Raw genomic sequence first — 230686 nt, forward strand, 5'->3', positions numbered from 1 at the left:
GTTTAGTGCCGCCGCCCAGGCAGTGGGCGTACAGCGGTTTGAGGCCCGGGCCTTTGGCGATGATCATGTGCAGCGGCCGGCGTTGCATGGCGGGCTGTCTCAGCCCCAGCGTTTCGAGCAACGCCGCCGTACCGGCACCGGCACTCAAGACGATGCGCTGGGCGCGAATCTCGCGCTCGTCGACTTTGAGGCCGACCAGCACGCCACCTTCCCGCAACGGTTCGATTTTCTGGCCAGCGAGCAAACCATCACCCGCCAGATCGGCGAGGCGTTGAATCAGGCTCGGCACGTCGATTACCAGTTCCGCCAGACGATAGACCTTGCCCTTGAAGCGCTTGTCTTGCAGAGCCGGTGGCAGTTGCTCACCCTTGACCTGATCAACGCGGCCGCGCACCGCTTTGCTGGCGAAGAAACTGGTGAGGTTGCCGGCGATCGTACCGGGGGACCAGAGGTAATGGGCTTCGGACAACAGGCGCACACCGGTCAGGTCCAGCTCGCCGTCACCGGCCAGGGCTTCACGCCAGCGGCGAGGCATGTCGGCGATGGCTTCCGATGCACCGGTCAGGGCGCCATGCAACGCGTACTTGGCGCCGCCGTGGATGATGCCCTGGGACTTCACGCTTTGCCCGCCGCCGAGGCTGGCGCTTTCCACCAACACGGTCGAAAAACCCTGGCGACGCAGGCGCGCATTCAGCCAGAGGCCGGCAACACCAGCGCCGACAATCAGAACGTCGGTGGAAATAACGGATGGCATGCAGCGACCTCAGTGTTCAAGACGAGGGCGCAGTATACAGATTCATGCCGAACGCTATGTAGCAGCTGCCGAAGGCTGCGTCCGGCTGCGTAGCAGTCGTAAACCTGACGACGCGATTCTTCAGATGGATTGAAGGCGAGGACTTCGTCCTCGAACGCAGCCTTCGGCAGCTGCTACATAAAAGCGTGCATCAGTGGCCGGCGGTTTTGGAGAAGAGCTGAATCACTACGACGCCCAATACGATGAGCGCCATCCCCAGCATTGCCGGCACATCCAGCTTCTGCCCGTAGATAAACAGCGCCGCCACACTGACCATCACGATTCCCATGCCGGCCCACACTGCGTAAGCGACGCCCACCGGAACGCTGCGCACCACCAGCGTAAGCATCCAGAAGGCGATGCCGTAGCCGACGATGACCAACAACAGTGGCAGTGGGGTGCTGAAGCCTTTGACCGCTTTCATCGAAACGGTGGCGATCACTTCGGCGCAGATGGCGATGGCCAGGTAGTAGTAAGCGGTCATAGGTGCATCCTCGTGTGAAGTGTTGCTTTCTGAGGTCGGCATTCTATAGATTCTCCAGATGCGGTAAAGTCATTACCTATCTGTTCTGAAGATGGGTTGAGCCATGAATATGCAATGGAATCTGGAGCAGCTGCGGCTATTTGTCAGCGTAGCGGAGCAGCGTTCGTTTTCTGCGGTGGCGCGGGATCAGCGCAAGGCGCAGTCGGCGGTCAGCAGTTCGATTGCGCTGCTCGAAGAGGACCTGGGCGTCAGCCTGTTCGATCGTAGCAGCGGCCGCCAGCCGAAACTCACCGAGGCTGGTAACGCGTTGCTGGACGAGGCGCGGGAAGTGCTGCGCCAATGCGAACGCCTTAACGGTCGGGCGCTGGCAATGATGCGCGGCCAGGAGGCGCGTTTGCGTGTGGCTCAGGATGAGGCGATGCCCTATCAACCGATTATCGAAAGCTTCGAAGCCCTGGCTCAGCAATTTCCCAGCCTTGAAGTGCAACTGACCAGCGCCGCCCAGGGCGATGTTGCGCGCAAACTGGTGGAACGTCGGGCCGATCTGGGGCTGCTGTTTTATCACGACCAGATTCCTGAAGCGCTCGAGCGGCGGGTATTGGGCAGCGTCGAAATGGTCACAGTGTGCGGCGTCGGCCATCCACTGGCGGAACAGGCTCACGTCGATTGCCAGCAGCTGGCGCAGCATCGTCAGTTGCTGATGTCCACACAGTCCAGTGTCTATCCCGGAAGCGAGCCCGCCAGCCCGCAAGTCTGGCGGGCCGACAGTTTTTACGTGATGGCTGAATGGCTGGTGCGCGGCCTCGGCTGGGCCTGGCTGCCGCGCCACGTGGTGCAGTATCCGGCGTATCAGGATTTGATGGTCGAACTGGTCAGCGAATGGACCCCGCCAGCGCTGGTGGTGGAGCTGGTCTGGCGCCGCGATGAGCCTCTGGGTCCGGCGGCTCGTTGGTTGGCGGAACGTTTTGCCGTGCACCTGCAGGCGATCGGCGAAAAAACCGATAAACTCCGCCGCCATGAATAGAACTCTCTACACCGCGCTGTTTTACCTGGGGCTGCCATTGGTAGCGATTCGGCTTTGGCTGCGGTCGCGCAAGGCGCCGGCGTACGCCAAACGCATTGGCGAACGTTTCTCCCTTGGACTGCCGGTGATGAAGCCCGGCGGTATCTGGGTGCACGCAGTGTCGGTGGGTGAAAGCATTGCCGCGGCGCCGATGATTCGCGCCTTGCTGCAACGTTATCCACAGTTGCCCATTACCGTGACCTGCATGACCCCGACCGGGTCCGAGCGAATCCAGGCGTTGTTCGCCAACGAGCCGCGCATCCAGCACTGCTATTTGCCTTACGACTTGCCGTGCGCTGCGGCGCGATTCCTTGATCGGGTCCAACCGAAACTGGCGGTGATCATGGAAACCGAGCTCTGGCCGAACCATATCCATCAATGCGCCAGGCGCGGGATTCCCGTGGCACTGGCCAATGCGCGGCTGTCCGAACGTTCGGCCAAGGGCTATGGCCGCTTCGGCAAACTGACTCAACCGATGCTCGCCGAGATGAGCCTGTTCGCGGTGCAGACCGAGACCGAGGCCCAGCGCTTCCGCGATTTGGGTGCGCGGTCGCAAACCGTGGAAGTGACCGGCTCGATCAAATTCGACCTGACCATCGACCCGGCACTGCTCCAGCGTGCCGCCGAGTTGCGGGCGCAATGGCAGGCCCAGGAGCGTCCGGTGTGGATCGCTGCGAGTACCCACGAAGGCGAAGACGAGGTGGTGCTGGCGGCTCATCGCCAGTTGCTGGCCAATCATCCCGATGCGTTGCTGATTCTGGTACCGCGTCATCCGGAGCGATTCAATTCGGTGTTCGAGTTGTGTCAGCAGCAGCGTTTCGCCTCGGTGCGTCGGTCCACTGGCGACCCTGTCACCGCGCAGACTTCGGTGCTGGTGGGCGACACCATGGGTGAGTTGCTGTTTCTGTATGCCTTGGCTGACAGCGCTTTTGTGGGCGGCAGTCTGGTGCCGAACGGCGGGCATAACCTGCTGGAACCGGCTGCTCTGGCCAAACCGGTGTTGAGCGGGCCGCACCTGTTTAACTTCCTCGAAATCGCCGCGCAGTTGCGCAGTGCCGGGGCGTTGCAGGAAGTAGAGGATGCCGAAGGTTTGGCGCTGGCGTTGCAGCGGCTGTTCGAGTTGCCACGGGATGCGCAGCGGATGGCGGAGGCGGGGCTGAACGTGATGCGCAGTAATCAAGGGGCTTTGCAGCGGTTGTTGGATGGGTTGGACAGGTTGATTCAGCGCTAACCTGTAGGCGCACGCGGTGCGGCGATGCGACTTGCCGGCGATGGCGATCTTGAAGGCGCCATCGCGGGTATCGTTTTCGCCACCCCTCTATTCATTGACGTAACGGCTTGCAAAGCGGAAAGGTCTGACCCTATTCAAAGACCCTTCCTACATTAATCTTTTCCCCCCGTTGATAACGTGCCCGCCAATTTCGCGTGCACAGACCATGGACGGTTTGGACATCGCGCTTCATTTCCTCTTTGCTTAAGGATAAGCGTATGTTCGGGTCGACCAATACGGCGCATTTCGCGCTGCACATCCCCGCTGTTCGTAACGATTTCAAAGTGCTCGTCTTTGACGGTGTAGAGGCCATCAGTGCTTTGTACGCGATCCAGGTTGAACTGGTCAGCGAACACCCTGATTTTGATCTGGAGAGTCTGCTCAGCCAACCTGCATTTCTCCAGTTCGGTCTTAACGGCGAAGGCCTTCACGGTCGCATCGAAGAGGTGTTTGTCGGTGAAGCCGGCAAACGCCTGACCCGTTATCACCTGACCCTGGTACCGGCGCTGCACTACTTGCAGTTCAGCCACAATCAGCGGATTTTCCAGAACCTGACGGTGCCGCAAATCATCGCTCAGGTGGTCAAGGGTCACGGCATTCAGGCCGATGCGTTTACCTTCCATGTCAGCACCAGCCCCGAGCGCGAGTACTGCACGCAATATGGGGAAAGCGACTTCGAGCTAGTCCAGAGGCTGTGCGCCGAGGACGGCATCGCGTGGCATCACCAGCACTCGGCAGACGGTCATCTGCTGGTGTTCACCGACGACCAGACCTGGTTCCCCACACTGGGCGAAACCCCTTATCAGCAAGACTCCGGCATGGTGGCAGAGCACCCGGTGGTCAGCCAGTTTTCCATGCGTTTCAGCACCCGCACCAGCACGGTCACGCGCCGGGACTATGACCTGAAACGGCCGAGTCTGCTGCTGGAGAGTCGCTTCACCGCCGAGTTCAGCCCAGAGCTTGAAGACTATCGTTACCCCGCATTAATCGAGAACGAAAAACGCGGTAAACAACTCGCTCGTCAGGCCTTGGAGCGGCACCGTGCCGATTACCAGTTGACCGAGGGCAAAAGTGATCAGCCCACGCTGCGCTGCGGTCACTTGTTCGACCTGACCGAACACCCGCGCAAAACCTGCAACGATTTGTGGCTGTTGCTCAGCGTGACGCACGCTGGAAAGCAACCTCAGTCACTGGAAGAGGCCATCACCAGCGACGTCAAACCCGAGGACGGCTTTACCCAAGGCTATCGCAACCGCTTCAGCGCCATTCCCTGGGACGTGTTTTACCGACCGCCGATGCGCTCACGCAAAACCGTGCTGGTCAGCCAGACCGCTCGCGTGACCGGGCCGGTCGGCGAAGAGATTTATTGCGATGAATATGGCCGTGTCCGTGTCGAGCTGCCTTGGGATCGGACCGAACTCAACAGCGAAAAAAGCAGTTGCTGGCTAAGGGTTTCCTCCAGTTGGGCCGGGGAAAATTTTGGTTCGGTGACCATCCCGCGCATCGGCATGGAAGTCGTCGTCACCTACCTGGAAGGCGATCCCGACCAACCGTTGATCACCGGGTGTGTGGCCAACACCGTCACCTCCGTGCCGTATTCGTTGCCCGAGCACAAAACCAAAACCGTGCTGCGCAGCCACAGCTCTCCGCACACCGGTGGTTACAACGAACTGTCGCTTGAGGACCGCGCCGGGCAGGAAAAAATCTACCTGCGCGCCCAGCGCGATATCGAGCAACTGATCCTCAACGACAGCGACACCCAGATCGGCAACGACCGTCGCGAACAGATCACTCGGGACAGCCACAGCCTGATCAGCAACGACCGTTTCGAACAGGTGGGCAACCACAGCGCCAGTCTGATCAAGGGCGACGAGTTGCACACCACCCAAGGCGCGCGCAATACAGTGATCGGCGGCAACGAGCTGATCTCCGTTGCCGGAAACAGCAGCACCACGGCAGGCGGCACGTGGGTGATTCAGGCCGGTTCACAAGCCCACGTCACCGCTGTCAACGTGGTGATTGATGCGGGGATGAGCCTGACGCTCAAGGCTGGCGGTCACCACGTCGTGATCAGCTCGGGCGGGATCTTCAGCAGCGTGGCCATTGTTGAAGGTGGGGCGCCGGTGTCCGGTGCGCCTGTTCAACCCGCGCTTTCATTGGTTCCGGTGGCTGCGCAGGCCCTGATTGCGCCATCGCTGGCCGCGCAAAAACTGGCATTGACTCAGGCTGCGCAGCAGGCAGCGCCGATCTGTGCCGTGTGTCAAAAACTGGCGGAGATGACGGCATGAATCAGGCTTACCTGCTGTTGGATCGTGCCCAGATTGAACGTCTGCCCGAGCGTCTATTTGAGCTGGGGAGCACGACATTCCAATCGCTTTTCCAAAACACCGCTTATGGGCCATTGGAGGAAGTCGGGCCGGTCTTGGTGCCTGTTGCTACCAATAGCCCGCTGGCCCAGACCTTTTTTCGGGACTGGAGCGCGATGTGTGGCATCTGGCTGGAGTCAGAGGCGCAAGAAGCTGTGGTGCTTGAGCATTTACGTAGCCTGATTCACGTTCGTGTCGAAGGGGATATCACGGTCTTGTTCCGTTACCACGACCCGCGTATCGCGGCATTGTGGCTAGCGCAGTTGCCCGCCTGCGAGCGTGATCGCCTGATGGGGCCGGTGCGACTGATCCGGCTCCCGGAACTGGATATCCACCAAGAACATCCGGATCAACCCGCTGCACCGTATGCGCATGAGCCTTGGTTGTTCCTGTCTGCGGAGCAACTGGAGTACTTGGGCACCGCCCAACGGCAGCGCTTCGCCCAACGGTTGATCGAACACTGCCAGCAGTACTTTTCCGAATACCTGCAAGGACTGGACGCCTTTGCACTGCAACAGTGGGCGTCTCACTGCCAGCACCGTGCCGGGCGTCACGGGTACAGCGCCATCGATGAAGTCCTGCTCTGGGCTCGCTTCCACGCGGTGCTGGGCACCGACTTCCCCGATGCACCTGATCACGCCGCTTACCGGAGGATGTTGGCCGAGCCCGGTGTATCGCTCGAGCAACGGCTGGATAACCTGAATGCCGAACTGACGCGTCAGCAGCTCACCGACAAGGAGTCCGGCGTATGAGCGCAGAAAAACTGGCGATGATCGACCGAGCCGCTCAGGCCGAACGCGCCGCCAAGGCTCAGCCTCATGTCGACATCAACAGCCCGATAGCGCCGTGCCCAGCCAGCCAATCCGAGCTGTTCGTGGTCCCCGTGCGCTATGCCTTGGCTGAAGAAAAAGCCGACAGTCCTTGCTGCATTCCCGGCGTCACCACGCAAAGCCGCCCCATGGCGGCGCGTCGCTTGCGGGCCGGGTTTGTTTATCTGTGGCAGGACAAAGGCCCCCTTAAACGGTATGCCGTCTCGCCGAATGGTCTGCTCAAAGAGCAAGCGCTCGACGCCGATGCGACCCCGGTGCTCGACGGCACACTGACGGGCCTGGCCCTGGAAAAAATCCACGACGCGTGGATGCTCTACAGCGAGTTCCCATTGAACCCCGAGCACTGCCAGTCGCTAAGCGACAGCAGCGCCAAACGTCGTGCGCACATGCGCCATGTGGCCTTGCGCACCGTGGCCAACGAACTGCAAGCCGAGCATTGCCCGCCGCTGGAAAAAGCCGTTGAGGTCATGGCCGAACTCATCCCCAGCACCTTCGCCCAGTCCATGAAAGCTGACCCGCAATGGGGCGCTGAGGATACCGGCGCGCTGGGCGAAACCGTGATGAAAGACCCGACGCCGGTCAACATCAAGGCCTACACCGACGCCATGCACCGCGTGCGTGAGCGCGAGAAAGCCATCGCCCAATATCCCGGCGCCCGCAACCAGCTGCCAGGCGAGTGGAGCGCCGAACCATGGGATGGCCAGGGCACTCAGGATTGGTTGGACAGCGCCAAGTCACAGGCCAAGGAATTATTTCCCGTGTTCGCATGCCTGGATGACGACCTGGGCGTGCTGCGTGACATCAATCACGAGCAGGAATGGGTTGAGGCTGGTCACGAAAAATGGTTGGGCGAGAATAATGTTCGGCTGAGCATCGGCGGGTTTGTGCGCAGCCTGATCAGTGAAGATGGCGCCGAACTGGCCGGGTCCATCAGCTACCGCTACAAGGCTCGCGAAATCACCCTCACGCCCGAACAGGGCCAAGTCATGCTCGACACCCAGCATCGGCTGGATGAAGAACTCAAGGCTGAAACCCGGGCCCGTCAATACGGCGGTCAGCCCACTCAGGCCGAAGCCGCTGCCCGGGATGCACGAATCGCAGCCATCGTCGCTCCGGTACGGGCCTTTATTCCGGCGGACTTGTACACCGACGTAGAATTCGTCGTCCGCGAATACCGCGCCGAAAAGCACGCCAACCTCAACAATCATTACTTTAGTGCCAAGGTCGGCGAATACATCGACCTCGATGCGATGAACACTTGGTTCGCACAGACCGCAGCGGCGCACTACCAACAGATCGAACAGCGTCACACCGCGTTGTTTGCCGACCGGGGCGTGTACCTCAACCGCTCGCTCAGCGGCACCTGGTTTGTCGATTACTCCGACCTGGATACTCGCCACTGGCTGACCGAACTGGCCACCGGCTGCCTGACCGCCCAATGCCTGCGCGCTCAGGGCGCCGAGCAATATGCGGACTACGTGCGAGCCGCCGACGGCGGTGCCCTGAACCAACTGTTCAACGCCTGGACGCCCTCAATCGATGCGGCCATTAACAACACCTCTCGCCTGGGCGAGTTGATGGCGGCACTGGCCTCCGACAACATCAGCGCCACCCATCAGGCATTGGCGCCGTTGAGCGCAGTGGTTCTGGAAGACATCGCGGCGATGGCCCGAGACGCGAGCAGCCAATGGAGTGTGTTGGTCAACCGGCTGGCGGCTTCGCTGTTGTTGCTCAAGGGGGGCAACAACTTTAGCGGCTCATGGATGGGCGTCTTCATCGCCGCGCGTCTGGATAGCGACACGCGTTTGCAGTTCGTGACCGAGGCCGGCCGGCAGGTGTGGAAGTTGTTGGGGCAACAGGGTGAAGCGCTGGGCGACTGGGCGAAGGCGACCGGGAAGGCGATTGGTGCGGGGCGGGTTGGGCGGATAGTTAACTCGCCTGTTGTGGCCAATAGTGGCGGGGTGGTGCCGTTGGCGGCGTTGTTGTTGAACGTGCTGAATGCGCATAACTATTTGAGTGAGGCCGGGGTGTTGGAGGGGATGGACGACCAGCGCCAATACGATACGGCCTCCGCCACGCTATATGCTGCCGCAGCGTTGGTGGCGGTGGTTGATAACCAGGTGCGGAAGGGGTTGGGGGTCAAAGAAATTGGGAAGGGACGGACAATGGCCCCGACTCTGACTCTGTTTGGTGGGGTGATTGGTGGATTGTCCACCGCTGCAGCGATGGCGGAGTTCAAGTCTCTGCAAATACAACTCGAAAATGCCCAAAACCGAGTCGACCCGTGGCTGGGGATGCGCCAGATAGTGGTCGGTGGGCAAGTAGCGGCTTTTGGCACCCAAGCGCTGTTAGGGTTTGGCTACACTGCCCGCGCCTTGGCAGGTTCAATAACAGCCGAAGCCGCCATCTCGCGTTACGCGCTGTACATGGGGCCGTTGAACTGGCTCATTCTCGTGCTGGGTGTTCTGCACCTGATCACCACGTTCTTAAAGCAGACCCCGTTGCAAAACTTCCTGAACTTCTGCTGCTGGTCAAAAGCGCGGGCTATCGATCTGGAGCCTATCGCACCTAAAGCCCAACAGGACGAACTCGACCGGCTGTACTTCATCCTTTATGCGCCTCGGGTCAGCATGCAAAGTAACTCGATGGTGGGCAGTGGCAATGGCCCATCCGGGCTGACTTCCGTCAGTTCCATTAATGCTTTGGCCATCGATTTGCCGGGGGCGGAGCCGGGTAGTGCCTATCTGGAACTGAGCATGGTCGGTGACCCGGTGGATACCCTGGGCTACCGCGATCTGATCAAAAACAGCCCGACCAATAACTACAAACCACCGCGCCCCTGGCGAGACATGACGCCTCACTGGTTGTCCAGCAGCGTCTGTCAGTGGATACCGCACAAAGAAGGTCAGGGCCTACGCTTGAGTGGCCCCTTCAAAGAACTAACCAACGTATTGGGCACGACACCCAGTACTGTTTCGCTCCGATTGCGTTATCGCACGCCATTGACCGCCATGCTCGGCGCTCGAACCTTTATCGGCGGCGAGCGCGGGCTTGCTTTCACCCTGAATCACGACACTGACGTGATAGCGCTGTGGGCCGACCCGACACCTAAGCTGGATCGTGTACCGAACTACCCGCTCGGCGAGGACCACCCCGGCGCCATTTACCTGCAACCCAAGGGCAAACGATGAGCACGCCACCCGCAGGCACCACGAAAAAACGGATATTTTCGCGCAATGACTACTTGGCGCCGTTGCCGATTCCTACGGGAGAAAAACCTCAGGACGTGCTTAACACGATCTGGCGCAAGAACGAGGTATTTCTCGATATTGGTAGCTACAGCATCGGTTCGGCGGTGATGGTGCTGTGGTCAGGAGTGATACTGTTTTTAGCCATGGCTTATTTCACACGCAGTATCGCCTCTGGGGACTTTAGCCAAGACATATTGATAGCAGGCTCAATTATCACAGGTATTCCAGCGCTATTGTTGATCCAGGGACTGTTCCGAAATGTGCCACTTCCAGTGCGCTTCAACCGGCAACGCCGAGAAGTCTGCGTACCGCGCGACGATGGCAACTACTGGATCGTCCCTTGGGAAACCGTGACAGCCGCCGCCACACAGCACTCGTCGGTGAGCCAGGCCGGTAAAGCCACGATGGGTTTACTAATCATCGGTTTCGAAAACCCAGACCCACTGGCCAAGGAAGACAACAAGCATTTTTCCCTGGGCTTCAACTGTGGTGGCGGCACCACGGCCATGGCCTTGTGGGAGTGCATACGCAGTTACATGGAAATTAGTCCGGAGGCTGTCCCTGAAAGTCGGGTTGGCGTTGCACCCTACGAAGAAACGCAAATTGGTTCGATCATCACCGACTTGCGTAAAGGTAACTTGTTAGGCGTTTTATGGGGAATATTTTGTATTACTATTTTGGGGACGTATTTGGCAGAGAAACTTCAGGACTTGAAGCTTTCTTATCCGCCAGACCTGCCCTATCCCGACATCATCGAATGGTCAAAAGCCTTACCTCCTGAGCAGTGGGGCAAACGCTCCCCGGAACTGGAAGAAGCTATAGCCAAACGCGAGGCTGAACTGGCCACCCAGGCCAAGGATGCGGCATGAGCACGCCACCGGCAGGCACCACGAAAAAACGCACTTTTTTGCGTAATGACTACTTGGCGCCGTTACCCATTCCTACGGGAGAGAATCCATTGGACGTGCTCAACACCATCTGGCGTAAAAACGAGGTGTTTCTCGATATTGGTAGGTACAGCATCGGCTCGGCGGTGATGGTGATGTGGCCGATGGTGGTGCTGTTCTTGGGAATGGGCTACATCTTCAATGATCCTGATGCATTGATTTTGGGCGCCTGCATCATGGGTATCCCAATTTTTCTGCTGATCCAAGGCCTGTTTCGCGAAGTACCTTTATCCGTGCGCTTCAATCGACAACGCCGCGAAGTCTGCGTACCCCGCGACGGCGAATATTGGATAGTCCCATGGGAAACCGTGACCGCCGCCGCCACCCAGCACTCGTCGGTCAGCCAGGCCGGTAAAGCCACGATGGGTTTATTGATCATCGGCTTCGAAAACCCGGACCCGCTGGCCAAGGAAGATCACAAGCATTTTTCGCTGGGCTTCAACTGTGGTGGCGGCACCACGGCGATGGCGTTGTGGGAGTGCATGCGCAGTTACATGGAGATTGGGCCGCAGGTTCTTCCAATCACAAATGACTTTGAGGGCGGACGAGAAAAGCTGCGGGGTAGGAGCGTCTTTTGGGGCATTTGTTGTGAATATGTAGATGGCATCAGGCAATACCTGGTAGCGCAGGAAGTTGGCAAAGCATTGTGGCTGGTAATTGCGGCCGTACTTCTAGGTGCTCCGCTGGCAATGATGTTGGAAGCCTGGAAGTTATCGCCGCCACCCGACTTTCCCTATCCCGACATCATCGAATGGTCAAAACCATTACCCCCGGAACAGTGGGCCAAACGCTCCCCAGAGCTGGAAGAAGCCATAGCCAAACGCGAAGCTGAACTCGCCATGCAGGCAAGGGATGCGGCATGAGCACGCCACCGGCAGGCACCACGAAAAAGCGGACGTTTTCGCGCAATGACTATTTGGCGCCGTTACCGATTCCTACGGGCAGAAAACCCTCTGATGTGCTCAACACCATTTGGCGCAAGAACGAGGCGTTTCTCGATATTGGTAGCTACAGCATCGGTTCTACGGTGATGGTGATGTGGCCGTCGCTGATGGTGGTTTTAGCCATGTCTTTCTTCACTCGAAATCTCGACTCTGATTTCAGTCAAGATATTTTGTTACTAGGGGCAGTTATTTTGGGCGTTCCTACGCTGATTTTGATCCAAGGCCTCTTCCGCGAAGTCCCTTTACCGGTGCGCTTCAATCGACAACGCCGAGAAGTCTGCGTCCCCCGCGACGATGGCAACTACTGGATCGTCCCTTGGGAAACCGTGACGGCCGCCGCCACACAGCACTCGTCGGTCAGTCAGGCGGGTAAAGCCACGATGGGTTTACTGATCATCGGTTTCGAAAACCCAGACCCGCTGGCCAAGGACGACAACAAGCATTTCTCCCTAGGCTTCAACTGTGGTGGCGGCACCACGGCGATGGCCTTGTGGGAGTGCATGCGCAGTTACATGGAGATTGGTCCGGCGGCTGTTGAGGATCAGACGGCACGTTTCGACAGGTCTAAAGGGATATGGGCGACCTACCTGGACGATCTTGTGAAAGCCGCAAAATTGAGAGGTTGGCCTTTAACCATCTTGTGGGAAGGTTTCTGCGGGATCTTCATTTTCAACACGCTGCTGATCGACGTCCTTGAACGGTGGAAACTGAACCCGCCGCCAGACCTGTCCTATCCCGACATCATCGAATGGTCAAAACCATTACCCCCCGAGCAGTGGGCCAAACGCTCTCCAGAGCTGGAAGAAGCCATAGCCAAACGCGAGGCTGAACTGGCCGCACAGGCGGAACAAGCGTTGCTTATGGAACAGTCTTAGAAACTGTAATGTCTCAACTTCCCTCACTACCAACTCCCGGACACGGCGAACTACCGGACTACGACGTATGCCTCCCGGCGAACCTGCGTCCCGACGCCGATCGTTTGATTCGCTATCTGCACGAATTGCCGCATCGGCGAGTGAAGTACTGCCCCTGGTGTGGCAACACCAACGTGACCCTGCAAAATCATTCGGCTCTACAACGGCTCCCGCGTTACTACTGCGGTTCCTGTCGCAAGAGTTGCAACAGCTTGAGCGATTCGCCCTTTGCACACCTGCGCCGGATGGACCTGTGGTCAACGTTTGCCGTGTACCTGCTGGCCGGGTGGTCCAGCGTCCAGATCGCGCCTCGTTTGGGGGTGAACCACAAGGTCTACTTCAGCTGGGGGCAGGCGGTTCGAGAGGTGATGGCTGAGGAGTGTCCTGATTTGCATCAGTGGTGGACGACACGCCATTACCGGGAAAACCTGCAACCACCCGACCACATTGCAGCGCAACAGCAAGCGGTCATCACTTGGATTGAAACGACGCTGAACGCACAGCACGCGACGTGCCCAAGGTGTGGGGGAACGCGGACCTATCGAATTAAAGGCATTCGCCCGAAGTTCAAGTGCGATCCCTGCGTGACCTGCTTTTCCATTCTGTCCGGGACACCGCTGGTCGGGATGATTCGACCTGAACTCTGGGTCGATTTCGTGAAAGGGGTGATGGATGGCCAAAGTATTCCGGACCTTAAACGGCGCTCAGGGCTGGGCATGGGCGGCAGTACACGCTGGCGTGAGCAGTTTTTGTTGTTGATTGAAACGTTGGGGCACCCTGAACTGTTGCAATGGATCACCTGGATGCGCAGTCGTCGTAATAACGAAGCGGTCAGTTTTGTGCGTCAGGGTGGTCACCTGGACAAGGCAACGCGCTCTATTTATCCGCAAGGAACGCGTAAAGGCAGGTTTGTTTCCCAAAAGTAGGCGCCGCGAAGGCTGCGATCTTTTGATTTTTTTCATGTCTGCAATACGTGTAGGACTGCTCCCATTGTGGCGAGGGGACCTGCCCTCCTTGGGCTGCGAAGCAGCCCCAAACCCTGCCACCGCATTCCTGCTGACATACCGCACCGCCCGACTTACGACGGCTGCGCCGCCGAACGGGGCGGCCACTCCATCGCCACAATGACGTGCTTGGTCCTACACCCCGGTTGCAGCCGCCAAAGTCGCCGCTTATAGTTCGCCACGTCGCCGACAACAGTCAGCGATAGGGTTTCGCAGCCCTTACGATACGTGTAACCGAGCATCATAAAAGCAACGACGGTCGCATCAGCGCTCGTAGTCCGTTTTATGGTGGTTGTGTGTGGGAGACCTTCGGGTCTGCCGGGTTCCTCGTATCCTCGGTCTGCGAACCCGCACACAGCTACCACCCCATTCGTTTCGCAGCGAACGGAAGTAGCTCTTCTTTTAGATTCGAGGAGTTTTACTTATGCCAATGAATAACCCGCCACGCCGCTTCACCCCCATGTCCCAATTCGCCACCGACTACCCCGTCCTGCTCATCGACAGCGACGCCCCGCTACGCGAACTCCACAACTGCGTCAGCGAACGCCTCAATGCCGTCCTCAAATACTTGCATCTGATGGCCTGCACAAGCCTGCCGGACTACGCCGAGAACGACATTAACACCGTCACCAACATCGCTCGGATTATGGTCCAGGATATAAGCGATGTATTTCGGGTGATTGAGCAGCGCGGTTTTGAAACGCCCAAAAATCAGTAGCCAATTTTCAGCCATAAAAAACCCGCATTTCTGCGGGTTTCTTGATGCTGTTACAGCGCTGCGATCTTTTAGTTTTACGGCCGCGCTTTGAGCTGATCCGCCGCTGCCTTGGCCAGATCCGGTGGCAGAAAGTCTTTGTCCGGGTTGTAATCAGCCTTGAGATAACGCGCCAGGTCTTGCAAATCCCCCGGGTTCAAGGTACCGGCGGCCTGCTTCAAGCGCAGGTTGTCGAGGATGTAGTCGTAGCGCGTGTTGTTGTAGTCGCGCACCGAGGTGTAGAGCTGACGCTGTGCATCCAGCACGTCGACAATGTTTCGCGTGCCTACCTGATAACCGATTTCGGTCGCTTCCACGGCGCTCTGGTTGGAGATGATCGACTGCTTGCGCGCTTGCACCTGTTCGACGTCGGTGTTCACCGCGCGGTGCAGGTTGCGGGTGTTTTCTACCACTTGCCGACGCAGGGATTCGCGCTGTTGTTCGGTTTGATCCAGGCGCGAGTAAGACTCGCGAACCTGTGAAGTGGTCAAGCCGCCGCTGTAGATCGGGATATTCAGTTGCAGACCCACCGTCGTTTGCTCGACGTTGCCACTGTAAGGCTGACCGAAGGCGTTCGGGTTGCTGAAACCCATGGCGTCGTTGTCGCCCTTCTCGTATTTCGCCACGGCGTCGACGGTGGGCGCGTGGCCGGCCTTGCGCTGCTTGAGGGTTTCTTCGGCGGCGCTGACGGCGTAGTTGCTGGCCAGCAAATTCAGGTTCTGTTTGGCGGCGGTGTCGACCCAGGATTTGGCGTCGTTCGGTGCCGGCGGCAGAATCGGCAACGTGTGGACGATGCCCTGGAGCGAGTTGTACTGACGGTTGGTCAGGGTGATCAGGGCTTCGAACGCATCATCCACCTGGCGCTGCGCGACGATCCGGTTGGCTCGCGCAGTGTCGTAACTGGCTTGCGATTGCAGCACGTCGGTCTTGTCCGAGAGGCCGACGTCGAAGCGCTCGTTGGACTGATCGAGCTGGCGTTTGAACGCTGCCTCTTCGGCCTTGGTCGAGGCCAGATTGTCCTGGCTGCGCAGCACGTTGAAATAGCTTTCGGCCGTTTGCAGAATCAGGTTCTGCTCGGTCGCCGAGAGTTGCAGTGCAGCCTGTTCGTTGACGTCCTTGGCGGCCTGATACTGGAACCAGCGATCGGCACGGAAAAGTGGCTGGGCCAAGGTCGCCTGATAGGAATGGGCGCTGCGACTGGCAACGGCCGAGGGCTGGTCGATCGAGGTGCGTACGTTGGCCACTTCGGCACCGCCGGAGAGGTTCGGCAGCAGCCCGGCGCGGGCCTGGGGCACGACTTCTTTCTGCGCGCCGTACTGAGCGCGAGCGGCAGCCAGGTCGGCGTTGTTGTCCACCGCTTCCTGGTAGACGCTGACCAGATCGGTTTTGGTCGATAAGGGCGCTTCTGCTGCCCAGGCCATTCCGTTGGACGCACAAGACACGGCAAGGGCCAGTGAGAGTTTGCGCAGCATGAGGCGATCCCTAAAAAATTACGCTGATAATTTGAGCGCCAAAGGTACGGCGCAGCGCCATACAGCGTCAAGGCGCGGCACAGCGTAGCGAGTGTAGTGGTGCGCGCGAACGGCAACAATCCGTTAATTGCGCCATTCATCATGGTGTTTACCGCGGTGTTGGCGTTCTTTGTCCGTTGTGTCTAGACTGGCCGGGTTCTTGTCGGGGTGCCTTGCTATGAGGCTGAGATCGAATAATTTCGGATCCCGTTGAACCTGATCAGGTTAGCGCCTGCGTAGGGAACAAGATTTCTCGTCACCCGGCGAGTCCTCTTGTGCTTCGTCCGGGATGTTGTTCGACAATCGAACACCCCTCGAGCACTGAGCACAGCACTGCTGGTTTCCCCAGCGCCCGTGCGTCCATTCGATGACAGGTTCACTCCGACAAAAATCCACTGCCTGGATGTGTCTGGAGAGCCCGTGATGACTACAAAACCAAAAATCGCAACCAACCTGAGTGACTCGGCCAAGGTCGATCAGCAATCGGTTCAGCCTTTTACTCGCTCGCAAAAAATCTATGTTCAGGGCACTCGCCCGGACATCCTCGTGCCGATGCGCGAAATCAGCCTTGATGTGACCCCGACCGACTTCGGCGGTGAGATCAATGCGCCGGTGGTTGTGTACGACACCTCGGGCCCGTACACCGACCCCAACGTCATCATCGACGTGCGCAAAGGCTTGGCCGATGTGCGTTCGCCCTGGATCGAATCCCGTGGCGACACCGAGCGTCTGCCGGGTCTGAGTTCCAACTTCGGCCAGGAACGTCTCGCCGATGCGGAGCTGACCAAGCTGCGTTTCGCTCACGTGAACAACCCGCGCCGGGCCAAGGCCGGTGCCAACGTCAGCCAGATGCACTACGCCCGCAAAGGCATCATCACCGCCGAGATGGAATACGTCGCCATCCGCGAAAACATGAAGCTTGAAGTGGCTCGCGCCGCCGGCCTGCTGGACCAGCAACATGCCGGTCACAGCTTCGGCGCCAGCGTGCCGAAAATCATCACCCCCGAATTCGTCCGTGAAGAGATCGCCCGCGGTCGCGCGATCATTCCGGCCAACATCAACCACACCGAACTGGAACCGATGATCATCGGCCGTAACTTCCTGGTGAAGATCAACGGCAACATCGGCAACAGTGCCTTGGGTTCGTCCATCGAAGAAGAAGTGGCGAAACTGACCTGGGGCATTCGCTGGGGTTCGGACACGGTCATGGACCTGTCCACCGGTAAACACATTCACGAAACCCGCGAGTGGATCATCCGCAACTCGCCAGTGCCGATCGGTACGGTGCCGATCTATCAGGCCCTGGAAAAAGTCGGCGGCGCTGCCGAAGACCTGACCTGGGAGCTGTTTCGCGACACGCTGATCGAACAGGCCGAGCAGGGCGTCGATTACTTCACCATTCACGCGGGCGTGTTGCTGCGCTACGTGCCGCTGACCGCCAAACGCGTGACCGGCATCGTTTCCCGTGGCGGTTCGATCATGGCCAAGTGGTGCCTGGCGCACCACAAAGAAAACTTCCTCTACACCCATTTCGAAGACATCTGCGAAATCATGAAGGCCTACGACGTCAGCTTCTCGCTGGGCGACGGCCTGCGTCCGGGCTCGATTGCCGACGCCAACGACGCTGCACAATTCGGTGAGCTGGAAACCCTCGGCGAGCTGACCAAAATTGCGTGGAAGCACGACGTGCAGTGCATGATCGAAGGCCCGGGCCACGTGCCGATGCAGTTGATCAAAGAGAACATGGACAAGCAGCTGGAGTGCTGCGACGAGGCGCCGTTCTACACCCTCGGCCCGCTGACCACCGACATCGCGCCAGGCTACGACCACATCACCTCCGGCATCGGTGCGGCGATGATCGGCTGGTTCGGTTGCGCCATGCTGTGCTACGTGACGCCGAAGGAACACTTGGGCCTGCCGAACAAAGATGACGTGAAGACCGGGATCATCACCTACAAGATCGCCGCGCATGCCGCCGATCTGGCGAAGGGGCATCCGGGGGCGCAGATCCGCGACAATGCCTTGAGCAAGGCGCGTTTCGAATTCCGTTGGGAAGATCAGTTCAACCTGGGTCTTGATCCGGACACCGCTCGTTCGTATCACGATGAAACCCTGCCGAAGGATTCGGCCAAGGTCGCGCATTTCTGCTCCATGTGCGGGCCGAAATTCTGCTCGATGAAAATCACCCAGGAAGTCCGCGAATACGCGGCCAACCAACGGATCGAAACCGTCGACGCCGAAGTCGCCCAGGGATTGGCGGAACAGGCTGAGCGGTTCAAGCAGGAAGGCAGCCAGCTGTACAAGAAGGTTTGATCCCGTACTGATCGTTCCCACGCTCTGCGTGGGAATGCCTCTTGTGACGCTCTGCGTCACGCTTTGGGACGCGGAGCGTCCCGGGCTGCATTCCCACGCGGAGCGTGGGAACGATCACAACAAATGTCCCTCTGAGATAACACCTTGAGCATTCAACCCAGCACGTATTCCCCTGATATCGCGGTGCCCACCGACAAACGTGTCTTCGGCGGTCGCGATCTGTTTTCCCTGTGGTTCTCCCTCGGCATCGGCCTGATGGTCCTGCAGACCGGTGCATTGCTCGCGCCAGGTCTGGGTCTGTCCGGCTCGTTGCTGGCCATCTTCCTCGGCACCCTGGCTGGCGTTCTGTTGCTGGCTGCCGTTGGCGTGATCGGCAGCGACACCGGTCTGTCGTCGATGGCCGCGCTCAAACTCAGCCTCGGTGCAAAAGGCGCGAGCCTGCCGGCCGTGCTGAACCTGCTGCAACTGATCGGTTGGGGCTCGTTCGAAATCATTGTCATGCGCGACGCCGCCAGTCTGCTCGGCGCGCGGGCGTTCAGTGAAGGCAGTCTGCTGTCGAATCCGCTGCTCTGGACCGTGTTCTTTGGCGGTTTGGCAACCTTGCTGGCCGTCAGCGGCCCGCTGACGTTTGTGCGGCAGATCCTGCGCAAGTGGGGCATCTGGCTGCTGCTGGCCGCGTGCATCTGGCTGACCTGGAACCTGTTTGCCAAAGCCGATCTGGCCGCGTTGTGGGCGCAGGCCGGTGATGATTCGATGTCGTTCGCCGTGGGCTTCGACATTGCCATCGCTATGCCGCTGTCGTGGTTGCCGCTGATTGCCGACTACTCACGTTTCGGCAAGCGTGCGAAAAACGTGTTCGGCGGCACGGCGCTGGGCTTCTTTATCGGTAACTTCTGGCTGATGAGTCTCGGTGTGGCTTACACCCTGGCGTTTGCGCCGAGCGGTGAAGTGAATGCCTTGCTGTTGGCATTGGCCGGTGCCGGTTTGGGGATTCCGCTGCTGCTGATCCTGCTGGATGAGTCCGAAAAAGCGTTCGCTGACATTCACTCGGCGGCCGTTTCCAGCGGGATTCTGTTGCGCTTGAAAGTCGAGCATCTGGCGCTGGCCATCGGTGTGATCTGCACCCTGATCGCCTGTCTGGCGCCATTGGTCCAGTACCAGAACTTCCTGCTGTTGATCGGCTCGGTGTTTGCGCCGCTGTTCGGCGTGGTGTTGGTGGATCACTTCATCCTGCGTAAACGCAGTGCTCGCGTGGCGTCAGCCGCATTGCGCTGGCCGGCGCTGCTCGCCTGGTTGGGCGGCGTGAGCACCTATCATTTGCTGGCTAATCTGTATCCGGACATCGGTGCAACCCTGCCGTCACTGATTCTGGCAGGGCTGCTGCAGCTGGTGCTGGGTCGAGCCTTCAGTTACGGCCAGGAAACAGCTCGGGCTTGAGAATGCCGTTCAGGCGTGGGTAGGGGATTTTCAGTTCGATGTGGCCCAGCGCGTAAGGCGCGATGGTGCTGGTTTCGTACTTGAGGATCACCCCGCCGTAGGTCAGCGCCACGTTCTGGGTTTTCACGAAGGGCCAGCTCTTCACAAACTCCGGCTCCTGATCGAGCTTGGTGCTGATCAGCCAACTGTTGTGCGCCACCTGCGCGGCTTTCCAGAACGCCTCTTCCTGCCCAGGCACCAACATGTCCGACAGTGTCAGCACCTTGTGTTGCTGGCGTGAGTAGTTGATGAAGCTGCGGCCCGGCGTGCCATGCGCGCCGCCGGTGTCCAGGTAGCTGGAAAATTCGACGATCACCAAGCCGTCATGCTGCTCACGTACCTTGGCTTGCAGGTAGCTGCTGTAGCGCGGGCCGGCACTGCTCAAAAATTGCTCGCGATACGCTGCCAGCGTCGGCGCCACTGGGGCGTCGGGCGAGGTGCGGGTCATTTGCAGCAGGCGTTTTTCGAGGATGCCGTCCAACTGCGGTTCGTCTGGGAAGCGCAGCGTATCAATGTTTACCAACGGGCAATCAGGCGTGGTGCAGCCAGGTTTCAACTGTTCCGATGCATCGCGGGTGGTTTCCAGCGGCGCCCGGTAGTTGGGTTGGAACAAACTCTGGCACGCGCCCAGAGTCAGGGCGATTGCGGCCACGGAGGCGATTTTAAAAAGCGACATGGGCGTCCTTCATAAAACAGGGAAAGGCGAAAAGCTATCCGCTTCGACTCTCAACGAAGCAGTCAGTTCGCCACTAAGCTAATTAGAGTTGGTTTCGCCCTCACCGTCTATCCCGCTGACTGGAAAGGGGCTGCATCAAACGCCGTGGGCGCGTTAGGATGGCGCGAAGTCGAGGTTGCAAGTAACAAAAAGGAGCCTCGTAACGGATTTGCAGTAAAGAGGATTGTCATGACTGATTTTGCCAACGCCGTTCCGACCGCCGTTGAGATCGTTAGGCGCGAAAAGTGCTACGAGGGCTTCTACAAGCTCGATCGCGTGCACTTGCGCCACGAATTGTTCGCCGGTGGCATGAGTCGCGAGATCAATCGTGAAGTGTTTGTTCGCCACGATGCGGTGTGCGTACTGCCTTACGATCCGCAGCGTGACGAAGTGGTGTTGATCGAGCAGTTTCGCGTCGGCGCCATGGGCAAAATCGACAATCCATGGCTGATCGAACTGGTCGCTGGTCTGATCGACAAGGATGAAGAACCGGAAGCAGTTGCTCACCGCGAAGCGCAGGAGGAAGCTGGGCTTGTGTTCGGGGCGCTCTGGCCGATGACCCAGTATTTTCCATCGCCGGGCGGCAGCAATGAATTCGTGCATTTGTACCTGGGGCGCTGCGACAGTACCGGGGTCGGCGGCCTGCATGGGCTGGAGGAAGAGGCAGAAGATATCCGCGTCACGGTCTGGGCCTTTGAAGATGCCCTGCAGGCCGTACGCGACGGACGAATTGCCAACGCGGCCAGCATCATTGCTTTGCAATGGCTTGCTTTGAACCGCGCTGAAGTGAGGGGGTTATGGTCGTAAACAAACTGCGCGATCGCTATCGGGTCGACCTTGTGGGGTTGCAAGCCTCCTGCGAGGCCAACTACGCGCGCCTGATGCGACTGCTACCGGACATGCGCAACGAGCCGCAGGCGCGGCGCATTGCCGTGACCCACGGCGACCAGATGCTCGGCGTGTTGGCCCTCGAAGTGCTGCAGGTCTGTCCGTACACCACGACCCTGCAAGTGCGCCAGGAACACAGCCTGCCGTGGTTGCCGGTGCCGCAACTGGAAGTACAGGTCTATCACGACGCGTGCATGGCCGAAGTGGTCAGCGCCGAACATGCGCGACGCTTTCGCGGCATCTATCCTTACCCGAATGCCTCAATGCATCAGCCGGACGAAAAGGCCCAGCTGAATATGTTCTTGGGCGAATGGCTGAGCCATTGTCTGGCCTGCGGACACGAGTACGCGGTTGTGCGGTAGCGGTAGATGTGAACTGCGTCAGGTTCACAGGTTTCCCCTTTTGATCGTCCCCCAGCATAATTGCGGCACTCATCCAATCCCGTGATTCAGCCCTGGGAGAACGCCTTGCCGAGCGTATCCACATTAACCACCGCCGATTCGGCGTTGCTGGTGCAACTCTCCGACAGTCATCTGTTTGCCGAGACGGACGGGACGTTGTTGGGCATGAATACGCGCAATAGTCTGCAAAAGGTCATCGAGCTGGTGCGGGTTCAGCAGCCGCAGATTGATCTGATCATCGCCAGCGGTGATTTGTCTCAGGACGGGACGCTGGAGTCGTATCAGCTGTTTCGCGACCTGACCCGGCAGCTCGATGCGCCGGCGCGCTGGATTCCCGGCAATCACGATGAGCCGCAGATCATGGCCGAAGCGGCTGTGCAGAGTGCGTTGCTGGAGCCGGTGGTGGATGTCGGTAACTGGCGCGTCACGTTGCTCGATTCGGCCGTGCCGGGTTCGGTGCCAGGGTATTTGCAGGATGAGCAGTTGCAGTTGCTGGCCCGTTCGTTGAGTGAGGCGCCGGAGCGGCATCATCTGGTGTGCTTCCATCATCATCCGGTGTCGATCGGGTGTGCGTGGATGGAGCCGATCGGGTTGCGAAATCCTGAGGCGTTGTTTGCGGTGCTGGACCGGTTTCCGCAGGTTCGCGCTATTTTGTGGGGGCATGTGCATCAAGAGATCGACCAGGTTCGCAATGGCGTGCGGTTGATCGCTTCGCCTTCGACCTGCATTCAGTTCGAACCGGGCAGTGATGATTTCAAGGTGAGTGAACAGGCGCCGGGGTATCGGTGGTTGCGGCTGTTGCCGGATGGGCAGATTGAAACGGGCGTGGAGCGCGTGATCGGGTTCGACTTTCAGGTTGATTACGGCTCCAACGGTTACTGACAAAGCCCTGTAGGAGCTGTCGAGTGCAACGAGGCTGCGATCCTTTGACTTTGTTTTAAAAGCAAGATCAAAAGATCGCAGCCTCGTTGCACTCGACAGCTCCTACAGTAAGCTGCGCTTCTTTACCCGACGCACAGGGAGCTCAAATGTCCGGTCCGATCCTTTATATCCACGGTTTCAACAGCGCGCCTTCGTCGAAAAAGGCGACTCAGCTGATCGAAGTGATGGAACGTCTGGGCTTGAGCGATCAGTTGCGCGTTCCGGCCTTGCATCACCATCCCCGCGAGGCCATCGGTCAGCTAAACAACGCGATTGAGGCGCTGGGGCGGCCACTGCTGGTCGGCAGCTCACTCGGCGGCTACTATGCGACTCACTTGGCCGAGCGCCATGGCCTCAAGGCCCTGTTGATCAACCCTGCCGTCAGCCCGCACCGGATGTTCGACGGGTTTCTGGGGACGCAGAAAAACCTGTATACCGATGAGGCCTGGGAATTGACCCACGACCATGTGGCGGCCCTGGCCGAGTTGGAAGTGCCGGCGCCCCAGGACCCGCAGCGGTATCAGGTGTGGTTGCAGACCGGCGACGAAACGCTGGACTACCGCCTCGCCCAGCAGTATTACCGAGCCTGTGCCTTGCGCATCCAGGCCGGCGGCGGCCATAGTTTCCAGGGTTTTGCCGCGCAACTTCCGGCAATGCTGAGTTTTGCCGGCATCGGCGCAGATTTGTATCAGGTGATCGATTTCACTGCACTGTGAGTCGTCGCCTCTTTTTCACAGAACACTTTTTATAGAAGACGGACGACGAGACCCCATGGCCACTCCCAGCGCTAGCTCTTATAACGCAGACGCCATCGAAGTCCTCTCGGGCCTCGACCCGGTGCGCAAACGCCCCGGCATGTACACCGACACCAGTCGGCCGAACCACCTCGCCCAGGAAGTCATCGACAACAGCGTCGACGAAGCCTTGGCCGGGCATGCGACCTCGGTGCAGGTCATCCTGCACGCCGATCACTCCCTGGAAGTCAGCGATGACGGCCGCGGCATGCCGGTGGATATCCACGCCGAAGAAGGCGTTTCGGGCGTCGAGCTGATCCTCACCAAGCTCCATGCGGGCGGCAAGTTTTCCAACAAGAACTACCAGTTCTCCGGCGGTCTGCACGGGGTGGGTATTTCCGTGGTCAACGCCTTGTCGAACGAAGTCCGGGTGCGCGTCAAGCGTGACGGCAACGAATACCAGATGACCTTCGCCAACGGTTACAAGAAAACCGAGCTGGAAGTCATTGGCACCGTCGGCAAGCGCAACACCGGTACCAGCGTGTTCTTCGCGCCGGACCCGAAGTACTTCGATTCGCCGAAATTCTCCATCAGCCGCCTCAAGCACGTGCTCAAGGCCAAGGCCGTTCTGTGTCCCGGGCTGCTGGTCAGTTTTGAAGACAAGGCCACCGGCGAGAAAGTCGAATGGCATTACGAAGACGGCCTGCGTTCCTACCTGGTCGACGCGGTCAGCGAATTCGAACGCCTGCCGGACGAACCGTTTTGCGGCAGTCTGGCCGGTAATAAAGAAGCGGTCGATTGGGCGCTGTTGTGGTTGCCGGAAGGTGGCGACAGCGTGCAGGAAAGCTACGTCAACCTGATCCCGACGGCTCAGGGCGGCACCCACGTCAACGGTCTGCGACAGGGCTTGCTCGACGCGATGCGCGAGTTCTGCGAATTCCGCAGCCTGCTGCCACGCGGCGTGAAACTGGCGCCGGAAGACGTCTGGGAGCGCATCGCTTTCGTTCTGTCGATGAAAATGCAAGAGCCGCAATTCTCCGGCCAGACCAAAGAGCGTCTGTCGTCCCGTGAAGCGGCCGCGTTCGTTTCCGGGGTGGTCAAGGACGCATTCAGCCTGTGGCTCAACGCTCACCCTGAGCTTGGCATGCAGCTCGCGGAACTGGCGATCAACAACGCCGGCCGTCGTTTGAAGGCCAGCAAAAAGGTTGAGCGCAAGCGCATCACCGCAGGGCCAGCGCTGCCGGGCAAACTCGCTGACTGCGCCGGGCAAGACCCGATGCGCTCTGAACTGTTCCTGGTCGAAGGTGATTCTGCCGGCGGTTCGGCCAAGCAGGCGCGGGACAAAGAGTTTCAAGCGATCCTGCCATTGCGTGGCAAGATTCTGAACACCTGGGAAGTCGACGGCAGCGAAGTGCTGGCCAGCCAGGAAGTGCACAACATCGCCGTGGCCATCGGTGTCGATCCAGGCTCGGCGGACATCGCCCAGCTGCGTTACGGCAAGATCTGCATCCTTGCCGACGCCGACTCCGATGGTCTGCACATCGCCACCTTGCTGTGCGCGTTGTTCGTCCAGCATTTCCGCCCGTTGGTGGATGCCGGTCACGTTTACGTCGCCATGCCGCCGCTGTACCGCATCGACTTGGGTAAAGAGATTTACTACGCCCTGGACGAAGCCGAACGCGATGGCATCCTCGATCGTCTGGTGGCCGAGAAGAAACGTGGCAAGCCGCAGGTCACACGATTCAAAGGTCTGGGTGAAATGAATCCGCCGCAGCTGCGCGAAACCACCATGGACCCGAACACTCGGCGTCTGGTGCAGCTGACGCTTGAAGATTACGACGCTACAGCTGAAATGATGGACATGCTGCTGGCGAAGAAACGCGCGGGTGATCGCAAATCCTGGCTGGAATCCAAAGGCAACCTGGCCGAGGTTCTTGGCTGATGCGGGTTGGCTTTGCCCTGGCGTGTGCGTTACTGCTGACCTCGGTGACGGCGTTTGCCGAACCGGTACCGGAACTGCGCTTGTTGTCCGAGCATCCCGTTGACGGTATGCGCGGCGGCAATTTGTCGGGGCTGGCCCAATGTGGCAAGGATATGTGGACGGTGTCCGATCGCGATGATGATCAGATTTACCGCCTCGATACCCGCGATACCGTCTGGCAGGCTGAAACCGTGGGCATCGGCGTACCTGCGGTGCCTGACAGCGATTTGCCCTGGGGGCTGCGTTCTCGGACCTGGGTGGCGTCGTTTGTCCGGGGCGGGGATCTGGATTTTGAAGGCATCGCCTGCGACAGCGCGGGTAATCGCTACATCGTCAGCGAATCCCATGCGGCGGTTCTGCAAGTGCCGCCCGTTGGGCCGACGTCCTGGCTGAAGATCTCGCCGATGCTGATCCGCGAAGCACGGGCCAGTGGCATGCTGTTGCACTTCAATGCGCTGTTCGAAGGCCTGGCAATTAATCCTGCGGGTGACCAGTTATGGTTGGCCGCCGAGCGTGAGCGCCGCGGTTTGTTGTTGATCAAACGCAAGCAAACGGTCTGGGATTGCGATGGCGGCTGTGTGTTGCTGAGCGAAGCCGGGATGGACATGCAGCCGGCGCAGTTTCCCAGCGCCAAAGCGGTCTCCCGGGATTTTTCCGATCTGTCATTGTTCAACGGCAAGCTGTTTACGCTTGAACGCAACGCCTTCGAAATATGTCGCCGCGACGTGGTAACGGCCAAGGTCGAGCGCTGTTGGTCGTTTGCCGACGAGGCGTTGCAGGAAAACCGCCGTTATCGACAAGCCTTTGGGCTGGTGGAAGCGTTGATCGTGGACGCCGACGGTGCCTGGATCGGTATCGACAACAACAACGGCACGCGTGCCGACGGCGAGAAACGTCCAATTGTCTGGCGCTTTGCCGCGCCTGAAGGTGGCTGGAGTGCCAAGCCATGAGTCAGCAGCCACCGGGCAAACGCGCCGGTCGGGTATTGATGGTGCTGGCCTGGTGCGCGGCGCTGTTTCTGGCCACACGGTTTTTCGGCCAGTGGGAAGCACATCAGCAGAACCCTAATGTCGTGGTCAGCTCGGAGCAGGGCGAAGATTTTATCGAAGTGAAACTGGCAAGCAACAATCAGGGGCACTTCGTCGCCAGCGGCCAGATCAACGGCCAGCTGGTGGATTTCATGCTCGATACCGGAGCGACCGACGTGTCAGTCCCGGCGGAAATGGCCGAACGGCTGAAACTGGAAAAAGGTTTCGGGGTGACCCTGAGCACGGCCAATGGGCTGACCCAGGGCTATCGAACCCGCATTGACCGGCTGCAACTGGGCGACATTGTGCTGCGTGATGTGCGCGCCCTCGTCGTGCCAGGCCTGGATGGCAAACAAGTGCTGCTCGGTATGAGCGCGCTGAACAAACTTGAATTTACCCAGCGCGGTGGCACCATGCTGCTGCGCCAGACAACGAACCAATGAGGCCCGCATGAGCGACTCCCTTGATCTCAGCCTGGACGGTGTAGAACGCCGGTCACTGGCTGACTTCACCGAAAATGCCTACCTCAACTACTCCATGTACGTGATCATGGACCGTGCCTTGCCGCATATCGGCGATGGCCTGAAACCGGTACAGCGACGCATCATCTATGCGATGAGCGAGTTGGGGCTGGACGCCGATTCCAAGCACAAGAAGTCGGCGCGTACCGTCGGTGACGTGCTCGGTAAGTTCCACCCGCACGGCGATTCGGCCTGCTACGAAGCCATGGTCCTGATGGCCCAGCCGTTCAGTTACCGCTACACGCTGGTTGACGGCCAGGGTAACTGGGGTGCGCCGGATGATCCCAAGTCCTTCGCCGCCATGCGTTACACCGAGGCGCGGTTGTCGCGTTATTCCGAAGTGCTGCTCAGCGAGCTGGGCCAGGGCACTGCGGACTGGGGCCCGAACTTCGACGGCACGCTCGACGAGCCGCTGGTGTTGCCGGCGCGTTTGCCGAACATCCTGCTCAACGGCACCACCGGCATCGCCGTGGGCATGGCCACCGACGTACCGCCACACAATCTGCGCGAAGTCGCGACAGCGTGCGTGCGTTTGCTCGATGAGCCCAAAGCCACGGTCGAACAGCTCTGCGAACACATTCAGGGCCCGGATTACCCGACCGAAGCGGAAATCATCACGCCCCGCGCCGATCTGCTGAAAATGTACGAAACCGGCAAGGGTTCGGTGCGCATGCGCGCCGTGTACCACATTGAAGACGGCGACATCATCGTTACCGCGCTGCCGCATCAGGTCTCCGGTGCCAAGGTGCTGGAGCAGATCGCGGCCATGATGCAGGCCAAGCCGTCCAAGGCCCCACAGATCGCTGACCTGCGGGACGAATCCGACCACGAAAACCCGTGCCGGATCGTGATTATTCCGGGCGCACGCAAAAACTTTGACCACGATGCGCTGATGCAGCACCTGTTCGCCAGCACCGAGCTGGAGTCGAGCTATCGGGTCAACATCAACATCATCGGTCTGGACGGCAAGCCGCAGTTGAAAAACCTGCGTGCGTTGCTGGTGGAGTGGCTGGAGTTCCGCGTCAACACCGTGCGCCGCCGCCTGCAATTCCGCCTCGACAAGGTCGAGCGCCGCCTGCACCTGTTGGACGGTTTGTTGATCGCGTACCTCAACCTGGATGAAGTGATTCACATCATCCGTACCGAGGAACACCCGAAAGCGGCGCTGATCGCGCGTTTCGCCCTGAGCGAAATCCAGGCCGATTACATTCTTGACACCCGTTTGCGTCAGTTGGCGCGACTGGAAGAAATGAAGCTGCGTGCCGAGCAGGATGAACTGCTCAAGGAGCAGGCCAAGCTGCAAGCCCTGCTGGGTAGTGAAGCCAAGCTGAAAAAACTGGTACGCACCGAACTGATCAAGGACGCCGAAACCTACGGAGACGACCGTCGTTCACCCATCGTCGAGCGCACCGAATCCAAGGCCCTGACCGAGCATGATCTGCTGCCGAACGAGAAAGTGACCGTCGTCCTGTCGGAAAAAGGCTGGGTTCGTTCTGCCAAAGGGCACGAAATCGACGCCACCGGGCTTTCCTACAAGGCCGGGGATGGTTTCAAGGCCTTGGCGCCCGGTCGCTCCAACCAGTTTGCGGTGTTTATCGACTCCACCGGTCGCAGCTATTCCGTGGCCGCCCACACGTTGCCATCGGCCCGTGGCCAGGGCGAACCGCTGACCGGTCGTCTGACGCCGCCACCCGGGGCGAGCTTCGAATGCGTGCTGATGCCGGAAGACGATTCGCTGTATGTGATCGCGTCTGACGCCGGTTACGGGTTCGTGGTCAAGGGTGAAGACCTGCAAGCCAAGAACAAGGCGGGCAAGGCGTTGTTGAGCCTGCCGAACAATGCCAAGGTGATTCTGCCGCGGCCGGTGGCTGATCGTGAGCAAAACTGGCTGGCCTCGGTGACCACCGAAGGTCGCCTGCTGATCTTCAAGATCAGCGATCTGCCACAATTAGGTAAGGGCAAAGGCAACAAGATCATCGGGATCTCCGGTGAGCGTGTCGCCAGTCGCGAAGAATATGTCACGGACATCGCGGTACTGCCGGATGGCGCCACGTTGGTGCTGCAGGCCGGAAAACGTACCTTGTCACTGAAAGCAGACGACCTCGAACACTACAAAGGTGAACGTGGGCGTCGTGGTAACAAACTGCCACGTGGCTTTCAGAGGGTAGATGCGCTGCTCGTCGAAAACCTCAATTAAGCGTCCTAGAGCGCTCGATCTACGATTTAACGCGTAGATCGACACTTTGGCGCTGGAGTCGGAACGCATATTCACGGATGATATGGCCTTTCAAGCGCCGGCGTGGCCGAGCGTTCTTCATATTTATTGAGTATTTTCACTGTGGTTAGCCTTGTGGCAACCACCTGGATGGGACGATGACTGCTCTGCGCCTTCCTTTTATTTTGATGCTCGCTGGCGTTCTTGGCCTGGCGGGTTGCAGCGTTCACCAACCGGTGTCGCTGTATCAACTGGACAGTGGAAGCCCAGCTCAGCCTGCGCAAAGCGCGGGCATGGCTGTATTGCTGGGTCCGGTAACGGTGGCTGATTACCTGCAACGCGAAACGTTGTTGCAACGACAGCCGGATGGCAGCCTGCAAGCTTCGACTGATGGTCGCTGGGCGGGTAGCCTGTCGTCCGATATCGATCAGTTGTTGCTGCGTCAGGTAGCGGGGCATCTGGACAGCCAGCGCGTGGTGCTGGCGCCTGCGACAGTGGGCTTCACGCCGGATGTACAGGTTCTTCTGACGATTACTCGTCTGGACTCGGGTGAGGCGCAACCGGCGATCCTTGATGCGCAATGGCGTCTGATCGACCGTCGGGGCCAGGTTCGCGATAACCGCATCATTCATCTGCAGGAACAGCATGCCGGTGGAACGGCGGCTCAGGTTCAGGCTCAGGGTGTATTGCTGCAGCGTCTGGCCGGGCAACTGTCGACGGCGCTCAAGCCACTGGCCAATCAGCCACCGATCGCCGAAGCTCCAAAAAAGCCGGCTGCCAAGCCTGTCGCGCCTGCGGCGGAGCAGGGAAAACAACCGAAGATCCCGATGGCTTCGCCGATCCGGACCGATATGGAAGTGTTCAGGTTCTAATGCTTGGATTGATCCAAAGCAAAGCCCGCCATGTGCGGGCTTTGTTGTTTCTGCCGTTCGGTGATGATCGTTCCCACGCTCTGCGTGGGAATGCAGCCCGTGACGCTCTGCGTCACATCGGTGCCAGGCGGTGAGTTGAGGTGAGGCTGGAACGCGGAGCGTCCCTGGAGGCATTCCCACGCAGAGCGTGGGAACGATCAGCCCGCAGACGATCACTCGTGTGCGGGCTTCTTTATAACGAGGCGACTACGCCCGACGCTCATGCATCCGCGCCAGTTGTCGCTCGAGCATCGACGGATAAGGCTCCATCAGCCGCTCTACACAGCAAGCGCCTTCCGGGCTCGCGATCGGGCGGATCCGTGCGCGCTGGCGGATCAGCGCGTCGTCACCGATCTTGCGCTCCACCAGCAGCAGGTTGCGGCTGTGTTGCGACAGGGCCAGCGCATCCTGAGCGGTTTCGGTCAGCAGCAGATCAATCTGGCTCAGGCCGAACAGCTCGTCACCCAGGGTCAGGCCCAGCTGCAATTGCAGGGTGATGCCGCTGTCGGCGACTTCGATCTGCAGCTGATGGCCCAGCGCTCGCAACAACTCACCGCAGCAGATGGCGTTGGTCAGGTAGTCGTCGCCGCTGTCTTCGGTGTGGAACAGCATCAGCGTGCTTCCATCGTTAAGGGTGTGCAGTTCGCTCTGGTAGAGCGAGGCGGCCTGATCGAGGCAGTCGCGATAGCGTTTGAGCAATTCTTCCAGGCGTGTGCGGGGCAGGCGACGCAGCTGATCCTGAGCACCCAGTTGCACGGCCAGTACCGCGCTGTGCTGCGGAACGTTCGAGATCTGTGGTTTCGCTGCCGGCTTCGGCGCGCTGTTTGCCGAGTCATCACGCAGGTCGGCAAACGGATCTTCGTCATCCTCATCGTCTTCGACAGTACTGACAATTTGCCGTGGGGCTGGCTTGAGGCCTGCCACCGGTCGGGTTTCGTCAAAGCTTGGATCGCGCAGGTTACGCACTTCGAAGGCCGGATCGGCCTCGTCGCTGTCGTAATCGCTGTCATCGAACTCGGGTTCCGGCTCCGGTTCCGGCTCGGCCGGCTCCGGTGCGAAGTTGGCGTGCAGCTGGCGAGCCAGGTCACCGATCTCATCCTGACGCTCGGTGGCCGGGGTGTATTCGTCGATATTGCGCAGCCACACCCGCAATTGCAGCAGCGGTGTGGAGAGATGCCGGCCCAGACGCAGGCTCAGTGCCAGGGACAGCGCCAGCAGAATCGCGCTCAAAATGCCCATGCTTTGCAGGCTGATGGTCATCGGCTGCTGGAACTGATCCATATCCAGGCTGATGCGCAGTTGCCCGGCGGTGACATCCTGGAACGTGATCTTGCTCTGGTACATGCCTTCGGCTTCGCTCAGCAGGCTGTGCTTGGGGCGCTGACCGGCTTCGGCGAGGATGCGGTTATCCACGCTGTAGATGGCGGCGTGGGCCACCAGCTTGTTTTTGGTCAGGTTGTTGAGCAACACGTTGAGGCTGAGGATGTCGTTGGACACCAACAGCTCCGTGGCGGACGTGGCGGTCTGCGTGGTCAGGCTCTCGCCCAGGGCATCGGCCTGCTCGTGCATGGCCTGCTTGAACTGCAAACCCATCACACAGGCATAGATCACCAGGGCCAGAGCGACCAGGATCACGTTATGGCTGGCGATGCGTAATGCAATCGGTACACGGCGGTGGCGCAGTGCACGGAAGATCAGCAGAAAGAAGTTATCGGTTTTTACTGGCGTGGGCCGGTTCACTTGAGCTCGGCTCTTTTGTCCGTGAAGTTGACGCGCAGTATAGCGACAGGCCCTAGACCGTCAAAGCGCTCACGGTGCCCGATGGCCACTGAAAGTGGGTAGAATGCGGTTTTTTTCCACCTGCGGGGGTGCGCCTTGCGCGAAATCGTCCTGATAAACATCACGGGAGTCGACCGTCCGGGTCTGACTGCGGCCATTACCGGTGTTCTGGCCCAGGGTGGTGTGAACATTCTCGACATTGGTCAGGCAGTGATCCACGACACCTTGTCGTTCGGCATCCTGGTTGAAATTCCTGACACCGAGCAAGGCAAGTCGGTGCTCAAGGACATCCTGTTTACGGCTTACAAGCTCGATCAGCAAGTGCGTTTCACGCCGGTGTCCGAAGAGGATTATCAGCAGTGGGTCGGCAATCAGGGCAAGAAACGCCACATCGTGACCCTGTTGACCCGCAAAGTGACCGCCGGGCAACTGCAGGCCGTGAGTTCGATCACCGCCAAATATGGCCTGAACATCGACCACATCGATCGTCTGTCCGGGCGCATGCCGCTGGACACTCCGGCCGATCAGGGCAAGGGCTGCATCGAGTTTTCCGTTCGTGGTGAAGCGGCTGATCCGCAAGCGCTGCGGGCCGAATTCCTCAGCGTCGCTCAAGAACTGAACGTCGACATCGCCTTCCAGGAAGATTCGCTGTTCCGCCGCAACCGTCGTCTGGCGGTGTTCGACATGGACTCGACGCTGATCGAAGCCGAAGTCATCGACGAACTGGCCAAGGCTGCCGGCGTGGGCGATCAGGTTTCTGCGATCACCGAACGGGCGATGTCCGGCGAATTGGACTTCCGCGCCAGCTTCAAGGAGCGCCTGGCCTTGCTCAAAGGGCTGGACGTCAGCGTGCTGGACTCGATCGGCGCCTCCCTGCGCCTGACCGAAGGCGCTGAAACCCTGTTCGCCGAACTCAAACGCCTGGGCTACAAGACGGCGATTCTGTCGGGCGGCTTCACCTACTTCGCCAAGCAACTGCAGGCCAAACTGGGTATCGACTATGTGTTCGCCAACGAACTGGAAGTGGTCGACGGCAAGGTCACCGGCGTGGCGGTCGAGCCGATTGTTGACGCGCAGCGCAAGGCCGATCTGCTGAAAGAACTGGCGCACAAGGAAGGCTTGCGTCTGGAGCAGACCATCGCCGTTGGCGACGGTGCCAACGATTTGCCGATGCTGGCGATTGCCGGGTTGGGCGTGGCGTTCCGTGCCAAGCCGCTGGTGAAGCAGTCGGCGAAGCAGGCAATTTCCACCCTTGGGCTGGATGGCGTGCTGTATCTGCTGGGATTCCGGGATCGTGACGGGCAACTCTGAAATCTGGGCTGCCTGATCGGGCCCATCGCGGGCAAGCCTTGCTCCTACAGGTCGGCGGTGAAGCGCATTTTTGTGTTCACCGCCGACCTGTAGGAGCAAGGCTTGCCCGCGATGGCTTCACCTCCGGTCTGCCGCCTGCCCCTCAAAGCGATTTCCACAACGAATCAAAATTCTCCTCAGCGCCGCTCACTGCGGCGTTGTCGTTTTTGGCTGTCTCCAGGGGACGGTAGGCGAACTGATTGAAGCTGTTGGTGCTCGACACCCGCCGATCCAGCCCGACCCTGCGTTCGTCGCCGTTGGTGTTGATCATGATCTTGTTGCCCTCCTGAAAGGGCAGGCGCGGCGCGAGCAAAGTGGCGGGCAGGTCGATGGCGCTGATTTGCGGCAGCAACAGACCGCGCAGGTATTGGCTGTGGTCATCACGGGTGCGCACCAGTTGCAGGCCGCAGGGCTCGGCGAAGGGCGCAACCTGCTCGATGCCCATCTGCGTGCCACCGCCGCGCACCTGGCGGATCCAGCGCACCACCGCGATGCTCCAACCCTGGCCGGCAGCGTCCTCGATGCCGACCATCTCCCCCGCCTGTAACTCGGCAGGCACCGCGCCGGGCCAAGCCAGGCAATAACCGCCGGGGCTGTGATTGATCACTGACAGGACGTGGGTCGGGAAGTGCTGATTGCGGTCGGATGCCTCGTGGCTGTCGTCGTTCAGCAGCTGCGGGTATTCGATCTCTTCGTAGGGCAGCAGAGCGTCCGCAGTGCCTTGGGGCGCGGCGTCTAAGGCTTGGTGCCATGGGTCCTTTTCCCTGCCTGTGACAGGCGTCGCCGAAAATTGTGCAAGCCGGGCACCAGGGTTTTTCAAGATGTCGCTGAATGAGCGTTGCCCACCCAGATAAAAATGCAGCGCGCTCATGCCCACGCACAAGGTCAAAGTACCTTGGCCGACGGTACGCTGGAAGCTGCGCTCGGCAGCCTGGCCCCACGCAGCGCTGAGGTGTTGCAACGTGTCGAGGCTCAGTTCCGACGGTACGGGTAGCGGCGATGAGCTGTCGGTTTTTTGCAAATAGCCTTCGATGGCCGCGACCAGAGGCTGCGGATCGATTCCCAGCAAACGCTCCTGCTGCTCGGCCCGGAACTTGGTGCGGTAACGCGGCCCGGAGTCGAGGTCGGGCGCGACGGCAAACAGACCGATGGACGGGTTGCCGGGTTGCAGCTTGATCCATTGGCTCCAAGGCTCAAGCACCTCGGCCACTCGGGCAATCTGGTTCTGACGCAGTTGATTGCAACGCGAGGCGCCCAGCAGCAAGGCGACCACGTAAGTCTGTTCGATGCTCAGGTTTTGCGTCTGGCTGGCCAACTCATCGCGCAGGCTCAAATGCTGGAGCCGGTGTGCGCAGGCGATCCGGTAGAGCTGATGCAGCTCCAGCCACAGGCCTTCCGGCACCGGGCAATAGAGTTTAGTCGAGCGAATCAGCGGCCCGTTCAGGCAATGGATCGCTCGTTGCAGCGCTTGGGTCAGCAGCGGCGCACGGTCCTTGCTGAACTTCGGTGTGATGCGCACGACAATCTGTTTGTAACCAATGGCCAAGTGACTTTGCAGCGCCTGGCAGAGGTTGGCGATCTTGCGGGAACGCTCGTCGAGGACAATCGACTGATGCAGGAAATGCTGCTCAAGGTGTTTGCAGACGTAATACACCTCGGGCCGCAGCAGTTCGAGCAATTGCAGGCGATTGTCGCTGGGCGTGAGCAGTTGGTTGAGTTCGCTCAAGCCTTGATACAGCTGGCGGGCGGTTTCGCCGATGTTGGCTTTGGGCAGATTGGCGATCCAACGCTTGAGATCGCGCGGGGTGGCTTCACAGAACGACAGGCGCGCCTGTATCGGGATGGGCGCGCGCAGCAGCAGGTGGGGGCTGGTCTCATTCATGCCGTGGAAAAACTCCAACCGGGAAAGGGGCAGTGAATGACCTGACTGTAGCAGTTATAACTAAGGGAGGGGTGTGGTCTGCCCCCTCGAACCCGGTCGAGGGGGCAAATCAGAAAATCAGGCTTTTGGCAGGCCCATGCCGTGGCCCATCTGCACCGGCGAACCGGCCGTCAGTTCTTCAGCCCACTTCACTTGATCAGGCCCGAACAACACGACAGCGGTCGAACCCAGTTTGAACCGGCCCAGTTCTGCACCTTTCTCCAAATGGATTGGCGCACGGGCAGCTTCGTCGTAGCGGAAGGTTTTCAGCTCGCGTTTTGGCGGCGTGACCAGCCCGGCCCAAACGGTTTCGATCGACGCCACGATCATTGCGCCCACCAGCACCACGGCCATCGGCCCGCGTTCGGTGTCGAAAATGCATGCCACACGCTCGTTGCGGGCGAACAGTTCCGGAACGTTTTCGGCGGTGGTCTGGTTGACCGAGAAGATCCGGCCTGGGATGTAGACCATCTCGCGCAGGGTGCCGGCCAGCGGCATGTGCACGCGGTGGTAGTCCTTCGGTGACAGATAAATAGTCGCGAAATCACCGCCCATGAACGGCGCTGCGTTGTCCGCGTCGCCGCCCAGCAATTCCAGCACGCTGAAGCTGTGGCCCTTGGCCTGGAACACACGACCGTGTTCGATCGGGCCGAGTTGGCTGACCGCGCCGTCGGCCGGGCTGAGGATCGCGCCTGGCGTCTCGTCCAGCGGGCGAGCGCCGTCCTTCAAGGCACGAGTGAAGAACGCATTGAAGTGCTCGTAGGCGGTCAGGTCTTCGACCAGCGCCTGCGACATGTCCACCTGATAACGCTTGGCGAACCAGGCGGTGAAGGCATTCTTGAACCAGCGCACGCGGCATTCGGCAATGCACCCGGCCAGTCGCGACAGCAGGTGATGGGGCAGCAGGTATTGGCTGAGGATAAACAAACGCTTATTCATTAACTGTCCTTAAAAACCTTAAATCTCTACGGGCGTATCGGGGTGGTTGCCCCATTCGCCCCAGGAACCGGCGTAGCCTTTGACCCGCGGATAACCGAGAGCCTTGGCCACCAGATAGGTGAAGCCAGAACGATGGTGAGTCTGGCAGTGGGTAATGACTTCTTTGTCTTTACTGATCCCGAGTTTTTCCAGGATCTGCGGCATGTCGGTGCGGATGCGCAGGTGGCGCGACTGATCCATGCCCGCGGTCCATTCGAAATTGACCGCGCCGGGAATGTGCCCGGCCTTGGCCGCCAGGACTTTCTCGCCGGAGTACTCCAGCGGCCCGCGTGCGTCCCAGATTGCCAGGTCGGCGGCACCGAGACGGCTTTGCAGGTATTCGCGGGTGGCGGTGGGTTCGTCGTGCAGGGTCAACGCAACCGCGCCGCCGACCGGCGCCGGGATCTGGATCGACATTGGCAAACCTTCAGCCAGCCAGGCCGTCAGGCCGCCGTCGACATAGTGGTAGTGGCTGTGGCCGATGACATCCAGAAGCCAGATAAAGCGACCGGCCCAGCCACCGCCCTCGTCGTCATAGACGACGTAGACCGCGTCCTTGTTGTGGCCCAGTTCGCCGAACAACGCTTCGAGTGCCGCTTGCGGCGGCATCAGTCCCGGCGCAGGCGCCTGACCGAGTTGCGTGCGTTTCGGATCGACAAAACGCGCGCCGGGGATATGCCCTGCGGCATAGCGGGCGCTGCTGGTCAGGTCCACCAAAATCAGTTCGCGGGCGTCGAGACGGGCGAGCAAGTCGCTCGGCTCAATGACCAGCGCCAAGCCAGAGAAGTCAGACATGTGAGGTCTCCAGAGCACAAAGGGGAGGATTGTAGCGCAGCGTCATTTGCCGCGCAGGCTAAAGCTGTGCAGTGCCTTTTCGATGCACTGCGCGGTTTTGCCGAAGGCTTGCACGGTGATTTCCGAGAACGGCCCGCCACCCTGATCCGCCGCCACAATCATGATGACCCGGCCGTTATTGACCAGTGAGCGTAGCAGCAGGTGTTCGCCGCCGAACTGCGAGCGCAGGCTGGCCGGTAACAGGGCGGAAAATTGTGCGTTGTTGGCCGGCGTCAGGCGTACCTGGGCCTGCTGCGAGAGAAGGCGTTGCAGCACGGTGCTCTGGCTGACGACGAAGTTCAGACCGGCCACTTCTTTTGGCAGCCCGGCCGTCTGGTGCACTCGCAGATTGGCGTGAGTGCGGTCGGCCATCAGGATCATCACCCGACGCATGCCGCACGCGACCAAAGCGTCCCGGGCAGAGGTGGTCAAGTGCATGGCATTGGTGAAGCGACTCGGCTCGACCAGCAACTCGGCACACTGTCTGCGCCATTTCGTCAGGTCTTCGGCAGTCGGCGCCGGGGCTGGCAGCAAGCCTGCGTGCACGCGGTTCATCCCCCACGGCCAGATCAGCGACACGGCCGGGTGCCAAAGGTCTGGCATGGCGTGATGGCGGGCGCTGTTGGCGGCCTGTTGGTGCAACTGCTGCTGCACTTCGTCCATTGGCATTTGCAGGTAAAGGCTGGTCAGGTATTGCCAGCGTTCACTGTGAGGGCTGTCCCAGGCGTGTTGTGCCGACAGCGCCAGACCGTTGGCCAGCAGCACCGTATTGGCCGGTTGATTGAGCCAGCGGCGCAGGGTCGGATCGTCATCGAGGCGGTTCTGCTGGCGCAGTGGATGATCACTGTCACGCGCGATGCGCAGCACTTTCACCAGCTCACGCTGCTCGTTGAGCAACAGCCGATAACCCTGCTGCACCCAGATCGGCAGGCGCCAGATGTCCACGAGCGCCAGACAGATTTCCAGCAGGCGTGCGCCGAACAATTGCTTCTCGACTTTGTGCGCCGACTCGCCTTTATGGATGACCCGCAGCTCCCATTCTTCGAGCAGCTGCGGATGGGTCAACGCCATCGGCCACAGCGGCGAGAGAAACAGCAGGCTGCCCCAGTGAATGTCCTGCCACAGCCGGGCCAGGCGACTGGCAAAAAAACCGTTGGCCTGTTGAGTCGCGTGCTGGCTGATCAGCTGCAACTGACGCAGGGCAACCGGGATATCGGACTGAGGTTCGGCGGGCAGGCGGGCGAGCAGCTCTTCGGTGCGCTTCAAACCGAGGCGATTGATTGCCACCTCAAGGTTTTCTGCGGGCTCGGTCATGCTGCCATGGGTGTGGCGGTTGGCTTCGCGAATCACGCTCAAGGCCAGCGCCGGGCTGTCCTGTATCAGTTCCGCGATATCGCGCAGGGAGCTGCGACTGTTGGCGATGGCCTTGCAGACACGGTCGTGACTGGCTTGCGGAACGGGCAGGCGCACGCCATCGAGAAGCTTGACCCAGCCTTCAAGAGTGGTCGGTTTTGGAGTTGGAACGTTCGTTTCGTTAGCCATGGTTGGACGCGATCATCGTCTGCATTACCTATGCCCGGATCGGGCCAAATTGGCTTTTCGCCTGAACTGGCTATAGTCTGGCGCAGTTTTGCCGATAAGTAGAAGAAGAGATTTTTTAACTTCCGAATATGACCTTGAACCCGACTCAGTAAGTGCTCTCCTACCTATGGCTAAATTAATCGGCATCATCGTCGTATTCGCGAGCGTGCTCGGCGGATACGTGCTCTCCCATGGCAAAATTGCCGCCCTTATTCAGCCTTTCGAGGTGTTGATTATCGGTGGCGCGGCCCTTGGCGCATTCCTCCAGGCCAACCCTAGTTACATGACCATGCACGTGCTCAAGAAATCCTTGAGCATGTTCAGTTCGCGTTTCAACCACACCTTCTATCTTGAAGTGCTTGGCCTGATTTACGAGATCCTCAACAAGAGCCGCCGCGAAGGCATGATGGCCATTGAAGGCGACATCGAAGATGCTGCCGCGAGCCCGATCTTCGCCAAGTACCCGACCGTGCTAAAAGACGAACGCATGACTGCGTTCATCTGCGATTACCTGCGCATTATGTCCTCCGGCAACATGGCTCCCCATGAGCTGGAAGGCCTGTTCGACATGGAACTCTATAGCCTCAAGGAAGACCTCGAGCATCCGTCTCACGCGGTGAACGGCATCGCCGACGCCATGCCCGGTTTCGGCATTGTCGCGGCGGTACTCGGTATCGTGGTGACCATGGCCTCCCTGGGCGAAGGCGACCAGAAATCCATCGGTCTGCACGTGGGTGCGGCACTTGTCGGTACCTTCTTCGGTATTCTCGCGGCGTACGGTTTCTTCGGTCCGCTGGCCCATTCCCTGGCCCACGATGCCAAGGAAGAGCTGAACGTCTACGAAGCCATCAAGGCCTCGCTGGTCGCTTCCGCTTCCGGCATGCCGCCATCGCTGGCGGTAGAGTTTGGCCGCAAGGTTCTGTACCCGGCGCACCGTCCTAGCTTTGCTGAGCTGGAACAAGCGGTTCGCGGTCGCTAGTGTCCTGTCTTGCAAATACGTTCCTTTTTGGCGAGTGGCTGTTGTTGCCAGACAAGGCGCCGCGACGAGTCATAGCCGGCTATGGCGAGGAGCGGCAACGCAGTATGGCGACAACAGACACCGCCAAAAAGGAACAGTATTTGTGAGACAGGGCACTTAGATCATGGAAAATAACCAGCCGATAATTATCAAGCGCGTCAAGCGCATCGCCGGCGGGCATCACGGGGGCGCCTGGAAAATCGCCTTCGCGGACTTCGCGACGGCGATGATGGCGTTCTTTCTGGTGCTGTGGCTGCTGTCCACCGCAACACCTGAGCAGAAGATCGCCATCGCCGGTTACTTCAAGGACCCGGTCGGTTTTTCCGAAAGCGGCACGCCGTACATCATCGACTTGGGCGGCACGCCGACCCTGGCGCCGGAAAACACCCTCAACCCCGAGGTGAAATCCCAGCCGCAGCCGGACAAGGTGACCATCGACGCCGAGCAGGTTGAAGGGATGGCCGAGCAGGTCGAGAAGGAACGTCTCGAGCTGTTGCTGCAAGAACTGCAGAACAAGGTCGAAGAGAACCCGCAACTCAAGAAATTCAAAGACCAGATTCTGTTTGAGATCACGCCGGACGGTTTGCGCATCCAGATCGTGGACGCTGAAAACCGGCCGATGTTCGACTCTGGCAGTGCCCGTCTGAAGCCGTACTTCGAAGACATCCTGCTGGCCATGGCCGACACCATCAAAGCGGTGCCGAACAAGATCAGCATCAGCGGCCACACCGATGCCAAACCGTACACGGGCACCGGTGACTTTGGTAACTGGGAGCTCTCGGCCAACCGTGCCAACGCTGCACGTCGTGCGCTGATCGCCGGCAGCTATCCGGATGCGCAGGTGGCACGCGTCGTCGGTTATGCCTCGTCGGCGTTGTTCGATCGCGAGAACCCGTTCAACCCGGTCAATCGCCGTATCGACATCGTGGTGCTGACCAAGAAAGCCCAGCGGGCCATCGAAGGTTCGCAAGGTGCAGAACCGGTTCCAGAGCCGACGCAAGGGCAGGGTGGCCCAGGCGAAGTGCCCGCCACGCCAGCCGATCCGAATGCGTTGCCGGCGGATAAAGAGCCGTTGCCAGCGCATGAGCTTCGCGAGCGCTTGAACCTCTTCGACAGCCCGGCACCGAAGCCGGGTGAACCACCGAAGCAGTGACCCACAAAAAAGCCGACAGCGATGTCGGCTTTTTTTTGCCTGTTGGGGGGATCCTACCAATCGGTATTTTGTCGTTCATTGAGAGGCTGACCTTCGATAGCGAAGCTTCCTTCTGGGTTTAAAGATTAGTCCTACATCTATCCTTTGCCTGCCTTGTTAGCGTGCCCGCCAATTTCGCGTGCACAGACCATGGAGGGTTTGGACATCGCGCTTCATTTCCTCTTTGCTTAAGGATAAGCGTATGTTCGGATCGGCCAATACGGCGCATTTTGCGCTGCACATCCCCGCTGTTCGTAACGATTTCAAAGTCCTCGCCTTTGACGGTGTAGAGGCCATCAGTGCTTTGTATGCGATCCAGATTGAACTGGTCAGCGAACACCCGGATTTCGATCTCGAAAGTCTGCTCAGTCAACCCGCATTTCTCCAGTTCGGTCTTAACGGCGAAGGCCTTCACGGTCGGATCGAAGACGTGTTCGTGGGTGAGGCCGGCAAGCGCCTGACTCGTTATCACCTGACCCTCGTACCGACGCTGCATTATTTGCAGTTCAGCCACAATCAGCGGATTTTCCAGCACCTGACGGTGCCGCAAATCATTGCTCAGGTGCTCAAAGGTCACGGCGTTCAGGCCGATGCGTTTACCTTCCATGTCAGCACCAGCCCCGAGCGCGAGTACTGCACGCAATATGGGGAAAGCGATTTCGAACTCGTCCAGCGCCTGTGCGCCGAGGACGGCATCGCGTGGCATCACCAGCACTCGGCAGACGGTCATTTGTTGGTGTTCACCGACGACCAGACCTGGTTCCCCAAACTGGGCGAAACCCCTTATCTACAAGACTCCGGCATGGTGGCCGAGCACCCGGTCGTCAGCCAGTTTTCCATGCGTTTCAGCACCCGGACCAGCACGGTCACGCGCCGGAGTTATGACCTGAAACGGCCGAGTCTGCTGCTGGAGAGTCGCTTCACCGCCGAGTTCAGCCCAGAGCTTGAAGACTATCGTTACCCCGCATTAATCGAGAACGAAAAACGCGGTAAACAACTCGCTCGTCAGGCCTTGGAGCGGCACCGTGCCGATTACCAGTTGACCGAGGGCAAAAGTGATCAGCCCACGCTGCGCTGCGGTCACTTGTTCGACCTGACCGAACACCCGCGCAAAACCTGCAACGATTTGTGGCTGTTGCTCAGCGTGACGCACGCTGGAAAGCAACCTCAGTCACTGGAAGAGGCCATCACCAGCGACGTCAAACCCGAAGACGGCTTTACCCAAGGCTATCGCAACAGCTTTCGCGCCATTCCATGGGACGTGCTCTACCGTCCGCCGATGCGTTCACGCAAAACCGTGCTGGTCAGCCAGACCGCCCGTGTTACCGGGCCGGCCGGCGAAGAGATTTATTGCGATAAATATGGCCGTGTCCGTGTCGAGCTGCCGTGGGATCGGACCGAACTCAACAGCGAAAAAAGCAGTTGCTGGCTAAGGGTTTCCTCCAGTTGGGCCGGGGAAAATTTTGGTTCGGTGACCATCCCGCGCATCGGCATGGAAGTCGTCGTCACCTACCTGGAAGGCGACCCCGACCAACCGTTGATCACCGGGTGTGTGGCCAACACCGTCACCTCCGTGCCGTATTCGTTGCCCGAGCACAAAACCAAAACCGTGCTGCGCAGCCACAGCTCTCCGCACACCGGTGGTTACAACGAACTGTCGCTTGAAGACCGCGCCGGGCAGGAAAAAATTTACCTGCGGGCGCAACGCGACCTCGAACAGCTGATCCTCAACGACAGCGACACCCAGATCGGCAACGACCGCCGCGAACAGATCACTCGGGACAGCCACAGCCTGATCAGCAACGACCGTTTCGAACAGGTGGGCAACCACAGCGCCAGCCTGATCAAGGGCGACGAGTTGCACACCACCCAAGGCGCGCGCAATACAGTGATCGGCGGCAACGAGCTGATCTCCGTTGCCGGAAACAGCAGCACCACGGCAGGCGGCACGTGGGTGATTCAGGCCGGTTCACAAGCCCACGTCACCGCTGTCAACGTGGTGATTGATGCGGGGATGAGCCTGACGCTCAAGGCTGGCGGTCACCACATCGTGATCAACTCGGGCGGGATTTTCAGCAGCGTGGCCATTGTCGAGGGTGGTTCACCGCTAGCTGGCCTAACCGGGCAGGCGGCACTGTCAGCAGCTCCCCAAGCTGCCGAGGCTGTGGTCATCGACACCCTTCCTATGGAAGCACTACTCAAACAGAACATCGTCTTTCGTGAAACCGATTCCGGCATTTGCCCAGTATGCGAGGTCGCCCAGGAACCCCAGGCAGCAGAGAGGGGTGAAGCATGACCCTGGTCACCCCGAACAAAGGACTGCTCTTGCTTGATGGTGCTCAGTATGAAGACGCTATCGATTGGCTTCACCAGCACTACGGCGCAGACGCTCCTCAATCGCTTTTCAAGGGGACCGCTTACGAGCCGATTGGCGCAGCGGGGCCATTTCTGCTGAATGCCTCGCTTGGCAGCGCAGGCTACGCCGCATGGTGGGGCGGCTCCGACTTGCAACACGGTGTTTGGCTGGCTTCTCCACAGAGCGCTCAACAATGGCTACCGATCCTGCAACGTCGCTTGCGCATTTTTGATGAACACCAGCGAGAGTTATGGCAGCGCCTGGCGGATGGCTCGGTCCTGCTTCGCGCCTGGTTGGCCGGCGTGCAATGGCCAACAGGCTTTTGGTTCGGCGTGGAAAGCGTCTGGCTACGCCATGGCAACGCGCCAGTGTGCGCTTGGGAGAACCAGGCGCCGGAATTCGACTCAGCACCGGCCAATAAAGGTCTGGCCGCGCAAATCACCCTGCCTGAGCCGCTTCTGCATGCACTGAGCCTTCCAGCCAACCCGGAGAAAAACGCATGAGTGCCCAGAATAAAATCCGCGTTGGAACGTGCCCGCTCTTCACTGCCGTTTTACCCCTGCGATACGCCCTCGGCCCTACCGTCGCTGTCGATACCGATGCCTACGACTTGCCGGCGTTGAACGGCTCGTTTCCCGAGTTGGGGCCTCGGCATCCTGACTTGACCGGGCATGCGCTCAATTACACCTCGCGTTTGTTGCGCGACGGTTGGCTCTATGTCTGGGAGAGCAGTCCACCCAAGTTGGTGGAGTATCAAGTCGAAAAAGCTCAGCTCACCCAAACCCCGCGTGCGGGCAGGGTAATCGACACCCGGGTCAAACCCCATCTGTTGTTAAGAGCGGGCGACGTTGCCGGATTGGTCTGGTCGCCCGTTCGCTGGAGTGAGGCGCAATACCAGGCCACCAGAAAAGACCCCGCCGTGCGTCAGCGCATCATGCGAAGTTTTGTTCCGGGTGTTGCGCCGTTCAGCGGCAAGGTTGACGCGGTCGCTAAGCAGATTGGCGAATACAACGATGCGACGAGCTATGGCTGGAGCGCGGAGCCCGAGACGGAACACGCGCCTGATTGGTTGAAGGTGCGAAAGCAGATGAAGGCTTGCGAGCAGCAAACTTACGCGGTCATTGATGACGCCTGGGGCGTACTGCTCGACCTCGCTGCGCTGATGCGTGTCCGTAAAGAAGCATTCGACAGTTACCAGGAACATCACGCTGAAGAGTGGGCGATGGCCGGCGTCATCAAGTCACTGAGCGAAGGCGACCGCCAGCTGAGTGCACAACTGCCGTCTATCACTCGCTATGACGAACTCCAGCAGGTGTGGAAAGATCAAGAGATCCAAAACAATCGGTATACCGCCGACACGCGGCGTCTGGCCCAACTCTGGGTGGCGTGGTTCAACACCCTGCAAGTGACCGGTCCGTCGAGCATGGACACGGCTTGCGGCCATTTCGACATCACTCAGTCGATGGCGCGTGAGGCACTGGAATTGCATTTCGCAGCGGCGTGCCTGGGGCCGGCCAGCACCAGTATCGGAGCCGAGGCCATTAGCCTCAACCTGAACGGCAATGCGTCGGGAAAACCTTGGCTCCTCTGGGCTTTGCTTGGATTACCCGCACGGCTTGGCAAAAGCGAGATCAAGTACCTCGTTGATCTTGGCGATGCGTTCAACGACAACACGACGGCGTTGCAGGAAGGTGCTAGCAAGGTTGCCAGCGCTTTCGGGTATGCCGATGCACTGAACAAGACTGCCGACAAACTGAAGCAACATAAGCCGGCATCGAGCATTGAGGCCTTGTTTCTGGCAATCGCTCCGGTGGCTGGGTTGCAACTGCATCAGGCACAAAACTCGACCAGCACCGCCGGGAGCTTGTACATGGCGGCGGCTCTGGCTCGTAGCGACCAGCGCATCCAGGCGTTGGGCGTTACCTCGCGTCAGTTGGGCGAGTGGTACAGCGACTTGATGGGGACACGCCCAGCGGCGCCTGCTCATTTGAGCGTTGCACCGCTGGTCGCGGCCGTGGGGCAGAGCGTGCCGTTCATGCATCTGGTGCCGACCAGCACCAAATTGCCACCGTTGCCGGTGAATCTGGCGGCGGGTGTGGATTTGAGTAGCGTGCTGGATCTGAAAGGGGCTTGGGATAAAGCACCGATCAAGGTTTTGGTGACGTTGATGGCGGGGCTGAATTTTTATTGGTCAATGGATCAGTTAGTAGATAGCGGAACAACTAAAAAATGGGTTGGTGCTTTCGGCGCCTTGACTGGCGTTGGAGCAGCAGGCGCGGCAGTTGGTCAGCGGATGGCAGAGGTTAACTGGACCTCTGCTATTAGCCAGGGCGGCAAAAACTCTATTCCAGCGAGGCTCGCGTTAGTTCGAGCCATGGGAATGGCCGCAGGTGCTGCTTTGTTGCAGTCAGCGTTCCTCTGCTTTGATGTGGTGGTTTACGGTTTCGAAGCCTTTGAGGCGTTCCAGGCGGGTGACTTTGATACCTTCTCCGTTAATCTGGGGCTAATCGGGGCATCGGTGGCGAGCATTAGGCTGCAGGCTCAAGCCTTCCGGGCACTGCGCATTGCACGAGCGGCCGTGATAGCAGGGGATGCGGCGGTTATTTCTAAAGGGTTGGATGTCGTGCCTCACTTGGGCGTCAAGCTTTTGGGGCTCGCCGTGGTGATTGTGGGCGGGGTCATCGCCCGGCTCTATACGACTGACTCACCGCTAGAAAAATGGGTAAAAAACAGTCATTTCGGTATCCGTCCGGACAACGATTGGTCAACTAACTACACCCAGTCAATGGAGCGTCTGTATCCCATTCTGTTTCCTGTCAGTTTTGAAGTATTCCGACTGAGAGAGTTACACCCTTATCAAGGGCAAGTCACCTCGACCTACCTGATGCTGAACCTGCCGGGGAAAAACATTCAGATGACGGATGGGATGATCCACTTCAAGGGCCATGAAATCTGGCGCGATACCCTCGGATATCACTCCGAACGGGTCAAAAAAGTCAAATGGACAGGTGAAAATTTTGATCGGCATAGTGGCAGCCGGATTCCTGTACAAGTTGGCGTAACCCCGTACCGGCGCGTCTACCATGAGGACGGCGTGCGGGATTTGTGGAGCATTGAGGGCGATTTGATCTATTCACCGCGTGAAGGACTGACGCTGCCAGCGGTAAAAATCAAGGACTGGGCATGGATATGAATACGCCGGAGCAACCGCGATACAGCGCTATCCCCACGGTACTGTTGGAAGCGCATAAGCCCACTGGTGAGCAGCCAATGGAGCTGTTTATTACTGATGAGCACACCGAACATTATCTGGCTTTGCGGGCAGGCGGCGATTCGGATCGGGGTCAATTTACAGGCCTTGGCGGGTGGATAGGGTTGGGTGGGCTAGGAATGGTTTTTTTGTTAATGATCAATGGGAAGTGGGAAAGCGTTCCCATGGGCCTGATCATGTCGGCAGCATTTTTCCTTGTTCCTTTTTTATGGGAAACCCTTCGTCCCTTGCCTTTGCCTATCCTGTTCAACCGTCGCACTCGTGAAGTGTATTTCGAACACGAAGGTGAACTGCTCCACGCTCCATGGGATGGCATAACCGCCGTGGCCAATGAATATCAGCTAGTTGGTACCCACATTGGTGGCATGCAAAGCGCCTCACTGGAAATACGCATGTGGCAGTTTGAAAGGCCGGAAATTGCATTGATGGTCAGTCTCGGCTCGCCTTTCGGCAAATCATTGGCGATGCAGAAAGGCTTTTGGGAATACATCCGCTCTTACATGAACAACGGCCCGTATTTCGACGAGCAGGGTAATCACTGTGAGTCGGATGCGTTCATAAAAAGCCAGCTAGCGGTGCAGCCAAACATGAGCGGGTGGTTCAAGGACACCTTCAGCGACATAAAAAAAAGACGGGCGGAAAGTGGAAGGAAGAACTACTTGGGCGGCAGTGATGTAGTCATGCTTGTTCTTACTTTTCTCTTTTATCCATGGTTTCGCATTCAGGAACTCACTTACAGCTTCGCCAAACGCCGCTCCCGCAACCTGTGGCCGAAAGTCGTCACCGAACGACTAAAGGCCAATGGCCCTTCTTCGCGACTTGTGGACTTGATGAGTTGATCGGAAGTCGATTGGTTGTAAATCTGTTTGATATGGTGTGAAGTCTTTATGCGGGTGATTTGGAATGAACGTGTGGGTTTAAGAATCAGAGCTTTGGCTTATGTGAGCTTGGTTCCAACCTATGCAGTGATTAAGTTTATGTGGATCCGCTTTTTTACTTGGAGGATGTTGTGCTGGGTCGAGCGTTAGTATTGTCTGTTCTGATGAATATAATATTGTTTTCATATTTTACGGTTGGGTGGCGCGACAGAGAGGTCGCTGTTGAAATTGTTTCGGATGGGCTGGATTTTCGTGATGATGCTGCTGGTTACTGTCGTCGGATTCTAATTCGTAGCGATGAGATACTAAAAATAAAAGTTGTAAGTAATATATTTTTTGATTCGCTCGTCATTGAGCTAAAGGATGATCAGAGATTTTCGTTTAGTAATATGATTGCGCCGGAAAACTTTGTTGAATGCGCTCAATCTCGAATAAATTATTAAATTTTGGTTTGTTTTTAGTCGTGTTGATGTCTCTCAAAATGGATTTGTAGGAGCTTTCCGAAATTATCGGGTGGGGTTTTAATCATCTAGGTAGCTGTTTATAGTTCCAATGTCGCCCCACCAGTTCGGTGACCGATCTTAGCCGGTCGAAACAAAGATGAAACCTTTCGACAGTAACCGGAGTTTTGACCAATGGCTAAGTACCACCCGCTCCAAGGCAACTTCAGCGTCGGCTCGACGCTATACATCGACACCGAAGCCCGCGCTTCCGATCTCCTTGAAACCGCCGTCCACCGACTCAAAGCCGCGCGTAATCTGCTCAACAGCGTCACCTGTCTGTGCGTCAAAGAAGCCGAAGGACACGACCTGGAGCATTTCGCCAACGCTGCGCACATGTTGATCCAGGATGGCTGTGACGCCTTGGACGTCCAGGGCTGGACGCTGGAAAAAGCAGCACGCTAAAAATGAGAAAGCCGCGATATTCGCGGCTTTTTTGTCTCTGCGGGAAGCTACTTAATAGCTGGTTTCCGGCAGGCTGGCGATGATCGAGCGGTAGCTGTTCATCCGTTGCTGCTGCACGCGACCTTCTTCCAGGGCCTTGAGCAGGGCGCAACCCGGCTCGCGGTCATGCTTGCAGTCGCGGAAGCGGCAGGTGCCGATCAGGTCGTTGAACTCGATGAAGCCGGCTTCGACGTCGGCACGGCTGACGTGGCCCAGACCGAACTCACGAATACCTGGGGAGTCAATCAACTCACCGCCACCGGGGAAGTGGAACAACCGTGCGGTGGTGGTGGTGTGAGTGCCCTGGCCGGACAACTCGGACAGCGGGCCGACACGGGCTTCGACTTCAGGCAACAGGCTGTTGACCAGCGAAGACTTGCCGACGCCGGACTGGCCGACGAACACGCTGATGCGCCCGTCCAGCTGTTCCTGCAGTTGCTCCATGCCGTTGCCGTGGTGCGCCGAGACTTCCAGCACCGGGTAACCCAGCGTGCGGTAAACCGCCAGCAAGGCATTCAACGCCGGGGCGTTCTGCTCGTCGATCAGGTCGAACTTGTTGAGCAACAGCAGCGGACGAATCCCTGCGTGCTCGGCGGCGACCAGGTAACGGTCGATCAGATTCGCGTGAGGCTCGGGCAGCGGGGCGAAGACGATGACAATCATGTCGACGTTGGCCGCTACGGGTTTTAGCTGACCACGGCTGTCCGGACGGCAGAGTTCGGTTTTGCGCGGCAGTTGCGCCACGATCACGCCGATGCCCTGGTTGCCGGCACGCCAGACCACCTGATCGCCGGTCACCAGCGCAGGCAGGTTGGCGCGCAAGTGGCAGCGGAACACCTGGCCGGCCAAATCGCCATCGAGGGCTTCGACTTCGACCTGGACACCGAAGTGCGCGATCACCAGGCCGGTCTGTTCCGGACCCAGATCGCCACCCTCCAGTGCCTCGACAGCCGAGGACTCGCGTTTGGCGGCGCGGGCAGCGCGTTCGCCCTGAATCTTTTCGATGCGCCAGTTTTGACGACGATTGAGTTGGCGTTTGGCCATGGGTGTTCCGTATCAAGAATGCAGCGATTAGGTAAAACGGCCGCGAGTTTAGCACGCCCGGCCACCGGCCTAGGCTAAACTGCGCAGCATTGCCTAGGAGCCGACTCATGCAAAACCCGCAGAATCTGATCTGGATCGACCTGGAAATGACCGGTCTGAACCCTGATACCGACGTCATCATCGAGATGGCCACCATCGTCACCGACAGTGACCTGAACACCTTGGCCGAAGGTCCGGTGATCGCTATCCACCACAGCGACGAGATCCTCGCCGGCATGGACGAGTGGAACACCCGTCAACACGGCGGCTCCGGGCTGACCCAACGGGTGCGCGACAGCCGTATCAGCATGGCTGAAGCCGAAGCCGACACCATCGCCTTCCTGGAAAAATGGGTACCGAAGGGCAAGTCGCCGATCTGTGGCAACAGCATCTGCCAAGACCGCCGCTTCCTTTATACCCACATGAAATCCCTGGAAAGCTTCTTCCACTACCGCAACCTCGACGTCTCGACGCTGAAAGAGTTGGCCGCACGCTGGGCGCCGGACGTGCGCGACAGCTTCAAAAAGGGCAGCACGCACCTGGCCCTGGACGACATCCGCGAATCGATCGCCGAGTTGCAGCACTACCGCAAGCATTTCATCAAGTTCTGATGGAGTTGAGGGCTGCACGGATTGTGCAATGCCCTCTTTTGGTGCCGCCACTAAATAGCTAGACTGCGCGCCTTCCTGCAAGGACCGCCCCCATGTTGCTGATGCTTTACCTGATCGCCATCACCGCCGAAGCCATGACCGGTGCCTTGTCGGCCGGCCGTCGCGGGATGGATTGGTTCGGCGTGGTGCTGATTGCGTGCATCACAGCGTTGGGCGGTGGTTCGGTGCGTGACGTGCTGCTCGGTCACTACCCGCTGACGTGGGTCAAACACCCGGAATACCTCGTGCTGACCTCGGTGGCGGCGATGTTCACGGTTTTCGCTGCGCGCTGGATGCGGCATCTGCGCTCGCTGTTTCTGGTGCTCGATGCCGTGGGTCTGGTGGCGTTCACCCTGATCGGCTGCATGACCGCCCTCGAAATGGGCCACGGCATGCTGGTGGCATCGGTCAGCGGCGTGATCACCGGGGTTTTCGGCGGCATCCTGCGCGATATCTTCTGCAATGACATCCCGCTGGTCTTCCGCCGCGAACTCTACGCCAGCGTCTCGTTCGCGGCGGCGTGGTGCTACATGCTCTGCCTTTACCTGCAATTACCCGGTGAACAGGCGATTTTGATCACGCTGTTCGGCGGTTTCCTGCTGCGGTTGCTGGCAATCCGTTTCCATTGGGAAATGCCGAAGTTCGTTTATAACGACGAAGCCTGATTTCAGCGGTGTGCATGGTCTGATAAGTGTGTGCTTCGAAATATCCTGTCGAGGAAGTCGCTTAGGTTACTCAGTGAAAATGGGGTAAAAAGTGCATAAATGGGGTAATCCGTTATTGAATTACCCTGTTTGTTGTTGAATTACCCTATTTGGCAGGTAAAACATCTATGCGGTCACTTACTCCTGAATTTCTCTCAACACTTCGCTACAACGGATTGCAGGTCGCGACGTTGCGGGCTCTCGGTGAGTACCGTGGCAAGCAACAATTGTTCGCTTCCCAGTCCCCAGAAATTCTCCAGGACCTGAAGCAGCTTGCAGTCATCGAGTCCACAGAGTCATCGAACCGATTGGAGGGGGTGGTTGTTTCGCCAAGTCGGTTGAAGTCGTTGATTATCAAAAATGCCGAACCGAAAAGTCGCTCCGAGCAAGAAGTTGCGGGGTACCGCGATGCGCTTTCTCTTATCCATGAAGCAGCAGAGGGGATGCCATTCTCCGAGGGCGTCATTCGGCAATTGCACGGCATGCTTTATCGCTATTTACCGCAGGATGGCGGGGAGTGGAAAGCAACGAACAATGACATCATCGAGCGCCATCCAGACGGCAGTTCACGTATCCGCTTTCAACCGGTCGCTGCACATCTAACACCCATTGCAATGGTCGATATGGTCATGCAATACCGCAGAGCACTGGATCAGAATCTGGCAGATCCGCTGGTATTGGTCCCGTTGAGTATTCTCGACTTTCTCTGCATACACCCTTTTTCAGATGGCAACGGGCGCGTAGCTCGACTGCTTACCTTGTTGTTGCTTTACCAGTTTGATTATCGCGTAGGCCGTTTTATCAGCCTTGAGCGGATCTTCGAGGACTCAAAGGAAAGCTACTACGAAACGCTTGAGGTTAGCTCTCAAGGTTGGCATGAAGGCAGGCACGACGTTCAACCATGGCTCAACTACTTCTGGGGTGCGCTTCTTCGCGCTTACAAGGAGTTTGAGGAGCGTGTTGGTAAGATCGATAAGCGCCATGGAGGCAAAAGCGATCGAGTTCGATTTGAAGCGTTGAAGCGCACCCTACCGTTTTCGATTACTGAGCTTGAAGAGGCTTGCCCTGGTGTGAGTCGTGACACCGTGCGTATGGTTTTGCGTTCATTGAAAGCTGAAGGACTAATTGAGTCGACTGGGAGGGGGCGCAGTGCCAAGTGGATAAACTTGAATCGCTAAGGACGAATTCCATGGTTGCCAGCGCGCTGTTCATGTTGCTTCAACGCCCACTCGACATGCTCCCGCACCAACTCCGACGGATAGTCCCGCCGCGCCTTCAACGCTTCCAGCACTGGAATGCTCGACGGCGCGTTCCCCAGGCCTACCGCCAGGTTTCGCAGCCAACGCTCGTAACCGGCTCGGCGTAACGGCGAACCTTCGGTGCTGCTGAGGAATTTGTCCTCGTCCCACATGAACAGTTCGGCCAGCTCCGCGTTGTCCAGGTTGTGCCGTGGCTTGAAGTCGCTTTCGCCGGACGGACGGGCGAAGCGATTCCAGGGGCAGACGATCTGACAGTCATCGCAACCGAACACCCGATTGCCGATCAGTGGCCGCAAATCTTCAGGGATCGCGCTTTTCAGTTCGATGGTCAGGTAGGAGATGCAGCGTCGGGCATCCAGCACGTACGGGCCGACGAAGGCGTTAGTCGGGCAAATATCGAGGCACGCAGTGCAGCGGCCGCAATGTTCGGTGGCGTGAGGCGGGTCGATGGGCAGCGGCAGATCAACAAAGAGTTCGCTGAGGAAGAAGTAACTGCCGGCCTGGCGATTCAGGACCAGAGTGTTTTTACCGATCCATCCGAGACCAGCCTGCTCGGCAATGGCCTTTTCCAGCACCGGCGCGCTGTCGACAAAGGCGCGATAGCCAAACGGGCCGATGACTGCTTGAATTTTTTCCGCCAGTTGTTGCACGCGTTTGCGGATCAATTTGTGGTAATCGCGGCCCAAGGCATAACGCGAGACGTAGGCTTTTGCAGGTTGTGCCAGGCGTTTGGCCATTTCGGTGTCGCCCGGCAGGTAGTCCATGCGCAGGGAGACCACCCGTAGCGTGCCGGGCACCAGCTCTTCCGGGTGTGAGCGTTTGCTGCCGTGGGCGCCCATATACTCCATTTCGCCGTGGTAGCCGGCCGCGAGCCAGCGTTCCAGGTGCTGCTCATGCTCGGCCAGGTCGAGACCGCTGATGCCGACTTGCTGAAAGCCCAGCTCGCGGCCCCAGTCCTTGATGGATTGGGCGAGGGCGGGCAGGTCTGTGGTAATAGCGGGCATGAGGCGAGAGAAACCGGAGCTGAGGTGCGTATAATTCTGCCAGACATCGGAGCCCGAAGACGCATGCCGCAGACTAAAGATGATTTACCCGACGCGCTGTACAGCGCCGCGCAAGTCCGAGCCCTCGATGCGAGCCTGATCGCGGCCGGTACATCGGGCTTCGAATTGATGCAGCGCGCGGCGCGGGCGACCTGGCGCGCACTGGTCCGTCATTGGCCGACGGCTAACGAGTTGAGTGTTGTGGCCGGCCATGGCAATAACGCCGGCGACGGTTATCGGGTGGCCGTGCTGGCGCGACGTGCTGGCTGGCATGTGCGGGTGTTGGCGGCGGGTGATCCCCAGCGTTTACAAGGCGACGCGGCATTGGCCCATGCCGAGGCCGTGTCCGAGGGTGTCGCGGTTCAAGCCTGGAACGCACATTCGGAGTTGCGCGGTATCGTGCTGGATGCCTTGCTCGGCACCGGTCTGACGGGAGAGGTGCGAGAGCCTTACGCCAGTGTGATCGCGACGATCAATGCCAGTGGGCTGCCGGTTGCGGCCGTGGATATCCCTTCGGGGTTGTGCGCTGATACCGGCCGAATACTCGGTGCTGCCGTTCGAGCTGATCTGACCGTAACCTTCATTGGTTTGAAGTTGGGTCTTTTCACGGGAGACGCCGCGGATCTGGTTGGCGAACGGGTCTTCAATGATCTGCAAGCCTTTCCCGAGTCTTTTAACGGGGTCACCGCCACTGCCCGTCGCCTGACCACCGGTAACGTGCCACGTCTGGCGCCTCGCCCTCCCACCTCCCACAAAGGTAACTTCGGCCACGTCCTGCTAATCGGCGGTGATCGCGGATTTGGCGGCGCCATCCTGCTGAGCGCGCAAAGTGCGCTACGCAGCGGTGCCGGGATGGTGTCCGTCGCAACTCGCAGTGAACATGTTCCGGCCGCTCTGGCGAGAATTCCCGAAGCCATGGTGCTGGGCACTTCGTCGGCCAATCAGCTGATGGGACTGCTTCAAAAAGTTTCCGTGCTGGTTGTCGGCCCAGGCTTAGGTCAGGCTTCCTGGGGGAGCAGCCTTTTGTCGGCGGCTGCCAATGCGCCGCTTGCGCAAGTCTGGGACGCCGATGCGTTAAATATGCTGGCTGAAGAACGTGTGAGCTTGCCCAAGGACTGCGTGATCACACCGCATCCTGGCGAGGCGGCGCGGCTGCTGGGAATAACGACTGCCGAGGTGCAGGCTGACCGTCCTGCAGCCGCTCACGCATTGAGCAAAAAATACACAGCTGTAGTGATTTTGAAAGGCGCCGGCAGCCTGATCGCCAGCCCCGATGGGCGTCTGGCGTTGTGTCATCAGGGGCATCCGGCCATGGCCACCGCCGGTTTGGGTGATGTGCTGGCCGGTCTGGTTGGCGCATTGCTGGCTCAAGGCATGGAGGCGTACGACGCCGCCTGCCTGGCCGTCTGGCTGCACGCCAATGCCGGCGAGCAAGAAGGTAAAACGGGCCGTGGGCTGGCGGCCAGTGATCTGATTCCAGCCATTCGTCAGTTGTTGGAGGAGCATGCACCGTGTCTGAAGTAACCCTGTACCTGGCTGATGAAGAGGCGATGACCGCATTCGGCGAACGCATCGCAAAAACCACTCAAGGGCACGGTCTGATTTTTCTGGAAGGGGATCTGGGGGCGGGGAAAACCACGCTGTCGCGGGGCATCATCCGGGGGCTGGGGCATGTCGGCGCGGTGAAAAGTCCGACGTTCACGCTGGTCGAACCCTACGAGATTGGCGACATCCGGGCCTTCCACTTTGACCTCTATCGCCTGGTCGACCCTGAAGAGCTGGAATACCTCGGTATCCGCGACTACTTCGAAGATGACGCCTTGTGCCTGATCGAATGGCCCCGACAGGGTGCAGGCTTTTTGCCAAAGCCCGACCTGACCATTACCATTAGCCCGCAAGACAGCGGGCGTTCGCTGAAAATTTCGTCCCAGGGCTCGCGTGGCGAGTCGTGGTGTGCCGCTTTGGCATTGGAATCCAATTAAATGATGGGGTCAGGTATGCGCTTTCGCGCGATGGTAGCTGCCGTAGGATTGTTGTTTTTGGCGGTGACCGTCGACGCTGTGGCCGAGACGAAGGTCAACAGCGTTCGCCTGTGGCGGGCTCCGGACAACACACGATTGGTGTTCGACCTGACAGGGCCTGTCCAGCACAGCGTCTTCACCCTGACCGCCCCGGATCGGCTGGTCATCGACATCAATGGCGCGACTCTGGGGGCGCCGTTGAACGTCAACTCCTCGAACACTCCGATCACCGCCATGCGCTCGGCTCAACGTACGCCGACCGACCTGCGAGTGGTCATCGACCTGAAAAAAGCCGTCACGCCGAAAAGTTTTACCCTGGCGCCAAACGCCCAGTACGGCAATCGCCTGGTGGTCGACTTGTTTGATAACGCCGCCGACGCCGCGCCAATTCCAGCGCCGACCAACGTCGCGACAGTCGCCCCGGTACCGGTCACGCCGGTGGAGCCCGCGGTGAAGCTGCCGCCAGCACCGGCCGGCAAGCGCGACATCATTGTGGTCGTCGATGCCGGCCACGGCGGCGAAGACCCGGGTGCCTCGGGCTCTCGCGGTCAGCGTGAAAAAGACGTGGTGCTGGCCATCGCCCGCGAACTGCAGCGTCAGGTCAACGGCATGAAAGGCTTCCGCGCCGAACTGACCCGCACCGGCGACTACTTCATTCCATTGCGCGGCCGGACTGAAATCGCCCGCAAGAAGGGCGCCGACCTGTTCGTTTCGATTCACGCCGACGCCGCGCCTTCGGCCGCTGCTTTCGGAGCCTCGGTGTTCGCCCTGTCTGATCGCGGTGCTACCTCGGAAACGGCCCGTTGGCTGGCTGACAGCGAAAACCGTTCCGACTTGATCGGCGGTGCCGGCAACGTCAGCCTCGACGACAAGGACCGCATGCTGGCGGGCGTACTGCTCGATCTGTCGATGACGGCATCCCTCACGTCCAGCCTTAACGTTGGCCAAAAGGTTCTTAGCAACATCGGCCGCGTCACGCCGCTGCACAAACAGCGCGTAGAACAGGCCGGGTTCATGGTGCTGAAGTCGCCGGATATTCCATCGATCCTGGTGGAAACCGGGTTTATCTCCAACGCCAACGAAGCTTCCAAGCTGGCCGCAGCGAACCATCAGCAGGCGCTGGCGCGTTCGATCAGCAGCGGCGTGCGCCAGTTCTTCCAGCAGAATCCGCCACCGGGCACCTACATCGCCTGGCTGCGTGATTCCGGCAAAATCGTTCAAGGTCCACGTGACCATCGGGTAAGCCCGGGTGAAACACTGGCGATGGTTGCCGTGCGTTACCAGGTGTCGCCAGCCACGCTGCGCAGCGCCAACAACCTGAAAAGTGACGAGCTGAAGATCGGCCAGACCCTGACCATTCCCGGCACTGAACTGGCGGCCAAAGAATGAACCAGGTGCTGACCAACACGGCTCGCATCGAGCTGCTCAGCCCGCGACTGGCGAACCAGATTGCCGCCGGTGAGGTGGTTGAGCGCCCGGCCTCGGTGATCAAGGAGCTGCTGGAAAACAGCCTCGACTCCGGCGCCAAGCGCATCGATGTCGATGTGGAGCAGGGCGGCGTCAAGCTGCTGCGGGTTCGCGACGACGGCAGCGGCATTTCCGCCGATGACCTGCCGCTGGCTCTGGCCCGTCACGCCACCAGCAAGATCCGCAACCTGGAAGACCTCGAACAGGTCATGAGTCTCGGGTTTCGCGGTGAAGCCCTAGCCTCGATCAGCTCCGTGGCGCGTCTGACCCTGACGTCCCGCACCAAGGATGCCGATCAGGCCTGGCAGGTCGAAACCGAAGGCCGGGACATGGCGCCTCGTGTTCAGCCCGCGGCCCATCCGGTGGGCACCTCGGTGGAAGTGCGCGACCTGTTCTTCAACACCCCGGCACGGCGCAAATTCCTCAAGACCGAAAAAACCGAATTCGATCACCTGCAAGAAGTGATCAAGCGTCTGGCGTTGGCGCGTTTCGACGTGGCGTTCCATTTGCGTCACAACGGCAAAACCATCCTCAGCCTGCACGAAGCCCATGACGATGCGGCCCGTGCCCGGCGTGTGGCGGCGATTTGCGGTTCGGGTTTCCTCGAGCAGGCGCTGCCGATCGAGATCGAGCGCAATGGCCTGCATCTGTGGGGCTGGGTCGGGTTGCCGACCTTTAACCGCAGCCAGGCGGACTTGCAGTACTTCTTTGTGAATGGCCGCGCGGTGCGCGACAAGCTGGTGGCCCACGCGGTGCGTCAGGCTTATCGCGACGTGCTGTTCAACGGTCGACACCCGACGTTCGTGCTGTTTTTCGAGGTCGATCCGGCGGGCGTCGACGTCAACGTGCACCCGACCAAGCACGAAGTGCGCTTCCGTGACGGGCGCATGGTTCATGATTTCCTCTATGGCACCTTGCACCGCGCCCTCGGCGATGTGCGGCCGGAAGACCATCTGGCCGCGCCGGTGGCGACGGCCATCGTTCGACCGACCGGCATTGATGCGGGCGAGTTCGGCCCGCAAGGCGAAATGCGTCTGGCGGCCAATGCCTTGCTGGAACAGCCTCAGACCCAGCCGTCGTTCAATACGCCGGCAGGCGCGGGCGCGGGCGCCGGTTATCAGTATCAATACTCGCCTCGGCCTCAATCGGGTGTGCCTGCGGCTGAAGCTCAGGCTGCCTACCGTGAGTTCTTTGCGCCGTTGCCAGAAGCGAACGCTGTCGCACTGCCAGCAGGGCAGGACGATATTCCGCCGCTGGGTTATGCACTGGCGCAGCTCAAAGGCATCTACATTCTTTCGGAAAATGCTCAGGGCCTGGTGCTGGTGGACATGCACGCCGCCCACGAGCGGATCATGTACGAGCGCCTGAAAATCGCCATGGCCAGCGAAGGCCTGAGCGGCCAGCCGCTGCTGGTGCCGGAATCCCTGGCGGTCAGTCAGCGTGAGGCCGATTGCGCCGAAGAACACGTCGCGTGGTTCCAGCGCCTGGGCTTTGAGTTGCAACGTCTGGGGCCGGAATCCCTGGCGATCCGGCAGATCCCTGCACTGCTCAAGCAGGCTGAAGCCAATCGATTGGTCAGCGACGTCTTGGCGGATCTGATGGAATACGGCACCAGCGACCGGATTCAGGCCCACCTGAACGAACTGCTCGGCACCATGGCCTGCCACGGCGCGATTCGTGCGAATCGGCGTCTGGCCCTGCCGGAAATGAACGGCCTGCTGCGCGACATGGAAAACACCGAGCGCAGCGGTCAATGCAACCATGGCCGACCGACCTGGACCCAACTGGGCCTGGACGATCTGGACAAACTGTTCTTGCGCGGTCGTTGATGAACCAGCTCCCGCCTGCGATTTTCCTGATGGGGCCGACCGCCGCCGGCAAGACCGACCTGGCCATCGAGCTCACCAAAGTCTTGCCTTGCGAGCTGATCAGTGTCGATTCGGCGCTGGTCTACCGTGGCATGGACATCGGCACCGCCAAGCCTTCCAAAGCGCTTTTGGCTGAATTTCCGCACCGCTTGATCGATATTCTTGACCCGGCAGAGAGTTATTCGGCCGCAGATTTCCGTCGTGATGCCCTCGAAGCCATGGCCGAGATCACCGCGCGGGGGAAAATTCCGCTGCTGGTGGGCGGCACAATGCTCTATTACAAGGCTTTGGTGGAAGGTCTGGCAGACATGCCGGCGGCCGATCCGGTCGTTCGCGCGCAGATTGAAGAAGAAGCTGCACGCCTTGGCTGGCAAGCCCTGCACGATCAACTGGCGGTCATCGATCCAGAATCCGCCGCGCGTATTCATCCGAACGATCCACAGCGACTCAGTCGAGCGCTGGAAGTTTATCGCGTCAGCGGTCAGAGCATGACTGCACTAAGGTTGCGACAATCTGCGCAAAGTACTGAAGCAGCCGCCTCGGGACTGCAACAATTGCCCTATACTGTCGCGAACTTGGCCATTGCTCCGGCAAATCGCCAGGTACTGCACGAGCGAATTAAACAAAGATTCACGAATATGTTGGAACAGGGATTCATTGACGAGGTCGTAGCCCTGCGTAAGCGAAGTGACCTGCATGCCGGGTTGCCGTCTATACGTGCAGTAGGTTATAGGCAAGTCTGGGACTACCTGGATGGCAAGCTGACGCAAGCCGAGATGCAGGAGCGTGGAATCATTGCCACGCGCCAATTGGCGAAGCGCCAGTTCACCTGGCTGCGCAGTTGGGCTGATTTACACTGGTTGGACAGCCTGGATTGCGACAATCTGCCGCGCGCCTTGAAATACCTGGGGACCATCTCCATATTGAGCTGAGTCCTTGCAATTGCCGTCTATCCTTGGGGGTCTGACGGCCACAAGCCATCTGTTTACCTATTTTTTATATTGAATCCTTAAAGGAGTGCGGCACATGTCAAAAGGGCATTCGCTACAAGACCCTTACTTGAATACTTTACGTAAAGAGAAAGTGGGGGTTTCCATCTACCTGGTCAACGGGATCAAACTGCAAGGCACGATCGAGTCTTTCGACCAGTTCGTTATCCTGCTGAAAAACACCGTCAGCCAGATGGTTTACAAACACGCTATCTCTACAGTGGTGCCGGTTCGTCCAATTCGTCTGCCTAGCGCAACCGAATCCGAAGCAGGTGATGCTGAGCCAGGTAACGCCTGATAGGAGTCTCCTTTGTTCTTTGAGCGCCACGGTGGTGGTGAGCGGGCAATTCTCGTTCACTTGGATGGTCAGGACCCTGAGGCGCGCGAAGATCCGCAGGAGTTTCAGGAGTTGGCAATTTCGGCTGGCGCCGAGACCGTCGCGTTTCTCAACGTGCCGCGTCATCGGCCAACCGCCAAATACCTGATTGGCAGCGGCAAGGTCGAAGAGTTACGTGACCTGGTCAAAGCCGAGCAGGTTGATCTGGTGATTTTCAATCACATCCTCACGCCCAGTCAGGAACGTAACCTCGAACGTGTTTTCGAGTGTCGCGTGATCGACCGCACGGGTCTGATTCTCGATATCTTCGCCCAACGCGCCCGCACCCATGAAGGCAAGCTCCAGGTCGAACTGGCCCAGCTTGAGCACATGAGTACGCGGCTGGTTCGTGGCTGGACTCACCTTGAGCGGCAGAAGGGCGGTATCGGTCTGCGCGGTCCGGGTGAAACCCAGCTCGAAACCGACCGGCGCCTGTTGCGGGTTCGCCTGCGGCAGATCAAGGGGCGCCTGGAAAAGGTTCGCAGCCAGCGCGAGCAGTCTCGTCGCGGGCGCAAACGGGCTGACATTCCGACGGTTTCACTGGTGGGTTATACCAACGCCGGCAAATCGACGCTGTTCAACTCGGTGACCGACTCCGACGTCTTCGCGGCTGACCAACTCTTCGCCACCCTCGACCCGACCCTGCGCCGACTCGAACTCGATGACCTCGGGCCAATCGTGCTGGCCGACACCGTGGGTTTCATTCGCCACCTGCCGCACAAACTGGTCGAGGCATTTCGGGCTACGCTCGAGGAGTCGAGCAACTCTGACCTGCTGTTGCACGTGATCGACGCCCATGAACCGGAGCGTATGGCCCAGATTGAACAGGTCATGGTGGTGCTCGGGGAGATCGGGGCTCAAGAGTTGCCGATCCTTGAGGTATACAACAAACTCGATTTGCTCGAGGGTGTAGAGCCGCAGATCCAGCGCGATGCCGACGGCAAGCCGCAGCGGGTCTGGTTGTCGGCCAAGGACGGTACTGGCCTGGATCTGCTCAAACAGGCGGTGGCCGAGCTGCTCGGGGATGATTTGTTTGTTGGCACCTTGCGTTTGCCGCAACGTTTTGCTCGACTGCGTGCGCAGTTTTTCGAACTCGGTGCGGTGCAGAAAGAAGAACACGACGAAGAAGGCATCAGCTTGCTGGCTGTTCGCTTGCCACGGGTCGAGTTGAATCGACTGGTGAGCCGCGAAGGTCTGCAACCGATGGAATTCATCGAGCAACACACTTTGCAATAAAAGCCTGAGAAAGCGGTTGTGCCGCGGTGACAGGCATTCTGTAGCATTGGTCGGCGCGCCGTGGGTGCGTCTTTGCTTTATCAGATGGAGAGCGCTATGGCTTGGAATGAGCCGGGTGGCAACTCGAATAATCAGGATCCTTGGGGTGGCAAACGCCGCAATAACGGCGACCGCAAGGGGCCACCGGATCTCGACGAGGCCTTCCGAAAGCTGCAGGAAAGCCTGAACGGGTTGTTCGGTGGTGGTAAAAAACGCGGTGATGACGGTGGTGGTTCGGGCAAGAGTGGCGGCTTCGGCGGCATTCTTGGCATCGGCCTTGTCGTGCTCGCGGCTGTTTGGCTGTACAGCGCGGTCTATGTAGTCGACGAGCAGGAGCAAGCCGTGGTGCTGCGCTTCGGCAAGTACTACGAAACCGTCGGCCCGGGCCTGAACATCTATTTCCCGCCGCTTGATCGCAAGTACCTGGAAAACGTCACGCGTGAGCGTGCCTATACCAAGCAGGGTCAAATGCTGACTGAAGACGAGAACATCGTCGAAGTGCCGCTGACCGTGCAGTACAAGATCAGCAATCTGCAGGACTTCGTACTGAGCGTCGACCAGCCGGAAATCAGCCTGCAGCACGCGACCGAAAGTGCCTTGCGTCATGTGGTGGGTTCCACCGCGATGGATCAGGTGCTGACCGAAGGTCGTGAATTGATGGCCAGCGAAATCAAGGAGCGTCTGCAACGCTTCATGGATACCTATCGCACCGGTATCACCGTCACTCAGGTCAACGTACAGAGCGCAGCGGCACCGCGTGAAGTGCAGGAAGCCTTCGATGACGTGATCCGCGCCCGTGAAGACGAGCAGCGTTCGCGCAACCAGGCTGAAACCTACGCCAACGGCGTCGTGCCGGAAGCCCGTGGTCAGGCCCAGCGCATCATCGAAGATGCCAATGGTTACCGTGACGAAACCGTCTCGCGCGCCAAGGGTGAGGCCGATCGCTTCACCAAGCTGGTCGCCGAGTACCGCAAGGCACCCGAAGTCACCCGCGAGCGTCTGTACCTGGACACCATGCAGGAAGTCTTCAGCAATACCAGCAAGGTTCTCGTGACCGGCAACAAGAATGGCCAGAGCAATCTGCTGTACTTGCCGCTGGACAAAATGGTCGAGAGTGGCCGTAGCACCGGCACTTCTGTGACCGGCGCGGCAGCCACCAGCAATGAAGCGAGCGCGCGTGCGGCCGCTGATCTGCAGCAACAGCCAGCACGTACCAGGGAGAGTCGCTGATGAGCAATAAATCGCTGATCGCCCTTATTGTCGGCGTCGTCGTGGCGATCGCAGCCTGGAACTGCTTCTACATCGTGGCTCAGACAGAGCGTGCGGTGCTGCTGCAGTTTGGTCGCGTGGTTCAGGCTGATGTTCAGCCAGGCCTGCATGTGAAAGTGCCTTACGTTAACCAGGTGCGTAAATTCGACGCACGCCTGATGACGCTGGATGCACCGACGCAACGCTTCCTGACGCTGGAAAAGAAAGCCGTCATGGTTGATGCCTACGCCAAGTGGCGCGTGAAAGATGCCGAGCGCTTCTACACCGCGACGTCTGGCCTCAAGCAGATTGCTGACGAGCGTCTTTCCCGTCGTCTGGAATCGGGCCTGCGTGACCAGTTCGGTAAGCGCACGCTGCACGAAGTGGTTTCCGGTGAGCGCGATGCGCTGATGACCGATATCACTGCTTCGCTGAACAAGATGGCGGAAAAAGAGCTGGGCATTGAAGTTGTCGATGTTCGGGTCAAGGCTATCGATCTGCCGAAGGAAGTGAACCGCAGCGTGTTCGAGCGCATGAGTTCCGAGCGTGAGCGTGAAGCTCGCGAGCATCGCGCCAAGGGTAACGAGCTGTCAGAAGGCATTCGTGCCGACGCTGATCGTCAACGCCGCGTGTTGCTGGCTGAAGCCTATCGTGAATCTGAAGAGGTTCGCGGTGATGGTGACGCCCAAGCCGCTGCGATCTACTCCAAGGCCTACGGCCAGGATCAGGAGTTCTACGGTTTCTACCGTAGCCTGCGTGCCTACCGTGAAAGCTTCGCGAACAAATCCGACGTCATGGTCCTGGACCCAAGCAGCGACTTCTTCCGTTACCTGGAAAAAGCCAAGCCTTGATACGACGTTGACCTGAATCATCCCCCGCCTGACGGCTAACACCTCGGGCGGGGTGATCCTTTGGGAAAACGTGTGTATGATGCGGCAGCCGGGAAATTCCCGGCTTTTTTGCGTCTGCACGTTTGATTGCTGTTTTTTATGCAGGCGTCCGAGTTGAATGACTCGACAGGTTTTTCGAGGAAAGTGGTTGGCGAAGCCGATTTCAGGCTTTTCGCCCCGTTGTTCATGCGCGTGGTTTGCGCATGAGCCGATCATTTTCTGCTTCACTCAAGGCTCGCCCAAAGGCTTGCCGCCCGGATCATAGGGGAATGGCGTAATGGCAACGGTAGACCGCTGGCTGCTGCCAGATGGCATCGAAGAAGTACTGCCACCAGAAGCGGCGCGCATTGAAGTCGCGCGTCGTCAGGTGTTGGATCTGTTCCAGAGCTGGGGTTACGAGTTTGTCGTGACTCCCCATATCGAGTACCTGGAATCCCTGCTGACCGGCGCGGGCCAGGACCTCGATCTGCGTACCTTCAAGGTCATCGACCCGCAATCGGGCCGGCAGATGGGTTTCCGTGCTGACATCACGCCGCAAGTGGCGCGCATCGATGCGCACACCTTGCGTCGCGAAGGCCCGAGTCGCCTGTGCTATGCCGGTAGCGTGCTGCATGCTCAGCCGCGTGCCTTGTCGTCCTCTCGCAGTCCGATCCAGCTGGGCGCCGAGTTGTACGGCGATGCCAGTCCGAGCAGCGACGTGGAAGTCATCAGCCTGATGTTGGCTATGCTGCAACTGGCCGATGTGCCGGATGTGCACATGGACCTCGGTCATGTCGGCATCTACCGCGGCCTGGCTCGCGCCGCCGGTTTGTCCGGTGAAGTTGAACAACAGTTGTTCGACGCGTTGCAACGTAAAGCCATCGACGAGGTCATTACCTTGACCGAAGGCTTGCCTGCCGATCTGTCGGGCATGTTGCGGGCGTTGGTCGACCTGTGTGGCGGCCGTGAAGTATTGAACGCTGCCCGCGAGCGTCTGGCGAATGCGCCGGCGCCGGTACTGGCAGCTCTGGACGACCTTCTGGCGATTGCCGAGCGTCTGTCCACGCGTTTCCCGGAGTTGCCGCTGTATTTCGACCTGGGCGAGTTGCGCGGCTACCACTACCACACCGGTGTGGTGTTCGCGGTGTTCGTGCCGGGTGTTGGCCAGTCCATTGCTCAGGGCGGTCGTTACGACGACATCGGCGCCGACTTCGGTCGCGCTCGTCCGGCAACCGGCTTCTCTACCGATTTGAAAACCCTGGTGACCCTGGGGCGTGCTGAGATCGAGTTACCGTCTGGCGGTATCTGGATGCCTGACAGTACGGATGCGGCACTCTGGCAGCAGGTTTGCCAGTTGCGCAGTGAGGGTCAGCGTGTCGTTCAGGCATTGCCTGGGCAACCTTTGGCCGCCGCCCGTGAAGCGGACTGCGACCGGCAATTGATTCAGCAGAACGGGCTTTGGCAAGTATCGCCACTGGCTTCTTGAGTTTTCCTGCCGGCCGCGGCCGGCACCAAGTTTGCGCGAATGAGGACAAGTGTTATGGGTAAGAATGTCGTAGTCCTGGGCACCCAATGGGGTGATGAGGGCAAAGGCAAGATCGTTGATCTGCTGACCGAACATGCTGCCGCCGTAGTGCGCTACCAGGGTGGTCACAACGCTGGTCACACCTTGGTGATCGACGGCGAAAAAACCGTCTTGCACCTGATCCCTTCGGGCGTGCTGCGCGCAGGCGTGCAGTGCCTGATTGGCAACGGTGTGGTGGTTGCACCCGACGCTCTGCTGCGGGAAATCATCAAGCTGGAAGAGAAAGGCGTACCGGTGCGTGAGCGCCTGCGTATCAGCCCTTCCTGCCCGCTGATCCTGTCCTACCACGTAGCGCTGGACCAGGCGCGTGAAAAGGCCCGTGGCGAGCTGAAGATCGGTACGACCGGTCGCGGCATCGGCCCGGCTTACGAAGACAAGGTTGCACGTCGCGGTCTGCGCATCGGTGACCTGTTCCACCGTGAGCGTTTCGCCGCCAAGCTGGGCGAGTTGCTGGATTACCACAACTTCGTACTGGTCAATTACTACAAAGAACCCGCAATCGACTTCCAGAAGACGCTCGACGAGTGCATGGAATACGCCGAGCTGCTCAAGCCGATGATGCTCGACGTCACCGCTGAGCTGCACGAGCTGCGTCGTGCTGGCAAAGACATCATGTTCGAAGGCGCCCAAGGCTCCCTGCTGGACATCGACCACGGTACCTACCCGTACGTCACCAGCTCCAACACCACTGCGGGCGGCATCGCCACTGGTTCGGGTTTTGGTCCGATGTACCTGGATTACATCCTCGGTATCACCAAGGCCTACACCACTCGCGTGGGTTCGGGTCCATTCCCGACTGAGCTGTTCGATGACGTGGGTGCTTTCCTGGCCAAGCGTGGCCACGAGTTCGGCGCTACCACTGGCCGTGCCCGTCGTTGCGGCTGGTTCGATGCCGTCATCTTGCGTCGCGCTATTGACGTCAACAGCATCTCGGGCCTGTGCCTGACCAAGCTGGACGTGCTGGACGGTCTGGAAACCATCAACATCTGCGTTGGCTACAAGAACCAGGATGGTGCAGTGATCGACGCACCGACAGACGCCGACAGCTACATCGGCCTGGAGCCGGTGTACGAAGAGATGCCAGGCTGGACCGAATCCACCGTCGGTGCCAAGACCCTGGAAGCGCTGCCGCAAGCTGCTCGCAACTACATCAAACGCGTCGAAGAGTTGGTCGGTGCACCGATTGACATTATTTCGACGGGCCCGGACCGCAACGAAACCATCGTTCTGCGTCACCCGTTCGCTTAATAAGCCGTTGATGTAAAACACAAAGGCTCCTTGATTGGGGCCTTTGTCGTTTAGGTCTTTCGGACGGCACGACCCTTGCTGTGATTATCGCTTCTTGATGAGCCATCAATTTAATGGCGTCAAAGCAGAGGGATTTCCTGTGTCGGCCGTTCTCTCACTGTTACAAAGCCGTCTATTGCGGCCCGTGTTCGTTACCCTTGGTATCGCGCTTTTGGTGCAGGTGCTGGTGGCTGTTGCCCTGACTCGGAGCACAGTGACCGCGCTGGAAGCCGATCTGGGTGTGCGCCTGGGTGCCGACAGCCAAAAGCTCTCTGGTGAACTGGAGCAGGCGGGGCGTGAAGTCACGTCGAGCCTCGACAGCCTCTCCACCAGTACTCGTCAACGCCTTACGGCCGGTTTGTCCTCGCGATTGAAGGACGAGCAGGCACAACTGCGTGCGACGCTGGAAAAGGATCTGAAGGACTCCGCCAATGATATGGCGCAGCTTCTGGCCTCGGTCGCACCCCGCGCCATGTGGGACAGCGACGTTCCAACCCTGTCCGAATTCGCCCGCCGGGCCCAGCGTAATCCCAACGTGTTGTTCGTGGTCTACGACGACGCCACGGGGCAGCACCTGACGCGCTACTTGAACCGGGAGAACCCGATCAACAAGGCGCTGTTGGAGAAGGGCCAGGGCGAGCGTGCCCTGGACAAGGTGCTGGATGCGGCGAAGAACGATCCATCGGTCTATTACCTCGAAGCCTCGATCAACCCCAACGGGGTGGAAATCGGCAAGGTCTTGATGGGCGTCTCGACCGCCTCGGTGGAAACCGATCTGGCGGCTCTGGACAAGCGCTTCTCGGCGCTGATCGCCAGCAGTGATCAACTGGTCGGCGACAGCCTCAAGGGCGCGGCGGCTGACAGCGCCACGGCGATGCGTGCGCGTCTGACGTCTGCTCAGTCCACCGCCTCTGAAATGAAAGACAACACTACCAGCACTGTTCAGGAAGCCGCGGCGACCTTGCGCTGGCGCATCGGCATGGGCCTGGCGCTGGTAGGGTGCGGCGTGCTGCTGTTGCTCGCGGTGGTGCTGGGCCGTCGAGTGGTCAACCGCTTGAAAATGCTCATCGCGGCCATGGACGACCTGGCGGCGGGCGAGGGCGATCTGACCAAGCGCGTGCAGATCAGCAGTAAGGACGAAATCGGCGACATGGCCTCGGCGGTCAATCGCTTTGTGGATAAGTTGCAACCTATCGTGCGCGAAGCGGGCGATGTGGCTCAGCGAACCGGCGTGGAAATCGGCGCCATGACCTTGCGCAATGCGGGTGCCGATGCGGCGGCGGGCATGCAGCGCGATGAAGTGGCCGAGAGCCTGCGTGCGTTGTCGCAAATGGCTGATGATGCCCAGTCTGAAAGTCATGCCATGCAGGCAGCCTTGCAGCAAGTGGTGGATATTCGTTCGGCCACGGATGAAAACACGCGGACGTCGGCGAAAGTCGGCAGCCTGATCGAGGCGTTGGCCGGTCAGGTCGATACCGGTGCGAAAGTCATCGAGCGGCTGGCGCAGCAGAGTGAGCAGATTGAAGTGGTGCTGACGGTGATTCACGGGATCGCCGAGCAAACCAATCTGCTGGCGCTGAACGCGGCCATCGAAGCGGCACGAGCTGGCGAGACCGGCCGCGGGTTTGCCGTGGTAGCGGACGAGGTGCGAGCGCTGGCGAGCAAGACACAGAGCTCCACCGGCGACATTCAGGCGCACATCGTTGCTTTGCAGCAAGGTGCGCGAGAGGCTGTTGCAGCGATTGGCCAGGCCGGACGTCAGGCCAGCGAAGGTTTGCTGGTACTGCGTGACAGTGCGCGGTTGCAGCAATCAGTGCAGGCGTCGGTCGAGCAAGTGCATGCGGCGATTGGTTTGGCAACACAGGCCGCGGCGCATCAGGCACAAGGCGCGCAGGCGGTGCGTGGTCGGGTTGAGACCATTCATGCGCAGGCTGAGCAAGCGGCTCAAGCGGTGGTGGCAACCACGGCCAGCGGCAAGGTGCTTGATGGGTTGGCGGCGCAGTTGAAGGCCAGCCTGGGGCAGTTCAGGGCTTAGGATGTTCTTTGTTTGGGCTGGCCTCTTCGCGAGCAAGCCCGCTCCCACATTGGAATGCGTTCCCCTGTGGGAGCGGGCTTGCTCGCGATATAGGTAGTCCGTTCCTTACTCTTCCATACTGATGTTCGCTGGAAGTCGGTTGTCGGCGAGGAAGGAACATGCACCTGTGGGCTACGAATATGCTCGCGCAGCACTCGATGATTACGCCTTCACCTTCGAGTCCACAGGTGCGCTTGCGCCCTCTAACGAATTCTCAGGGAAAGCCCGACACGGCTCTCTATATCGCCTTCGCTGGACGCAAGCATGCATGTCCCTGCATGTACTTTAGCGCCTGTTGAGGTGTTCCATGCAAACGCTCCTGTCTCAGAGTTTCACTGCTTATATCGGAATTGATTGGGCAGACGCCAAGCACGACACCTGTTTGCAGATAGCTGGAGAGGCTCAGCGCAGTTTCGAGGTCATTGACCATAACCCCGAGTCGATTGATCGCTGGGCCAGGTCGCTGCATCAACGTTACGGTGGCCCGATCGCGATCGCCGTGGAGTTGAACAAAGGGCCACTGATAGCGGCTCTGCAAAAATATGAGTTTTTTTGTATCTTTCCGATCAATCCGAGCACCTTGGCCCGGCACCGTAAAACCTTCGTCCCCAGTGGCGCCAAGGATGATCCAACGGATGCTCAATGGGCGCTTGAGCTGTTGCTGAATCACCCCGAACGGTTTCCTCAACTGGTCCAGCAAAGCTCCGCCATGCGTTCGCTCGCCAGCCTGACCGAACATCGCCGCGGATTGGTCGATGACCGGGTCAAGATCAGCAACCGTCTGGTCTGCATGCTCAAACAGTACTACCCGTTGGCCCTGGAGCTGTTTCATGACCATGACACGCTGGTTTTTTGTGAATTTCTGGCGCGCTGGTCGACCTTTGAAACGCTTAAGCGCGCTCGGCCGGCCAGCGTTTTGAAGTTCCTTCACGCGCACAATGTTCGCCATGCTGAGCTCAATCAGCAGCGTTTGGCGTTGATCGCCAAAGCCATGCCGTTGACTGAAGATCCAGGCGTGGTCAGTCCTTCAGCGCTGTATGTGGTGGCCCTGGTCTCGCAACTGAAAGGGGTTATCACGGCGATCAAAGACTTTGATCGGGAGATCGAAAAAACTGCCAACACCCTGGCCGACTACCGACTCTTCAAGGCCTTGCCCGGCGCGGGACAACAGCTTGCCCCACGGTTGATGGTCGCCTTTGGTGAGCAGCGTGATCGCTTCAAGGATGCCAGTGCGGTGCAGCGATATGCCGGAATTGCCCCGGTCACCGAACGCAGTGGCAAGAAAAAAGTCGTCCACTGGCGCTATCAATGCGCAACTTTTTTGCGCCAGACCTTTGTTGAGTGGGCTGCCCACAGCATCAATCAATCGGTGTGGGCAGAGGCGTATTATCGCCAGCAAAGGGCCAAAGGCAGCTCTTACCAAGCAGCCCTCAGGGCTCTGGCGTTCAAGTGGATCCGCATCGTTTATCGGTGCTGGAAGACCAGCACCGTGTACGACGAAAACGTTTATTTACAGACCTTGCTTCGGCACGGCTCGCCTTTGATCAGCGAGCCGGACACAGCAACATCGTGTTGACGGAAAGGCTCAGGGCGTGAAGGCGGTCTTAACGGCTCAAATACATCCGTGTCGTGAGTAGATAAACCGGCAACCCCGACACCAAAATCAACAACGCCGCATAAGGCGCCGCCGCCGCAAACTCCACATTCGCGGTATGCGCCCAGACTTCCGTTGCCAGCGTATTGAGCCCGGTAGGACTCAGCAACAACGTCGCTGTCAGCTCCTTCATCGCATCCAGAAACACCAGCGCAAACGCTGCACCGAGTGCTGGAAAGATGATCGGCAACGTCACCCGGCAAAACGCACTGAAGGACGACGCCCCCAGCGTGCGTGCCGCCTCTTCCAGTTGCGGCGCAGCCTTGTTCAGTGCCGTGCGAATCGGCGCCTGAGCCAGCGGCAGGAACAGCAGCGCATAAGCGATCAGCAACAACGCCGAGGTCTGATACAGCGCTGGCACATAGTGCAGGGCGAAATACACCAGCGTCAGTGCGATCACCAGTCCAGGCAGTGCATGCAACAAATACGGCAGACGCTCGGCCCAGATTGCCAGTTGACCCTTATAGCGCACCACCAACAGCCCAACCGGCACAGCCAGCACCAGACACAGTGCTGCGCCACCGAGGGAGAGTGCCAGTGACGACAACAGCGCTTCGCTGATCGCCGCCACGGGGAATGCGGCTGAGGAGCCAACTGCTAGCCAGTACACCAACATGCCCAGCGGAATGCCGCTGCCGATGATTGCCAGCGCCAGACAATAAACCTGCCCAGCCGCCGACCACGGTCCCAGGCGAACCTGCTCTGCACGTCGCGCCGCGCCTTGACCGGTGCGCACATGCCGGCCCTTGCCGCGCACCCGCAGCTCAAGCCAAAGCAGCACCAGACACAGCGCCAGCAATACTGCCGAAAGCATGGCTGCGTTGGCGTTACTGAATTCGAGCTCGAACTGTTGATAGATCGCGGTGGTGAAGGTCTGCAGGCCGATGATCGACAGCGCGCCGAACTCCACCAGCATGTGCAGGGCGATCAGCAGCGAACCGGCCAGCAACGAAGGCCAGAGCAGCGGCAGGGTGATCCTGAAAAACACGCCCCAGCGATTCTGCCCAAGGGTTCGTGCGGACTCCTCGAGAGAGGGATCAAGATTGCGCAAGGTCGCCGCGACCGGCAGAAATATCAGCGGGTACTTGGAGAGGGTCATCACCAGGATTGCCCCGCCGAGCCCTTCGAAGTGAGCGCTCAACGAGACCCAGGTAAAACTGCTGACAAATGCCGGCACCGCGAACGGCAGGCACAGAATGACGCCCCACAAGCGTCGCCCCGGCAGATTGCTGCGTTCCAGCAGCCACGCCAGCGACAGGCCGATCACGCCGCAGGCCAGCGTCACACCGACCATCAGTGCCAAGGTATTGCGCAGCAGCCCGAACACATAAGGCCGCCAAAGAAGGTGCAGTGCCTCGGCCCAACCGGCCTGCCAGGTTTTGAGCCCGACATACACCAGCGGCAAGAGGCTGAGCACGACCAGCAGTAAAACCGGGAGCAACAACCAGATCGATGGCCGCTTGCGCCGTGGCACGTAACCCCCGCGCGCGACGGGGGCGGATAACGATGCGCTCATCAGTTCAAGCCAACGTCACGTTCCAGGTCCAGGGCTTCTTCGGCATTGCCAAGATCGGCTGGCGTGACCTTCGGTGCCTCAAGTTCGCTGAACGGCTTGAGTCCGCGATCCGATTCCATGCCTTTGTGCAAAGGGTACTCGGCGGTGGTCTGGGTGATCACACGCTGACCTTCTTCGCTGGCCATGTAGGCGAGGAATTGTTGGGCTTCTTTTGGATGCTTGCTGGATTTCAGCGCGGCCGCACTGGAAACGGTGATCAGCCCGCCGACGTCGCCGCCGGTGAAGTAATGCAGTTTCGAATCGAGCTGGCCTTTCTCACGCTGCAAGGCGAACCAGTAGTAGTTGTTCACCAGCACGGTGGCGACTTCGCCGTTTTCCACCGCCTTCAGCGCAACCATGTTGTTGCTGTAAGTCTTGCCGAATGCGCGCAGGCCGGTCAGCCATTCTTCCGCAGCGTCCATGCCGTGTACTTTGATGATTGCCACAGCCTGTTCCTGGAAGGCGCCGCTGGTAGGCACAAAGCCGACCTTGCCTTGCCATTTCGGGTCGGAGAACTCCATCACCGACTTCGGCAGATCCTTCTCGTCAATCAGCTTGGGGTTGTAGGCGACGACGCGGACTCGCGCGGTGATGCCGATCCAGGTGCCATTGCCAGCGACATAGTCTTTCGGCAGAACGGCGAGGGTGGCGACATCGGTCTGGGCCAGCAGGCCTTGTTCGCCGAGTTTGTTCAGTGGGGGCGACTCTTCGGTATAAATCATGTCGGCGGGCGAGCGATCACCTTCTTCGACGACCTGGCTGGCGAGCTGGTTGCTGCTGCCTTTACGCACATTGACGTGAATGCCGGTCTTGGCTTCGAAGGCTTTGGCAATTGCGTCGCCGACTTCCTTGTGTTGGCCGTTATAGAGTGTCAGGGAAACGGCATCGGCGGCCTGGGTGAGGGGAGTAGCGAGTGCCAGGCCGAGCAGGGTGAAGGTCAGGCCGCGGCGCAGGGTATTTCGAAACATCATTCGCAGGGTTCCTCACTGTCGCATTGCAAAAACTTGAAACAATGATAAACGATATTGTTTCTCAAGTGCGCGTTGCGGGGCGGAGAAGGGTTTGCTAGAGCCTTCGGGATTAGTTTTTCAAACCCCGGAAACGCAAAAACCCGCTTTCGCGGGTTTCTGTGAAATTCAAGATCTGGATCTTGAATTTGAATTGGTGCCCAGAAGAAGACTCGAACTTCCACGACCTTGCGGTCACCAGCACCTGAAGCTGGCGTGTCTACCAATTTCACCATCTGGGCATCATCGCAAGCGTTGCCGCTGTTGATGTGGCGCACTATACGGAGAGCTTTTTGATCTGTAAACCCCTGATTTAGTATTAATAAATCAGAAGCTTAGAATGCAAAAAACCCGCTTTCGCGGGGTTTTGTGTGAGCCTTGAAATTGATCTAATCTCAAGCTCGAAATTGGTGCCCAGAAGAAGACTCGAACTTCCACGACCTTGCGGTCACCAGCACCTGAAGCTGGCGTGTCTACCAATTTCACCATCTGGGCAGTATCGGCAACGTCTCCGTCGTCGATGGCGCGCACTATACGGAGCGTCTTTTTAACTGTAAACCCCTGACATCAAAAAAACCTGGAAAATTTTACCAGTGGCATTCAAATCAGCTTTGCAGTGTCGATAAAGGGCTTTAGATCGGCTGTCATAGCCTGAAATTTCCCGTTTCATTACGCCTATGCCAAACTAACCCGCATATAGACAAGGTGAAAACTCTCTAATGGCCGATTGGCAGTCCCTCGATCCCGAGGCCGCTCGTGAAGCGGAAAAATATGAAAACCCTATTCCTAGCCGCGAACTGATCCTTCAGCACCTTGCTGATCGGGGTTCGCCTGCTAACCGCGAGCAACTGGTCGAAGAGTTTGGTCTGACCACAGAAGACCAGATCGAAGCCCTGCGTCGCCGCCTGCGCGCCATGGAACGCGACGCTCAGCTCATCTATACCCGTCGCGGCACCTATGCGCCGGTGGACAAGCTCGACCTGATCCTGGGCCGCATCAGCGGTCACCGTGACGGCTTTGGCTTCCTGGTCCCGGACGACGGCAGTGACGACCTGTTCATGAGCCCGGCGCAAATGCGTCTGGTGTTCGATGGCGACCGTGCGCTGGCCCGTGTTTCCGGCCTCGACCGTCGCGGTCGCCGCGAAGGCATGATCGTCGAAGTGGTGTCCCGTGCCCACGAGACCATCGTCGGTCGTTACTTCGAAGAGGGCGGTATCGGCTTCGTCGTCGCGGACAATCCGAAGATCCAGCAAGAAGTGCTGGTCACGCCGGGCCGTAACGCCAACGCCAAAATCGGTCAGTTCGTCGAAGTGAAGATTACTCACTGGCCGACGCCACGCTTCCAGCCGCAAGGCGACGTGGTCGAAGTCGTGGGCAACTATATGGCGCCGGGCATGGAAATCGATGTCGCCCTGCGTACCTACGATATTCCTCACGTCTGGCCTGAGGCGGTGCTGAAAGAAGCCGCCAAGCTCAAGCCTGAAGTCGAAGAGAAAGACAAAGAGAAGCGCATCGACCTGCGCCATCTGCCGTTCGTGACCATTGACGGCGAAGATGCTCGCGACTTCGATGACGCGGTCTACTGCGAAGCCAAACCGGGCAAGCTGCGCCTGTTCTCCGGCGGCTGGAAGTTGTACGTGGCCATTGCCGACGTCTCCAGCTACGTGAAAATCGGTTCGGCGCTGGACAATGAATCTCAGGTTCGCGGCAACTCGGTGTACTTCCCCGAGCGCGTGGTGCCGATGCTGCCTGAGCAACTGTCCAACGGCCTGTGCTCGCTGAACCCTCACGTCGATCGCCTGGCCATGGTTTGCGAGATGACCATCTCCAAATCCGGCGAGATGACCGACTACTGTTTCTACGAAGCGGTGATTCACTCCCACGCTCGCCTGACCTACAACAAGGTCAGCGCCATGCTGGAGACGCCGAAAGTCACCGAAGCGCGTCAGCTTCGTGGCGAATACAACGACGTTCTGCCGCACCTCAAACAGCTGTACGCGTTGTACAAGGTTCTGCTGGCGGCCCGTCACGTGCGCGGCGCAATCGATTTCGAAACGCAGGAAACCCGGATCATCTTCGGGACCGAGCGCAAGATTGCCGAAATCCGTCCGACCGTTCGTAACGACGCTCACAAGCTGATCGAGGAATGCATGCTGGCGGCCAACGTGGCCACCGCTGAATTCCTGAAAAAGCACGAAATCCCTGCGCTGTATCGCGTCCACGATGGCCCGCCACCGGAGCGTCTGGAAAAACTGCGCGCCTTCCTCGGTGAGCTCGGCCTGTCCCTGCACAAAGGCAAGGACGGTCCGTCGCCGAAGGATTACCAGGCACTGCTGGCCAGCATCAAGGACCGTCCGGATTTCCACCTGATCCAGACCGTTATGCTGCGTTCGTTGAGCCAGGCGGTGTACAGCGCCGATAACCAGGGCCACTTCGGCCTGAATTACGAAGCCTATACCCACTTCACCTCGCCGATCCGCCGCTACCCGGACTTGCTCACGCACCGGGCGATTCGCAGCGTCATCCATTCGAAAATGGACACGCCGCACGTTCGCCGTGCTGGCGCGATGACCATTCCGAAAGCGCGCATCTATCCGTACGACGAAGCGATCCTGGAGCAGCTCGGCGAGCAGTGCTCGATGAGTGAGCGCCGTGCCGACGAAGCAACCCGTGACGTTGTGAACTGGCTCAAGTGCGAGTTCATGAAGGATCGCGTGGGCGAGTCGTTCCCGGGTGTGATCACCGCCGTGACCGGTTTTGGTCTGTTCGTCGAGCTTACAGACATTTATGTCGAAGGCCTGGTGCACGTCACCGCGCTGCCGGGCGATTACTACCACTTCGACCCTGTACATCACCGCTTGGCCGGTGAGCGTACCGGTCGCAGTTTCCGTCTTGGCGATACCGTTGAGGTGCGCGTCATGCGCGTCGACCTCGACGAACGCAAGATCGACTTCGAGATGGCTGAAAAAACCATCAGCGCGCCGATCGGTCGCAAGAAGCGCGGGACTGAAGCGACTGTACCGGCTGCCGCTTCTACAAAAACAGCGGCAGAACCGGTCCCGGCTAAAACCGGTCGTCGTCCTGCCAAGGAAAAGGCTGTCGAAGCCTATCGCCCGAGCGATGCCGCGGCGAAAAATGCCGAGCTGCGTAAAAGCCGCGAAATGAAGCAGGCGTTGCTGTCCGAAGCGAAAAGCGGCGGTAAAGCGGCGTCTGGGGGAAAGGCCGGACGGTCGGCGCCTGACAAGGCTCCCGGCGGCAAGCCAGCCAAACCGAGTAAACACCGTAAAGGCCCGCCAAAAGCGGGTTCCGCTCCTGCTGCCAAAAGTGGCGGGGCGCGTAAACCTAAGGCCAAGTCATGAGTCAGTTGGAAAAGATCTACGGCGTGCACGCAGTAGAAGCGTTGCTGCGTCACCACCCGAAACGCGTCAAGCAGATCTGGCTGGCTGAAGGCCGCAGCGATCCACGGGTCCAGACGCTGATCCAGCTGGCGAACGAAAATCGCGTAGCCGTCGGCAACGCCGAGCGTCGCGAGCTGGATGCCTGGGTCGAAGGCGTGCACCAGGGCGTGGTTGCGGAGGTGAGTCCGAGCCAGGTCTGGGGCGAAGCAATGCTCGACGAGCTGCTCGATCGAACCGAAGGCGCGCCGCTGCTGCTGGTGCTCGACGGCGTGACCGATCCGCACAACCTCGGTGCCTGCCTGCGTTCTGCCGATGCGGCGGGTGCACTGGCGGTGATCGTTCCGAAGGACAAGTCAGCCACGCTGACCCCGACGGTACGGAAAGTTGCCTGTGGCGCAGCGGAAGTGATTCCGTTGGTCGCCGTGACCAACCTGGCGCGCACCCTGGAAAAACTCAAGCAGCGTGGCTTGTGGGTCGTCGGCACGGCGGGCGAGGCTGAGCAGAGTCTGTATCAGCAAGACATGACCGGCCCGACCATCCTGATCATGGGTGCAGAAGGCAGCGGCATGCGTCGCCTGACTCGCGATCTGTGCGACTACCTGGTGCACCTGCCGATGACCGGCAGCGTCAGCAGTCTCAACGTCTCCGTGGCGACCGGCGTGTGCTTGTTCGAGGCTCAGCGCCAACGCAGCGTCAAGGCTGCCGGAACCGCCAAAAAGTCCTGATCCTGCTCAATAGATCGTTCCCACGCTCCGCGTGGGAATGCATCTATCGACGCTCCGCGTCATCCAATGGCTGATTGTTCAAATAATCACCAATTGCCTTGCACCTCTTCTGTCCCTTCTCTACAATTGCGCCCCTTGCTGTGACGGCAGGCACGCATGTGTCTATCGCAAGCAAGTCCATAAGTGTCATTCACTCCTTGTCTGACCGCTTTTGAGCGGCAGGCTACAACCCGTAAGGAGCATTCATGCGTCATTACGAAATCATCTTTTTGGTCCACCCGGATCAAAGCGAGCAAGTCGGCGGCATGGTAGAGCGTTACACCAAGCTGATCGAAGAAGACGGCGGCAAAATCCACCGTCTGGAAGATTGGGGCCGTCGTCAACTGGCCTACGCAATCAACAATGTTCACAAGGCTCACTACGTGATGCTGAACGTTGAGTGCACTGGCAAGGCCCTGGCCGAGCTGGAAGACAACTTCCGCTACAACGATGCAGTGATCCGTAACCTGGTCATCCGTCGCGAAGAAGCCGTTACTGGCCAATCCGAGATGCTCAAGGCTGAAGAAAACCGCAGTGAGCGCCGTGAGCGTCGCGACCGTCCTGAGCACGAAGGCGCTGAAAGCGCTGATAGTGATGACAGCGACAACAGCGATAACGCTGACGAGTAATCCACGGACCTTTTAAGGAGCCTATCAAATGGCACGTTTCTTCCGTCGTCGTAAATTCTGCCGCTTCACCGCTGAAGACGTGAAAGAGATCGATTACAAAGATCTCAACACTCTGAAAGCTTATGTATCCGAGACCGGCAAAATCGTTCCAAGCCGCATCACCGGTACCAAAGCACGTTATCAGCGTCAGCTGGCCACCGCTATCAAGCGCGCCCGCTTCCTGGCCCTGCTGGCCTACACCGACAGCCACGGCCGCTGAGATCGGGCAGTCGACACGTAGCAAAGGATTGAATGCATGCGAGCCATAGCTGAGTTCATCATGCGCGGCCGTATGCAGGCCACTCTGGTAGTGGCTGGATGCGCGGCATTGCCGTTGTTGTATTGGTTGGGTGCTGCCGCTGGATGCTTTGTGCTCCTGCGGCGCGGATTGAAGGACGCCTCGAGCGTTCTTGCTCTGGGACTGCTGCCGGCATTGATCTGGTGGCTTTACGCCGATGACCCACGCTCACTTCTGGTGTTGCTGGGGTCTTGGAGCCTTGCGTTGGTTTTGCGCGCAAGTGAGTCCTGGAACCGCGTGCTGCTGGTCAGCATAGCGATGGGAGTGGTGTTTGCAGTGGTGCTGGGGACAGTTTTTGCTCCCCAAATCGAGATGCTGGCGCAGGCTTTGATAAAAGTCATGCCGTCGCTACTCGGTGATGTCTACCAGAAGTTGTCGGTAGACGAGCAAGCGCATTTTGCGTCCCTGATTGCACCGGTCCTGACCGGCCTGATTGCGGCCTTGTTGCAAATCGTCAGTGTGCTGAGCCTGCTTGTCGGGCGCTACTGGCAGGCGTTGTTGTACAACCCGGGTGGTTTTGGTCGCGAGTTTCGCGCCATCCGACTCCCGCTTCTACCAGCGATGTTGCTGCTGGCGTGCATGCTTCTGGGGCCGAACATCGGTCCACAGATGGCCATGTTGACGCCGTTGTGCAGTGTACCGCTGGTGTTCGCCGGGCTGGCCCTGATTCACGGGCTGGTGGCGCAAAAGCGACTGGCCAGATTCTGGCTGGTGGGGTTGTACGTGACGCTGTTGCTGTTCATGCAGCTGATCTATCCGTTGCTGGTGGTCTTGGCCATCGTCGACAGCCTGATTGATTTTCGCGGTCGTTCGGCGCCGAAAGACGCCGATAGCGCGAACGGTGAAGGTTAAAAGTTAAGAGGATTTTCACATGCAACTGATCCTTCTGGAAAAAGTCACCAACCTGGGCAACCTGGGTGACAAAGTGAACGTTAAGGCTGGTTACGGTCGTAACTACCTGCTGCCTTACGGCAAAGCTACCGCTGCGACCGCTGCCAACCTGGCTGCGTTCGAAGAGCGTCGCGCTGAGCTGGAAAAAGCCGCAGCAGACCGTAAAACTTCGGCTGAAAGCCGTGCCGCCCAACTGGCTGAGCTGGAAGTGACTATCACTGCCACTGCCGGTGACGAAGGCAAGCTGTTCGGTTCGATCGGCACCCACGACATCGCTGATGCACTGACCGCCTCTGGCGTTGAAGTCGCAAAAAGCGAAGTTCGTCTGCCGAACGGCACCATCCGCAACGTAGGCGAATTCGACGTAGCCGTGCACCTGCACGCCGAAGTTGAAGCCACCGTACGCGTTGTCGTGGTAGCAGCTTAAGCAGCACTTGTCGGCTGGTACCCTCGGGTGCTTGCCGGTAACATCGGGCACGATCCTGTTTACAGGTCGTGCCCTTTGTCTTTCTGTAACCCCTGCTTTTCTTAAATAAACCAAGTGGCCATGAACGATATCTCCGCTCCCGAGCAATACGATCTGCAAACCGCTTCCCTGAAGGTGCCGCCGCATTCCATCGAGGCCGAACAGGCCGTGCTCGGTGGTCTGATGCTGGACAACAACGCCTGGGAACGCGTGCTCGATCAAGTCTCCGACGGCGATTTCTATCGGCATGACCACCGTCTGATCTTCCGCGCGATCGCCAAGCTCGCGGACCAGAACTCGCCGATCGACGTCGTGACCCTTGCCGAGCAATTGGACAAGGAAGGTCAGACCTCGCAGGTCGGCGGCCTTGGTTACCTGGGTGAACTGGCGAAAAACACGCCGTCCGTCGCCAACATCAAGGCCTATGCGCAGATCGTTCGCGCACGAGCAACGTTGCGGCAGTTGATCGGCATCGCCACCGAAATCGCCGACAGCGCCTTCAACCCGGAAGGCCGCTCGGCTGAAGAGATTCTCGACGAAGCCGAACGCCAGATTTTCCAGATCGCCGAGGCCCGGCCAAAAACCGGCGGCCCGGTGAGCGTGAATGACCTGTTGACCAAGGCCATCGACCGTATCGATACGCTGTTCAACACTGACAACGCGATTACGGGCCTCTCCACCGGTTATACCGATCTCGACGGCATGACCAGCGGCTTGCAGCCGTCCGACCTGATCATCGTCGCCGGCCGTCCATCCATGGGTAAAACCACCTTTGCGATGAACCTGGTGGAAAACGCCGTATTACGCAGCGACAAGTGCGTACTGGTTTATTCGCTGGAGATGCCAGGCGAATCGCTGATCATGCGTATGTTGTCGTCCCTCGGTCGGATCGATCAAACCAAGGTTCGTGCCGGCCGCCTGGACGACGACGATTGGCCGCGCCTGACCTCGGCGGTCAACTTGCTCAACGATCGCAAGCTGTTCATCGACGATACGGCCGGTATCAGCCCCTCGGAAATGCGAGCGCGGACTCGGCGTCTGGTGCGTGAGCACGGCGATGTCGGCCTGATCATGATCGACTACCTGCAATTGATGCAGATCCCGGGTTCGAGCGGCGACAACCGGACCAACGAGATTTCTGAAATCTCCCGTTCCTTGAAGGCCCTGGCCAAGGAATTCAACTGCCCGGTGGTGGCGCTGTCCCAGCTCAACCGCTCCCTGGAGCAACGTCCGAACAAACGCCCGATCAACTCCGACTTGCGTGAATCCGGAGCGATCGAGCAGGATGCTGACGTGATCATGTTCGTGTACCGGGACGAGGTTTACCACCCGGAAACCGAGCACAAAGGCATCGCCGAGATCATCATCGGCAAGCAGCGGAACGGCCCGATCGGTACGTCACGACTGGCGTTCATCGGTAAGTACACCCGCTTCGAAAACCTGGCGCCGGGCAGCTATAACTTCGACGACGAGTAAGTTGCCGAGAGTTGCAATTTCCGACCATAGCCGTCGGAATTGGTTATTTTTTGTGCTATATTCCGCGCCCGCGATTTTTCATCTCAACACCGGTCATCGTCATGCAAACAGCCAAGCCGTTATTTGACTATCCCAAGTACTGGGCCGAATGTTTCGGCCCAGCGCCATTCCTGCCGATGAGCAGGGAGGAGATGGATCAGCTTGGCTGGGATTCCTGCGACATCATCATCGTCACTGGTGATGCGTACGTTGACCATCCGTCGTTTGGCATGGCGATCATCGGCCGGCTGCTGGAGTCTCAGGGCTTTCGCGTCGGGATCATCGCTCAGCCAAACTGGCAGTCCAAAGACGACTTCATGAAGCTCGGTGAGCCGAACCTGTTCTTCGGCGTCGCGGCCGGCAACATGGACTCGATGATCAACCGCTACACCGCCGACAAAAAAATCCGTTCCGATGACGCCTACACTCCCGGTGGCCTGGCGGGCAAACGTCCGGACCGCGCGAGCCTGGTTTACAGCCAGCGCTGCAAGGAAGCCTACAAGAACGTGCCGATCGTTCTTGGCGGCATCGAAGCTTCCCTGCGCCGCATCGCCCACTACGATTACTGGCAGGACCGGGTGCGCAACTCGATCCTGATCGACGCCTGCGCCGACATCCTGCTCTACGGCAACGCCGAGCGCGCGATCGTCGAAGTCGCCCAGCGCCTGTCCTACGGTCACAAGATCGAAGACATCACCGACGTTCGCGGTACCGCATTCATCCGTCGCGATACGCCGAAAGACTGGTACGAAGTCGATTCCACGCGTATCGACCGTCCGGGCAAGATCGACAAGATCATCAACCCGTATGTGAACACTCAGGACACTGCGGCTTGCACCATCGAGCAGGAAAAGGGCGCGACTTTTTCAAGTGCAGAAGACCCGAGCGAAGCCAAAGTCGTGCAGATTCTGGCCAGCCCGAAAATGACTCGCGACAAGACTGTGATTCGTCTGCCGTCGGTTGAGAAAGTCCGTGGCGACGCGGTGCTTTATGCTCACGCCAACCGCGTGCTTCACCTGGAAACCAACCCGGGCAACGCCCGTGCATTGGTTCAGAAGCACGGCGAAGTCGACGTCTGGTTCAACCCGCCTCCGATTCCGATGACCACCGAAGAAATGGACTACGTGTTCGGCATGCCCTATGCGCGCATTCCGCACCCGGCGTACGGCAAGGAAAAGATCCCTGCCTACGACATGATCCGTTTCTCGGTGAACATCATGCGTGGCTGCTTCGGCGGCTGCACCTTCTGCTCGATCACCGAGCACGAAGGCCGGATCATCCAGAACCGTTCCGAAGAGTCGATCATTCGCGAAATCGAAGAGATCCGCGACAAGGTTCCAGGCTTTACCGGCGTCATTTCCGATCTCGGTGGTCCGACCGCGAACATGTACCGCATCGCCTGCAAGAGCCCGGAAATCGAATCCGCGTGCCGCAAGCCTTCGTGCGTATTCCCCGGTATTTGCCCGAACCTGAACACCGACCACTCGTCGCTGATCCAGCTGTATCGCAGCGCTCGTGCCTTGCCGGGTGTGAAGAAGATTTTGATCGCGTCTGGCCTGCGTTACGACCTCGCGGTCGAGTCGCCGGAATACGTCAAAGAGCTGGTGACCCACCACGTTGGTGGTTACCTGAAGATCGCCCCGGAACATACCGAGGAAGGTCCGCTCAACCAGATGATGAAGCCGGGCATTGGCAGCTATGACAAGTTCAAGCGCATGTTCGAGAAGTACTCCAAGGAAGCCGGGAAAGAGCAGTACCTGATTCCGTACTTCATCGCCGCGCACCCGGGCACCACCGACGAAGACATGATGAACCTGGCCTTGTGGCTCAAGGGCAACGGCTTCCGTGCCGACCAAGTGCAGGCGTTCTACCCGTCGCCGATGGCCACCGCCACCGCGATGTACCACTCGGGCAAGAACCCGCTGCGTAAGGTCACTTACAAGAGCGACGCCGTGACCATCGTCAAGAGCGAAGAGCAGCGTCGTCTGCACAAAGCGTTCTTGCGTTATCACGACCCGAAAGGCTGGCCGATGCTGCGTGAAGCGCTGACCCGCATGGGTCGCGCCGACCTGATCGGGCCGGGCAAGAATCAGTTGATCCCGCTGCACCAGCCGGCGACCGACAGCTACCAGAGCGCCCGTCGCAAGAACTCGACACCCGCCGGCAGCCATAAAGTGGCAGGGGAAAAGACCACCAAGATCCTGACCCAGCACACTGGCTTGCCACCGCGCGCCAGCGATGGCGGCAACTCGTGGGACAAGCGCGAACAGGCCAAGGCTGCGGCATTCGCCCGCAACCAGCAGGCGGCGAAGGACCGTAAGGATGCGGCCAAAGGCAAGGGGCCAAAGCCTGCGCGCAAACCTGTCGTGCCGCGTTAATTGCCGTACCGCATCGCAAGACGCCAGCCTCAGTGCTGGCGTTTTGCTTTCTAGCGAGGGGACGGCCTGTTTGCTAAGGTGACGCGCACTTCAGTGGCCACCAGGAAAACCGGTTCCCCCGGTACAACGCCAAACCCTGTGGGAGCCGGGCTCGCCCGCGATGACGGCGGCACAGGCAATAAAGATCTCACCCCCAATTCTCAAGGACGATTCACATGAACAACCCCTTACCGGGTATCGGCATGGACTACAGCCCCTCCCAGTTCATGGCCCGCCAACGCATCGAAAACCAGATCAACCTGCCACGCCTGTTCGCCGCCATCGACGCCGATCCCGGAATCGTCGGCGCGGGCGTGGTGTACATCGATGCCGAGTTCAACGTAGTCACCCTGCGCGAGTTCAAGCCGATTTGCAGCATCAAGCCCAAGCGGATCATTTTGCGGGAGGCGCAGAAGTACATTGCGCCTGCGCAATTCGCCGATCAGGTGCAGAACAATCCGCGGGAATCGCGATTGGTAGCAGAGGCGGTGAATACCACGCTGTCGTGCGCCGGGGCAGTGATCAGTTGGGCTGTCATTGCCAGCGGAACGATCCTGGTTCCGTTCAGCGCGGGTGCGAGTTCGGTCGTTGTCGCTATTGCTTATACCGCCGCCGGGGCAAGCAGTCTTCAGTGCCTCAATGGCATCGCACGAACCACCCTTGAAGTGGCCAAGCCTGAAGTGAACGATTGGCTGGACAGCGAGGCGTGGTACCAGAACGCATCTATCGGATTGGATGCCGCTTCCCTGGTGGGTGTTGGGGCATCTGCTCTGGCCACCATCAAACTGGTCAGGGTCGCCAAGGCTACTACCGGGAAAAGCCTGCGCGATGTGCTTCGTGGGTTGAACAGGCAGGAACGGGCGAAGCTGACCAAGGAACTTCTGAGCATCAATGATCCAAGACTGACATCGAAAATGCTCAAACTGAAGCAATTGGCGGGAGAACTGCCTAAACGCTTCACGCCAACTCAACTCAAGCATGGCACGGTCACCCAGATCAAGGATTCGTTAGGGGCTGCGATCGGCCTTACTGGAAGTGCCTTGTCAGGCAATGTCAAAACTGTTGCGATCGGCCTGTACGAGGAAATCGACGAGTGAGCGAACAACTAACACTCAAGGCATTTTTCAGACGTTACTTTCTGGCATTTCTTGGCGGGATCTTTGCCGCCTACTTTTCACTCGCCTTTGCAGTTGCGCTGTCGTTCGTCACCTATTTCCAGAATGCGCCGCTTGCTGACAGCGGGTTTTATATTTTTCTGGCAGGCGCAGCACTGACGCTTCTGATTGTTCATAGCAATTTCATGATTGTGCGTGGAAGGCCGCGGTGGGTGTGGATGGTGGCCGGGGTTTTTGTGGCATGCCTGCTGTTCGTGTTGCCGATGATCCAGTACACCCCCCCCAGAGTGATTTATGTGTTGGCCTTGCTGTCCCCTTTACTGGGGCTGCTTTTTCTCAATAGCAACGGACAACGAGAAATGCGCACCCGGCTGGTTGAAATCCGTCGCCAGCGCGAGTTGATCAGGCACGCTTCCAAGGCATCGCGCACGCAACGTTGAGTCGACGGGCCCACCGATCCGCCACATTTATGTGCGCTCCTGCGCGCACGAAAGCGAGCAATGCGCGCTTTTAGTGCTCTACTGCCTTGAGTAACCGAAGAAAGGGTCCGACCTGCCTGCATGGCATAAGTCTTGCGCCGCTTTCGATTACGTCCAGGCTCGCAGGAGGCACGCCGTGTCGATCCATGTCGCATTGCACCACGTCACGCATTACCGCTACGACCGCGCCGTCGAGCTCGGTCCGCAGATCGTTCGTCTGCGCCCGGCGGCTCACAGTCGCACGCGGATACTTTCCTACGCGCTGAAAGTCTCTCCCGAGCAGCACTTCATCAACTGGCAGCAGGACCCCCAGGGCAATTACCTGGCGCGGTTGGTGTTCCCGGAGAAAACCGATGAGCTGCGGATCGAAGTCGATCTGCTGGCGGAGATGGCGGTCTTCAATCCATTCGACTTCTTCCTTGAGCCCTACGCCGAAAAGATCCCTTTCGATTACGCCGTGGATGAGCGCAAAGAGCTGGCGCCGTACTTGGAAACCTTGCCCCTGACGCCAAAGTTCAAGGCTTACCTGGACGGTATCGACCGCACGCCTCTGCCCAGTGTCGATTTCCTCGTCGCGCTCAATCAGCGCCTGAGCGAAGACATCGGCTACCTGATCCGCATGGAGCCGGGTGTGCAAACCCCCGAACACACCTTGGAACATGCCTCCGGTTCTTGCCGCGACTCCGCGTGGTTGCTGATGCAACTGCTGCGCAACCTCGGTCTGGCGGCGCGTTTCGTCTCCGGTTACCTGATTCAGCTCACCGCTGATGTCAAAAGCCTCGACGGCCCGTCGGGCACTGACGTGGACTTCACCGACCTGCACGCCTGGTGCGAGGTCTATTTGCCCGGTGCTGGCTGGATCGGCCTGGACGCGACGTCAGGGCTGTTTGCCGGTGAAGGACACATTCCGTTGGCCTGTAGCCCCGATCCGGGCTCTGCGGCACCGGTCAGTGGCTTGGTTGAACCGTGCGAGTGCGAATTCACCCACGAAATGTCGGTGGAGCGGATTTGGGAAGCACCGCGGGTGACAAAGCCCTACACCGAAGACCAGTGGCTGGCGATCCAGGCCTTGGGTCGGCAGATCGATGCCGACCTGCTCGAGGGTGACGTACGCCTGACCATGGGCGGTGAACCGACCTTCGTATCCATCGATGATCCGGACGGTGCCGAATGGAACACCGCTGCGCTCGGGCCGGACAAGCGGCGTCTGTCCGCTGAATTGTTCCAGCGCCTGCGTAAGCACTACGCGCCCAAAGGCCTGGTGCATTTCGGTCAGGGCAAGTGGTACCCCGGCGAGCAATTGCCGCGCTGGTCGCTGAACTGTTATTGGCGCCGCGACGATGTGCCGATCTGGCACAACAGCGCGTTGATTGCCGATGAGCAGCAAGACTACGGGGCCAATGACGAGTTGGCCGGGCGTTTTCTGGCAAGTGTCGCCGAGCGCCTGAAAATTCCCACACGGTTTGTATTTCCGGCCTACGAAGACAATTTCTATTACCTCTGGCGCGAAGGCGCTTTGCCGCAGAACGTCAGCGCCGAAGACTCACGTCTTGCAGAGCCTTTGGAGCGTGCGCGCCTGCGCAAAGTCTTCAGCCAGGGCCTGGACAAGGTCATCGGTCAGGTCCTGCCGCTGGCGCGCACCGCCAAGGGTGATCAATGGCAGAGTGGTCGATGGTATCTGCGCGACGAACACTGCCGACTGGTACCGGGGGACTCGCCGCTGGGCTATCGCTTGCCGCTCGGCTCGCAGCCTTGGGTGAAGGCGTCGGAGTACCCGTTCATTCATCCTGTGGACCCGAATCAGGATTTCCCCGCACTGCCCGACACTGCGCAGCTTCAGAGCCAAGGCGAGCCTGCGGTGGCTGATGAACGCACGCCAAAGATCGACGAATCTGCCGACTGGCTGACCCGTACAGCCTTCTGCGCGCAAGCACGAGAAGGACGGTTGTACCTGTTCATGCCGCCGCTGGAGCGGGTCGAGGACTACCTGGAACTGGTCAGCGTCATCGAAGCCACCGCCGAGGAGTTGCATTGCGCGGTGTTGCTGGAAGGCTATGAGCCGCCGAGCGATCCGCGCCTGAGCAACTTCCGTATCACGCCCGACCCGGGTGTGATCGAGGTCAACGTGCAGCCGTCCGCCACGTGGGATGAACTGGTCGAGCGCACCGAATTTCTTTACGAAGAAGCGCGCCAGACCCGACTCACCACCGAGAAATTCATGATCGATGGCCGGCATACCGGCACCGGCGGCGGCAACCATTTCGTACTGGGAGGCGCGACACCGGCTGACTCACCGTTTCTGCGCCGTCCGGATTTGCTGCGCAGCCTGATCAGCTACTGGCATAACCACCCGTCCTTGTCCTACCTGTTTTCGGGATTATTCATCGGCCCGACGTCTCAGGCGCCACGGGTCGACGAAGCACGCAACGATGCGTTGTATGAACTGGAAATCGCCTTCGCCCAGATGCCTGAGCCGGGCGAGGAGTGCGCGCCGTGGCGGGTGGATCGGTTGCTGCGCAACCTGCTGATCGACGTGACCGGCAACACCCATCGTGCCGAGTTTTGCATCGACAAACTGTATTCACCGGACGGTGCTACCGGCCGTCTTGGTTTGCTCGAATTGCGCGCATTTGAAATGCCGCCCCATGCGCGCATGAGCCTGGCTCAGCAGTTGTTGCTGCGGGCGCTGGTGGCTCGGTTCTGGCGTGAGCCCTATGCACCGCCGAAGTTGGCGCGCTGGGGTACCGAATTGCACGACCGGTTCTTGTTGCCGCACTTCATCGAACAGGATTTCGCCGACGTTATCGTCGACCTTAATGCCGCCGGTTATCCGGTACGGGCCGAGTGGTTTGCGGCGCATCTGGAGTTTCGTTTCCCCAAGGTCGGCGATTACGCGGTCAGCGGCATAGAACTGCAATTGCGCCAGGCGCTGGAGCCTTGGCATGTGCTGGGAGAGGAGGGCGCGGTCGGCGGCACGGTGCGTTACGTGGATTCGTCGCTTGAACGCTTGCAGGTCAAACTCATGGGCCTGCCACCCCAGCGTTACGTGCTGACCTGCAACGGCATTGCGGTGCCCTTGCAGCCCACCGGACGGGTTGGCGAATTTGTGGCAGGCGTACGATTTCGTGCCTGGCAACCGGCCAACTGCCTGCAACCGACCATCCCGGTCCATGCGCCGCTGGTATTCGACCTGCTCGACACCTGGATGCAGCGCTCGCTGGGTGGGTGTCAGTACCACGTTGCCCATCCGGGCGGACGCAACTACGACAGCTTGCCGGTGAACGCCAATGAGGCGGAGAGCCGCCGAATGGCGCGCTTCTTCCGCATCGGACATACGCCGGGGAAACTTCCTATACCCAATATGGAAATTAACGACGAGCTACCGATGACTCTCGATTTACGACGTTTCTAAACCGTACGCGACGCTCGGATTTTTCGTATATCCGGGCGTCATGAGCCTGCGTTAGTCTGACCGTTCTTTGCTGTCTGCCGAGCTTTCCATGCCTGACCTGCTTGACCGCTACCCGCTGACGGCGGGCACTTATCACGAAATGCTCGACGACAGCGGCGCCGTGCGTCCGCATTGGCGTCGGTTGTTCGACCAATTGCAGCGCAGCACGCCAACACAATTGGTGCAGCGTCAGGCCCTGCTGACACGGCAGATCCAGGAAAACGGCGTGACCTATAACGTCTACGCCGATCTCAAGGGGGCCGATCGGCCGTGGGAGCTCGATTTGCTACCGCACGTGATTGCGGCTGATGAATGGCAGCAGTTATCGGCCGGAATCGCTCAGCGGGCACGCTTGCTCAATACGGTGCTGGCAGATTTGTACGGGCCGCAGCGGTTAATCGCCGAAGGTTTGCTGCCTGCCGAGCTGGTTTTCGGTCACAACAACTTCCTCTGGCCCTGTCAGGGCATCACGCCGCCCGAAGGGGCTTTTCTGCATTTGTATGCCGTGGATCTGGCGCGTACGCCTGACGGTCGCTGGTGGGTCACGGCGGACCGGACTCAAGCGCCGTCCGGTGCCGGTTACGCCTTGGAAAACCGTACCATTGTGTCCCGGGCCTTTCCCGAGCTGTACCGCGACCTGAAAGTGCAGCACCTGGCCGGGTTCTTCCGCACGCTTCAGGAAACCCTGGCACGTCAGGCACCGAGCGATGACGACGCGCCGCTGATCGTGCTGCTGACACCGGGACGTTTCAACGAAAGCTATTTCGAACACCTCTATCTGGCGCGCCAGCTCGGTTATCCACTGGTAGAGGGCGGTGACCTGACGGTGCGCGACGCTACGGTCTACCTGAAAACCCTGAGCGGATTGCGCCGGGTCCACGCGATCATGCGGCGGCTCGACGATGACTTCTGCGACCCGCTTGAGCTGCGCACCGATTCGGCCCTTGGCGTGCCGGGGTTGTTGGAGGCGGTACGCCAAGGGCGAGTGCTGGTGGCCAATGCCCTCGGCAGCGGCGTGCTGGAGTCGCCGGGATTGCTGGGCTTCCTGCCGAGGATCAATCAATTCCTGTTCGGCGAAGAATTGATCCTGCCCTCCATCGCAACCTGGTGGTGCGGTGAAGCGCCGGTGCTGGCTCAGGCCCTGGAAAAATTGCCGGAGTTGTTGATCAAGCCGGCTTTTCCGTCACAGAGCTTCGCTCCGGTGTTTGGTCGCGATTTGAGTGAAAAACAGCGTGAGGCACTGGCCGAGCGCATGCAGGCTCGGCCTTATGCCTATGTCGCGCAAGAATTGGCCCAGCTCTCTCAAGCCCCGATCTGGCAGGCTGAAGAGGGTCATCTGCAACCCCGGGCCATCGGCATGCGCGTGTACGCAGTGGCCAGCCGTGATGGCTATCGGGTGCTGCCCGGCGGCCTCACCCGCGTTGCGGCCGAGGCTGACGCCGAAGTGGTGTCGATGCAGCGCGGTGGTGCGAGCAAAGACACCTGGGTGTTGGGCGATCGCCCGCCGAGCGGTGAGCAATGGAAAACCCAGCGCCCGATCGGCGTGCACGACCTGGTGAGACGCGATCCGTATCTGCCGTCGCGGGTGGTGGAAAATCTGTTCTGGTTCGGGCGTTACTGCGAGCGCTGTGATGACAGTGCGCGGTTATTGCGGATCATGCTGGCGCGTTATGTCGATGGCGATGACCCGCAAGCCTTGGAGGCGGCGGTGGATCTGGGCGAACGGTTGATGTTGTTGCCCGATGAAGGCGAGTTGCCGGAACGCTTGCTGGCGGCATTGCTCGGCGACGACTGGCCTTTCAGCCTGCGCTCCAACCTGCAACGTTTGCAGTGGGCTGCTTCGCAAGTGCGCGGCAAGCTCTCGCGGGAAAACTGGCAGGCGCTGGTGGAGTTGCAACGCGAGGCCATGGAGCTGGAAACGGAAGAGCCGGATTTCGGCGAATTGCTGGATTTCCTCAACCGTCTGGTGATGTCCCTGGCGGCGTTATCCGGTTTCGCCCTCGACGACATGACCCGGGATGAAGGCTGGCGCTTCCTGATGATCGGCCGTCGGATCGAACGTCTGCAATTTCTCAGCGCCAGCCTGGCGGCATTTCTGCGAGGTGCCGGTACTTTCGATCAGGCCGGACTGGAATGGCTGCTGGAGCTGGGCAACAGCAGCATCACTTACCGTTCGCGGTATCTGGCGGTGGCGCAACTGATTCCGGTGCTCGACCTGTTGCTGCTCGACGAGCAGAACCCCCACGCCGTGTTGTTCCAGTTGAAACTGGTGACTCGTACCTTGAAGCGCTTGAATGATGACTTCGGCGCGCCTCGTGAAGTGGGGTTGCCACAGTGGGTGGAACGCTTGGCACAGTTCGATCTGGGATGCCTGGACAACCCGCTGTTCGGCGCAGCCAGCGTTCGGGCGGCCATTGAGGGGCTGGCCGACCTGTTGCAAGAAATCGCCGACGCCAGCGGGCAAGTGTCGGATCGTCTGGCCTTGCGCCATTTCGCCCATGTCGATGACGTTAGCCAGCGCACGGTGTCCGTATAATGAGCGCCCACTACCAGATTCTCCACGACACCCATTATCACTACGACAGCCCGGTGTCCCTGGCCCAGCAACTCGCGCACCTTTGGCCACGGGCCTGTGCCTGGCAGCGTTGCACCGAGCAGCAACTGCAGATCAGTCCCGACCCGACTTCGCGCCGCGATGAGCTGGATGTGTTCGGCAATCCGCTGACCCGGTTGGCGTTCGAGCGGCCGCACGATGAATTGCTGGTCAATGCCCGGCTCACCGTCGAAGTGCTGGCTCGGCCGGCGCTGGATTTCAATCAATCCCCCGCGTGGGAAGAAACCCGCAACGCGCTGACCTACAGCAGTCAGCCGCTTTCCCCGCAATTGCTGGAAGCGTGTCGTTACCGGTTCGAATCGCCCTATGTGCATTTGAAGCACAACTTCGTCGAGTTCTCGCAAAGCTGCTTTCCACTGGGTCGGCCACTGATGCTGGGTGTACAGGCGCTGATGGAGAAAATCTTCAGCGAGTTCACGTTCGATGCCGAAGCGACTCAGGTGGCGACGCCGCTGGTGGAAGTGCTGGAGCGCCGGCGCGGCGTTTGTCAGGACTTCGCTCACCTGATGCTCGCCTGCGTACGCTCCCGTGGGTTGGCGGCGCGGTACATCAGTGGCTACCTGCTGACCCAGCCACCACCGGGCCAGCCGCGGCTGATCGGCGCCGATGCTTCACATGCCTGGGTTTCAGTGTTTTGCCCGGTGCTCGGCTGGGTGGATTTCGACCCGACCAACAACGTGCGACCAGCGCTGGAACACATCACGTTGGCCTGGGGCCGGGATTTCTCCGATGTCTCGCCGTTGCGTGGGGTGATTTTGGGCGGCGGCAACCATGACCCCGAAGTCCGTGTCACCGTAATGCCACTGGATTAACTAGGGATGTGCAATTAGTTTCTGGACTGGAGGTATTTCAGATTGGCCTGTGAGGGTCAGCAGCGTGACTGCTGACCCTGGACACAGATCCGGTGGGCCTGATCAGATCATCGGGCCCTGAGGGTCTCAGGCGTCGGGCGCCTGATCTTTCGGTGTTTCAACATCATCTTCTGCGGCCACTTCACCTTCTGCATCCGGGTTCAGTGCGGCGGCTTCTTCTTCAGCTGTAGCTTTCTTGCGCTGAAGCTTTTCCTCTTTCTTCTGCTCCTTGGCCAAGTCTCTCTGACGTTTGGCGAAGGAATAATTGGGTTTAGCCATGGGCGATCCTCTGGGGTCGAAGGTGAGGTTGAGCGGCGCATATTCTGCCCTGTATCGATGCCCAGCGGTTAGCTGGGTTTTTGCTCGGCCCATTTTGGCGGTACCGAGGGTTGCCAGGCGTCCAGTGCATCAAGCAGGGTTTGCGGCGATTCGCTCATTTGCAGCATGTCACGGTGCGGTTCGCGAACGAAGCCTTCGCCGACGATATGATCGAGAAAATCTGTCAATTTGCTATAGAAACCGTTCACCTCCAGCAGCCCCAGCGGTTTGCCGTGGTAACCGAGCTGGCCCCAGGTCCAGATTTCGAACAGTTCCTCCAGCGTGCCCAGGCCGCCGGGCAGGGCGATAAAGGCGTCACTGAGCTCGGCCATCCGCGCCTTGCGCGCATGCATGCCGTCGACCACTTCCAGACGAGTCAGGCCGCTGTGACCGATTTCCTTGTCTTTGAGGCTTTGCGGGATGATCCCGATCACTTCACCGCCGGCCGCCAGCGCAGCATCGGCGACGATGCCCATCAGCCCGACGGCACCGCCGCCATAGACCAGGGTCAGCTTGCGCTCGGCCAATGCTCGCCCCAGGGCGACAGCCGCTTCACGATAAGCCGGGTGGGTGCCGGTGCTGGCACCGCAAAATACACAAACGGACGCTAAAGACATGCCTTACTCCACGGTCAGTATGGCCACAGAGTAAAGGCAGGCACGCGGCGTTCCAAGGTCTAAACTTCGCGTTTAGGTGTTTCATAGGTACCGCTGGCGCCACAGGCGTAGGCGGCGAGCAAACTGCACAACAGGCTATTAAGGGACATGACAGTTCCAGATGAGTGATGACGACCTGATGATAGGGCCGCCCCAGACGTCTGGCTGGTAGATTGTTTCGATAGGTGTCATAGCCCGAAAGTTGTATACAATTTATGATTCAGGTCATAGGAACTTGCGAGGTTTTCAGGCAGTCTTCTGTCCATTCGCACTGTTGTTAACCCTGCCTTGGAGATTCACCATGTTTGCCAAACTTGTTGCGGTATCCCTGCTGACACTGGCCAGCAGCCAATTGATGGCTGCCGAGTGCAAAGTCACCGTTGACTCCACTGACCAGATGTCCTTCGATACCAAGGAAATCAGTATCGACAAGAGCTGCAAGACGTTCACCGTGGAGTTGAAACACTCCGGCAATCTGCCGAAAAACGTCATGGGTCATAACTGGGTCCTGAGCAAAGAAGCCGATATGCAGCCGATCGCCACCGCTGGCCTGGCCGCAGGCATCGAGAAGAGTTACCTGCCTGAAGGCGACGCACGCGTCATCGCTCACACCAAAGTCATCGGCGCTGGCGAAAAGGATTCTGTGACCTTCGACGTGTCGAAGCTCGATGCTGGCGAGAAGTACGGCTTCTTCTGCTCATTCCCAGGCCACATCTCGATGATGAAAGGCACTGTTGTCCTGAAGTAATCAAATTGAACTCATAAAAAAAGCGTCCACTGGACGCTTTTTTTGTGCCTGTTGTTCGCTCAATCAAGGCGCAAACGGCATCACCCGCTTGTGATGAGTCTTTTTGTACGTGTCGCAGATGATCTTGAATGCTTCATCGCGCACCGGCTCGCCGTGCAGGAAGGCGTCGATCTCGGCGTAGGTCACCCCGTGGGACGCTTCGTCCGGCTTGCCCGGCGACAGGTCTTCAAGGTCGGCAGTCGGGATTTTTTCCACCAACGACTCCGGCGCGCCGAAGCTGCGGGCGATGTCCCTGACCTGGTTTTTTACCAGACCGCTCAGGGGCGCGAGGTCGCAAGCGCCGTCACCGAATTTGGTGAAGAAGCCCATCACGGCTTCCGCCGCGTGGTCGGTGCCGATCACCAGGCCCTGGGCCGCGCCGGCGATGGTGTATTGGGCGACCATGCGCATCCGCGCCTTGGTGTTGCCCAGCACGAAATCCACCGAGACCGCATGCTTGCCTTCAAACACCGCTACTTCGTTCGCCAGGGCTTTTACCGCCGGGCCGATGTTCACGGTGTGGCGCTCATCCGGGGCGATGAAGTCCACCGAGGCCTGGGCGTCGTGTTCGTCGAACTGGGTTTCGTACGGCAGGCGCACGGCGATGAACGTGTAGCTGTTGTCGCCGGTGCGCGTGCGCAGTTCGCGCAGGGCACGCTGGGCCAGCAGGCCGGCGGTCAGGGAGTCGACGCCGCCGCTGATGCCGAGTACCAGGGTCTTGAGCCCGGAATTGACCAGGCAATCCTGGATGAAGGTAATCCGCCGGGCGACTTCAGCCTCGAGGGCGGCCTGGTCGGCGAACGGCGGCTGGACCTTGAGCTGTTCAGCAATCTCACGCTGTTCGGCTTGCATGAATTCACTCCTTGCTAGAAATGCTAGATGTACTGGAAAGGGCGGCAGGTACTTTGAAAACGTGTCGCAAATAGGCGACGAAATTCGGGTCTTTGCAGTGAGTCTTGCCAGGCTCATCGGAAATTTTTGCCACGGGCTGGCCGTTGCAGGCGGCCATTTTAAGCACGATGCTCATCGGTTCGACACCCGGAATATCGCACGTCAGGTTGGTGCCGATGCCAAAGCTGACATTGATCCGACCGCGCAATGCCCGAAAAATCTCCAGGGACTTGGGCAGCGTCAGGCTGTCGGAGAACACCAGCGTCTTGCTCATTGGATCGATGCCCAGCTTGTGATAGTGAGCGATGGCCTTTTCAGCCCAGAGCACCGGATCACCGGAATCATGACGCAAACCGTCAAAGAGCTTGGCGAAGTACAGGTCGAAATCGCTGAGAAAGGCATCCGTGGTAATGCAGTCGGTGAGGGCGATCCCCAATAGGCCGCGGTACTCGCGGACCCAGCAATCGAGGGCGGCAATCTGACTGTCGATCAGCCGCGGACCGAGTTGCTGATGGGCCATGATCCATTCGTGGGCCATGGTGCCCAACGGCTTCATGTCCAGCTCCCGTGAAAGGTGCACATTGCTGGTGCCGACGAAGCGTCCGGGGAAATCGTGCTTGAGCACGTTCACCACTTCTTCCTGCACGCGGTACGAGAAGCGACGACGAGTGCCGAAATCGGCTACCTGCAGTTCAGACAATTCGTCTGCGCTGGCGTTGGCAGTCAACCAGTCGAACTTGCGATAGAGCTGCTCGCGCGCCTGTTCGAGCACGACCTCACGGTAGCGATAGCGGTTGCGCACCTCGCTGACGATGGACAACAGCGGCACTTCGAACAGGATCACGTGCAGCCATGGCCCGCGCAGGCGGATGAACAGCTCGCCGTTTTCGATGCCGGTGTGGACGTAGCGCAGATTGAAACGGAACAATCCGAGAAAGCGCAGGAAGTCCGGCTTCATGAAGCTGATGCGCTCCATGAAACTCAACTGGTCGGCGCTCAGGCTCAACTCGGCGAGGCGTTCGATCTGGAAACGAATCTCCGCCAGGTACGGGCGCAAATCTTCGCTGTTACGGCAACGAAATTCCCATTCGACTTCCACGTTCGGGTAGTTGTGCAACACCGCCTGCATCATCGTCAGTTTGTAGAAGTCGGTGTCGAGCAGGTTCTGCACGATGCGATCGCCAAACACGCTCTCGCTCATAACGGGGTTCTCCAGGCTGGCCGCGGCCTGTGGTAGCGACGTTGCAGCTGTTTCAATGAATGGGGCTAGTGGCGCATATCAGAGGTGGGGATTGCCAGTGTTTTTTGACCAGGGCTTAGCGGTATCGCAATTTGTAGCAGCTGCCGAAGGCTGCGTTCGAGTGCGCAGCACTCGCAAAAAACAGTCGAATCGTTTCTTAAGGTGGACCTTGTTGTTCTTTGGCGACCGCTTCGCGGCCGAACGCAGGCTTCGCCAGCTGCTACAGAAATTGCGGTGCTCTTAAGTTGCCGCAGGACTATCAATCTGCTCCAGCATCCACTTCACAAAATCCCGCACTTTCGGCACTTCTGCTGAATGCTCCGGATACGCCAGGTAGTAGGCATCGGTGCTGGGCATCGCGTGCTTCCAGGGTATGACCAGTTTGCCGTCGGCCAATTCCTCTTCCACCAGAAATCGCGGCAACAGCGCCACTCCGCAGCCGACCTGGGCTGCACGGATGCACATATAAAAGGTTTCGAAACGCGGGCCGTGGTAGCTGTGTTCGGTGTGATAGCCCTGACTGTCGAACCAGTCGTGCCAGGCCTGGGGTCGGGAGGCGTTTTGCAGCAGGACCAGGTCGGTGAGTTGCGTAGGATCGGTGAACGGCGTGTCCGGCAGGCTGCCCGGTGCGCAGACCGGCACCAGCTCTTCGCCGAACAGCTTCAGGCACTCAGTGCCGGGTCGAGAGCCCTGGCCGAAGTAGAACGCCAGGTCGCTGCGACCTTGCAGCAGATCGTCGGCTTCGTGCTCGCTGCACAAGTCCAGATGGATCGAGGGATGGCGCAGACGCCAACCCTTCAAGCGTGGCACTAGCCAGCGAGCGCCGAAGGTCGGAGGCGTGGAGACGCGCAGGACCTCGGTTTCACCGCCGTAGGAGCGCAGGTAGTGAGTCGACATCTCGACCTGTGTGAGGATTTTTCGTACCTCCACCAGGTACAAGTCACCGGCCGGAGTCATTTGCAAGCGTCGACGCACCCGGCGGAACAGCAGGTGCTGCAACAATTCTTCGAGTTGCGCGACCTGTTTGCTGACGGCGCTCTGGGTCAGGTTCAGCTCTTCGGCGGCCCGAGTGAAACTCAAATGCCGGGTTACTGCCTCGAAACACTGCAGTGCGGTGATCGATGGCAGGTAGCGTTTATTCAGCATGGGTTGTCCTTTTTCTTGTTTCTTTCTTATCAGCAATTCGCAGCATGAATAAACGGAATGATATCTCTCTTAAAGGTCGTTTGTTGGGTAACCTCCGGAGCGCTAAAACTACAGGTCTGATCAGTCGTGATTTTCCGGCTGCACACATTCTGTTTTTCGCTTGAGGAGTGACCCATGGTTGCCGCATTGCTTGATCGTCTTGGTGTGAACCCGGCCCTGTACCAGAACGGCAAAGTGCCGGTGCATTCGCCGATCGATGGCAGCCAGATTGCCGCCGTGAACTGGGAAGGCGCCGCTGAAGTCGAGCAGCACATCAGTCGTGCAGATCATGCGTTCGAACTGTGGCGCAAGGTCCCGGCGCCGCGTCGTGGTGAACTGGTTCGTCAACTGGGCGATATCCTGCGTGAATACAAGGCCGACCTCGGCGAGCTGGTGTCCTGGGAAGCCGGCAAAATCACTCAGGAAGGTCTGGGTGAAGTTCAGGAAATGATCGACATCTGCGATTTCGCTGTCGGCTTGTCCCGTCAGCTGTACGGGTTGACCATCGCTTCTGAGCGTCCTGGCCACCACATGCGCGAAACCTGGCATCCGCTGGGCATCGTTGGCGTCATTAGCGCCTTTAACTTCCCGGTCGCGGTCTGGGCCTGGAACACCACACTGGCGCTGGTCTGCGGCAACCCGGTGATCTGGAAACCGTCAGAAAAAACCCCGCTGACCGCACTGGCCTGCCAGGCGCTGTTCGACCGCGTACTGAAGAACTTCAGCGACGCGCCACCGCACCTGAGCCAAGTCATCATCGGCGGTCGCGATGCCGGCGAAGCCCTGGTCGATGACCCGCGTGTCGCGCTGATCAGCGCTACCGGCAGCACCCGCATGGGCCGCGAAGTGGCGCCGAAAATCGCCGCACGTTTCGCTCGCAGCATTCTGGAACTGGGCGGTAACAACGCAATGATCCTCGGCCCAAGCGCCGACCTGGACATGGCCGTACGGGCAATCCTGTTCAGCGCCGTCGGCACCGCCGGTCAGCGTTGCACCACGCTGCGCCGTCTGATTGCCCATGAATCGGTGAAAGAAGAAATCGTCACCCGCCTGAAAGCCGCTTACTCTAAAGTGCGCATCGGCAACCCACTGGAAGGCAACCTGATTGGTCCGCTGATCGACAAGCACAGCTTCGAAAACATGCAGGATGCGCTGGAGCAGGCCTTGAGCGAAGGCGGCCGGGTGTTCGGCGGCAAGCGCCAACTGGAAGACCAATTTCCTAACGCTTATTACGTCTCGCCGGCCATCGTTGAAATGCCGGAGCAGAGCGATGTGGTCTGCAGCGAAACCTTCGCACCCATTCTATACGTGGTCGGTTACAAGGATTTCGACGAGGCCTTGCGCCTGAACAACGCCGTGCCACAAGGCTTGTCGTCGTGCATTTTCACCACTGACGTGCGTGAAGCCGAGCAGTTCATGTCGGCGGTGGGCAGCGACTGCGGCATCGCCAACGTCAACATCGGCCCAAGCGGCGCGGAAATCGGCGGGGCGTTTGGCGGTGAGAAAGAAACGGGCGGCGGTCGTGAATCCGGCTCCGATGCATGGCGCGGCTACATGCGCCGTCAGACGAACACCGTGAACTATTCGCTGGAGTTGCCGTTGGCTCAGGGCATTACGTTTGACTGAAGGGCCTCTTCGCGGGCAAGTCGGATCGCCGCACCGCTCGCTCCTACATGGACAGCACGACCCTGTAGGAGCGAGGCTTGCCCGCGAAGCTTTTGCTTTGTTGTTTGTTAGGTTTCTGATTGGAGTCTGGCAATGCCGTTACGCGAAGAGTGTCTGTGGGAAAAACTGACGCCGCAAAGGCCTGACAACGGGTTGCTCAAGGGCGAGGTGACGGTGGATGTCTGCGTCATCGGCGCCGGTTTCACCGGTCTGTCGGCGGCGGTGCATCTGCTGGAAAAAGGCAAAAGCGTCTGCGTACTGGAAGCCCATCGCGCCGGTCATGGCGGTTCGGGGCGCAACGTCGGGCTGGTCAATGCCGGAATGTGGATTCCACCGGACGAGATCGAAGCCGGTTTCGGTGAGGCGATCGGCAGCCAGCTCAATCGCATGCTGGGTGCGGCACCGTCCCTGGTGTTCAGCCTGATCGACAAATACAACATCGATTGCCAATTACGTCGCGAAGGCACGCTGCACATGGCGCACAACGCCCGTGGCGAAGCGGACTTGCGCAGTCGCGAAGCACAATGGAAACGCCGTGGCGCGCCGGTCGAACTGCTGACCGGTCAAGCCTGCGAGCAAGCAACGGGCACCCAAAAGATTGCCGCTGCACTGCTCGATCGACGTGCTGGCACGATCAACCCCATGGCTTACACGACGGGGCTGGCCAAAGCGGCCATCGGGCTCGGCGGTCAGGTGTTCGATCATTCCCCGGTGACCCGGCTCGAACGTCAGGGCCAACGCTGGTCGGTACAAACCGCTCAGGGCTCGGTGCTTGCCGAGCAAGTCGTGATTGCCTCGAATGCTTACACCGAAGGTGACTGGACAGAGTTGCGGCGTAACTTCTTCCCTGGTTACTACTATCAAGTGGCCTCGGTCCCGCTGACCGAAGAGGCTGCGCAGCAAATTCTCCCCGGTGGCCAAGGCTCCTGGGACACCCGTCAGGTCCTCAGCAGTATTCGTCGAGATAAAGACGGTCGTCTGCTGCTGGGCAGTCTCGGTAATGGCAATCAGAAGCCGGCCTGGTTCCTCAAGGCCTGGGCCGACCGGGTTCAGCAGCACTATTTCCCCTACCTCAAACCGGTGGAATGGGAGTGCACCTGGACCGGTTGCATTGCCTTCACTCCCGATCATTTGATGCGTTTGTTCGAGCCGGCGCCCGGTTTAGTGGCAGTCACCGGTTACAACGGCCGGGGCGTCACGACGGGCACTGTGGTCGGCAAAGCCTTCGCCGATTATTTGTGTGACGGTAATCCTCAAGCGCTACCGATTCCCTTTGCACCCATGCAGCCATTGGCGGGCGCGGGATTGCGCAGCTGTTTGTACGAGGCCGGATTCTCGCTGTATCACGCAGGCCAGTGCTTGCGGATCGTTATTTGATTGTTGAAATTTGTTGCTGAAAGCGGCGCTTTTTCGCGCAGCGACTAGCCTGTAAAAGGTGCGGGTTGTAGCAGTCCCGCACCAGGAGTGTGCACTTCGGTGACGCACGTTGTTACAGGCTGGTTGCACGTCGTTTGGCGCCGCGGTTGCAATGATGGCGCGCCGGGGTTGCGCCTTTAAAAATAAATGGTTTCACCTTCCGCGGTTTAGACGGTTGCACGCCCAATGAAAATGGGATCAAAACAGTCGAAATAACAATAAAGCAGCGACTTTTTTCAGAATAAAAAACCGATGGCACGGCCCTTGCTCTGAGCATTCAGTGAAGTCGCAGTGCCAACTAAAAAAAACCTTGGAGCACCACCTCATGTCCCAGACGTTTTACAAGAAAGGCTTTTTGGCCCTCGCAGTGGCAACTGCGTTGGGTGTGTCTGCGTTTGCACAGGCTGAAGTGAAAATCGGTGTGGCGGGGCCGATGACAGGCGCCAACGCGGCATTTGGCGAGCAGTACATGAAGGGTGCACAGGCTGCGGCCGATGCGGTCAACGCCGCGGGCGGCGTGAACGGGGAAAAAATCGTACTGGTCAAGGGCGATGACGCCTGCGAACCGAAACAGGCTGTGACGGTCGCCAAGGACCTGACCAACCAGAAAGTCGCTGGCGTAGTCGGTCACTTCTGCTCCTCCTCGACGATCCCGGCTTCGGAGATCTACGACGAAGCGGGCATTATCGCGATCACTCCGGGTTCCACCAACCCTGCGGTTACCGAGCGCGGCCTGAGTGCCATGTTCCGTATGTGCGGGCGTGACGACCAGCAAGGCATCGTGGCCGGTGACTACATCGTCGACGTGCTCAAGGGCAAGAAAGTCGTCGTCCTGCATGACAAGGACACCTACGGCCAAGGCCTGGCGGACGCGACCAAGGCCCAGCTGGAAAAACGCGGCGTGAAGCCGGTGCTGTACGAAGGCCTGACCCGTGGCGAAAAAGACTTCAGCACCATCGTGACCAAAATTCGCGGCGCTGGCGCCGACGTCGTCTACTTCGGCGGTCTGCACCCGGAAGCCGGTCCTCTGGTTCGCCAACTGCGTGAGCAAGGCCTCAAAGACGTCAAGTTCATGTCCGATGACGGCATCGTGACCGACGAACTGGTGACCACCGCGGGTGGCCCGCAATTCGTCGACGGCGTACTGATGACCTTCGGCGCTGACCCGCGCATGCTGCCAGACAGCAAGACCGTGGTTGACGCGTTCCGTAAAGCCGGTACCGAGCCTGAAGGCTACACCCTGTACGCCTACGCTTCGGTTCAGACCCTGGCAGCTGCCTTCAATGGCGCCAAGTCCAACAAAGGCGAAGAAGCTGCCAAATGGCTGAAAGCCAACACGGTCAAAACCGTGATGGGCGAGAAGGCCTGGGATTCCAAGGGCGACCTGAAAGTCTCCGACTACGTGGTTTACCAGTGGGACAAGGATGGCAAATACCACCAACTGGAAAAACAGAAGTGATATGAACAGCTGATTGCCGGGCGCCTTGTGCGCCGGGCAATCAAACAACATGTCCGTGCAGTACCTGTCTTTTCTCGTAGAGCTGCACACAACCGTGTTACGCCGGCGGCTGAACCCCGGTCCGTCGTACCCGGCTTCTGTGCAGTCTCTCAAATGCGTGAGATTGCGTTATGGATGGTATTTTCCTGCAGCAACTGGTCAACGGCCTGACCCTCGGGTCGGTCTATGGCCTGATCGCCATCGGCTACACAATGGTCTATGGCATCATCGGCATGATCAACTTCGCCCATGGCGAGGTTTACATGATCTCTGCTTACCTAGCGGCGATCAGTCTGGCTCTGCTGGCATACTTCGGTATTGAATCCTTCCCTCTGCTGATGCTTGGCACACTGATCTTTACCATCATCGTCACGGCGGTGTATGGCTGGGTCATCGAACGGGTTGCCTATAAACCCCTGCGTAACTCCACCCGACTGGCACCGCTGATCAGCGCCATCGGCATTTCGCTGATCCTGCAAAACTATGCACAGATCGCCCAAGGCGCGAAGCAACAAGGGGTTCCCACACTGCTGACCGGTGCATGGCGAGTTGAAGTCGGGACCGGCTTCGTGCAGCTCACCTACACCAAGATCTTCATTCTGATCGCAGCGTTTGCCGGGATGGCCCTGCTGACCTACGTCATCAAGTACACCAAGCTCGGCCGTATGTGCCGTGCGACCCAGCAAGACCGCAAGATGGCCTCGATCCTGGGGATCAACACCGATCGGGTGATTTCCTACGTGTTCATCATCGGTGCCGCGATGGCGGCGCTGGCCGGCGTGCTGATCACCATGAACTACGGCACATTCGACTTCTACGCCGGCTTCATCATCGGGATCAAAGCGTTCACCGCAGCGGTACTCGGCGGGATTGGCTCGCTACCCGGTGCGATGCTCGGCGGGATCATTCTCGGGATTTCCGAGTCGTTGTTCTCAGGTTTGGTGAACTCGGACTACAAAGACGTTTTCAGCTTCTCGCTGCTCGTTCTCGTTCTGGTCTTTCGGCCCCAAGGCCTGCTCGGCCGTCCTCTTGTGTCGAAGGTGTAAGCGATGTCTTCAACCACTAAAAAAACCATTGATCTCAAAAGAAGCCTGGTTGACGCGATTCTTGCCGGCCTTGTCGCCCTGATTGTGTTCGGCCCGATTGTCGGCGTGGTCCTCGATGGCTATGGCTTCAACCTGGAAACGACCCGTGTGGCGGCGATTGTCGCCATCGTCATGGCGGGCCGCTTCGCCCTGAGCCTGTTCCTGCAAACCCCCAAGGGCCTGAGAATTCTCGAAGGCTTTGAAAGCACCGGTTCCGGGGTGCATGTATTGCCGCCTGACCACAAATCCCGGTTGCGCTGGATCATTCCGGTGTTGATCGTCGTAGCCGTGGTGTTCCCGTTTTTCTCCAACTCCTACCTGCTGGGCGTGGTCATCCTCGGGCTGATCTACGTGCTGCTGGGCCTGGGACTGAACATCGTGGTCGGTCTGGCCGGCCTGCTCGACCTGGGTTACGTGGCGTTCTACGCCATCGGTGCTTATGGGTTGGCGCTCGGTTACCAATACCTTGGCTTGGGCTTCTGGACGGTGCTGCCGCTGGCGGCGATCATCGCTGGCCTTGCCGGCTGCATTCTCGGTTTTCCGGTGTTGCGCCTGCACGGTGACTACCTGGCAATCGTGACCCTGGGCTTCGGTGAAATCATCCGGTTGATCCTCAATAACTGGCTGTCCCTGACCGGTGGCCCGAATGGTATGGCGGCTCCTTTGCCGACCTTCTTCGGCCTCGAGTTCGGCAAAAGGGCTAAAGAGGGCGGGGTGCCGTTTCATGAGTTTTTCGGCATCGCCTATAACCCGGACGTGAAGTACTTCTTCATCTACGCGGTGTTGTTCCTGGTGGTGCTGGCCGTGCTGTACGTCAAGCACCGTTTGACCCGCATGCCGGTCGGTCGCGCCTGGGAAGCCTTGCGTGAAGACGAAATCGCTTGCCGCTCCATGGGCCTTAACCACGTTCTGGTCAAGCTCTCGGCATTTACCATTGGAGCATCGACTGCCGGTCTGGCCGGTGTGTTCTTCGCCACCTATCAAGGCTTCGTCAACCCGACCTCGTTCACTTTTTTCGAATCGGCCCTGATTCTCGCCATCGTTGTACTCGGCGGCATGGGCTCGACCATCGGCGTGGTGATTGCGGCATTCGTGCTGACCGTCGCTCCGGAACTGCTGCGCGGCTTCGCTGAATATCGCGTGCTGTTGTTCGGCATTCTGATGGTGTTGATGATGATCTGGCGACCGCGCGGCCTGATTCGGATCAGCCGTACCGGTGTGACACCGCGTAAAGGAGTAGCGCCATGAGCGAAGTCGTACTCTCGGTAGAGAAGCTGATGATGCACTTCGGCGGCATCAAGGCGTTGAGCGATGTCAGCCTGAAGGTGCATCGCAACTCGATCTTCGCCCTGATCGGCCCCAACGGCGCCGGCAAGACCACCGTGTTCAACTGCCTGACCGGGTTCTACAAGGCCTCCGGCGGCAAGATCGAACTCAATGTGCGGGGCGAGCAGACCAACGTCATCCAACTGCTGGGCGAATCGTTCAAGCCGATCGATTTCGTTTCACCGAAAAGCTTCATCACCCGGCTCCGCTACAAAATGTTCGGCGGCACCCATCTGGTGAACCGCGCCGGGCTGGCGCGGACGTTCCAGAACATTCGCCTGTTCAAGGAAATGTCGGTGCTGGAAAACCTGCTGGTGGCCCAACACATGTGGGTCAACCGCAACCTGCTGGCCGGTATCCTCAACACCAAGGGCTACCGCAAGGCCGAAAGCGATGCGCTGGACCACGCTTTCTACTGGCTGGAAGTCGTGGACCTGGTGGACTGCGCCAACCGTCTGGCCGGTGAACTGTCCTACGGCCAACAGCGCCGTCTGGAAATCGCCCGGGCGATGTGCACCCGGCCGCAGATCATTTGCCTCGACGAACCGGCCGCCGGCCTCAATCCTCAGGAAACCGAAGCGCTGAGCGCGATGATCCGGCTGCTGCGCGACGAGCACGATCTGACCGTGGTGCTGATCGAACACGACATGGGCATGGTAATGAGCATTTCCGACCACATCGTTGTGCTGGACCACGGCATCGTCATCGCCGAGGGCGGCCCCGACGAAATACGCCACGATCCGAAGGTGATTGCGGCCTACCTGGGCGCCGACGAAGAGGAAGTGGTGCTATGAGCCAACCCATCCTCGAACTCAAGGAGCTGGACGTGTTTTACGGGCCGATCCAGGCCCTGAAGAAAGTCTCGCTGCACATCAACGAAGGCGAAACCGTCAGCCTGATCGGCTCCAACGGTGCCGGCAAATCTACCCTGCTGATGTCGATTTTCGGCCAGCCTCGGGCGGCGGACGGGCAGATCATTTATCAGGGTGTGGATATCACCCATAAGTCGTCCCACTACATCGCCTCCCACGGTATCGCTCAATCGCCGGAAGGCCGGCGGGTATTCCCCGACATGACCGTCGAGGAAAACCTGTTGATGGGTACCATCCCTATCGGTGACAAGTACGCCACCGAGGACATGCAGCGCATGTTCGAGCTGTTTCCGCGGCTCAAAGAACGGCGTACCCAGCGGGCCATGACCATGTCCGGCGGCGAACAGCAAATGCTCGCCATTGCCCGTGCGCTGATGAGCCGGCCCAAATTGCTGTTACTCGATGAGCCGAGCCTGGGGCTGGCACCGATTGTGGTGAAACAGATCTTCGCGACCCTGCGAGAACTGGCGAGTACCGGCATGACCATCTTCCTGGTGGAGCAGAATGCCAACCACGCCCTCAAACTGTCGGACCGGGCGTATGTGATGGTCAACGGCGAGATCCGCCTCACTGGCACTGGCAAGGAACTGCTGGTTAACGAGGAAGTGCGTAACGCTTATCTCGGCGGCCACTAAACTGCTGAGCGCATAAAAAACGCCCTGACGAATCCATGTCAGGGCGTTTTTTTATGCCGGTCGTAAAGGTTTTTTGAAATTGTGGAAAACAATATTCACAAGCTCTCAAAGCGCGACATAAAGCCGCTGCAAATAGTTGTTTTGTCACGGTTTTGACTTGTCCCCGTTTGCTGTGGAGCTGGCTGTGAATAACGTGGGAGTAGCTGGCTGAAAGCCTTTTAAACCGTGGCTTGCAGAGTTGTGGTTGTTTTTTGATCAGGCGTTTTTGCGGGACCTTGAGCGGGCTTTGTCAACCTTTTTGTTGGTGACGAAAGTAGGCTGAAATGTGCGGGAGCTACCTGTGGATAAGTCTGTGGTTAAACTCTGGAAGGACTCGGCTGAAGGCCGTAGTCACTGGCTTGGCGCCATCGTCGGTGGGGCCGCCAATCGTGCAAAATGCCATGGGCAACACAGGCGGCGTTCCAGGGTCAAGCAAAAAAATTTCCAATTTGCCTGCAAAGCCTTGTGCACTGCGGCTTACAGCTTTTCCACTGGCCCCCGGAAACTGTGGACCGGCCTGTGGATAAGGTGCGCGCACATAGCTGAAAGCCACGGTGTGTAAGGTGTGGCAAGGTTTGATCGTTTTTTGTACAGCTACTACAGTGGTTGCCGCTGTGGGCAAGGCCGGGCATGCTGCCTGCTGATTTTCTATTCCAGTGGCTGCCGATCAGCCGAAGCAAGGAGAACACGATGTCCAACACCCTGTTTATTACCGGCGCGACCTCCGGTTTTGGTGAAGCCTGCGCCCGTCGTTTTGCCGAGGCTGGCTGGAAACTGGTGCTGACCGGCCGTCGTGAAGAGCGCCTCAATGCGCTGTGCGCCGAGTTGTCGAAGCAGACCGAGGTCCATGGTCTGGTGCTCGACGTGCGTGATCGCAAGGCCATGGAGGAGGCGATTGCCAACCTGCCGCCGTCCTTCGCCAAGCTGCGCGGGCTGATCAACAACGCCGGCCTGGCCCTGGGCGTTGACCCGGCGCCGAAGTGCGACCTCGACGATTGGGACACCATGGTCGACACCAACATCAAAGGCCTGATGTACAGCACTCGTCTGTTGTTGCCACGCCTGATCGCTCACGGTCGCGGCGCCGGCATCGTCAACCTTGGCTCCATCGCCGGCAACTACCCGTACCCGGGCAGCCACGTGTATGGCGCGAGCAAAGCGTTCGTCAAACAGTTCTCCCTGAACCTGCGCTGCGACCTGCAAGGTACGGGCGTGCGGGTCAGCAATATCGAGCCGGGCCTGTGCGAAAGCGAGTTCTCGCTGGTGCGTTTCGCCGGTGATCAGGAACGTTACAACGCCACCTACGCCGGTGCCGAGCCGATTCAGCCGCAAGACATCGCCGACACCATTTTCTGGGTGCTCAATGCCCCGGCGCACATCAACATCAACAGCCTGGAACTGATGCCGGTGAGCCAGACGTGGAGCGGGTTTGCGATTGAGCGTGATGCCAAGGCTTAAGACCGCGTAACGGCCATCGCGGGCAAGCCACGCTCCTACATGTCCACGGTGATTCTGTAGGAGCGAGGCTTGCCCGCGAAGGAGATTTCTCGGTCAGCGAAGATAGTCGACCAGCCCGCGATAGCAGGTTGCCAAGTGATAAGGCGTGGTCGATGGCATGTCCCGACGGGTCACGTCACCGTTCTCGTCACGACACTCATACCAGCCCCCGGCATGCAGAGAATGTTGCTGCAACGCCTGCAATTGGCGCAGAACAGCGGCCTCGCTGTCCGGTCGCAAGGTCAGTGCCCGCAGGTACTCGGCTTGAGCCCAGATTCTTTGGGTGCCGTCCTTGGAACGGCCATCCAGATCGAGCATCGCCCGCACAGCACCTGTCTGTGGATCGACGCCCAGTTGCTCGGTGAACGCAAAGGCGCGTTCCAGTGAGGCATGCAGCGCCGAACCGCGCAGCAACGGCGAAGATTCCAGCAGGAAATACCACTCAAACTGATGCCCCGGTTCAAACCAGTTATCCACAGCACCCAGCGGTTTCTCCATCAACACACCGTGTTGCGGGTCGATAAAACGCTTCTGCAGGGCTGTGCATAACTCGACGAGCGCGTCTTGCACGGCGACGTCTTCTCGCACCGACAGCGTGGCGAGGAAGGCTTCGGCCAAATGCATCAGAGGATTTTGCAACGGCCCAGACTTGAGCGAGGCCCCGTCACGGTCGAGGCTGGCTTCGTACAGGCCGTCGCCTGTGGCAAAGCGCTGTGCGATCACTTCCAGTGCGGCGTTGAGCGCCGACTCCACCAGCGGCTCGCGGACTTTGTCCCAGTAATGGGCGCAGGCGAACAGGATGAAAGCGTGGGTATAGAGGTCTTTGCGCTGATCCAGCGGCGCGCCCTGTGGGTCGATGCTGTAGAACCAGCCGCCATGCTCGGCATCATGGAAATGCTGCTGCAAGGAACGGAACAGCGCTGCGGCGCGCTCTTCGGCGGCGGGTACCTGGCCGATCAGGCTGGAAAACAGGTAGAGCTGCCGCGCGCAGGCCATGGCCCGGTAGCGTTGGGGGGGCAACGGTTGATGCTCGGCGTCCAGCGCTTCATAGGGCAGCGCCATGTCGGCATTCCATCCGGGGCCTTGCCAGAGCGGCACGATCACGTCCAAAAAGTGCTGTTGCACCGAGGCAAACAGAGCGGTCAATTCAGGCTGGGAAGCGGAGCGGGAAACAGGCGGCATTGGCTGGCGTCGTCACGGCAGGGTTAATTGCGCGACATGTTAGCAGAGAGGCCGGCCGGAGAGACGCGGTGTCTGTCAGGCCGCCTTCACGCCCTGAGCCTTTCCGTCAACACGATGTTGCTGTGTCCGGCTCGCTGATCAAAGGCGAGCCGTGCCGAAGCAAGGTCTGTAAATAAACGTTTTCGTCGTACACGGTGCTGGTCTTCCAGCACCGATAAACGATGCGGATCCACTTGAACGCCAGAGCCCTGAGGGCTGCTTGGTAAGAGCTGCCTTTGGCCCTTTGCTGGCGATAATACGCCTCTGCCCACACCGATTGATTGATGCTGTGGGCAGCCCACTCAACAAAGGTCTGGCGCAAAAAAGTTGCGCATTGATAGCGCCAGTGGACGACTTTTTTCTTGCCACTGCGTTCGGTGACCGGGGCAATTCCGGCATATCGCTGCACCGCACTGGCATCCTTGAAGCGATCACGCTGCTCACCAAAGGCGACCATCAACCGTGGGGCAAGCTGTTGTCCCGCGCCGGGCAAGGCCTTGAAGAGTCGGTAGTCGGCCAGGGTGTTGGCAGTTTTTTCGATCTCCCGATCAAAGTCTTTGATCGCCGTGATAACCCCTTTCAGTTGCGAGACCAGGGCCACCACATACAGCGCTGAAGGACTGACCACGCCTGGATCTTCAGTCAACGGCATGGCTTTGGCGATCAACGCCAAACGCTGCTGATTGAGCTCAGCATGGCGAACATTGTGCGCGTGAAGGAACTTCAAAACGCTGGCCGGCCGAGCGCGCTTAAGCGTTTCAAAGGTCGACCAGCGCGCCAGAAATTCACAAAAAACCAGCGTGTCATGGTCATGAAACAGCTCCAGGGCCAACGGGTAGTACTGTTTGAGCATGCAGACCAGACGGTTGCTGATCTTGACCCGGTCATCGACCAATCCGCGGCGATGTTCGGTCAGGCTGGCGAGCGAACGCATGGCGGAGCTTTGCTGGACCAGTTGAGGAAACCGTTCGGGGTGATTCAGCAACAGCTCAAGCGCCCATTGAGCATCCGTTGGATCATCCTTGGCGCCACTGGGGACGAAGGTTTTACGGTGCCGGGCCAAGGTGCTCGGATTGATCGGAAAGATACAAAAAAACTCATATTTTTGCAGAGCCGCTATCAGTGGCCCTTTGTTCAACTCCACGGCGATCGCGATCGGGCCACCGTAACGTTGATGCAGCGACCTGGCCCAGCGATCAATCGACTCGGGGTTATGGTCAATGACCTCGAAACTGCGCTGAGCCTCTCCAGCTATCTGCAAACAGGTGTCGTGCTTGGCGTCTGCCCAATCAATTCCGATATAAGCAGTGAAACTCTGAGACAGGAGCGTTTGCATGGAACACCTCAACAGGCGCTAAAGTACATGCAGGGACATGCATGCTTGCGTCCAGCGAAGGCGATATAGAGAGCCGTGTCGGGCTTTCCCTGAGAATTCGTTAGAGGGCGCAAGCGCACCTGTGGACTCGAAGGTGAAGGCGTAATCATCGAGTGCTGCGCGAGCATATTCGTAGCCCACAGGTGCATGTTCCTTCCTCGCCGACAACCGACTTCCAGCGAACATCAGTATGGAAGAGTAAGGAACGGACTACCTATATCGCGAGCAAGCTTCGCTCCTACATGGACATCACCAAACCGTAGGAGCAGGGGGGGGGCGCCTAGCCCTTGCCCGCGAAGGGGCCATAACTGACTGAAAAGAAAATCAGCCCGCCAGCAACCACGCGCCAGTCGCCGCCGAAGCTGCACCCGCCAGTCGAACCAACGGCGCCGCCGCTTGAGGCAACATTCGCACTACGGCGTAACCCAACCCATGCAACGCAGCTGTCGCCGCCACAAACCCTGCGGCGTACGCCCAGGGGCTAGACATGTCCGGCAATTCCAAACCATGGGCCACGCCGTGGAGCAGCGCGAACAACGCCGTCGCCGCAACCGCGAGGCTCAACGGCGGACGCACTGCCAACGCCACCGCCAGACCCAGCGCCAGCACCGACGCCGCAATCCCACTCTCCAGCGCCGGCAGGTTCAACCCTTCAAACCCCAGCAACCCGCCGGTCAGCATGATGCCGACGAACGTACATGGCAGCGCCCAGCGTGCAGCGCCCTTCTGCTGCGCGGCCCACAAACCGACCGCAACCATCGCCAGCAAGTGATCAAGGCCACCGATCGGGTGGCTGATGCCGGCGATCAAACCGTTGTCGCCGTGCCCCGGGTGGGCGAAAGCGATGGCCGGGGTCAGCAGCAGGGCCATGGCGCCCAGAATGCGTTTAAGTGTCATGGATAAGCGTCCTTGTTGATAAAAGTTGATCGTATTCACGCCGCTGTCAGCAGGCCCTGGCGTTCGATGAAGGTGATGATTTCTTCCAGGCCGAGGCCGGTTTTCTGGTTGCTGAAAACGAATGGCTTGCCGTTGCGCATGCGTTGGGTGTCGCTGTCCATCAACGCCAGCGACGCACCCACCAGCGGCGCGAGGTCGACTTTATTGATCACCAGCAGATCCGATTTGCAGATGCCCGGCCCACCCTTGCGCGGCAGCTTGTCGCCGGCCGAGACGTCGATCACGTAAATAGTCAGGTCGGACAGTTCCGGGCTGAAGGTCGCCGACAGGTTGTCTCCACCGGACTCCACGAGGATCAGGTCCAGTCCCGGAAAGCGGCGGTTCAGTTGATCCACGGCTTCGAGGTTGATCGAGGCGTCTTCGCGAATCGCCGTGTGCGGGCAGCCGCCGGTTTCCACACCGATGATTCGCTCCGGCGCCAAGGCTTCGTTGCGCACTAGAAAGTCGGCGTCTTCGCGGGTGTAGATGTCATTGGTGACCACCGCCAGGTTGTAGCGGTCGCGCAGCGCCAGGCACAGGGCCAACGTCAGAGCGGTTTTGCCGGAACCGACCGGGCCGCCGATACCGATGCGCAGAGGTTGTGTGTTCATGTGATTCTCCAAAATAGAAGGCCCTAGGAACGGAACAGACGGCTGTACTGGCGCTCATGGGCCATGCACGCCAGGGACAGGCCGAAAGCGGCGCTGCCATAGTGTTCGGGATTGATTCGGGTGGCGTTCTGCTGAGCTTCTTGCAGCAGCGGCAGCAGTTCGCTGGTCAGGCGTTGAGCGGCTTGCTGGCCCAGCGGCAGGGTTTTCATCAGCACCGCCAGTTGGTTTTCCAGCCAACTCCAGAGCCACGCCGCCAGCGCGTCCTGCGGGCTGATCGTCCAGGCGCGAGCGGCCAGTGCCCAGCCGAGGGCCAGGTGCGGCTCGGGGCGTTGTTCAAGAAAGGCGCGGGCCGGCGCATCAAGCTCCGGCAAACCATTGAGCAGTTGTTTCAAGGAATAGCCCATCTGCCGACTCTCCTGATGCAGCTCGCGGGTTTCCCGGCTGGCGCGATGTTCTTCGCAGCGTTGCAGCAATTCGCCCCAGTTTTCCTCGGCTGCGGCCACGCAATGAGCGAGCAGCAGTGGCGCGTCGAAGCGTGCCAGGTTCAACAGCAACTGATCGCTGATCCAGCGTCGCGCGCTGTCGGAATCGCTGACGCGGCCGTTATCCACCGCCATTTCCAGGCCCTGGGAATAGCTGTAGCCGCCAATCGGCAGCTGTGGGCTGGCCAGACGCAACAGCGCCCAGGCTGGGTTCATATACGTACGCCGAACTGGTGCAGTTTCGGCGGGTAGTTGAAGTCTTCATCGCCGTGGCGCGAATGGTGATGGCCGCCGCCATAGGCGCCATGTTCCGGCTGGAACGGCGCTTCGATGTTTTCGACCTTGGCATCAAGCTGTTCGAGCATGGCCTTGAGCACGTAGTCGTCGAGCAGGCGCAACCAGCCATCACCGACTTGCAGGGCGACGTGGCGGTTGCCGAGGTGATAGGCCGCGCGAGTCAGTTCCAAAGCATTGGCGCAGGTGACGTGCAGCAGTTGTTCGGCTCGGGCGCAGACGCGAACGATGCGCCCGTCTTCGGCTTGCAGGCACTCGCCGTCGTACAGCGGTGGCTGACCGCGCTCCAAAAACAACCCGACGTCTTCACCCTCGGCACTGAAACAGCGCAAACGACTTTTGCTCCGGGCTTCGAAGATCAGGTGCAACTCGGCGGCCCAGACGGGTTGAGGGTCGATTCTGCGATGAATCACCAGCATCGGAAAGCTTCCAGCAATGGACAATGTTTAGGCTAGAGCAAGGGGCTTGCCAACCGGCTGATGCGTAGGAAATAGCTGTCGGAGCTCAGCAAGTGCTTCAGGACGCTGCGGAGATTTGGATGAATTTGGTGCGTACCTTTTTCGGCTGCACCAAGTTGAGGCTAGGGTTTCAAGATCGTTCCCACGCTCTGCGTGGGAATGCAGCCAGTGACGCTCCGCGTCACATACCGGAGCGGACGCAGAGCGTCCATTGAGGCGTTACCACGCGGAGCGTGGGAACGATCATCATCTTTTGATTGGCTTACTCGGTGCTGCCGAGGCCCTGCCAATGCTTCAACCCGATAAAGATGAAGCGCAACTGCTGAGTGATTTTCGCCTGCGGCGTCAAATGCTCAGGCAATGCCTGCGCCGGTGGATCAATGATGTCGGGCAAGGTCGCGAACACGCTTTTAACAATCAGATCGGCCATGACGCTGAGGCCGGCGATGTCCAGGTGTTGCAGTTTCGGCATCAACGACAAGTCGGCCGCCAGGTCCGAGCTGATATCTTCGCGCAAACGGCCGATGGCCAACCGCACTGGCAGCGAACCACCGTACTGCTCGCGGGCGAGGAACAGGAACTGCGAGCGATTGGCCGTGACCACGTCGAGAAAGATCCGCACCGAGGCGTCGATGATGCCGCCCATGACGAATTCGTTGTGGCGCACCAGGCGAATGGTTTCGCGGAAGGTCTGACCGACTTCACTCACCAGTACCAGGCCCAGTTCATCCATGTCGGCGAAATGCCGGTAGAAACCGGTGGGCACGATCCCGGCGGTTCTGGCGACTTCGCGCAGGCTCAGGCTGCCGAATCCTCGGCCGCATTCCATCAAGTGGCGGGCAGCGTCCATCAGGGCGTTGCGGGTCTGTTGTTTCTGTTCGGCGCGGGGCAGCATCGCAAGAGTGTTTTCTGGATAAGACAGCGGCGCACTCTAGCAAATCGGCTTTGCCTGCGTCGAACGACTATCGGGGGACCAAGCGAGGAAGTGAGGCATCTATAACGTCAAAAGCCCAATCCGGGGATTGGGCTTTTTTTCAGGGCCACCATTGGGCTTAGCTCAAACCGCTGTTGCGTTCGATGACACGGTCACCACCACCTTCAGCCAGAGTCTGACCTTGTGGGGTGCGGTCGGAACCGTCAGCGGCCAGGGTTTGGCCTTGTGGGGTGCGATCAGAACCGTCAGCCGCCAGGGTTTGGCCTTGTGGGGTGCGATCGGAACCGTCAGCCGCCAGGGTTTGGCCTTGTGGGGTGCGATCGGAACCATCAGCCGCCAGGGTTTGGCCTTGTGGCGTGCGGTCAGAACCATCTTGGGTGATCAGGCCTTTTTCTTTCAAGCGATCATTGCCACCTTCGGCGACGGTTTGGCTGAACACTGAGTGGGTGGATTTGACTTGTGGGGTAGCCTGGTCAGCAGCCGGCAGGGCAAAAGCAGTGCTGGCCAGCATTGAGAGTGTAAGGCTAAGCAGTAATTGGCGTTTCATGATCAGGTGCTCCGTAGGAGGGCGGTAAAGTGGGTACGAGGGCAATGCTACTCTCGATAAGTCGATATAAAAGTTCATAAACGCAATGGTAATAATCAACGGAATTGATTGTTCCGCCGAAGCGCTCTAGAACGGGCGTTTCCGGCGGACTTTTTTGCACCGAGGTGGGTATTTTCGACCCACTCTCGCCTCGCAAAAGTGCGGGGTCGGTAACGCCGGATGAGGGGGCAGTGTGTCCCCGACCGATTATTTGAGGGTTAAACGGCTATTCGGTTAAACCTGCGTGCCATTTCCCAGTCCTAGATGTCATGGCATGCCGGTTCTGGCCTAACGTTTCAAACGTGCGTCGCAGTCAGGGCGCTCAGACGTATCAGGAGCCCTGTGCAATGACGCGCACTCGTAAAGTGTTTACCTGGACCTTCGCCAGCCTCGTTGTCCTGCTGGCCGTACTGGTTCTCATGATCGTGTTCTTCGATTGGAACCGGATCAAACCACCGCTTAACGCCAAAGTTTCCGAAGAGCTGCACCGCCCGTTCGCCATCAACGGCAACCTCGCGGTGGTCTGGCAACGTGAGCCCGACGAGGGCGGCTGGCGTGCCTGGGTGCCGTGGCCGCATGTCGTGGCGCAAGACTTGAGCCTGGGTAATCCGGACTGGTCGAAGACACCGCAGATGGTCACCCTCAAACGCGTCGAGTTGCGCATCTCGCCCCTGGCCTTGCTGGCGCAGCGCGTGGTGATCCCGCGTATCGACCTCACCGAACCGAATGCCGACCTCCAGCGCCTGGCCGACGGTCGCGCCAACTGGACCTTCAAGTTCGATCCTAAGGACCCGAACGCCGAGCCTTCAAACTGGGTGGTGGATATCGGTGCGATCGGCTTCGACAAGGGCCACGTCACCCTCGACGACCAGAGCCTGAAAACTCAGCTCGATGTGCTGATCGACCCGCTGGGCAAGCCAATTCCGTTCAGCGAAATCGTCGGCGACAAAGCGGCGAAAAGCGCGCAGGAGAAGGGCGCTGCGCCCCAGGATTACGCGTTCGCCCTGAAGGTCAAAGGCCAGTACCACGACCAGAAACTCGCGGGCGAAGGCAAGATCGGCGGCCTGCTTGCCTTGCAGGACGCGGCCAGACCGTTCCCGCTTCAGGCTCAAGTGAAGATTGCCGACACCAGCGTCGAACTGGCCGGCACCCTCACCGATCCACTGAGCCTAGGTGCCTTGGATTTGCGCTTGAAACTGGCCGGCACCAGCCTGGGCAACCTCTACCCGCTGACCGGTGTGACCCTGCCGGACACACCGCCGTACGCCACGGACGGGCACTTGATCGCCAAGCTTCATGAGGTGGGCGGCGCAGTGTTCCGTTACGAAGAATTCAACGGCAAGATCGGTCAGAGCGACATTCATGGCAGCCTGGCCTATGTCGCCAGTCAGCCACGGCCGAAGCTCAGCGGCTCATTGCTATCCAATCAACTGCTGTTTACCGACCTGGCCCCGCTGATCGGCGCCGATTCCAACGCCAAGCAAAAGGCCCGCGGCGGCGAAAGCAAGCAGCCGGCTGACAAGGTGTTGCCGGTCGAAGAGTTCAAAACCGAGCGCTGGCGCGATATGGACGCTGACGTCGAGTTCACCGGCAAGCGCATCGTCCACAGCGAAAAACTGCCATTCAACGATCTTTACACTCACTTGGTGCTCACCGACGGCGTCCTCAGTCTCGAACCCCTGCGTTTCGGCGTGGCCGGCGGCAACCTGGATGCTCAGATTCGCCTCAATGGCCGAACCGAACCGTTGGAAGGCAAGGCCAAACTCACCGCGCGCAAATTCAAACTCAAGCAGCTGTTCCCGACCTTTAAACCGATGAAAACCAGTTTCGGCGAGCTCAATGGTGATGCCGACATCACCGGTCGTGGCAACTCGGTGGCCAAACTGCTGGGCACCGCCAATGGCAATCTGAAAATGCTGATCAACGACGGCGCCATCAGCCGTGAGTTGATGGAACTGGCGGGACTCAACGTCGGCAACTATGTGGTGGGCAAGATCTTTGGCGACAAGGAAGTGAAGATCAACTGCGCCGCCGCCGACTTCGACATCAAGACTGGGCTGGCGACCACACGTCTGTTCGTCTTCGATACCGAAAACGCGATCATCTACATCGATGGCACGGCGAACATGGCGACTGAGCAACTGGACCTGACCATCACCCCGGAATCCAAGGGCTGGCGATTGATTTCGCTGCGTTCGCCGCTGTATGTGCGGGGCAAATTCATCAAGCCTGATGCGGGTGTGAAGGCGGTGCCGCTGATTTTGCGTGGGGCGGGAATGGTGGCGTTGGGTGTGATTGCCGCACCGGCGGCAGGATTGCTGGCGCTGGTGGCGCCGAGCGGTGGCGAACCGAATCAGTGTGCGCCGTTGCTTGAGCAGATGAAGGCGGGCAAGGCGCCCGAGACCGTTAAACCAACCAAGTAATTCGTTGGTGGAGATCGTTCCCACGCTCTGCGTGGGAATGCCTCAATGGACGCTCCGCGTCCGCTCTTGGGACGCAGAGCGTCCCGGGCTGCATTCCCACGCAGAGCGTGGGAACGATCAGTCACAGGGACTAAAGGCCTTTCAGAAGGTCGGCCATGTCATCGGCATGCTCTTCTTCCTGGGCCAGGATGTCTTCGAAGATGCGTCGGGTGGTCGGGTCCTTTCCGCCGATGTACTGAATGATCTCGCGATAGCTGTCGATGGCAATTCGCTCGGCAACCAGGTCTTCGTAGACCATCTCTTTAAGTGAGTTACCGGCCACGTATTGAGCGTGGGAGTTTTTCGACAGCAGGTCAGGGTTGAACTCCGGCTCGCCACCCAATTGCACGATACGCTCGGCCAGGCGGTCGGCGTGCTGGGCTTCCTGGGTCGCGTGTTCGAGGAATTCGTCGGCGGCGACCTGGGCTTTCAGGCCGCTGGCCATAAAGTAGTGGCGCTTGTAGCGCAACACGCAGACCAGTTCAGTGGCCAGCGATTCGTTGAGCAGGCGCAGCACTTCTTCACGGTTGGCGCTGTAGCTTTCGGTCACCGCGCCGTTCTCGACGTTCTTGCGGGCACGTTCGCGAAGGGTGGTTACATCAGACAAATGCATGTCGCTCATCTTGATCTCCTGGAGGCTAATCCGGTTTGCGTCACCCTCTGTAGAAGTGATCGCTACCTAGGGTGTGAGTGATGAGCGCGGCGAAAAGTTTTATGTCATTTGGCAATCGCCAGAATGGCGCGAAGCAATCACGCCAGGGCATGCCCGGACAGCAACGCCTCCTCGCGCAGCCAGGCAAAAAACGCCCGGACCGGCGGGTGTCGTTCACGTCCCGGCACACAGAGGGCGCTGTATCCGGCACCTTCAACCTGGATTTCGCCCCGATACGCCACCAGCAAACCGCTGGCCACGCTCTCGGACACCAGAATATTGCTCGCCAGCACCAGGCCTTGCCCGGCAATCGCCGCTTGCAGGGCGTAATGTTCCTCGTCGTATTCACGGGCCGCTGGCTGCGCCGCAAGCCAGGTCTCGCCGGACTGCGCGCACCAGGCCTTCCAGCCATGGGCGTACAGCTTTGAGTTGTGCCAGCGCACGCTGATCAGCGTCGGCGCTCGACTGGCGGCGAGGGTAACTTGCTCGGGTGAGCCATAGACACCGAAGGATTCGTCGAACAGACACAAGCCATAAAGGTTCGGGTAATCATCGAGGCTGTAGCGCAGCACCAGATCGACGCTGGCGTCCTGATGCAAATCGATGACTTCGCAATGGGTATCGAGCCGCAGGCTGATGTTCGAGTGCCGGGCGTAGAACCGTCCCAGCCGCGGCACCAGCCATAACGCGGCGAAAGCGGCGGTCGTGGAAATCGTCAGGCTCGCGCCGCTGCGTTGCGGGCGCAAGGTGTCGACACTTTGCGCCACTTCAAGCAAAGCACCGTGCAAGCTGTGGAACAGCCGTTCACCACAGTCCGTCAGGCGAACTTGCCGTGGTAACCGCTCGAATAACGGCACACCGAGCCAGGTCTCCAGCGAACGAATCTGATGGGAAACCGCCGTCGGCGTCACCGAGAGCTCTTCGGCGGCTGCCTTGAAACTCAGCAGGCGCGAGGCGGATTCAAAGGCGCGCAGGGCAGTCAGCGGCAGCGAGGCAAACATTGAAAAACTCCATGGATGAAACTAATTCATCCAGACTGATTTTTGCTCATTTCGGGCCCGGTGGAGAACTGGAGGCGATGAATCATGCCGATCCATTGTTGCGAACGGCGCTGGGGTTCATCGGCATCACCGACATCACGGTCGTGGCCGCCGAAGGCGAAGAATCCGAGGCGCGCACCTTCCAGATCTCCGCAGCCGAGGCCGAGCAGCGTTTGCGGGCGCTGGCCAAGGAGTTCTAGATGGCGGGGGTGGTGGGACTGAAGTAGGGCGGATGTCATAGACTGGTCGTCGAGTTGTCATCTTCGATGCCGATGCTTGGCTGATGTCTTGCATTCAGCCTTGCGTCACCTCACCGATCACAAGGAAGTTCGCCCATGTCACAAGGTTCCGCCACGCGTTACCCGTTGGTGCTGGTCCCGGGAATGCTCGGGTTTATCCGTCTGCTGCTCTACCCGTACTGGTTCGGGATCATTTCGGCGCTGCGCCGCGGTGGGGCGACAGTGATTGCAGTGCAGGTCTCGCCGCTCAATTCAAACGAGGTACGTGGCGAGCAGTTGCTGGCGCGGATCGAGGAGATTCTGCGCGAAACCGGGGCCGAGAAGGTCAACCTGATCGGCCATAGCCAGGGCTCGCTCACCGCTCGTTACGCCGCCGCCAAGCGCCCGGATCGGGTCGCCTCAGTCACCTCGGTGGCCGGGCCCAATCACGGTTCGGAGCTGGCGGATTACCTGCACAAACACTATCCGGGAGACACCGCCAAGGGGCGTTTGCTCACCGTTCTGCTGCGGTGGATCAGTGCGCTGATGAGCGTGCTGGAGACCGGTTATCGCGGGCCGAAATTGCCGGTAGATATCCATGCCTCCCATCATTCACTGACGACTGAAGGCGTGGCGCTGTTCAACCAGCGTTATCCACAGGGCTTGCCTGACACCTGGGGCGGACATGGACCGGAGGAGGTCAACGGCGTGCGGTATTACTCCTGGTCCGGGACCTTGCAGCCGGGGAAAACTGATCGGGGGCGTAACCTGTTCGATGGGACTAATCGCAGTTGCCGGTTGTTTGCCAGGACCTTCGTTCGAGAAGTCGGGTATTGCGACGGGATGGTCGGGCGTTACAGCTCGCATCTGGGGACGGTGATTGGTGATGAGTATCCGATGGATCACTTCGATATCGTCAATCAGTCACTGGGTTTGGTGGGGAAGGGCGCGGAGCCGGTTCGGTTGTTTGTCGAGCATGCGGCGCGGCTGAAAGCGGCCGGGGTTTAGACCGCGTTATCGTTCTTCGCGGGCAAGCCTCGCTCCTACAAATTGACATCGATCCCTTGTAGGAGCGAGGCTTGCCCGCGAAGGCGTCGTCTCAGGCAACACTAACCTTACGACCGAGCACGGTGGTCCAGCGCTCGGAAAGAATCACCCCACCCAGCGTCAACATCCCACCCACCAAGTGATATGTCGCCAACTGCTCATGCAGCACCACCGCCGCAATCAGCGCAGTCATCAACGGCAGCAGATTGAAAAACACCGTGGTCCGGCTCGGCCCCAGGCGGATCACGGCCTGCATCCACGCCAATGGCGCGAGCATCGAGGCCAGCAGGCAGGCGTAAAGCACCAGCGGAATGTTCTGCAACGTCGGGCCGATCTTCGGTGAAGCGAGGAACAGCGGAAACAGCACCAACACGGCCACCCATACCTGCAAATACAGCAACACCAGCGGCGGTAACCGCAGCTGCCATTTTTTCAGCAGCGTGCTGTAGATCGCGTAGGCCAGGGTGGCGATCAGCATCATGGCGTCACCCAGGTTCACCCCGTGCTCGAGCAGTGCGCCGAGGCTGCCGGACGAGACGACCACCAAAACCCCCGCCAACGACAGCACGGCACCGGCCAGTGCTCCGGCGGTCAGGCGCTGGCCGAGGCTGACAATGGCCATGGTCAGTGACATCAACGGCATCAGCGACAAAATGATCCCCATGTTGGTGGCCGAGGTCAGGGTCGCGGCGAAATACGCCAGGCTTTGATAAACCGCCATGCCGAGCACGCCGAGGATAAAAATCTTGCCCAGATTCGGGCGGATTCCCGGCCAATGGGCGATCACCGGTTTGAGCATGAACGGTGTGAACAGTAATCCGGCCAGTAGCCAGCGGTAGAAACCGATCTCGGCGGGGAAGATCGCCCCGGCTGACATTTTGGTGATCACGGTGTTGCCGGCCCAGATGAAAATGGCCAGCAGGGGATAAGCGTATTGCATGGGAAAAACCAGAGCATTAATGAGGGGTGATTATCGCCTGTCTGGATGCAAGCCTATACTTCGATCCAGACAACCTGCCCCTGATGACGGACAGCATGAACAGTAAACACATCGACCTGCTGGATTTCAGCGAACTGCCTGCCCCGGTGTATTTCCGCTATGCCGACTTTGATGCGCACCGCTATGCCTCAGCGCACCGTCATCCATGGGGCACGCTGGAGTATTCGGCCCACGGCGTCTTGCACATGGAGATCGGCGGCAGCCGCTTCATGTCACCGCCGCACTACGCGGTGTGGGTGCCACCGCAGACCGAGCACAGTTTCTACAGCCATCAGCCGATCAACTATCGTGCGGTCTGTCTGGCTCCGCTGATGTGCCACGATCTGCCTCAACAGGCTTGCACCCTGGCGATCAGCGACATCCTCAAAGCCATTCTCAAAGACTTTGCCGCCCGCGATGTGAAGATTCCCGCGCGCGAAGCGGACAAACGTCTGGCCCAGGTGCTGGTGGATCAACTGCAACAGGCGCCGGTGCAAGAGTGTTACTTGCCCTACGCCAGCAGCCCCGGCTTGCTCGCAATACTGGAAGCCTTGCAGGCCGAGCCCGGTGATAACCGTCCCTTGTCGGAGTGGGCCGCGCAGATCCATATCAGCGAACGCACGCTGGCGCGGCGGTTCGTGCGTGAACTGGGCATGAGTTTTGGCGAGTGGCGGCAGCGGTTGCGGTATCTGGCAGCCATCGAAGCACTGGACAGCCACCGCAGCATTCAGGACATCGCTTTCGACACGGGTTACAGCACCGGTTCAGCGTTTATTGCGATGTTTCAACGCCAGGCAGGGTGCACGCCGGAACAGTATCGACGCAGCCACCTTGAGCGCAGGAAGGTGTAACAGGCGTTGTCTACACTCCAGAGCGAGGCCGTGCTCCTCGGTGCGGCAACAAGGAGAAAACTCCATGAAGATGTTGCGTGTCCCTTTGTTAATGATGGGTTTGCTGCTTGGCTCCCAGGGCTTCGCCGCCACCGCCCAACAGAACAAAATGACCACCTGCAATGCCGACGCCACCGCAAAAAGCCTCAAGGGCGATGAACGTAAAGCCTTCATGAGCACGTGCTTGAAAGCGGCGCCGGCCGCAGAGGCTGCAAAACCCATGACCCCTCAGCAAGAAAAGATGAAAACCTGTAACGCCGATGCCGCCACTCAAGCCCTCAAAGGCGACGCGCGCAAAACCTTCATGAGCGACTGCCTGAAGAAAAAATAATCAAGCGTCTGCGGGGCGGAGGCATCTGCTCGCTTCGCCGCCGGAACGCTGGCAGACTGCCAATCCTTTTACGCCGTTCGTTTTGAGGCTGTATGCCAACGTTTTCTCAACGCCAAGTCTTGCTGTTAATCAGTTGGGTCATCATTTTCGGCGGTTTGTTGCTGGTGATACCGCTGCGGTTGCTGCCCAGTCTGCTGGCTGGGCTGCTGGTGTTCGAATTGGTCAACATGCTCACCCCGCAATTGCAGCGGCTGATCGAAGGTCGGCGGGCGCGCTGGCTGGCGGTGGCGTTGTTGGGGACGCTAGTGGTCAGTGTGTTGACGCTGATCTTTGCCGGCGCCATCAGTTTTTTGCTGCACGAAGCGGAAAACCCCGGCGCATCTCTCGACAAATTCATGGTTGTGGTCGACCGTGCGCGCGGGCAATTGCCGCCGTTCATCGACGTCTATCTGCCCGCCAGCGCCGCCGAATTCCGCGTGGCGATTGGCGAGTGGATGAGCAAGCACCTCAGCGACTTGCAACTGGTCGGCAAGGATGCGGCGCACATGTTTGTGACGCTGCTGATCGGCATGGTGTTGGGGGCGATCATTGCCTTGCAGCGCGTGCCGGACTTGACCAAGCGCAAGCCATTGGCCGCCGCGCTGTTCGACCGTTTGCACCTGCTGGTCCAGGCGTTTCGCAACATCGTGTTCGCGCAGATCAAGATTTCCCTGCTCAACACCTTCTTCACCGGGATTTTCCTGGCGGTGGTCCTGCCGATGTTCGGGATCAAGCTGCCGCTGACCAAAACCCTGATCGTGCTGACCTTCCTGCTCGGCCTGCTGCCGGTGATCGGCAACCTGATATCGAACACCTTGATCACCATCGTCGGTTTGTCGCTGTCGATCTGGGTGGCGGTGGCGGCGCTGGGTTACCTGATTGTTATCCACAAGCTCGAATACTTCCTCAACGCGCGCATCGTTGGCGGGCAGATCAGTGCCAAGTCGTGGGAGTTGCTGCTGGCGATGCTGGTGTTCGAGGCCGCATTCGGCCTGCCGGGGGTGGTGGCAGGGCCGATTTATTACGCGTACCTGAAGAGTGAGTTGAAGCAGGTGGGGATGGTTTGATCCGCTATTGATCTACTGTGGCGAGGGGAAAATCCCCTCGCCACAGGGTTTCGGATCAGTCCATCGTGCCGTAACGCTTCATCGCCTCGATCGCCAACCCACTACCGATGCTACCGAAGATGTTCCCTTCCACATGCCGCGCATTCGGCAACATCGCCGAGACGCTGTTGCGCAGTGCCGGAATGCCGCTCGAACCACCGGTGAAAAACACCGTGTCCACCTGATCAACGCGTACGTTAGCGTCGTTCAGCATTTGCGTGACGCTGTTGCGCACGCGCTCCAGCAGGTTGTCGATGGCCGATTCGAACAGTGCCCGGCTCAACTCCACGCTCAAACCCGGTTCGATGCGGTCCAGCGGCACATGGCGGCTGTCGGCGTGGGTCAGCTGGATCTTGGTTTCTTCCACTTCCATGGCCAGCCAGTGGCCGGCGCGCTGGTCGATCAGCTTGAACAGGCGATCGATGCCGCCGGTGTCTTCGATGTCGTAGCGCATGCTGCCCAGCGACAGGGTCGACTTTTGCGAGTACACCGAGTTGATGGTGTGCCAGGTCGCCAGGTTCATGTGGTGGCTGGTCGGCATGTAAGCGCCGCTCTTCATCCGGCTGCCGTAGCCGAACAGCGGCATCAGGCCTTGCAGGCTCAGCTGCTTGTCGAAATCGGTCCCGCCAATGTGCACGCCACCGGTGGCGAGGATGTCATCGTGGCGGTTGTCGAGGGTACGGCGTTCAGGGGACAGGCGCACCAGCGAGAAGTCGGACGTACCACCGCCGATGTCGACGATCAGTACCAGCTCTTCTTTTTCGATGGTCGACTCATAGTCGAACGCGGCCGCAATCGGTTCGTACTGGAACGAAACGTCCTTGAAGCCGATGGCACGGGCCACGTCCACCAGGGTGTTTTCGGCTTCCTGGTCGGCCAGTTCGTCGTCGTCGACGAAGAACACCGGGCGACCCAGCACCACTTCCTCGAATTCGCGGCCAGCGGCGGTTTCGGCGCGCTTCTTCAACTGACCGATAAACAACCCGAGCAGGTCCTTGAACGGCATCGCGGTGCCGAGGACGCTGGTGTCGTGCTTGATCAGCTTGGAACCCAGCAGGCTCTTGAGCGAGCGCATCAACCGGCCTTCATAGCCTTCCAGGTACTCGTGCAGCGCCAGGCGGCCGTACACCGGGCGGCGTTCTTCCATATTGAAGAAGACCACCGAAGGCAGGGTGATCTTGTCGTCCTCCAGCGCGATCAGCGTTTCCATGCCGGGGCGCAGCCAGCCGACGGTGGAGTTGGACGTGCCGAAGTCGATACCACAGGCACGGGCTGGAGATGCGTTTTTCATGTCTTTCGAGTTCCGGTTAAAAAACGGCCGCGCAGTGTATGTCAGTGCGGCGCAGATTCGAAGGCCGACTATCCGCTAAATCTCAGCTATTAGCGCCTTGAAAGACTATCCTTCGCCCCAAACTTGTCTGCATTGGGCCTGGCAGCCACAGGACGGTCGCAAGTACCGCCCACCGCTGCCGATAAACTTCTGATGCGCTGCCCGGTCTCAAGCTCGAGATCGGTCAACCTGGCGGCGGGCAATGAGCGCATGCTGCCAGTGGTGGCGTGATTTTGATAACGGATGGTGATTCCCGCGATGGACTTCAAAGACTATTACAAGATTCTCGGTGTGGAGCCGACCGCGGACGATAAGGCGATCAAGGCCGCCTATCGCAAGCTGGCGCGCAAATACCACCCCGACGTCAGCAAGGAAAAGGACGCCGAGTCCAAGTTCAAGGACGCTTCGGAAGCCTATGAAGCATTGAAAAACGCCGACAAGCGCGCCGAATACGACGACTTGCGCAAATACGGCCAGCACGGCCAACCGTTTCAGGGCCCGCCGGGTTGGCAGGGGCGTGGTGCAGGCGGTTTCGGTGGTGGTCAGGACACGGGCGATTTTTCGGACTTCTTCAGTTCGATCTTCGGCAACCGTGGCCCTGGTTTTGGTGGTGGACAGTCGGGCCGTAGCGCTGGACGACGAGGGCAAGACGTGGAAATGGAACTCGGGACTTTTCTGGAAGAAACCCTCTCGAACGAATCGAAGAAGGTCACCTTCCAGGTGCCGCAGTACAACGCTGCCGGCCAACACGTCAGCAACACCAGCAAAAGCCTGAACGTGAAAATCCCGGCCGGCGTGTCCGACGGCGAACGCATCCGCCTCAAGGGCCAGGGTGCACCGGGTGTTGGTGGCGGGGCCAATGGCGACCTGTTCCTGATCATTCGCTTTGCGCCGCACCCCAAGTTCGACGTCGAAGGCGAAAACCTGATCATTACCTTGCCGTTGGCTCCGTGGGAATTGGCGTTGGGCGCCGAAGTTGCAGTGCCGACACTTACGGGCAAGATCAACCTCAAGGTTCCGGCCGGCAGTCAGAATGGCCAACGCATGCGTGCCAAGGGCCATGGATTGCTGAACAAGGCCGGTCATCGCGGTTATTTGTTTGTACAGCTCAAGGCCGTCATGCCCAAAGCCCCGGACGATGAGGTCAAGGCGTTGTGGCAGGAGCTGGCCAAAAAAGCGGCTTTCAACCCGAGAGAACACTTCTGATCCCAGAGACGGAGTAGCCCATCATGAGCAACCCCCTGATCGTTCAACTGGACATGGCAGAATTCTGTGAGGCGACCGACCTGTCGGACGTCTACGTGATCGAAATCGTCGAACACGGCATCCTCGAACCTCAGGGCAACCAGCCCAAGGATTGGCGTTTCAACGATTATGAGCTGGCACTGGCCAAGCGCGCCGCCAAGCTGCGTCGCGAACTGGAACTGGAGTGGGAAGGCGTCGCCCTGGCGCTGGACCTGCTTGAGGAAGTCCAGCAACTGCGGGCCGAGAACCGCATGCTCAAGCAGCGGCTGGGGCGGTTGGTGGTGGACCTGTAGGGGCTTTGATTTCAGATCTTGCGTGGCAACACCACGGTAAACAGCGTGCCGTCAGCCTCACTGGAACTGACCTCGATCGTCCCGCCATGGGCGTTGACCACTTCCTTGATGATAAACAACCCCAGACCAAGGCTGGTCGTCGGTTGGCCAAGCTGCTCGTCGGCGCTGCGCACCAGCGGATCGAAGATCGTGCCGATAGCTTCCTCGGGAATCGGCGTTCCGTAGTTATGCACCGTGAGGCGAACCGCGTCGGGTTCGCCCGTCAGGCTCAGTGTCACATCGCGCTTGTTCATACCATGCTGTAGCGCATTGCCGATCAGATTCTGCAACAGTTGATCAAGCCGTCCGGCATCCCAGACGCCTCGGGTATCTCCCTGCACGTTCACTGTCGGATCGCACTCCGGGTTGCCGGCGCACGCTTCAGCTATCGCGGCATGCGCCGCATCGGCCAGGTCCATGGGCGCCGGTTCGATTGGCAGGCTCTTGCCCAGGCGACTGCGCACAAGCTCCAGCAAATCGCTGACCATCACCGCCATGTGCCGCGCACCGCGCTTGACATTGATCGCGCAGGTCAGCGCATCGCCTTCGAGCGGCGCTTTGCGCAGCAGCAACTCTGTGGACATGCTGATCGCTTGCAGCGGCGCGCGCAGATCGTGGCCCAGGATGGCCAGGAAAATATCCCGTGAGCGATTGACTTGTTCGGCATAGGCCGCCGTTGATTCGGCGAGGGCTTCATCAATCGCTTCGTTGAAACGGATCATGTCCTGGAAGTACGTCAGGTTCGGCGAGTCCAGGCTGTTGACCCACAGACGAATCACACAAGCCCGCAGGTGGCGGAATTCGCTGGTCATCTGCACCAGGTCGAAGCCCACGGTATGCCGCAGCTCGCCATGGCTCGCGCTGGCCTCATCCAGACTCGGGGTTTTTTCCAGGCCTTCACCCTTGGCCTTGGCGAGCTGTTCGCTGGCGGTTTGCGAGGTGCTCATGTCCCGCGCGGCGGCCAACAGAATCGCCTTGGCATGATCGCGCAAGGCGGCTTGATCCATATTCTCGGCCGCTGGGGTGATCGTTCTGGCGAACTGCTCCCATTCATCGACGATACGATCTACATGTTGCCTGATGAATTCGGGTAAGCGCATGACCGGGTTCCTGGGCATTTTGGAGGCTAGACGTGTCGCATAGTAGCGTCTTTGGGGCGGAAAAAAACTACCGCTGACGCAAAGGCATACCCAAGGTTTTCAGGGGCTGTATATATGTATTGTTAGTACTTTGATTTTCGAAAGAGAGGCGCCTGTTCAGATGTTTAACCAACAGATATTTAGTCTTTTGTTTTTTGAGCGTGTGCATAGTCTAGAGGGTCTCAAAATTAATTTTAAGGTTGTTGAGCCATGTCTGATTTGCAAGGAGGCCAGAGGCCTGAATCTTCATCTGTTTCAAGTGCGGGGGATAAAGGTGTTCATTATCAACGAGTGATGCAGGTCATTCCCCAGGCCATACGTAACGCCTCGCCGACACGACTCAAATCGCTCATGAATCTCAAGGCAGATATACCCGAGTGGTACATGAGCGCGCGGGATATTGACCGTGATTATCTAAAGGAACTGCTAAAAGACCGTTGGCGTTTGCAGGGTGAGCTGGATCAGGTCCTGAATGATCTACAGCACGATATCAATGCCTTTGCCCAGCCTCTGCTCAGGTCCGCATTGAAATCAAACGTCGACATTGACGAAGACCCAAATACCCTTTCGCTGCATCTGAATGTACCGAGCAAAATTATTTTTGATATCGATACCGGTGCCAGTGTTATCAGGCGTTCGTCGTTGCTTGTGGCAGCGCTGCACAATTTCGATGAGGCAGAGACCAAGGAAGGGGCTTTTCGAAGCGATTCGGGTGTTTACCGCGAAGATTCGCGCGGGGTACTTGTACAGGACAACGCCATAACGCCGCAAAAGTTTGCGTCGCTGTGTCGCACCCTGGACATCGGCGCGCACTATCAAACCCATATTAAAGCGCGACTGCGGCCGCAGGACCCCAATGCCAGGCGCGTACTCCAGGAACGCTCAATCGCCAGTGAAAAAGCGGCCTTCAAGTTATCTGCCCTCGTTTCCCATTTAAAAGGTGATCTCAATGCTAGCGCCTATGGTTGCCTTCGCGAAGTTGTGGAGGGTAACCGAACGGTCAAATTATACGGTCGTCCCCTGCTGAGTCATCGTGTGTCCCTGATGGGTTTCAAGTTGACGGGGATTGTATTGTTCAGTGCCGTGAGCGAACCCTCTGAAATAAAGAAAGCGATAGAGGCGCTGACGCCGCAGAGTTTGAAGTTCTGGACTGACTGGTCTCGTCGACTACCTGTTTTGCCGGGACACGTGTATGAGCAATACACATTACTTCAGTGCTTTTTTGCCAACGGACCTCAAGGCGTCATTGATGAAACTTTGCGTAACGAAGATATTTATCAACAGAGCCGTTTGAGCGGTCCGTTGATTGCCTACCTACCCGACGATCCGAACCATCCGCTGAAAGAGTACGCTTCGTTGGCGGACTTTATGACGACGCTGATCAGCCAGCTGCGCACTTCGGACTACCAGGCGTTTTTCAGCCGGTTCGTGGAGCAGAAGGACAAGGGGCGATTTTTCGCTCGGGTCAACGAGCGTCTCAGGACCTTCACCTGGCAGCAACGTGAGCCTTTGGACATGGGGCCATGGTGGCGGGAAACCGCGATCGAAAACCCCAACGCAGAGCCCATCACCAACCTCATTGCCGACGAACTGTGGGGTACGTTGTTCCGGCAGCGGCGGGACAAGGCAATAGCCGACGCCCGGCTGATTGCAGTGCCGACCGGCGACGAAGACGCAGCAGCGCGCTGGAAGCGCTTGACCAGCGTTCTGGATATCGCCTGGAACATCTTCAACTTTGCCGCGATGCTGGTGCCCGGTTTCGGCGAAGCGATGCTGGGCATCATGGTCGGGCAAATGCTTGCGGACCTGGCTGAAGGCATCGAGGACTGGAGTAATGGCGACAAGGAGCAAGCATCGGCCTACATCAACGGCGTATTGATCAACTTCGCCCAGCTGGCGTTGATGGGTACTGGGCATGTGTTACCGGCGAAAGTCATACCGATCAAAACATCGTCTTTCGTCGATCAGCTTAAGCCCCTGCAAATCAACGGTAAGGAACGGCTCTGGCATCCGGACCTGACGGCTTACGAACATCCCGCGATATTGCCCGAAACAGCTCAGGCGAACGATTCGGGTATTTATCGTCATCAAGGTCAGGATTTGCTGCCGCTGGATGGCAAAAATTATGCAATGACCCAAGACGCTGACACCGGGCAATATCGCTTGCGACATCCAACCCGGCCCGGGGCTTATCAGCCAGTAGTTGAACAGAATGGTGCGGGGGCCTGGAAAACCGAATTCGACCAACCGCTCGCCTGGGACAAAACACGCTTGATGCGCCGACTGGGGGCTTCAGCACGGGATTGGCCGGATGAGACGCTGGAGCAAATCCTGACCGTGGCTGGCGTTTCGGAGGACGCCTTGCGACGGTTGCATGTCGAGCTCGACGCGCCGCCGGTCATGCTGTCCGATACGCTCAAACGTTACAGGCTGTATGCCGAAGCAGGTGAGGTGGGTCAGCAAATACTGGCCAATCAGGTACCCGAGGCGTTGATGAGAGAAATAACGAGCCTGATGACCGATTTGCCTCGCTGGCCAGAGCAGAGGGCCGTGGAGATCTTCGATGGCCCTGAGTTGAAAGGAGCATCGACCGTCGTTGGCAACATTGAGGCAACGAGCGCGGACTGCATCAAGCTGACCCGTGCCGAGTTCCGCTCCGGTCAGTTGCCCCAGCGCACCCTCGAAAGCCTGGGTGAACAGGAAATCCATGATCTGCTTGGCCAATCGATACCCAGCTCTAAAGAGGTGCGCGTCCAGGCATTAAAAGAAAAGCTGGCGAGGGAGGCTACGAAAAAACGCAAGCGGTTGTTCGAATCCTTGTACAAGCAGCACGACGTCGCCGACGGGGCTCTGGTGCATGTGTTGACCGACGCCTATCCAGAGCTACCAAACGCTGCCGCTGCAAAACTGATGCTGGAGGCTACCCCGGCCGACCTGAGACATCTGTCAGAAAAGCAGGCCGTTCCCTTGCGCTTGCGCGAACGGGCACGCCAGGCTCGACAAAGTGTGCGCGTGAGTCGCGCCTATGAGGGGCTGTATCTGGAAGATTTGGAGAACAACGACACGCGACGGTTGCAACTGGCGTCGTTGGCCACCCTACCGGGCTGGTCCAACGATGTACGCATCGAAATTCGTGAGTTCTCCTTCAGCGGCAAGCTTAACGCCAGTGTCGGTCCCGAGAATGCACCCATCCGCAAAGTGTTGATTCTTGAGGATGAAGGCGGCTATCAGGCACGTGATGAGAAGAGTCAACATTTGCACGGTATCGATGATTTTTTTGCTTCTCTGCTGCATGCGTTGCCGGACACCGAGCGTACAGCGCTGGGGTATGACATTTTCGAAGGCGAGCGGCTCAGGCTTGACCTGCAGCGCTCGCCGCTTGATCGCGAGCGATTCGAGTCGGCCTTGAATGATTACCCGGTGCGTAAACCTGCTTATGACCCTGAAACGATGCGTCTGCGTGGCGGCATGCAAGGGTATCGCCAGATCGCCAATGAAGCCTTGTTGAAACGACGGGTTCAAGCGCTCTATCCGGGATTTTCCGACGAACAAATCACTTCCTTGCTCGAAGAGTTCGCCGACGCGGCCCCTTTGCGTGTCGATGCCCTGGAAGACGAATTCGACCAGTTGGACACCACGATGCGACACTGGCTGAACGCTTCGACGGCCTTTTTTCGCTTCAGTCCTGCAGGGATTGCAGAGTGGGATCTGCGCAACAAACTCTACAAGGTGATCAGGCAATGCTGGCAAAGGACCGGGCCCTCGGGTGTCGACGCTCCAGGCATCGTCCGCCCGCAGCACCTTGATCTGACGGGTTTGCCAATGGGCCGACACCTTGAGAGTTTTCCCAGGTTGACTGCCAATTTTGATCACGTTACGAGCCTGAGCATGCATGAAACCGGTTTGCTCAGCAGCCAGGAGCCGTTTCTCGAGCCTTTGCGCGGGCTTCGCTTTCTGGACTTGGGCGATAACCTGTTGAACCGCTTGCCGCCGGTCGTAGGCGACATGCGCTACCTCGATAATCTGGCGCTGGGTAACAATCAAATCGTGCTGACTCAGCAGGCGGTGGCGCACTTGAGAGGATTGACCCGACTCAGGGCACTGGGATTACGAGGAAATCCGTTAAGGCTTGCGCCTGACATCAGCCAGATGCCCAATCTGGAAATACTCAATCTTGAGCGAACAGACCTGGACCGATGGCCCGTCGGCCTGTTCGCCATGCCGCGTCCGCGCCACTTCTACTTGAATCTTCAATTCAACCGTTTGATCGACATTCCAGACGTTGCCCCCGGTTCGTTCCGTGCCGAGTTACTGGCGCGGACCCTCGTCAGTCGCGAACCTGAGTGGATGTCGGCAAGTGTTTTGGAACAGCTGAAACGCTATACGGAATCGGTGGGCCTGGACCCCGAGCGCCCTTATCCGCCGTTGGGCTTGCTGGACAGCATCAACTGGGGGCAGGGCATGCCTGAATCGTCGTTCAGAAGCAGGCTGATCTTATGGGACGAGATTGAAGATGAGTTCGGCTCCGAACCGTTCTTCAACGAGATTGGAAAGCTGACCCAGTCGGCAGACTTCACCGCAGCGGAGTCATCCTATCGCACCGAATTGACCGCCAAGGTCTGGCGAATGCTTGAGGCCATGAACGAGAACACGGCGCTGCGCGAAGAGATTTTCACCGAAGCCTCGGCAACGACGGCCTGTTCCGATGGCGGTACCCAGCTCTTTAACGCGCTAGGGCTCAGGGTGTTGATTCATGAGGCTTACGCTTTGCAGAACCCGGCACTGGTCGAGGCCCAATTGCTGGAACTGGCCCGAGGCAAGTCTCGCCTGGATGAATTGGGCGCTATCGCACGCAGCCGTGTGGCCGATCGCTTGGCGAACGGAGAAACCTTCAGGCGTGTCGATGTCAGTGGCCGCGTCACCGGGACGATCGATGAAGTGGAGGTTCACCTGGCCTACATGACTGATCTGGCGGAGCGTCTGAATTTGCCTTGGCAATCGCGTGGCATGCTCTTCAGAAACATGGCCGGGGTTACCCAAGAGATGATCGAAGCTGCTGGTGTGAGGGTGCTGGCGCTGGAGGAAGGAGACCTGCTCATAGAGAGAATTCTTGAGCAGCCTTTCTGGAAGATTTACCTCGAAAACATCTATCGCCAGGCGTTCGACAGCCTGGCGCTTGAGCTGCAGGACGGAGATGAAATGGCCCACTTCAACGCGATCAAGGCGCTGGAAAAAACCTTGACGAAGCAGGCTGTGGAGCGTGCAAGGCTGCAAAGGACGGAATTACCGTTCGCGGTGCAGTACGATCACTGATTGATGTTTTGATGAGCCCCGAATGCGCTGCCGCATTCGGGGCTTTTTATTGAGAAGACCGTCAGAACAGAAAATAACGCTGCGCCATGGGCAAGGTTTCGGCCGGCTCACACCATAATAAAACCCCGTCGGCTTTCACTTGATAGGTCTGCGGGTCGACGTCGATATTCGGCAAATAATCGTTGTGAATCAGGTCGGTTTTCTGCACGTCGCGACAGCCTTTGACCACCGCGATTTTCTTCTTCAGGCCCAAGGCCTCGGGCAAACCCGCCTCCTGCGCCGCCTGACTGATAAAGGTCAGGCTGGTGGCGTGCAGCGAACCACCGTAACTGGCGAACATCGGGCGGTAGTGCACCGGTTGTGGCGTCGGGATCGAGGCGTTGGCATCGCCCATCAGGCTGGCGGCAATGGCGCCACCCTTGAGGATCAGCGTCGGTTTGACCCCGAAGAACGCCGGGCGCCACAGCACAAGATCCGCCCATTTGCCCACTTCGACCGAGCCGACTTCATGGCTGATACCGTGGGTGATTGCGGGATTGATCGTGTACTTGGCGATGTAGCGTTTGGCGCGGAAGTTGTCGTTGCCTTCGCCATCACCGGGCAGCGGGCCGCGCTGTTTTTTCATCTTGTCGGCGGTCTGCCAGGTGCGGGTGATGACTTCACCGACGCGGCCCATGGCCTGGCTGTCGGAGCTGATCATCGAGAACGCGCCGAGGTCGTGGAGGATGTCTTCAGCGGCGATGGTTTCACGACGGATGCGGCTTTCGGCGAAGGCCACGTCTTCGGCAATGCTTGGGTCCAGGTGGTGGCAGACCATCAGCATGTCGAGGTGTTCGTCGATGGTGTTGCGGGTGAACGGCCGGGTTGGGTTGGTCGAGCTCGGCAGCACGTTGGCGAAACCGCAGGCTTTGATGATGTCCGGGGCATGCCCGCCGCCCGCGCCTTCGGTGTGATAGGTGTGAATGGTGCGGCCTTTGAAAGCGGCGAGGGTGGTTTCGACGAAGCCCGATTCGTTGAGGGTGTCGGTATGGATCGCCACCTGCACATCGTATTGGTCGGCGACGTTCAGGCAGTTATCGATGCTCGCCGGGGTGGTGCCCCAATCCTCGTGCAACTTCAGGCCGATGGCGCCGGCCTTGACCTGCTCGATCAACGGCTCCGGCAGGCTGGCGTTGCCCTTGCCGGTGAAACCGATGTTCATTGGGAACGCATCGGCGGCCTGGAGCATGCGCGCCAGGTGCCACGGTCCGGACGTGCAGGTGGTTGCATTGGTGCCAGTGGCCGGGCCGGTGCCGCCGCCGATCATGGTGGTGACGCCGCTCATTAGCGCTTCTTCGATCTGCTGCGGGCAGATGAAGTGGATGTGCGTGTCGATGCCGCCCGCAGTGAGGATCATGCCTTCGCCGGCGATGACTTCGGTGCTGGCACCGACCGCAATGGTCACGTTCGGCTGGATGTCCGGGTTACCGGCCTTGCCGATGGCGGCGATGCGGCCGTCCTTGAGGCCGACGTCGGCCTTGACGATGCCCCAGTGGTCGATGATCAGTGCGTTGGTGATCAGGGTGTCGACGACCTCTGCGGCGAGTAATTGGCTTTGGCCCTGGCCGTCGCGGATGACTTTGCCGCCGCCGAATTTCACTTCTTCGCCGTAGGTGGTGAAGTCTTTTTCCACTTCGATCCACAGTTCGGTGTCGGCCAGACGGACTTTGTCACCGACGGTGGGACCGAACATGTCGGCGTAGGCCTGACGGGAAATCTTCATTCGTTCGCCTTGGAATTTGATGATCGTTCCCACGCTCTGCGTGGGAATGCCGCCATGGACGCTCTGCGTCCGCCGTTATGTGACGCGGAGCGTCACGGGATGCATTCCCACGCAGAGCGTGGGAACGATCAGCTAGTCCAGGTCACCCATGATCCGTCCGGCAAACCCGAACACCCGGCGATGCCCGGCCAGGTCTACCAACTCGACTTCGCGGCTCTGGCCCGGCTCGAAGCGCACGGCAGTGCCAGCGGGGATGTTCAGGCGCATGCCGCGACTGGCGGTGCGGTCGAACGTCAGCGCATCGTTGGTTTCGAAGAAGTGGTAATGCGAGCCGACCTGGATCGGCCGGTCGCCGCTGTTGGCCACCTTCAGGCTGAGGGTGCGGCGGCCCACGTTGAGTTCGATGTCGCCGGGCTGGATCTGGTATTCACCGGGAATCATCAATGGGCTCCCTGGAGAATCTTGTAGTAGAGCGCGGTCGGTTTGTAGCGGCCGCTCGGGTCGCAGGCATAGTCGGGGATTTCACCTGCGCGGGTGTAACCCAGAGCCTTGTAGAAGTCTTCGGCAGGGGAGCCGGCCTCGGTGTCGAGGTAGAGCATGCCGCGCTTGTGTTGGAGGGCGGCCGTTTCCAGCGCACTCATCAACTGTTGGCCCAGGCCCCGGCGACGCGCATGTTCACGTACCAGCAGTTTTTGCACTTCGGCGCGGTTGAGGCCATTGGCCTTCTGGCACAGGGTCAGTTGCACACTGGCCTGCACTTGCTCGTCCTTGACCACCACCCACAGCAGCACGTTGCCCTTGTTCAGGTTTTCTTGAACATCATCGAAATAGGCTCGGGCCTGAGTGGCGTCCAGATTGGCCATGAATCCGACGCTGGCGCCATAGCCGACGGCGTCGAGCAACAAGTCAATCAAACCCTGACGATAGTGCGCAAAGCTTTCAACATTGACGCGGCGCAGTTGGGCGGCGTTCATGGGAATTTACTCCTTGTTGGCGGTCGGCGGTTCCGCGCCAGGATTGAGGGTCAGTTGCATGAAGGTCAGGTCCAGCCAGCGGCCGAATTTGGTGCCCACCTGAGGCATGTGGCCGGTCGTCACGAAACCGGCTCGTTCATGCAGGCGGATGGAAGCGGCGTTACCGCTTTCGATGGCGGCGACCATCACGTGCTTGTCGCAACCTTTGGCACGCTCGATCAACGCGGTCATCAGTTGCGGGCCGAGACCATTGCCGCGCTGGTCGCTGCGCACGTAGACCGAATGTTCGACGGTGTGGCGAAAACCATCGAACGGGCGCCAGTCACCAAATGAAGCGTAGCCCAGGACAGTGTTGGCGCTGTCGACGATCACCAGAATCGGGTAACCCTGGGATTGCCGGGCGCTGAACCAGGCCTGACGATTGCCCAAGTCCACGGCTTGTTCGTTCCAGATTGCCGTGGTGTTAAGCACGGCGTCGTTGTAGATGTCGCGGATCGCCGACAAGTCGGCATGCGCTGCATCGCGAATGGGGTAAGTCATGGCGCGGCCTCAGGCGATCGGTTGGTGAACGGTGACCAGTTTGGTGCCGTCGGGAAAGGTCGCTTCGACCTGGATCTCTGGAATCATTTCCGGGATGCCTTCCATCACTTGTTCGCGATTGAGCAGGGTGGTGCCGAAGTGCATCAGCTCGGCCACGGTCTGGCCGTCACGGGCGCCTTCTAGCAGCGCTGCGCAAATGTAGGCCATGGCTTCCGGATAGTTGAGTTTCACGCCGCGAGCCAAACGTCGCTCGGCCACGAGGCCGGCGGTGAAGATCAGCAGCTTGTCTTTTTCGCGTGGGGTCAGGTCCATCGTAGAAATCCATAATTGGCAGATAAAAAGGTGACTACACCCTGTAGGAGCGAGGCTTGCCCGCGAAGGGGACCTCGAGGTCGCCAAAAGCTTCGCGGGCAAGCCTCGCTCCTACAGGGATCGGTGTTCAGGTGCTCCATATTCTTGGGGGGACAGCTTCCCGGCCGAGCAACGCGGGCCTCAGCAACCGCCACAAATCAATCAACCAACCCCGCGCCAGCAACGCTTCACTGGCTAAACACCGAGCCACCAAAAGCCCCGGCAACTGCGTCAAATCCCCGCGCACGTCATGGGGCAACGAACGGCATTTCTCCAGCAATTCACTATCAACCTCCCCAGTCACCAACAACGTCGCAAACACCGGTTGCCCATCCAGCCCGATCGGCGAATCAAGCAATCCGTCACCCCCGACAATGCGCTGGCGTTCATGCCAGAGCAACTGGCCGTCGCGGCGGATGTCCAGCTGCGCCTGAAAATGTCCGAGGTCGAAACGCTCGCCGCTGGCCGGACGCCCCAGCGCCACCACGTCCCAGTAGAACAATCGGGCATCGTCTTCAAGGTCGATGCACGTGCTGAGTTCAGCCTGCGCGGCGCTGAAAATGATCGTCTCTTGTGGCAACCATTCCAGTGTCGCACCGCTCGCCACGTTCAAATCCAGCTGCTGATAGGCGGGGCCGGCAGCGCGATACCACTTGGCCGCGCCAGGACTGGTGATTTGCGCCCAGGCATCCGTGCCGACACTGGCCGAGATGGCCAGTCGATCACCGCCGGCAATTCCGCCCGGAGGGTGCACGATGATGTGCTGGCAAACTTCCGGCCCTTCGGCATACAGATGCTTCTGCACCCGCAGCGGGCCTTGGTGGCGGCGCTGAACCGGGCGCGTACTGTCGCCGAATCGGGCGTAGCCCAGTTCCAGCTCGGCGTGCCAGCTGGGGGTAAACAGGACAGTGGGAAGAGGTAAATTCATGGTTTCTAATTATCGTTGGGACGCTACAGATTAGATCGTAGCCTTATATCGTAACCAAGCCGCGTACACCCTCGGCTTCCATATTTTCTCCGCGACCCTGCTGCACGATCTCGCCCCGGGACATCACCAGGTACTGATCGGCCAGTTCGGCGGCGAAATCGTAGAACTGCTCCACCAGCAAAATCGCCATGTCGCCGCGGGCCGCGAGCTTCTTGATCACCGCGCCGATTTCCTTGATCACCGACGGCTGGATGCCTTCGGTGGGCTCGTCGAGAATCAGCAGGCGTGGACGGCTGGCCAACGCTCGGCCGATCGCCAATTGCTGCTGTTGGCCACCGGACAAATCACCCCCGCGCCGTTGCTTCATTTGCAGCAGCACCGGAAACAGCTCGTAGATGAACGCCGGGACTTCCTTGGCTTCAGCGCCGGGAAATCGCGACAGGCCCATCAGCAGGTTTTCTTCCACGGTCAGCCGGCCGAAAATTTCCCGACCCTGAGGCACATAAGCGATTCCGGCATGCACCCGCTGGTGTGGCTTGAACGTGGTGATCGGTTTGCCTTCCCAACTCACCGCGCCCTCTTTGGCTGGCAGCAACCCCATCAAACACTTGAGCAGCGTGGTCTTGCCCACACCATTACGCCCGAGCAGGCAGGTGACTTCACCGACCTTCACCTCAAACGTCAGGCCCCGCAGGATGTGGCTACCGCCGTAATACTGGTGCAGCTTGTCGACTTGCAGCATGTTCAAATTCCTCTCATTCCCTGTAGGAGCGAGGCTTGCCCGCGAAGAACGATGACGCGGTCTTGCAGTTGGATCGAGGCGTCGCCTTCGCGGGCAAGTCGGATCGCCGCACCGCTCGCTCCTACAAGAGCAACATCATCTTCCGAGATACACCTCAATCACCTGCTCATTGTCCTGCACCTGTTCCAGCGACCCTTCGGCCAGCACGGCGCCCTGATGTAACACGGTGACATGGTCGGCGATGGCGCCGACGAAGCCCATGTCGTGCTCCACCACCATCAGCGAATGCTTGCCCGCCAAGTTCTTGAACAATTCGGCGGTGAATTCGGTTTCGGCGTCGGTCATGCCCGCCACCGGCTCGTCGAGCAGCAACAGTTGCGGGTCCTGCATCAGCAACATGCCGATCTCCAGAAACTGCTTTTGACCGTGGGACAACAAACCCGCCGGGCGATTGACCGAGCTGGTCAGGCGAATGGTGTCCAGCACTTCGCTGATGCGATCTTTCTGTTCGCCACTCAAACGAGCCCGCAGGCTGGCCCACACCGACTTGTCGGTTTTTTGCGCCAGCTCCAGGTTTTCAAAAACGCTCAAGGCTTCGAACACCGTCGGCTTCTGGAACTTGCGACCGATGCCGGCCTGGGCGATTTGCACTTCGCTCATCTGCGTCAGGTCGAGGGTTTCGCCGAACCAGGCTTTGCCGTGACTGGGGCGGGTCTTGCCGGTGATCACGTCCATCAGCGTGGTCTTGCCCGCGCCGTTGGGGCCGATGATGCAACGCAATTCGCCGACGCCGATGTACAGATTCAAGTCGTTCAGCGCCTTGAAACCATCGAAGCTGACGCTGATGTCTTCCAGGGTCAGGATCGTGCCGTGCCGGGTGTCCAGGCCGGGGCCGACGCGCTGGCCCAGGCCGATGGCGTCGCGGCTGCTGCCCTGATCCCTGTTCGGTTCCAGGGGCGGAAAAAAGGCCGGTTCGAGCATGAATTCAGCCGTCGCAGTCACTCTCATTGCTCACTCCTTTTTTTTAGCAAACCGATCACGCCGTTGGGCAGGTACAAGGTCACGACGATGAACAGCGCGCCGAGGAAGAACAGCCAGTACTCCGGGAACGCCACGGTGAACCAGCTCTTCATGCCGTTGACCACACCGGCGCCGAGCAGCGGGCCGATCAGCGTGCCGCGACCACCCAGCGCCACCCAAACCGCGGCTTCAATGGAGTTGGTTGGCGACATCTCACTGGGGTTGATGATCCCGACTTGCGGCACGTACAGCGCGCCGGCCAGGCCGCAGAGCACTGCGCTCAACACCCAGACAAACAGCTTGAAGCCACGCGGGTCGTAGCCGCAAAACATCAGGCGGTTTTCCGCATCTCGCAGCGCGGTCAACACCCGGCCTAACTTGCTTTGCGCCAGGCGCCAACCGATGAACAGGCTCGCCACCAGCAACACCACGGTGGCGAAAAACAGCACCGCGCGGGTGCCCGGTTCGGTGATGCCGAACCCGAGAATGGTGCGGAAGTTGGTGAAGCCATTGTTGCCGCCAAACCCGGTTTCGTTGCGGAAGAACAACAGCATCCCGGCGAAGGTCAGGGCCTGGGTCATGATCGAGAAATACACGCCCTTGATCCGCGAGCGGAAGGCGAAGAAGCCGAACACCAGCGCCAGCAACCCCGGCGCCAACACCACCAGACACATCGACCAGAGGAAGCTGCTGGTGCCGGTCCAGTACCACGGCAATTCAGTCCACGACAGGAAGGTCATGAACGCCGGCACGCCATCGCCCGAGGCCTGGCGCATCAGGTACATGCCCATCGCATAGCCGCCGAGGGCGAAAAACAAACCATGACCAAGGGACAGAAGGCCGGCGTAACCCCAGACCAGATCGAGGGCCAGCGCGACAATCGCGTAGCAAAGAATCTTGCCCACCAGCGTCAGCGTGTACGCAGAGACATGAAACGCGCTGTCCGGCGACAACAACGACAGCAGCGGCAACGCCAGCAACAGAACGAGGATCACTGCGCCAACGGCGATCGTGACTTTTGGGCCGGCTTTTTGTGTTGCGGTAACGAGCAGGGGCTGGTTCATCAGTCGATCACCCGTCCTTTCAGTGCGAAGAGGCCTTGCGGACGTTTCTGAATGAACAGAATGATCAGCGCGAGGATCAGGATCTTGCCGAGCACGGCGCCGATCTGCGGTTCGAGAATTTTGTTGGCGATGCCCAGGCCGAAGGCTGCCAGCACGCTACCGGCCAACTGACCGACACCGCCGAGCACCACCACCAGGAACGAGTCGATGATGTAGCTCTGGCCAAGGTCCGGGCCGACGTTGCCGATTTGACTGAGGGCTACGCCACCGAGCCCGGCAATGCCCGAGCCGAGGCCGAACGCGAGCATGTCCACGCGACCGGTCGGCACGCCGCAGCAGGCCGCCATGTTGCGGTTTTGGGTAACGGCGCGAACGTTCAAACCGAGGCGAGTCTTGTTCAGCAGCAACCAGGTCAGCACCACTACAAACAGCGCGAACGCGATGATCACGACGCGGTTGTACGGCAGCACCAGGTTGGGCAGCACTTGAATCCCGCCGGACAGCCAGGCCGGGTTGGCCACTTCAACGTTCTGCGCGCCGAACATCAATCGGACCAGCTGAATCAGCATGAGGCTGATGCCCCACGTGGCGAGCAGGGTTTCCAGCGGACGGCCGTAGAGGTGGCGAATCACCGTGCGTTCCAGCGCCATGCCGATAGCGGCGGTCACGAAAAACGCCACGGGCAGCGCGATCAGCGGGTAGAACTCGATGGCTTGCGGGGCGAAGCGTTGGAACATCAGCTGCACCACGTACGTCGAGTACGCGCCGAGCATCAGCATCTCGCCGTGAGCCATGTTGATGACGCCGAGCAGACCGAAGGTGATCGCCAGACCGAGTGCGGCCAGCAGCAGGATCGACCCCAGGGACATACCGCTGAAGGCCTGGCCGAGGATCTCGCCGATCAGCAGTTTGCGTTTGACTTGAGCGAGGCTGGTTTCGGCAGCGGTACGCACATTGGCGTCGGCTTCGACACCGGGTTGCAGCAGGCTTTCGAGGCGAGTGCGAGCCAGTGGATCACCGGTTTCACCGAGCAGGCGAACAGCGGCAAGGCGCACGGCCGGGTGGGTGTCCACCAGTTGCAGATTGGCCAGCGCCAGGCTCAAAGCCGCGTGGACGCTTTGGTCTTTTTCGCCAGCCAGTTGCTGGTCGAGGAATGCAAGCTGCGCAGGTCTAGCGCTTTTCTGCAATTGCTGCGCGGCGGCCAGACGGAGGTTGGCGTCGGTGGCGAGCAATTGGTGGCTGGCCAGCGCGGTGTCGATCAGACCGCGCAGGCGGTTGTTCAGGCGCAGGGTTTTCGGTTGGCCTTCGACGGTCAGCGCGCCTTGTTGCAGGGCGTTGATCAGTTCGATGCGAGCCGGATCGGGTTGCGCGGCCCAGGATTCGAGAAGCTTGGCTTGCTGCACGGGATTGGCCGCGACGAAGTCTTCGGCGTCGCCGGCGTGAGTGGCCATCGGCAGTAAGAGCGCGAGGGCGAGGAAGATGCGGTAAACGGCAGTGAGCATGTCATTGGCCTTACGTATTGATCGTTCCCACGCTCCGCGTAGGAATGCCGCCACGGACGTTCCGCGTCCGCTTTGGAAGTGACGCAGAGCGTCACGGGATGCATTCCCACGCAGAGCGTGGGAACGATCAGGCTGGGCGGGGTGAATCAGTTGCTCTTCACCGCATAATCCGGCTTCTTGTCGTTACCCGAGATAAACGGGCTCCAAGGCTCTGCACGGATCGGCCCTTCGGTCTGCCACACCACGTTGAACTGTCCGTCCGCCTGAATCTCGCCGATCATCACCGGTTTGTGCAGGTGGTGGTTGGTCTTGTCCATGGTCAGGGTGTAACCGGACGGCGCGGCAAAGGTCTGGCCGGCGAGGGCCTCGCGGACTTTGTCGACGTCGGTGGACTTGGCTTTCTCAGCCGCTTGCGCCCACATGTGAATGCCCACGTAGGTGGCTTCCATCGGGTCGTTGGTCACCGCTTTGTCGGCGCCCGGCAGGTTGTGTTTCTTGGCGTAGGCTTTCCAGTCAGCGACGAACTTCTTGTTCGCCGGGTTCTCGACCGACTCAAAGTAGTTCCACGCCGCGAGGTTGCCCACCAACGGTTTGGTGTCGATGCCGCGCAGTTCTTCTTCGCCGACGGAGAACGCCACGACCGGAACGTCGGTGGCTTTCAGGCCCTGGTTGGCCAGTTCTTTATAGAACGGCACGTTGGAGTCGCCGTTGACGGTGGAGATGACCGCGGTCTTGCCACCGGCCGAGAATTTTTTGATGTTGGCCACGATGGTTTGATAGTCGCTGTGGCCGAATGGGGTGTAGACCTCTTCGATGTCCTTGTCCGTCACCCCTTTGGCGTGCAGGAACGAGCGCAGGATCTTGTTGGTGGTGCGCGGGTAGACGTAGTCGGTGCCCAACAGGAAGTAACGCTTGGCGCTGCCGCCTTCTTCGCTCATCAGGTATTCCACCGCCGGGATCGCCTGCTGGTTCGGCGCGGCGCCGGTGTAGAACACGTTCGGCGACATCTCTTCACCTTCGTATTGCACCGGGTAGAACAGCAGACCGTTGAGTTCTTCAAACACCGGCAATACCGACTTGCGCGACACCGACGTCCAGCAACCGAACACCACCGCGACCTTGTCCTGGGTCAGCAACTGACGACCCTTTTCGGCGAACAGCGGCCAGTTCGACGCGGGGTCCACGACCACGGGTTCGAGCATCTTACCGTTCACGCCACCCTTGGCGTTGATCTCGTCGATGGTCATCAAGGCCATGTCTTTGAGCGACGTTTCGGAGATCGCCATGGTGCCGGACAACGAATGCAGAATACCGACCTTGATGGTCTCGGCGGCCTGGACAGTCCAGGTCATGCCCATTGCGGCAATGGATGCCGTGAGTGTGAAAGCCTTGATCAAGCTGCGACGCTTCATTGTGCGATCTCCATGAACTTATGAATTTTATGGGTGGCAGATGCGGACTACTGAAGGGTCTTTAGCAAGGGCTGTGCCTGTTCGGCAAAAGGCAGGGAAATGTCGCATTAGAGCGGTTGCACGGTTTGGGCGGCGCACCATGAAGGATCGCGCCTGGCGCGTTGGTGCGAAGAGGTGCGCCACATTGGGGCGCGACGATTGCCCCTGTGGGCCTGTCCACAGGGGTAGCACGAGGTGCAAAAATTTAACCCATTGCACCGTGGCTAGCGTTTTTGAGTATCAGGCCGCTTGAGTTTTTGTAGTCATTCGCGACAAAAGCACCCGGTCGAGCAGCCAGACCGCCACCAGCGAAGCGCCTACCAACGGAAAGGCCACCGCCAGTGCAAACATGATGACCATCGCGGTTTTCCATTTCGGCAGATCGTGGCGCAGCGGCGGAACACCGAATTTTCCCTCTGGACGGCGCTTCCACCAGATCACCCCGCCGCTGACGGCGCTGAGCAGAATCATCAGGCAGATCAGCAGCACGATGATCTGATTGAGCGGGCCGAACATTTTGCCTTCGTGCAACATCACGCCGATTTCCGTCGCGCGGGCGACGGTGCCGTATTGGGCGAAGCGCACGTCGGCGAGGACGTCGCCGGTGTACTGATCGACATGCAAGGTGGCGTCGTTGCGGGGGTCGTCGGCGAACACCGCGATGGTGAACACGCCGGTGGCGGTCGTCGGCACGGTGATGCTGTAACCCGGTTCGACCTTGCGTTGCACAGCGATGTTCTGCACGTCCTGCAAGCTGATGGTCGGCGCGGCGGGGCCGGCTTGCGCGCCGCCGTGGGCCATGTGTTCGGCGTGGTCGCCGGACATCGGCATCGGCGTGTTTTCCATCGCCCATGGCACGGTCTGGCGGGTGGCGGTGTTGAGACTGCGGGCCTCGACATCGGACTTGGGCACGTCATCCCACATCGCCGCCGGAAAGACATTCCAGACTTCGGCGTATTGCTTGCCCCAGAACCCGGTCCAGGTCATGCCACTGAGCAGCATCACCAACAGCAACGACGCGCCCCAGAACCCGGTTACCGCGTGCAAGTCACGCCAGAGCACTCGACCGCGACTGCTCAAACGAGGCCACAAAATTCCGGCGGCCTGGCCGCGCGGCCACCACAGAAAGACGCCGGAGACCACGAGCACCACGCCCCAACCGGCGGCCAATTCGATCAGTCGATCACCGACGGTGCCGATCATCAACTCGCCGTGAATCGCTCGCGCAACCGCTTGCAGATTCTTCTTCGCGTCTTGCTCGCCGAGGATGTCGCCCTGGTAGGGATCGACGAACACGTTCAGCTCATTGCCGGCATTGAGCACGACAAATTGCGCGCTGCGTTCGGCGTTGACCGGCGGCAGGTACTGCTTGATCTGACCCTGTGGATACGCCGCTTTTACCCGCTTGAGCAGGTCGTCGGCCGGGACGCTGTGATGCCCGGCCGGGACGTTCAGCAGGCTGCGGTACATCAACGGGTCGAGTTGCGGTTTGAACAGGTAAATGATGCCGGTCAGGGCCAGCATTACCATGAAAGGCGCGACGAACAGACCGGCATAAAAATGCCAGCGCCAGGCCAGGTTGTAAAAATTCACTGTGGGCTGTTTCATCGGTTGTGCTCCGCTTGGCTTGGTTCTTTTGTTGTTGTCCGGTGACTGCTGCGCAGTCATTCGCGAGCAAGCTCGCTCCCACAGGTTCAACACTGTCCATGTGGGAGCGAGCTTGCTCGCGATGCTCTTAAAAACTCATATCCACCTTGGTCCAGAGCGTGCGCCCCGGTTCTTTAATGGCTTGCGGGTCATTGGCCGGGTAGCCAAAACCGGCGTTGCCAGCCAGGTTCAAATGCTCGGCATACGCCTTGCCGAACAGGTTGTCGACGCCCGTGCTGACCTTCCAGTTTTTGTTAATTCGGTAGGCGCCATTGAGCGAGAACACGCCAAAACCCGAGGTCTTGTCGAAGTCCTTGCCGACGACGTTGCCCTTGTTCTGGTCGATGCGGTTTTGCGCCGCAACCACCCGCCACAAGGCACCGGCGCTCCAGTTGTCTGCGCTGTAGGTCAGGCCAAAACGTGCGTCCAGCGGCGGCATTTGCGGCAGTGCGTTGCCGTCGCTGCTGTTCTTGCCCCAGGCGTAGGCCAGGGTCGCATCGGCCTTCCAATGGGAGGTCAGTTTGTAGGCCGCACCCAATTCGCCGCCCATGATTCGTGCGTCGATGTTTTGTGCTTGCGAGGTCATGCCCATCATGGCGGGCGTGTAGTTGAACAGGATGTAGTTGCGCACCTGCCCGACGTATCCCGAGGCCCAGGTTTCCAGGTCTTCGGTCTTGTATTGCAGGCCGAAGTCGAGCTGGGTGGTTTTCTCAGGCTTGATCGAATCGAAGGCATTCACCGATCCGGCGGGCCCCGATTTGGGCGAAAACAGCTCCCAGTAATCCGGGAAACGCTGGGTGTGGCCGAGGCCGGCATACAGCGTGGTCGGGCTGTCCTCCAGATCATGCTCGTAACGAACGAAGCCGCTTGGCAAGGTGTCGGCGCGGGTATCGTCGGCGGTCGGGTTGGCGCGAGTCATCATTCCCGAGCCAGTGGTCTGCCGATAATCCTTGGCCGAGGCGCGGTCCAGGCGTGCACCGGTAATCAACCGATCACGGTCGGCGGCGTACCAGGTCAATTCGCTGAACACGCCGTAGTTGTGGAAGTCGGCGTCCTTGTTGCGTGGCAGTTCCTTGTAGACGTCGATGCCCATGGCGCTGCGTTTGCGATGTTCGTTGGTCTGCGCATCGATGCCGCTGATCAACTGCACATCGGCCCAGCGCCAGGTGGCTTTGATCCGTGCGCCGAGGGTTCGACGGTCGACGTTGGAGGCCATCGGGCCGGCCATCATTCCGGTGCCGGACGGCGTGCGCAGGGTGTAGTTGTCCATCACGTGGTCGGCGTAGTTGTAGTAAATCTGCGCTTCGACTTTATCCAGCACATCGCCGATGTTCGACTGCTCGAAACGCAGGCCCAGGCTTTCGCGCTTGAACTGCGAGCCGTCCATGCTGCGCCCGGCGTAACGGGCTTCGCCATCGCCCTTGCCGGCGGTCAGTTCCAGCAGGGTGTCAGCGTCCGGGGTCCAGCCAACTGCCACATCGCCGTTCCATTTGTCATAGCGCGACGGCACGGTGTCGTTGTTGCCGTCCCGGTAGTCGTCGGCATGCGCAGTGTTGCCGATCACTCGCACGTAACCCAGTGGCCCGCCGGCAGCGGCGTCCACCACCTTGTCGAAACGCCCGTTGGAGCCAGCCAGCAGGCTGGCGTTCACTCGGGTGCCGAGTTCGCCGAAGCTTTCCGGCTCACGGTCGAAGAGGATGGTGCCGGCCGATGCGCCGGGTCCCCAGAGCACGGTTTGCGGGCCTTTGATGACGGTCAGTTTGTCGTAGGTTTCCGGCGAGATGTACGAGGTCGGTGCGTCCATTCGGCCGGGGCAGGCGCCAAGCAACTGGCCGCCGTTGGTGAGGATGTTCAGCCGCGAACCGAACATGCCGCGCAGCACCGGGTCGCCGTTGGTGCCGCCATTGCGCACCAGGGCGAAGCCGGGGATGGTTTTGAGGTAGTCACCACCGTCGCTGGCGGGTACCGGTTGGCGCGGGTCCTTGGGGTTGGTGACGATGGTCAGCGGCGAACTCGGCGCGATGGCGGTGATCACCGTTGGGCTCAGTTCTTCACTGTGACCGGCGTGTTCATCGGCCAGCACCGTCGGTGTCAGCAGTGCACCGCAAAGGAAGGCGGCGGCGTGCCTGAAACGAATACTGGATTCGTTCGAGGCAAAAGAAGCTTGGGCAGGGCTCAAGCGTGTGTCAGCAGAAAACCTGGACATGACAATTTCCATCGAACAGTCGTAAACGACACGGCCGGCAGCGGGGCTGTCTTCTAAACCGTGTGAGAGCGGATGTGGGTGTTTACGCGTCGATGGGTGGGGCGCGAGTGCGGGCACCGGGGAAGAAGGTTTGCCGGGCGTGGCCCAGTCGGGGGGAAGGGGTGGTGAAAGTGGTGGCTGTTGGCGTGTCGTACGCGATGAAGGACTGGCCGCCGGTCAGCGCCGGGCAATTGAACAGCAGGCTGCAATAGCCGCATTTTTCCCAGAGCGCGTGGTCCGAGGCTTTGGGCGTGCAGTGCTCGGCGGCGGGTTGCGCGCCGTGGTCGGCGTGCTCCATTGCCGACATGTCCATGCTCATGTCCATTGACATGCTCATCGACATCGACGAGGCGCGTTGATCCATCGGCATCGACTGAGAAATCAGCGGGCCGATAAAGATCATCAGCATGGCGAACAGGCTGATCCAGCTGCCGCGCGTCAGGCTTAACGGCTGACGACGGTGGGCGGATGACCTGGCGCTAAGCGGGCGCATGGGCGTTTCCAGCTCTGCCGATTACTGAGCGTGCACGTGCGTTTGCATACCGTCCGGCGCCTTTTTCTGCACCGCGATTTCGACCGTCACGTCGCCGGACTTCTCGAAATGCATCGTCAGCGGGAAGCGTTTGCCGTCGCTCAACAGGCTGCGGTCTTTCAATTCCAGCAGCATCACGTGGTAGGCCATCGGCGCAAAAGTGACTTCGCCGCCGGCCGGGATTTCGACACTCGGCACCTGCTGCATTTTCATCAGGTCGTTTTGCATGACATGCTCATGCAGTTGAGCAATGCCTGCAATCGGCGTGTCGACGCTGAGCAGGCGGTCAGAGGTTTTGCCTGTGTTCTGAATGACAAAATAGGCCGCTACGGTTGGCGCGTTGGGCGGCAACTCTTGCGACCAGGGATGAGCGATTTCCAGCTCCCCGGCCTTGTATTCGTGAGCATTGGCAAAACAGGCAGGCAGCAGCAACACAGCCAGAACGATGAGTTTGTTCAACATGGCAGTTCTCCAGAACGATTCAAAACGCAGGTCAATTGCGAGAAGGAATCACACCAGAGGGGACGCACGGGGGTTGAGGCTCGGCCATTGCTGGCGCGGTGTCGGTGTATCGAGAGAGGCGGTGGGCAGGCTTCGATTGGCATCGAAGTGAGCGAAATACAGCTGCGGCACATGCCCGGGCAACGCCACCAACGGCGCGGAACCTGAGCAACACCAGCAATGTTGCATGTTGGAATGATCGTCGTTTTGCGGGGCTTTCTGTTCGATGTCGCCCAGGGAAATCGCCACCAACTTCGTGCCGCTGGAGGAACAGAAACTGCCCCACAACAACTGCTCGGCAGGCGACTTCGCCGTCTGTGCCATCGCTCCGGTCATCGGCATGGCGAGCATGTTGAACAGCACTGCGAAGCAGGCGATCCAGGCAATTGCGAGCCGTTGTCGGGACATGGGACAAATCCGGTTGGGTGGGCGATCAGGCGCGGCTATTTAGCCTGATCAGGGCCGATAAGTAAAAAAGCAGCGTGCGGTGTGGTGTCGCAGTGTCCTCAGAGAGCAACGGCATGCAAACGCAAACCCAAGGCTTTAATAACGTTCATGATAGTCGCGAATTACGGATTGCCAGTGCCGTGCAGATCAGCCTTCACACCAATTACAGGTTATGTTGTGAGTCCTGCCGTTAGGGCTGCCAACACGTCTTTCACCGACCCGAACTCCCGATCAACCCCCGGCAATACCGGCCGCTGCAAAACAATCACCGGCACCCCACGCTCCCGTGCCACTTCCAGTTTGGGCTCGGTCGCCGTGCTACCGCTGTTCTTGCTGATCAGTACATCAATCTGCCGACGCTCAAACAACTCACGTTCATCCTCGATCAGAAACGGCCCGCGCGCACCGATGACTTCGCAGCGCACATTGCCCGGGTAAACGTCCAGTGCACGCAAGGTCCAGAACTGCTCTGGCGGGATTTCATGCAAGTGCAGCAACGGTTCGCGGCCGAGGGTGAACAGCGGTCGGCGAAAGGGTATCAGGGTTTCGATCAGTTCGGCCCAATCGCTGACCTCCCGCCAGTCATCGCCGGCCTGTGGCTGCCAGGCAGGACGCCGTAACGCCCAGCACGCAATGCCGCTCAACTGTGCGGCAGTGGCGGCGTTCTGGCTGATGTGTGCAGCGTAGGGGTGTGTTGCGTCCAGCAGCAGATCGATCCCTTCATCGCGGATGAACTGCGCCAGGCCTTCGGCACCGCCATAGCCGCCAACACGAACCTGACAGGTCAAATCGGTCGGCACGCGACCGACACCGGCCAGGCTATAGATGTGTTCTGGCCCCAGGGTACGAGCGATGGCCAAGGCTTCTGTCACGCCACCGAGCAACAACACACGCTTCATTGAAAAGCGCCCGCATGGCCGACAATCGCGCCTTGGCGATCGATGGCAAACACTTCGACCTGAACCTGCGCCGGTACCACGCTGCGAGCAAAGTCCAGGGCGTGCTGACACACCGCATCACCCAGGGCGATCCCCGCAGCGCTGGCCATCGCCAACGCTTGCTGGCTGGTGTTGGCCTCGCGAATCGCTGATTGCAGCGCCTCATCCGCCCCGACCGCCGCCGCCCATTCGGCCAGTTGCGGCAGGTCGATGCTCGAATGCCGACTGTGCAAATCCATGTGCCCGGCCGCTAGCTTGCTGATCTTGCCGAAGCCGCCGCACAGACTAAGTTTATCCACCGGTACTTTGCGCAGGTGTTTGAGCACGGCGCCGACGAAGTCGCCCATTTCGATCAGGGCGATTTCCGGCAAGTCGTAGACCCGGCGCATGGTGTCTTCGCTGGCATTGCCGGTGCACGCGGCGATGTGCAAGTAACCGTTGGTTTTGGCGACGTCGATGCCTTGATGGATCGAGGCAATGTACGCCGCACAGGAAAATGGCCGGACGATGCCGCTGGTGCCGAGGATCGACAGCCCGCCAAGAATTCCCAGTCGCGGGTTCATGGTTTTCAGCGCCAGGGCTTCGCCGTCCTCGACGTTTATGGTGACCTCGAAGCCGCCCCGGTAATCCAGCTCCTCGGCCAGCAGCGTCAAGTGATCGGTGATCATCTTGCGTGGCACTGGGTTGATCGCCGGCTCGCCGACGCCCAGCACCAGCCCCGGCCGGGTCACCGTGCCGACGCCGCGACCGGCATTGAAGCGAATGCCCGGTCGGGCATTCAGGCGCACGTGGGAGTAGAGCAGGGCACCGTGGGTCACGTCCGGGTCGTCCCCGGCGTCCTTGATCGTTCCGGCCTCGGCGCCGTCGTCCTTCAACCGACAGAACTCCAGGCGCATTTGCACCTGTTTGCCTTTGGGCAGAATGATCTCGACGGCGTCCGCTTCCACGCCACTGAGCAACAGACGAGCCGCCGCAAGGCTGGTGGCGGTGGCGCAGCTGCCGGTGGTCAGGCCACTGCGCAGCGGTGCGGGTTGTTCGGCGGTTTCGTCACGCATCGAAAGGCTTCGTCACTTCCAGCAAGGTAATCGGCAACGCCTGACGCCACGTATCGAAGTCCCCCAACGGTTGCGCCTGAGCGATATGAATGCGCGTCAGCTCGCCGCCGTGCTGCTCGCGCCAGGTCATCAAGGTCATTTCACTTTGCAACGTGACCGCGTTGGCGATCAGTCGGCCGCCGGGTTTGAGTTCGGCCCAGCACGTGTCGAGCACGCCCTCGCGGGTGACGCCGCCACCGATGAAAATCGCGTCCGGACGCTCGAGCCCGGCCAAGGCTTGCGGCGCACTGCCGCGAATCAATTGAAGGCCGGGGACGCCGAGGGCATCGCGGTTGTGTTCGATCAACAACTGCCGCCCTTCATCGGCTTCGATGGCCAGCGCCCGGCAACTGGGGTGAGCGCGCATCCATTCAATGCCGATTGAGCCGCTGCCGGCGCCGACATCCCAGAGCACTTCGCCGGGCGTTGGGGCGAGACGGGCCAGGGTGATGGCGCGCACATCACGTTTGGTCAGTTGACCGTCATGTTTGAACGCCGAATCCGGCAGGCCGGCCAACCGCGACAAACGTGGGGTGTTGGCATCGGCCAGACACTCGACGGCGATCACGTTGAGATCGGCAATGGCCGGGTCGTTCCAGTCGTTGGCGGTGCTGTCGACGCGGCGTTCAGCAGTGCCACCCAAATGTTCCAGAACGCTCAATCGGCTCGAGCCGAATCCACGCTCGCGCAACAGCGCTGCGACAGCTGCCGGACTCTGACCGTCATTGCTCAGTAACAACAGGCGTACGCCGCTAAACAGATGGGCATTGAGCGCCGCCAACGGTCGCGCAACCAGCGACAACGTCGCCACATCCTGCATAGGCCAGCCCAGTCGGGCTGCCGCCAGCGAGCAGGAGGACGGCGCGGGCAGGACCAGCATTTCTGCACTTGGCACCTGACGCGCAAGGCTGGCCCCGACGCCATAGAACATCGGATCACCGCTGGCCAGCACGCACACCGCTTCGCCGCGCCGCTCCAGCACCGGCGCGAGAGAGAACGGGCTCGGCCACAATTGGCGTTCGCCACGAATGCACACCGGCAGCAAGTCCAGCTGGCGCTGGCCGCCGACGATTCGTGAGGCGCCCATCAGCGCGCGCCGGGCATTTTTACCAAGACCTTTAAAGCCGTCTTCAGCGATGCCTACAACCGTCAGCCAAGGGGTCATGCCGTTCCTCATCACGCGTTTATCGTTAAGGGGCGGCATGATAGCGCGGCTTCCTCGAACTGACTGCTTTCCATTTTTCAAGTGCTACCAGACATCAAATGTCGATGTTGTTTCTTTAGAAGTTTTTATTTTATTGGTAGGTTGTTTTTGCATGACGTACAGCCTGTATCTCTAAGGGGTGTGCGTACATTAATAGGTAATTGCCAGGAAGGCAGATAATCAATTATGGATATACATATGAACGACACGCTGCAACAAACCCATCAGCTCTCTGAAGAAAGTAGTTCAACCGTACTCGGTAGTAATTTGTTGGCATTTCTTTCCGGACTGACCCAGCAGGATAAGCAGTACATCAAGGACAGCATGCGCTGGGCGGAGTATCGCGCTGACCTTCGCCATAGCAGGAATCGCGAACCTGGACCTTGGTTCGAGTTTTACTCGGGGACACTTTGGTCTGCGGGTTGGGGGTTGGAGCACGACCCCGTGATAATTGTCGAGAAGGACTTTTCCGGTGACTTGCTGGGCAGTTGGTCGAAGTCCTTGTCTACGCAGTTAAGCAGGGTAAAGATCAAACAGATGACAGAGACTTTTCAACTGCTCGAGCACAACACTGCGGGGCTTGATTTGTTCGCGGACAGTGCGCGGCAGTGGGGCGATTTCCGTTTTTCACCAGCGCAGTACAATCGCCATAACGAGCTTGAGATAGTGATCAGTAACGTTCGCTTGCTCAATGCCAACTGGGTTTCCACTTATCTGTTCTGGGATGTGGAGCACTCAAGATCGCAACTTGACATTCAATCTCGGCGATTCGTGATCACGCCACGACAGATGGATAAGTACCGAGCAGAATTGAGCGCGTCAGTCAAAGAAATGCGGATGAGGGAGATCGAGTTGACGAGATGAAGTCTGGGGCGAATTCGTTGTCGTGTGAGTATGCGTGACCCAGTCGGTGGTTGCTCTGAAATGATTTGAATCTGTTGTAAGTTGATTAAGTTGTGCTTGGAAGTTAGTTTGAATTTACGCCATGGAGGCGTTTAAAAAAACTAAAAGGAATCACTGTTATGACCCTGTTGTCCAGTCAAGTAACTTCTGCGGCTCAACGTATTGCATTAATTGAAGAGTGCAATAAGCTCATTTCTGCGCAGCCAGTACCGCGTTCGCTGAGAGTGTCCTCCAGCGCCAACTTGCCCATCGACAAGGACGAACTGAATGCGGCCATCATGGGTACAGGTATCGCTGGTTTTGATGCGAGCATGTCCAAGCGAAGCAAGCGTATTGTCAAGAATACTTATATGTACGCAGATCTGGTTGCCTTGCTTAAATACCCGAGTGCCAGTCAGAAAGAACAGCGTTACAACGAGTTCATGAGGCTTATGAAACTGTCGGGCTGGTTTGCCTTTAGTCAACCTTATAATCGCTACAAGGCAACTTCCCAAAAACTGACCATGGATAATCTTGCGCTTTCTGTTCTCCATACAGCGCTGGCCGCAGCGGTGGGGCAGGGCGCAGCGGTACTGAAAGTGCTTTCGGATGTGGCCGACGCCACCATGGAGGCGCTGAAGGATGAGCCTGAAGCGTTGACACTTTTTGAACGTAACTCGAAGAAGGCCGAGGGCGGTAATTTCTGCATGTCCAGTGCTGTGGAGGACGCTGACGGTACTGTCACCATGGCCATTGCTGCTGTGCAGTACATTGCCGCGGCTCAGCCGACCAAAGTGCTGTTTGTGGAATGGACTTCTTCCAGTGTCGAGATTTTCAACGGATCAGCCACTATGACTATGGACGAAGAAGACTACTTGATGGTCGAACCACTGATCGTCAAGGCATTGACCGAGCAGCGTGAAAAAGCGCTGAGCTATGAGTTTGGCGCAGCCTGAATTTCATTGAAGTCAGGGGTGTAAGCCTCTGACTTTTATTAGGGAGGTATCAATGAACGCAGGTGTTGGCTTTAAAACTTTCATATGCGCTGGTGCGGTCATTCTGGTCGCGGATGAATTGCCGGAATCGGACAGGCACGACGGTCTTGACGCGCTGCTCTACTCTCAAACAGTCGCTTCTCATAAGGTTCCCGATTTCTCGGAGATCGAGCCCTGGGCTCACGCCAACAAGATGGCGATGAGAGTGACGGGCGCAATGCTGCTGGGCAATCCGAATGTAAGTCTTCCTGTGCCGATGCCCGGAAGTTTTACCTTGGTCGAGTTAATGCAACAGATTCCGCGTCAGTGGATGCCTGTAGCGACTGCAAATGCGCTGGATACAAGTCTAAAGCTTTTGTCTGGTCAGGCATCTGCCGCTCTCGCGAGTGAAGTGCTGCAACAGCATGTTTTGCACAAAGGGAGATGGATACGGTTCACCTTCGGTTTCATCACTCAAGGTCTCGCCATAACGACGGTGGTAATAGCTTTCGAGTTCGATGAAGTTATTGTCGGTAATCTTCTTTGCCATCGTTTCAATACTGAAAAAATCCTGGGTAACGTGTCGGTCGATGGTTACAAGGCTCTGTTAGATCCCGAGGACTACGACCTTTCCAGGGCAAAGGTCGTTTCATTATTGGGCGCTCGGCGCCAGGAGCAGATCATCGCGTTAATTTGAGGCATTACTCCGGGTTCAGCTGCCTGCGACGCGCATATCGCCGGGTCGACCGGCCGTTCCGACGGGCAGACTTTTCATGCTGCCGGACAAAGCAGGCATAATACCGCGCTTCGTCCGCGAAGCGCTCTTCCCACATTGCCGGTCACCCCTTTGAACGAACGCCCGATGTCCACCGCCATCCGCCCCTCGGCCTGTCCGGGGTTGCTGCGTATCGTCCAGGCGCTGGACGGCGGGATCTGCCGGATCAAGCTCAATGGCGGTTCGATCACGGCAGATCAGGCTGACGCAGTGGCGGATGCCGCCGAGCGTTTCGCCGGCGGGGCCATCGAGGCGACCAACCGGGCCAATCTGCAGATTCGCGGGATCGGCCAGCAATCCGCGCTGCTGATCGAGGACCTGCTGGCCGCCGGCCTCGGGCCGCAAACCGCCGCCGGCGACGATGTTCGCAACCTGATGCTCAGTCCGGCCGCCGGGATTGACCGGCAGATGCACTTCGACACCTGCACACTTGCCGAGCAGATCCTCGACACCCTGCAGAGCCATCCGCGTTTCCATGAACTGAGCGCCAAGTTCGCCGTGCAACTGGATGGCGGTGAGGCCTTGGCCATGCTCGAACATCCGCACGACGTGTGGCTGTCGGCGTTCGAACACAATGCTGAAACCTTGCTGGCATTCGGTCTGGCCGGTTGCCCGAGCGATCGACCGTTGGCAGCAGTGAAGCTTGAAGAAGGGCATGCGTTGGTGGTGGCAGTGCTGGAGTTGTTCCTTGAACTGGCACGGCCGCAGCAGACGCGGATGCGCCATCTGCTCGACGAATACCCGACGGCGGTGTTCCTCGAAAGACTCGGACAACGGGTGTCGCTGCAATCCGTCAGTAGTTGGCAACGCACGCCAGTGCCGGAGGATCTGCACATCGGCGTTCATCCGCAGAACAATGCTGCACTGTTCTACGTCGGCGCGGTGCCACCCCTCGGTCGTCTCGATCCGGCAACCCTGCGTGGTGTCGCACAACTGGCGCGCCAATTTGGTGACGGCAGTCTGCGCTTCACTCCCTGGCAAAGCCTGTTATTGCCCAACGTGAGTGAGGCCGACGCTGTTGAAGTCGTCCACAATCTGCAACGGCTGAACCTGTTGACCCAGGCCACTGAACCGCTGTCCCGGCTGATCGCTTGCACCGGTTCCAACGGCTGCGGCAAAGGCCTGGCCGATACCAAGCGTGATGCACGTCATCTGGCGACTTTGCTGTCACAAGCACTCAACGTACATCTGTCCGGTTGTCCGCGTTCCTGTGCCGCCGCGCATCGCGCTCCAGTGACGTTGCTGGCGGTCAGCCCCGGTCACTACGACCTCTATTTTCGCGACGCAGCGCAGCCGGGTTTCGGCGCGCTGCACGCACGCAACCTTACTATTGAAGCGGTCGCAGCCTTGCTCGACGCCCGCTCACGGAGCCCCCTTGATGCTTGATTACATCCGCGACGGTCAGGAGATCTATCGCAACTCCTTCGCGATCATTCGTGCCGAGGCCAACCTCGAGCGTATTCCGGCCGACCTGGAAAAACTCGCGGTCCGTGTGATCCATGCTTGCGGCATGGTCGACGCCATCGACGGCCTGCAATTTTCCGAAGGCGCGGGCAAGGCCGGGCGTGATGCGCTGGCCGCCGGTGCGCCGATTCTGTGCGATGCGCGGATGGTCAGCGAAGGTGTGACCCGTGCGCGTTTGCCAGCCAACAACCCAGTGATTTGCACCCTGCGCGACGACAGCGTTCCGGAACTGGCTCGTGAGCTGGGCAACACCCGTTCCGCCGCTGCGCTGGAGCTATGGCGTCCGCATCTGGAAGGCAGCGTGGTGGTGATCGGCAACGCGCCGACCGCACTGTTTTATCTGTTGGAAATGCTCGACGCCGGCGCACCGAAACCGGCGCTGATTCTCGGCTTCCCGGTGGGCTTCGTCGGTGCCGCCGAATCCAAGGCGATGCTTGCGGCGGACAGTCGCGGTGTGCCTTTCGTCATCATGCAAGGCCGGTTGGGCGGCAGCGCCATGGCCGCCGCCGCCGTCAATGCCCTCGCTACGGAGATCGAATGATGCAGCAACCTGGACGTTTGATCGGTCTTGGCGTCGGCCCCGGTGATCCGGAACTGATTACCGTCAAAGCCCTGCGCCTGCTGCGCGAATCGCCGGTGGTGGCGTACTTCGTCGCCAAGGGCAAAAAAGGCAACGCCTTCGGCATCGTCGAGGCGCACTTGCAGGACGCGCAAACGCTGCTGCCGCTGGTGTATCCGGTGACCACCGAAGCGTTGCCGGCGCCGCTGTCGTATGAACAAGTGATCAGCGATTTCTACGATGCGGCCGGCGAAGAACTTGCCGCGCACCTGGACGCTGGCCGTGACGTGGCGGTGATCTGCGAAGGCGATCCGTTCTTCTACGGCTCCTACATGTACCTGCATGATCGTCTGGCCGAGCGCTATGACGCCGAAGTCGTGCCGGGTGTCTGCTCGATGCTCGGCGGTGCTTCGGTGCTGGGCGCACCGCTGGTGTATCGCAATCAGAGTTTGTCGGTCCTGTCGGGTGTATTGCCCGCCGACGATCTCAAGCGCCGTCTGGCCGATGCCGATGCTGCTGTGATCATGAAGCTGGGGCGCAACTTTCCCAAGGTCCGTCAGGTGCTTGAAGAACTCGGGCTGGCGGAACGTGCGCTGTACGTTGAACGCGCGACCATGGCCAATCAGAAAATTGTCCCGCTGGATCAGGTCGAGCCGATGTCGTCGCCTTACTTCTCACTGATCATTGTTCCCGGTGAAAGGTGGCAAGGCTGATGTCCCGTCCAGTTCCCGCGATTGTCATTCTCGGCAATGGCAGCCTCGCGACCGCGCGCAAGATTGCGCTGCTATACCCTGGCGCATTGATTCATGGTCTGGCCGAACGGGTGGAAGGCGCGGACCGCGTCTATCACGAATTCGGCGCGACCCTGCGTGAGCTTTATCAACAGGACACGCCGATTATCGCGCTGTGCGCGGCGGGTATCGTCATTCGCACGTTGGCGCCGCTGTTGCTGGAAAAAGGCGCCGAACCGCCAGTCCTGGCCGTGGCCGAAGACGGCAGCGCCGTGGTGCCGCTGCTCGGTGGCCTAGGCGGGGTGAACGTCATGGCGCGGGAAATCGGCGCCGGGTTGCAAGTCGCGGCCGCGATTACCACCAGCGGCGAATTGCGTTTCGGCACCTGCCTGCTCAATCCGCCCAGCGGTTACGCGCTGGGCGATCTGGAGTCGGGCAAGCGTTTCGTTTCCGATCTACTTGCCGGACACAGCGTGCGCATTGAGGGCGCCGCGCCGTGGCTGGATCAGGCGCAGCTGCCGGAAGATCCCCAGGCGCAGCGCTCGATCCATGTCGGCAGCGCCGAGCGTGAGGCGAGCGCCAATGAATTGCTGATCTATCCTCGCAGCGTTGCGGTGGCGGTGTGTGCCGGGGTGGCGGATCTGCCGGATACGATTCGCGCGGCGTTGCAGCAGGCAAAAGTGGCGGTGCAGTCGTTGGCTTGTCTCGTGGCGGCTGAGGATGAGATGGCGAGTCCGGCATTGCGTGAGGCGGCGCTGGAGCTGGGTGTGCCGCTGCGGTTTGTCACCTCCGTGAGCGACCTGGGCACGCTCGATATGACGATCATTGCGACGGCCCACGACATTACGATAGCCGTGGCCGAACAGCCGCTGGACGTGACGCAAATCGGCCGCCCGCGCGGACGGCTGGCGGTGATCGGGCTCGGTCCCGGTGCCGCCGAACTGATGGTGCCCGCCGTGAAAGCCGAACTGGCACGGGCCACCGACGTGCTCGGCTACGAAACCTACGTGCGCATGGCCGGGCCGTTCCGCGAAGATCAGGTGCTGCATTGCACCGACAACCGCGAAGAAATGCAGCGCGCCCGTCACGCCTTCGAGTTGGCGGCGCAAGGCCGTTCGGTGATTGTGGTTTCGTCCGGTGACCCTGGCGTGTTCGCCATGGCGGCGGCGGTGCTGGAGGCGTTGCACGAATCGAGTGAGCCGAGTTGGCACAGCGTCGATCTGGAAATCCTGCCCGGCGTGTCCGCCTCGCTCGCCACCGCCGCCCAGGCCGGTGCGCCGCTGGGCCACGATTTCTGCGTGATGTCGCTGTCGGACAACCTCAAACCCTGGTCGATCATCGAGAAGCGCCTGGATCTGGCCGCTGAAGCCGATCTGGCGCTGGCCTTCTATAACCCGATTTCCCGTGCGCGGCCATGGCAACTGGGCCAGGCGTTGGAAATCGTCGGCCGGCATCGCACGTCGGAAACGGTCGTGGTGCTGGGCCGCGACATTGGCCGTCCTGGCCAGTCGCTGCGGGTTACCACGCTCGGCGAACTGACCCCCGATCAGGTCGACATGCGCACCATGGTGCTGATCGGCTCTTCCACCACCTGCGTGTTCCCTCGCGCCGAGGGTGGAAACTGGGTGTACACCCCGCGTTGGTATGGCGTTAAACCCGCCTCCTGAGATCGGGCGGCCCTTTGCAGGGCCGCTGCACTGGATCGTATCCCGTCGACTCTCGAATCTCTCTGATTCACCCTTTTGGCAGCCGTTTCCTACTGTTGTTGTGGGTTTGTTATTTGCCCAAATTTCAATTCTTATAATTGGACATACAAAGAGCGTGGGTTGTAATGCGTGAAGTATAAAGCACTCGCACCTCGACGCCGTTGGGTTGAGTCTTATTTATAGGGTTGTGAGGTAAGCAGTTGATATAGGTTTTTCCCTTGTTCTGACATTAATTGAATTCCTTGCGAGTTGATGGGTTGTGCAAGTTGACGTTATTTTTTGAATAACACGTTTGCTCAATGAAAAAGGATATTCAATTGAAAAGTGCAGAGGCAGAGGGGCTGGTCGGTCGGGATTTTTCTAAATCTGTTGATAGAGCCAAGTTGGAGTTGGTCCTGACGCGCCAGTTAAATGCGGAACTTCAAGGCAAGGCGCTGCGTTACTACGTAGGTGCTGTCACGGCCTCCAGTCTGTCCGAACAGCTGACGGCGGTCAGTTTGCTCAAGGAAATGATCGAATCAACTCCAGCCAATGCCTCGACGACCCAACTGCAACAACTTCGAGCCACTCTGGCGGATTACCATACTCGCTTGACCACCACCGTGGAGTTGTTGAGTACTGCCAAAGCCGTACCCAAAAAACTGCACTTTGTCTGGGTGGGAGGAGGTATAGGGGCAATCCAGGGTGATTACATCAATGTCTGGAAGCAGATGGCGGGGCCTGATGGGTACAGCCTTAATCTCTGGTACGACAGTGACGCGCTGCTGGCCCATGAAACCCATCGAGTCATTGTCGAATCGGCCAAGGCCCTGGGGGCCATGTCTGTCCCTGAAGGCAAGGCAGATACCCCTGCTGCGCTGGCTGATCGTTATATCGAACGAGCGCGCGTGCTGCGTCAGCAGATGTTCGAACATATCCAACAGGTCACTGGTGCGGGTGGAAGTGCCGACCAAGCGCGAATCGATCTTTTGGTGAGCGCCTATGGCCAGGATGAACAGGCGCTCAAGGCACTCAAGTCACGCAACGTGCAGTCCCTGGAGGCTGTAGAACGCAACGGGATTTTGCTTCGCGACATCCGCACGCGGTTATCCGATCAACCGTTGTTCGATATTTATGAGCGCGAAATCTCCTTTCGCGCCAATTTGGCAGCGGCATCGGATATCACGCGTTTGCAGGTTGTGAATCTCGAAAGCGGTACCTACCTTGATGCGGATCTGCTGCCGTCCTTGCATAAAAAAATCGGTGGCGTGGATCTCACCGGTTTCGATGCCGAGGAGCGCATCGGCGTTATGCAGGTCTTGCTTGATCATAATCCGCAGATCCTTCCGAACCGCGGCTCGCACTATGCAGATCTACGTCACCAGATACCTGAGCAGTACAGAGAGGCGTTGGTAGACTTCGCCAAAAAAGTATCTTCAGTGCGGGATATTTTTGCACCGTTCGGTGACGTCATGGTTTCTGAAGGTGGGCTGCGTGTCGGTAACAAGAACAGTCCTGATCTGGCGGCAAATTCAATCGTCCCCTTCAACGGTCTTTCCAATGCATTGTTGAGTGGCCACGCAGGCTCTGCAGCGATTGCCGGGGTCATGGAAAAGATCCGCAAGAACTACGCGTTCCTAGACCGCGTGCTGGAACAGGCACAAATAGCTTACGTATCGCTTCAGGATCGCCAGGCGTTTACCGATCTGATTATTGGTGAGTGGGAGAAGCAGCACGGGCCGATATCAGACTGGGAGGGAGACCTGCGTACACTCAATAGCTTTTTACCGGCAGTCGCTGGCTACGATGCCGACGGCATCAAGTTCGGCGCCCAATCGGCCATTGTCATGAGCGGCCCATCGGCGGTGTCGAGCGGACTGAGTGATTTCGTCATTCACCATGGAGTTGCGAGTGCCCGCCAACTAGTCAGTGACAGGGTCAATCTGTTTGACGGTTTTAATCTGGCAACCGAAGAGGAGACCCACCACAGCTGGAAAGACAACGCCAAGACGGAAACTGCATGGTTCGAACTTGAAACAAAAAAGATCGAGGAAGGTGCCTATAACCTACGTTACAAGGGCAATGTAAATGAATTGCTTGAAGGTCAGACCCTTACTCTCGAGAAAGGCTGGCCCGTCATAGAAGGCCGGCCGGTGTTGATGACGGCTGTACTGCAACAGTTGATGGATGATCTGGGCGAGCCGTTGATCCAGGCGATGCGAAGCAAGATCAGCGGCGAGATGGTGCTCAACAAACCGTTGAACCTCAGCTTCGACCAACGCCAGCAGATCCTTGCCCAACCCGTCAGCGAACTCCCGCCGTCCCTCGGTGCAGAGCAAGCCGCGAACCTCAACGAGTTGTTCGTCCGTCTCGAACACGGTTCGCTACCTATCGAACAATTGAGCCCGCTGCAGCGCGTTGTGCTGGGCGGTCTGTTCGGCGTCCAGAGCCTCGATGCCACGGGTTTTGCCAACGCCTGGCAAGACGCGCTCAAGCTGGCCCGGGAAACCGCTGAAGGCGGGGTGTTTGCCCGTTACGCGATGATCGAGAAAACCCTGCACCAACACAAGGCTGCGGCATTCGAAGCAGGTCTTGCGCAGGGTGGCGTCCCCGGCCTGCAAACGGCGCGGGAGCTGAAGGCACTCGCGTTGACCGAACCCATGAGCTTGAACCAGTGGGGCCAGCGTATCGCGCAAGTCAACAGCACCGCGCAACGGGAATATCACACACAAATCCTCAAGCGTGCTGCGCAGGTTCGTGAACAGTTTTTCCAGGCCGGCGCCCTTTCCGCGCGGCAGTTGCCTCAGGATTTGCTGGCGCGCACACCGGGCGACCCGAGCCGTCGGTGCTACCCACTGACATTGCTCATGGCGGTGGCGCTGAGCAGGGGTGTGAGCGCCGAGCGAACGCTGGTAGGCCGAGTGGCCAGTGCCAGTCTGATGCCCGATGACACCGATTCCCGGGTATTGATGCAGGCTCTGGATGAGTTGCTCGGCGTCGCCATGACCGACGCCGGAACGCCACTGGGAACCCACAGCCTGGAAAAGATTCTGCAGACGCTGCAAGCGAAAAGCACCACGAGCGTGTTGCTGCTCGATACCGGCAATCATGCGTTGCTTCTGGCGAAAGTCGTCGTCGGCGACAGCAGTTTCTATCGTTTCTTTGATCCCAATTTCGCCGTGTATGGATTTGACCAGGTGCAGTCGCTGAAGCAGGGCATTGAGCGCTACCTGAGTCATGGCAACGCCGAATTGGCCAGGTTGTACGGCCTGTCTGCCACCCCGTCATTCAACGTCATCGAACTCAATCCTGCGGCCATTGCCGACAGGATCCTGCCATCAGAAGTGCAGGTGGGCAGCTTCCTGAATGACGGACCGGTTGCGTCCGGTCAGACCGCCACAATATGGGAACGACAGGCTGCTCAGCGCACGCGCTCGCTGTCGGAAAACGCCCGGATGGGGGCCAGTCTGGCGCAACTGGACGGGCGTTTCTGGGCACGTGAATTCGATGAGGCGACCCGCCGTTTGCGCAGCGAACATGAACTGGGGCGTGAATTCTTGCCATTGCTGGAGACGGTTCAGGGCAGTCCGGAGACGGGTTATACGTTGACGATGGTGGACGCCCGCAATCCCTTGGATGCTGTCAAGGTCACCACCGCCGACTCGCGGTTTATCAAGTTAAAAAAACATATTCGAAGTTTGCTGGAGAGGGTTGCGGGCAACAACACCGGCCCGGTGGAAGCCGACGGTGGCAGCCGCTTGAGTTTTGCCTTCGCCATCCAGACCGTGATCACCGAGATGCGCAACCGTGAGTATCAGGCCGGGGAGGGGCAAGTGCCGGCGCTGGCAGTCGCTCTTCAGGTGCAGGTCTATGTCAGTTATGCCCAGCTGGGCTATGGCGTGGTGAGTGATTCGGTGCAGATCATCAATCTGGTTCGTCAGGTCGCCGCCAGTGAGCAGGCCCTGGCGATACGCCAGTCGTCGCTGTCCGGGCGACTGTTGGGCCGTGCGTCCACGGGGGTAGGAATCGGATTTTCCGTGGTGAACATTGGCTTCGACATCTATGGCCTGGCCGTAGCGAACAACCAGGAGCAACGTTCGCGGCTGGCCACGCAATTGGTATTCGATGTGGCGGCGCTGGGGCTGGATGTCGTTGCACTGGCCGTGGGCGGAACCGTCGGCGCGGCAGCGGCCATCTTGTCGGTGCCGTTGCTGGGCGTGGGCATCGGTGTGACGGCCATCGCCAGTAACCTGGGGCAGATCAGCGACAAGGCCAGGGCCGTGGGCGAGCATTTACGCAAGATCCAGGATGCTTACGGAATCGCCGCTTACACGAGCAAGGACGGGGTCTTGCGCTTCGAACCGGAGGCGGTCATCACTCATCTGGACCTGCCGAAAAAACGCATCGGGTTCGACAGCCAGAAATTCTACCCAATGGTACGCGGAGGTCTGGAGCTGCCGCAGCCCGACACGAATCCCAGGCAGTTGCACCGGGCCATCGACATCCGCCAAGCATTGGAGCTGCCAGACTTCGTCGCGCTGGATCCCGGGATTCCACCGACCCGGACAGTGGTATTGCCGTGTACGCCGATTTGTTACTACGGCTATGAGTACCAACTGGGGTCGGCAGGATTCGATTATGTGCCGAAGGAAGGCGAGTCCGACGTCGAGGCGTCAGACCTTCCTTCGGGAACCTGGTACCCGAGCCTGCACAACAGCACGGTGAGTAAGCTGGAATATGACGAGGAAGGTGAGCGTCGTTTTTACTTCTTTGCCAATACCCCGTTCCCGCACATCCTCTACAAGCTCAATCCGGTCTATAAACCGACGAGGATAGAGGTGACCCTGGACGCTCATGTCCGGCAATTGCTGGTGCCCGAGTTGCCGACGAATTGGAAGAAATGCATTTCCTACGTAATCAGCGGTCACTCGGGTCTCTATCAACTCTGCCTGACTCCCGGGATCGTGGCGGTTGCCTTGAGGAACAGCACTTTCGGCGAGTCGGTCAGCTGGATGATTCGTGCACCATGGGTCAGTGAGAAACAGGTTACGTTGGAGAATACAATCCTGACCATCGACGGCGTCCAGGTCGAGGGTTTCGGAGTCTTGGAAGGGTTCCTCGAACTGGCGAACGGGGAGCTTTTCCGGTTCGACCAAGACCAGCAACATTGGGTGTTGCTGTCCGTCACACTGGACACCGGAACGAACGAGACTGCACTGCCGGCTGCTCTGGCCCGGATTCGCGAGCGGGCGCACGAGAAGCGGCTGGCTTCTGCGTATGTGCCGCTGCACAACGACGAGATCCCGTTCAACGACCGATCCGCACCGGCGTACACCACCGGGTACTACGATGTGGCGCAGGATCGGGTGCTCTACGCACGCAATCTCCCGGCTGCCGCCAATGAGGGCATCGTTCTGGGTGGCGCCAGCGGTCAACACGCCTGGTTCTATCATCCAGACCATCCGACCCTCTGGCGTGTCGATGCGACCACCGGAACGGTCAACCATCGCTATCGCCTGATGAACCCGCAAAGTGGTTCGACAATCATCGGTTGCGAGCAGACCGCAGACGGGAAACTGCGCGTGGTGCAGAAAATGAAGAGGAAACGGACCTACGACTATACGTTGGAGTACCTGATCTGCGATCAGTCCCTGACGTTCGTTGGCATCAATACCTGGGGAACGTTTCGTCACGACCAATTTTTTGGCACCGACGTGGAGGACTGGAGGGATCCGATCGACGCCTTCGGGCAGCCTCATTCCTTTGCGGATGAGACGCCCGGTATGGCTGCATCGATTGCCAACTGGACGTCCGCTCAATTCATTTGCGGGCGTATGTATCTGTGGGAGGAGTTCCAGTATTCGGTCTGGATTCGTCTGCATGACAACCAGTATTTTCGCGATGGCATAGGACTCACTCAGAGAATCATGCTGATGTGGGATCACGTCGATAATGACGCCATGCTTTTCTACGACAAGGAACGCAACGTTCTCTTCCGTGGATTTAGGGATTCGGACGATCCTGACACTTTCCGTGACGAGATTATCGAGAGCGATGTTGAAGAGGTCTCATCCGCTGCCGGCCGCTACATCGCCACCAAGGCCGATGGCCGGCTGTTTGAAATCGAAGTGGACGGCGCACTGACGTTTGTCGGCGTCGGCCAACGCTGGCTCGAGCAGCATCCAGACTGGCTCACGGCGTTACCTGAGTTGGTGAAAGAACATTCGGGTGGGCCGATTCCGATTATTGGCCTGGCCATCGGTTCCGACAGTACCTTCCTCGCGGCGTGGTGCATCGACGGACAGCTTCTGCTGGCGGACATCGGTCATGGCAAAGAGCTGGCGTTGCTCGGGCTGACCCCCGACAGGCAAGCGGGCTGGCTGCTCGATGTTGCAGCAGGGCAGATCTATCGCCAGAGGCTAATTGGGTTTGAAGCCGTTCGGCCAGCCTTTGCCAATGGCGCTCGTGTGCTGCATCCCGAGCACCTGCCGGTCGCGCAAAAAGTCTGGTCTGGCTGGTCGTTTGCCGAGGTGCTGACTGACGGGCAAGGGCTACGGGGGCGAACCCGTGAAGGCGTGAATCTGGAGTTGCTGGACGACCAGCCTGCCCGGATCGTGAGCGTGGAAAATCAATGGTCATCCGTTCACGGTGAGACGACTGAACAGTTGCAGGCGCGTTTGAAAGCACTGATGTCGGGAAATGCCCATGCCTCGGTTCTGCAAGTCGAAAGCTTTCCGGATCGCTACAAGTATTTTGTACCCGAGCTAAACCGTGTATTCGAAGTCTCTGGGCGAGCCGACGGACAGTGGGCGGTGTTCCTTGGAACCCGAAACGAATCGGTGCCGATGCTGTTCGATCCGGTGGACGGGTTGATTTTCGGCCGCGGTACGACAAATGGCATCTGGTTGACGGGCAGTCATGCCAGCAGGGAGGGTGAGGTACTGGTGCTTGAGACGACCGCTGAGGTCACTGACCTGTTGTCTCTGGTTCCGGATCGCGTCGACAAATTGATTCTGGCCTTCGGTTCGCAGGTGCAGACCTATTGCGTGTCCGAGCAGACCTGGCAGCGGCTGGACTGCATTGTCATCGATAACCGGCCTCCTCAGGAGGATCAACTGGCGACCGTGTGTACGCTCGCCCTGGATATGGCCGACAACCAGCGTTTGTTGCTTTGTGTGGCTGAGGGGCATCTGGTGGTTACCGATCCGGACAACGCTCATAGCCTGATAGTGCGTGATGCGGATCCGCAGGATGGAGAATCAAGGATGCCATTGGAAGTCAGCATCAAGCTCCAGGGGCATGACCACAGATTTGGCCTTGAACGATTGCTGGAGATGTTGAAGGACACCCAGGGCGATGCGGGGTATGTCGTGTTGGGCGAAATGATCAAGAAAGCCGCAGGCTCTCAATAGGCCGGCTCTTTCGGACTGCGGGTCTTTTTATCGTATTGATGCACTATCAAGCAAAACAAACTTTTAAGTTTGCGTTTTATTAATCATGTTTTTAGTGGTGTCTTTGGCATGAGTGAAAGGGTCGCTGGGCTCCACGTCCGGTGGCGGTGTTTTTATGTGTCTGCTTGTTGGCATATTAATTAAAAGAATAAATCCAGGAGTGTATTTTCCATGCAGGATGCGAAAGTTAAAAGCAGTGGCGGCTATGTCAAGTTCGTCAATCTTTTCAAGTTGTCTGACCTTGAGCAGGCACTGTTGCCGCACAAAAACAGCGAGCAATACGAGGCGGTGATCCGTTATTACTTTGCCTGTATCGGCTTGCTGGAGTCGCCCAGATTACTCGAGCCGTTGGGGCTCTTAAAACAGACGCTGGTACAGTTACTGGACAACCATCGCGTGAAGCGCAGCCTCGCAGCGCCGTCGACTCGCATTGCTGATGGTGCCGTGGATTTGTCGCAGATACATGACAGAGTCGAACGTTATGAGTCGCGTCTTCAGTTCAGTGTCGAGCAGATGAAAGTGGTGGCAACGGAAGTTCCCAAGACGTTGCACTTTGTCTGGCTCGGCGGAGGTCTTGGCGTCATTCAGCGCGATTACCTCAATGTATGGAAACAGGTGTTGGCCGAGCAGGGCTACACCCTCAATCTCTGGTATGACAGCGATGCGCTGCTGACCTGGCAAACCAACAAACTGATTGTTGACGCCGCCAAGGCAGATGCCCTGTTGCAGGTCGCGGATAAGAGCATCTCCGAAGATGAGCTGGCTACCCTGTACGAGGAGCGCGCCATTGTTCTGAAACAACAGATGTATGCGCACATCAATACGGCGGTGGCGAAAGGGGGATCCGCCGATGACGCCCGGATGGATTTGCTGATCCGAGCCTACGGTCAGAATGCGGCGGAGCTGCAAGCGTTGAAGGAAGGCAATCATCGCAGCGTGCTGGAGATGGCCGAGGGTGGCTTCCAGTTGCGTGATCTCGATGCTGGCGCAGTATCGCTGCAACTGCGGGACATCTACGATCGGGAGATGCGTTTGCGCGGCAATCTGGCGGCGGCATCCGATGTGGTGCGCGCCGAAGTCCTGTATGCCGAGGGTGGCAGTTACGCCGATGTCGACCACCTTCCACCGTTGTCAAAAACCCAGGGCGCAGTCGACCTCAGCGGTCTGGCCCCCGATGCCCGTCTGGGAATTCTGCAGTTGTTGCTGAACAACAATCCTGAATGGATGCCTGGACGTCAGGCATCCTCAAGGTATTACGAGAGCATTCCTCTTGAACATGTGCCGGCACTGGAGGCTTTTGCGCAAAAACGGCCAAGCCTGAGCGAGGTGTTCCAGGCCCCGGCGGATCAGCTGGCTCGACCTTTCATGCTGCGCGCACTACCCAAAGACACTACGTTAACCAATGCATTTCTGATGGCACATCCCGGCTCGGCGGTATTGAAAGCCGTGATCGAGCGGTTCCGTTTCAACTATGGAGTGATTGATGCGTCGACTCGGCTGGCCGCGCAGCGGGGTGTTGCATTGAGCGATTTTGACCTCATGGCGCCGCTGGCGCAGGACGTGCTGGAAAAAACCTATGGGCCGCTGATTGGGCTGCAAATGGAAGAAGAAATAACCGCAGCCTTTCTGGCGAGTGCTGTGGCGTCCTACTTCCGCGACGGCATTCGCCTTCAGAGCGAAGGGACAATCTATCTGACCGGCCCGGGTGCCTTACGTGACGGCATGAACGATTACGCCAAAGCGCACTTGACACCCTCGGTTGCCGTGGCTGTACGCGAAGAGGCAGCCATTGCGGCGCACTCGACAGTCAACCGCGATACCGAAGAGGAGTTGGACCACTCCTGGAAGGACAATGAAACCGACGGGGTGAAGTGGGTCAGCGACGAGCAGCAACGTTGGCGCGAAGGCCGATACACGACCCGTTACAAGGGCGATCTCGCGCAACTTCTTCAATCTTCGACGATTGAGTTCGAACAAGGCTGGCCTTTGATCGAAGGACGAGCGGTGCTGCTGACCGACGTGTTGCAGCGATTGGTCGACGGACTTGGTGAGCCGTTCATCGAGGCGATGAGGCAGGGACACAATGGCGCAATCCGCTTCGAGGAACCCCTGCCGCTGAGTTTTGATGATCGCCAGGCAATCAGGAACCAGGCTTTCGAGGCGCTTACTCCAGCCTTCCTGAGCGATGCGCAAATTCAAAACCTTGGGGTCGATGAACTGCTGAGCGACATCGCCAGTGGCTCCCGTCACTTCATTGATGCAAGCCCTTTGCAGAGGCTGTCGCTGGGCGTGTTGTTAGGGCTGGATTCACTGCATAACCAGCGCTTTGTGGAGTCCTCCAGCGAACTGGACAATTTGGCCAACAGCGTTGCCGAGCAGGGTGCCTCTGGCCGTTACGCCGTCATTGAACGGCAACTGTACAAGCGTAAGGCTGCGGGGTTCATGGCCGGGCTGGCCAGCGATCTGGATCAGGCGCCGATGTTGTCCGACAGCGCGCTGGAACTGAAAAAAGCCGCCTTGAAACAGGCGCCAACGCTGTTTCAGTGGGGCCGTCGTGTGGCGCAGATCCAGCAAGTGGCCACCCTTGAACATCGCATTCAGCTCGGCGAACGGTTGGCGCAGGTACTCCATGATTTCGAGGCCAGCAGCATCCACCTGGTTCCCCAGGATCTGCTGCTGAATAGCGGTGGCGAGGCGATTGGCGGGCGTTGTTATCCGCTGGCGCTGGCGATGAGCGCGGCGCTTGTGCAGATTAATATGGCCTCCAGACGCTTGCGCGAGCGTTTCTTTCTGGCGGTGCTCGAACCTGGGCAAGACGATTCGGCAGCCTTTGTGCAAGCGCTGGAAGAGCTGCGGGACGTGCAACTGAGCGAGGTCGGGACGCCGCTTGAGCGCGCGGATCTGGATCAGGTCACTGCCGCCCTTGAGAAACACGCTGGCACCCGCACGCTGATGCTCAACTCTGATAATCATTCGATGCTGGTGGCCAAGACCGTTAACGCAGGACGCGCCACTTATCATTTTTATGACCCCAACTTTGGTCTGTGCGAATTCGAGCATCCCGCCCTGTTCAAGCGGGCACTGGAGCACTTCTTCCAGAAACAGGGCATGGCCCGCTATTACGCAGCCTATGGTTCTGAAGCCCGGCCAGTGTTTGATCTGATCGAACTGCAGGGTGAAAAGGTGGCAGCCTTGCAACTGTCTGCCGGATTCGCTGTGGAGCAACTGCTCAAACCCGATCCATTACCGGGAGTAAAGGGGCCCACGATTCGCCAGCGTCTGAACAGTGCCCACGGGAAATCGCTGGTCGACAATTCGCACCTGGGCAGCAGTTTGCTGGAGCTGGACAGCCACTGGTGGGGACAGCAGATCGCGCACGCTGCTGCCTCCTTGCAGGATTTGCATCCGTCGGCAACGCCGTTGGTGCCGTTGTTCGAAACGCTGGAGATCACGCCCGAGGGCAAGTACCGGGTGAGTCTGATCAATCCGTCAGACCCGCAACACGTGATTCAGGTGCTCAGCGACGATCACCGGCTGCTGCGGATCAAGAACTGGCTGTCGGAACAGTTTTCGACCCTGGCGCGCAAACCGGTCGAGACGGGCGGCGTGCTGGATCCGACCGAAGCCGGCAGTGTCCACACCCTTAACGCAGGCTTCACCATTCAGGCGTTGATGAACGCCTTGCGAGGGCGGGAAGGGGATGACCGGACACTGACCACCTCCGTGCGCCTGCACGCGTACGTTAACTATGCCCAGTTGGTGCATGGCAATGTCGTGGATGTGGTGGGCCTGGTGCAATTGGTTCGCACCGCGCTGGGCGAAGAAAAGATCATCGCCCGCACGTGCGCTCCGGTAGTCGGTGAGGCCCTGGGGCATGCGGCCAACGAAGGTGTCGGCGCCGTGTTGGGGCTGGCCAATGTTGGCTTTGATGTCTATCAGTTGACGACGGCGCAAACAGACGTCGAGAAAGCTCAGTTCGGCACTCAGCTGACATTCGATTCCGCCAGCCTGGCGCTAACGGCGGGCGGCATCGGTGCGGGGCTGGCTGGTGCGGCGACCGCCGCGGCGGTGCTGGGTGGTGCGGGGGTGATTCTCGGTGGATTGGCCATTGGTGTGGCAGCACTGGCCCAAGGATTTGCCAATATCGCGCGCGAGGCGCAGGAGGTCGGGAAGTTTTTCGACGACATGGAGCGGGCCTATCGCGGGGGCGGCTACCGTTACGATGACGCTCTGGCCGCGTGGGTTGCGCAGCCCTCACTGATCGTAAAAAGCATCGACTTGAATGCCGGGAAGGTGATGCTCGACAGTCCAAAGCTGTATCCCCTGCGCGATCATTTCGGCGTGCCGGACTTCGACCCCGATTACGCGCGGGCGATCAATATCCGTCGGGAGCTGGGACTGCACGCACAGATCGGATTTGCACCGCCCGGCGGCCAAACTATCGTGCTGCCGTGCACACCGCAAACCTGTTACGGCTATCAATACAAGGCTCTGCCCTTTGCCAGCGCACGTCACGATCGCGGTTTCGACACGGCCCGACGCCTGGAGAAAAAGCAATCGGACGGCCAGTGGCTGTTTCGGTTTTCGTTCTATTCCTTTCCTTCCGATTACATTCTTTATCGCCTGACTCCGGTGTATCGCGAAACGCTCATCGAGGTGCAACTGGATGCGGTGGAACGTGCACTGGTGATCCCCGTTTTGCCGAAAGTCTGGCACGGCAAATTGTCTTATCAGCTGACAGGCGCAGACGCCTCCTGTTCATTGACGCTCAATCCCGGGGCCAATATAAGCCTCGTCTCACCGAGACTGAAGCGTTGCCGCTGGGTGTTGCAGGCTAGCTGGGTCAGTGAACGTGATATTCGGATCGAGTCTTCGGGCGAACTGTACGTAGGCAGCGTCCACGTGACGTTTTCCGGCAAAGGTCTCCACGAGGTGCTGATCAGGACGGCTGACCAACGGCTCAAAGTCAATCGCGGTAAAGGCCAGTTGGAGTTTCTCGAACAGACGGCGCCAGACGGACTCGATGAACAGGTAATGCTGGAACACTACAAGAGCCTTGCTCAGGCGCATCGACTGGTGCTGCCGTATACACCGGTCCATCACTATCTGATCCCGTTCGAGGATCCGCAGGAACCGCGTTACACCACGGCCTGGTATGACTCCCGCGAAGATCGCTTCCTCTATGTCCGCAACGAGGAAGTGCTCGACATCAGCGAGCCGCAGCTATCGGTAGTCGTCGATGGATCTGCCTATTTTTACGACCCAGCGGATTTCCAGATCTGGCAAGTGGATGCCGCGACAGGCTTGCTCAAGCATCGGTATTGGTTATTGCTTCAGGATGGAAAAAGCATCATTCGCAGTATCGAAGCGGATGCCCAAGGTGTGATTCATGTCGTGCAGGAATACGTCGTGGGCAATCAAGCGGTCAGGCAATACCGTTACTTGATTCATGACGGGCAACTGCTGTTGAGTTCCGTCACTCACGACATGGCGCCGGAACTGCAGGCGCTGGTTCTGGCCAACGATGCGCAGGCCGACTGGTCAACGGTACTGGGCAAGTTTCTGCGACTGGAAGCCCGTCCGTTGAACAACGGTGTCACCACGGTCGACTGGCAGCCGGCCCCTTACGTTTCGATCTGTTGGACGATTGAACCGAAGGTCCGGGGCATGGTGTGGGTGCGCAGCCGCGATCGACTTCTCATCGTTCCGCAGCCCGGTCGGCATCACGCACGTGGCTGGGACGATTCGATCAAGAACCTGAACGATCTGATGCTGTTGACGATGGCCGATGACAGCGATGTGTTCCTTATTTATGAGCGACTCTACCGCAACCAGTCACTCAGCCGACTGCAACGGAGCGGAAAAAACGGCAAAGGGCAATGGACACACCGATGGGTGCAGCCCGACGGGCTCAAGCAGGTCGTGGCCATCGAGGGCGGCTATGTGGCACTCGATGAAAACGGGCTGTTTTTCAACCTGACCTCGCAAGGCGAGGTGCAACTGGGTGGCTTGAGCGAGCAGTGGCTCAAGGATCGTGCTCAATGGTGGCGGGCGCTGGAGCCGATTGCCGAGCAATATCCGGGCAAGGATTTTGCGATTGTCGGTGTGCGCAATTTCACCGGTAGCGGCAACTTGTGCGCCTGGTACGTGAATAACCGTTTGGTGCTATGCGATCCAGGACTCGACAAGGAAGTTCGCTTGCTCGGCGTAACCCCGGACAATCAAGCGGTCTGGCTGTTTGATCTATCGAGCGGTGAGATCTGGACCCAGAATTTCATCGATCCGCAGCAACTCGATGAGGCATTTGGCGCCGGCTCGCAATTGTTACTGAGCGACAACCTGCCGGCTTATCAGCGGGAGTGGGAGGACTGGCGGTTCGCCGACGTGACGATTGATGCCGCCGGATTGCGCGGGATAACCGTTGACGGCGTATCACTGGAGCTTCGTTATCAGGAGACGGAGATCATCACTGGGGTCAGCCACGATTGGGTGAGCGTGCATGGCGAACACTTGATCAAAGATCTCCAGTTGTTACTGGAAGCGGCGGAACATCCTGAGTTTGTGTCTGTGGAGTCCGAACCAGGCAGCTTGCAATGGTATGACGTGCAAAGTGCCCGGCTGATCCGGATTACCGGTGAGAACCTGCCCAGGGATTTTGCGCTGCTGGGTACTCAAGACCAGGTCAACGTGTTGCTGCATGAGCGCCAGGATGGATGGGTGCATCTCTATCCGGACATGCGAAGCCTCGGGCCGTTCGATTATGTTCAGCGCAACGGCGAAGTGCTGGTCGTCGAAGGACAGACGGCCCAGCGCGATCTCTTGCCGCTGATTCCCGATGACGTCAATACGTTGATTCTGCGATTGGGGCAGGGCGCCGTGACGTGTCACCTGACGAAGGCAGTCTGGCGGAAACTGGACTCGGTCGTCGTCGACTGCCGGCATGCTCTGGGTGAAACTCCGGCCATTGTGGGCAAGTTGATTTGGGCGTTCGACGAGCCTGAAAAACTGTTGCTCGAGATTGTCCAGGAGCATCTGGTCATTGTTGACCCGGACAGCGAGCACTGCTTGATCTTCCGTGATGTGTGTTCCGCCGACCCTGCATTGCGCGGTGAAGTGTTCCTCGCGTTTGAAGCGTTGCAGTCACATCCGGTATCCATGTTCGTGGCGCGGTTACGGGACAGAAAAGGCAAGGTTGGCAGTGCAACCCTGCAAGAGCTGCTGACGGAGTCGGCATTTGCAGGGTAAGCGGCCGTCACTCAGGGCACCAGATACCCCTTCTCCCCGGTAAAAATGATCTGCGCCGCAAGGGCGCAGACAAACAGGCTCATGGAGTTTCAAAGGGACTCAATGAGTGAGTTCTTTTTTCTCAAGGAAAATCGCGCCATACGGTACCTATCAATTAACAGTTTGAGTCGTGCTCTGTTTTGCGCGAATTTTTCTCGATTTAACATTAGATGTACAGCTCGACGAATAATTTTTGTTGATCGATCTTCCCAGTTCCAGAATAAAAAATTACCGTTTTTTGTTTCGGAAAACAACTGCACTTGAATGATTGTTATAAAAAGGTTGCCTTGTAAGTCATACTTGGCTGGTATAACTTGTAATGTTTGCCCCTCCCCTGTTTCTTCACCCAGCGACAGCATTGCTGGGTTGTTGGACTTCAAGGCGTCGAACGTGTCAATCATTGCATTTTTTTCAACAGGGTCCTTGAACATCCATACAATATAGTCTGCTAAAGACAGGGTTACGTCGTTATGTGTAAGTTCTTTAATTTCACTGTTTACGGTCCAGCCCAAGTAATCCATTGTTTCTAGGTATTCTAAAAACCAGCTGTCTGAGTCGGCATATCGGTAGTAACCGAGGTCGGCCGATTTGGTTGCAATATTTTGGCTGTCTGCCAAGTCGTTGTGGTCGCTCAAGGACATTGTTTCAACATAGGAAGCCAGGGTCGGGCCGGTTACTAGCCCGGAGAGTAGTTCATTCATGGGTGAGGTCTCGTCAGAGTTGATATTGAATTTTCTTTGTTTGTGCGAGGTTGCATTGTTTGGATTGTATGAATACAACTGTTGGCGAAAATTTAAAAGTCATTAGGTTTTTTAGTGTGTGTCTGGTTTTTTGTTCGATCATGTGTGAAGTTGTTTTGCCCTTACATATTCAGTAATCAGTGGGGAGTGTTGTGTAAGGAGGTGATGAGTTAGATTGGCGTTAGTCCGCAGGAGCGGTCAATTGGATAAAAAAGGAATAGTTATGAAATATTTTGAGAGTGTAATTGGCGTTGCGCAAAGCGTTGAGTTGATAAAGGCCCGCGTTAACAAACGTAAGGCGCTGGCGTCCGTTGGCCCTCGCCCGCGTGCGTTTGCCGTACAGCAAGATGACAGCCCGACAAAGGAACTCGATGCGGTGATGCTGGGCGATGCGCTAGTTGGTTATGGTAAGGGTATGTCGCTTAGCAATATGGCGATGATGGAGAACTTGATGACAATGGCCATTATGGAGGCTAATTACGAGGTTCCCAAGGGAAAGAATACTCAGCCATGGTATGAGGAATTTGTCCGATGCTTAATGGATCTTGGATGTTTCATTGCCGAGGATGGTTACACTCGGTACTCCGAGAGTTCTTTGCGTGTCAATATGGACTATGTGATTAAAGATATCGTTAAAGGAATATTGGACGGTGTGAAGGCCAGTGTGCCAGCGGCGGCTGTGCTCGGTGGAGTAATAGAATCCACCATTGGTGGCTTGAGGGATGATGAGAAAACCTTGAATCTTTTCAATCGTGAGGTAAAAATACCCGAAGGTGCACGACTGTCTGTCATTCCATGCGAGCAGTTGGAGAACGGTGTTCTAATCGCCTCGACTGCGTCAATAAAACAGGCAGGGTCTTCGCACAACGGCGGGGTTCTCTTTGTAAACTGGCAGTCTTCTGCACTGGAAATCTTTCGAGGGAAGTCGTTCGTCACCTTTAATCCTGCACGTTATGAGGAATTTCGAAGTGACATTGAACAATATCTTGGCGAACATCGGAAGGAAGTCCTGAAGCAAAGGTTTAGTCGTCGTAGGCCTTAAAATTGCTTAAAGAGAAAGGCGCTGACTTTTTTGGGGAGAGTTGAATAATGGAATATTCAGTTTATATAAGTGCATGCAGTATTTTATTACTGTCCCGATCATTGTCAGAGTCTTTACGGCAGAGCGTGCAGGATTCGACTCTTTTTTCCCAGCTTTGCGCAGACGAGGATTTTTTCGAAAACTCGGTGACTGTGGAATGGCACGAAGTTTTCAAGGAGTCTTTGGAGTCTTGTGGCTGGAGTTTGTACGAACAACAGGAAATGTCGTTAGCTGCTGACGGCGAGCGATTCACGCTTACAAATATTCTGCTCGGCGTTTTTGGGGATCACCTTTCACGTGCGCAGAAAAATTGTCTGGATATCGCTTCCAAGCTACTTGCTGCGTTGCCAGAAAGTACACCACTTGCCAGGATATTCCGTGATCATACGGTGATGAAAGGGCAAACTCATATCAAGATGCAATTAGGCATCGTTGACAAAGAGGGACTTCTTAAAGTTACTACGGTGCTTTTCGAGACCGTTGAGGACGTGGGGGCGAACCTCATTGATCATGTTTTCGATCCAGCCCAAGTGCAGGGCGGCGTGAAATCTGGTTTTGTTATAGCTCGATTTAACATCAAGAGCTATGAGGAGAATGCAGAGAACGTTGTGCAGTGGCTAGGTTCGCAACGGCAATCCCACTCCGGCCGTCTCGATCAGCCGTAAGGATGACGACCTCATTCGAGGGCGTCTCCCTTTTCTACCCAGTATCCCGAAGATGTTTCATATACGGGATACTGGGTCGTCGATCGTTTGGAAGAGGCGAGTGGGTGTGGCTTAGGGCACCAGATACCCCTTCACTCCGGTGAAAATAATCTGCGCCGCCAACGCACACACGAACAGCCCCATCAACCGGCTGACGATCTGCAAGCCTTGGTCACCGAGAATGCGCTCGATGCGGTTGGACAGATAAAGGACCACGCCGACGGTGAAACTGGCTAGGGCAATACTGAGAATGGCCGTGAGTTTGTCGTCCCAATGAGGCTGACTCACGCCCATCACCAGTAGCGCACCGATGGTGCCGGGGCCGACCGTCAGGGGAATGGTCAGCGGGACGATGGTCACGTCCTGCTGCACATTGTCTGTCTGCACCGCCGACTTGCCTTGGGCCATGCCCAGCGCCGAGATGAACAACACACTGCCGGCACCGATGCGGAATGCGTCTACGGTGATGCCGAAAACACTGAAAATCACCCGCCCGAACAGGTACAGCAAGACGCTGGAGACCAGCGTGGCTGTCGCCACTTTCCAGGCCAGCCGACGTTGTTCCTTGCGCGAATAACCGCGGGTCAGACTGATGAAGCAGGACAACACGAAGAACGGGCTATAAAGCACCAGCATCTTCAGGTAAACGCTGAACAACACGTGGAGCATGGTGCAAGCTCACTGGCGAGGGAAGTCGAGGGGAGTCTATCAGGCGCTGCGGGGTCTGTCGGCTCAGGACGTTTGAGTCGCTGCCCGGATCTGCTGATCGCGCTGGGCCACCCAATGCTCGATCAGGTCGCGCAGTTGCGACAGCTCGACCGGTTTGGCCATGTGCCCGTCCATGCCGGCCTGACGCGCGCGCTCTTTATGCTCGGCGAGGATGTGCGCAGTCAACGCCACCACGGGGGTGCGAGTGCGCTGGTTGCCGACTTCCCAGGCACGCAATTGCTGAGTCGCGGAGAAACCGTCGAGGATCGGCATTTCGCAGTCCATCAGGACCAGGTCATAGCGCTGGGCTTTCATCGCCTGCAAGGCTTCTTCGCCATTGCTGGCAGTGTCCGGTTGCAGGTTGAGCTTGCCCAGCATGCCGCGAATTACCTTGGTCGAAATGCTGTTGTCTTCGGCCACCAGGATGCGGAAATCGCTTGGCACCTTCACCGGTAAAGTCGGTCCGACGGGCAGGTGCTGCGAGATAGAAAGGCCCTTGTTTCGCTGGTTCAGCTCATCGGCCAACGTCGTCTTGAGGGTGTAGCCGGCCACTGGTTTGGCGAGGATGCGTTTGATCCCGGAGTTGCGCGCGATGATCTTGCTGGGTGCGTTGCTGATGCCGGTGAGCATGATCAGCAGGATGTCGTGGTTCAGGCTCGGGTCTTCCTTGATCTTGGCGGCCAGTTGCATGCCGGTCATGCCGGGCATGTTCTGGTCCAGCAGAACTACGTCGAAGTAATCACGCAAGTGGGCCTTGGTGCGCAGCAGCGCCAGCGCTTCCTTGCCGGACGGTACGGCACTCACATTCAGGCCCCACGCGCTGCACTGCTGCACCAGCACCTTGCGGCAGGTGTCGTTGTCGTCCACCACCAACACCCGTGCACCCTGCAGTGGGCCATCAAGGTCGGACGTCGGGTGCTCGAGGCGGTCAGGGTCCAGCGGCAGGGTCAGCCACAAGGTGCTGCCCTGGTTGGCGCCACTCTTGACGCCGAACTCCCCTTGCATCAAGCGAATCAGCTGGCGGGCGATCACCAGCCCCAGATTGCCTCCCAAGCGGGTGGCCGAGAGGAAGTGCTTGCTGTGCAGTTCGGCGTGCATCAATGCGTCGCGCTCTTCGGCGTCCATCGGCTCGCCGCTGTCCTGCACGGCAATGCGCAAGCGCGGTTTGGCACTGCGCTCATCGAGCGCGACGACGATGAGGATCTCGCCCTCATCGGTTTTCTTCAGGGCGTTCTCCAGCAGACTCAGCAGGGTCTGGCGCAGACGCGTCGGGTCACCGCTGATGACGCGCGGCACTTGCGGCTGGATAAAGCTGATCAACTCGACGTTCTGCTGTTCGGCTTTGGCGCGGAAAATACTCAGGCAGTCTTCGATCAACGCGTTGAGATCGAACTGAACATCGTCCAGTTCGATCTGCCCGGATTCGAGCTTGGAAATGTCGAGGATCTCGTTGATCAGCGTCAGCAGTTCGTTGCCGGCACTGTGGATGGTCTGCACATAGTCGCGCTGCTTTACCGAGAGCGGCGTGCCCAGCAGCAGCTCGGTCATGCCCAGCACGCCGTTCATCGGGGTGCGGATTTCGTGGCTGATTTTTGCCAGGAATTCGGCCTTGGCGTTGATCTCGGCGTTGCTGGCAGCCAGGTCGCGGCTGACGCTGAAACGGTCTTCGGTGATGCTGCGCTGACGTTCACTCAAGGCAATGCTCATCAACAGGCCACTGATGCAGATGAACACCAGCAAAGTGATGATCAGACCTTGAGGCTCCACCAGGGTCAGTCCCAGCAGGGCGGGCAGGATAATCAGCGTACCGGCGTTGAACACCACCATTGCCGCCACGAAAAGACGTGCCGGGCGATAGCCTTTTTGCCAGTGATAGGCGCTGACGAACAACATGGTCAGACCCGCGAGGGCGACCAGCGCGTACGTGATGATGTTGAGCGGCAGCGTATTGACGAACAACAGCAGCAAGCCGCAGACACTGATGAACAGGATGTCGCCCAGCAGCAACTTGTTCAGCGGATGCGGGCCGAGCGGGGCGAAGAAGCGATAGGCAAACATCAGACCGCAGGGCGCTGTCAGCAGCAGCGCGAGGTAAGCCCCCGGCGTCTGGACCGCATGCCAGTCCGGCAACCAGGGTCCGGCTACATTCAGCAGCAGGACCAGGCTGAGCATCAACAGCCCTTCGCAGCCAGCTAGCCAGAGACTGCTGCGCGAGCGGGTGTAGGCATAACGAATGACGTTGTGCAGGATCAGCATCGCGATACAGCCGAGCAACAGACCGTAGATCAGCGTCTGATTCTGATTGGCGGCGGTCATGACCGCCGACTGCAGGGTGATGTAAGGCCTCAACTGATGGTCGGAGACCAGTCGCAGGTAAACGTCGAGGTTTTTTTCGCTTTGCGGCAGCGGCAACATGAAGTCGCTGCTGGGCAATGGCCTTTCGGCTTGGGGCTGTCCGGTACCGGTGTTCAATTGCTCGATCAGCGTGTCGCCGTCCAGCACATAGAGATTGAGGTGCGACAGGTCGGGAGCGAACACCCGCAGCAACTGTTCGTGCTTGCCAGGCGCGAGTCTGAAACGCAGCCATAAAGCGCCATCGGGCTCGGCGGCGGTGAGGCGGTCGAGTTCAATGGGGCTGAATTGATTGGTGTAGCGAGTGGAACGGATGTCGCTTAGCTGCAGGTCGCCCTGTTCGTCGAGCAATACCGCCCAGCCACTGCCTTGCACGGCTTGGGCCGGGAGCATGCAGAGCAAGGTCAGCAGAGTGACGGTAAGACCTATGGCAATCCTGAGCCAGCGCACGGCGAAATCCCTTCGTAGGTTGATGCCAGAATTATAACTATGCGCGGCGCCGGAATAGCCCGGCAAGTGCCCGAAGCCCTTGCCTGGCCGAATGGTGCCCTTATTCCTGATTTTCGCCACGCTCGCGGGCAATGGCGCGGTAGCCAATGTCGTTGCGATAGAAGCAGCCTTCCCAGTCAATCCTTGCCGCCAGCTTGTAAGCTTGCTGCTGAGCGGCATCGACGCTGGCACCCATTGCAGTGGCGCAGAGTACCCGACCACCGGCCGTCACCACTTGACCGTCCTTGAGCGCAGTGCCGGCGTGGAAGACTTTGCCTTCCAGTGCTGCGGCTGCATCAAGGCCGTTGATGGCAATGCCTTTAGCGTAGTCACCAGGATAGCCGCCTGCGGCCAGCACGATGCCGACGCTCGGACGCGGATCCCATTGTGCTTCGACCTTGTCCAGGGCTTGTGCCAGGGCTGCTTCGACCAGCAACACCAGGCTCGACTGCAAACGCAGCATCACCGGTTGAGTCTCAGGGTCGCCGAAACGGCAGTTGAATTCGATGACTTTTGGGTTACCAGCTTTGTCGATCATCAAACCGGCGTACAGGAAGCCAGTGTAAACGTTGCCTTCTTCGGCCATGCCACGCACGGTCGGCCAGATCACCAGGTCCATGACACGCTTGTGAACTTCAGCGGTCACGACCGGGGCAGGAGAGTAAGCACCCATGCCGCCAGTGTTCGGTCCGGTATCGCCGTCGCCGACGCGTTTGTGGTCCTGGCTGGTGGCCATCGGCAATACGTTCTTGCCGTCGACCATGACAATGAAGCTGGCCTCTTCGCCGTCCAGGAACTCTTCGATCACCACGCGCGAACCCGCGTCGCCGAAGGCGTTGCCAGCCAGCATATCGCGCACGGCGTCTTCGGCTTCGGTCAACGTCATGGCAACGATCACGCCTTTACCGGCAGCCAGGCCATCGGCCTTGATCACGATCGGCGCGCCTTTTTCACGCAAATAAGCCAAGGCTGGCTCGATCTCGGTGAAGTTCTGGTAGCCGGCCGTCGGGATCTTGTGACGCGCCAGGAAGTCCTTGGTGAAAGCTTTCGAACCTTCCAGCTGGGCAGCGCCAGCGGTCGGACCGAAGCAGTCCAGGCCGCGGGAGCGGAACAGATCGACGACGCCGGCGACCAGCGGCACTTCCGGGCCGACGATGGTCAGGGAAACGTTTTTCTCGGCAAAGTCGGCCAGCTGTTCAAGGGCCAGCACGTCGATCGCGACGTTCTCGCACTTGGCTTCAATGGCGGTGCCGGCGTTACCCGGAGCCACGAACACTTTCTGCACGCGCGGATCCTGAGCCACTTTCCAGGCCAGGGCGTGTTCACGGCCACCGCTGCCAATGATCAAAACATTCATTTCAAAAACCTCGGATGACGCTAATTCTGTGGGGGCAGCCTGAGCTGCCTGGCTAACGGTACGCGGCATCCGCCACTGCACCAAACCGGTAGGAGCGAGGCTTGCCCGCGAAGGGAACGCCTCGGTGCGTCAGCCAGACCGAGGTGAGGCCTTCGCGGGCGAGCCTCGCTCCTACAAGAGCAAAATCAGTGACGGAAGTGGCGCATGCCGGTGAATACCATGGCGATGCCGGCTTCGTCGGCAGCAGCAATCACTTCGTTATCACGCATCGAGCCGCCTGGCTGGATCACCGCAGTGATACCCACCTTGGCCGCGTTGTCGATACCGTCGCGGAACGGGAAGAATGCATCCGATGCCATGACTGCACCTTGCACCTGCAAGCCAGCGTGCTCAGCTTTGATCGCCGCAATACGCGCGGAGTTCACGCGGCTCATCTGACCAGCGCCGACACCAATGGTCTGGCGATTCTTGGCGTAGACAATGGCATTGGACTTAACGTACTTGGCGACTTTCCAGGCGAAGATGAGGTCGTGGATCTCCTGCTCGGTCGGGGCGCGTTTGGTCACGACTTTCAGGTCGTCGGCGCCGATCATGCCGATGTCGCGGCTCTGCACCAGCAGGCCTCCGTTGACGCGTTTGTAGTCCCAGGCAGCGGCGCGTTCAGCCGACCACTCGCCGCAGGCCAGCAGGCGTACGTTGGCTTTTGCAGCCACGATGGCGCGGGCTTCTTCGCTGACGCTTGGGGCAATGATCACTTCGACGAACTGACGCTCGACGATGGCCTTGGCCGTTTCAGCATCCAGTTCGCGGTTGAAGGCGATGATGCCGCCGAAGGCGGATTCAGTGTCGGTGGCGTAGGCCAGCTCGTACGCCTGACGGATACCGCCTTCGGCGTCCAGGCTGACGGCAACGCCGCACGGGTTGGCGTGCTTGACGATCACACAGGCCGGTTTGACGAAGCTCTTCACGCATTCCAGCGCGGCGTCGGTGTCGGCCACGTTGTTGTACGACAGCTCTTTGCCTTGCAGTTGGGTCGCGGTGGCGATACCCACTTCCGCAGGCTTGGTTTCAACGTAGAACGCCGCGCTCTGATGCGGGTTCTCGCCGTAGCGCATCTCCTGCGCCTTGACGAACTGGCTGTTGAAAGTGCGCGGGAATTCGCTGCGACCTTCGGTGCTGAGGGTGTCAGCCGCCTGGTTCACGGTGCCCATGTAGTTGGCAATCATGCCGTCATAGGCGGCAGTGTGTTCGAAGGCCTTGAGCATCAGGTCGAAACGCTGAGCGTAGGTCAGGCCGCCGGCTTTGAGGCCTTCGAGCACGCTGGCGTAGTCGCCGGCATTCACCACGATGGCCACGTCTTTGTGGTTTTTTGCAGCCGAACGGACCATGGTCGGGCCGCCGATGTCGATGTTTTCGATCGCGGTCGGCAGGTTGCAGCCCGGCTTGTTGATGGTGGCTTCGAACGGGTACAGGTTGACCGCGACCAGGTCGATCGGCTTGATGCCGTGCTCGTTCATGATGGCGTCGTCGATACCGCGACGACCGAGGATCCCGCCGTGGATTTTCGGGTGCAGGGTTTTCACCCGACCGTCCATCATTTCCGCAAAACCGGTGTAATCCGCGACTTCCACTGCGGCAACGCCGTTGTCGCGCAGCAGCTTGAACGTTCCGCCGGTGGAGAGGATCTCGACGCCCAGGGCTTCAAGCTCTTTGGCGAACTCGAGGATCCCGGTCTTGTCGGAAACGCTGATCAAGGCGCGGCGGATCGGCAGGCGGGTAGTCTGGTCGGTCATTTCAATTTCCATCAAAAAGCAAAGGAGTCAGCAAAAAAGGCGACCGTTTTTACGCGGGCGCCTTTCTGGTTTGATTGAATGCTTACAGCAAATCGTACTGCTTGAGTTTCTTGCGCAGGGTGCCTCGGTTCAGTCCGAGCAGCTCGCTGGCCTTGGTCTGGTTGCCCTTGACGTAGTTCATCACGCACTCGAGCAGGGGAGCCTCGACTTCGGAGAGCACCAGGTTGTACACATCCGTGACGGCAGCGCCCTCAAGGTGGGCGAAATAATTGTGCAGCGCCTTCTCGACACTCCCGCGAAGGGTCTGACCTTCTTCGCTCGGCGTATTGAGGTGCTGTTTCAAATTCACGTTGTCGCTCACGGGTGTTGTTCCACTCACTAAAGTCTCGGTCATCATCGTCATGCGGCCACCTCGTCTCCGTCCCCTGTCAGGCTCTTGTTACGTTCGGCGAAGTAGCCCTGAACGTTGGCGCATTGTGCTTCCGTATCTTCCAAACGATTGAAGTGGGCGCGGAACTCCCTGGCGCCCGGCAAGGTTGCGAGATACCAGCCCACATGCTTTCGAGCAATGCGTACGCCCATGACATCCCCATAGAAGACGTGCAGCGCAGCCAGATGCTCTAGCAGAATGCGTTCCACCTCGATCAGATCCAGCGCCGGGAGTTTCTCGCCGGTACGCAGAAAATGATCGATCTCACGAAAAATCCATGGCCGCCCTTGGGCAGCCCGGCCGACCAACAGGCCATCGGCACCGGTCGCGTCGAGCACGTACCGGGCCTTCTCGGGTGAATCGATATCGCCATTGGCAAAGACCGGCATCGACACGGCCTGCTTGATCGCTGCAATGGTGTCGTACTCGGCTTCGCCGGTGTACAGATCGGCACGGGTGCGGCCATGAACCGCCAACGCCGAGATGCCTGCCTGCTCGGCAATCTTCGCCACCGTCAGGCCGTTCTTGTTGTCCCGGTCCCAGCCGGTGCGGATCTTCAGGGTGACCGGCACATCAACCGCAGCCACGACGGCCCGCAGGATCTCGGTCACTAATGCTTCATCTTTCAACAGCGCGGACCCGGCGGCCTTGTTGCAGACCTTTTTTGCCGGACAGCCCATGTTGATATCAATAATCTGTGCACCCAGTTCGACGTTGGCCCGGGCTGCATCCGCCAGCATCTGTGCATCACCACCGGCGATCTGTACCGAGCGGGGCTCGGGATCACCTTCGTGGATCATGCGCATCCGCGATTTGCGGGTGTTCCACAAGCTCATGTCGCTGGTGACCATTTCCGAGACTACAAGCCCTGCACCCAGTCGTTTGCACAGCTGACGAAAGGGCTGGTCGGTGACCCCCGCCATCGGGGCGAGAATCAAGCCGTTGTGCAATGTATATGGACCGATGCGTACCGCCGACATAGGACTTCCCTGTTGTGGGGCCGGATCATGAGAGTTCGAAAAAGGGTTGGCATGATACCCGCTCTCGATGACTGGATAAAGGCTGAATTGAACAAAATCTGAACAGTGATTTTGTTATCGCCAGCGGTTTGGTACGAACGGTCAAAGTCAGAAATATGCCGTCAAAGCCGTAATACTGAACCGTTTCACTCGGGCGAATGAAAACTCAGGCTGTAATTCACCGCTTTGGAGCCTGGGTCGAGGATATCCAGTGCGATGTGGATCGGTGTTTGCGGAGGCATTTCCACCATTCCTTCGAGATCGCCATTGAGGTACTCGCCGGGTTTGAAGCGACGGCTGGCGATCAGGTGACCGTTGAGGTCGGCAAAACGCAACTCCAGCAGCGGGAAAGGCTGGGAGAAGGGCGCGCGGTTGTAGATGATCGCGTCGACCACCAGTGCACCGTTGAAGTCCGGGTGGCTGCGGACCACCAGGTTGCTGCTTTTGATTTTGGCGATGTCGACTTTGGACGGCACCGTGCAGCCGATCTGGGGGCACAGTTGCTGGAACCACGGACGGTACTGATCCTGGCGCGCCAGTTCGTCGAAATGGTAAGCGATGTACTGGCCGGCGAGCGCCGCCGCGCCGAGCAGGATCAGCAGCAGCCAGAAAAGTCGGCGACCCCAGGGTGAGCGGCGTTTTTGCCAGTCCAGTTGCAGTGGGTCATCGGTCAGGTCGTGCAGGGCTTCAGCGCGGACAGCCGGCTCACGCTTTTTGCGCAGGGGCTCGATCGAGGGCAGGTCGTCGTCGATCTCATCGGTCGCCGACAGGCGTTCGTGATGCATCGGCGCGTCGAGCGGATCGTGCAGGCGCAGTTGGGGCGGCTGATGTTCGTCGTCCAATTCCACCGGTTCCAGGGACAGCGAAGGTTCGGTGCGCGAGTGTTTGCTCGGCTCGAGTTCCAGCTCCGGCAAGTCGGCTTCAGCGGTCTGCGCACGATCGGCGGCCGATTCGCTGAACAGGCTGTCGGGCCAAGGCGCTTCTTCGTGCTCGACGGTATCGCGGCTAGCGCTCAGGTTGTCTTCGCGGGGGCGACCGAATTCCGTGGTCGGCTGGATCTCCCGTTGTTCGAGGCGGGCGAGCTCTTCGTCCAGGTCCAGGCTGTCCAGATCCAGCTCGGCGGCGGTCCATTGCTTTTGGCTGATGGCCCGCGGCTCCGGTGGTTCGACGACGGCCGGGGCAACTGGCGTGATTGCGTCCTTGCCGGTCCGTTGCTCAAGCAGCTGCTTGGCGGCATTGAACACCTGCAAACACGAGCCGCAACGAACCACTCCGCGGGCCACGCTCAACTGAGTATGGCTGACGCGGAAGCTGGTTTGGCAATGCGGGCACTGGGTGACGAAGCTGTCGGTCATGCGGCGATCCGGTTTATGCAGGCGCTCATTCTAGCGCCGACGGCCAGTGATGCGCACCCAGCCATCGCGATGGGCGATTGGGTCCAGATCGAAGTCCTGAGCGTAGGCTTTGGCGACGTCTTCACCTTGTTCGGCGAGGATGCCCGACAGCGCCAGGCGGCCACCCGGCTTGACCAGGCTGGACAATTGCGGCGCCAGGGAAACCAGCGGGCCGGCAAGGATGTTGGCCACCAGCACGTCGGCCTGAACCTGCGGCAGATCTTCCGGCAGGTACAGTGGGAAGAGCGCTTCGGCAATGTCGTTGCGCCCAGCGTTATCGCGGGAGGCTTCCAGGGCTTGTACGTCGATATCGGTACCGACGGCTTGCTTGGCGCCCAGCAGCAGGGCAGCGATGGCCAGAATCCCCGAGCCGCAGCCGAAGTCCAGCACGTTGCAGTCTTTCAGGTCCTGACCGTCGAGCCATTCCAGGCACAGCGCGGTAGTCGGGTGAGTGCCGGTGCCGAACGCCAGGCCCGGATCCAGCAGCAGGTTGACGGCGTCAGGCTCGGGTGCGGCGTGCCAGCTTGGGACGATCCACAGGCGCTGACCGAAACGCATCGGCTGGAAACCGTCCATCCAGCTGCGTTCCCAGTCCTGGTCTTCGATGATTTCGCTGTGATGCTCGGGCAGCGGGCTGCCCGTCAGCAACTCAAGGTGGGCCAGTACGCTGGCGGCTTCGGTGCCACCTTCGAACAGGGCCAGCAGGTGCGTGTGGGACCACAGCGGCGTGGTGTTGAGTTCTGGCTCGAAAATCGGTTGATCTTCGGCGTCCATGAAGGTCACCGAGACGGCGCCCACTTCAAGGAAAGCATCTTCGTAGGTTTCGGCTTGTTCTGGGCTGATGGCGAGACGGACTTGCAGCCAAGGCATGGCGGGCACCTTTGAAAAATGTTGATTGCAGCCTAGCGGGCTGCGCGAAGCGCGCAAGTTTACGCGAGCGCGGAGCTTTTGTGGGAGCGAGCGAGCCTTAATGCCATCCAGTTCAGTCGCGACGCAATCTGTAGCAGCTGGCGAAGCCTGCGTTCGGCTGCGAAGCAGTCGTAAAACCTGATTACACCGTTTTCCTGAAACACCGCATTGCATGGATTGACGGCTGCTTCGCAGCCGAACGCAGGCTTCGCCAGCTGCTACAAGGGGGGGTTTCAGATTGAAACCTTCAGAAACAACAAAGCCGCTCGAAAGCGGCTTTGTTGGTCAGGATCACATCTTAATGCTTGTCGCCAGCCAGCTTGTGTTCCAGGTAGTGGATGTTGACTCCACCTTTGCAGAAGCCTTCATCGCGGACCAGATCGCGGTGCAACGGGATGTTGGTCTTGATCCCGTCGACAACGATTTCGTCCAGCGCATTGCGCATGCGCGCCAGGGCTTCGTCACGGGTTGCGCCGTAGGTGATCAGCTTGCCGATCAACGAATCGTAGTTCGGCGGAACGGCATAGCCACTGTACAGGTGCGAATCGACGCGAACGCCGTTGCCGCCTGGGGCGTGGAAATGCTTGACCGTGCCTGGGCTCGGCATGAAGGATTTAGGGTCTTCGGCGTTGATCCGGCATTCCAGCGAGTGACCGCGGATAACCACGTCATCCTGGGTGTACGACAGCTTGTTGCCAGCGGCGATGCTGAGCATCTCCTTGACGATGTCGATGCCGGTAACCATTTCCGAAACCGGGTGCTCAACCTGAACGCGGGTGTTCATTTCGATGAAATAGAACGCGCCGTTCTCGTACAGGAACTCGAACGTGCCTGCGCCACGGTAGTTGATGTCAATGCACGCCTTGACGCAGCGAGCGAGGACTTCAGCGCGTGCTTTCTCGTCGATGCCCGGTGCCGGCGCCTCTTCGAGAACCTTCTGGTGACGACGCTGCAGCGAGCAATCGCGGTCACCCAGATGGATGGCGTGGCCCTGGCCATCGGACAGTACCTGAACTTCCACGTGGCGTGGGTTGGTCAGGAATTTTTCCAGGTAGACCATCGGGTTGCCGAACGCTGCGCCCGCTTCGGTGCGGGTCAGTTTGGCGAAGGAGATCAGGTCTTCTTCTTTATGCACGACGCGCATGCCGCGACCACCACCGCCGCCAGCGGCTTTGATGATCACCGGGTAACCGACTTCGCGACCGATGCGCAGAGCGGTTTCTTCGTCTTCAGGCAGCGGGCCGTCGGAACCCGGAACGGTTGGAACACCCGCAGCGATCATGGCGTGCTTGGCCGAAACCTTGTCGCCCATCAGGCGAATGGTGTCGGCTTTCGGGCCAATGAACGCGAAGCCAGAGTTCTCGACCTGTTCAGCGAAATCAGCGTTTTCCGCAAGGAAGCCGTAGCCTGGGTGAATGGCGGTAGCGCCGGTCACTTCAGCCGCGGCGATGATCGCCGGAATGTGCAGGTAAGACTTTGCAGCCGAGGCCGGACCGATGCAGACGGATTCGTCTGCCAGACCCAGGTGCATCAGTTCTTTGTCGGCCGTGGAATAAACGGCGACAGTCTTGATGCCCATCTCTTTGCAGGCACGCAGAATCCGCAGGGCGATCTCACCGCGGTTGGCGATCAGAACTTTTTCCAACTTCGCAGTCATCAAAGTCTCTCCGCGGTTCAAACGATGGTGAACAGCGGTTGGTCGTACTCAACCGGCTGGCCGTCTTCGACGAGGATGGATTCGATCACACCGCTGGTTTCAGCTTCGATGTGGTTCATCATCTTCATGGCTTCGACGATGCACAGCGTGTCGCCTTTCTTCACGGTCTGGCCGACTTCAACGAAGGATGGCGAGGCTGGCGAAGATTTGCGATAGAAAGTGCCGACCATCGGCGAACGGGCAACGGTGCCGTTCAGAACAGGTGCGGCCGGAGCAGCAGGAGCGGCAGCGGCAACCGGGGCAGCAGCAACAGGCGCCGGCGCCGGAGCATGCATTGGAGCCGGTGCGTAGTATTGCTGAGCCGGGGTCTTGCTGTGACGGCTGATACGTACGGACTCTTCGCCTTCCTTGATCTCGAGCTCGTCGATGCCAGACTCTTCCAGCAATTCGATCAGTTTCTTAACTTTACGGATATCCATGAATCATCAACTCCCAAGGGTCGGTCAGGGGCGTTACGCTTGTTGTTCAAGCTGTTGCCTGTCTTTCAAGCTGCTCTAGGGCGGCCTCCAGGGCCAATCGATAACCGCTGGCGCCAAGGCCGCAGATCACTCCCACCGCTACATCGGAGAAGTAAGAGTGATGGCGGAAAGGTTCGCGTTTGTGCACGTTAGACAAATGCACTTCGATGAATGGGATGCTCACCGCCAGCAGCGCGTCACGTAATGCGACACTTGTGTGCGTAAAAGCTGCTGGGTTGATCAGAATGAAGTCCACACCTTCGCTGCGGGCAGCGTGGATGCGGTCGATCAATTCGTACTCGGCGTTGCTTTGCAGGTGCAGCAAATGGTGGCCGGCTTCACGGGCGCGGCGTTCCAGGTCCTGGTTGATCTGCGCCAGTGTCGTCGCGCCGTAGGTGCCCGGTTCACGGGTGCCGAGCATGTTCAGGTTGGGTCCGTGCAGAACCAGTAGCGTCGCCATCTGCTGTTCCTTGTGATCTGTGTGCAATTGTCAGAACTCGGCGACTATGCCGCAAAGCCTTTGTGACTGTCCAGTTCTATGCAATAGCCAGCACGATGGCCGATGTTTGCGCAAAATATATGACCGGGTTATTAAATCCGGTCATTTGCTTTCGCGACACGTTCGGCGAAGTCACGGGCGTTGATCTCGCCGATGACCCGCACATCGGTGTGTTCGACCCCGTCCTTGCCGAAAAACATCAGCGCCGGCGGGCCGAACAGTTTGTAGCGGTCGAGCAGGGCGCGTTGCTCGGCGTTGCTGGCGGTGATGTCGAAGCGGATCAGTCGATAGCCTTTGAGGCGTTCGACGACCTTGGCGTCGTTGAGCACTTCATGTTCGATGACTTTGCAACTGATGCACCAGTCGGCGTACCAGTCGAGCAGCAGTGGGGTGCCTGAAGATTTGGCTTCGGCGAGGACGCGGTCCAGTTCCGTCGGAGTGCTGATGGTTTGCCAGGCGCTTTGGCTTTGCGGTTGTTCTCGGTTCACCGTCGTGACTGGCTGGCCGATGGGGTTAAGCAGATTGCTCTGACCGCTGAAAGCTCCATACCAACAGGCCATCGCGTAAAACAGCAAGAACAGCCCAAGCAGTTGTGCCAAACGCTTTCTAGGCGGTTTGTAAACAAATTCCAGTGCCCCGAGAAACAGGCCCACACCGCCCCACAACAGGCCGACCAGCAACAAGGTTATCGGACCTGGCAGCACACGACTCAGCAAGCCGAGGGCGACGCTCAACAGTAAGACACCAATGACGTTTTTGACGAAGATCAGCCAGGGACCACTTTTTGGCAGCCATGCCGCACCGCCAGTTGCCACCAGTACCAGAGGCAGACCCATGCCAAGGCCGATCATGAACAGTTTCAGCGCACCACCTACGGCATCGCCGCTAGCGCTTATGTAGAGCAGGGCGCCTACCAGTGGCGCGGAAACACACGGCGAGACCAGCAAGCTCGATACCACTCCCAGCACCGCCGCGCCCCAAAGCGAACCACCTTGAGTGCGACCGGCAATTCGATCCAGGCGACTGCTCATGGCGTAGGGCAGTTTCAGTTCGAAAACACCGAACATGGCCAAGGCGAAAATGGCGAAAAACGTTGCGAACGGCACCAGCACCCAGGCCGATTGCAGCCGCGCCTGAAGATTGAGTTGGGCGCCGAACATTCCCATTAGCGCGCCGAGCGCGGCGAAACACGCCGCCATTGGCAGCACGTAGGCCAGGGAAAGTTTGAAGCCTCGCAAGCCCCCCACCTGATCGCGCAACACCACGCCGGAAAGGATCGGCAGCATCGGTAATACGCAGGGCGTAAAGGTCAGGCCAAGGCCAGCGAGGAAAAACAACGCCAGTTCGCTCCAGCTCCATTTGGACAGGGTGGGCGTGGTTGAGGTGTTGCCCGAAGCAGATGCGCCGACATCTTCGATACTCAGTCGCTCGGTTTCGGGTGGATAACACAGCCCTTTATCGGCGCAGCCCTGATAAGTCACCACCAGCGTGAACGCTCGTTGATCGGTGCGCGGCAGCTCTACATCGAGAACCCCGTGGTAGACCTCGACATCACCGAAATACTCATCGTGTTTCTGTTCGCCCTTGGGCAGTTGCGCGGCGCCCAGGCCAACATCGGTTGGATCAGCGCGAAACTGAAAGCGATGGCGATAGAGGTAGTAACCCTCTGTAGCGATGAGACGCAGCTTGATTGATTGCGGCGTGCTTTCGACCAGGCTCAGATGAAAGGCTTCGCGCACCGGCAGGAAGTCGGCGCTGTTGTTGATCGAGCCCAACGTCGAACTGGGTTGACTCTCCAGCAACCCGGCGGCGGTGGCCGGCAGGGTGAGCACTATAAGCAGCAGGCAGAGCAAACGGCGCATGACAATCTCGCGTATCGAAGGTGAGGGCATCATAGCGGACAGCGGTCGGGTGTGCAGGGTGGGGAATTTTGCGGTGATTGTTCTGGTGCCTTCGCGAGCTATCAGACGCGGAAGGCTTGGACGGCGGTATGCAGTCGTCCACCCAACACCAACAAATTCTCCCCTTGCACGCGCCCTTCACCAATCCTCAGCAAGTTATCCCCACCCAACTGGTGAATCCGCTCACTGTGATCGCGGATCTCACTGACCGCACCGCTCTGTTGAGCCGTGACATCGGCAATGCGCACGGCGGTGTCGGAAATGGTCTGGATCGCCCCGACGATTTTATCCAGTGCACCGTCGGCGGCCTGGGCCTGATTGGCGGTGGCTTCGGCGTGTTCGACCTGGGCGCGCATGCCTTCCACTGATTGTCGTGCGGCGGTTTGCAGTCCAGCGATCAACGTCTGGATCTCTGCGGTGGCGCCGGCGGTGCGTTGTGCCAGTGAGCGAACTTCTTCGGCCACCACCGCAAATCCTCGACCCATTTCCCCGGCGCGGGCCGCTTCGATGGCGGCGTTCAGGGCCAGCAGGTTGGTCTGGTCGGCGATCGAACGGATCACCGTCAGCACGCCGCCAATGGTCGCCGACTCCTCGGCCAAGTGTTCGATCATCTGTGCATTGCCTTGGACTTCACCCACCAGCGCATGCAGGCCGGTGAGGCTCAAGCCGATGACCTTCTGCCCATGCTCCACCGCCAGCCCGGCATGGCGGCTGGCGTCGGCAGCCTGGCTGGCATCGCCGGCAACCTGTTGAATGGTCGCTTCCAGTTCACCGAGAGAATCGCGGATCAGCGCCGTGTCGCCGGCCTGATGTTCGGCGCCGCTGTGCAGGTCATTGCTCAACTCGGCCAGTGTTCGGCTGCTACCGGCGACCTGTTCGGCGTTGAGGCGAATGGTCCCTACCAAGTCGACCAGGTAGGCGCGCAAGCGATTGAGCGAAGCTTGAATGTCATGCAGTTCGCGATTGGTTGCGCCCAATTCAATGTCCCGGCTGAAGTCGCCCTCGGCCCAGGTCGAGAGGGCTGGCGCGAGGTTGGTCAGGGTTCGGGCCAAGCGTCGTTGCAGGGTGTCGATGAGCAATGCGATCAACAGGATCAGACCGATCATCACCCCTTGCATCAGCCGCACTTCGCCCTGGATCTGTCCGTGCTGGGCGCGAACCACCGGTTCCAGCCCAGCGATGACCTGCTGCACGGCGGCGATTTTCAGGTGAGTGGCGGCGCTGAGGTCGGTGCGTTTCTGGATCTGGTCGCGTGTGCGTGTCAGTTCGGCCGGGTAACGACTGAGGAGGCTGTTCAGTCCACGTTTGAGGCCGGCGCCAGCCTCTTCGACGACGGCTTTTTCGGTGTTCTCCAGGCCCATCATCGCCGCGAAATCATCCGTGTTCGATTCACTTTTGCTCGTCACGCCCAGCAGCGGCAAGGCGTCCAGAAGCTCAGCCTGGGTACGGATGTTGCTGACTTCACGCTCGACATCGGCGGCCAGTTCGCTGCGGCCGCTGCTGACCAGTTTGTCCCGGACCAGCGACAGTTTGCCCAAGTGCTGGGAGGCCGCGAGCAGCGGTGTCAGATACGCCGCGTTAGCGCTGGCGTATTGGCTGAGCTGATCGAGGCTGGCACCGAGTTCGCGTTCGGCTTGCAGCAACAGCGCCTGCGGATCACCGGCCAGCTTGCCGGCCGCCAGCAGATCGGTTTTGCTGAACTCTTCCAGGTTCGACAGGCTCGGGCGCAGGGTGTCGGCCAATGCCGGCGGCAACTCGCCGAGTTCCTTTTGCAGGCCGTCGATGGCCTGGCTAGCGCTGCTCAGGCGCAGGGCATCGCCGCTGGCGAGATAGTCCTCGATGTTACGCGCGACTTCATTTTGAAATTGTTGGGACAAGCCCAGGTAACGCTCCATCAGTAAATAGGGGCGCTCCAGGGCCTTTTGCGACCACCAAAGTGTGGCGCCAAGGGCCACGCACACGGCGACTAAAAGGAGGGTGTTGAGATTGGTCAGCAGCTTCAGGCGCATTGTGGGTCTACCAACGGCAGAATGGTAAGCGCCTGAAGTTATTGCGTTTCTGTTACGGGGTTATGACTGAATGGGTCGATTCCGATGAAAAAGTGGCACTTTGCTTTGACGTCCGCGCGGCCTGAACGCGGTTGCGTCCGGCGTCCTTCGCGCGGTACAGCGCTTCGTCTGCCTGGCTGGCCATCATCAGGCTGTCGGAGTTTTCGCACAGTTCCACCACCCCGGCGCTGAACGTGCACCAAAGGTCCTGTGGTTGGGCCGGGTAGTGAATCTCGGCAAAGCGTCGACGGATCTCGTCGAGCACCTTGTGAGCCGATTCGAGATCGGTGTCCGGCATGACGATGGCGAATTCTTCACCGCCATAACGGCCGATGAAATCGGTCTTGCGCAAGCGTTGCTTGAGAAACAGCGCCAGGCTCTTGATCACCCGATCGCCCATGGGGTGGCCGTGGCTGTCGTTGACCCGTTTGAAGTGGTCAATGTCGAGCATCGCAAAGCTCAACGGCTTGCTCTCGCGACGGGCGCGGAAGCTGCAGTCTTCGAGCAATTGCAGGATGTGCGTATGGTTGTACAGCCCGGTGAGGCTGTCGCGAACCATCCGCGATTTCAGATGGCGTGCCCGTGCCGCGCGGTTGCGCACGGTCGTGATCAGGTGTCGCGGCTTGATCGGTTTGGTCAGGAAGTCGTCGCCGCCCTCGCTCATGGCGTCGAGCTGCTTGTCCAGATCATCTTCGGCGGACAGGTAAATGATCGGCACGCTGACGTAACGGTCGTTATGACGGATCACCTTGGCCAATTCAGTGCCCGTGCAGGCCGGCATGTACATGTCGAGGATGATCAGGTCCGGCTGGAAGTCCGCGAGCTCGGCCATGGCCTGGATCGGCTCGATCAAAGTCCGCGTGACGATCCCGGCGCCGTTGAGCAGGCGCTCGGTGTGCAAGGCCTGGGCGCGGGAGTCGTCGATGATCAACACTTTATAAGGTTCGTACTGGGCGACGCAGGTCAGGACTTCAATCTTCTCCAGCAGGCTCGACGCTTCGAGGGTGCCGGTCAGGAATTCCTGGCCGCCGGCGCGCACGGCGGCGAGGCGAGTCGGGGTATCCGTTTCGTGCAGGCTGAAGAACAACAAGGGCAGCGTGTGGTCGAGGCCTTCCTGTGCTTCGGCGGCCAGTTTCAGGCCGATGCCGGGGCCGCTGAAGTCCACGTCCATGACGATCGCTGCAGGCAAGCGCTCGACCATTGAGGAGCGGAACGCCGAAACGCTGTCGAGGGCTTGAGCGCTGAGCCCAAAAAATTCTAGCTGCTTGGCCAGACGCTCGGCGCGGTCGTAATCCTGCAACATCACGTAGATCGGTTTGCGCAGGGGCGGCAGAAAGGTTTGGTCCATCTGATCGCCATGGCGCAGGCCAGTGCGTGACAGGCGCTGCATCAAACGATTGAGTTCAGTGATCAGTCCGCTGCTCAGGCGTCCGCGATTGGCGTCGACAGCCTCCAGCGACTGACCGATGTGGCGCGCCAGTTGGGTGTGTTCAGGTTGTTCGAATCGCTCAGCGAAACGCAGCAGGCGCAGATTGGCTTCGCTCAGTTCCGATAAGTCGGTGGTGGACCACTCGCTGCATTGCAGGCGCTGCCATATCTCAAGAATCTGACGTGCCTGATGAATTACCCGCTGGGCAAAGTGGTGCTTGAGGCGCTCACGGCTGGGGTCTTCTGGCTCGGTCATATCCTGACTACTAGTTAGGGTGCATGCTGAGATCGACTGGTGGCTCTATGCTAGCACCTCTTTTTCGATCGCATGAGTGTCGCACGTCAATAAACTGCAAAGCGACGTTATTCAGTTTATGACCGGTCGGTCGGGGAGGCGTCAGAACTGTGCGCAATACAGGTAGCAGCTGGCGAAGCCTGCGTTCGGCTGCGAAGCAGTCGTAAAACCTGGGCGCGAGGTCTTCCTGAAACACCGCATCATCTGATTTCACGACTGCTGCGCAGCCGAACGCAGGCTTCGCCAGCTGCTACAAGGAGCGTGCTTCATTTATAGTGTCGCCTCGACGATGCGATTGTGTGGCTCAGTGCTCCGTGCAGATTAATGCGCGGCACACGAGGCACGATGCGATAGGGTTGTGGTCGAACCGATGAACTCAAGTGATTGAAAGGATATCGCCATGCTGGACTGGAAGAACCGCGCGGGCAGCGCGCCCGAACGTGCCGCTGAACCGAAATCGGCCACCCGCAGTTACTTGGGGGGCCTGTTGTTCAGCCGAGCGCTGGCCACTCTGATTGCCATTTACTTGCTGGTGGCTATTGCGCTGGGCTGGTACTGGAGCCAGGAACCTGCGCTGTTCCCGGTTCAGCAGAATGCCCAGATGGCCGCCGAGAAAGAAGGCAAGCAAATGGTCATCGGCTACACCACGGTCGAAACCCTCAAGACCGTCGCCGGTACTTTGCTGACCAAGCCGGGCGGCTATATTTCCAACGACCGTTTTCCACCGGGCCTGTGGATGGACAACACGCCGAGCTGGGAATATGGCGTGCTGGTCCAGGTCCGTGACTTGACGCGTGCCTTGCGTAAAGACTTCGCCCGCTCGCAATCGCAATCTGCCGAAGACTCCGATCTGGCCAAGGCCGAGCCGCGTTTCAACTTCGACAACAAAAGCTGGGTGCTGCCATCCAGTGAGTCCGAGTACCAGGAAGGCATGAATTCCCTGAGCCGTTATCAGGCGCGGCTGTCCGATCCGTCGCAGAAAAACGCGCTGTTCTATGCCCGCGCCGACAACCTGAACAACTGGCTGGGCGATGTCGGCACCCGTCTGGGTTCGCTGTCGCAACGGCTGTCGGCCAGTGTTGGCCGGGTCAAGCTCAACACCGCGCTGAAAACTGAAGTCGTCGCTCCAGGTCAGGTGCCGCAGGTTGACGAAGAGATCGTCGAAACCCCGTGGATGCAGATCGACAATGTGTTCTACGAAGCCCGCGGTCAGGCCTGGGCCTTGTCCCACCTGCTGCGCGCCATCGAAGTCGACTTCGCCGACGTGCTGGCCAAGAAGAACGCCACGGTCAGCGTGCGCCAGATCATTCGTGAGCTGGAAGCCTCGCAAGAACCGGTCTGGAGCCCGATGATCCTTAACGGCAGCGGCTTCGGCGTGCTGGCCAACCACTCGCTGGTCATGGCCAATTACATCTCCCGGGCCAACGCCGCAGTGATCGATTTGCGCCAACTGCTCAATCAGGGCTGAGTCATGGTCGATAGCGCCAGAGAGGCCGCCCATCGCGCGGCCTCGGATGCCGAACAGATCGCCTGGGTTGACGAGCAGGACAACCTGCTCGGCGCCTTGGTCCGCTCCGACCTGCGCGAACGCGGGCTGATCGGGCGCGGCACTTACATCATGCTGTTCAATTGCGCCGGTGAACTCTGCGTGCATCGACGCACGCTGAGCAAAGCTATTTATCCAGGTTTTTGGGACGTGGCGGCGGGAGGCATGGTGCTTGCGACCGAAACCTACGCCGAATCGGCCGCCCGTGAACTGGAGGAAGAGTTGGGCGTGAGCGGCGTCGAACTGACCGCCCATGATCACTTTTTCTTCGAAGACACCGGCAATCGGCTGTGGTGTTCGGCGTTTTCGGCGGTGTGGGACGGCCCGTTGATCCTGCAGCCGGAAGAAGTGCTGGAAGCGCGGTTTATTCCGATCGATCAGGTGATGCTGGAAATCGAGCAGAAGCCTTATTGCCCGGACTCTTTGGCCGCGTTGAAGCGTTATCTGAAGGCTCAGCAAAGCAACGTCGCAAAGAAGGCATAAATTGGCGCCGATTGGCTCTTAGCAAGTCGGCTTTTTGCCGTTACACTGCGCGACCTTTTGTAGGAGCGAAGCTTGCTCGCGAAGGTCGTCAACGATAACGCATACATTCAGGATGTACGCGTCGTCCTTGCGATCTTCGCGAGCAAGCTTCGCTCCTACGACAAGCAATTCCGTTTCAGTAGCGCTGCCCCTGCCTGAGTGGGGCTTCGCGGTCGATGGCACCTGCCCAGGTTGCCGCGACCAGTCTTTGTCCTCCCAAGAGGATTGCCGGTGGCCAAAAAAGCCGCATCCTTCGCCGCCCTTGGTGGCCTGGTATTTTCCACCGACGCAGGTCGTCATTGCCCGGATTGCAGCAAACCGGTGGATGCCTGTATCTGCAAGCAAACCGTGATCCCGTCCGGCGACGGCATCGCTCGCGTGCGTCGCGAAAGCAAGGGCCGTGGCGGCAAGACGGTGACCACCATCACTGGCGTGCCGCTGGCTGAAGACGCGCTCAAGGACCTGGCCACCACGTTGAAGAAACGTTGCGGGACCGGCGGGGCGTTGAAAGACGGAATCATTGAAATCCAGGGCGATCATGTCGAGCTACTCTTGGCCGAACTGATCAAGCACGGTTTCAAAGCGAAGAAGTCCGGCGGCTAGCAGCCTCTGTGAAAACCACCCTCGGCTTGATCCAGTCCTGACAGCAGGTCTGGCGTCGTCTACATGGTTTTCACAGAGCCTGTTCTGACCGGTTTCTAAACTCACTGCGGTCAGCGAGGTCTACCCCCTCGTTGACGAACCGTCATTTTCATTCTTTAGACTGCGCCGGCCTGAACCCAGGCGACGCTCTATGACTTCTTTATAGGGGACTTCAATGTCCGTACGACGCACACGCAAAGACGATGGCAGCCAATGGACAGTTGCGGACAGCCGCAGTGTTTACGGGATTCGCCATTGGGGGGCCGGGTATTTCGCGATCAATGACGCCGGTCGCGTCGAAGTTCGTCCGAACGGTCCGACCAGTTCGCCTATCGACCTGTTCGAGCAAGTTGACCAGCTGCGCCAAAGCGGCCTGTCCTTGCCGTTGCTGGTGCGTTTCCCTGACATTCTGCAAGACCGCGTGCGCCAGCTGACCGGCGCGTTCGATGCCAACATCGAGCGTCTGGAATACCAGAGCAAGTACACCGCGCTGTACCCGATCAAGGTGAACCAGCAGGAAGCGGTGATCGAGAACATCATCGCGACCCAAGACGTGTCCATCGGCCTGGAAGCCGGCTCCAAGCCTGAGCTGCTGGCCGTGCTGGCCCTGGCGCCGAAGGGCGGCACCATCGTCTGCAACGGCTACAAGGACCGCGAATTCATTCGTCTGGCGCTGATGGGTCAGAAGCTTGGCCACAACGTGTTCATCGTGATCGAGAAAGAATCCGAAGTCGCGCTGGTGATCGAAGAAGCCGCCTCGCTCAAGGTCAAGCCTCAGGTTGGCCTGCGCGTGCGTCTGTCGTCCCTGGCGTCGTCCAAGTGGGCAGATACCGGTGGCGAGAAATCCAAGTTCGGTCTGTCGGCGGCGCAACTGCTGTCGGTGGTCGAGCGTTTCCGCGCGGCTGGCCTGGATCAGGGCATTCGCCTGCTGCACTTCCACATGGGCTCGCAGATCGCCAACCTGGCGGACTACCAACACGGTTTCAAGGAAGCGATTCGCTACTACGGCGAACTGCGCAACCTCGGCCTGCCGGTTGACCACATTGACGTCGGCGGCGGTTTGGGCGTGGACTACGACGGTACTCACTCGCGCAACGCCAGCTCGATCAACTACGACATGGACGATTACGCCGGTGTCGTGGTCGGGATGCTCAAGGAGTTCTGCGACGCGCAGAGCCTGCCGCACCCGAACATCTTCTCCGAGAGCGGCCGTTCCCTGACCGCTCACCACGCCATACTGGTGGTGCAGGTGACCGACGTCGAGAAGCACAACGACGACGTGCCGCAGATCGAGAACAAGGAAGCGCTGCCGGAAACCGTGCAGTGGCTGGTTGACCTGCTGGGGCCGACCGACATCGAGATGGTCACCGAAACCTACTGGCGCGCCACGCACTACATGAGCGACATCGCGACCCAGTACGCCGATGGCAAGCTGACCCTGGCGGAAAAAGCCCTGGCCGAGCAATGCTACTTCGCCGTGTGCCGTCGCCTGCACAACTCGTTGAAGGCCCGTCAGCGTTCCCACCGTCAGGTGCTCGACGAACTCAACGACAAGCTGGCCGACAAGTACATCTGCAACTTCTCGGTATTCCAGAGCCTGCCGGACACCTGGGCCATCGGTCAGGTGCTGCCGATCCTGCCGCTGCACCGTCTCGACGAAGAGCCGCTGCGCCGTGCCGTACTGCAAGATTTGACCTGCGACTCCGACGGCAAGATCAAGCAATACGTCGACGAGCAGAGCATCGAAACCAGTCTGCCGGTTCACGGTTTGAACGAAGGCGAAGACTACCTGCTGGGTATCTTCCTGGTCGGCGCCTACCAGGAAATCCTCGGCGACATGCACAACCTGTTCGGTGACACCGATTCGGTGAACATCTACCAGAACGCCGACGGCAGCGTGTACCACGCGGGTATCGAAACCCACGACACCATCGAAGACATGCTGCGTTACGTGCACTTGTCGCCGGAAGAGCTGATGACCCACTACCGCGACAAATGCGCCAGTGCGCGTATCACCGCCGCCGAGCGCACCCAGTTCCTCGATGCTCTGCGTCTGGGCTTGACCCGTTCGTCTTACCTGTCTTCTTGAGGTAAGGCACCGCTCTCATCAGGTTGTCTGAAAATGTACCGCTCGTTGCGGAAATTTCAGATGAGCTGGTGGGACGCCTCCCTGATTTCACGCGAGATGACTCACATTCTTGGCCATCCAAGCGATGTGGTCTTCTTTTCGCGTAGGTCATTTCCTAAGTTGTACTTCGGCACTCTACTCGGCCAACTCTCTCGGAGAGAATCGCCTGCCGCCCCTCCTGTAGAGAATCGCCGATGTTCGATCCAGTCAACGAGCCGTCATTTCGTCTGGATGTAGAGGGTTTGCCCGACCCCTTTGAGGTCTTGGCGTTTACCGGTCGAGAAGCCATCAGCGAGCCTTTTGTGTTCGACGTGGATCTGCTCATCGATGACCTGACACTCGACCTTGCAAGCCTGCTGTACCGTCCGGCCTTTTTGCACGTCGGGCCTGCGGAAAACGGCTTCCACGGACAATTGCATGAACTTGTCCAGCACGACCATCACCCGGCTGCCAGGCTTTGCCGCATACGTCTGAGGCCGAAGCTGGCGTGCCTTTCCCTGCGCTTCAGTCAGCGAATCTTCAGCGCGCGCTCGGTACCGCAAATCCTTGATCAGGTGCTCAAGGAACACGGCATTGCCGGCAAGGATCGGCGTTTCGAGCTGAGTGGCGATTACCCGCCCCGTGACTTTTGTACGCAGTACCGGGAATCGGATCTGCAGTTTCTCCAGCGCTTGTGTGCCCAGGAACAGCTTCATTACCACTTCGAACACCGTGCGGACGCGAACTGCGTGGTTTTCGGTGAGGGTCAGGGGCATTTTCGCCTCGGTGAAAATGCAGGCTTCGAGGTCGAGAGCGAGCAACCGGCAGTGCGCCAGTTCGAGCTTCAGAGAGGGCGACGAACCCCGCAAAGTGCCGAAGGTCGTACGGACCTGACGTCGCTGCGCAGTGGTCAGCTGATGCCGCTGTTCGGCCATCCGATCGCCGACTGGAACCATCTCTGGCTGCTGACCCATGTCGAGCATCAGGGGAGCCAGGATCCAATGGCCCCCTACAGCAACCAGATCCGCGTGGTTCACTGGGAGGTGCCTTTTGTATCGCCTCACTCTGCAGCGAAACCAACGATGCACAGCCTGCAACGGGCTTGGGTGGTCGACATCGATGAATCGCCGCCCGATGCCTCAAGACCGGTTGCCGTGCAATTTGACTGGCTCTATCAGGGCGAGGGTGCGGCGCCCAGTCACTGTTGGCTGCCGTTGGCCGCTGAACTGGGGGGCGCGGCAGTCACGCAGTTGAGTGTGGGGGCTGAGGTCGTGGTGAGCTTTGTCGAGGGGGATCCGGATAAGCCGTTGATCACCGGGTTTATTCACATGCCAAAGCCTGTTGAGGAGGCTAAAACACCCGTCACGACCGATGATTGGCCGCCCATTGAAGGCCTGCAGGAATGGCTGCAATCGAGCGAGCCCTTGATGTTGCTGTGCCTGCTGCCCGGTGGCGGCAGTTTCAGCCATTGCACGCAAGCCCTTTGCACCTGCCGGGCGGCGATGCGGTTTGGCCAGAGCGGTGCGGCATGATCGCCGCGACCCCGCAATGGCTATTGCTGGATGTACCGGGTGCGTCACAGGCTCGGGCGACACTGCAACAGAAGTTTGCGCATGCCCGGTGGTTCTGGTTGTTCGAAGGCACTGAGTGGCATGCATTGCGTGAACATGGACCGGCCCTGATCGACCTTCGGACATGCCCTGTGCTGGCCGGGTTGTGCCACAGCGAAGCGCCACTCTGGCGAGGCTTGCTGGTCGCCAGTGAGACGTCGTCGTCGCCGTTGCTGGCGCATTTGCGCCGGATGCTCACGGTCACTTTCGACCCACATCACCGGGCCTTGTTGAGTTACTACAACCCACACACCGCCAGTTACTTTTTTGATGCCTGCGATGCGCTGGAGCTGAGCCGCTGGCTGGGTCCGATCAGACAGTTGCGCTGGTTCGGCGGGACCTGGGCCGACCGCGCAGTCGGCAGTCAGGGCTGGCAACAGTTGGTCAACCCGGGGCTTGCCGTCAGCCCTTTGGCGGTTGAAGAAAACCTCAGCCCTCGTCATCGGGAAAAGCTGCAAACCTGTGTGTTGGAACAGCACACTTGGCACTGGAGCAAATCTACCGGGACCGAATACCACACGCTGTGGTCCCACGTGCAGGAAGGGCTGGCGCTGGGTTTCAGCGAACGTCGGGTGCTCGATGGCTGGTTATGGCTACGCTTGCAGTACCCCGGCGCGTTTCCTGCGCTACCGTTGCCGGGCGTCACCCAACAGGAACGTCTCGATAACCTGCGCAATCTATGGCAGAACGATCAGCCCTGAACATGAGGTTCGACATCGATGGCGAGCACACTCCGGCGGCTGTTCAGCTTGGCAATCGGCAGCGTTTTACTTGCCGCGATGACGGCATGTTCGCCACTGAAATTGCTCAATGTGCTGACCCCCAACGGAACCTTCGACAAGACCGAGGGTATTGCCTATGGCAGTGATCCGCGGCAAAAACTCGATGTGTATGTGCCGCGCCATCCCGTGGAAAACGCGCCGGTGGTGGTGTTTTTCTACGGCGGCAGCTGGAACAGCGGTTCGCGCAGCGATTACGGGTTTGTCGGCGAGGCGCTGGCGTCTCGGGGGATAGTCGCGGTGCTGGCGGACTATCGGTTGTATCCGCAGGTGCGTTATCCGCTGTTCCTTGAAGATGGCGCCCGGGCTGTGGCCTGGACCCATGAACACATTCGGCAGTATTGCGGTAATCCGCAGCGGTTGTACCTGATGGGCCACAGTTCCGGGGCCTACAACGTCGCGATGTTGGCACTGGACCCCGGGTTACTGGGGGCGGTGGGCCTGTCGCCACACAACCTCAGCGGCTGGATCGGCCTGGCCGGGCCTTATGATTTTCTGCCCATTAAAAATCCGGATGTGCGTCCGGTGTTTTTCTGGCCGGGCTCACCGCCGCAGTCGCAGCCGATCAATCACGTCAGTCGCGGCGCGCCGCCGGCCTTGTTGATCGCCGCGAGCGACGATGAGCTGGTCAACCCGGCCCGCAATACCGGTGGTCTGGCGCTTAAACTGCGCGAGGCGGGCGTGCCGGTGCAGGATCTGTATTTCTCGCGCACCAGCCACGCCACGCTGGTGGCGACGCTGTCCCGGCCCATGCGCGGTTTGGCTCCGGTGCTGGATGAGGTCACGGCCTTCATCAAAGCCACGCCGACTCAGTGAGCGTTGCCTGCGAACCAGCCGTCGCTTTTGTGCAGATACCAGGCAAACGCGCCGAGGGTCAGGCTGCGCAGCAACATGAACAACAGAAACGTTATCCACAGCCCATGGTTGCCCAAACCTTGCAGCGCCCAGGCGAAAGGCAGTAATAGAATCACCGTCAGCAGCATGCCGTTGCGCATTTCCCGGGCACGGGTGGCGCCGATAAACAGCCCGTCGAGCAGGTAACTCCCGACCGCGATCAGTGGCAGTGCGGCGAGGTAGGGCAGGTAGATGAACGCTGTGTTGCGCACGCTCTGAATGTTGGTCTGCATCTCGATGAACAGATGCCCGGCGAACAAGAACAGCACGGCAAATCCCAGGCTCGCCAGCAACGACCAACCGCAGGCCACCACCAATGAGCGGCGCAAGGCCTCTCGATCGCGAGCACCGATGGCATGCCCACAAAGGGCTTCCACGGCGTGGGCCAAACCGTCCAGCGCGTGTGCAGTCAGCAGCAAACCATTGAGCAGCAACGCGTTGGCGGCGACGGTGGCATCGCCCAGCCGCGCGCCTTGCACGGTGATCAGGAAAAACACCGATTGCAGCGCCAGGCTGCGGATGAAAATGTCGCGGTTGACCGCCAATAGCGGCCGCCAGCTCTGCCACAGCGCCAGCGCGGCCCAGGCGATGTGGCCGGGATAGGCGCGCAGGGCGCTGCGGGTCATCAGAAGTCCGATCAGCGCGCCGGTCCATTCGGCGATCACCGACGCTCGGGCCGAACCGACCACGCCCCAATCCAGCCCGAGGACGAACCACAGGTTTAGCGCGATATTCACCAGGTTGGTGCTTAGCAGAATGGCCAGCGGCGCCCGGGCGTTCTGAGTGCCGAGGAACCAGCCGACCAGCGCATAACTGGCCAGCGCTGCCGGCAGACCGAACAGGCGGGTGTGGAAAAACTCGCGGGTCAGCTGTTCCAGCTCCGCCGACGGCTGCATGAAGTGCAGCGCGACGCCGCTCAACGGAACACCCAGTGTGCCCAGGACAATCGCCAGGCCCATGGCCAACAACAGACCCTGCAGCAAAATCTGCCGCAACGCCGCGCCATCCCCACGCCCGGCGGCCTGTGCGGCGAACCCGGTGGAGCCCATGCGCAGAAAACCCATGGCCCAGGCAAGAAAGGTATACAGGCTGGCCCCGACCGCGACGGCGCCCAACTGATGAGCGTGGGGCAAGTGGCCGATGACTGTACTGTCGACCAACGCCACCAGCGGTACGGAAATGTTCGAGAGAATCATAGGGGCGGCGAGCGCCCAGACTCGACGATGGGTTGGGCGGTCGCGCCAGTCGGCGATCAGGTTGGACATGCAGGCTCCTTCGGGGAGCGGGCATTGTAGCGACATGATCGTTCCCACGCTCTGCGTGGGAATGCAGCCCGGGACGCTCCGCGTCCCTGTCGGATCACTAGTGAATTATCCAGCTCAACAACCAAAGCCCCAACAGCAACCAAATGATCCCCATGATGATCGACGCATTCATGAACGCCCGAATCGCCGACCACAACAGCATCAACCCAAGAATCAACGCGATGATGCTGATGATCGACGCGTCCATGCCCAGCGCACGGGACAGCCCTTCGACAAAGTTGCTGCCGGCGTGGCTCAACAGATTGAACAAGCCACTGAGGCCGTCAACGATGAAACGGATAACCGAACCAAGTGCCTGGCCGAGCCATTCGAAAAAACTTTCTACCTGCATGTCGTGAGCGTCCTTGATGGAAGGGGTGGAAGTGATGGCGTGGTTGCCGGACTTGAGCCTTGGTCCATTGATAACAGTGACGAGTTCCCTGATGCCGGAACCGTTTGAGTATGGCGCAAGAACCTTGTAGCAGCTGCCGTAGGCTGCGTTCGGGTGCGAAGCAGTCGTGAAACACTGCAATTGGGTGTGTCAGGCGAATCGCCCACACAGAATTGACGACTGCTGCGCAGCCGAACGCAGGCTTCGCCAGCTGCTACATAGACCTTGCCTTGATTGAGGATCCCCCCGAAGCTATACGCCTTCAGGAGAGCCCGATGAACCTTGTTGAACTGACCGAACGCCTGCACGCCATCCGTGACCACAATGACTGGCGGCAATTTCACAGCCCGAAAAACCTGGCCATGGCCGCGAGCGTGGAAATGTCCGAGCTGGTGGAGATTTTCCAGTGGCTGACCGAAGACCAGTCGCGCCGGTTACCGGCTGACAAACTGACCCATGCGGGGCAGGAAATCGGCGACATCGTGCTCTATCTATTGCTGCTGTGCAGCGAGTTGGGGTTGGACATGAATGAAGTGGTGCGCAGCAAGCTCGCGGACAGCGAAAAGAGGTTCAGCTGATGAGCGACCGTCATTTCGATCAGTTGGCGACCCGCTTCGCCGAAAAAATCTATGGCGGTGCCAAAGGTGCGATCCGTCTGGCGGTGCTTCAGGCCGACCTGGCCGAAACCCTGCCAGACCGACCCTTGCGTGTACTGGACATCGGTGCCGGCCTGGGCCACATGTCGTTGTGGCTGGCCCAGCGCGGTCATGAGGTCACGCTGGCCGAACCTGCCGAGCCGATGCTCGAAGGCGCCCGCCAGCGCTTTGCCGATGCTGGGCAAACAGCGACATTCATACAGGCGCCGTGGCAGGAGCTGCTTCGCCAACTCACCGAACCCTACGACCTGGTGCTGTGCCACGCCGTACTGGAATGGTTGGCCGAACCCCACGCGATCCTGCCCGTGCTGCATCAGTTGACCAAGCCCGATGGCTGGTTGTCCCTGGCCTTCTACAACCGCGATGCGCTGATCTATCGCAATCTGCTCAAAGGCCATTTCCGCAAGATGCGCAAGAACGACATGGCCGGCGAAAAGCAAAGCCTGACGCCGCAGCAGCCCCTTGATCCACGTGAACTGGCGGCGCAACTTGAGGGCCTGTGGCAGGTCGAAACCCAGAGCGGGGTACGGGTTTTTCACGATTACATGCCGGTGGAATTCCAGGCCCGCGCCAAACTGGTGGATTTGCTGGAAATGGAACTGGCCCACCGTCGTCACCCAAGCTTTGCCGGGCTTGGGCGCTACTTGCACTGGATCTGTCGGCCGGTCTGATCGGAGCACGAAATGAACAGTCGATCGGGGTTATTGGTGATCTGTCTCGGGTTGGCGGCCTGTCAGGGCAGCAATCCTTATGTGGCGTCATCCAACCCCCTGCCACCCGCGCCGCCTCAGGCGGCCAACACCTTTGATCGCAGCGCCTACCCGGCACCGCCGCGCGACTACGGACGTTACCGCAGCTGGGCCTGGCTCAACGGACGCCTGCCGCCGGGCACCGCCTGGGCGGATTCGGCGCAGGTCGCCGAAGCCGTCAGCAATGCCCTCGATCAACGAGGCTTGCGCCCGCTGCACGACAATCGCCCGGCGGATCTGTTTGTCAGCGCCGACCTGCGCCTGGAAACCCGCCTGCGTCAGGTTCGGGACGACTATGGTTACTACGGCGGCGGTTATGGCGGTTACAACCGCTACGGCAGCGGTTACGGCATGTACAACACCGTGCCGATCGTTCGGACTTATCAGGAACAGGTCGTGGTGGTGCGGGTTGATCTGTTTGATGCCGGCACCGGTCAACCGGTGTGGAGTGCCAGCGCCGAAACCAGCAACCGAGGCAGCCAGAGCGAGCGAGCCGATGCGATACGGGAGGCTGTAGAAAAGGCGATGTCGGCGTATCCTCCTAGTTAGCTTCTGTCGTTAAGACGCTTTGCGCAGGTTCATGTCTTCAACCGGAGAAATATCATGTTCCGCCGTCTCGCTTTACTGGCTGTGGCCGTGCTGCTCAGTGCCTGCGCCAACCAGGTCAATCATGACTTCGATGCCAGCCGCGACTTCGCCGCCTATCGCAGCTGGAGCTGGAAAGACCCTGCCCTGCAATATCGCCCCGATGACCCACGGATCAAGAGCGACCTCACTGAACAACGCATCCGCCAATCCGTGGCCGATCAGCTGGATCAGCGTGGCCTGCGTCCGGCTGCCGCTGGAAAAAAGGGCGATTTGAGCGTGCAAACTTATCTGATCGTCGAACAGCGCCAGCAACAAGTGACCACCCACTACGGCGGCGGTTGGGGTGGTCCGTGGAATGGCTACTGGGGTGGGCCGATGTACAACGAAACCCGTAACGTCAACTACAACGTAGCGATCATCCAGATCGACCTGCTGGATGGCAAGGACGGCAAGCTGGTGTGGCGCGGCAGTGACGAGCAGATGCTCAGCAGTACGCGGAATCCGTCTGATCGCGCCAATGCGATACGTGAAACAATCGGGCGAATCCTCGCCAACTATCCACCGAAATAAACACCACCTAACCCTGTAGATACTCTGTTCACGGTCAAGCTTTCGCGAGATGTTTTTCGCTAAAAAGCTTGGCCGTATCAAATTCTTCGCCGGAGCGCATGCAAGCCCATAAACCCGTCAGGTACTTGCGCATCACCGCTCCAATGGCCTGCATTTTCTTCTTGCCCCGGGCCACCAGAGCTTCGTAGAAGGCTTTCACGTTCTCATCGCAACGGATTGCCGTCATTGCCGGCATGAACATCGCTGCGCGTAAGTAGGCGTTGCCACATTTCGACATTCGGCCAGGGCGGTTCACACTTGTTCCTGACTGGGTCAATCTCACGTCCAGCCCCGCATAACGGCTCACCTGTGCCGATTTGAGCGTTACAGGTAGCGTCGTCAACTCAGCCAGTGCAGCAATCGCTGAAGCCTCTCCCACGCCGGGTGCCGCCATCATGCAGCGAAACTGCAAGGTCAGGTTCGGGCACTTGGCGATGGCGTCGCGCGCAGCCTTTTTCAAACGGTCAACGCGTATATCCAATGCAGCAATCGCGTCTTTCTCATCTGCGATTAGCAACTCAATACTCGTATCTGTCGCTTGTAGCGCATGCAGCTCATTCTTGGCTCTGGTCCGATGGCCAATCAGTCGATTGATATGACGGCCAATCGCACGCAGCATCATTTGATCCGCCGTAGGCGGGACCCAAAGCCTGGGTGCCATGCGCTCGCCATATTCAGCCAGCAACTGCGCATCGATCTGGTCAGTCTTGCTGTTTTGCAACATCAACTTGGCAAAGTTGTGGAAGCTTTTTGGGTTGATCACCGAGACCGGTAAGCCCGCGGCATGCAACTCCAACGCAAGATCCAGGTAGTAAATACCGGTGGCCTCCATGACCACGCTCAGCGGTTTGAGGCCCATCATCTTATTCACCGCGGCCTTACGACCCTTGGGCGTGTGCTGAATGTCCCACTGGCCGACTGTTTTGCCGTTCTGCCGCCATCCCATGGCAGACGTTTTGGCACCAATGTCTATGCCGACATGAGTATTCATGCTTTTCACTTCCCTGACTTTAGGTAAGATTGCTTCCGGTTCCCCCGACCTCGAACTTCATGCCACTGCAACCTTGTAATGCGAAGTCCGACTTGTCGGCTTCTCGATACTCTTCGTGGTGGGCAATGAGGCGGGGGGGCCTCTCTACAGACAAGGTCAGGAGCAAATCCTGCCTTCAGGAGCGATCGGCCTCCCCCAGAAACGCACTTGCTGTTGAATGAATCCTTGAGCGTAACCTCTCTCGCTGGAGTCAGGGTCAACATACAAGGAGCTGAGCTTGCTCGCGAAGGCGGCGTCACATCGAGAAAAGATGTGACTGATAGACCGCTTTCGCGAGCAAGCTTTGCTCCTACAGGTTTTTTGTTGTCTGCACTGGCATGTCGCCAGCAGTCCCGCCAAGTCTTGTCTACACTTCTGTTCACCCATGGAGGTAGCCCTCGGCTGTGCACCGGCAAAGGAGTGTGCGATGTCTCCCCGTTTGCAGTTACGCAGCCCGTCCCGGCAACGGGGGGCGATCGGTTTGATGGCGGCGCTGACATTGGGCATGGCCCTGATGTTCTTGCTGCTCGTGGTCGACAGCGGTCGTTTGTACCTGGAAAAACGCGACCTGCAGCGCGTAGCGGACATGGCCGCCCTTGAAGCGTCTACCCGAGGGGGTGATTGCGCTGCTGGCAACACCGCCACCGTCTATGCCACCGACAGCGCAAACCGCAACGACTTCACCCTTCCTGACCCCAATCGCAATCTGCTGGTCGCTTGCGGCACCTTGACCCTGGATGCCAATAACCTTCGGGTATTTGGCGCCGACCCAAGCAAGAGCGAAGCCATTCGGGTGATCGCCAGCCATTCGGTCCAGCAGAGTTTCGCCGGCGGTGTCGGCGCCCTGTTCGGTGGCGCCCCACGTGGAGCGACCATTAACCTGACGGCCACCGCTGTGGCCGCATTACCGCCACCTCTGGCTTCGCTGACCATCCGCAGTACGGCGCTGAGCGTCGATACCAGCAAGTCCGCCACGCTCAACGCGCTGTTCGGCGGTTTGCTGGGCGGCAATGTCAACATCACTGTGGCGGGCTGGAACGGGTTGGTGAACACCAACATCAGCCTGCTCGGTTACCTCGACCGACTGAAGGTCGACCTTAACCTCAGCACCGCCGGGTATGACCAGGTGCTGGGCACTACCGTTGCCGTCAGCCAACTGGTCCAGACTGTCGTCAATGTGCTGGACCCTGGCGGCACGCTCGGCGCGACGGCGACAATTGGGAGTTTGCAGGCGCTCAAGGTCGCGGCTGGCACGACGACGGTGGTACTCGGTAACCTGCTGCACGTCGAGACTGGCAGCAACATTTCGGCGCTGGCGACCAATCTGAAGGTGTTCGACCTGATCGAAGCTGTCGTGCAACTGGCCAACAAGAAAAACGGCCTGGTGGCGACGTTGCCGATCAATCTGGCAGGCCTGGCGCAAATCACCGCCCGGGTGCAGGTGCTGGAGCCTCCGCAGCTGTCGGCCATCGGTAATCCGAAAAACGCCGCGCTGGCTCCATTGGGGCCCAACCGCATCTATGTGCGAACTGCCCAGATCAGGACATTGCTGTCGATCGACTTGCCGGTGCTCAATTCCATCGTGGCGCTGATCAATGCGGTGGCTGATCTGGCAGGCCCGCTGACCAACACACTGAACGCCTTGCTCAATCTCAACCTGGTGGGAGTGCTCAATTCACTGACCTGTGCCTTGCTCGTGCCCTGTCAGACTCCCGACATCATCGTGCTGCCGCCACCGATACGTATCGACGTGGCGCTGGACGTTGCCAGCGCCAACAGCTATGTCACTGCCTACAGTTGCGTCAGTACCACCAACAAAACCCTGACCACCAACACCAGCACTTCGCTGGTAAATCTGAAGATCGGCAAGATCGATCCAGCCACCGCTTTCGGCAGCAACACCACGCCACCGGCGGTAGTGGTGCAGCCGTTGAAGGTGATCGATATCGGGGTGAAAACCTGTATGAGGATTCTGCTCCTGCCCATCTCCTGCGACCCACGGATTCCGGGCGTCGGCGGCGGCATCAGTATCATGGCCGACACGACCGTGGCGCAGAACGCCAACATGCCCCACGTCTATTCTGCACCGCCGGCCACCAGCCTGCCGGAGATCAACCAGCCACCGTTCTACTATTCCTATTCCACCAGCAATATCGTCAGCAGCCTTACCGACACGCTGACCAATCTCAAGGTCGACATGTACGGCCCGACGGGCAGTCTGGTCGGTGGTCTGGGGGTGATCCTCAGCAGCGTCACAACATTGCTGGTCAACGCGATCAACAGCGCGCTCAGCCCGTTACTCGACGCCTTGATCAACACGCTGCTGCTCAGTCTGGGAATCGATCTGAACAAGGTCGATGTCGGCGCCAACCTCAGTTGTCACTCAGGACGAGCGACGCTGGTGATCTGATCGTCGGCGGCAATCGGCAGTTCGATACAAAACCGTGCGCCCTCGATCGAGTTTCTGACGCTCAGTTTTCCGCCCATGTTCTCGACGATGCCGTAACTCACCGACAACCCGAGCCCGGTGCCGACACCCACGGGTTTGGTGGTGAAGAACGGTTCGAAAATCCGCTCCAGCAACCGTGGATCGATACCACCGCCGTTGTCCTCGACCCACAGCCGCACCGACTGCGCATCATGTTCGGCGTACACCGAGATCCACGGTTTGAACTCGCGGTCGGCCTCGCGTTTACCGAGCAACGCATCCCGCGCGTTAACCATCAGATTGATCAACACCTGTTCGAGTTGATCAACATAACCGCGCACCTGCACGTCGAATCCAGTGTCGCTGACCCGCAGGTCGACCCCTTTGCCGCGCATCCCTTCGGCCAGCAGCGACAGCGTGCCTTCGATGGCTTGCGCCGGATTAAACGGATGCTGCTCGATCTCCGAGCGGCGGCCAAATACCCGCATGTGATCCACCACCCGGGCGGCGCGCTGCACCTGGGCATCGATGCGGTTGAGCTTGTCGGTCAGGTAATCGATTTGAGCATCGCCGTTGTTCAGACGCTTGAGCACATTGACGATGGCCATGCGCATCACGTTCAGCGGCTGGTTGATTTCATGGGCCAGCCCCGTGGCCATTTCGCCAAGGGTGGCCATTTTGGCGCTCTGGGTGAGCTGCTGCTGGGAGCGGCGTACTTCGGTGTTGTCGCGGCCCACGGCCTGAATCTCCAGCAAGCGGCCGTCCTCATCAAACACCCCGCGATCCGACCAGACCCACCAGGCATGTTCCCGTCCCGGCAGTTGCAGGTTGATTTCCGCGGTGCTGACCGGGAATTCCGGGCTCAGCTGGCCGAGCCGCTGGAGAAATGTTTCGCGCTGTTCTTGCGACATCCAGGTGCCCAGATTAACCCCTGGCAATTGCTCGGGCTGGCACTCCAGATACGTCGCCAGCGGACGGTTGCCGAAGGTCAGGGTCAGGTCGGGGCGGTAGCGGCAGATCATCGCCGGCGAGTCTTCCACCAGGATCCGGTAACGTTCTTCACTCTGTTTCACCTGCTCGGCGGCCAGGGTCGCTTCGGTGACGTCGAGCCACAGGCCGACGGCTTCCACCGGCAGGCCAAGGTCATCGCGCAGCAGTCTGGCTTCATCGAGCATCCAGTGGTAATCGCCGCGACTGTCGCGCAACCGGTAGCGGGTACGAATCGAACCTTCTCGCAACAGGCGTCGGGTGCGCTCGAAATACTGATCGCGGTCCTCGGGATGAACCCTTTCAACCAACGTCCCCGCCGCGCAATCTACCAGTGTCCAGCCGAGCAGCGGCAGCAGGCTGTCACTGAAAAACGTCGGTTGCAGGGCACCTTCGACATAGCGCTGCACGTAGATCACCGCCGGTGAACTGGCGATCAGATTGTCCAGTCGGGCATGGGCCGCTGCAGCGTTTTGCTCCTGGTTTTTGATGTCGCTGATGTCGAGCATGAAACCCACCAATCGCCGGTTTTTGCCAACGCCCAGGGCCTGTCCCTGCAGGCGATACCAGTTCGGGGTTTGTGCCAGGCGCACGCACAGCAGTAACGGGGTGTCTTCGTCCTGTAAGGCTTGCAGGCGACTGCTCAGCTCTTCACGGTCGGCGGGATGCACCTGATCAAGCCAGTTGTGCAGCGGCAATCGGGCGCTCGCAAGGTTCAGGTTACTGGCCAACGACGGCGCCAATTGCACCTCGCGACTGTCGCTGAACACCTCCCACCATCCGGTGCCGAGCAAGGCTTGCAGCGACTCCAGTCGCTCCAGTTGCAGATGGTGCCGGTGCTCGCGCAAACGCTCCAGCAATGGGCCCGCGAGCGCGGCGGCGAGCTGCAACCAGTCGCGATCATTCATGTCGGGTGCATGTTGCTGCACCGGATAAAAGCCACACAGCAACCAGGCGACCACACCCTGAGCATCGTGATAGGGCACCGCGAACCCTTCGGCATTGCCGAAGATGCCTTGCAAACGGGGGTGTTCACCGGGGGTCAGGCGTTGCGGCGCAGAGCCGTTCAGGCTGTCGAGGCCGGTGCCCAGGCGCTGAGCGTCTTGCCACAATTGGGGCGCATCGAACGCTGCATCATGCTGATGGATCTGCCAGCCTTCCTCCTGTTCATCGAGCAAGGCCACCGCGACGCATGGAATGCGAAAGCGCTGGGTCAGGCCTTGCAATTGTTCCACAAACACCTCGGGCAGGCGCGTCAGGCTGCACAGGCGTAACTGCTCGCCGATCTGCGCCGCGAGCAACTGGCATTGCTCGCGGCTGCGCGATTGTCGGCGTTCGAGCAGCAAGTCGCCGATGTCCAGCATCTGCAACAGCCAGGCATCGGCTAACGGCTGGACCCAGCCGCGCAGGTGCAGGGGTTGTCCGCCGAGGCTGTAAAAATCAAGATCCAGTGTCTGTCCCAGCCAATCCGCAGGCGAGCCTTCAACGGCGAGGCAGCTGTGGGGCATGAGGAAATCGAGGAGGTACGGTGCTTGTGCCGCGGGCGTCTGCTGGGCCAGCACATGCCGCAGCGGGCCGGTCAGGTGAATCACTCGACCTTCGACATCCAGATGCACCTGCAAGCCGACACCTTGCACACTCAGGGTGTCTGACGTGTCCAGCGGCTGAGGCGGATGGCGGTTCAGCAGGCGGCCGAAGAGTTTGTCTGCGGAACTCAAAATTGCAGGCTCGAACTGGCGGTGAGGGTTGCCGGCAGATTGGGCACCTGGCCAATCCCCGGCAGGTTCAGAAACGGGATGACCTGCTGCAGTTTGCTGGTGGGGTAGTTGATGCTGACCTTCAACACCCCGCCCACGTAGGTGGCGCTGGCGTCGGTGGCGATATTGAAATTCAGTGCGGCGGGAATCCAGGCCAGTTGCCGGCTCAATTCCGTGGTGGCGACGGTTATTACCGCGGTGTCGTACCCGGGGGTGCTTGGGTCCAGTGCCACGCTTCGGCGCACGGCTTCGGCGGTCGACTGGTTGAACGATTGCATCAGCAACAGCGGCAGACTGTACGTGACAATCCCATAAAACACGGCGAAAAAGATGAGGAACACCAAAGCGAATTCAATCGCTACAGCGCCTTTTTGCTTGCGGGGGAGGCCTGTTTTCATGACTGCGTCTACCCTGACATTCACTACGTGATATCAGCATAGAATCATTCAGCCAAAACGGGCGTTTTTTACGGATGCAGAGCTTTGTCCTACTGATCTGGCTGACGCTATGCGCAGCACAGGATGCTCGAGAACGGCACATCGCCAATGGCCTGACCCTTGGCGCAGGAGTGTTGGCGCTGGCCTATCTGCTGTGGACAGGCACCACCTGGCTGGGGGCCGAGGCGGGGCAGGGCGGTTGGGCTTGTTTGCTTGCGCTGGCCTTTACCTTGCCCGGTTATGCGCTCAGACGCCTGGGCGCAGGCGATGTGAAACTCATGACCGCCCTGGGGCTGGCGACGGACGGTATGCACCTGCTCGGCGTGTTCATCGGCGCCGGATTGAGCAGTGTGCTCTGGCTGCTGCTGGCGCCAAGAGTCTGGCTTCATCTGGGTCAAGGGCTTAGGCATCGTCTTCGATATCTGGGGCCTGGAATGTCAAAAAAACAGCCCTTTGCGCCCTTCGTGCTGGTAGGCCTGTTGCTCACACTTGTCTGGCTCCACTAGCCACTGGTTCTGTGTACAGAGTCGGAAAGTACGTCTACTTTCAAACCAGTAGTTGTACCGCCTGTGGCTGTCGGTACAGGAGTGGTCAGCAGGGAGTTGCACGTGAACAAGCCTACCTCGGCAATGAAAATCCTCGTGGTTGACGATCAGCGGCTGATCGTTGAGCCGCTTTGTGAATTTCTTGAGCGCAGCGGTTATCGCTGTGTGCCTTGCGAGTCCAGCCGGCAGGCGGTCGAGCGTTTCAGTGAGGACGAGGCGATCGGCCTGGTGCTCTGTGATTTGCACATGCCCGGCCTGGACGGGATTCAATTGGTTCAGGCGTTGCAGCGGCTATCCGGCAAGCACCGCGCATTCGAGGCGATCATGCTCACCGGGCGTGCGGACAAACAGGATGTGATCAAGGCGTTGCGGGCCGGGTTTGCCGATTATTATCAGAAGCCAATTGATCTGCATGAGTTGCTCGACGGGATTGCGCGTCAGCAAGTGGCGTGGCAGGAGCGGCAGAAGAGTGTGCAGCTGGGGCATTTGAATCAGAAGCTGCAGTATCTTTCCGAGTCGATCGATGATCTGTATCAGGATCTGGATAAGGTTCGGCGTGGGCCGCGGTTGTCGGTTTCCCCTGATGACGATGTCAGTGCTGTGGATCGGGTTGAGATTCCGGCGATTTTCAGTCATCTGTCGCCAAGGCAGTTGGATGTGGCGCGGTTGGTGGGCAAGGGGCAGACCAATTATCAGATTGCCTGTGAGTTGGGGATTACCGAGAACACGGTGAAGCTTTATGTGTCGCAGGTGTTGCGGTTGACGCATATGCATAATCGGACGCAGTTGGCGCTTGCTTTGATGCCCAGTCATTCCGGGTTGCGGCAGCGGGTCACCGCTCACTGAAAATGTGGGCGACCTGTATTGGGTTGATTGAGTACATATCCGTTGCTGCGGTAACGGCCGCTTAGGGTTTCGCCCTTACGGCAACTCACTTTTTTTACAAACGCCTAAAAAAAGTAAGCAAAAAAACGCTCGCCCCGAGCGTCCGGCCCCTCGCCTAGGCTCGGCGTTCCTTCGCTCCGGCATTCATCTGGGGGCATCGCCTCCGGTTGGCTTCGCTTCAACCTCCTCTCGATGTGTTCGACTGCGTCGAACGGCGCTTCGCGCCTACCCCCCAGATGAACACCTCCACTCAGCCTACCGAAGGGGCGGGTGGATCAAGGTCAAGATCAAGAGCTGCAGGCGAGCTAACGCTCGGCCTGTTGAGTGGTGAGAAGCGAAAGGCGTACCCGATTTATTGTGGGAGCGAGCTTGCTCGCGAAAGCGGCAGTTCAGGCACAACAAATCCCGGATTAAGACTACCCCCCCGTCCCACTGTCCACCGTCCCGCTCTCATACTGATCAAAGTACTCCGGGATCTCATGCTGATAGCTTTTCAGCCAGCGCTGCATGCTCAGCTCGCGCTCGGTCGCGGTTGAGGTTTGCGGTTTCTGGGAAGCCGCCTTGTTACTGCGTTGCAGTTGCAGCCAGCCTTCGGTTTCCTGCTGTTGGGCCGAGGCGGGGCCGGCGTCGATGGCGTCGATGGCGTGGGTGGTGAGGGGCAGGGCCAGCAGGCCGAGGCAGTAGAGGGCGGTCGGTTTCATCAGGGCTTCTCCCTATTCACGGGGCGATGTGGCGACGGCGGCAACCTGGTTCGTGGCCGTCGGGCCGGGCTTGCTTGGGGTCTTGAGTCTTTCTGCGCGGGCCTGGGCTTCGGTGACCTGAGCGGGGCTCAGGCCGAGGCGGCTGACCAGTTCGGCGGCGCGGCTCCAGTCGTCCTGGTAGATCAGCAGCGTCACCAGATTCAACGCCGCCAGCTGATCACTCTGCTTGAGCTCCATGGCCGTCAGAAATTCGAAGCGCGCATCCTCGACGCGTAATTGATTGAGGTACACCACGCCCAGGTCGTTGCGGATTTTCTCGTCGGTGGGCGCTAGCCGTGCGGCCCGTTGCAAGTGGGCTTGGGCCAGGCCGTTGTCGCCCCTGGCGGCGGCGAGTTGGCCGAGGCCGTGTTCGGCTTCGGCGGCCAGGCAACTGCCGAGCAGGCTGCGGTATAACGGTTCGGCTTCGCTGCGACCCAGCAGTCGATAAACCTTGGCCTTGCGCAGGCGCACATCCGCCAGGTTGTCGGGCAGGCTTTGCAGGTTGGCGAGGCTGGCGTGCAGTTTGCCGTCATTGGCCATATCGTCGGCGAGGTTCAGCGACAGCTGTTCATCGGAGGTCAGCTTGGCGCAACTGGCGGTGTTGGTCAGGGCGCTCCAGGGTGTCGCGCCGTTACTCGCGCAACCGCCTAATAACAACAGACTCAAACCGGCAATGATGGCTTTCATAACGTTCCCTCTAGGAAGCAAAGGCCCGGGACAGGGCGGTGAATCCCGGGCCGGCCAGTACGATCAATAACGCCGGGAAGAGAAACAGCATCATCACGACGGACATTTTGGCGGACATCTTGGAGATGTATTCTTGCAGGCGTGTCAGGCGCCGGTCATCGAGCAATTGCTTGAGGGCCAGCAGGGATTTCATCGCACCGCCCCCCTGATGGATCAACTGCTGAAGGATGACGCAGGTGTCGGTGAACTCATCGACAGCCAGCAAGCGAGTGGCCTTGTTCAGTTCTTCGCCCAGTTCCAGGCCGGAATCGACCCGGGTCAATACCAGACGCAACTCAAGGGTCAGGGCCGGCAATAATTGTTTGCCTTCATTGCTCAACACTCGCAGCGACTGCTCCACCGCCATGCCCGATTCGAACAGAATGCGCAGCAGCGGAATGAAGGTGGAAATCTCGCTCGCCAACTGTTTTTGCCGGTTCTGGGCGGCTGCGGCCAAAAGGCGTTTGGGGAGCAGGTAGCCGATGCCGGTGGCAAAGGCCGGGACGAGCCATTGGTTGTCCACCTGCGGGAAAAACACACCCTGGACCAGCAAGCTCAGGGCCAGTGCCAACACCGGGGCGCCCACCTGGAAGGCCGCGAACAGCGAGCGTCGCCGAGCGCTGCGCCAGCCGAGGCGATTGAGCAGGGTCTGGGTTTCATTATCCAGATTGACCGACCGTTGGCCGATCCGGCTGCTACCCAGCACCTGCAGCCAGTGACCCACACGACCCATATTCAGCCGTTTGCCGTCCAGCCGTTGGGCCACCTGACGAGCTCGTCGCTGCTGTTCCAGCAAACTGCCGAGCAGTAATAACGTAGCGCCCAGAAACAGCAGCGCGCTGATCAGCAGAGGCATTTTCATACGCTGCGCAACATGCGCCAGAGCGCCAGGCTGCCCACCACCTGCAGGCCGAACGCGGACGCGAGCATGATTTGCCCCGAGTTGTCGTGCCACATGGCGAGCAAATAGAGGGGGTTGGTCGCCAGGAAATAGCCGGCCAGACCAATCGGCAAACAGCCCAGGACCCATGCGGTCACCCGGGTTTCACCGGTCATGGCCCTGAGTTGGCGCGCAGCCTGCTCGCGCTCGCGGATCATCTTGATCAGGTTCTCCAACAGCTCACTGGCATTGCCGCCATAGCGGTGATTGACCCGCAACCCGAGCGCGAACAGGCGCAGTTCATCTTTCTCATACAGTTCGGCGAGGTCCGAGGCGGCGTCCGGCAGGCTGACCCCCAGCTGCACGTTGCGCTGAACCCGGCCCATGGCATTCTTCAGCGGATCTTCGGCGGCGTCGATGGCGCCCAGCACCGCATCGGCCAGGGTCCGCCCGGACTTCAGACTGCGCACTGTGTGATCGAGCATTTGTGGCAGTTGTTCGATCATGCGCTGGAGTCGGTGCTGATAACGCCAATTGACATACAGACGCAGAATCAGCGGCGGCAGCAGTAACAGAACCAGCAAGCCGATCCAGCCACTGGTAGCAAGTCCGAGCAAGATGCCAAAGGCCCAGATCAACAGCCACACCCCCAGTCGTTCAGTGGGGCGCCCGAGGCCGGCGCGCAAAAAGGCCCGCTCCACACCCGACCAGGACGATTTCGCCACCACCGGCTCCGGTTGCCCCTGAGTCAGACGGCCCAGCACACGCTCGGTGCCGGTCTGGCGCAAACCGTTGTAAAACAGGCGGATCGACAGCCCGAGCAAGATCAGGCAAACGAGAATAAGCAGCAGCGGTTTGAGCATGCTGTGGCCTCAGTACGCAGAGGGAGAGAGCGCCGACTCACGGCGCAGTTTGTCGCCCGCGGGGTTGACCGCCTCACGCATAAAACCGAAACCGCTGCGCCGGTCGAGCCGGAACAAGGTATTGGTGACGTAGACGTCATCGCGGATGCCGATTACCTCCACCACCTCGCTGACGCAGCGGCGGCCGTCGGGCATGCGCGTCAACTGGATGACTACATCCAGCGCGGCGCAGATCATTTGCCGCAGGGTGCGTTCGGCGATGGTGCGCCCCGTCAGGCCCACCAGCGTCTCCAGGCGCAACAACGCATCCTGGGCATTGTTGGCGTGCACGGTGCTCATGGAACCATCGTGGCCGGTGTTCATTGCGGTGAGTACGTCGAGCACTTCGACGCCACGAATCTCGCCGAGGATGATCCGGTCCGGGCGCATCCGCAGAGCGTTGCGAATCAGGTCACTGGCCTTCACTTCGCCGTGGCCTTCGGCATTCGGCGGTCGGGTTTCCAGGCGCACCACGTGAGGGTGGCCCAGTTGCAATTCGGCGACATCTTCGATGGTGACGAGTCGCTCGTGAGGGTTGATCAACTGGCTGAGAATGTTCAGCAGCGTGGTCTTGCCGGTGCCGGTGCCGCCGCTGATCAGGATATTGCAGCGCTTGCCCACGGCCTCCTGAATGAAGTCGAAGATGGCCTGATCGATGGTTTGCATCGCCATCAGGTCAGAGCTTTTGAGCATGTCCTTGCGAAATTTACGTATCGACAGGCAGGGGCCATCGAGAGCAATCGGTGGAATGATCGCGTTGACCCGGCTGCCGTCGGGCAGTCGGGCATCGACCATCGGCGACGACTCATCGAGCCGTCGGCCGAGGGGTGCGAGGATCCGTTGCATAACCCGTTCGACGTGATGCGCATCGATGAAACGCAGGTCGCTTTGATGCAGTACGCCATCGCGTTCAACGAACACCCGGTGCGGGCCGTTGACCAGAATCTCCGTCACCGCCGGGTCCCGCAGCAGCACTTCCAAGGGGCCGAAACCGGTGAGTTCGTCGACGATTTCTTCGGCCAGACGCTCCATTTCATACCGGGAAATCGCCAGGTGCAGCCGGGCGATGTACTCGGCAGTCTTGTCGACGACGAACTGTGAGAGCACCTGCCGCGAACCCTCCAGCAGGTTTTTGCCGGACTCCTCGATGGCGTCGATGATGTAGCGGTGCAGCACCAGTTTCAAGCCTTCGTGGTCGGTGTTACCGCTGGTTGTGCAGACAGGGGCGCCGAAGAGTTTTTCACCGCTCATTGCGCACCCCTCAAGCGGTTTAACCAGCCAGACTTGGGCTTGGCCAGGCTCTCGGAGCGCTTGGCCAACCGTTCACCGAGGGCGCGCAAGCTTTGAGTCAGGCCTTCGCGGGGGGCCAGTTCAAACAGAGTCACACCTTGGTTCTTGGCGTTAAGCCGCACTTCCGGGCTGTAGACTAGGGTCGCGATGACCTCCATGCCGAAGCTTTTGCCCAGGGTCTCGGAGTCCGGTGAGACGTTGCGCAGGTAGCGGTCCACCAGCAGTTTGGCGTGATCGAGCTTAATGCCTTTTTCACGCCACAGGTTGAGTACCGCCAGGTTGCGGCGGCAGTCGAGTACGTTCTGATCGGTGTACCACAGCAACTTGTCGCAATGGCTGACGAAGGTGCGCAATGCTTCGCTGTCCGGCTGGCCGGTGAGGTTCACCACGATGTGCTGGAAGTGTTGACGCAGGGCGCTGAGCAGCATGTACAACTCGGCGGCACTGGTGTGTTCCAGCGGTTCATCGTGACTGGCGTAGGCGAGGATCCGCAGCCCCGCGTCGCAACGGGTGAAGGCGCTGTCGATCAGCGTCGCATCGAGGCGCCGCAAATGCCTGAGCGCATCGCCGAAGTGAAACGAACTCTCCAGCCCGAGCAGGGCCAGGCTGTCGCCGCTTGGCAGGCCCAGGTCCAGCAACAATGTTTGCTGACCGCTCTTCTGCACCACTTGCGCCAAGTGGGAGGCGAGCAATGCGCCGTCGGCGTTGCTCTGCACACCGTAGAGCACTGTCAGGCCACCGAGTTGGGTGTTCGGGGCCACCGGCGGCAGCCGTTTGCTCAACCGTCGCACCAACCCCGCAACTTCGCTGGAACGCGAACCATAGGCCACGAAATCCCGTGCACCGGCGCGCATGGCATTGAGCACGAGTTGGTTGTCCATGCCGTCGCCGAGCACGACGATCGCCAGCATCGGCTTGGCTTCCAGGGCGCTTTCGATCAGTGCGCTTTGGGCCACCACGTGTTCGCGGTCCAGGCCGATGAACACCAGGCTGGCGAAGGTCACGTCCACCAGCGCCAGCAATTCGTCGAGGCTGCCACCGCCGGCGCTGACCACTTGGCCCAACGGGGCGAGGGCGCCTTGCAGCCACTCAAAGTCGGTGTTGTTGCGCGTGATCGCGAGGAAGGTCTGGCTCAGGTTCTGGCTCTGGCTCATTGCGATAATCCGCTGCGTTTATCGAAGTTGCCGTTTTCGAGGAAGTACAGGCGATACCAGTTGGGGTCGTAGTTGCGCAGTTTTTCACCGGGCAGCGACGGCAATTTCGCGTTGGCGGCCAATGGCTGGACCAGGTGCGGCGTGACGATCATCAGCAGCTCACGCTCTTCGCGGTTGACCGATGAGTTGCGAAAGAACGCGCCGATAATCGGGATGTCGCCCAGCCCCGGGAACTTGCTGACCTGCGAGGCATTGTGGGTGCTGATCAAACCGCTGATGACGAAACTCTCGCCATCGGCCAGGGAAATACTGGTGTCGGTGCGGCGTATGGTGAACGCCGGAACGGTGGTGCCGCCGATGGTCACGCCGTTGTTGTAATCCAGTTCGCTGACCTCCGGCGCCACTTTGAGGACGATGCGGTCGTGACTGACCACGGTCGGCGTCAGCGTCAGGCGGATGCCGAATTCCTTGTATTCGATGGAGTAACTGTTGCTGTTGGCGCTGGGCACCGGAATCGGGATTTCACCGCCGGCCAGGAAACTGGCGCTCTGCCCGCTCAGGGCCACCAGGCTTGGCCGCGCCAGGGTGTAGGCAAAGCCGCTGCCTTCCAGCGCATTGACGATGCCGAGAAATTTACTGCTGCCACCGCCCCAGACAATGTTGAAACTGTCGTTGAGTAACGGAATGCTGGGCACCGCGATCCGCGGATCAATGTTGAACAGCGGCACCACGCCCGGCGTCACGGCGGTATTGGGCACCGTGCCGGGCGCCCCGAAGAGGAAATTGTTGGAGCCCTTGCCGAAAATCGACGTGCCGGCCTCTTTCAGTTTGGTCCGGCTGACTTCGACGAAACGAATGTCGGTCTGTACTTGCGACGGTAGCAGTGGGTCATCAGAGGGTAACCGTGTAGTGGTGGTCATCGCCGCGGTGGCCTTGCCCTGAACGAACACCATGCTCTGGCGCGGAGCGCTGGCGCAGGCGGTCCAGACCATCAGGCTGGTGGCGCCTGGGGCCACTCCGGTGAGTAAAAACGCCTGATTACCGTTGACTCGCACGTCGGCGATTTTCGGGTCGCCCACCGCCACCCGAGTGATCGCCACCGGCGATTGCACCTCCTGTTGCAGCCCTTCACCGACTTCCAGCACCGCAGGCAACGAACCCAGCGCGGCGCAGTTGCCGACGGCTGCGAACGTCACGCCGAGCGGCAGACCGCCCAGCAAAGAGACCCAGAGCAGGCCTTGGAATAGGGGCATGGAACGTCTGCGCATAAAGATGCGTCCTTGCTCGACTCAGGGAATTTGTTGGGTGATTTCATTGCCGCGGATGACTTCCACGCTCGATTTGCGCGGTGCTGTGCCGCCGCTCGTGGCGACAGGTTTGGGTGGGGGCGTCATGGCCAGTTGGCTGAACTGGATCAACTCGCGGTTGGCACTGGCGAGGTTGGCCGATGAATCGCTTTCGCCGGCCCAGTAACGAGCCAGACGTTTCTCATCGGCGCTGCGTACGGCCAGGCGCAACACGCCGGCCTGGGCCGCCAACATCAGGCGACTCAATAGTTGTTCGGGGACGGCAAGCAAGACGTTGCGGGCGCTGGCGCGCGATTGTTCCTGCCTGAGTTTTTCTTCGTTGCTGCGGGCCGGGCTTGCGGGTTGACCGTCGTTGGTCAACCCCATCTGTTCGCCCACCCCGAGTACCCGCAAGGCCGGCACCACCAGTTGAGCCGACGGCTGAAGGTTGTTGTTGTCCATGCGCAGAAACAGCAGCACATCGACATAGTCCCCCGGTGTCAATTGCCCACCGGCATTGATCACTTCATCCACCGCGACGGCGAGGGCGCGTTCATCCGGACGAATCATCCGTGCCAGTCTGCCGCCGGCTTCGAAGCTTTCATCATTGAGCCAGCTGCCGGCAGTGAGGGCGCGCCAGGGCGTACGGCCAATCGCTTGATCGAGGCGGGTCAAGCTGCCGGCGGGGGCGGTGCGGAGTTTTTCCAGGGCAACGTCGGCGGCAGTAATCGACACGAACGGCGGCACGTCATGCAGGAGTACCACCACGGGTTGGCGGGTGGTGTCCTCCACCGACGCAGGTGTCGGGGCCGCGGCCGCGGGCGCGACAACGCTGGATTGCACAACAGGCTCGGGTGCCGGTTGACGGCTGAGTGTGAGGCCCCAGTAACCGGCAATGATGGCGCCCACCAAAAACAAACCGGCCAGGCCCAGAGTGATACGGCTGTTCATGACGGCTCTCCCTTTCCTGCTGCTTAAGACCCCGTCACATCCAACGAGACAACTTCGCAATCAGGCAGCTATGAACATGGAACTATTTCGCTATTTGAAGGTAGCTCAGCTAGAGCGAAACGCCATTACTGGTCTGAAAATAACTAACGAAAGTAAGTAGTCAGGGCGAAAACGTGCAGTTTTTGGCGTCAACGAAACAACTAATACTTTAGTGATAATTCGTTCTTACAGTTGTGGGTACGGGGAATGCCGACAATGCTGATGCTGGCAAAGGCGAATCATGTTGCGGTCGTGCAACACCCGTCGTCGTCCAGGAGAAACGCCATGTCCATTTCCAAGCTTGCGCAGAAGATCAAATCCGAAATCGCTTTTTACAAAGGCCTGGCGAAAGATACCGAAGGTGCTTCGGGTATCGAATACGCCATTATTGCGGGCATGGTGGCAATCGCTATAGCGGCGTTTGTGACGCCGATCTCCGGGCTTATCACCACCATGTTTACCACTATCCAAGGCGCGCTTTGACCTGCCTGCTGTCAATGGTCAGCTACTTGCCAATCCCGCAAAGGGCTTCTAACGTCAGCGCTTAGTCCATTGCAGGTGTTGCCCATGAACTCTCCCACACTCCCACGCCAACAGCTTCTACTGGTCGATGATGAGGAGGACGCGTTGTTGGAGCTGGCGGAGTTGCTGGAGGGCGAGGGGTTCACTTGTTTTACCGCGACCTCGGTCAAACTCGCGCTGCATCATCTGACGCGCAATCCCGATATTGCATTGGTGATTACGGACCTGCGGATGCCGGAGGAGAGTGGCATGTCGTTGATCAAGCGGTTGCGTGAACATACGTCCCGGCAGCATTTGCCGGTGATCGTGACGTCGGGGCATGCGGATATGGAGGATGTCAGTGACATGTTGCGGTTGCAGGTGCTGGACCTGTTTCGCAAGCCGATTTATCACGTGCGGTTGTTGGAGACGCTTAATAATCTGTTTCCGCAGCCTCAAGCGGGACTCGTTGGGACCTGACTTTTTGAGGGTCTACATCCACTGCCGAGCGATCAGGGAACAGGCCGCCAATGCCCGACCATATGCTCCAAATCGCCTGCGCCCACCAACCGCAGATCCCCACTGGCCCCCGCCGCACTGGCCAGCAATGTCACCTCACTGGGTAACCGCACCGGTTTCCTGAACTGCACCGCAATCTCGACATTCGCCGCCGGCAGATGCTCGCTTAACGCCGCCAGCGTACGTGCCTTGTTCCACAACCCATGGGCGATGGCTGCAGGAAAACCGAAGAGTTTGGCGCTGACGGCACTCAGGTGAATCGGGTTGTAGTCGCCGGACACTTTGGCGTACTGCCGGCCAATGTCCGAGGGCGCTTTCCAGCGGGCCACTTGCGACATCTCCAGCGTCGATGCCAACACTTCTTCGATGGGCTGGCCTTCGAGTTTGACCCCGCGGCATAACATCTGGCTTTGCGCTTCCCACAGCGGCCCCAACTGATCGTCGAGCGTCGTCACCAGATCGAACGTCGCACCCTTTTCATGTGGCTGAAGGTTTTGCACCTGCACGCTGACCCGCACGCGATTCACGCCGCCCATTGGACGCAAGATGCGAATGCGGTTGCTCAGGTGAATCAACCCCAGCAGCGGGAACGGAAATTCCTTGGCCGTCAGCAATTGCATCTGCAACGCGAACGCCAGGAGGTGTGGATACGTGGGCGGCAGCAGGCCGTTGTCGGCAAAACCGCAGACGTTGCGATAGGCCGCCAGACGCTTCGAATCGACATTGACCCAACAGCGTAAACCCGAGTCGGGCAGGGTGGTGCCGGTGACTTTGCGTCGCGTCGCTGCCCGCACGTACAACGCCGGCAGGCTCGGTTCGCGGTTGAGTGTGTGCCAATCGATGATCATGCCTAAGCCCCCAAAACACTTTGCCCGCACACTCGCAGCGCTTGCCCGGTAAACGCGCCGGTTCCCGGTTGAGCCAGCCACGCCACCGCTTCGGCAACGTCTTGCGGCGAGCCGCCCTGACCCAACGAACTCATGCGTCGCCCGGCTTCACGTAAGGCAAACGGCACGTGCGCCGTCATTTGGGTTTCGATGAACCCCGGCGCTACTGCGTTGATGCTGATGCCGCGTTCATTCAGCAGCGGCGCCCAGGCTTGAGCCAGACCGATCAGCCCGGCCTTGCTCGCTGCGTAATTGGTTTGCCCGCGATTGCCGGCGATGCCGCTGATGGACGCCAGCAGGATCACCCGGCCGTTGTCATGCAGGGTGCCATTGTCGAGCAGTGCTTTGGTCAGCACTTGCGGCGCATTGAGGTTGACCGCCAGCACCGCGTCCCAGAATTCCGGGGTCATGTTGGCCAGGGTTTTATCCCGCGTGATGCCGGCGTTGTGCACCACGATGTCGATGCCGTCGGGCAGTTGCTCGATCAACTGCGCGGCGGCGTCTGCGGCGCAAATGTCCAGGGTAATGCTGCGCCCGCCGAGGCGTGCGGCGAGGGCTTCGAGGTCGGTTTTGGCCGGTGGCACGTCGAGCAGGATCACGTCGGCGCCGTCGCGGGCCAGCGTTTCGGCGATGGAGGCGCCGATGCCACGTGCTGCCCCCGTCACCAGCGCCTTGCGGCCGGACAGTGGACGAGTCCAGTCCGTCACTGGCGTGTCGCAGGCGTTCAAGCGAATCACTTGCCCGGAAACGAACGCACTTTTGGGCGAGAGGAAAAACCTTAGTGGGCCTTCCAGTTGATCCTCCGCACCTTCCCCGACATAAATCAACTGCAAGGTGCCGCCGTTGCGCAGTTCCTTGGCCAGCGACCGGCTGAAGCCTTCCACCGCACGCTGGGCGCTGGCGGCGAACGGATCGCTCAAGGTCTGCGGCGCGCGCCCCAGAATCACCAGGTGCGCGCTGTGATCGAGGTTTTTAATCAACGGCTGGAAGAACTCGCGCAGCTGTTTGAGTTGATCGGTCTGCACCAGGTCACTGGCGTCGAACACCACGGCTTTGAGTTTGGGGCCGTGGCCGGGAATCCACGCGGTGGCCAGTGAAGGCTCGGTGCCGTAGCTGAAAATCGCGTCGGTCAGGCGGTTGGCGAAGGCACTGACCTGTTCCGCCAGCGGGCCACCGCCTATCAACAGCGCCCCTTCAACAGGGCGCAGCCGGCCAGCTTGCCAGCGCTCCAGCCGTACCGGTGACGGCAGACCCAGGGCCCCGACCAAACGATGGCCGATGGATGAATTGGCGAAGTCGATATAGCGGTCAGACATGGAACGCGCTCCAGCAGCTGGGATTCAAAGTGTGGACCACGAATGGCGTTTAGTCGTTCGATCCACGAGATAAGGCCTACGCTTGTGGGTTATAGCCTTCACAGAATAGGGAGCTTTTCATGACTCAGCTGCGCCGCGTTGCGATTATTGGTGGTAACCGTATTCCCTTCGCCCGTTCCAACGGGGCGTACGCCACCGCCAGTAACCAGGCGATGCTCACCGCCGCGCTCGAAGGCTTGATCGAACGCTACAACCTGCACGGTTTGCGCATGGGCGAAGTGGTCACCGGTGCCGTCCTCAAGCTGCCGCGGGACATGAACCTGACACGCGAGTGCGTGCTCGGCTCGCGGTTGTCACCCGCTACCCCGGCTTATGACGTCCAGCAGGCCTGCGGCACGGGTCTTGAAGCGGCTTTGCTGGTCGCGAACAAGATTGCCCTAGGCCAGATCGAGTGCGGTATTGCCGGCGGCGTCGACACTACCTCCGACGCGCCAATTGGCGTCAATGAAGGCCTGCGCAAAATCCTTCTGCAAGCCAATAGCGCCAAGACCACCGCTGACAAACTGAAAACTTTCCTGCAACTGCGCCCCCGTCATCTGATCCCGGAACTGCCAAGTATCAGCGAACAGCGCACCGGCCTGTCCATGGGCGAGCACTGCGAGTTGATGGCCCAGACCTGGAACATTCCGCGCGCCGAACAGGACCAACTGGCGTTGGAAAGTCACCAGAAAATGGCCGCGTCCTACACCGAAGGCTGGCACAACGATTTGATGACGCCGTTCCTCAACCTGACCCGCGACAACAACCTGCGCCCGGACCTGACCCTGGAAAAACTCGCCTCACTCAAACCCGCGTTCGAAAAAAGCGCCAAAGGCACTTTGACGGCGGGCAACTCGACGCCGCTCACTGATGGCGCCTCGCTGGTGCTGCTGGGCAGTGAAGAATGGGCCAAGGAGCGTGGCCTACCGATCCTCGCGTATTTGCGCGATGGCGAGGCGGCGGCGGTGGATTTCGTCAACGGTGCCGAAGGGCTGTTGATGGCACCGGTGTATGCGGTGCCGCGTTTGCTGGCGCGCAATGGCTTGACCTTGCAGGACTTCGATTACTACGAAATCCACGAGGCCTTCGCCGCGCAGGTGCTCTGCACGCTGAAGGCCTGGGAGGATCCGGACTATTGCAAAACCCGTCTCAGCCTCGATGCGCCGCTGGGTTCCATCGACCGCAGCCGCCTCAACGTCAAAGGCAGTTCACTGGCTGCCGGGCATCCGTTTGCCGCTACCGGCGCACGCATTGTCGCTAGCCTGGCGAAGTTGCTGGATGCAGCGGGGCAGGGCCGAGGGTTGATCTCGATCTGCGCCGCCGGTGGCCAAGGCGTGACGGCGATTATTGAGCGCTGAGGATCGCAGCGTTTTGTTGCGCCGTCAGCTGCCGGTTGCGGTTGGCGTAGCGCTCGGCCATGACCGAGCAGACGATCAGCTGCAACGGGTGATAGATCATGATCGGCAGCAGGATCAGCCCAAGGCCCGGGTCGGCGCCGAAGATCAGCGCCGCCATTGGCGCACCGGCGGCCAGGGATTTTTTGCTGGCGCAAAACACTGCTGCGATTTCATCGGCCGGGCTGAATTTCAACGCGCGAGCGGTGCGGGTGGTCATCCACAGGATGATCGCCAGCAGGATCGCGCTGCCGATCAGCGCGCTGAGAATCACGCTGTTGCCCTGTTGCTGCCACATCCCCGAGACCATCGAATTGCAGAACGCCGCGTAGACCAACAACAGAATCACCAGCTTGTCGGCAATGTTGGTGTAGCGTTTGTGGCGGGCGAAGAACTTGCCGAAGAACGGCCGCAGCAATTGACCAAGCACCAGTGGCAACAGCAACAGGGCGCAGAGGTCGAGCAGGGTTGCGCCCAGATCGATGCCGCCAGCGCCGCTGCCGACCACGAAACTCACCAGCAACGGCGTCAGAAAAATCCCCAGCACGCTGGACAGGCTCGCATTGAGAATGGCCGCCGGTACGTTGCCGCCCGCGCTGCCGGTCAGGGCCACGGACGAGGAGATGGTCGAGGGCAGGGCGCAGAGGTACAAGAAACCGAGCATGAGCAGCGATGGAATGTGCGAGCCCAACAGCGTGTCACTGAGCAGCCAGATCAGCGGAAACACGGCGAAGGTGAACCCCTGAACCATCATGTGCAGCTTCCAGTTTTTCAGACCGTGAGTGATCTGCTCGCTGGACAGGTTGACCCCGTGCAGGAAGAACACCAGGAACACACCGATATTGATCACGTATTCAGCGTGCATTCCGCCACCGGTAGCGCCGAAGGTCGGGAAGAAATACGACAGCAGCGTGGCGATCAACATGCCGCACAAGAACCAGTCGGTGACCACGCGTTTGAGGTGTTTAAAGGTATGCATAACCGGCACCGAATACATTTGTAAGAATTGGTGACTTAGCCTAACGTCGGCCTCATCAGCCGTCTTGCGACATAAGGCCAATCAATGCCGACTAACGGACAACTTTCCCTTGAACGGACGATTCCGACGCTGACGGCGTTGCCGCGTCCGCTCTATGCCCGTGCGGAAAGCCTCAGCGCCGGTTCATGGACGCCGCCTCATCGACACGATTGGGTGCAGTTTTCCTACGCGATCAGCGGCGTTCTCGGCGTGCACACCGCCGAAGGCAGTTTCTTTGCGCCGCCGCAGTGGGGGATCTGGATTCCGGCGGATCTCGAACACCAGGTGGTGACCTCGATGCGCGCCGAAATGCGCAGCCTCTATGTACGCCGCGAGGATTGTGAGTGGGCAGACGGGCGCTGCCGGGTGCTGGAAGTGACGCCTTTGGCCCGGGAGCTGATCAAGCGTTTTTGTTTGCTGCCGGTTGATTATCCACAGGGCGACAGCCAGGAATCGCGGCTGGTCGGCGTGTTGCTGGATCAGTTGGCGCATCTGCCGGAAGTCGGCTTCTCGCTTCCGTTGCCGCGCCATGAACGCTTGCTGGGGTTGTGCAATGAGCTGATTGAAAGTCCGGAGCGGAACGTGACCTTGCAGGAGTGGGCCGAGCGGTTGGGCACCTCGGAGAAAACCTTGATGCGGCTCTTTCAACGTGAAACCGGGTTGAGCTTTCGAGGGTGGCGCCAGCGAATGCGATTGCTGTCGTCGTTGAGTTTGCTGGAGGAGAGGGACAGCGTGACCAATGCCGCGCTGTCTTGCGGGTATGACTCGACTTCGGCGTTTATTGCGGCGTTCAAAAGCCTGTTTGGGTTCACCCCGGGAGAGTTATTCAAGCAGTGACGGCCTCTTCGCGAGCCTGCTCGCGATTGGCCGCGCGCGGCCCGGAGTTCTGAATCAGGTTCTGAACCGCCGAACCAACCCATCCAACTCATTCGACAACCCCGCCAAACTCTGCGAATCCACCCGCGCCGAGTTCGCCAGCTCCGCCACCAACTGCGCATCACCATGAATCTGGCTGATGTGCCGGTTGATGTCTTCAGCCACTTGGTGCTGTTCTTCCGCGGCGGTAGCGATCTGGGTGTTCATATCGCGGATCACGTCGACCGATTCGCGAATCAGCCCGAAGCTGCTGCGTGCTTCACCGATCCGCGTCACCGATTGCTGGGACACTTCCAGGCTGGCGTGCATTTGCTGAGTCACCTGACTGGTGCGCTTGGCGAGGTTGCCCAGCAAACCGTCGATTTCTGCCGTGGAATCGGCGGTGCGTTTGGCCAGTGCCCGAACTTCATCGGCGACCACCGCAAAACCACGACCCTGTTCACCGGCCCGTGCCGCTTCGATGGCCGCATTCAGCGCCAGCAGGTTGGTCTGTTCGGCAATCGAGCGAATGGTCCCGAGGATTGACTGAATGTCGTTGCTGTCGCGCTCAAGCTGTTGCATCGACTGGGCCGACTGTTCGATTTCCTGGCTCAAGCGATCAACGCTGGTCACTGCCGCATCAATCTGCTGCTGACCTTCGCGCGCTTGGCGCTGGCCGCTGTCGGCCGATTCCGCAGCCTGGCTGCAAGAGCGCGCGACTTCGTTGGCGGTGGCGACCATTTCGTGGAACGCCGTGGAGACCATGTCCACCGCTTCACGCTGACGCCCGGCCGCTTCAGCCATGTCGCTGGAGACCTGGGTCGAACTCTTGGAGGTGGCGAGGATCTTGTTCGCGGCGCCGCCAATGCTCTGAATCAGGTTGCGAATCGCTGCCAAAAACTGGTTGAACCAGTTGGCCAGTTGAGCGGTTTCGTCACTGCCACGGATTTGCAGGTTCTTGGTCAGGTCGCCTTCACCTTGGGCGATGCCTTCCAGACCGCTGGCCACGCTGCGGATCGGCCGCACGATGAGGCTGGCGAAACTGGCGCCGACGATGGCGAAGAACACGGCCAGCACGGCGGCGATGATCGCAATCAACCAGGTCAGTTGAGTGGCCGAACTCATCACGTCGGTTTGCTTGATAAGGCCGATAAAGGTCCAGCCCAGTTGCTCCGACGGCCAGACGTTGGCCATGTAGCGTTCGCCGTTCAACTCGACTTCCACCAGCCCTTTGCCGGCCTTGGCCAGTTGCGCGTAGCCGTCGCCGAGGCTGCTCAGCGCTTTAAAGTTGTGTTCCGGTTGCTTCGGATCGACCAGCACGGTACCAGTGTTTTCCAAAAGCATCAGGTAGCCGGTTTCACCGAGCTTGATCTGTTTGACGATTTCGGTGAGCTGCTTGAGCGTCACGTCGATGCTGACCACGCCGCCATGGGTACCCAATTTGTTGTCGACGGTGCGCACGGTACTGACGTAGGTCGCGTCATCCTGAGCCCAGTAGTAGGCCTCAGTACGGAACGGCTTGCCCGGTTTGGCCTGGGCAGCCTTGTACCACGGGCGCTGACGCGGGTCGTAATTGCTCAGCTTCGCATCGTCCGGCCAGGACACATATCCGCCCGCCGCGGTGCCGAGAATGGCATAGGCGTACGACGGATGGCTGTTACCCAGGTCCTGAAGGAGGCCGAAGACCTTTTTGTCCATCTCGCCTTGGGGAATGCTCTCGGCGTTGGCGCTCATGTAGGTCTTGAGGCTGTCGTCGGAGTTCTTGATCAGCGGTTGGGTCGCCAGGTAATCCACGTTCTGGCTGATGCCGTCAAAGAACAGTTGCATGGCGTTGCTGACCTGACGAATTTCGCGACCACTGCCGTCGACGAAATTGTCCTTGGCATCACTGCGCAAGTTCATCACAACGAGGGTAGCGACCAGCACCACCGGCAAGCAGGCGATGATTGCAAACGCCCAGGTCAACTTCTGTTTGATGTTCATCCGCGCTCCAGATTTTTCTTGTTGGCCCACGCAGTGCAGATGACTCGCGGATTATTGGCAGAACGATTGTCGGACAAATCACTTTGTCATTGATGACTTCGGCAGATGGAGGCGGAAATTGAGGCCTATTAAGAAAAATCCTACGGAGGGTATGAATCGAGGTGTCAACTTCTGTCGCAAAAACCCTCCAAGCCCTACCGCAACACGTGACGCTGGTTCAGCTATGATCTGAGGCGGCCGATGACGAGGGTCGGGTTTGCCTG

General features: G+C 59.3%; 185 protein-coding genes, 2 tRNA genes, 4 pseudogenes and 1 riboswitch (1 of these 192 cut by a window edge). Of the genes and pseudogenes, 105 read left to right on the plus strand and 86 right to left on the minus strand.

The window, feature by feature from the left end:
* Both ACYZT3_RS03425 and ACYZT3_RS03430 read right to left on the minus strand, forming a co-directional pair.
* A protein-coding gene (locus ACYZT3_RS03425; protein WP_282382425.1) for an NAD(P)/FAD-dependent oxidoreductase crosses the window boundary here: on the minus strand, positions 1-754 show its 5' portion. 422 nt of this gene lie to the left of the window's left edge; the window shows 754 of its 1176 coding nt (coding positions 1-754); its start codon is at positions 752-754; the stop codon falls past the left edge of the window.
* A 190-nt stretch (positions 755-944) separates the two neighbouring features.
* Positions 945-1277, minus strand: a complete 333-nt coding sequence (locus ACYZT3_RS03430) for a DMT family transporter (RefSeq protein ID WP_008004867.1) — start codon at positions 1275-1277, stop codon at positions 945-947.
* A 103-nt stretch (positions 1278-1380) separates the two neighbouring features.
* Here ACYZT3_RS03430 and ACYZT3_RS03435 point away from each other — a divergent pair, with 103 nt between their 5' ends.
* From ACYZT3_RS03435 to ACYZT3_RS03480, 10 genes are all read left to right on the plus strand, one after another.
* Positions 1381-2301, plus strand: a complete 921-nt coding sequence (locus ACYZT3_RS03435) for a LysR family transcriptional regulator (protein ID WP_282382426.1) — start codon at positions 1381-1383, stop codon at positions 2299-2301.
* A complete protein-coding gene (gene waaA, locus ACYZT3_RS03440) occupies positions 2294-3571 on the plus strand; it encodes a lipid IV(A) 3-deoxy-D-manno-octulosonic acid transferase (protein ID WP_462031509.1) in 1278 nt (425 codons plus the stop codon). Before ACYZT3_RS03435 ends, waaA begins: the two co-directional genes overlap by 8 nt.
* Before the next feature lie 257 nt (positions 3572-3828).
* Positions 3829-5898: a type VI secretion system Vgr family protein gene (locus tag ACYZT3_RS03445; RefSeq protein ID WP_462031510.1), complete on the plus strand. Its 2070-nt coding sequence runs from the start codon at positions 3829-3831 to the stop codon at positions 5896-5898.
* A complete protein-coding gene (locus ACYZT3_RS03450; RefSeq protein WP_462031511.1) occupies positions 5895-6728 on the plus strand; it encodes a DUF4123 domain-containing protein in 834 nt (277 codons plus the stop codon). Before ACYZT3_RS03445 ends, ACYZT3_RS03450 begins: the two co-directional genes overlap by 4 nt.
* Positions 6725-9997, plus strand: coding sequence for a toxin VasX (locus ACYZT3_RS03455; RefSeq protein ID WP_462031512.1), 3273 nt, complete (start codon positions 6725-6727; stop codon positions 9995-9997). Before ACYZT3_RS03450 ends, ACYZT3_RS03455 begins: the two co-directional genes overlap by 4 nt.
* A complete protein-coding gene (locus ACYZT3_RS03460; RefSeq protein WP_462031513.1) occupies positions 9994-10926 on the plus strand; it encodes a hypothetical protein in 933 nt (310 codons plus the stop codon). The genes ACYZT3_RS03455 and ACYZT3_RS03460 overlap by 4 nt, the downstream gene beginning before the upstream one ends.
* Entirely contained in the window at positions 10923-11867 is a 945-nt protein-coding gene (locus tag ACYZT3_RS03465) for a hypothetical protein (RefSeq protein WP_462031514.1), read from the plus strand. Before ACYZT3_RS03460 ends, ACYZT3_RS03465 begins: the two co-directional genes overlap by 4 nt.
* Positions 11864-12823 (plus strand): hypothetical protein, encoded by a 960-nt coding sequence (locus tag ACYZT3_RS03470; protein WP_462031515.1) that lies wholly within the window; start codon positions 11864-11866, stop codon positions 12821-12823. Before ACYZT3_RS03465 ends, ACYZT3_RS03470 begins: the two co-directional genes overlap by 4 nt.
* 8 nt (positions 12824-12831) lie before the next feature.
* Complete coding sequence (locus tag ACYZT3_RS03475) at positions 12832-13788, plus strand: transposase (protein WP_462031516.1); 957 nt, start codon at positions 12832-12834, stop codon at positions 13786-13788.
* 502 nt (positions 13789-14290) lie between these two features.
* Positions 14291-14584, plus strand: coding sequence for a fructose-bisphosphate aldolase (locus ACYZT3_RS03480; RefSeq protein ID WP_282376650.1), 294 nt, complete (start codon positions 14291-14293; stop codon positions 14582-14584).
* 74 nt (positions 14585-14658) lie between these two features.
* Here ACYZT3_RS03480 and ACYZT3_RS03485 read toward each other — a convergent pair whose 3' ends face one another.
* Positions 14659-16092, minus strand: coding sequence for a TolC family outer membrane protein (locus ACYZT3_RS03485; RefSeq protein WP_462031517.1), 1434 nt, complete (start codon positions 16090-16092; stop codon positions 14659-14661).
* A gap of 193 nt (positions 16093-16285) precedes the next feature.
* Positions 16286-16391, plus strand: a riboswitch (TPP riboswitch).
* Between the two features lie 163 nt (positions 16392-16554).
* On the opposite strand from ACYZT3_RS03485, the gene thiC reads away from it, so the two are divergent.
* Positions 16555-18444, plus strand: a complete 1890-nt coding sequence (gene thiC, locus ACYZT3_RS03490; RefSeq protein ID WP_282376652.1) for a phosphomethylpyrimidine synthase ThiC — start codon at positions 16555-16557, stop codon at positions 18442-18444.
* Between the two features lie 144 nt (positions 18445-18588).
* Positions 18589-19881: a putative hydroxymethylpyrimidine transporter CytX gene (gene cytX / locus ACYZT3_RS03495; protein WP_462031518.1), complete on the plus strand. Its 1293-nt coding sequence runs from the start codon at positions 18589-18591 to the stop codon at positions 19879-19881.
* Here the strand turns inward: cytX and ACYZT3_RS03500 are convergent.
* On the minus strand, positions 19850-20596 hold the full coding sequence (locus tag ACYZT3_RS03500; protein ID WP_462031519.1) for an RsiV family protein: 747 nt from the start codon (positions 20594-20596) through the stop codon (positions 19850-19852). The two genes, cytX and ACYZT3_RS03500, sit on opposite strands and share 32 nt — an antisense overlap.
* A gap of 228 nt (positions 20597-20824) precedes the next feature.
* On the opposite strand from ACYZT3_RS03500, the gene ACYZT3_RS03505 reads away from it, so the two are divergent.
* The 9 genes from ACYZT3_RS03505 (at position 20825) to ACYZT3_RS03545 (ending at position 30196) form a co-directional block, all read left to right on the plus strand.
* On the plus strand, positions 20825-21442 hold the full coding sequence (locus ACYZT3_RS03505; protein WP_282376655.1) for an NUDIX domain-containing protein: 618 nt from the start codon (positions 20825-20827) through the stop codon (positions 21440-21442).
* A complete protein-coding gene (locus ACYZT3_RS03510; protein WP_282376656.1) occupies positions 21433-21885 on the plus strand; it encodes a DUF1249 domain-containing protein in 453 nt (150 codons plus the stop codon). Before ACYZT3_RS03505 ends, ACYZT3_RS03510 begins: the two co-directional genes overlap by 10 nt.
* Positions 21886-21990: 105 nt before the next feature.
* Positions 21991-22806: a 3',5'-cyclic-AMP phosphodiesterase gene (cpdA, locus tag ACYZT3_RS03515; protein ID WP_462031520.1), complete on the plus strand. Its 816-nt coding sequence runs from the start codon at positions 21991-21993 to the stop codon at positions 22804-22806.
* 146 nt (positions 22807-22952) lie between these two features.
* On the plus strand, positions 22953-23561 hold the full coding sequence (locus tag ACYZT3_RS03520; RefSeq protein ID WP_462031521.1) for a YqiA/YcfP family alpha/beta fold hydrolase: 609 nt from the start codon (positions 22953-22955) through the stop codon (positions 23559-23561).
* Between the two features lie 55 nt (positions 23562-23616).
* On the plus strand, positions 23617-25521 hold the full coding sequence (parE, locus tag ACYZT3_RS03525) for a DNA topoisomerase IV subunit B (protein ID WP_462031522.1): 1905 nt from the start codon (positions 23617-23619) through the stop codon (positions 25519-25521).
* Positions 25521-26510, plus strand: a complete 990-nt coding sequence (locus tag ACYZT3_RS03530) for an esterase-like activity of phytase family protein (protein WP_282376660.1) — start codon at positions 25521-25523, stop codon at positions 26508-26510. The genes parE and ACYZT3_RS03530 overlap by 1 nt, the downstream gene beginning before the upstream one ends.
* The gene (locus ACYZT3_RS03535) at positions 26507-27031 is read left to right on the plus strand and encodes a retropepsin-like aspartic protease family protein (RefSeq protein ID WP_462031523.1); all 525 of its coding nucleotides are present in this window, start codon (positions 26507-26509) and stop codon (positions 27029-27031) included. The genes ACYZT3_RS03530 and ACYZT3_RS03535 overlap by 4 nt, the downstream gene beginning before the upstream one ends.
* 7 nt (positions 27032-27038) lie before the next feature.
* Entirely contained in the window at positions 27039-29306 is a 2268-nt protein-coding gene (gene parC / locus ACYZT3_RS03540) for a DNA topoisomerase IV subunit A (RefSeq protein WP_449646190.1), read from the plus strand.
* A gap of 176 nt (positions 29307-29482) precedes the next feature.
* A complete protein-coding gene (locus ACYZT3_RS03545) occupies positions 29483-30196 on the plus strand; it encodes a PqiC family protein (protein ID WP_462031524.1) in 714 nt (237 codons plus the stop codon).
* Between the two features lie 246 nt (positions 30197-30442).
* On the opposite strand, the gene ACYZT3_RS03550 is transcribed toward ACYZT3_RS03545, so the two are convergent.
* On the minus strand, positions 30443-31975 hold the full coding sequence (locus ACYZT3_RS03550) for an AhpA/YtjB family protein (protein WP_282376664.1): 1533 nt from the start codon (positions 31973-31975) through the stop codon (positions 30443-30445).
* A 135-nt stretch (positions 31976-32110) separates the two neighbouring features.
* Here ACYZT3_RS03550 and serB point away from each other — a divergent pair, with 135 nt between their 5' ends.
* On the plus strand, positions 32111-33325 hold the full coding sequence (gene serB, locus ACYZT3_RS03555; protein ID WP_282376665.1) for a phosphoserine phosphatase SerB: 1215 nt from the start codon (positions 32111-32113) through the stop codon (positions 33323-33325).
* Between the two features lie 142 nt (positions 33326-33467).
* Here serB and ACYZT3_RS03560 read toward each other — a convergent pair whose 3' ends face one another.
* The 4 genes from ACYZT3_RS03560 to ACYZT3_RS03575 form a co-directional block, all read right to left on the minus strand.
* Positions 33468-35246 (minus strand): molecular chaperone, encoded by a 1779-nt coding sequence (locus tag ACYZT3_RS03560; RefSeq protein WP_462031525.1) that lies wholly within the window; start codon positions 35244-35246, stop codon positions 33468-33470.
* 117 nt (positions 35247-35363) lie between these two features.
* Positions 35364-36224, minus strand: a complete 861-nt coding sequence (gene asd / locus ACYZT3_RS03565; RefSeq protein ID WP_462031526.1) for an archaetidylserine decarboxylase — start codon at positions 36222-36224, stop codon at positions 35364-35366.
* Positions 36225-36242: 18 nt separating this feature from the next.
* Positions 36243-37058, minus strand: a complete 816-nt coding sequence (locus ACYZT3_RS03570; protein WP_282376671.1) for a rhodanese-like domain-containing protein — start codon at positions 37056-37058, stop codon at positions 36243-36245.
* Between the two features lie 42 nt (positions 37059-37100).
* Positions 37101-38639, minus strand: a complete 1539-nt coding sequence (locus ACYZT3_RS03575) for an HDOD domain-containing protein (protein ID WP_462031528.1) — start codon at positions 38637-38639, stop codon at positions 37101-37103.
* A 166-nt stretch (positions 38640-38805) separates the two neighbouring features.
* Between ACYZT3_RS03575 and motA the strand changes: the two genes are divergently transcribed.
* The 7 genes from motA (at position 38806) to ACYZT3_RS03610 (ending at position 48298) form a co-directional block, all read left to right on the plus strand.
* Entirely contained in the window at positions 38806-39657 is an 852-nt protein-coding gene (gene motA, locus ACYZT3_RS03580; protein ID WP_282376673.1) for a flagellar motor stator protein MotA, read from the plus strand.
* A gap of 163 nt (positions 39658-39820) precedes the next feature.
* Positions 39821-40849 (plus strand): flagellar motor protein MotB, encoded by a 1029-nt coding sequence (gene motB, locus ACYZT3_RS03585; RefSeq protein WP_462031529.1) that lies wholly within the window; start codon positions 39821-39823, stop codon positions 40847-40849.
* Positions 40850-41090: 241 nt separating this feature from the next.
* A complete protein-coding gene (locus ACYZT3_RS03590) occupies positions 41091-43184 on the plus strand; it encodes a type VI secretion system Vgr family protein (protein ID WP_462031530.1) in 2094 nt (697 codons plus the stop codon).
* Positions 43181-43747, plus strand: coding sequence for a DUF4123 domain-containing protein (locus tag ACYZT3_RS03595; protein WP_462031531.1), 567 nt, complete (start codon positions 43181-43183; stop codon positions 43745-43747). The genes ACYZT3_RS03590 and ACYZT3_RS03595 overlap by 4 nt, the downstream gene beginning before the upstream one ends.
* The gene (locus ACYZT3_RS03600; RefSeq protein ID WP_462031532.1) at positions 43744-46437 is read left to right on the plus strand and encodes a toxin VasX; all 2694 of its coding nucleotides are present in this window, start codon (positions 43744-43746) and stop codon (positions 46435-46437) included. Before ACYZT3_RS03595 ends, ACYZT3_RS03600 begins: the two co-directional genes overlap by 4 nt.
* Positions 46428-47354 carry a hypothetical protein gene (locus ACYZT3_RS03605; RefSeq protein WP_462031533.1) on the plus strand — a complete coding sequence of 309 codons (927 nt, stop codon included), beginning with the start codon at positions 46428-46430 and terminating at the stop codon, positions 47352-47354. The genes ACYZT3_RS03600 and ACYZT3_RS03605 overlap by 10 nt, the downstream gene beginning before the upstream one ends.
* 674 nt (positions 47355-48028) lie before the next feature.
* A complete protein-coding gene (locus tag ACYZT3_RS03610; protein ID WP_462031534.1) occupies positions 48029-48298 on the plus strand; it encodes a hypothetical protein in 270 nt (89 codons plus the stop codon).
* Positions 48299-48349: 51 nt separating this feature from the next.
* On the opposite strand, the gene rsgA is transcribed toward ACYZT3_RS03610, so the two are convergent.
* Entirely contained in the window at positions 48350-49381 is a 1032-nt protein-coding gene (gene rsgA / locus ACYZT3_RS03615; RefSeq protein ID WP_008153263.1) for a small ribosomal subunit biogenesis GTPase RsgA, read from the minus strand.
* 107 nt (positions 49382-49488) lie between these two features.
* Here rsgA and orn point away from each other — a divergent pair, with 107 nt between their 5' ends.
* From orn to ACYZT3_RS03630, 3 genes are all read left to right on the plus strand, one after another.
* Positions 49489-50031: an oligoribonuclease gene (gene orn, locus ACYZT3_RS03620; RefSeq protein WP_282376686.1), complete on the plus strand. Its 543-nt coding sequence runs from the start codon at positions 49489-49491 to the stop codon at positions 50029-50031.
* 92 nt (positions 50032-50123) lie between these two features.
* Entirely contained in the window at positions 50124-50735 is a 612-nt protein-coding gene (locus ACYZT3_RS03625) for a trimeric intracellular cation channel family protein (protein WP_282376687.1), read from the plus strand.
* A 167-nt stretch (positions 50736-50902) separates the two neighbouring features.
* On the plus strand, positions 50903-51952 hold the full coding sequence (locus ACYZT3_RS03630) for a Fic family protein (protein WP_282376688.1): 1050 nt from the start codon (positions 50903-50905) through the stop codon (positions 51950-51952).
* Here ACYZT3_RS03630 and queG read toward each other — a convergent pair.
* Positions 51949-53037: a tRNA epoxyqueuosine(34) reductase QueG gene (gene queG / locus ACYZT3_RS03635; protein ID WP_282376689.1), complete on the minus strand. Its 1089-nt coding sequence runs from the start codon at positions 53035-53037 to the stop codon at positions 51949-51951. The genes ACYZT3_RS03630 and queG overlap by 4 nt on opposite strands.
* Positions 53038-53100: 63 nt before the next feature.
* Between queG and ACYZT3_RS03640 the strand changes: the two genes are divergently transcribed.
* The 13 genes from ACYZT3_RS03640 to ACYZT3_RS03700 all read left to right on the plus strand — a co-directional run bounded on the left by ACYZT3_RS03640 (position 53101) and on the right by ACYZT3_RS03700 (position 69711).
* Entirely contained in the window at positions 53101-54600 is a 1500-nt protein-coding gene (locus ACYZT3_RS03640) for an NAD(P)H-hydrate dehydratase (protein ID WP_462031535.1), read from the plus strand.
* The gene (tsaE, locus tag ACYZT3_RS03645) at positions 54588-55058 is read left to right on the plus strand and encodes a tRNA (adenosine(37)-N6)-threonylcarbamoyltransferase complex ATPase subunit type 1 TsaE (RefSeq protein WP_461968157.1); all 471 of its coding nucleotides are present in this window, start codon (positions 54588-54590) and stop codon (positions 55056-55058) included. Before ACYZT3_RS03640 ends, tsaE begins: the two co-directional genes overlap by 13 nt.
* Positions 55059-56486 carry an N-acetylmuramoyl-L-alanine amidase gene (locus ACYZT3_RS03650; RefSeq protein WP_462031536.1) on the plus strand — a complete coding sequence of 476 codons (1428 nt, stop codon included), beginning with the start codon at positions 55059-55061 and terminating at the stop codon, positions 56484-56486.
* Positions 56483-58393: a DNA mismatch repair endonuclease MutL gene (gene mutL / locus ACYZT3_RS03655; RefSeq protein ID WP_462031537.1), complete on the plus strand. Its 1911-nt coding sequence runs from the start codon at positions 56483-56485 to the stop codon at positions 58391-58393. Before ACYZT3_RS03650 ends, mutL begins: the two co-directional genes overlap by 4 nt.
* Positions 58393-59364, plus strand: a complete 972-nt coding sequence (gene miaA, locus ACYZT3_RS03660; protein WP_282376860.1) for a tRNA (adenosine(37)-N6)-dimethylallyltransferase MiaA — start codon at positions 58393-58395, stop codon at positions 59362-59364. The genes mutL and miaA overlap by 1 nt, the downstream gene beginning before the upstream one ends.
* Positions 59365-59458: 94 nt before the next feature.
* A complete protein-coding gene (gene hfq / locus ACYZT3_RS03665; protein ID WP_007902656.1) occupies positions 59459-59719 on the plus strand; it encodes an RNA chaperone Hfq in 261 nt (86 codons plus the stop codon).
* A gap of 12 nt (positions 59720-59731) precedes the next feature.
* The gene (gene hflX, locus ACYZT3_RS03670) at positions 59732-61033 is read left to right on the plus strand and encodes a ribosome rescue GTPase HflX (RefSeq protein ID WP_462031538.1); all 1302 of its coding nucleotides are present in this window, start codon (positions 59732-59734) and stop codon (positions 61031-61033) included.
* A 96-nt stretch (positions 61034-61129) separates the two neighbouring features.
* Complete coding sequence (gene hflK, locus ACYZT3_RS03675) at positions 61130-62302, plus strand: FtsH protease activity modulator HflK (protein WP_131058812.1); 1173 nt, start codon at positions 61130-61132, stop codon at positions 62300-62302.
* Positions 62302-63171, plus strand: a complete 870-nt coding sequence (hflC, locus tag ACYZT3_RS03680) for a protease modulator HflC (RefSeq protein ID WP_056746351.1) — start codon at positions 62302-62304, stop codon at positions 63169-63171. Before hflK ends, hflC begins: the two co-directional genes overlap by 1 nt.
* A 316-nt stretch (positions 63172-63487) precedes the next feature.
* On the plus strand, positions 63488-64675 hold the full coding sequence (locus ACYZT3_RS03685; RefSeq protein ID WP_282376695.1) for an ATP phosphoribosyltransferase regulatory subunit: 1188 nt from the start codon (positions 63488-63490) through the stop codon (positions 64673-64675).
* Positions 64676-64729: 54 nt separating this feature from the next.
* Entirely contained in the window at positions 64730-66022 is a 1293-nt protein-coding gene (locus ACYZT3_RS03690) for an adenylosuccinate synthase (RefSeq protein ID WP_282376696.1), read from the plus strand.
* Positions 66023-66161: 139 nt separating this feature from the next.
* A complete protein-coding gene (locus tag ACYZT3_RS03695; RefSeq protein ID WP_282376697.1) occupies positions 66162-68096 on the plus strand; it encodes a methyl-accepting chemotaxis protein in 1935 nt (644 codons plus the stop codon).
* A gap of 346 nt (positions 68097-68442) precedes the next feature.
* Positions 68443-69711, plus strand: coding sequence for an IS110 family RNA-guided transposase (locus ACYZT3_RS03700; RefSeq protein ID WP_462031539.1), 1269 nt, complete (start codon positions 68443-68445; stop codon positions 69709-69711).
* Positions 69712-69739: 28 nt separating this feature from the next.
* Here the strand turns inward: ACYZT3_RS03700 and ACYZT3_RS03705 are convergent, their stop codons facing one another.
* The 4 genes from ACYZT3_RS03705 to ACYZT3_RS03720 all read right to left on the minus strand — a co-directional run bounded on the left by ACYZT3_RS03705 (position 69740) and on the right by ACYZT3_RS03720 (position 72846).
* Entirely contained in the window at positions 69740-71305 is a 1566-nt protein-coding gene (locus ACYZT3_RS03705; RefSeq protein WP_282376698.1) for an ABC transporter permease, read from the minus strand.
* Positions 71305-72315 carry an extracellular solute-binding protein gene (locus tag ACYZT3_RS03710; protein WP_282376699.1) on the minus strand — a complete coding sequence of 337 codons (1011 nt, stop codon included), beginning with the start codon at positions 72313-72315 and terminating at the stop codon, positions 71305-71307. The genes ACYZT3_RS03705 and ACYZT3_RS03710 overlap by 1 nt, the downstream gene beginning before the upstream one ends.
* A 191-nt stretch (positions 72316-72506) precedes the next feature.
* Positions 72507-72593 (minus strand) — tRNA-Leu (locus ACYZT3_RS03715).
* 166 nt (positions 72594-72759) lie between these two features.
* Positions 72760-72846: transfer RNA gene (locus ACYZT3_RS03720), tRNA-Leu, on the minus strand.
* 224 nt (positions 72847-73070) lie between these two features.
* Between ACYZT3_RS03720 and rnr the strand changes: the two genes are divergently transcribed.
* From rnr to ACYZT3_RS03785, 13 genes are all read left to right on the plus strand, one after another.
* Positions 73071-75710, plus strand: a complete 2640-nt coding sequence (gene rnr, locus ACYZT3_RS03725) for a ribonuclease R (protein WP_282376700.1) — start codon at positions 73071-73073, stop codon at positions 75708-75710.
* A complete protein-coding gene (rlmB, locus tag ACYZT3_RS03730; RefSeq protein ID WP_282376701.1) occupies positions 75707-76474 on the plus strand; it encodes a 23S rRNA (guanosine(2251)-2'-O)-methyltransferase RlmB in 768 nt (255 codons plus the stop codon). The genes rnr and rlmB overlap by 4 nt, the downstream gene beginning before the upstream one ends.
* Positions 76475-76719: 245 nt before the next feature.
* The gene (gene rpsF, locus ACYZT3_RS03735) at positions 76720-77142 is read left to right on the plus strand and encodes a 30S ribosomal protein S6 (protein ID WP_003217491.1); all 423 of its coding nucleotides are present in this window, start codon (positions 76720-76722) and stop codon (positions 77140-77142) included.
* A gap of 28 nt (positions 77143-77170) precedes the next feature.
* Positions 77171-77401 carry a 30S ribosomal protein S18 gene (gene rpsR / locus ACYZT3_RS03740; protein WP_002551829.1) on the plus strand — a complete coding sequence of 77 codons (231 nt, stop codon included), beginning with the start codon at positions 77171-77173 and terminating at the stop codon, positions 77399-77401.
* A 36-nt stretch (positions 77402-77437) separates the two neighbouring features.
* Complete coding sequence (locus ACYZT3_RS03745) at positions 77438-78331, plus strand: YybS family protein (RefSeq protein WP_282376702.1); 894 nt, start codon at positions 77438-77440, stop codon at positions 78329-78331.
* Positions 78332-78350: 19 nt separating this feature from the next.
* A complete protein-coding gene (rplI, locus tag ACYZT3_RS03750; RefSeq protein ID WP_003197251.1) occupies positions 78351-78797 on the plus strand; it encodes a 50S ribosomal protein L9 in 447 nt (148 codons plus the stop codon).
* A gap of 120 nt (positions 78798-78917) precedes the next feature.
* Positions 78918-80312 carry a replicative DNA helicase gene (dnaB, locus tag ACYZT3_RS03755; RefSeq protein ID WP_282376703.1) on the plus strand — a complete coding sequence of 465 codons (1395 nt, stop codon included), beginning with the start codon at positions 78918-78920 and terminating at the stop codon, positions 80310-80312.
* A 101-nt stretch (positions 80313-80413) separates the two neighbouring features.
* A complete protein-coding gene (locus tag ACYZT3_RS03760) occupies positions 80414-82729 on the plus strand; it encodes a YgiQ family radical SAM protein (protein ID WP_282376704.1) in 2316 nt (771 codons plus the stop codon).
* A gap of 215 nt (positions 82730-82944) precedes the next feature.
* On the plus strand, positions 82945-83865 hold the full coding sequence (locus ACYZT3_RS03765; protein ID WP_462031540.1) for an NAD synthetase: 921 nt from the start codon (positions 82945-82947) through the stop codon (positions 83863-83865).
* Positions 83862-84323: a hypothetical protein gene (locus ACYZT3_RS03770; RefSeq protein ID WP_282376706.1), complete on the plus strand. Its 462-nt coding sequence runs from the start codon at positions 83862-83864 to the stop codon at positions 84321-84323. Before ACYZT3_RS03765 ends, ACYZT3_RS03770 begins: the two co-directional genes overlap by 4 nt.
* A gap of 175 nt (positions 84324-84498) precedes the next feature.
* A complete protein-coding gene (locus tag ACYZT3_RS03775) occupies positions 84499-87774 on the plus strand; it encodes a transglutaminase family protein (RefSeq protein ID WP_462031541.1) in 3276 nt (1091 codons plus the stop codon).
* Positions 87775-87862: 88 nt separating this feature from the next.
* Positions 87863-90349 carry a circularly permuted type 2 ATP-grasp protein gene (locus ACYZT3_RS03780; protein ID WP_282376708.1) on the plus strand — a complete coding sequence of 829 codons (2487 nt, stop codon included), beginning with the start codon at positions 87863-87865 and terminating at the stop codon, positions 90347-90349.
* Positions 90349-91239: a transglutaminase family protein gene (locus tag ACYZT3_RS03785; protein ID WP_462031542.1), complete on the plus strand. Its 891-nt coding sequence runs from the start codon at positions 90349-90351 to the stop codon at positions 91237-91239. The genes ACYZT3_RS03780 and ACYZT3_RS03785 overlap by 1 nt, the downstream gene beginning before the upstream one ends.
* Before the next feature lie 126 nt (positions 91240-91365).
* Here the strand turns inward: ACYZT3_RS03785 and ACYZT3_RS03790 are convergent, their stop codons facing one another.
* Together ACYZT3_RS03790 and ACYZT3_RS03795 are read right to left on the minus strand one after the other, a co-directional pair.
* Positions 91366-91557 carry a hypothetical protein gene (locus tag ACYZT3_RS03790; protein ID WP_046044817.1) on the minus strand — a complete coding sequence of 64 codons (192 nt, stop codon included), beginning with the start codon at positions 91555-91557 and terminating at the stop codon, positions 91366-91368.
* A 68-nt stretch (positions 91558-91625) separates the two neighbouring features.
* Positions 91626-92213, minus strand: coding sequence for an LOG family protein (locus tag ACYZT3_RS03795; protein WP_282376710.1), 588 nt, complete (start codon positions 92211-92213; stop codon positions 91626-91628).
* 340 nt (positions 92214-92553) lie between these two features.
* Between ACYZT3_RS03795 and azu the strand changes: the two genes are divergently transcribed.
* Positions 92554-93000, plus strand: a complete 447-nt coding sequence (azu, locus tag ACYZT3_RS03800) for an azurin (protein ID WP_462031543.1) — start codon at positions 92554-92556, stop codon at positions 92998-93000.
* Positions 93001-93063: 63 nt separating this feature from the next.
* Here the strand turns inward: azu and nadE are convergent, their stop codons facing one another.
* The 3 genes from nadE to ACYZT3_RS03815 all read right to left on the minus strand — a co-directional run bounded on the left by nadE (position 93064) and on the right by ACYZT3_RS03815 (position 96316).
* Positions 93064-93891, minus strand: coding sequence for an ammonia-dependent NAD(+) synthetase (nadE, locus tag ACYZT3_RS03805; protein ID WP_282376712.1), 828 nt, complete (start codon positions 93889-93891; stop codon positions 93064-93066).
* A gap of 4 nt (positions 93892-93895) precedes the next feature.
* Positions 93896-95131, minus strand: a complete 1236-nt coding sequence (gene pncB / locus ACYZT3_RS03810) for a nicotinate phosphoribosyltransferase (RefSeq protein ID WP_282376713.1) — start codon at positions 95129-95131, stop codon at positions 93896-93898.
* A 279-nt stretch (positions 95132-95410) separates the two neighbouring features.
* A complete protein-coding gene (locus ACYZT3_RS03815) occupies positions 95411-96316 on the minus strand; it encodes a LysR family transcriptional regulator (RefSeq protein WP_462031544.1) in 906 nt (301 codons plus the stop codon).
* A 174-nt stretch (positions 96317-96490) separates the two neighbouring features.
* Here ACYZT3_RS03815 and amaB point away from each other — a divergent pair, with 174 nt between their 5' ends.
* From amaB to ACYZT3_RS03855, 8 genes are all read left to right on the plus strand, one after another.
* A complete protein-coding gene (gene amaB, locus ACYZT3_RS03820; protein ID WP_282376715.1) occupies positions 96491-97981 on the plus strand; it encodes an L-piperidine-6-carboxylate dehydrogenase in 1491 nt (496 codons plus the stop codon).
* 132 nt (positions 97982-98113) lie between these two features.
* A complete protein-coding gene (gene amaA / locus ACYZT3_RS03825; RefSeq protein ID WP_462031545.1) occupies positions 98114-99397 on the plus strand; it encodes an L-pipecolate oxidase in 1284 nt (427 codons plus the stop codon).
* Positions 99398-99761: 364 nt separating this feature from the next.
* The gene (locus ACYZT3_RS03830) at positions 99762-100895 is read left to right on the plus strand and encodes an ABC transporter substrate-binding protein (protein WP_282376717.1); all 1134 of its coding nucleotides are present in this window, start codon (positions 99762-99764) and stop codon (positions 100893-100895) included.
* Between the two features lie 170 nt (positions 100896-101065).
* Entirely contained in the window at positions 101066-101980 is a 915-nt protein-coding gene (locus ACYZT3_RS03835) for an ABC transporter permease subunit (RefSeq protein ID WP_282376718.1), read from the plus strand.
* Between the two features lie 3 nt (positions 101981-101983).
* Positions 101984-103267, plus strand: a complete 1284-nt coding sequence (gene livM / locus ACYZT3_RS03840; RefSeq protein WP_282376719.1) for a high-affinity branched-chain amino acid ABC transporter permease LivM — start codon at positions 101984-101986, stop codon at positions 103265-103267.
* The gene (locus ACYZT3_RS03845) at positions 103264-104139 is read left to right on the plus strand and encodes an ABC transporter ATP-binding protein (RefSeq protein ID WP_282376720.1); all 876 of its coding nucleotides are present in this window, start codon (positions 103264-103266) and stop codon (positions 104137-104139) included. The genes livM and ACYZT3_RS03845 overlap by 4 nt, the downstream gene beginning before the upstream one ends.
* The gene (locus ACYZT3_RS03850) at positions 104136-104852 is read left to right on the plus strand and encodes an ABC transporter ATP-binding protein (protein WP_282376721.1); all 717 of its coding nucleotides are present in this window, start codon (positions 104136-104138) and stop codon (positions 104850-104852) included. The genes ACYZT3_RS03845 and ACYZT3_RS03850 overlap by 4 nt, the downstream gene beginning before the upstream one ends.
* A gap of 729 nt (positions 104853-105581) precedes the next feature.
* Entirely contained in the window at positions 105582-106349 is a 768-nt protein-coding gene (locus ACYZT3_RS03855; protein WP_282376722.1) for an SDR family oxidoreductase, read from the plus strand.
* A 93-nt stretch (positions 106350-106442) separates the two neighbouring features.
* Here ACYZT3_RS03855 and ACYZT3_RS03860 read toward each other — a convergent pair whose 3' ends face one another.
* From ACYZT3_RS03860 to ACYZT3_RS03895, 8 genes are all read right to left on the minus strand, one after another.
* Positions 106443-107570, minus strand: a complete 1128-nt coding sequence (locus ACYZT3_RS03860) for an AGE family epimerase/isomerase (RefSeq protein ID WP_462031546.1) — start codon at positions 107568-107570, stop codon at positions 106443-106445.
* 106 nt (positions 107571-107676) lie between these two features.
* Positions 107677-108945, minus strand: coding sequence for an IS110 family RNA-guided transposase (locus tag ACYZT3_RS03865; RefSeq protein WP_462031539.1), 1269 nt, complete (start codon positions 108943-108945; stop codon positions 107677-107679).
* Between the two features lie 363 nt (positions 108946-109308).
* Positions 109309-109881, minus strand: coding sequence for a HupE/UreJ family protein (locus ACYZT3_RS03870; RefSeq protein WP_462031547.1), 573 nt, complete (start codon positions 109879-109881; stop codon positions 109309-109311).
* Positions 109882-109916: 35 nt separating this feature from the next.
* Positions 109917-110531 carry an urease accessory protein UreG gene (ureG, locus tag ACYZT3_RS03875; RefSeq protein ID WP_282376725.1) on the minus strand — a complete coding sequence of 205 codons (615 nt, stop codon included), beginning with the start codon at positions 110529-110531 and terminating at the stop codon, positions 109917-109919.
* Between the two features lie 23 nt (positions 110532-110554).
* Positions 110555-111229 carry an urease accessory protein UreF gene (locus ACYZT3_RS03880; RefSeq protein WP_282376726.1) on the minus strand — a complete coding sequence of 225 codons (675 nt, stop codon included), beginning with the start codon at positions 111227-111229 and terminating at the stop codon, positions 110555-110557.
* Complete coding sequence (gene ureE, locus ACYZT3_RS03885; RefSeq protein ID WP_282376727.1) at positions 111226-111726, minus strand: urease accessory protein UreE; 501 nt, start codon at positions 111724-111726, stop codon at positions 111226-111228. The genes ACYZT3_RS03880 and ureE overlap by 4 nt, the downstream gene beginning before the upstream one ends.
* 301 nt (positions 111727-112027) lie before the next feature.
* Positions 112028-112660: a TetR family transcriptional regulator gene (locus tag ACYZT3_RS03890; protein WP_046044801.1), complete on the minus strand. Its 633-nt coding sequence runs from the start codon at positions 112658-112660 to the stop codon at positions 112028-112030.
* 157 nt (positions 112661-112817) lie between these two features.
* Positions 112818-113246 (minus strand): hypothetical protein, encoded by a 429-nt coding sequence (locus ACYZT3_RS03895; RefSeq protein ID WP_282376729.1) that lies wholly within the window; start codon positions 113244-113246, stop codon positions 112818-112820.
* 386 nt (positions 113247-113632) lie between these two features.
* Between ACYZT3_RS03895 and ACYZT3_RS03900 the strand changes: the two genes are divergently transcribed.
* Entirely contained in the window at positions 113633-115708 is a 2076-nt protein-coding gene (locus ACYZT3_RS03900) for an AsmA family protein (protein WP_462031548.1), read from the plus strand.
* A 130-nt stretch (positions 115709-115838) separates the two neighbouring features.
* On the opposite strand, the gene ACYZT3_RS03905 is transcribed toward ACYZT3_RS03900, so the two are convergent.
* Both ACYZT3_RS03905 and ACYZT3_RS03910 read right to left on the minus strand, forming a co-directional pair.
* On the minus strand, positions 115839-116369 hold the full coding sequence (locus ACYZT3_RS03905) for a ferritin-like domain-containing protein (RefSeq protein ID WP_462031549.1): 531 nt from the start codon (positions 116367-116369) through the stop codon (positions 115839-115841).
* A 128-nt stretch (positions 116370-116497) separates the two neighbouring features.
* The gene (locus ACYZT3_RS03910; protein WP_462031550.1) at positions 116498-117400 is read right to left on the minus strand and encodes a LysR substrate-binding domain-containing protein; all 903 of its coding nucleotides are present in this window, start codon (positions 117398-117400) and stop codon (positions 116498-116500) included.
* Positions 117401-117450: 50 nt separating this feature from the next.
* Between ACYZT3_RS03910 and ACYZT3_RS03915 the strand changes: the two are divergent.
* Positions 117451-117639, plus strand: a pseudogene (locus ACYZT3_RS03915) (FMN-dependent NADH-azoreductase); the annotation flags it as partial.
* A gap of 135 nt (positions 117640-117774) precedes the next feature.
* The gene (locus ACYZT3_RS03920; protein WP_282376733.1) at positions 117775-118665 is read left to right on the plus strand and encodes an esterase/lipase family protein; all 891 of its coding nucleotides are present in this window, start codon (positions 117775-117777) and stop codon (positions 118663-118665) included.
* Between the two features lie 91 nt (positions 118666-118756).
* On the opposite strand, the gene ACYZT3_RS03925 is transcribed toward ACYZT3_RS03920, so the two are convergent.
* Entirely contained in the window at positions 118757-119644 is an 888-nt protein-coding gene (locus tag ACYZT3_RS03925; protein WP_282376734.1) for a DMT family transporter, read from the minus strand.
* 95 nt (positions 119645-119739) lie between these two features.
* Here ACYZT3_RS03925 and ACYZT3_RS03930 point away from each other — a divergent pair, with 95 nt between their 5' ends.
* The 3 genes from ACYZT3_RS03930 (at position 119740) to ACYZT3_RS03940 (ending at position 122010) form a co-directional block, all read left to right on the plus strand.
* Complete coding sequence (locus ACYZT3_RS03930) at positions 119740-120534, plus strand: AraC family transcriptional regulator (RefSeq protein ID WP_462031551.1); 795 nt, start codon at positions 119740-119742, stop codon at positions 120532-120534.
* A gap of 64 nt (positions 120535-120598) precedes the next feature.
* Positions 120599-120904 carry a PsiF family protein gene (locus tag ACYZT3_RS03935; RefSeq protein WP_282376736.1) on the plus strand — a complete coding sequence of 102 codons (306 nt, stop codon included), beginning with the start codon at positions 120599-120601 and terminating at the stop codon, positions 120902-120904.
* A gap of 92 nt (positions 120905-120996) precedes the next feature.
* Positions 120997-122010, plus strand: coding sequence for an AI-2E family transporter (locus tag ACYZT3_RS03940; protein WP_282376737.1), 1014 nt, complete (start codon positions 120997-120999; stop codon positions 122008-122010).
* A 55-nt stretch (positions 122011-122065) separates the two neighbouring features.
* On the opposite strand, the gene ACYZT3_RS03945 is transcribed toward ACYZT3_RS03940, so the two are convergent.
* Positions 122066-123340: an Hsp70 family protein gene (locus ACYZT3_RS03945; protein ID WP_282376739.1), complete on the minus strand. Its 1275-nt coding sequence runs from the start codon at positions 123338-123340 to the stop codon at positions 122066-122068.
* A 297-nt stretch (positions 123341-123637) separates the two neighbouring features.
* Here ACYZT3_RS03945 and ACYZT3_RS03950 point away from each other — a divergent pair, with 297 nt between their 5' ends.
* Both ACYZT3_RS03950 and ACYZT3_RS03955 read left to right on the plus strand, forming a co-directional pair.
* On the plus strand, positions 123638-124585 hold the full coding sequence (locus ACYZT3_RS03950) for a DnaJ C-terminal domain-containing protein (RefSeq protein WP_282376740.1): 948 nt from the start codon (positions 123638-123640) through the stop codon (positions 124583-124585).
* 23 nt (positions 124586-124608) lie between these two features.
* Positions 124609-124917, plus strand: coding sequence for a chaperone modulator CbpM (locus ACYZT3_RS03955; protein WP_282376741.1), 309 nt, complete (start codon positions 124609-124611; stop codon positions 124915-124917).
* An 11-nt stretch (positions 124918-124928) separates the two neighbouring features.
* Here ACYZT3_RS03955 and ACYZT3_RS03960 read toward each other — a convergent pair whose 3' ends face one another.
* Positions 124929-126056, minus strand: a complete 1128-nt coding sequence (locus ACYZT3_RS03960) for a sensor histidine kinase (RefSeq protein ID WP_282376742.1) — start codon at positions 126054-126056, stop codon at positions 124929-124931.
* A 249-nt stretch (positions 126057-126305) separates the two neighbouring features.
* On the opposite strand from ACYZT3_RS03960, the gene ACYZT3_RS03965 reads away from it, so the two are divergent.
* A complete protein-coding gene (locus ACYZT3_RS03965; RefSeq protein ID WP_462031552.1) occupies positions 126306-131408 on the plus strand; it encodes a dermonecrotic toxin domain-containing protein in 5103 nt (1700 codons plus the stop codon).
* Between the two features lie 61 nt (positions 131409-131469).
* Here the strand turns inward: ACYZT3_RS03965 and ureC are convergent, their stop codons facing one another.
* From ureC to cbiE, 19 genes are all read right to left on the minus strand, one after another.
* Complete coding sequence (ureC, locus tag ACYZT3_RS03970) at positions 131470-133170, minus strand: urease subunit alpha (RefSeq protein WP_282376744.1); 1701 nt, start codon at positions 133168-133170, stop codon at positions 131470-131472.
* Between the two features lie 132 nt (positions 133171-133302).
* Entirely contained in the window at positions 133303-133611 is a 309-nt protein-coding gene (locus ACYZT3_RS03975) for an urease subunit beta (RefSeq protein ID WP_282376746.1), read from the minus strand.
* Positions 133611-134144: a GNAT family N-acetyltransferase gene (locus ACYZT3_RS03980; RefSeq protein WP_095127352.1), complete on the minus strand. Its 534-nt coding sequence runs from the start codon at positions 134142-134144 to the stop codon at positions 133611-133613. The genes ACYZT3_RS03975 and ACYZT3_RS03980 overlap by 1 nt, the downstream gene beginning before the upstream one ends.
* Before the next feature lie 6 nt (positions 134145-134150).
* Complete coding sequence (locus ACYZT3_RS03985; RefSeq protein ID WP_462031553.1) at positions 134151-134684, minus strand: GNAT family N-acetyltransferase; 534 nt, start codon at positions 134682-134684, stop codon at positions 134151-134153.
* A 9-nt stretch (positions 134685-134693) separates the two neighbouring features.
* The gene (gene ureA / locus ACYZT3_RS03990; RefSeq protein WP_462031554.1) at positions 134694-134996 is read right to left on the minus strand and encodes an urease subunit gamma; all 303 of its coding nucleotides are present in this window, start codon (positions 134994-134996) and stop codon (positions 134694-134696) included.
* Positions 134997-135123: 127 nt separating this feature from the next.
* Positions 135124-135963: an urease accessory protein UreD gene (locus ACYZT3_RS03995; protein ID WP_282376749.1), complete on the minus strand. Its 840-nt coding sequence runs from the start codon at positions 135961-135963 to the stop codon at positions 135124-135126.
* A 43-nt stretch (positions 135964-136006) separates the two neighbouring features.
* Complete coding sequence (gene urtE / locus ACYZT3_RS04000; protein WP_462031555.1) at positions 136007-136705, minus strand: urea ABC transporter ATP-binding subunit UrtE; 699 nt, start codon at positions 136703-136705, stop codon at positions 136007-136009.
* Between the two features lie 135 nt (positions 136706-136840).
* Positions 136841-137713 carry an urea ABC transporter ATP-binding protein UrtD gene (gene urtD, locus ACYZT3_RS04005; protein WP_462031556.1) on the minus strand — a complete coding sequence of 291 codons (873 nt, stop codon included), beginning with the start codon at positions 137711-137713 and terminating at the stop codon, positions 136841-136843.
* Positions 137710-138789, minus strand: coding sequence for an urea ABC transporter permease subunit UrtC (urtC, locus tag ACYZT3_RS04010; RefSeq protein WP_462031557.1), 1080 nt, complete (start codon positions 138787-138789; stop codon positions 137710-137712). Before urtC ends, urtD begins: the two co-directional genes overlap by 4 nt.
* Complete coding sequence (gene urtB / locus ACYZT3_RS04015) at positions 138789-140291, minus strand: urea ABC transporter permease subunit UrtB (protein ID WP_462031558.1); 1503 nt, start codon at positions 140289-140291, stop codon at positions 138789-138791. The genes urtC and urtB overlap by 1 nt, the downstream gene beginning before the upstream one ends.
* 146 nt (positions 140292-140437) lie before the next feature.
* Positions 140438-141703, minus strand: a complete 1266-nt coding sequence (urtA, locus tag ACYZT3_RS04020) for an urea ABC transporter substrate-binding protein (protein ID WP_282376755.1) — start codon at positions 141701-141703, stop codon at positions 140438-140440.
* A gap of 279 nt (positions 141704-141982) precedes the next feature.
* Entirely contained in the window at positions 141983-143350 is a 1368-nt protein-coding gene (locus ACYZT3_RS04025) for a PepSY-associated TM helix domain-containing protein (protein WP_462031559.1), read from the minus strand.
* Positions 143351-143477: 127 nt separating this feature from the next.
* Positions 143478-145595, minus strand: coding sequence for a TonB-dependent copper receptor (locus ACYZT3_RS04030; protein WP_462031560.1), 2118 nt, complete (start codon positions 145593-145595; stop codon positions 143478-143480).
* An 82-nt stretch (positions 145596-145677) separates the two neighbouring features.
* Complete coding sequence (locus ACYZT3_RS04035) at positions 145678-146127, minus strand: DUF2946 domain-containing protein (protein WP_282376758.1); 450 nt, start codon at positions 146125-146127, stop codon at positions 145678-145680.
* 21 nt (positions 146128-146148) lie between these two features.
* The gene (locus ACYZT3_RS04040) at positions 146149-146628 is read right to left on the minus strand and encodes a copper chaperone PCu(A)C (protein WP_282376759.1); all 480 of its coding nucleotides are present in this window, start codon (positions 146626-146628) and stop codon (positions 146149-146151) included.
* A gap of 48 nt (positions 146629-146676) precedes the next feature.
* Positions 146677-147075, minus strand: coding sequence for a DUF2946 domain-containing protein (locus ACYZT3_RS04045; RefSeq protein WP_462031561.1), 399 nt, complete (start codon positions 147073-147075; stop codon positions 146677-146679).
* A 209-nt stretch (positions 147076-147284) separates the two neighbouring features.
* Positions 147285-148013 carry a cobalt-precorrin-6A reductase gene (locus ACYZT3_RS04050; RefSeq protein ID WP_282376761.1) on the minus strand — a complete coding sequence of 243 codons (729 nt, stop codon included), beginning with the start codon at positions 148011-148013 and terminating at the stop codon, positions 147285-147287.
* The gene (locus ACYZT3_RS04055) at positions 148010-149107 is read right to left on the minus strand and encodes a cobalt-precorrin-5B (C(1))-methyltransferase (RefSeq protein WP_282376762.1); all 1098 of its coding nucleotides are present in this window, start codon (positions 149105-149107) and stop codon (positions 148010-148012) included. The genes ACYZT3_RS04050 and ACYZT3_RS04055 overlap by 4 nt, the downstream gene beginning before the upstream one ends.
* The gene (gene cbiE, locus ACYZT3_RS04060; protein WP_462031562.1) at positions 149100-150311 is read right to left on the minus strand and encodes a precorrin-6y C5,15-methyltransferase (decarboxylating) subunit CbiE; all 1212 of its coding nucleotides are present in this window, start codon (positions 150309-150311) and stop codon (positions 149100-149102) included. Before cbiE ends, ACYZT3_RS04055 begins: the two co-directional genes overlap by 8 nt.
* Before the next feature lie 237 nt (positions 150312-150548).
* Between cbiE and ACYZT3_RS04065 the strand changes: the two genes are divergently transcribed.
* From ACYZT3_RS04065 to ACYZT3_RS04105, 9 genes are all read left to right on the plus strand, one after another.
* Positions 150549-151214 carry a hypothetical protein gene (locus ACYZT3_RS04065; RefSeq protein ID WP_462031563.1) on the plus strand — a complete coding sequence of 222 codons (666 nt, stop codon included), beginning with the start codon at positions 150549-150551 and terminating at the stop codon, positions 151212-151214.
* 158 nt (positions 151215-151372) lie between these two features.
* Positions 151373-152188 carry a hypothetical protein gene (locus ACYZT3_RS04070; RefSeq protein WP_449644976.1) on the plus strand — a complete coding sequence of 272 codons (816 nt, stop codon included), beginning with the start codon at positions 151373-151375 and terminating at the stop codon, positions 152186-152188.
* A 52-nt stretch (positions 152189-152240) separates the two neighbouring features.
* Positions 152241-152903 carry a hypothetical protein gene (locus tag ACYZT3_RS04075; protein WP_462031564.1) on the plus strand — a complete coding sequence of 221 codons (663 nt, stop codon included), beginning with the start codon at positions 152241-152243 and terminating at the stop codon, positions 152901-152903.
* Between the two features lie 165 nt (positions 152904-153068).
* Positions 153069-154367, plus strand: coding sequence for a precorrin-3B synthase (cobG, locus tag ACYZT3_RS04080; RefSeq protein ID WP_462031565.1), 1299 nt, complete (start codon positions 153069-153071; stop codon positions 154365-154367).
* The gene (locus ACYZT3_RS04085; protein ID WP_449644973.1) at positions 154360-154986 is read left to right on the plus strand and encodes a precorrin-8X methylmutase; all 627 of its coding nucleotides are present in this window, start codon (positions 154360-154362) and stop codon (positions 154984-154986) included. Before cobG ends, ACYZT3_RS04085 begins: the two co-directional genes overlap by 8 nt.
* Positions 154986-155717: a precorrin-2 C(20)-methyltransferase gene (locus ACYZT3_RS04090; RefSeq protein ID WP_462032335.1), complete on the plus strand. Its 732-nt coding sequence runs from the start codon at positions 154986-154988 to the stop codon at positions 155715-155717. Before ACYZT3_RS04085 ends, ACYZT3_RS04090 begins: the two co-directional genes overlap by 1 nt.
* Positions 155717-157402, plus strand: a complete 1686-nt coding sequence (gene cobJ / locus ACYZT3_RS04095; RefSeq protein ID WP_462031566.1) for a precorrin-3B C(17)-methyltransferase — start codon at positions 155717-155719, stop codon at positions 157400-157402. The genes ACYZT3_RS04090 and cobJ overlap by 1 nt, the downstream gene beginning before the upstream one ends.
* A 356-nt stretch (positions 157403-157758) precedes the next feature.
* Positions 157759-164832: a TcdA/TcdB pore-forming domain-containing protein gene (locus ACYZT3_RS04100; protein ID WP_462031567.1), complete on the plus strand. Its 7074-nt coding sequence runs from the start codon at positions 157759-157761 to the stop codon at positions 164830-164832.
* A gap of 210 nt (positions 164833-165042) precedes the next feature.
* Positions 165043-172116, plus strand: a complete 7074-nt coding sequence (locus ACYZT3_RS04105; RefSeq protein ID WP_462031568.1) for a TcdA/TcdB pore-forming domain-containing protein — start codon at positions 165043-165045, stop codon at positions 172114-172116.
* Between the two features lie 11 nt (positions 172117-172127).
* On the opposite strand, the pseudogene ACYZT3_RS04110 reads toward ACYZT3_RS04105, so the two are convergent.
* A pseudogene (locus ACYZT3_RS04110) lies at positions 172128-172199 on the minus strand (MarC family protein); the annotation flags it as partial.
* A 6-nt stretch (positions 172200-172205) separates the two neighbouring features.
* Positions 172206-172856: a hypothetical protein gene (locus ACYZT3_RS04115; protein ID WP_462031569.1), complete on the minus strand. Its 651-nt coding sequence runs from the start codon at positions 172854-172856 to the stop codon at positions 172206-172208.
* A gap of 262 nt (positions 172857-173118) precedes the next feature.
* On the opposite strand from ACYZT3_RS04115, the gene ACYZT3_RS04120 reads away from it, so the two are divergent.
* The gene (locus ACYZT3_RS04120) at positions 173119-173937 is read left to right on the plus strand and encodes a hypothetical protein (RefSeq protein WP_462031570.1); all 819 of its coding nucleotides are present in this window, start codon (positions 173119-173121) and stop codon (positions 173935-173937) included.
* 47 nt (positions 173938-173984) lie between these two features.
* Entirely contained in the window at positions 173985-174641 is a 657-nt protein-coding gene (locus tag ACYZT3_RS04125) for a hypothetical protein (protein ID WP_462031571.1), read from the plus strand.
* A gap of 111 nt (positions 174642-174752) precedes the next feature.
* On the opposite strand, the gene ACYZT3_RS04130 is transcribed toward ACYZT3_RS04125, so the two are convergent.
* The 14 genes and pseudogenes from ACYZT3_RS04130 to gcbA all read right to left on the minus strand — a co-directional run bounded on the left by ACYZT3_RS04130 (position 174753) and on the right by gcbA (position 193438).
* Positions 174753-175349: a MarC family protein gene (locus ACYZT3_RS04130; protein WP_007937197.1), complete on the minus strand. Its 597-nt coding sequence runs from the start codon at positions 175347-175349 to the stop codon at positions 174753-174755.
* Positions 175350-175412: 63 nt separating this feature from the next.
* Positions 175413-178190, minus strand: coding sequence for a hybrid sensor histidine kinase/response regulator (locus ACYZT3_RS04135; protein ID WP_462031572.1), 2778 nt, complete (start codon positions 178188-178190; stop codon positions 175413-175415).
* Positions 178191-178290: 100 nt separating this feature from the next.
* The gene (purD, locus tag ACYZT3_RS04140; RefSeq protein WP_462031573.1) at positions 178291-179586 is read right to left on the minus strand and encodes a phosphoribosylamine--glycine ligase; all 1296 of its coding nucleotides are present in this window, start codon (positions 179584-179586) and stop codon (positions 178291-178293) included.
* Positions 179587-179771: 185 nt separating this feature from the next.
* A complete protein-coding gene (gene purH / locus ACYZT3_RS04145; RefSeq protein ID WP_282376775.1) occupies positions 179772-181379 on the minus strand; it encodes a bifunctional phosphoribosylaminoimidazolecarboxamide formyltransferase/IMP cyclohydrolase in 1608 nt (535 codons plus the stop codon).
* 82 nt (positions 181380-181461) lie between these two features.
* Entirely contained in the window at positions 181462-181782 is a 321-nt protein-coding gene (fis, locus tag ACYZT3_RS04150) for a DNA-binding transcriptional regulator Fis (RefSeq protein WP_007907419.1), read from the minus strand.
* Complete coding sequence (gene dusB, locus ACYZT3_RS04155) at positions 181779-182789, minus strand: tRNA dihydrouridine synthase DusB (protein WP_282376777.1); 1011 nt, start codon at positions 182787-182789, stop codon at positions 181779-181781. The genes fis and dusB overlap by 4 nt, the downstream gene beginning before the upstream one ends.
* Positions 182790-182974: 185 nt before the next feature.
* Positions 182975-184183, minus strand: coding sequence for a DUF3426 domain-containing protein (locus tag ACYZT3_RS04160; RefSeq protein ID WP_282376778.1), 1209 nt, complete (start codon positions 184181-184183; stop codon positions 182975-182977).
* Positions 184184-184213: 30 nt separating this feature from the next.
* On the minus strand, positions 184214-185092 hold the full coding sequence (gene prmA / locus ACYZT3_RS04165) for a 50S ribosomal protein L11 methyltransferase (RefSeq protein WP_462031574.1): 879 nt from the start codon (positions 185090-185092) through the stop codon (positions 184214-184216).
* Positions 185093-185429: 337 nt separating this feature from the next.
* Positions 185430-186788 (minus strand): acetyl-CoA carboxylase biotin carboxylase subunit, encoded by a 1359-nt coding sequence (accC, locus tag ACYZT3_RS04170; RefSeq protein WP_282376781.1) that lies wholly within the window; start codon positions 186786-186788, stop codon positions 185430-185432.
* Between the two features lie 17 nt (positions 186789-186805).
* On the minus strand, positions 186806-187267 hold the full coding sequence (gene accB / locus ACYZT3_RS04175; protein WP_462031575.1) for an acetyl-CoA carboxylase biotin carboxyl carrier protein: 462 nt from the start codon (positions 187265-187267) through the stop codon (positions 186806-186808).
* 46 nt (positions 187268-187313) lie between these two features.
* On the minus strand, positions 187314-187766 hold the full coding sequence (aroQ, locus tag ACYZT3_RS04180; RefSeq protein ID WP_017336343.1) for a type II 3-dehydroquinate dehydratase: 453 nt from the start codon (positions 187764-187766) through the stop codon (positions 187314-187316).
* A 131-nt stretch (positions 187767-187897) separates the two neighbouring features.
* Positions 187898-189667 (minus strand): protein-disulfide reductase DsbD, encoded by a 1770-nt coding sequence (locus ACYZT3_RS04185; RefSeq protein ID WP_462031576.1) that lies wholly within the window; start codon positions 189665-189667, stop codon positions 187898-187900.
* A 101-nt stretch (positions 189668-189768) separates the two neighbouring features.
* Positions 189769-190275 (minus strand): annotated as a pseudogene (locus tag ACYZT3_RS04190) (methyl-accepting chemotaxis protein); the annotation flags it as partial.
* A 1492-nt stretch (positions 190276-191767) separates the two neighbouring features.
* Positions 191768-193438, minus strand: coding sequence for a diguanylate cyclase GcbA (gene gcbA / locus ACYZT3_RS04195; RefSeq protein WP_282376787.1), 1671 nt, complete (start codon positions 193436-193438; stop codon positions 191768-191770).
* 439 nt (positions 193439-193877) lie between these two features.
* Between gcbA and ACYZT3_RS04200 the strand changes: the two genes are divergently transcribed.
* The 7 genes from ACYZT3_RS04200 to ACYZT3_RS04230 all read left to right on the plus strand — a co-directional run bounded on the left by ACYZT3_RS04200 (position 193878) and on the right by ACYZT3_RS04230 (position 201499).
* Positions 193878-194945: a DUF2333 family protein gene (locus ACYZT3_RS04200; RefSeq protein ID WP_282376790.1), complete on the plus strand. Its 1068-nt coding sequence runs from the start codon at positions 193878-193880 to the stop codon at positions 194943-194945.
* A gap of 3 nt (positions 194946-194948) precedes the next feature.
* Positions 194949-195506, plus strand: coding sequence for an NUDIX hydrolase (locus ACYZT3_RS04205; protein ID WP_462031577.1), 558 nt, complete (start codon positions 194949-194951; stop codon positions 195504-195506).
* A gap of 270 nt (positions 195507-195776) precedes the next feature.
* The gene (locus ACYZT3_RS04210) at positions 195777-196148 is read left to right on the plus strand and encodes a translation initiation factor Sui1 (protein ID WP_282376793.1); all 372 of its coding nucleotides are present in this window, start codon (positions 195777-195779) and stop codon (positions 196146-196148) included.
* Between the two features lie 214 nt (positions 196149-196362).
* Positions 196363-198276 carry an arginine decarboxylase gene (gene speA / locus ACYZT3_RS04215; protein WP_282376795.1) on the plus strand — a complete coding sequence of 638 codons (1914 nt, stop codon included), beginning with the start codon at positions 196363-196365 and terminating at the stop codon, positions 198274-198276.
* Positions 198277-198509: 233 nt separating this feature from the next.
* Positions 198510-199826 carry a contractile injection system protein, VgrG/Pvc8 family gene (locus tag ACYZT3_RS04220; protein ID WP_462031578.1) on the plus strand — a complete coding sequence of 439 codons (1317 nt, stop codon included), beginning with the start codon at positions 198510-198512 and terminating at the stop codon, positions 199824-199826.
* Entirely contained in the window at positions 199823-200605 is a 783-nt protein-coding gene (locus tag ACYZT3_RS04225; RefSeq protein WP_282376799.1) for a DUF4123 domain-containing protein, read from the plus strand. The genes ACYZT3_RS04220 and ACYZT3_RS04225 overlap by 4 nt, the downstream gene beginning before the upstream one ends.
* An 18-nt stretch (positions 200606-200623) precedes the next feature.
* The gene (locus tag ACYZT3_RS04230; RefSeq protein ID WP_462031579.1) at positions 200624-201499 is read left to right on the plus strand and encodes an alpha/beta hydrolase; all 876 of its coding nucleotides are present in this window, start codon (positions 200624-200626) and stop codon (positions 201497-201499) included.
* Here the strand turns inward: ACYZT3_RS04230 and ACYZT3_RS04235 are convergent.
* Together ACYZT3_RS04235 and ACYZT3_RS04240 are read right to left on the minus strand one after the other, a co-directional pair.
* Positions 201493-202842 carry an MATE family efflux transporter gene (locus ACYZT3_RS04235; protein ID WP_462031580.1) on the minus strand — a complete coding sequence of 450 codons (1350 nt, stop codon included), beginning with the start codon at positions 202840-202842 and terminating at the stop codon, positions 201493-201495. The genes ACYZT3_RS04230 and ACYZT3_RS04235 overlap by 7 nt on opposite strands.
* Positions 202843-202939: 97 nt before the next feature.
* The gene (locus tag ACYZT3_RS04240) at positions 202940-203233 is read right to left on the minus strand and encodes a hypothetical protein (RefSeq protein ID WP_033059560.1); all 294 of its coding nucleotides are present in this window, start codon (positions 203231-203233) and stop codon (positions 202940-202942) included.
* A 314-nt stretch (positions 203234-203547) separates the two neighbouring features.
* Here ACYZT3_RS04240 and ACYZT3_RS04245 point away from each other — a divergent pair, with 314 nt between their 5' ends.
* The 4 genes from ACYZT3_RS04245 to ACYZT3_RS04260 are packed head-to-tail and all read left to right on the plus strand — an operon-like array spanning position 203548 to position 205835.
* Complete coding sequence (locus ACYZT3_RS04245) at positions 203548-203850, plus strand: MazG-like family protein (RefSeq protein WP_462031581.1); 303 nt, start codon at positions 203548-203550, stop codon at positions 203848-203850.
* Positions 203850-204599, plus strand: a complete 750-nt coding sequence (locus ACYZT3_RS04250) for a methyltransferase domain-containing protein (RefSeq protein WP_282376809.1) — start codon at positions 203850-203852, stop codon at positions 204597-204599. Before ACYZT3_RS04245 ends, ACYZT3_RS04250 begins: the two co-directional genes overlap by 1 nt.
* Positions 204600-204611: 12 nt before the next feature.
* Positions 204612-205226 (plus strand): DUF4136 domain-containing protein, encoded by a 615-nt coding sequence (locus ACYZT3_RS04255; protein ID WP_282376810.1) that lies wholly within the window; start codon positions 204612-204614, stop codon positions 205224-205226.
* A gap of 54 nt (positions 205227-205280) precedes the next feature.
* Entirely contained in the window at positions 205281-205835 is a 555-nt protein-coding gene (locus tag ACYZT3_RS04260) for a DUF4136 domain-containing protein (protein WP_462031582.1), read from the plus strand.
* A gap of 34 nt (positions 205836-205869) precedes the next feature.
* Here the strand turns inward: ACYZT3_RS04260 and ACYZT3_RS04265 are convergent, their stop codons facing one another.
* The gene (locus ACYZT3_RS04265; protein WP_462030744.1) at positions 205870-206865 is read right to left on the minus strand and encodes an IS110 family RNA-guided transposase; all 996 of its coding nucleotides are present in this window, start codon (positions 206863-206865) and stop codon (positions 205870-205872) included.
* Positions 206866-207331: 466 nt separating this feature from the next.
* On the opposite strand from ACYZT3_RS04265, the gene ACYZT3_RS04270 reads away from it, so the two are divergent.
* The gene (locus ACYZT3_RS04270; RefSeq protein WP_462031583.1) at positions 207332-209314 is read left to right on the plus strand and encodes a pilus assembly protein TadG-related protein; all 1983 of its coding nucleotides are present in this window, start codon (positions 207332-207334) and stop codon (positions 209312-209314) included.
* On the opposite strand, the gene ACYZT3_RS04275 is transcribed toward ACYZT3_RS04270, so the two are convergent.
* Together ACYZT3_RS04275 and ACYZT3_RS04280 are read right to left on the minus strand one after the other, a co-directional pair.
* Positions 209284-212037 carry a PAS domain-containing sensor histidine kinase gene (locus ACYZT3_RS04275; protein ID WP_282376813.1) on the minus strand — a complete coding sequence of 918 codons (2754 nt, stop codon included), beginning with the start codon at positions 212035-212037 and terminating at the stop codon, positions 209284-209286. The genes ACYZT3_RS04270 and ACYZT3_RS04275 overlap by 31 nt on opposite strands.
* Positions 212034-212474 carry a TadE/TadG family type IV pilus assembly protein gene (locus ACYZT3_RS04280; RefSeq protein ID WP_282376814.1) on the minus strand — a complete coding sequence of 147 codons (441 nt, stop codon included), beginning with the start codon at positions 212472-212474 and terminating at the stop codon, positions 212034-212036. Before ACYZT3_RS04280 ends, ACYZT3_RS04275 begins: the two co-directional genes overlap by 4 nt.
* 74 nt (positions 212475-212548) lie before the next feature.
* Here ACYZT3_RS04280 and ACYZT3_RS04285 point away from each other — a divergent pair, with 74 nt between their 5' ends.
* Positions 212549-213019, plus strand: coding sequence for a prepilin peptidase (locus tag ACYZT3_RS04285; RefSeq protein WP_462031584.1), 471 nt, complete (start codon positions 212549-212551; stop codon positions 213017-213019).
* Between the two features lie 102 nt (positions 213020-213121).
* Entirely contained in the window at positions 213122-213904 is a 783-nt protein-coding gene (locus tag ACYZT3_RS04290; RefSeq protein ID WP_462031585.1) for a response regulator transcription factor, read from the plus strand.
* 455 nt (positions 213905-214359) lie between these two features.
* Here the strand turns inward: ACYZT3_RS04290 and ACYZT3_RS04295 are convergent, their stop codons facing one another.
* Genes ACYZT3_RS04295 through cpaB form a run of 8 tightly spaced genes read right to left on the minus strand, consistent with a single transcriptional unit; the run spans position 214360 to position 221872 of the window.
* On the minus strand, positions 214360-214644 hold the full coding sequence (locus ACYZT3_RS04295; RefSeq protein WP_462031586.1) for a DUF3613 domain-containing protein: 285 nt from the start codon (positions 214642-214644) through the stop codon (positions 214360-214362).
* Positions 214645-214656: 12 nt separating this feature from the next.
* Positions 214657-215370, minus strand: a complete 714-nt coding sequence (locus ACYZT3_RS04300; RefSeq protein ID WP_282376818.1) for a tetratricopeptide repeat protein — start codon at positions 215368-215370, stop codon at positions 214657-214659.
* A gap of 10 nt (positions 215371-215380) precedes the next feature.
* The gene (locus tag ACYZT3_RS04305) at positions 215381-216271 is read right to left on the minus strand and encodes a type II secretion system F family protein (protein WP_282376820.1); all 891 of its coding nucleotides are present in this window, start codon (positions 216269-216271) and stop codon (positions 215381-215383) included.
* Positions 216268-217152, minus strand: a complete 885-nt coding sequence (locus ACYZT3_RS04310) for a type II secretion system F family protein (RefSeq protein WP_462031587.1) — start codon at positions 217150-217152, stop codon at positions 216268-216270. The genes ACYZT3_RS04305 and ACYZT3_RS04310 overlap by 4 nt, the downstream gene beginning before the upstream one ends.
* A 9-nt stretch (positions 217153-217161) precedes the next feature.
* Positions 217162-218442, minus strand: a complete 1281-nt coding sequence (locus ACYZT3_RS04315; RefSeq protein WP_282376824.1) for a CpaF family protein — start codon at positions 218440-218442, stop codon at positions 217162-217164.
* Complete coding sequence (locus tag ACYZT3_RS04320) at positions 218439-219635, minus strand: AAA family ATPase (protein WP_282376825.1); 1197 nt, start codon at positions 219633-219635, stop codon at positions 218439-218441. The genes ACYZT3_RS04315 and ACYZT3_RS04320 overlap by 4 nt, the downstream gene beginning before the upstream one ends.
* Complete coding sequence (locus ACYZT3_RS04325; RefSeq protein WP_282376826.1) at positions 219632-220903, minus strand: type II and III secretion system protein family protein; 1272 nt, start codon at positions 220901-220903, stop codon at positions 219632-219634. Before ACYZT3_RS04325 ends, ACYZT3_RS04320 begins: the two co-directional genes overlap by 4 nt.
* 21 nt (positions 220904-220924) lie before the next feature.
* Positions 220925-221872, minus strand: coding sequence for a Flp pilus assembly protein CpaB (cpaB, locus tag ACYZT3_RS04330; RefSeq protein WP_282376827.1), 948 nt, complete (start codon positions 221870-221872; stop codon positions 220925-220927).
* 324 nt (positions 221873-222196) lie between these two features.
* Here cpaB and ACYZT3_RS04335 point away from each other — a divergent pair, with 324 nt between their 5' ends.
* Together ACYZT3_RS04335 and ACYZT3_RS04340 are read left to right on the plus strand one after the other, a co-directional pair.
* Entirely contained in the window at positions 222197-222394 is a 198-nt protein-coding gene (locus ACYZT3_RS04335; protein WP_282376828.1) for a Flp family type IVb pilin, read from the plus strand.
* A gap of 84 nt (positions 222395-222478) precedes the next feature.
* Positions 222479-222892: a response regulator gene (locus tag ACYZT3_RS04340; protein WP_282376829.1), complete on the plus strand. Its 414-nt coding sequence runs from the start codon at positions 222479-222481 to the stop codon at positions 222890-222892.
* Between the two features lie 32 nt (positions 222893-222924).
* Here the strand turns inward: ACYZT3_RS04340 and ACYZT3_RS04345 are convergent, their stop codons facing one another.
* Both ACYZT3_RS04345 and ACYZT3_RS04350 read right to left on the minus strand, forming a co-directional pair.
* A complete protein-coding gene (locus ACYZT3_RS04345) occupies positions 222925-223779 on the minus strand; it encodes a MaoC family dehydratase (RefSeq protein ID WP_282376830.1) in 855 nt (284 codons plus the stop codon).
* A gap of 2 nt (positions 223780-223781) precedes the next feature.
* Complete coding sequence (locus ACYZT3_RS04350) at positions 223782-225134, minus strand: 3-oxoacyl-ACP reductase (RefSeq protein WP_462031588.1); 1353 nt, start codon at positions 225132-225134, stop codon at positions 223782-223784.
* Between the two features lie 119 nt (positions 225135-225253).
* Here ACYZT3_RS04350 and ACYZT3_RS04355 point away from each other — a divergent pair, with 119 nt between their 5' ends.
* Positions 225254-226531, plus strand: a complete 1278-nt coding sequence (locus ACYZT3_RS04355; RefSeq protein ID WP_282376832.1) for an acetyl-CoA C-acetyltransferase — start codon at positions 225254-225256, stop codon at positions 226529-226531.
* Here ACYZT3_RS04355 and ACYZT3_RS04360 read toward each other — a convergent pair.
* Positions 226518-227546: a bile acid:sodium symporter family protein gene (locus ACYZT3_RS04360; protein WP_282376833.1), complete on the minus strand. Its 1029-nt coding sequence runs from the start codon at positions 227544-227546 to the stop codon at positions 226518-226520. The genes ACYZT3_RS04355 and ACYZT3_RS04360 overlap by 14 nt on opposite strands.
* 84 nt (positions 227547-227630) lie before the next feature.
* On the opposite strand from ACYZT3_RS04360, the gene ACYZT3_RS04365 reads away from it, so the two are divergent.
* Positions 227631-228422, plus strand: a complete 792-nt coding sequence (locus ACYZT3_RS04365) for an AraC family transcriptional regulator (protein WP_282376835.1) — start codon at positions 227631-227633, stop codon at positions 228420-228422.
* A 54-nt stretch (positions 228423-228476) separates the two neighbouring features.
* On the opposite strand, the gene ACYZT3_RS04370 is transcribed toward ACYZT3_RS04365, so the two are convergent.
* Positions 228477-229244, minus strand: coding sequence for a methyl-accepting chemotaxis protein (locus tag ACYZT3_RS04370; protein ID WP_462032336.1), 768 nt, complete (start codon positions 229242-229244; stop codon positions 228477-228479).
* A 90-nt stretch (positions 229245-229334) separates the two neighbouring features.
* A pseudogene (locus tag ACYZT3_RS04375) lies at positions 229335-230423 on the minus strand (cache domain-containing protein); the annotation flags it as partial.
* Positions 230424-230686 lie beyond the last annotated feature (263 nt).

The organism is Pseudomonas sp. MDT1-16, assembly GCF_054898115.1.

Coding starts and splice junctions, on each gene's coding strand:
- ACYZT3_RS03430 (WP_008004867.1), bottom strand. CDS start 1,277: ATGACCGCTTACTACTACCTGGCCATCGCCATCTGCGCCGAAGTGATC.
- ACYZT3_RS03435 (WP_282382426.1), top strand. CDS start 1,381: ATGAATATGCAATGGAATCTGGAGCAGCTGCGGCTATTTGTCAGCGTA.
- waaA (WP_462031509.1), top strand. CDS start 2,294: ATGAATAGAACTCTCTACACCGCGCTGTTTTACCTGGGGCTGCCATTG.
- ACYZT3_RS03445 (WP_462031510.1), top strand. CDS start 3,829: ATGTTCGGGTCGACCAATACGGCGCATTTCGCGCTGCACATCCCCGCT.
- ACYZT3_RS03450 (WP_462031511.1), top strand. CDS start 5,895: ATGAATCAGGCTTACCTGCTGTTGGATCGTGCCCAGATTGAACGTCTG.
- ACYZT3_RS03455 (WP_462031512.1), top strand. CDS start 6,725: ATGAGCGCAGAAAAACTGGCGATGATCGACCGAGCCGCTCAGGCCGAA.
- ACYZT3_RS03460 (WP_462031513.1), top strand. CDS start 9,994: ATGAGCACGCCACCCGCAGGCACCACGAAAAAACGGATATTTTCGCGC.
- ACYZT3_RS03465 (WP_462031514.1), top strand. CDS start 10,923: ATGAGCACGCCACCGGCAGGCACCACGAAAAAACGCACTTTTTTGCGT.
- ACYZT3_RS03470 (WP_462031515.1), top strand. CDS start 11,864: ATGAGCACGCCACCGGCAGGCACCACGAAAAAGCGGACGTTTTCGCGC.
- ACYZT3_RS03475 (WP_462031516.1), top strand. CDS start 12,832: ATGTCTCAACTTCCCTCACTACCAACTCCCGGACACGGCGAACTACCG.
- ACYZT3_RS03480 (WP_282376650.1), top strand. CDS start 14,291: ATGCCAATGAATAACCCGCCACGCCGCTTCACCCCCATGTCCCAATTC.
- ACYZT3_RS03485 (WP_462031517.1), bottom strand. CDS start 16,092: ATGCTGCGCAAACTCTCACTGGCCCTTGCCGTGTCTTGTGCGTCCAAC.
- thiC (WP_282376652.1), top strand. CDS start 16,555: ATGACTACAAAACCAAAAATCGCAACCAACCTGAGTGACTCGGCCAAG.
- ACYZT3_RS03500 (WP_462031519.1), bottom strand. CDS start 20,596: ATGTCGCTTTTTAAAATCGCCTCCGTGGCCGCAATCGCCCTGACTCTG.
- ACYZT3_RS03505 (WP_282376655.1), top strand. CDS start 20,825: ATGACTGATTTTGCCAACGCCGTTCCGACCGCCGTTGAGATCGTTAGG.
- ACYZT3_RS03510 (WP_282376656.1), top strand. CDS start 21,433: ATGGTCGTAAACAAACTGCGCGATCGCTATCGGGTCGACCTTGTGGGG.
- ACYZT3_RS03520 (WP_462031521.1), top strand. CDS start 22,953: ATGTCCGGTCCGATCCTTTATATCCACGGTTTCAACAGCGCGCCTTCG.
- parE (WP_462031522.1), top strand. CDS start 23,617: ATGGCCACTCCCAGCGCTAGCTCTTATAACGCAGACGCCATCGAAGTC.
- ACYZT3_RS03530 (WP_282376660.1), top strand. CDS start 25,521: ATGCGGGTTGGCTTTGCCCTGGCGTGTGCGTTACTGCTGACCTCGGTG.
- ACYZT3_RS03535 (WP_462031523.1), top strand. CDS start 26,507: ATGAGTCAGCAGCCACCGGGCAAACGCGCCGGTCGGGTATTGATGGTG.
- parC (WP_449646190.1), top strand. CDS start 27,039: ATGAGCGACTCCCTTGATCTCAGCCTGGACGGTGTAGAACGCCGGTCA.
- ACYZT3_RS03545 (WP_462031524.1), top strand. CDS start 29,483: ATGACTGCTCTGCGCCTTCCTTTTATTTTGATGCTCGCTGGCGTTCTT.
- ACYZT3_RS03560 (WP_462031525.1), bottom strand. CDS start 35,246: ATGAATGAGACCAGCCCCCACCTGCTGCTGCGCGCGCCCATCCCGATA.
- asd (WP_462031526.1), bottom strand. CDS start 36,224: ATGAATAAGCGTTTGTTTATCCTCAGCCAATACCTGCTGCCCCATCAC.
- ACYZT3_RS03570 (WP_282376671.1), bottom strand. CDS start 37,058: ATGTCTGACTTCTCTGGCTTGGCGCTGGTCATTGAGCCGAGCGACTTG.
- ACYZT3_RS03575 (WP_462031528.1), bottom strand. CDS start 38,639: ATGGCTAACGAAACGAACGTTCCAACTCCAAAACCGACCACTCTTGAA.
- motA (WP_282376673.1), top strand. CDS start 38,806: ATGGCTAAATTAATCGGCATCATCGTCGTATTCGCGAGCGTGCTCGGC.
- motB (WP_462031529.1), top strand. CDS start 39,821: ATGGAAAATAACCAGCCGATAATTATCAAGCGCGTCAAGCGCATCGCC.
- ACYZT3_RS03590 (WP_462031530.1), top strand. CDS start 41,091: ATGTTCGGATCGGCCAATACGGCGCATTTTGCGCTGCACATCCCCGCT.
- ACYZT3_RS03595 (WP_462031531.1), top strand. CDS start 43,181: ATGACCCTGGTCACCCCGAACAAAGGACTGCTCTTGCTTGATGGTGCT.
- ACYZT3_RS03600 (WP_462031532.1), top strand. CDS start 43,744: ATGAGTGCCCAGAATAAAATCCGCGTTGGAACGTGCCCGCTCTTCACT.
- ACYZT3_RS03605 (WP_462031533.1), top strand. CDS start 46,428: ATGGATATGAATACGCCGGAGCAACCGCGATACAGCGCTATCCCCACG.
- ACYZT3_RS03610 (WP_462031534.1), top strand. CDS start 48,029: ATGGCTAAGTACCACCCGCTCCAAGGCAACTTCAGCGTCGGCTCGACG.
- rsgA (WP_008153263.1), bottom strand. CDS start 49,381: ATGGCCAAACGCCAACTCAATCGTCGTCAAAACTGGCGCATCGAAAAG.
- orn (WP_282376686.1), top strand. CDS start 49,489: ATGCAAAACCCGCAGAATCTGATCTGGATCGACCTGGAAATGACCGGT.
- ACYZT3_RS03625 (WP_282376687.1), top strand. CDS start 50,124: ATGTTGCTGATGCTTTACCTGATCGCCATCACCGCCGAAGCCATGACC.
- ACYZT3_RS03630 (WP_282376688.1), top strand. CDS start 50,903: ATGCGGTCACTTACTCCTGAATTTCTCTCAACACTTCGCTACAACGGA.
- queG (WP_282376689.1), bottom strand. CDS start 53,037: ATGCCCGCTATTACCACAGACCTGCCCGCCCTCGCCCAATCCATCAAG.
- ACYZT3_RS03640 (WP_462031535.1), top strand. CDS start 53,101: ATGCCGCAGACTAAAGATGATTTACCCGACGCGCTGTACAGCGCCGCG.
- ACYZT3_RS03650 (WP_462031536.1), top strand. CDS start 55,059: ATGATGGGGTCAGGTATGCGCTTTCGCGCGATGGTAGCTGCCGTAGGA.
- mutL (WP_462031537.1), top strand. CDS start 56,483: ATGAACCAGGTGCTGACCAACACGGCTCGCATCGAGCTGCTCAGCCCG.
- miaA (WP_282376860.1), top strand. CDS start 58,393: ATGAACCAGCTCCCGCCTGCGATTTTCCTGATGGGGCCGACCGCCGCC.
- hfq (WP_007902656.1), top strand. CDS start 59,459: ATGTCAAAAGGGCATTCGCTACAAGACCCTTACTTGAATACTTTACGT.
- hflK (WP_131058812.1), top strand. CDS start 61,130: ATGGCTTGGAATGAGCCGGGTGGCAACTCGAATAATCAGGATCCTTGG.
- hflC (WP_056746351.1), top strand. CDS start 62,302: ATGAGCAATAAATCGCTGATCGCCCTTATTGTCGGCGTCGTCGTGGCG.
- ACYZT3_RS03685 (WP_282376695.1), top strand. CDS start 63,488: ATGGCAACGGTAGACCGCTGGCTGCTGCCAGATGGCATCGAAGAAGTA.
- ACYZT3_RS03690 (WP_282376696.1), top strand. CDS start 64,730: ATGGGTAAGAATGTCGTAGTCCTGGGCACCCAATGGGGTGATGAGGGC.
- ACYZT3_RS03700 (WP_462031539.1), top strand. CDS start 68,443: ATGCAAACGCTCCTGTCTCAGAGTTTCACTGCTTATATCGGAATTGAT.
- ACYZT3_RS03705 (WP_282376698.1), bottom strand. CDS start 71,305: ATGAGCGCATCGTTATCCGCCCCCGTCGCGCGCGGGGGTTACGTGCCA.
- ACYZT3_RS03710 (WP_282376699.1), bottom strand. CDS start 72,315: ATGATGTTTCGAAATACCCTGCGCCGCGGCCTGACCTTCACCCTGCTC.
- rnr (WP_282376700.1), top strand. CDS start 73,071: ATGGCCGATTGGCAGTCCCTCGATCCCGAGGCCGCTCGTGAAGCGGAA.
- rlmB (WP_282376701.1), top strand. CDS start 75,707: ATGAGTCAGTTGGAAAAGATCTACGGCGTGCACGCAGTAGAAGCGTTG.
- rpsF (WP_003217491.1), top strand. CDS start 76,720: ATGCGTCATTACGAAATCATCTTTTTGGTCCACCCGGATCAAAGCGAG.
- rpsR (WP_002551829.1), top strand. CDS start 77,171: ATGGCACGTTTCTTCCGTCGTCGTAAATTCTGCCGCTTCACCGCTGAA.
- ACYZT3_RS03745 (WP_282376702.1), top strand. CDS start 77,438: ATGCGAGCCATAGCTGAGTTCATCATGCGCGGCCGTATGCAGGCCACT.
- rplI (WP_003197251.1), top strand. CDS start 78,351: ATGCAACTGATCCTTCTGGAAAAAGTCACCAACCTGGGCAACCTGGGT.
- dnaB (WP_282376703.1), top strand. CDS start 78,918: ATGAACGATATCTCCGCTCCCGAGCAATACGATCTGCAAACCGCTTCC.
- ACYZT3_RS03760 (WP_282376704.1), top strand. CDS start 80,414: ATGCAAACAGCCAAGCCGTTATTTGACTATCCCAAGTACTGGGCCGAA.
- ACYZT3_RS03765 (WP_462031540.1), top strand. CDS start 82,945: ATGAACAACCCCTTACCGGGTATCGGCATGGACTACAGCCCCTCCCAG.
- ACYZT3_RS03780 (WP_282376708.1), top strand. CDS start 87,863: ATGCCTGACCTGCTTGACCGCTACCCGCTGACGGCGGGCACTTATCAC.
- ACYZT3_RS03785 (WP_462031542.1), top strand. CDS start 90,349: ATGAGCGCCCACTACCAGATTCTCCACGACACCCATTATCACTACGAC.
- ACYZT3_RS03790 (WP_046044817.1), bottom strand. CDS start 91,557: ATGGCTAAACCCAATTATTCCTTCGCCAAACGTCAGAGAGACTTGGCC.
- ACYZT3_RS03795 (WP_282376710.1), bottom strand. CDS start 92,213: ATGTCTTTAGCGTCCGTTTGTGTATTTTGCGGTGCCAGCACCGGCACC.
- azu (WP_462031543.1), top strand. CDS start 92,554: ATGTTTGCCAAACTTGTTGCGGTATCCCTGCTGACACTGGCCAGCAGC.
- nadE (WP_282376712.1), bottom strand. CDS start 93,891: ATGCAAGCCGAACAGCGTGAGATTGCTGAACAGCTCAAGGTCCAGCCG.
- pncB (WP_282376713.1), bottom strand. CDS start 95,131: ATGAGCGAGAGCGTGTTTGGCGATCGCATCGTGCAGAACCTGCTCGAC.
- ACYZT3_RS03815 (WP_462031544.1), bottom strand. CDS start 96,316: ATGCTGAATAAACGCTACCTGCCATCGATCACCGCACTGCAGTGTTTC.
- amaB (WP_282376715.1), top strand. CDS start 96,491: ATGGTTGCCGCATTGCTTGATCGTCTTGGTGTGAACCCGGCCCTGTAC.
- amaA (WP_462031545.1), top strand. CDS start 98,114: ATGCCGTTACGCGAAGAGTGTCTGTGGGAAAAACTGACGCCGCAAAGG.
- ACYZT3_RS03830 (WP_282376717.1), top strand. CDS start 99,762: ATGTCCCAGACGTTTTACAAGAAAGGCTTTTTGGCCCTCGCAGTGGCA.
- ACYZT3_RS03835 (WP_282376718.1), top strand. CDS start 101,066: ATGGATGGTATTTTCCTGCAGCAACTGGTCAACGGCCTGACCCTCGGG.
- livM (WP_282376719.1), top strand. CDS start 101,984: ATGTCTTCAACCACTAAAAAAACCATTGATCTCAAAAGAAGCCTGGTT.
- ACYZT3_RS03845 (WP_282376720.1), top strand. CDS start 103,264: ATGAGCGAAGTCGTACTCTCGGTAGAGAAGCTGATGATGCACTTCGGC.
- ACYZT3_RS03850 (WP_282376721.1), top strand. CDS start 104,136: ATGAGCCAACCCATCCTCGAACTCAAGGAGCTGGACGTGTTTTACGGG.
- ACYZT3_RS03855 (WP_282376722.1), top strand. CDS start 105,582: ATGTCCAACACCCTGTTTATTACCGGCGCGACCTCCGGTTTTGGTGAA.
- ACYZT3_RS03860 (WP_462031546.1), bottom strand. CDS start 107,570: ATGCCGCCTGTTTCCCGCTCCGCTTCCCAGCCTGAATTGACCGCTCTG.
- ACYZT3_RS03865 (WP_462031539.1), bottom strand. CDS start 108,945: ATGCAAACGCTCCTGTCTCAGAGTTTCACTGCTTATATCGGAATTGAT.
- ACYZT3_RS03870 (WP_462031547.1), bottom strand. CDS start 109,881: ATGACACTTAAACGCATTCTGGGCGCCATGGCCCTGCTGCTGACCCCG.
- ureG (WP_282376725.1), bottom strand. CDS start 110,531: ATGAACACACAACCTCTGCGCATCGGTATCGGCGGCCCGGTCGGTTCC.
- ACYZT3_RS03880 (WP_282376726.1), bottom strand. CDS start 111,229: ATGAACCCAGCCTGGGCGCTGTTGCGTCTGGCCAGCCCACAGCTGCCG.
- ureE (WP_282376727.1), bottom strand. CDS start 111,726: ATGCTGGTGATTCATCGCAGAATCGACCCTCAACCCGTCTGGGCCGCC.
- ACYZT3_RS03890 (WP_046044801.1), bottom strand. CDS start 112,660: ATGCTGCCCCGCGCCGAACAGAAACAACAGACCCGCAACGCCCTGATG.
- ACYZT3_RS03895 (WP_282376729.1), bottom strand. CDS start 113,246: ATGAAACGCCAATTACTGCTTAGCCTTACACTCTCAATGCTGGCCAGC.
- ACYZT3_RS03900 (WP_462031548.1), top strand. CDS start 113,633: ATGACGCGCACTCGTAAAGTGTTTACCTGGACCTTCGCCAGCCTCGTT.
- ACYZT3_RS03905 (WP_462031549.1), bottom strand. CDS start 116,369: ATGAGCGACATGCATTTGTCTGATGTAACCACCCTTCGCGAACGTGCC.
- ACYZT3_RS03910 (WP_462031550.1), bottom strand. CDS start 117,400: ATGTTTGCCTCGCTGCCGCTGACTGCCCTGCGCGCCTTTGAATCCGCC.
- ACYZT3_RS03920 (WP_282376733.1), top strand. CDS start 117,775: ATGTCACAAGGTTCCGCCACGCGTTACCCGTTGGTGCTGGTCCCGGGA.
- ACYZT3_RS03925 (WP_282376734.1), bottom strand. CDS start 119,644: ATGCAATACGCTTATCCCCTGCTGGCCATTTTCATCTGGGCCGGCAAC.
- ACYZT3_RS03930 (WP_462031551.1), top strand. CDS start 119,740: ATGAACAGTAAACACATCGACCTGCTGGATTTCAGCGAACTGCCTGCC.
- ACYZT3_RS03935 (WP_282376736.1), top strand. CDS start 120,599: ATGAAGATGTTGCGTGTCCCTTTGTTAATGATGGGTTTGCTGCTTGGC.
- ACYZT3_RS03940 (WP_282376737.1), top strand. CDS start 120,997: ATGCCAACGTTTTCTCAACGCCAAGTCTTGCTGTTAATCAGTTGGGTC.
- ACYZT3_RS03945 (WP_282376739.1), bottom strand. CDS start 123,340: ATGAAAAACGCATCTCCAGCCCGTGCCTGTGGTATCGACTTCGGCACG.
- ACYZT3_RS03950 (WP_282376740.1), top strand. CDS start 123,638: ATGGACTTCAAAGACTATTACAAGATTCTCGGTGTGGAGCCGACCGCG.
- ACYZT3_RS03955 (WP_282376741.1), top strand. CDS start 124,609: ATGAGCAACCCCCTGATCGTTCAACTGGACATGGCAGAATTCTGTGAG.
- ACYZT3_RS03960 (WP_282376742.1), bottom strand. CDS start 126,056: ATGCGCTTACCCGAATTCATCAGGCAACATGTAGATCGTATCGTCGAT.
- ACYZT3_RS03965 (WP_462031552.1), top strand. CDS start 126,306: ATGTCTGATTTGCAAGGAGGCCAGAGGCCTGAATCTTCATCTGTTTCA.
- ureC (WP_282376744.1), bottom strand. CDS start 133,170: ATGAAGATTTCCCGTCAGGCCTACGCCGACATGTTCGGTCCCACCGTC.
- ACYZT3_RS03975 (WP_282376746.1), bottom strand. CDS start 133,611: ATGATTCCCGGTGAATACCAGATCCAGCCCGGCGACATCGAACTCAAC.
- ACYZT3_RS03980 (WP_095127352.1), bottom strand. CDS start 134,144: ATGAACGCCGCCCAACTGCGCCGCGTCAATGTTGAAAGCTTTGCGCAC.
- ACYZT3_RS03985 (WP_462031553.1), bottom strand. CDS start 134,684: ATGACTTACCCCATTCGCGATGCAGCGCATGCCGACTTGTCGGCGATC.
- ureA (WP_462031554.1), bottom strand. CDS start 134,996: ATGGACCTGACCCCACGCGAAAAAGACAAGCTGCTGATCTTCACCGCC.
- ACYZT3_RS03995 (WP_282376749.1), bottom strand. CDS start 135,963: ATGAATTTACCTCTTCCCACTGTCCTGTTTACCCCCAGCTGGCACGCC.
- urtE (WP_462031555.1), bottom strand. CDS start 136,705: ATGCTGCAAGTCGACAAGCTGCACCAGTATTACGGCGGTAGCCACATC.
- urtD (WP_462031556.1), bottom strand. CDS start 137,713: ATGAGAGTGACTGCGACGGCTGAATTCATGCTCGAACCGGCCTTTTTT.
- urtC (WP_462031557.1), bottom strand. CDS start 138,789: ATGAACCAGCCCCTGCTCGTTACCGCAACACAAAAAGCCGGCCCAAAA.
- urtB (WP_462031558.1), bottom strand. CDS start 140,291: ATGCTCACTGCCGTTTACCGCATCTTCCTCGCCCTCGCGCTCTTACTG.
- urtA (WP_282376755.1), bottom strand. CDS start 141,703: ATGAAGCGTCGCAGCTTGATCAAGGCTTTCACACTCACGGCATCCATT.
- ACYZT3_RS04025 (WP_462031559.1), bottom strand. CDS start 143,350: ATGAAACAGCCCACAGTGAATTTTTACAACCTGGCCTGGCGCTGGCAT.
- ACYZT3_RS04030 (WP_462031560.1), bottom strand. CDS start 145,595: ATGTCCAGGTTTTCTGCTGACACACGCTTGAGCCCTGCCCAAGCTTCT.
- ACYZT3_RS04035 (WP_282376758.1), bottom strand. CDS start 146,127: ATGCGCCCGCTTAGCGCCAGGTCATCCGCCCACCGTCGTCAGCCGTTA.
- ACYZT3_RS04040 (WP_282376759.1), bottom strand. CDS start 146,628: ATGTTGAACAAACTCATCGTTCTGGCTGTGTTGCTGCTGCCTGCCTGT.
- ACYZT3_RS04045 (WP_462031561.1), bottom strand. CDS start 147,075: ATGTCCCGACAACGGCTCGCAATTGCCTGGATCGCCTGCTTCGCAGTG.
- ACYZT3_RS04050 (WP_282376761.1), bottom strand. CDS start 148,013: ATGAAGCGTGTGTTGTTGCTCGGTGGCGTGACAGAAGCCTTGGCCATC.
- ACYZT3_RS04055 (WP_282376762.1), bottom strand. CDS start 149,107: ATGCGTGACGAAACCGCCGAACAACCCGCACCGCTGCGCAGTGGCCTG.
- cbiE (WP_462031562.1), bottom strand. CDS start 150,311: ATGACCCCTTGGCTGACGGTTGTAGGCATCGCTGAAGACGGCTTTAAA.
- ACYZT3_RS04065 (WP_462031563.1), top strand. CDS start 150,549: ATGAACGACACGCTGCAACAAACCCATCAGCTCTCTGAAGAAAGTAGT.
- ACYZT3_RS04070 (WP_449644976.1), top strand. CDS start 151,373: ATGACCCTGTTGTCCAGTCAAGTAACTTCTGCGGCTCAACGTATTGCA.
- ACYZT3_RS04075 (WP_462031564.1), top strand. CDS start 152,241: ATGAACGCAGGTGTTGGCTTTAAAACTTTCATATGCGCTGGTGCGGTC.
- cobG (WP_462031565.1), top strand. CDS start 153,069: ATGTCCACCGCCATCCGCCCCTCGGCCTGTCCGGGGTTGCTGCGTATC.
- ACYZT3_RS04085 (WP_449644973.1), top strand. CDS start 154,360: ATGCTTGATTACATCCGCGACGGTCAGGAGATCTATCGCAACTCCTTC.
- ACYZT3_RS04090 (WP_462032335.1), top strand. CDS start 154,986: ATGCAGCAACCTGGACGTTTGATCGGTCTTGGCGTCGGCCCCGGTGAT.
- cobJ (WP_462031566.1), top strand. CDS start 155,717: ATGTCCCGTCCAGTTCCCGCGATTGTCATTCTCGGCAATGGCAGCCTC.
- ACYZT3_RS04105 (WP_462031568.1), top strand. CDS start 165,043: ATGCAGGATGCGAAAGTTAAAAGCAGTGGCGGCTATGTCAAGTTCGTC.
- ACYZT3_RS04115 (WP_462031569.1), bottom strand. CDS start 172,856: ATGAATGAACTACTCTCCGGGCTAGTAACCGGCCCGACCCTGGCTTCC.
- ACYZT3_RS04120 (WP_462031570.1), top strand. CDS start 173,119: ATGAAATATTTTGAGAGTGTAATTGGCGTTGCGCAAAGCGTTGAGTTG.
- ACYZT3_RS04125 (WP_462031571.1), top strand. CDS start 173,985: ATGGAATATTCAGTTTATATAAGTGCATGCAGTATTTTATTACTGTCC.
- ACYZT3_RS04130 (WP_007937197.1), bottom strand. CDS start 175,349: ATGCTCCACGTGTTGTTCAGCGTTTACCTGAAGATGCTGGTGCTTTAT.
- purD (WP_462031573.1), bottom strand. CDS start 179,586: ATGAATGTTTTGATCATTGGCAGCGGTGGCCGTGAACACGCCCTGGCC.
- purH (WP_282376775.1), bottom strand. CDS start 181,379: ATGACCGACCAGACTACCCGCCTGCCGATCCGCCGCGCCTTGATCAGC.
- fis (WP_007907419.1), bottom strand. CDS start 181,782: ATGACGATGATGACCGAGACTTTAGTGAGTGGAACAACACCCGTGAGC.
- dusB (WP_282376777.1), bottom strand. CDS start 182,789: ATGTCGGCGGTACGCATCGGTCCATATACATTGCACAACGGCTTGATT.
- ACYZT3_RS04160 (WP_282376778.1), bottom strand. CDS start 184,183: ATGACCGACAGCTTCGTCACCCAGTGCCCGCATTGCCAAACCAGCTTC.
- prmA (WP_462031574.1), bottom strand. CDS start 185,092: ATGCCTTGGCTGCAAGTCCGTCTCGCCATCAGCCCAGAACAAGCCGAA.
- accC (WP_282376781.1), bottom strand. CDS start 186,788: ATGACTGCGAAGTTGGAAAAAGTTCTGATCGCCAACCGCGGTGAGATC.
- accB (WP_462031575.1), bottom strand. CDS start 187,267: ATGGATATCCGTAAAGTTAAGAAACTGATCGAATTGCTGGAAGAGTCT.
- aroQ (WP_017336343.1), bottom strand. CDS start 187,766: ATGGCGACGCTACTGGTTCTGCACGGACCCAACCTGAACATGCTCGGC.
- ACYZT3_RS04185 (WP_462031576.1), bottom strand. CDS start 189,667: ATGCGCCGTTTGCTCTGCCTGCTGCTTATAGTGCTCACCCTGCCGGCC.
- gcbA (WP_282376787.1), bottom strand. CDS start 193,438: ATGACCGAGCCAGAAGACCCCAGCCGTGAGCGCCTCAAGCACCACTTT.
- ACYZT3_RS04200 (WP_282376790.1), top strand. CDS start 193,878: ATGCTGGACTGGAAGAACCGCGCGGGCAGCGCGCCCGAACGTGCCGCT.
- ACYZT3_RS04205 (WP_462031577.1), top strand. CDS start 194,949: ATGGTCGATAGCGCCAGAGAGGCCGCCCATCGCGCGGCCTCGGATGCC.
- speA (WP_282376795.1), top strand. CDS start 196,363: ATGTCCGTACGACGCACACGCAAAGACGATGGCAGCCAATGGACAGTT.
- ACYZT3_RS04220 (WP_462031578.1), top strand. CDS start 198,510: ATGTTCGATCCAGTCAACGAGCCGTCATTTCGTCTGGATGTAGAGGGT.
- ACYZT3_RS04225 (WP_282376799.1), top strand. CDS start 199,823: ATGATCGCCGCGACCCCGCAATGGCTATTGCTGGATGTACCGGGTGCG.
- ACYZT3_RS04230 (WP_462031579.1), top strand. CDS start 200,624: ATGGCGAGCACACTCCGGCGGCTGTTCAGCTTGGCAATCGGCAGCGTT.
- ACYZT3_RS04235 (WP_462031580.1), bottom strand. CDS start 202,842: ATGTCCAACCTGATCGCCGACTGGCGCGACCGCCCAACCCATCGTCGA.
- ACYZT3_RS04240 (WP_033059560.1), bottom strand. CDS start 203,233: ATGCAGGTAGAAAGTTTTTTCGAATGGCTCGGCCAGGCACTTGGTTCG.
- ACYZT3_RS04245 (WP_462031581.1), top strand. CDS start 203,548: ATGAACCTTGTTGAACTGACCGAACGCCTGCACGCCATCCGTGACCAC.
- ACYZT3_RS04250 (WP_282376809.1), top strand. CDS start 203,850: ATGAGCGACCGTCATTTCGATCAGTTGGCGACCCGCTTCGCCGAAAAA.
- ACYZT3_RS04255 (WP_282376810.1), top strand. CDS start 204,612: ATGAACAGTCGATCGGGGTTATTGGTGATCTGTCTCGGGTTGGCGGCC.
- ACYZT3_RS04260 (WP_462031582.1), top strand. CDS start 205,281: ATGTTCCGCCGTCTCGCTTTACTGGCTGTGGCCGTGCTGCTCAGTGCC.
- ACYZT3_RS04265 (WP_462030744.1), bottom strand. CDS start 206,865: ATGAATACTCATGTCGGCATAGACATTGGTGCCAAAACGTCTGCCATG.
- ACYZT3_RS04270 (WP_462031583.1), top strand. CDS start 207,332: ATGTCTCCCCGTTTGCAGTTACGCAGCCCGTCCCGGCAACGGGGGGCG.
- ACYZT3_RS04280 (WP_282376814.1), bottom strand. CDS start 212,474: ATGAAAACAGGCCTCCCCCGCAAGCAAAAAGGCGCTGTAGCGATTGAA.
- ACYZT3_RS04285 (WP_462031584.1), top strand. CDS start 212,549: ATGCAGAGCTTTGTCCTACTGATCTGGCTGACGCTATGCGCAGCACAG.
- ACYZT3_RS04295 (WP_462031586.1), bottom strand. CDS start 214,644: ATGAAACCGACCGCCCTCTACTGCCTCGGCCTGCTGGCCCTGCCCCTC.
- ACYZT3_RS04300 (WP_282376818.1), bottom strand. CDS start 215,370: ATGAAAGCCATCATTGCCGGTTTGAGTCTGTTGTTATTAGGCGGTTGC.
- ACYZT3_RS04305 (WP_282376820.1), bottom strand. CDS start 216,271: ATGAAAATGCCTCTGCTGATCAGCGCGCTGCTGTTTCTGGGCGCTACG.
- ACYZT3_RS04310 (WP_462031587.1), bottom strand. CDS start 217,152: ATGCTCAAACCGCTGCTGCTTATTCTCGTTTGCCTGATCTTGCTCGGG.
- ACYZT3_RS04315 (WP_282376824.1), bottom strand. CDS start 218,442: ATGAGCGGTGAAAAACTCTTCGGCGCCCCTGTCTGCACAACCAGCGGT.
- ACYZT3_RS04320 (WP_282376825.1), bottom strand. CDS start 219,635: ATGAGCCAGAGCCAGAACCTGAGCCAGACCTTCCTCGCGATCACGCGC.
- ACYZT3_RS04325 (WP_282376826.1), bottom strand. CDS start 220,903: ATGCGCAGACGTTCCATGCCCCTATTCCAAGGCCTGCTCTGGGTCTCT.
- cpaB (WP_282376827.1), bottom strand. CDS start 221,872: ATGAACAGCCGTATCACTCTGGGCCTGGCCGGTTTGTTTTTGGTGGGC.
- ACYZT3_RS04335 (WP_282376828.1), top strand. CDS start 222,197: ATGTCCATTTCCAAGCTTGCGCAGAAGATCAAATCCGAAATCGCTTTT.
- ACYZT3_RS04340 (WP_282376829.1), top strand. CDS start 222,479: ATGAACTCTCCCACACTCCCACGCCAACAGCTTCTACTGGTCGATGAT.
- ACYZT3_RS04345 (WP_282376830.1), bottom strand. CDS start 223,779: ATGATCATCGATTGGCACACACTCAACCGCGAACCGAGCCTGCCGGCG.
- ACYZT3_RS04350 (WP_462031588.1), bottom strand. CDS start 225,134: ATGTCTGACCGCTATATCGACTTCGCCAATTCATCCATCGGCCATCGT.
- ACYZT3_RS04355 (WP_282376832.1), top strand. CDS start 225,254: ATGACTCAGCTGCGCCGCGTTGCGATTATTGGTGGTAACCGTATTCCC.
- ACYZT3_RS04360 (WP_282376833.1), bottom strand. CDS start 227,546: ATGCATACCTTTAAACACCTCAAACGCGTGGTCACCGACTGGTTCTTG.
- ACYZT3_RS04365 (WP_282376835.1), top strand. CDS start 227,631: ATGCCGACTAACGGACAACTTTCCCTTGAACGGACGATTCCGACGCTG.
- ACYZT3_RS04370 (WP_462032336.1), bottom strand. CDS start 229,244: ATGGCTGAAGCGGCCGGGCGTCAGCGTGAAGCGGTGGACATGGTCTCC.